This is a genomic window from Szabonella alba, from assembly GCF_016765775.1.
GTDB classification, from domain to species: domain Bacteria; phylum Pseudomonadota; class Alphaproteobacteria; order Rhodobacterales; family Rhodobacteraceae; genus Szabonella; species Szabonella alba.
This window is the reverse complement of the sequence record NZ_JAESVN010000002.1, coordinates 453,914-658,444: the sequence shown is the minus strand read 5'-3', so window position 1 is coordinate 658,444 and position 204,531 is coordinate 453,914. Positions and strand designations below refer to the sequence as shown.

Sequence of the window (204,531 nt, the reverse complement as noted above, 5' to 3'; positions counted from 1 at the left end):
CGTTCGCCGCCCAGAACTGCAAAATCCTCGCTCCAGTCAAACTGGAAGGCATCGCCCGGGTCAAAATGCAGCGGCACAAAGGTCCCGCGCCCCGTCGTCTGCTGCTCGCGCTGCCGATCGGCACGCCACCGTCGTGCAAACGCCGCGACCCGGGCATAAGAGCCGGTGAAGCCAAGCGCCACGAGATCGGCGTGCAACTGCTTCATCGTCCGCCGCTGCTTGCGCGACTTCCCTGCCTCGGTCTTCAGCCAGCCCGCCAACTTATCGGCAAAGGGATCGAGCTTGCTTTGCCGCTCCGGCGTTGCGAACTGCGGTTCAACCGTCCCGGCCTTCAGATGCTTCTTGATGGTGTTGCGGGATAGGCCGGTGCGTCGGGCGATCTCGCGGATCGCAAGCCCATGCCGCAAACGCAGCGTTCGAATGACGTTCAATAGTCCCATGTTTATCACTCCATTGCCCCCCGTCGCTCACCGCGCGGGAGAAGGGTCACATGGGTCAAATCTCAATGAAAATTACACGCCTACCCGGGTCAGTTCTGGGTGAAAATCAACAATGGACCCGAACTTTGTTGCTGATGCAGGTCGCAAATGGGCAGTCTTGCCGCCCATTGCACGCAAGGCGGGCATTGAACCGATGCCTCGACCCTTTGCGCTTTTTGGGCGACCGAAGGTGAAGGTGTGGGTGCTTAGGAACGCACAGCGGTGGCGGGGTGCCCATTTGCTGGCCGTTGAAAGCGAACTGACCCGAATGCCCGGACCCATTGCCTCCCTTAGCCCCCCGGCATGAAAGAGGGCCAAATGCCCCCCGGCTACCCCTGCGCCCCCCTCCCTAAAAAGGGCAGCACAATGGACATACCCGATTTTCCCCATGCAGCACTTTATGCAAAGGGGGGCTTTGGGGAGGGGCCGGGGGGCGGCGGGCATCAGTTCAGCCGACCGCCAAGCTATTGGTTTGTTGGGCGACGATACCTAAGCGACGGGGACAGTTCTGGTTTGGGCGAGGGACGAAAACGCAACCTAGCCCCCTGCCTGCCGCGCCGTTGAACCAAGTGTGCTGCGCAGAGGGCAGGCGAGGGTGGCGTATAGGGCGCGCGATGGCTGTGCTGGCGCTATGGTGCGGGCGCAGGGTGCAGCGCGGCAATGGTGGCGGCTGGTGCGGGCCAGCGCTGTGCGGGGCGGCTGTGCCCGGTGATGGTGGCATCCCAAGCAGCGAAGCCTGCCCAAAAAACCCACTCAACGTAGAGTCCTACTCTTTGTCAAAAAGTGAAGGCTGGCCGCGCGATGCCTCTACGGCGGAGTAATCCCCAAGAATCGCGCTGAGAGCATCATGGTCGAGCGGGTCAGCCAACTTATCACCGTTGAACTCCAAGACCCGGAGAACACGTCGATTCTTCGGTCGCCCGTCCACCATCTGATACGCCCATTGAACCCTTAGCCTGTCGAGGACCTCCACATGTAGAGACTTGCGCTTCACCAATTGCCAAAACTCGCGGTCCTCGATTACGAAGTAGCAATCCCGGCGAATCTGGTCCTTACCTTTCCACTGCCTTGCCTTTTGATCCTCCTCGTCCCAGTTGGGCGAGGTGACATAAATGCTTTCAACGGCGGAAATCCATTCTGGGGCGGACTCGTCTGGCTCTTTGCGAGAAGGCTTAACAGCTCTCGACGGGAATGAGTTTCTCGGTATCGGAAAGTCATCATCTGGTGTAAAGCCAATCCGCTTAACTTCTCGATCCTCAATACAGGCAAGGTAAAAGTCCGCCCGTGCGTCAAGTGCCTCAGGCAGATCGCCAATCTCCATGCCAACTTTCTGGAGTCGCTCGGGACTGCTTTCAAGAATTGCTCGGGTAAGCTCCACCGTGATCCGGGCAGTTTCGCGACATGCAGCCTCCTCTTCACTCCTCTTGGCACCCTCATCTTCCGGTTCTGCGCTCGGTGCCACTAACTCCCCTACTTCATCCAATATCGCGCGAGTTCCTTTTCCTGCCTCTGCAGCCCAATGCGATGGTGGATGCCCGGTCAGGCCTTCGACAAACGCTGCACCCGTGCTGGTGTTAATGAATGCAAATACTGCCGAAGTGCCACCGACCACCCAGAGCGCCAATTTGGACAGAAATGATCCATCTTCTGGCGGGACAACAACAACTTCATAATCAAGGGAGCCACCGAAAAACGTGGCATCCAGCGCTTCAATGACGCGCCGAGCACTTTCTGCTGTCTGAATGAAGGTTTCAAGTTTGAGCGCGTGCCCCTTAACGTCGAAGTGGAAATATAAATAGTCGGATCGCTCTGAAAGTGTCCAATCTGACAGTTCCACCATCCGCCGCCCCATTTCCTCGCTACTTTGTGAACTTAGCGTCACGATTGGCCGTCCGCCAAGGAAAACTTTGCTGGCTCCTTTGACAGCTACGCTTGCAGCGCTGCGCACAGCCGCGCTCGGCATAATGGGCACGCATGGTGAGCTACTCCCCGATGCTTGGACAGTTTTCGGGGATATTTAAGCTACCGCCTGCGCCTGCTGATCGGTTTCGATGCTGTTGAAGTAGACCACGGCAGGCGGTTGGCCGCCATGGGCAGTGTGGGGTCGTCGATGGTTGTAGAAGGTGATCCAGGATGTGATGGCGGCTTTGGCCTGCGATCCTGTTTCCCAGGCGTGCAGATAGACGCATTCATACTTCAGCGATCGCCACAGACGCTCGATGAAGACATTGTCGATGCAGCGCCCTTTGCCATCCATCGAGATCCGTGTGCCAACGCGTTTCAAGCGGTCAGTCCAGGCGAAGGACGTGAACTGTGAACCTTGGTCCGTATTCATGATCCCCGGCGCGCCGAAGCGGTGGATGGCCTCGTTCAGCGCCTCGACGCAGAAGTCGGCTTCCAGCGTGTTGGAGATGCGCCAGGACAGCACCTTGCGGGTGAACCAGTCCATGATCGCCACCAGATACAGAAAGCCCCGCCGCATCGGCAAATAGGTGATATCAGCGCACCAGACCTGACCGGGCCGATCCACGCGCAACCCGGCCAAAAGATAGGGATAGGTCTTGTGGCCCTTTCTCGGCTTGCTGGTGTTGGGCTTCTGGTAGATAGGCATCAGGCGCATGAGCCGCATCAGCCGCCGGATGCGCTTCTGGTTCACACCATACCCCTCGTTCTGCAGATGCCAGGTCATCTGCCGGACACCGTAGAAGGGCGTGTCGAGGAACTGCTGGTCAATGACCCGCATCAGCCCGAGGTTCTGCTCCGTCTCTCCGACCGGTTCATGATAGTAGGACGAGCGCGAGATCGACAGCAGGCGGCACTGCGCGCCGATCGACAACGCCGGATGGCACCGCTCAATCATCCTACGCCTCACTTGCCGGTCCACGGCTTGAGCTTTCGTGACAAAAAATCGTTGGCGACGGCCAGCTCCCCAATCTTGGCGTGCAGCGACCGAACCGTCTCCTCATCCACTTCCGAAACGGGCTTTCTGCCGCCGCGCTCGAAGATATCCGCAGCCCCGTCGAGCAGCGCCTTCTTCCACTGATGGATCATCGTCGGATGCACGCCGTATTCGGCCGCCAACTCCGACACAGTGCGCTCGCCCTTAACGGCCTCAAGTGCCACGCGCGCCTTGAAGCCCGCGTCATGGTTCCTGCGTTTCCGCATGCCTGATCTCCTCGTCCTTGGAGACCAGCAAACGTCAGATCGTAGCTTCCGTCACTGTCCGATTTCCGGGGAGGAGCTCATGGTGGCCCATGTCGTGATCAGCGCTGTAGCCGCCGCACAGCGAGCACAGAGCGCTACCCTGCGGCGAGGTGCAGTGAAACACCTAGTAGTTTCCCGCTGCATCTGTATCGAGGCCAGTCGCAGCGAGTGCAACGCAGGGGCATCGTGCCAGTGGCTCGACCTTCATATCCGCTGTATGGGGCAAAACGGACCTAAGCCACTGATCCTATTGCGGACTTTCATTGAGAGCAGCTACCATAACAGCAGCATTCCAGCCGTATCAGGGGTTAACAGCACCATGTCCGAGAAAATCAACGTCCGCGTCTCCGCAGACCTGCACCCTGAATTGGTGCTTGGCCTTGAGGATGTGACCGAGGAAACCGCGCCTTTCGTCGCGCCGGCGGTTGAGGCGTTCCAGAGCGCCTACCAGTTCATTTCCGCAATCCACGAGGTGCGCGATGCCGCGTTTGCCGACCCGACGCTCACCGATTCCGCTGCGCTGCTCAAGGCGGATGACTATGCCCGCAGCAAGTTGAAGGGTGTCACCCAGAAGTTTGACGCGGCGGCAGTGAACCTCAAGCGCGGCATCGACTACCTCGAAACCGAACTTTCCCAGCCGGTGAAGGAACGGGCATCGTCGATGATCTCGGGCGAGGTGCGCGCCACCCTGAAGGGGTCAGACAAGCGCACCGAGATTCTGGACCGGGCGCTGGCAGAGCGCGATGACGAGGTGCTGTCGGCGGCGTTGGGCGGCCCGCCCATGCTCAGCGGACTGACGAAGGAACAGCACGCCTTCTACCTGCGCCGCTACAACGAACAGCGCGAACCGGAGAAGATGGCACGCCTGCGCGCGATGGTCGCTGCGCGGGAACATCTGCTGTCTCGGGCAAGCATCGTGTTCAAGGACATGGATCGCGCGGTGGGCGGCATCCCGGTGCAGGGCGCACAGGGTCGCATCGTTCGCACCATCACGCCTCAGGAGGTTCGCGCCAAACGTGACGCCTCCGCCGCCATCTATTCGCGCCATGCGTCCTGATCGAAAACTGCTCAAATCACGGAATACACCGCATGACGGAAGCATCTGAAACCGCCGCGCCCTCCAAGTGGACGCCGGGAATGCCCAGCCCGAACCCCGCTGGTCGTCCCAAGGGCATCATCGACAAGCGGCAGAAGCTGCAAGCTGCCTTTGCGGACGACGCCGTTGCCATCGCCAAGGTTGTCACGGCGAAGGCGTTGGAGGGCGACATGCAGGCGGCGAACATCGCCCTTGCCCGCATTGCGCCGCCCATCCGGGCGCAGGCGGAACGGGTCCAGTTCGAGTTGAGCGACGACGCGCCCCTGTCCGAGCAAGCCCGCCAAATCCTTATCGCGGTGAGCGAGGGCAAGCTGGATGCCGACACAGCGCGCATCCTTATCGGGTGCATCCAGTCGGTCGCAGGCATCCGCGCGGTGGAAGACCTTGAATCCCGCATCATCACATTGGAGGCGAAGCAAATCTGATGGCTATTCTCAAGACCGACCGAAACACCGTCTACGCCTATGAACCGTTGCCCGAGGACAGCTTTGTGCAAACCTACCTTGGCACCCCCGAGGGGCGAAAGCTGCTGACCACATGCCCCGTGGCAGACTATCGGGCCGCTGTGGGCTGGGCGGTGCGCATGGCCGACCGCATGGCATACCCCGTTGAACTGGTGCCGATGACGGCTGGCGAGTTTACCGCCAAGCACCGCGACAGGCTGGCCCAGATGCACGATCAGGCACGCGGCAGGCTGCGGCAGGTAGCAATCGCGTCCATGCTGGAGGTGATGCGCGACTGCGACGACCCTGACACGCGGGCTGAGGCCTATGCAGTTCTCCAGACATTGAAGGTGGCACCATGACGAACGATGACGACCGACCGCTGAAAGCTGGTGGCGAGCGCGCTACCCCTCCAACCCTTGAAGATCGGCAAGCCATCCACCAGCGGGACGCTGAGGCGGTCGCAGCGCGCAAGCGCTATGCCGACCAGCACCTCGCCGCCGCCCCGCGCCTTGGCGCAGCATTGCGGGCGCTGGACAAGGATTGATCTGTGCCCAGCGTCCGCACCCTGCTGGCGCGCGTCCAGCGACTTGAGACAGCCCGCACCGCAACCCCGTCGCCTATCGTCCAGCTATACGGGTCGGTTGATGGTTTCGCTGAGGGTGCCGAGGGGCTGGACCGCGTAGACTTCCCGCTTGTGCTCGCTGCCCTGCGCCGATGGGAGCGCGACCGGGTGTGGGATCACTTGCACCGTCAACGGAACGGCATTTGGGAAAGCTCAGTGCCATGAGAAACTGTCAGGAGGTTTGGGGCTGACAGGCGCAGCAGGTGTCGCTGCGACGAGGACAAGGAAACCGTGCCTCGATAATCGAACGGGACCAGCAGCGGGGCTTGCCCTTTCGTTCTCCGGGTCCGACGCTGTAGCGCCCTCACCGCAAGGTGGGGGCGTTTTGCTGTCGGCATGGGGATTCGGTCGATAACGCTACCAAGCTAGCACAGCGCTATGATGCTACCGCGCAAGGTGCGCCGCGCCCCCGAGGGGTGTTGCTAAGCTGTTGTTACTGCGGGATTTTATTGGTCGGAGCGAGAGGATTCGAACCTCCGACCCCCTGCTCCCGAAGCAGGTGCGCTACCAGGCTGCGCTACGCTCCGACCGTGGGCAGCGGGTTAAACACTTGGCCGGTGATTTGCAAGGGGCTTATGTGTGCTTGTTCGGGTGACCCGTTCCCGCCAGCGGTCACGCATCCTCGGGGCCGCCGGATTTCGCGCCACGCCGCAGCATGACACTGATGCGCGGCATGATCCCGGTTTCGGGCCGCGACCGCGATTGCAGCACAGGACTGTGGCGTGACACATTCAGGCGACTTTCGCGCATCACGATATAAAGGCCGCTGGCGATGATCACCGCCGCCCCCAGCAGCGTCAGCGCATCTGGGGCCTCGTCAAAGATCAGATAACCGAAAATCGCGGCCCAGATCATCTGGCTGTATTGCATCGGCGCCACGATCACCGCCTCGGCGGCACGGTAAGCGGCGATCACGAACAGCATCGCGACAAAGGCGAACAGCGCGATGAATCCGGTCATGCCCAGATGCAGCACCGGCATGGGCTGATAGACGAAAGGCAGCGCCAGACCCAGCACAATGAAATTGCCCAGCATCGGATAAAGCAGCAGCACGACCGAGCGTTCCTCTTTCCCGATGCGCCGCACGATCACCGAGGCCAGCGAGGAGGTCACCGCTGCGACCAGCGCCGCCGCATGGCCAAGGGCCAGATCCGCCCCGCCCGGCCGCAGCACGATCAGCACGCCCAGCATACCCACCACAATCGCAATGCCGCGCCGCAGGCCGACCTTTTCACCCAGAATGGGGATGGCCAGCAGGGTAATCAGGATCGGCGTGGCAAAAAGGATCGCATAGGTCTGCGCCAGCGGCAGCACCGAAAACGCATAAAAGGCCGTCACCCCGGTAATCACCGCAGCAACCGTCCGCGTCAGCGACCACCACGGATGCCGCGCGCGCAGATTGCCATCCATCGGATCGCGGATCAGCATGATCGTGACCAGCGGAAAGCCGAACAGCACCGAGAAAAAGATGATCTGCACCGGCGAATAGCTGGCGCCCAGAATCTTCACCACCACGTCATGCGTCGCGAAAATCGCAAAGGCCATAAGCGCGAACAGCGCACCGCGCAGGTTGGGATTGGCGATTCGCATGGGCTGGTATCCACTTCAGGCTTACTGGTATGGAAAGGAAACTGACCCGCAGCATCCCGGAGCGCAAGGCAAAATGACCGCAGCACCGCCCCCGCCGGGCCAGGATCGACGCCCACTTGCCGGGCTGTTGCTGGGCTTTTGTGGCGTGGTCATCTTTGGCGGCACATTGCCCGCCACCCGGATCGCGCTGGACGGGTTCAGCCCGCTTTTCATCATGTTTGCCCGGGCGCTGATCGCGACGAGTGCCGCCGGGCTGGCCCTGGCTTTGCTGCGCCGCCCCCCGCCCCTGTCGGAATGGCGGGCCTTTCTGGTGGTCGCGGCGACGCTGGTCTTCGGCTTTCCCGGCTTTCTGAATGTCGCGATGCAGACGGTTCCGGCGGCCCATGGCGGTATCGTGCTGGGCGTTCTGCCGCTGCTGACCGCCGGGATTGCCGCGCTGATTGGGGGGGAACGCCCCGGCCCCGCCTTCTGGGGGTGGAGCCTGTCGGGGGCGGCGCTGGTCATCGCCTTCACCCTGCGCGGCAGCGGGATCGCGCCCGGAATCGGCCATCTGTGGCTGCTCTGCGCGGCGGTGGTCACGTCACTGGGCTATGTCGTCTCGGGCAAGCTGTCGCGCACACGGCCGGGATGGGAGGTGATCGCCTGGGCGCTGGTGCTGGCGCTACCGGTCACGGCGGCGGGCACATGGGCGCTGTGGGACAGCGGCATCGGCGCGCCCGACGGCAGGGCGCTTGCAGCACTTGCCTATCTGGGGCTGGGGTCGATGTTCGCGGGGTTCATCTTCTGGAACCGGGGCCTTGCCATGGGCGGCATCGCGCGGGTCGGGCAGGTGCAGCTTTTGCAGGTCTTCGTGACGCTGGCCATCGCCGCCGCCCTGCTGGGTGAGGCGCTGACACCCGCCATGCTGGGCTTTGCCGCAGCCGTGGCCTTCACCGTCTGGAAGGGCAGCCGCGCACGGATCGGCTAGGCGGCACGCCTGTCAGACGGCCCCCCGCACGCCGGGTGCGGCAGGGGACCGTCTGGAATTTCAGCGCAGGGTCAAAGGCTTGCGTCCAGCGCTGCCACGACCGCATCGCCCATGGCCGAGGTGGACACCGGCGTGCCGCCCTCGGGGCCCATCAGATCAGCGGTGCGCAGACCGTCGGCCAGCACCTTTTCCACCGCCTGTTCCACGCGCGACGCCTCATCCCCCAGATCAAAGCTGTAGCGCAGCGCCATCGCGAAGCTGAGGATACAGGCAATCGGATTGGCCTTGCCCTGTCCGGCAATATCGGGAGCCGAGCCGTGGACCGGTTCATAAAGCGCCTTGGGCCGACCATTCGCCGCCGGCGCGCCAAGGCTGGCCGAGGGCAGCATGCCCAGACTGCCGGTCAGCATCGCCGCCAGATCCGACAACATGTCGCCGAACAGGTTGTCGGTCACGATCACGTCGAACTGCTTGGGCCAGCGGGTCAGCTGCATCGCGCCCGCATCGGCATACATATGGCTGAGTTCGACATCGGGATAGTCCTTGTCATGCACTTCCTGCACGACCTGCCGCCAGAGAATGCCGGATTCCATCACATTGGCCTTCTCCATCGAGCAGACCTTGTTGTTGCGACGGCGGGCCAGTTCAAAGGCCGAGCGCGCGACACGGGCAATTTCGGATTCCGTATAACGCTGGGTGTTGATGCCGACCCGCTCATTCCCTTCGGTGATGATGCCGCGCGGCTCACCGAAATAGATGCCCGAGGTCAGTTCGCGTACGATGACGATATCGAGGCCCGCCACGATCTCGCGCTTGAGCGAGGAAAAATCGGCCAGCGCGTCGAAACACTGGGCGGGGCGGAGGTTGGAATAGAGATCCATTTCCTTGCGCAGGCGCAGCAACCCGCGTTCGGGCTTTACCGAAAAGTCCAGATTGTCATATTTCGGCCCGCCGACAGCGCCCAGCAGAACCGCATCCACCGCCAGCGCCTTGGCCATGGTGGCATCGGTCAGCGGCGTGCCATGCGCGTCATAGGCGCAGCCGCCCACCAGATCCTCGGAGACATCGAACGCGATGCCGCGCTTGGTGCCGAACCAGTCGATGATCTTTTTCACTTCGGTCATGACTTCGGGACCGATGCCGTCACCGGCGAGGATAAGAAGAGAGGGATTGGCCAAGGGACGCTCCTGCGGTCTGGGGAAACGGGACGGCATGGGCGTAGCCCCTTGCCCCCCCGGGGTCAAGGTCATGGTCAAGGTCAGGGGCGACGCAACGGCAAGCGGCGCGGCGGCGGTTCAGGCCGGAACGCGCCCCTCCTCGACCGCGTGACAGGCCACGCCCGCGCGCAGGTGCGGCACCTCGCGCCGGCAGCGGTCATTGGCCAGCGGACAGCGCGGATGGAAGGTGCAGCCCGGCGGCGGCGACAGCGGCGAAGGGATTTCCCCCTCGACCTTCCTGCGGCCCCGGCCCGTCATCTCGATATCGGGCACCGCGTCCAGCAGCATCCGCGTATAGGGATGGCGCGGCGCGGCAAACAGGCCCGCCGCCGAATTCACCTCGGCCAGGCGCCCCAGATACAGCACCCCGATCTGGTCGGACATATGCCGCACCACCTGCAGGTTATGCGAGATGAACACATAGGTCAGGCCGAATTCACGCTGCAGATCCTTCATCAGGTTCAGGATCTGCGCCTGCACCGACACATCCAGCGCCGAGGTGGGTTCGTCGCAGACGATGAATTCGGGACGCGCCGCCAGCGCCCGGGCAATCGCGATGCGCTGGCGTTGTCCACCCGAAAACTGATGCGGAAACTTGACGCCATCCTCGGGCGACAGCCCCACCAGCGTCAGCAATTCGCCCACCCGCAACCGGCGCTCACGGTCGGCCATGCCGCCCTCGAACACGCGCAAGGGTTCGGCGATGATATCGGTGACGCGCCAGCGCGGGTTCAGGCTGGCCAGCGGATCCTGAAAGATCATCTGGAACCGGCGGCGCAGACGCCGCGCCTCGGCCCCGTTCAACCCCTTGGCCAAGGATTGCCCGTCAAAGAAAATCTCACCGGCCGTGGGTTTCAGAAGGCCCACGATCAGCCGCGCGATGGTCGATTTCCCCGACCCGCTTTCCCCCACCAGCGCGAAGGTCTCGCCGCGGTTGACGGTAAAGCTGACATCGTCGACGGCCTTGACATAAAGCCGCTCCAGCCCCTCGATCTTGCGGTTCAGCCAGGGTTTCGACACGTCGAAGCGACGCGACAGGTTGCGCACATCCAGCAGCGGTCCGCTCATGCCTGTGCCTCCTCGGGATAAAGCCAGCAGGCGACGCGCCGCCCCGGCACGGGTTCCAGCAGGCCCGGACGATCTACCCGGCAGCGATCCATCACGCGCGGACAGCGCGGATTGAACGCGCAGCCCTGCGGGATGGCCGACAGGCGCGGCATCGCGCCGGGGATCTGGCTCAGCCGGTCAAGGTTCTCGCCCAGTCGCGGGATCGCCCCCATCAGCCCCGCCGTATAGGGATGCATCGCGTGTTTGATGACATCGCGCACCGGGCCGATTTCGGCGATCCGGCCCGCATACATCACCGCCACACGGTCGGCGGTCTCGGCAATCACGCCCATGTCATGCGTGACCAGCAGGATCGCCGCACCGCGCTCGGCGCAAAGCTGTTTCATCACCTCGATGATCTGCGCCTGCACCGACACATCCAGCGCCGTTGTCGGCTCATCCGCGATGACCAGATCGGGTTCGGCACAAAGCGCCAGTGCGATCACAACCCGCTGCCGCATGCCCCCCGAAAACTGATGCGGGTAATCGTCGATCCGTCGTGCCGCATCGGGAATACCGACATCATCCAGCAGCCCGATCGCCCGTTTCAGCGCCGCATCCCGCGACAGGGGCAGATGGGTGCGGATGGTTTCCACCAACTGATCCGAGATGCGGTAAAGCGGGTTCAGCGAGGTCAGCGGATCCTGAAAGATCATGCCGATGCGGCGGCCCCGGATGGCGCGCATTTCATCAGGCGGCAGATTGTCGATGCGCTGCCCCTTCAGAAGCACCTCCCCCCGCGCGATGCGACCCGGCGGTTCGATCAGCCCGATGATGGCATTGCCGGTCATCGACTTGCCCGCCCCGGATTCGCCCACCATTCCCAGCACTTCGCCGGGCATGATGTCGAGGTCGATATCCTCGACCGCGGTCAGGATGCCGTGACGGGTCGGAAATTCCACCGTCAGGCCCCGCACCGAAAGCAGCGGTTCGGTCATGGTTTTCTCCTCAGCGCAGCTTGGGGTTCAGGGCATCGCGCAGCCAGTCGCCCAGAAGGTTGACCGAAAGCGCCAGCAGGATCAGCGTCATGGCCGGGAAGAACAGGATCCACCATTCGCCCGAGAACAGATATTGCTGACCGATGCGGATCAGCGTGCCAAGGCTGGGTTGCGTCGGCGGCACGCCCACGCCAAGGAAAGACAGCGTCGCCTCCTCGATGATCGCCAGCGCCAGCCCGATGGTGCCGATCACCAGCACCGGACCCAGAACATTGGGCAGGATATGGCGCAAGAGGATCAGCACCGGATGCACCCCCATGATGCGCGCGGCGGCGACATAGTCCTTTTCCCGTTCAACCATCGTCGCCCCGCGCACCGTGCGCGCGAATTGCGCCCAGTTCGACAGGCCGATGGCCAGGATCAGCACCCAGATCGCCATGCTTTCCTGCTGGTTCGCCGGGATCACCCCGCGCGCGACACCAAAGATCAGCAGCGCAATCAGGATGGCGGGGAAGGAAAGCTGGATATCCGCAACGCGCATGATGACCGCGTCAATCATGCCGCCATTGTAACCGGCGGCCAGGCCCAGCCCCATGCCCATCACCACCGCGAACAACGTCGCCATGAAGCCGACGAACAGCGAAACCCGGCTGCCATACATGATCGTGGACAGCACGTCGCGGCCCTGATTGTCGGCCCCCATCAGGAACCAGTTGTCCGAAAAGGCGCTGGCGCTGGCGGGCGGGGTAAACCCGTCCATCAGGTTCAATGACGCCGGATTGAACGGATCATGCGGCGCGATCAGGGGCGCCATCAGCGCCATCAGAATCAGAAACAGCGCGGTAAAGGTCGCGATCACCGTGACAGGCGAGCGTTTCCACGAATAGAAGATATCGCTGTCCAGCATCCGGCGCAGGCGGCCCGTCGGGCGGGGCGGGGCGACCGGGGCAGGGGTTCCGGGGGCGGGGGCTGGGGTCATGTCCTGGCTGCTCATGGCTTATTTCCCGCTGCTGCCGCCATCCACCCGCAGACGCGGATCGACAACGAAATAGAGGATATCGACGACAAGGTTGATCAACACGAAGACCAGCGCGATGAACATGAGGTAAGCCGCCATCACCGGCACATCGACGACCTGCACCGAGGTGATGAACAGCGACCCGACGCCCGGCCACTGGAACACCGTTTCGGTCACGATGGCAAAGGCGATGACTGATCCCAGTTGCAGCCCTGTGATGGTGATGACCGGCACCAGCGTGTTCTTCAGCGCATGGCCGAAATTGATGGCGCGCTGGGTCAGCCCGCGCGCGCGGGCAAAGCGGATATATTCGGTGCGCAGCACTTCCAGCATTTCCGCCCGCACCAGCCGCATGATCAGCGTCAACTGGAACAGCGACAGGGTGATCGCGGGCAGGATGAGGGATTTCAGCCCCGTCTCGGTCAGAAGCCCCGTGCGCCACCAGCCCAGATCGACCACCTCACCGCGTCCAAAGGAGGGCAGCCAGCCCAGTTCGACTGAAAAGATATAGATCAGCCCGATCCCGATCAGGAAGGTCGGCAGCGAGACCCCGATCAGCGAGGCCGACATGACGGCACCACTCAGCAGGCTTTTGGGTTTCAGCGCGGTAAACACCCCCAGCACGACGCCGAACACCAGCGCGATCATGGCCGAGGCGAAGGCCAGTTCAATGGTGGCGGGCAGACGCGACAGGATCAGTTCCGTCACCGGCTGCTGAAGGCGGTAGGAAATGCCGAATTCCCCCTGCATCGCATTGCCGACAAAACGCAGGAACTGGATCACCGCAGGATCATTCAGACCCAGTCGGTCGCGCATGATCTCCTGATCTTCCAGCCGGGTTTCGACGCCCACCATGCTGGCGATGGGATCGCCCACATAGCGGAAGATGACAAAGGCGATCAACGCCACGAAAAGCATGACCAGCACCGACTGCGCCAGTCGCCGGATGATGAAGGCCAGCATCGACCACCTCCGTCAGGAAAGGAAAACCGCCGCGAGGGACCGGGGTCCGTCGCGGCGGCAGGTCAGGTCGGGTCCGCTCAGTCCGCGAAGGTGACCGAGGTCAGAAGCGGCTGGTTCTCGGGATGGACCGGCAGGGTGATCCGGTCGGCCATGGCATAGGCCAGAACCTGATTGTGGATCGGCAGCAGGACGCGGTCCTCTTTCACCACCTGCCAGATCTCGGCCACGGTCGCGTCACGCTTGGCCAGATCGGTCTCGGTGCCCAGCGAGCGGATCTTTTCATCCAGTTCCGGGTTGGAATAGAGCCCGCCGTTATAAGCGCCGTAGCTGCCATCCTTGGTATGGACCAGATCGTTGAAGACATAGGCGGAATCGAAGGTCGGAACGCCCCAGCCCAGCAGGTAGAAATCGGTCTCGTTCGAGGTGACAAGCGGCGAATGCTGCGCCACCGGACGCGAGGCCAGCGTGACCTGAATGCCGATCCGGCCCAGCATGCCGACCACGGCCTGACTGATCGCCTCATCGTTGACATAGCGGTTGTTCGGCGTGTCCAGCGTGACGGTGAACCCGTCGGGATAGCCTGCCTCGGCCAGCAATTCGCGGGCACGGTCCAGATCGACGGCCGGATAGGCATCAAGCTCGGGCGTCCAGCCAGCCACGAAGGGCGGGTTGGCAACGCCCGTCGGCACCGACTGCCCGCGCATCACGACCTGTTTGATCGCGTCCCGGTCCACAGCCAGTTCCATCGCCTCACGCACCAGCGGGTTGTTGAACGGGTTGCCCTCGGTGACATTCGAGGTTTTCAGCGGCGCATCGCCGAACTTGTAGCCGAAATAGATCACGCGGTTTTCCGGCCCGGTCTCGACCTTGATGCCGTCGGTTCCGGTCAGCCGTTCGATATCCTGCACCGGCACGTCCTGAACGATATCCACCTCGCCCGACAGCAGGGCCGCAACGCGGGTCGCGGCATCCGAGATCGGCAGATAGATGATTTCGGTCACGGCGGGCTTGTTCTCGGCCCAGTGGTCGTCATTCACGGCCATGACCGACCGGACATCCACCTCACGCGAGACCAGCTTGTAGGGGCCGGTGCCATTGGTGTTGCGCACGGCGTAATTGTCTTCGCCCGCCGCATAGTCCTGCACCTCGACCACATTGTTGGTCTCGGACCAGGTCTTGTCCATCATGAAGGTGTTGGTCAGGTTATTGACATACAGCGGCGACGGGCCCTTCATCTTGACCTCGACGGTCAGATCGTCAACGGCGGTCACGCTGTCCACATCGACATGCAACTGGCGCATGTTGGATTTTTCCGACCGCGCGCGGTCCAGCGAAAACACCACATCCTCGGCGGTGAAGGCCGCGCCGTCATGGAAGGTCACGCCTTCGCGCAGCTTGAACACCCAGACGGTCGGGTCATCTGCCTTGATTTCCCAGGACAGGGCCAGACGCGGTTGCAGCGTGCCCTCGACATCGCGGTCCACCAGCGTTTCATAGATGTGATGGGCGAAATTATGGGTCACGCCCTGATTTTGCGAATGCGGGTCCAGCGTCAGCGCATCCGAGCCGCGCGCCCAGCGGATCGTTTCGGCCGAAACCGAGGTCACAAGCATTGTCGTGGACAAGAGCGCGGCACCAAGGCCGGCGATCACCGTTTTCATATGGAGACTCCCATGTTGTCTGTTCCGCCCTCTCTTTTCGGTGGGCAATAGTCTTCAATGACCCGGTTTTCCATTCTGTTGCAAGCAATTTTGATTGCCCGGTCAAAGCGCCCGGCCAAGCCCGCGACATGACCTTGCGTCACAGCCCGGCCTGTCCTTGCCGCGATGAAAGAGGGGGCATTTCACGCAGTGCCGGGGCCTCCGGCAGACCGTTCGGAGGCGCCGCGGGACAGGCGCAATCAGGCCGGTCCCGTCAGACAGGCAGCCCGCGCAACAATCGCGGCAGATCGCCCTCCAGCCCTGCCGCCTCGCGCATGAAGCGCCGCCGCAACGCGGGCAGGGCCGAGACCGCGCCCAGGCCAAGATCGCGCCCCAGACGCAGGATGGGGTTGTCGTTCGAAAACAGCCGGTTGACCGTATCCATCCCCAAAGCCATCACCACCGTGTCGAAGCGCCGCCAGCGTTCATAGCGTTCCAGCACATCGGCGGCGGCAAAATCTTCACCGCGCCGTGCGGCCTCGGCCAGCACCTCGGCCAGGGCCGCGACATCGCGCAGGCCAAGGTTCAGCCCCTGCCCCGCCAGCGGATGCACCCCATGTGCCGCATCGCCAACCAGCGCCACGCGCGGCGCTACGAACCGGTTGGCCAGCGTCAGGCTGAGCGGATAGGTAAAGCGATCCCCCGCCAGCGCGATATCGCCCAGAAAATCGCCGAAACGCGGACGCAGGGCAGCAAGGTAACCGGCATCGGGCAGGGCCTGAACGGCTGCCGCCTGCGCAGCCCCCTCGGACCAGACAATCGAGGACCGGTTGCCCCGCAATGGCAGGATCGCCAAGGGGCCGCCCGGCATGAAAAACTGATGCGCGATCCCGTCATGGGGGCGTTCGTGATCCACCGCCGTCACCAGCGCGGTCTGCCCGTAACCCCAGCCCGTCCGCCCGATGCCCGCGCGGGTTGCCGTGCCGCTGGCGCGACCGTCGCAACCCACCAGCAGCCGCGCCGAAAGATGGCCGCCCGAGGCCAGTTGTACCCGCACACCGCCTGCATCGACCGTTTGCGCGACAACGCTTTCGCGCGACCACAGCCGCACGCCCGCCACCGTCATCTCCTCAAGAAACGCGGCATAAAGATGCCGGTCCTCGACCATGAAACCCATCGGGCCGTCCTCGGTCTCGGCGGAATCGAATTGCAGAAAGAACGCTGCTGCCCCTTCGCCCGCGCGCCCGTCGCTGGCCTTGATCTGCAGGATCGGCTGGGCCAGTGGGGCAAGGCCGGGCCAGATTCCGATGGCCGAAAGCAGCCGCTTGCTGGCCTGCGCCAGCGCATAGGCGCGCCCGTCAAACCCGGCCTCGGCCCGTGCCGGAGCCGGGCGGGCATCGACCACGCCTACCGAAAACCCGGCCTGCGCCAAGGCCAGCGCCAGTGCGGGGCCGTTCAGCCCACCGCCCACAATCAGAATATCGCAATCCCGTTCCATGATGCGAAGATGGGGCCGTCGGGCGGGATTGTCCATGCGCGCCAGTGACGCTAACGTCGCGCGCGGACAGGCGGAGGGCGGATTATGTCGGGCAAATGGCTGTGGATGACGGCGGCGGATCTGGGGCGAGGGATCGGCGCGGGCAAGATCAACGCGATGGAACTGACCGAGGCCTATCTGGACGCCATCGACAGCCACCCCGAGGCCGCGCGCATCTATTCGCGCAGCACGCCGCGCCGCGCGCGTGCCATGGCCATCGCCGCCGCCGACCGGGCCAAATCCGGCCATCGCATCGGCCCGCTGGACGGGGTGCCGATCTCATGGAAGGATCTGTTCGATGCGGCAGAGGCCCCGTGTGAGGCGGGTTCCGCCCTGCTGAAGGGCCGGGTGCCGGACACCGATGCCGAGGTGCTGCATACCGCCACCGCGCAGGGGCTGGTCTGTCTGGGCAAGACCCATATGTCGGAACTGGCCTTTTCCGGGCTGGGGCTGAACCCGGTCACCGCTACCCCGCCCAATGTAAATGACCCCAGTGCCGTGCCCGGCGGGTCGTCATCTGGCGCGGCGGCCTCGGTTGCCTTCGGGCTGGCGGCGGCGGGGATCGGGTCGGATACCGGCGGATCGGTGCGCATCCCGGCGGCGTGGAATGATCTGGTCGGCCTCAAGACCACCGAGGGGCGGCTGTCGCTGCAAGGCACGGTGCCCCTGTGCGAGACCTTTGACACCGTGGGCCCGCTGGCGCGCAGCGTCGAGGATTGTGCGCTGCTGCTGGCCGCGATGGAAGGCGGCAAGCCCGCCGATCTGGAAGGGGCAAGCCTGCAGGGCGCGCGGCTGCTGGCGCTGGAAACCGTTGCCCTTGACGATCTGCGCGACGAACCCGCCACCGGCTATGACGGTGCTACCGACCGTCTGGCGCGTGCGGGCGCGCGGATCGACACGCTGCGCCTGCCCGAACTGTCCGAGGCGATGGGCCTGTCCGCGCTTCTGTTCACCGCCGAGGCCTATGGCATCTGGCGCGACACCATCGAGGCCGCGCCGGAAAAGATGTTTCCCCGCATCCTTGAACGCTTCCGCTCCGGCGCGGATTTCAAGGCCGCCGATTACGTCGCAGGCTGGCGCCGCCTGCGCGAGATCCGCCGCATCTGGGCTGACCGCACCGCAGGCTATGACGCGGTGATCATGCCGACCTGTCCGATCCTGCCCCCCGATGCGCAACGCCTGCTGGAAGATGACGCCTATTATGTCACCGAAAACCTGCTGACACTGCGCAACACCCGCATCGGCAATCTGATGGGCCTGTGCGGCCTCAGCCTGCCCACCGGCCAGCCCTCCTGCGGGATCAGCCTTCTGGCCGCACCGATGGCCGAGGAACGCCTGCTGCGGCTGGGGGCGGCGGCAGAGCGGGCGCTGGGGTAGGAATGCCGAGGGCTGGGGCGGACCGGGAAAAGCACCGCTTTTCCCCGCCTGTCACGCAACCCTTGCTCCGGGACTGCCAGCCGGACGAGCCGACAAAGGACAGCGCCGGCCCGGGCGGGGGCGAAGCGCCCGGCCGTTGGGGTAGGCAGGCGCTGTCCGGCGGCCTTCGGGGCGACCGCTTCGCATGACCGGGGCGATGGCCCCGGCCAAGGAATGCGGGGCCTGCCCGGCCTTTAACCCTACGGCCCTAACCCTCCTGCCCCAAGGCCCGCAGCACCGCCGCTTGGCAATGCAGTTCGGTGGTGGAAAAGGCCGGAAGCGGGGACTGTTCCGGCGTCAGCAAAAGCGGGATCTCGGTGCAGGCAAGCGCCACGCAATCGGCCCCCCGGTCCCCCAGATCCGCGATCAGGCGCTGATAGGCCTGCCTCGTGCCATCCAGAAACCGGTTCTGCACCAGTTCGTCATAGATGCTGTCATGGACGAAGCGCTTTTCCTCCTCCTCCGGGATCAGCGCCGCTATGCCGTGGCCGGCAAGGACGGACGGATAGAAATCGCTTTCCATCGTCTTGCGCACGCCCAGAATTGCGACCCGGCCCAGACCCCGCTCCGCGATGGCCTTTGCCGTCACCTCGGCGATATGCAGGAAGGGAATGTCGATCTGCCGCTGGATTGCGGGGACGAAGCGATGCACGTCATTGCAGGTGATGACGATGAAATCCGCCCCCGCCGCCTGCAGTGCCTGCGCCGATTGCGCGATCTGGGCACAGGCCGCGGCCTCATCCTGCCGGTCGATCACGGCGGTCACATAATCCTGCCGGTTCACGCTTTCCAGAACGATCCGCGCGGAACTGACCCCGCCTGCAAGCTCTGCCGTCATCTCATTGACGCGCCTGTAATATTCGGCAGTCGAAACCCAGCTCAGCCCGCCGATCATGCCGATTTTCTTCATCGCCTTGCTCCTTTGAGGCGGACCCTAACGCCTGCCCCCTGCCCCGACAAGACCGCTGCCGCCGCCGGGGCGACAGGCCCGGAAAACCATGTTAGCCTGCGCGGGACAGACCCCGGCACCCCCCCGCCGGCACCCCCCCGAAAGATTCGCGACAGGCCCCCTCACAGGACAGACCATGACGATCACGAAACAGGAAGAACTGGACGGGCTGCGCGCCATCGGGCGGATCGTGGCGCGGACCATGCATCAGATGGCCGCCGCCATCGAGTCGGGCATCACCACCGCCGAGCTTGATGCCATCGGCAGCGCCGCGCTGGAGCGCGAAGGCGCGGTTTCGGCGCCGCAATCGGCCTATGGCTTTCCCGGGGCAACCTGCATCAGCGTGAATGAACAGATTGCCCATGGCATCCCCGGCAAGCGCGCCATCGCGGCAGGGGATCTGGTCAATATCGACGTCTCCGCCGCAAAGGACGGCTATTTCGCCGATACCGGTGCCACCTTCCGCGCGGGAAGGGTCCGTCCGGCGCTGGAGCGGCTGTGTCAGGACGGCGAACGCGCCATGCAGATCGGCATCGCGCAGGTGCGCCATGACCGCCCGCTGGCGGGCATCGGCACGGCAATCGGACGCTTCGCCAAGGCACGCGGCTATACGCTGATCCGCAATCTGGCCAGCCATGGCACCGGGCGCGCCCTGCATGAAGAGCCTGAGGCGGTGCCGACATGGCCAGACCGCCATGAACGGCGCCGCATCCATAAGGGGCTGGTTCTGACGGTCGAACCCTTCCTGTCGCGGGGCGGAGAATGGGCCCGCACCCAGCGCGGCGATGACTGGACACTTTACAGCGATCCGCCCGCGCCGGTGGTGCAGTTCGAACATACGGTCGTGGCCACCCGGGGCGGGCCGATCATTGTCACGCTGGCGGCCTGAACCGCCGCGCGCCTCCTGCCCTGCCCGCCCCCGCTGCGCCGCCTCCTTGCGCGCGCGCCGTCAGGACCGAAAAGCCACAATTCCGCGTGCCGCCACAAATGCTTGCGGCCTTTGACTGGACCCGCGCCGGTCGGGACGCTACTCTGTCCGCAACGGGGCGCCCTATGACCCCGACGAACGAGGCAGCAATGGCATTTCCTGAGCGGTTTTCGAACCTGCCGGATTACGCATTTCCGCGACTGCGGAAACTTCTGGATGCGCATCCGCCCGGCGGTGATCCCATCGCCATGACCATCGGTGAGCCCCGCCACCCGAAGCCCGCCTTCGTCGGGCCGGTGCTGGCGGCCCATCTGGACGGGTTCGGGGTTTACCCCCCCAATGACGGCACGCCCGAATTGCTGACGGCAATCTCGGGCTGGCTGCAGCGACGCTATGGCGTCGCAATGCCCGAAGACCACATCATGGCGCTGAACGGCACGCGCGAAGGGCTGTTCAACGCCGCCGTGGCCCTGTGTCCGGAAACCAAGGCGGGCGCGCGGCCGGTCGTTCTGATGCCCAATCCCTTTTATCAGGTCTATGCGGTGGCGGCGCTGGCTGTCGCGGCCGATCCGGTCTATGTGCCCGCCATCGCGGCAACCCGCCATCTGCCCGATTTCGCCGCCCTCCCCGCCGAAGTTCTGGACCGCACGGCTTTGTGCTATATCTGTTCGCCCGCCAATCCGCAGGGTGCGGTGGCATCAACCGAATACTGGGCCGATCTGCTGGCGCTGGCGGAAAAGCATGATTTCCGCATCCTTGCCGATGAATGCTATGCCGAGGTCTATCGCGACACGGCCCCCCCCGGCATCCTTGAGGTCGCCACCCGCATCGGCGCCGATCCCGACCGGGTGCTGAGCTTTCATTCCCTGTCGAAACGGTCAAACCTGCCGGGGCTGCGGTCCGGTTTTGTTGCGGGTGGGCCGCAGGTCATGGCCCGGCTGCGCCAGTTGCGCGCCTTTGCCGGTGCGCCGCTTCCCCTGCCCTTGCAAAAGGTCGCCGAGGCCGCCTGGCAGGATGAGGCGCATGTCACCGCCTCCCGCGCGATGTATGGGGAAAAATTCGCGCTGGCCGACCGCATTTTCGGCGGGATGCAGGGCTATCAGGCGCCCGAGGGTGGGTTCTTCCTCTGGCTGCCGGTGGCCGATGGTGAGGCGGCGGCGCTGCGGCTCTGGCAGGAAACCGGGGTGCGTGTGCTGCCGGGGGCATATCTGTCGCGCGATGTGCAGGGTGAAAACCCTGGCAAAGGTTATATCAGGGTGGCACTGGTCGCCCCAATCGAAGAAACGCAGCGCGGGCTTGAACGGCTCTGCGACTGTCTTTTCGGGCAAGGACGGTAACGAATGGCATCCTACAACATCAGGCAGCGCGATCCGCTTCTGGATCAGAACACCCAGGCCATGCTGGAACGGCGGGGCCGGGAATTGCTGGGGATTGGCCTTCTGGTGGCGGCCCTTGCCTTTACCGCGATGTTTGCCAGCTATACCGCCGATGATCCGGGTTGGATGGTCGCCTCCGAGGCGCCGGTGCATAACTGGCTGGGCCGTTTCGGCGCGGCGGTCGCGTCAACGCTGTATATCATCGGCGGTCAGGGTGTCTGGGGCATTCCGGTGATCCTTGGCATCTGGGGCGTGCGTTTCGTCGCCCATATCGGACAGGATCGCGCACCGGGGCGCATCGTCTTTGCCGTGATTGCGGTCGCCTTTGCCTCGGTCTTTGCCGCGACGCATGTGCCGGGGCCGGACTGGCCGCATCCGGCCATCGGTCTGGGCGGGCTGTTCGGGGACACGATGCTGGGCGCATTGCTGGCGGTGCTGCCGGTCGGGGCAGGGTTCGGGCTGAAGCTGCTGTCGGTCATTTTCGGCGCGGCGCTGCTGACGATGGGGCTTTACGTCACCGGATTCGACATGGCCGAACTGCGCCGCATCGGGCGCTTCCTTCTGATCGGCTCGACATTGGCCTATGCGCAGGTGCTGACCCTTGCCGGGCGATCTGCCGCAGGCACGCTGCGCGCTGCTGCCGCGATGCAGGAACGCGCCCGCAGCCGCCGGGAAATGGCCGCCGAGGCGCATGACCCGGCCCCGGCCCTGATTGCCCATGGCGAATTGCACCCGGCACCCCTGCACCGGGCCAACCGGGGCGTTGCGGCCACGCAGGCGCCTGCCGGTTTCGCCCCCGCCCCCGCCTTGCGTGGCGCGCGGCGGGTTGAGACCGAACCGGTGATCGAGCCGGCCCAACCCCATCACCAAATGGCCGAAGAGCGCGCAGCGGAACCGCGGAGCGGGCTGTTGTCCCGGATGCCGCAACTGATCCGCCGCGCGGTGCCGGTTGAACCTCTGGTGACCGCCGCCGCCGCAAGCACGGCCGCCTCGATGGCAAATGCAGGTCCGGAAGATCGGATCAAGGCGCGGATCAATGACGTGATCCGGTCGCGGGTGCGCCCGCCCATTCAGGCACAATCGCCCTTGCAGGCCGCGATCTCGCGGCGTGAGCCTCCGGTCAACCGGCGCGGACCGCAGCCGCTGATCGCGACCCGCGCGCCCCAACAGCCCGCACAGGGCGTCCCGGCGTCTGCGCCGCAAGCCCGGATTGCCCTGCCGCCCGAACCACCCGTCACCGCAAGTGACCTGCAGGCCCTTGCCCCGGCCCATGACGGCAGCGCATTGCAGGACTGGCAGGCGCAGGACGCACAAGATCACGATTGGCAGGCGCAGGATTGGCAGGATCACGACGCCACAGCGCCGGACCATGCGCTGACCGATGTCGCGTCCGCCACTCCGCAGAATGCGCCTTGGGATGACGACGCACGGGATGATTTCGATGCGATGGACGATGATGACGATTACGGCCCCGAACCGCAGATCGTGACCGTCTCGGCCCCCCTGTCCCGCGCCACGATGCCCGAGGCCCGCCGCATCGTGCAGCCGGTCACGCGCAAGCCCATTGCCCCCTCACGTCAGGCCCTGTCCGAGGCGCAGCCCAGCCTGCGCTTCGACGAAACCAAAGCGGTGCAGTATGAACTGCCGCCCCTGAACTTGCTGGCCAGCCCGGATTCCGTGCAGCGCCACACCCTGTCCGAGGACGCGCTGGAGGAAAACGCCCGGATGCTGGAATCCGTGCTGGACGATTACGGCGTGAAGGGCGAAATCGTCTCGGTCCGCCCCGGCCCGGTCGTCACCATGTATGAACTGGAACCCGCCCCCGGCCTGAAGGCCAGCCGGGTGATCGGTCTGGCCGATGATATCGCACGGTCGATGTCGGCGCTTTCGGCGCGGGTCTCCACCGTTCCGGGCCGGTCGGTCATCGGGATCGAACTGCCGAATGCCTGGCGCGAAAAGGTCGTGCTGCGGGAAATCCTTGCAGCCCGCGATTTCGGCGACAGCAACATGCGCCTGCCGCTGGCGCTCGGCAAGGATATCGGCGGTGAACCCATTGTCGCCAACCTTGCCAAGATGCCCCACCTGCTGATCGCGGGGACGACGGGTTCGGGCAAGTCGGTGGCGATCAACACGATGATCCTGTCGCTGCTTTACAAGCTGACGCCCGAGGAATGCCGCCTGATCATGATCGACCCCAAGATGCTGGAACTGTCCGTCTATGACGGCATCCCGCATCTTCTGTCCCCCGTCGTGACCGACCCGAAAAAGGCGGTTGTCGCGCTGAAATGGGTCGTGGGCGAGATGGAGGAACGCTATCGCAAGATGTCCAAGATGGGCGTCCGCAATATCGAGGGCTATAATGGCCGCGTGCGTGAGGCGCTGGCCAAGGGCGAGTTGTTCCGCCGCACCATCCAGACCGGATTTGATGAGGATACCGGTGAGCCGGTCTTCGAGACCGAGGAATTTGCCCCCGTTGCCCTGCCCTATATCGTGGTCATCGTCGATGAGATGGCCGACCTGATGATGGTCGCAGGCAAGGAGATCGAGGCCTGCATCCAGCGTCTGGCGCAGATGGCGCGGGCCTCCGGCATCCATCTGATCATGGCCACGCAGCGCCCCTCGGTCGATGTGATCACCGGCACGATCAAGGCGAACTTCCCCACAAGGATCAGCTTTCAGGTCACGTCGAAAATCGACAGCCGCACGATCCTTGGTGAAATGGGCGCCGAGCAACTGTTGGGCATGGGCGACATGCTGTATATGGCGGGCGGCGGGCGGATCGGGCGGATCCACGGCCCCTTTGTTTCGGATGAAGAGGTCGAGGAGATCGTCAACCACCTGAAAAGCTTCGGCCCGCCCTCCTATATGTCGGGCGTGGTCGAAGGCCCGCCCGAGGACAGCGCGTCCGATATCGACCTTGTGCTGGGCTTGGGCGGCAATACCGATGGCGAGGATGCGCTTTACGATCAGGCCGTCTCGGTTGTGGCCAAGGACCGCAAATGCTCGACCTCCTATATCCAGCGCAAACTGGGCGTCGGCTATAACAAGGCCGCGAAACTGGTTGAACAGATGGAAGAACAGGGCGTCGTCACCCCCGCAAACCATGTGGGCAAGCGTGAGATACTGATCCCCGAGACCTGAGAAGTCGCAGGGCGGGCGGTTGCCGCCCCCCCTCCCCTGCCCCGCATCAGCGCATAGCCCTCAGACGCAGGAAATTTGGGGGCGCAAGCGATCAATACCCCCGGGTTCGGGTGTATCGGACTTCAGATTGCTTTGGCCGTCAGCCTGTTTTTCAACCCGCGATCAGGCGGAACAGGAAGAAGACCCCGCCCGCCAACAAGGCCGTGGCCGGAACCGTCACCACCCAAGCCGCGATGATCGTCAGGAAATGCGACCGCCGCACCAGCTTGCGGCGGCGGCGTTCCTCGACGGCGACGGCTTTGCCCTTTTGCAGTCCCAGCATCCGGGCGCGGCGTTCGGCATGCCATTCGCGGTAGAACCCGACGCCAAAGATCGCTCCCACCGCGATATGGGTTGAGGACACGGGCAGACCCAGCCAGCTTGCCACGATCACCGTCAGTGCCGCCGACAGCGCCACGCAATAGGCCCGCATCGGATTGAGCTTGGTGATCTCACCGCCCACCATGCGGATCAGTTTCGGGCCGAACAGCATCAGACCAAAGCTCAGCCCCGCCGCACCGATCGCCATGACCCAAAGCGGAATGACCACCCGCGACGCCGATCCGCCATCCTGCACGGCATGGACAATCGCCGCCAGCGGCCCCACCGCATTGGCCACATCATTGGCCCCATGCGCAAAGGACAGCAGCGCCGCCGAAACCACCAAAGGCACGGCGAACAGCTTTTTCAGCGATTTCTTGCGGTTCTCCAGCCCCTCGGACTGTCGCCGCACCATCGGCACGCTGCCCGCCCAGACCAGCCCGCCGACAACGCCCCCGATCCCCAGCGCCATCGGCATCGAGACCCGCACCACCTTTGACAGACCCTTCAGCGCCAGATAGGCCGCGAAAGCCCCCGCCATGATGGCGATCAGCACCGGCACCCAGCGCCGCGCCGCGCCGATCTTGTCCTCGGCATATTCGATCCGCGCCTTGATCAACGCCAGAAACAGCGCCGCAATCACGCCCCCCAGAACGGGTGAGATGATCCAGCTTGCCGCGATCCGCCCCATCATCGGCCAGTTCACCGCCATCAGGCCTGCCGCAACGATGCCCGCCCCCATCACGCCCCCGACCACCGAATGCGTGGTCGAAACCGGCGCGCCAAGCCATGTCGCAAGGTTGATCCACAGCGCAGCGGCGATCAGCGCCGACATCATGGCCCAGATGAAAACCGAACTGTCGGCAAGGCTTTCGGGTGCGACGATCCCGCCCGAGATCGTGTTGACGACATCGCCCCCGGCAATCAGCGCGCCTGCGGTTTCAAACACCGCCGCAATCGCAATTGCGGCCCCCATCGACAGCGCATTGGCCCCGACGGCGGGGCCCATGTTGTTGGCGACATCATTCGCGCCGATATTCAGCGCCATATAGGCCCCAAACGCCGCCGCCGCGATCACAATCAGCCGGTCGGGCGATCCGCCCGAAAACACCGCCGCCAGCACCGCGACCAGCACGATGAAGGCCAGCCCCAGCCCCGGCGCGATCAGGGGACGGGCGACATATTGCGTCGCCAGTTCCAGCCGTGAAATCCGCCCGAGATCCTTGTCCAGCGTCTTCCAGCGATTGATGCCTGTGCGATCTGTCTCTGTCTGCGTCATCCCCGCCCGCCGTCACCGAACCGTTACAATCCGGGCGCGACTATCCGGTTCTGGCCCCGGTGACAACGCAAATAGGCGGCATCTCAGACGCCGAACCGCCGGATCAGGTCGGCAAGATCGGCCTCATCCACCTTTTCTGCGGCCCGTTCCGGGCTGAACCAGCGCCGTGTGCGAAACCCGGCCTCGGGGTAGTCGCGGGCCTCATCCTCGACCGTCAGCACAAAGACATGCGCCTCGCAGGGTTCTTCCAGCCCGCCCTTCAGCCGCTTGTCATAGCGGATCCACCCGATGGCCTCATCGCCGATACGCCCCGTCACCCCGGCTTCTTCCCAGGCCTCGATCGCGGCAGAACGGGCCAAGCTTTCGCCCTTGACCGGCCAGCCCTTGGGAATGATCCAGCGGCCACTGTCCAGGGAACGGATCAGCAAAACCTCGTTCTCACCGGATTTTCTGGCAGCATTGGCGCGTAGGCACAGGGCGGCGGCCTGCACCTTGGGGGGCGGGCGCAGGAAGGCGCGCAAGGACCGAAGCCAGCGACCGATCATCCCAGAACCCGGTCGGCGCAGAGCAGCGCCCGCGCGATATGACTGCGGTTCACCGGATCATCCGGGGCAAGGCGCGGCATGGTCCAGCCGACCGAGGCCAGCGTGCGCGCCAGCGTGAACAGATCGACAAGGGCCGGGTCGGCGGGACGCAGGGTGCTGTATCCTTCGATCAGGGCGGCGCGGATCTCCTCCCGCGCGGCTTCGTAAAGGTTTTGTGACAGAACCGTACCCAGATCGTAAAGCCGAAACCCCGTTCCGCAGTCGTCAAAGTCGATCAGCGACAGGGTTTCACCCGCAACCAGCACATTTTCGCGCAGGACATCGGCATGAACCGGAGCCGGAACCTGCCCCTGCAGCGCCCCCGCCAGCCGGTCGCGCAGGGCAAGCCGAACCCCGGCCATCCGCGCGGCCTCGGGCGCGGTCAGGGCGGGGTGTTCCCAGAACCGTCCCCAGAACGGGGTATCCCCCAGCAATCCGTCCAGACCCCAGCAAGGCCGGTCGAACGTGCCGGGCATCTGCATCGCGTCGGTCGCATCATGGATCCGCGCCAGAAGACGGCCAAGCGCGTGATGGCGGCGCAACTGCATCTCAACCGGGGCGGCAAGGGGCTTGCCCGCCTCGCCCAGCGGATCCCCAGGCAGCCATTCGACCGCCGAGGCCAGCCGCCCCCCCGCCAGCCGCATCAGCAGCCCGCCATCGCGTCCCGGCAGCGGGCGGGGCACCGGCAGTCCCTGCGCCGCCAGCGCCCCGCACCACCAAAGTTCCGACCCGATGGCGCTTGCGCTCTGATACCCCTGCCGGTGCAGCCGCAAGGCCGCCCTTCTGCCCCCGGGCAATTCCATGCGAAAGACCGCGTTCTCACGGTTGCGGATCAGCGCCAGCGGCCTGCCCCCCCAATGCGCCGCCGCCTGCGCCGCAAGGGCGGCAAGGGTCATGCGCGCACCGGGGTGCTGGCCAGAGCCGCCTCAAGCGCATCCATCAGCAGATCAGCTTCGGCAATGCCGAAGGGCATGGGCGGTCGGATCTTGAGTGTATTTCCCGCCCGCCCGATCCGGTTGAGCAGAAACCCCCGCGCCACCATCGCCTCAACCAGATCGGCGACAAAATCCGTGGCGGGGGTCTGGTCGGCGTCCAGCACGAATTCGGCGCCGAAGAACAGCCCCGCCCCCCGCACCTCGGCCAGCAGCGGATGGCGCAGCGCGCGCAACCGGTCCATCCCATGCGCGCTGACGCGGGCGGCATTGTCCTGCAACCCCTCCTCCTCGATCACCTGCAGCGTGGCCAGACAGGCGGCGGCGGAAACAGGATTGCCCCCGAAGGTGTTGAAATAGCCGAACGCATTGCGGAAGGCCGCCATGACATCAGGCCGGGCCAGAATGGCGGCGACCGGATGGCCATTGGCCATGGGTTTGCCGACCGTCACCACATCGGGGGCAAAGCCCAAAGCCTCATGCCCCCAGAAATGACTGCCCATGCGCCCGAAACCCGGCTGCACCTCATCACACAGCACCAGACCACCCGCCTGCCGGATCACCGCCGCTGTGCGGTCAAAGAAACCGGGCACGACCGAGGGGATGCCTTCATTGGCAAAGGCCGGGCACAGCATCATGCCGGAAAACCCGTATCCCGCCGCCTCAAGCCCGGCAATCGCGCGGGCGACATGACCGGCAAGCACGCTGCCATCGGGGTCGGGATTGCGCAGGCTGTCGGGTGCGGGCACCAGCCGGACATGCGGTGGATATCCCCCGATCGGCGGGCGGCGCGAGGACAGCGCCGAGGTTGCCGCCGTATTGCCGTGATAGGTGTTGTCGGTTGCAATCACACCGGTCTTGCCCGTCACCGCCTGCGCCATGCGCAGCGCGATGTCATTCGCCTCGGACCCGGTGCAGACCATGATCGCCTGACTGATCCCATGCCCCAGCCGCGCGGTCAGCCGCTCGATATAATCCAGCACCAGATCATGATGATACCGTGTATGGGTGTTCAGCTCTGCCGCCTGCCGGGCAATCGCGCCCACCACCGCCGGATGGCAATGCCCGACATGGGCCACATTGTTGTAGCAGTCCAGATAGCGCCGACCCGCCGCATCCCACAGCCAGACCCCCTGCCCCCGCACGATATGCACCGGGTTGCGATAGAAGGTCGGCACATTCGGCCCCATCAGCCGCGCGCGGCGTTCGGCAAGGGTTTCGGTCATTCTTCGATCTCCGGTCGGCCACGCAGCGATTTGACCGCGCCGCGCTGCACCTTGGCCGCGATGCGGCGGCGCTGACTGCCCAGCGTGGGTTTCGTCGCGATCCGCCGTTTCGGCGCGATCAGCGCCTCGCGGATCATCTCGGCCAGCCGTTCGCGGGCCAGTTCGCGGTTGCGGATCTGGCTGCGGGTTTCCTGCGACTGGATCACGATGGCCCCGTCATTGGTCCAGCGCCGCCCCGCGATCCGCTTCAGCCGCGCCTTGACCGGCCCGGGCAGATGGGGGGATCGTTCGGCCTCGAACCGCAGTTCCACCGCCGTTTCCACCTTGTTCACATTCTGCCCGCCCGGCCCCGAGGCGCGGGTGAAACTTTCGGTCAGTTCCCAATCTGCAAGGGTGATCTGGTCATTGATGCGCAGCATGGACATCAAGCTATCGCAAATCCCGGCGGGGAAAACCCCCCTTGCACCGGGCCGCATCGCACCCTCCTGCCCGCGCATTTCATCTTGGCCCAAATACCTCCGCCGGAGGCCCGGGCTTTCGGCAGAAAGCCCGATAAGGGAAACAAGGCTTTCGTTAGAAAGCCCGGTCATCGCTCCAGCAAGCCAAGCAGTCGCCGGGACAGCCCGCTTTCTGCATCCGCCAGATCAAGGATCACATCGAAATGATTGCGCCCCGGAATGGTCAGGCATTCAGCATCTAGCGCCGCCGCATAGGCCGCCGATTGCCGGGTGAAACCTGCCGTCTCCCCCTCGGCCAGCGCGACAAGGCTGGGCGCGGTGCCGGGGATATGGCGCGCAGGGCTCAGCCGCTGCACCTCCTCGGGCGTCAGGGACATCCAGTCCTGCACATGGCTGGCGGCGATTGGGGCCAGTTCGAACAGCCCGCTGACCGGCATTGCGGCATGGACCGCATCGTGCGGCAGACCGAATTCCGCCTGCCAGCCCGGCATGGCCAGCGCCGCCGCCAGATGCCCGCCTGCCGAGGACCCACCCACCACGATGCGCCGCCGATCGATGCCCAGATCGCCCGCATTGTGCCACAGATGCGCAAAGGCCGTGCGCATCTGGCGGGTGATCTCGGTCAGGCCGGCCGCCGGGGCCAGCGTGTAATCGGGCACGGCGGTCGCGATGCCCCGCGCCGCCAGCATCGGCGCCATGAAGGCCGAATGCCCGCGCGACAGCGCCCGCCAATATCCGCCATGGATGAACAGAAAGGCCGCGCCGCCCTGACCCGCCCCGAACACATCCATCCGTTCGTCACTGACCGGGTCATAGGCGATACCCGGCCTTCTGCCCGGCAGGTCCCTCGCCGGAAGGGACAGCGTGGCATAATCGGTGATGATCCGCGCGAAATCATCGGCGCTGACGCAATCGCGCGCGGTGTAATCGGCATCCAGTCTGCGCCGCGGCCAGCCGCCCTCATCCTTCATGGCATCCCGCATCAGATCACCAGCCCCCCGGCCCGGTTCTCGATCAGCCGCAACAGCGACAGAGCCGTCAGTTCTGACGATTTCGGATTGCCCGCCAGCGGCCGGTTTTCCAGCGTGATGGTCATGGTTCCGAAATCCCCCCGGGCGGTGATGGAATGGCGGTTCATCGTGGCCCCCGGATCAGCGGTCAGGGCCACCATGGTCCGGTCCAGCCCGATCCCCGCCATGGCCGAGATCACCGCCACATTGGCATTCTGCGGAAAGCGGTCAGCCGCTTGCCGCGCGCTGCCCTCGAAAAAGGTCAGCGGCGCGGTCAATGCGGCCAGATCGCAGACTTCTTCGGCGGCGGTGCCCGCCCATGCGCGCGCCGGTTTCACGATCTCATGCCGCACCATGTCCATGTTCAGCCGGGACGCCGCCGCCAGCGCGTCGATCCCGCCAAGGGCACCCGGCGGGATCAGGATCTGCGCGCCAGTTGCTTTCGCCTGATCCCGCAGGTCAGCCAGCAGATCCGCATCGGTCAGCGCCGAGGTCGAGGCGATGGCCAGATCCCAGCCCCGCGCCAGCGCTGCCATGGCCCAGGGGCGCAGGGCAGCACGGCCCGCCGCCTCGACCAGCAGATCGGCCTCGATGCCCTCCAACGCCTCTGGACCGGCGATCAACCGCGTGTCCGGCGGCAGCCCCTGCCGTTTCGCGCCGGTATCGCGCACCCCGACCGCAACAATCCGCACCGGTGAGGCGCGTGCAGCCAGAAGGCCCGCCACCCGCGCCCCGATGGCGCCCCAGCCGACCAGCACAACCCGCAGGTCAGAGCCCGACATAGGCCTGCACCCTTGCCGCATCGCGGTCCAGATCCGCGCCGGTTCCCTGCCAGACGGTGCGGCCCTTCTCGATGATGTAATGCTGATCGGCGAGCCGCTTCAGCACGCCCAGATTCTTGTCGATCAGCAGGATCGACTGGCCCTGCGATTTCAGCCTTTCGATCACCTGCCAGATCTCGCTGCGGATCACTGGCGCCAGCCCCTCGGTCGCCTCGTCAAGGATCAGAAGCCCCGGATTGGTCATCAGGGCGCGGCCCACGGCCAGCATCTGCTGTTCCCCACCCGACAGGGTTGCGGCCATCTGGCCCGCCCGTTCCCCCAGTCGCGGAAACAGGTCATAGACCCGCTGCAGTGTCCAGGGCTCGTCCCGTTTCAACCGGTTCGCCGCCGTGGCGAACAGGTTTTCATGCACCGTCAGCGTCGGAAAGACCTGCCGCCCCTCGGGCACCAGCCCGGCCCCCATCCGGGCGATGCGTTCGGGCGCCATGCCCTGCACCTGCCGCCCGCCAAAGGTGACCGTCCCACCCCTTGCGGCCAGAAGACCCATCACCGTGCGCACGGTTGTGGTCTTGCCCATGCCGTTGCGGCCCAGAAGGGTGACGACCTCCCCTTCACCGATCTCAAGCGAGACATCGAACAGGACCTGACTGGCGCCATAGGCGGCGGCAAGATTGGCGACATTCAGCACAATTCATCCTCCGCGCCCAGATAGGCCTCGCGCACCTCGGCATTGGCGCGGATCTCGGCCACGCTGCCCGAGGCGATGATGCGGCCATAGACCAGCACGGAAATGCGGGTCGCCAGCGCAAAGACCGCCGCCATGTCATGTTCAACCAGCAGCATCGGGACGGACCGGCCCACCTCACGCAGACGGGCGATCATGTCCTGGCTTTCGGCATGGCCGAGGCCCGCCATGGGTTCGTCCAGCAACAGAAGGCGCGGTTGGCGGGCCAGCGCGATCAGCAGTTCCAGCTGCTTGCGCTCCCCATGGCTGAGGTCATGGACCACCACATCCGCGCGCCCCGCCAGCGCCGAGCCGTCCAGCACGGCATCGGCCTGATCCCACAAGTCGCGCCGCCCGGCGATCCGGTCCCAGATGCGGAAATTGCCGCCCTGCCGCGCCTGCACCGCCATCGCGATGTTCTGGCGGCAGGTCGCGTCGCCCAGCAGGCTGGTGATCTGAAAGGTCCGCCCCAGCCCCAGTGCCACCCGGTCCGGCACCGGCATGTTTGTGATATCCTGCCCGGCCAGACGGATGCGCCCCTCATCCGGCGCGATCTCACCGCAAAGCTGGTTGATCAGCGTGGATTTGCCTGCGCCATTGGGGCCGATCAGGGCGTGGATCTCGCCGTCCTCGACCGTCAGGGACACCTGATCGGTGGCCAGCAGGCCGCCGAAACGCTTTACCAGCCCGTCAATTGCCAGAATGGTCATGCGCCCCTCCGGAAGATGCGGGCCAGCAGGCCGTTGATGCCGCCCTTGGTGGCCAGCACGATCACCAGCAGCACCGCCCCCAGCAAAAGCTGCCAATGTTCAGTCCAGCCCGCAAGGAAGGTCTCAAGGATCATGAAGGCGGCGGCCCCGAAGATCGGGCCGAAGAAACTGCCGACCCCGCCAAGGATGACCATAATCATCAGCTCACCCGATTTGGTCCAGTGCATCATGTCGGGGCTGGCATAGCGCAGGAAATTCGCCATCAGCGCCCCGGCAAAGCCCGCCCCCATACCCGACAGGATGAAGGCATAAAGCTTGTAGCGATAGGGCGCGAACCCAAGGGCGGCCATGCGCCGTTCATTCTGCTGGATGCCGCGCAGCACCGCCCCGAAGGACGAATTGACCATCCGCCACAGACCAAGGAAGAACAGCACCGCAAAGCCGAGGATGACGTAATACAGCGTCACCCGGTCGCGCATGTTCAGGCCCGCCAGTTCATTCGTGCGGCGGATGATGATGCCGTCCTCACCCCCGTAGGCCTTCAGCGCGACAAAGAAGAAGAACAGCATCTGCGCGAAGGCCAGCGTGATCATGATGAACTGCACGCCGCCGGTGCGCAGCGACAGCGCCCCGATGGCCGCCGCGAACACGCCCGAAACCAGCACCGCCGCAGGCAGGGTTATCAGCATCTGATTGCTGCCGGGAATGAAGCCGAACAGCAATTCGCCCGAGGCGAAATGCGCATAAAGGATGCCGACCGTATAGGCCCCGACCCCAAAAAACGCCGCATGGCCGAAGCTGATCATCCCGCCATAGCCCAGCACGAAATTCAGGCTGGCCGCCGCCATGGCATAGATCAGGATACGGCAGGCCAGCGCCAGCAGCGACGGGCGACCGACCAGATCGGTCAGCATCGGGACGAAGAACAAGAACAGCAATGCTGCGGTGACAAGTGTGGCGACAAGCGGTCTCATGATCCCGTCAGCCCCCCGCCGCGAACAGGCCACGCGGCCGCACCAAGAGGACCAGCGCCATCAGGAAATAGATCCCCATTGACGCGATCCCGATGCCCAGCGCATCGGCCTCGGAGGCGTTCATCACCTGCCGCAGCATTCCCGGCAGAAAGGCGCGCAGCATCGTATCGGCCACGCCCAGTGCGATGCCCGCCACAAAGGCGCCCTTGATCGAGCCGACCCCGCCCACAACAACCACGACGAAGGTGGCCAGCAGGATCTGTTCACCCATGCCGACCTGCACCGCGGAAATCGGCCCGGCCATATAACCTGCAAGCCCCGCCAGCAGCGCCCCCAAACCGAACACGATGGTGTAAAGCAGCCGGATATCCACGCCCAGCGCGCGCACCATTTCCCGGTTGGTGGCCCCTGCACGCACCAGCATGCCGATCCGCGTGCGGTTGATCAGGATATAAAGCCCCCCCGCCACCGCCAGCCCGGTCGCGATGATCAGCAACCGATAGGTCGGATAGGGCAGCCCCGGCAGCAATTCGACCGAGCCGGAGAAGGCCGCAGGCAGTGAGGTGAAGACCGGTTGCCGCCCGAAACCGATGGTGATCAGTTCATTGAAAATCAGGATCAGCGCGAAGGTGGCCAGCACCTGATCCAGATGATCGCGCGCATAAAGCCGCCGGATCACCAGTGTCTCGATCACGAACCCCGTCACCGCTGCCGCGATCAGCGCCGCAGGCAGGCCCGCCCAGAAACTGCCGGTCTGAAGTGCGACCCATGTGCCCGCATAGGCGCCCACCATGTAAAGCGCGCCATGGGCAAGGTTGATGACTCCCATGATCCCGAAGATCAGGGTCAGCCCCGCCGCCAGCAGAAACAGCATGACCCCGTATTGCAGGCCATTGAGCAATTGTTCGGCAATCAGGATCATGCGCCTGTCCGGTCCGTCAGGGTGAAGGAAACGGGCCGGGGTCGCCCCCGGCCCAGAGGCAGATCACATCTTGCAAAGTTCGGCGTAGGAATCGCCGTGATCTTCCAGAATGACACTGTCGGTGACCGCGACCGGGGTGCCATCCTCACCGGCGACGATGTTCAGCACATACCAGTCATGCACCGGATGCTGGTTGGCGCCGAAGGCGAAATCGCCCCGCACGCTGTCAAAGTCAGCCTCGCGCAGCGCGGCGCGGAAGGCGTCGATATCGTCCAGCCCGCCAGTTTTCTCCAGCGCCGAGGCGATCAGCAGCGCGGTGTCATAGCCCTGACTTGCGTAATACGTGATCGGACGGTCGCCATGTTTCGCAACCCAAGCCTCGACAAAGGCCTTGTTCGCCTCATTGTCGAAATCGCGGTTCCAATGGGCGGTTGCGGTGATGCCGATGGCGGCATCGCCAACGGCCTGCAGAACGACCGCATCGGTTGAAGGTTCGGACAGGACCATCGGGATCTGACCCTGCAGCCCCGATTGCGCATATTGCTTCAGGAAGGCAATGCCCAGCCCGCCGGGGTGGAACTGGAACACAACCTCAGGGGCTGCCGCGCGGATCTGCGCCATCTCGCTGGCGAAATCGGTCTGGTCAAGCTGGGTGTAGATCTCGGTCACTTCGCCGCCGAACATCCGCTTGAAGCCTTCGATGGCATCCTTGCCCGCCTGATAGTTGGGTGCCAGCGCCACGGCCTTGGTATGGCCCTTGGCCTTGGCTGCAGCACCCGCCGCCTCATGCAGGGCGTCATTCTGCCAGCTGACGACAAAGTAATTCTCATGGCATTCCGCACCGGCCAGATTGGACGGCCCGGCATTGGGGCTGACATAGATCGCGCCGCTGTCCACGATATCGGGAATCGCGGCCCCCGCGACGTTTGAAAAGATGATGCCAGTCAGCAGCTTCATCCCGTCATCCTGCAGGAATTTCTCGGCGATCTGGCGGCCGGTGCCGGGGTTCAGCCCGTCATCCTCGACCACGAATTCGACCTCGACCCCGCCCAGCTTGCCCTCGCCCATTTCAAGCGCCAGAAGCATTCCGTCCCGCGCATCAGCGCCAAGATAGCCCGCAGGGCCGGACAGCGTGGTGATCACACCGATCTTCAGCGGATCGGCAAGGCCCGGCCCGGCCATCAGGGCGGCAAGGCTGGCAGCAGTCAGCAGTTTCTTCATTTTCGTCTCCCGTTGGTTGTCTGGCCCGGTTTTGGCCCGGTTTCAGGCGCATTGCTTGCCGGTCAGCATGGCGTTGCGCCCTTATTATTTCAAGTATAAAATATTCAGAGTTGAACCCATCCTTCCGGCGGTTCCTTGCCCGGATGCAACACACCGCATTCGGGGCATGTTCGGGCGTCTTCGTCAGCATAGAAGGCTTTGTAGATCGGCGGCAGATCCTCGACGATGCTGGTCAGATCCACCTCGGCGCGATGCACAAGGCTTTGACATTCAAAGCAATACCACTCGATCGCATCCAGCGCGCCCTCGGGGCGTTCAGGTTCGATCACCAGCCCGATGGATCCTTCCTGCGGGCGCTGTGGCGAATGGCGGATATGGGGCGGCAGCAGGAAGATATCGCCTTCGCGGATCGGCACATCGTAGAATTCACCGGTCCCGGTGTCATGCAGTTTCAGCAGCATGTCACCTTTCAACTGATAGAAGAACTCCTCGACCGGATCATCATGGTAATCGGTGCGCTTGTTCGGCCCGCCGACAACGGTGACCATCAGCCCGGCATCCTGAAACACCATCTTGTTGCCGACGGGTGGTTTCAGCAGGTGTTTGTGCTCGTCGATCCATTTCTGGAAATTGAAGGCGGCCAGTCTCGTCATCGCATGTCCCCTTTCAGGTTGGAGTATCAGAGCAAAAGCCCGCATTCGTCAAATGCGGCGCGGGTGCGGGTCTTTTCCCGCTCGGTCAATTCCAGCAAAGGCGCGCGCACATGGCCGCCGGTCTGGCCCAGCAGATCCTGCCAGTATTTCTGATGGGCATGGGGTTTTTCGGCGGGCCGGGTTTCGCGCAGCGCCTCACGCACGCGTTCGAGACTGTCGCGGATTTCCCGCGCCCGGGCGAAATCCCCAGCAAAGGCGGCATCGGTATAGTCGCGCATCCGCCGGTCTTTCGCGGTCTGGATCAGGTAGGGCGGTGAGGAACAGAGATAAAGCTGCCAGCCCAGCTCCTCGATATTGTCCAGCCATTCCTCCTCGGACGCGGTGGACACAAGAATGCGGTCGGCGGCCATCTGCGTCAGTTCCCGATACATCGGGCGCGGCACGGAATATTTGATCGCCACCACGGTTTCCAGATCGGCCAGCCGGTTGCACAGGCGCGGCGTCATCAGATAGCCGCTGTCAGGATGTGACCAGAGCGCGATGCCGATATCCACCTTTTCGGCAATGGTCTGGTAATAGCGCATCAGCGTTTCATCCTGCGCCTTGTGGAAATGCAGGATCGGGGCATGGACGACGATGTAATCCGCCCCGCAGGATTGCGCATGGCGCGCCAGATCAATCACCACATCCATGTTCTGATCGGAACAGGACATGATCGTCTGCGCCCGCCCGTCCGCCGCCTGCACCGCCAGATCGAAGCAGCGTTTTCGTTCCTCGGCCGACATCGAAAAGAACTCTCCCTGCTTGCCCGCGATGAAGAAGCCGTCGATGCCCAGATCGGTGATCCAATGCTCCATATTGGCGCGGAATCCAGCCTCATCCATTGCGCCATCCTCGCGGAAGGGCATCAGGGCGGCGGCCCAGATGCCGCGCATATGCGCGAAAGCATAGGATTTGGCGGTCTTGCGGTCGTATTTCATGGCGTCATTCCGTTCAGCGCGCGCCAGAGCTTTTCCGGCGTCAGGGGGAGGGACAGATCGGGCGTGCCCGGCGGCAGCGCGTCCATGGCGGCGTTGAGGATCGCGGCGGGGATGCCGATACACCCTGCCTCACCCACACCCTTGACGCCCAGCGGATTGGCGGGTGACGGCGTGGGCTGGCTGACAAGGCGCAGGGGCGGCATGTCGGCGGCGCGGGGCAGGGCGTAATCCATCAGGCTGCCGGTCAAAAGCTGGCCATCCTGATAGACGATCCGCTCCATCAGCGCAGCGCCGATCCCCTGCGCGGCCCCGCCGGTCAACTGCCCCTCGACCAGCAGCGGGTTCAGCACCGTGCCCGCATCATCGACCCATGTGATGCGCTCCAGTTGCGGGGTGCCGGTCTCGGGGTCAATCGTCAGTTCGGCAAGGATCGCGCCCGAGGCCCAGGCCTCGGCCCCCGCCTCATGCCGGATATCGACGCGGACCGGGCCGGCACGGCGGGCAAGGGTGGCCCAGTCCAGCAGCAGCCCGCCGCTTCCGCAGATCCCCTCGGGTGCAAGGCGCAGATCGGCCTCGGCCACGTTCAGCGCGCGGGCGGCAGCGGCCAGCAGGCGGTTGGCCATCGCCCCTGCCGCCCGCCACATGGCCGACCCGCCGATGGCGGTGGACCGGCTGGCCAATGCGCCGATGCCTTCGGGCGTGGTGGCAGTATCGCCTTGCGCCACATCGACCAGCGCGGGGTCGATGCCCAGCCCCTCGGCCACGATCTGCGCCATGGCGGTTTCGCGCCCCTGCCCCTGCGCCGACGCCCCGGTCGTGGCGGCAAAGCGGCCCGTGGGCGTCAGGGTCAGACTGGCGGTCTCCCAGCCCTGCCCGCAGGGTTCGGTGTAAAGCGCCAGACCCAGCCCGCAGACCTCACCCACCGCGCGGCGCGCGGCCTGACGGGCGCGCAGGTCGGCATAGCCGGTTTCCACCTCAAGCCGGTCCAGCAGCCCGGCATAATCGCCCGAGCAAGGCCGGTCAGGGCCGCCCCGCAAGGGCGCTGCCGCGATATTGCGGCGGCGGATTTCCAAGGGATCGAGGCCCAACCGCGCCGCCGCGCGATCCATCAGCCGTTCCATCAGGATGGCCGCCTCGGGCCGCCCCGCGCCGCGATAGATATTGACGGCGGCCCCTTCGGTCATCCGGCCCGCGCCCCGGACATGGGCGGGAATGGCATAGGGACCGGGCAGGATGCGCCCGGCATTGCGCAGGGGCGCTGCAGCGGAATAGGGCATCCAATGGCCCAGCGGAAAGGCCAGATCGGCGCGCAGACCAGTCGCGCGGCCCGTGACATCGACTGCCATTTCCGCCGTGACCAGCGCGCCGCGTCCTTGCGTTGCGGCCAGAAACTCCTCAGCCCGGTCGGCGGTCCATTTCACCGGCTGCCCCAGCCGCAGTGCTGCAAGGGCGGTCACCGCATCCTCGGGCATCAGGCTGGCCTTGCCGCCAAAGGCGCCGCCGACATCCGGGGCGATGACATGGATCCGGTCGCCGGGCAGGCCAAGGATCAGCGCCAGATCGTCGCGCCCGCGCTGCGGTGTCTGCGTGGACAGCCAGACACGCAGTCCCGCGCCATCGGGTTCGGCCAGTGCCGCGCGCGGTTCCAGCGCGAAGGGCGCCAGCAGCGCATGGTCGATCCGGGCCGTCACGGGTTCGTCGAAGGGCGGCAGGGGCGTGCCCCATTCCGCCATCAGCCCGCCATCGCGCGGTGTACCTTCCTCTTCGACCTCAAGCAGGATCGCCTCTGCCGCGTCACGGGCCTGCGCGCGGGTTTCGGCAATCACCGCCGCAACCGCCTGACCCAGCGCCTGAACCCGGTCCCCGGCCAAGAGTTCCATCGCGGCGACCTGCCCGCCGGGCAGCAGCGGGTTGACCCCGGCCTGCCCGGTCCCCGCCAGATCGGCAGCCGTCAGCACAGCGCGCACGCCGGGCATGGCCCGCGCCGCCGTGATATCCAGTTCGGTGATCTTGCCCGCCCGGTTCGGGCTGCGCAGAAAGGCCAGATGCAGACAGCCCGCAGGGGCGATGTCATCGACAAAACGCCCCTCGCCGCGCAGCAGCCGCGCGTCCTCACGCCGCGTCATGCGCTGGCCGATCCAGCCGGATTTGCGGGTGGCTCCGTCCATATCGCTCCCCTGTTGCGGGGATCAGCAAAGCATCGCTGGACCTATAATTCAATCCATGGCTTAATTATCAATTCATAATCAAAAGCGATAAATCATGCGCCCCAGTCTGCGCCAGATCGAGATCTTCCTTGCCGTGGCCGAAACGGGCAGTTTCTCGGCGGCCGCAGTGCGTCTGGGCATGGCGCAGCCGGGCGTCAGTCAGGCGATCCGCGATCTGGAAACCCTGCTGACCCTGCGCCTGTTCGACCGCACCACGCGCCGCGTCCTGTTGACCGAGGCGGGGGCGGCCTTCCGCGCCGATGCGCTGGAAAGCCTTGCCGCGCTGGACCGGGCGGTTGCGGGCGCGCGCGACCGGGCAGCGCTGCGCCATGGCAGCCTGCGCCTTGCCGCCCCACCCTTTCTGGCCGCGACCGTGCTGCCGCGCATCCTTGCCGCCTTTGGCGCCGCCCATCCCGGCATCGCGCTGCGGCTGACCGATGGCACGACGGGGCGGATCCTTGATATGGTGCGCGGCGGGCAGGCCGATCTGGGGCTGGGCACCTTTCCGCCCGGCGAAACCGAGGTCAGCCGCCGAACCGTGCTGCGCGATGAGATGCTGGCCGTGGCGGCCGCCGATACCACCCTGCCCGACCGCCCCCGATGGGCCGATCTGGCGGATCACCCGATCATCGCGCTGTCGCCCTCCTCGGCGCTGCGGCTTCCGGCCGAACTGGGCTTTGACGCGGCGGGGCTGACTTTGCGCCCGGCCTTTGAGGTGGAACAGATCGCGACCGCGCTGGCGCTGGCGGCGGCAGGGCTGGGGATCGCGGTTCTGCCCGGCTATGTCCGGGCGGGCCTGACCCCGGGCGTGATTGCCCGTCCGCTTGGCGCCCCGGTGATCCATCGCGAACTGGCCCTGATCCATGCCGCAGGCCGCAGTCTTGGCGCCCCGGCACAGGCCTTTGCCGATCATCTGACGCAAAGTCTGCGCCGCCTTGCCCCGGTTTCCTGACCAAATGCGCAGAACCACCACCCAATCGACCGATGCAGGGAACCAGATCCGGCGGTGCGCGTTTCTGCCACTAACTTAAAGGAAGGACATCTTCGAATGATTGACCGAGTGACCCGTATCGCTGCCATCTCTGCCACAACCTTCGCGCTTGGTGCGCCGGCCTTTGCCAATGCCCCGGCCCTGTCCGAGGTCATCAAGGGGTTTGAGGATCGCGGCTATCAGATCATCGATATCGAGGTCGAGACGCACCGTATCGAGATCGACGCGCTGAACCCGGACGGGCAGAAGGTGGATATTGATGTGGACCGCATGACCGGTGAGGTTCTGAACGAACGCCGCGACGACTGAAGCTGTCACGGCCCCGGCGGCCGCAGAAAGGACCAGACTGCGCGTGAATGCAAGGGATCAAGGGGGCCGCAACCGGCCCCCTTTGGCGTTTCATCCGGTCTTCAGTTGCGCAAACGGAACCGCTGAATCTTGCCGGTCTGCGTCTTGGGCAGCGTGTCGGTGAACAGCACACGGCGCGGGTATTTATAGGGCGCGATGGTGGCCTTCACATGATCCTGCAGGCGCTTGACCATTGCCGCATCCCCCGTCAGTCCGGCGCGCAGCACGACATGGGCAACGACGATCTGGCCGCGTGCCTCATCAGCCTCACCCACCACGGCACATTCCTGCACATCGGCATGGGCCAGCAAGGCCGCCTCAACATCCGGCCCGGCGATATTATAGCCGGCCGACACGATCATGTCGTCAGTGCGGGCGGCGAAATGGAAATGCCCGTCCTCCCCCTGCCAGAACGCATCTCCGGTCAGATTCCAGCCCTTCTGCACATAGGCCTGCTGCCGCGTATCCTGCATATAGCGGCAGCCCGTCGGCCCGCGTACGGCCAGTCGCCCGACCTCCCCGCGCGGAACCTCATTCCCGTCGGCATCGACAATCTTCGCCTCATAACCCGTCACGGGCCGCCCGGTGCAGCCGGGGCGATGATCGTCAAAGCGGTTGGTCAGGAAGATATGCAGCATTTCGGTTGCCCCGATCCCGTCCAGCATCGGCTTGCCCGTCCGCGCCATCCAGTCTGCATAGATCGGCGCGGGCAAGGTTTCGCCCGCCGACACGGCGGCGCGCAGACTGGACAGATCCGCGCCCTGTTCCATCGCGGTCAGCATCACGCGATACGCGGTCGGCGCGGTGAAACAGACCGTGGCGCGGTATTTCTGGATGATCTCGATCAGGTTGGGGGGGGAGGCCTGTTCCAGCAGGCAGGCCGCCGCCCCGAAGCGCAGCGGAAAGACCGCAAGCCCGCCCAGCCCGAAGGTGAAGGCCAAGGGCGGTGAGCCGACAAAGACATCCTCGGGCACGACATTCAGCACTTCCTTCGCATAGCCATCCGCGATGATCAGCAGATCACGGTGAAAATGCATCGTCGCCTTCGGCTCTCCGGTGGTGCCCGAGGTGAAACCCAACAGCGCCACATCATCCCGCCCGGTGCGCGCGGCCTGAAAACGCACCGGTTTGCCAAGCGCCGCGCGGTCCAGTTCGGCATCATGGTTCGCCGTGCCGTCAAACCCCACCACGCGGGTCAGCACCGGGCAGGCCGCTGCACAGGCCGTCATCTCGTCCATCAGCCGCGTGTCGCACAGCGCAAGGCTGATCTGCGCCTTCTCCACGATTTTCGTCAGTTCCCCCGCCCGCAGCATCGGCATGGTATTGACCACAACCGCCCCCGCCTTGGTCGCCGCCAGCCATGCCGCCACCATGGCCGGATTGTTGGCCGACCGGATCAGGACGCGATGGCCGGGCCGGATGCCGTAATCCTCGACCAGCGCATGGGCAATGCGGTTGGTCCAGTCCGACAGTTCCTTATAGGTGCGCAATCGCCCGTTGCCGATCAGTGCGGTATGGTCGCCAAAGCCGCGTTCCACCATCCGGTCGGTCAGTTCCACCCCGGCATTGAGCCATTCGGGATAATCGAAGCCCGCGACATTGATCTCGGGCCAGTCCCCTGCGGCGGGCAGGCGGTCGCGGGTGAAGCTGTCGGTATGGCCGCTGGGTCCAAGCTGCATGATCGTTCTTTCAGGATTGGGATGCGGTTGGAAATGCCGGTTCGGGGATGACCGCGGTGGCCTCGATCTCGACCAATGCGCGGTCCTCGACCAGCGCCACGACCTGCACCAGCGCCATGGCCGGATAATGCCGCCCGATGATCGCCTTATAGGCGCGGCCCAGATCCCGCAGACTGTCCAGATAGGCGCGCTTGTCGGTCACATACCATGTCAGACGCACCAGATGTTCCGGCCCCGCCCCCGCCTCGGCCAGCACGGCCACGATATTGCGCAGGGCCTGCGCGGTCTGGGCGGCGAAATCGTCGGTCTCGAATTCCTGATCGGCATTCCAACCGACCATGCCGCCGGTAAACACCATCCGCCCCGAGGCGGCCATTCCATTGGCATAGCCGATGGCGGGTTTCCAGTTCTTCGGATGCAGGGTCTCATGCGGGCTGCTCATGCCACGCTCCTTTCCATGAAATCGGTCAGACGCTGGCGCAGGCTGTCGGGCCAGGGTTCAGCCCGCCCCTCCACGCTGATCCAGACCAGCACCAGATCGGCGGTCAACCGCAGGATACCGCCGCCCGCAGCCTCGATCCGCAACCCGACTGAGGCGCCGCCCACCCGAGTCACCTGCAGCGTGAAGATCAAACGCTCCCCCAGACGGGAGGGCGCGCGGAAATCCACCTCAAGCCGCGCGGTCGGCACGCCGCGCCCCTCCTCCATCGTGATGCGCGAAAACGGATAGCGCAGCACATCGGCAAAGAAGTTTTCCACCACCGAATTCGTCATCTCGAAATAACGCGGGTAAAAGACGATCCCCGCTGGATCACAATGGTTGAACTCGATCTGGATCTCGCGGCTGTAGCTCATGACAAAAGGCTCCGCGCGATGACGATGCGCTGCACGTCGCTGGCCCCTTCATAGATGCGCAGGGCGCGGATCTCCCGATACAGGCTTTCCACGACAAATCCCTGCCGCACCCCGTCGCCGCCATGCAGTTGCACCGCCATGTCGATCACCCGCTGCGCGGCCTCGGTTGCGTGGAGTTTGGCCATCGCGGCCTCGCGCGTGACCCTTGCCGCCCCCTGATCCTTCACCCATGCGGCGCGGTAGACCAGCAGGGCCGAGGCGTCGATTTCCAGCGCCATATCGGCCAGATGCCCCTGCACCATCTGCTGCGCCGCCAAAGGCTGCCCGCCGATCTGCCGCGCCTGCACGCGCGCCAGCGCCTCATCCAGCGCACGGCGGGCAAAGCCCAAAGCGGCGGCCCCGACCGTTGAGCGGAAGACATCCAGCACCGACATGGCGATCTTGAACCCCTCCCCCGGCTGGCCGATCAGCGCCGTGTCGGGCAGCACAACGCCATTGAACCGCAGATGCGCCAGCGGATGCGGCGCGATCACCCCGATACGTTCGACCACCTCCAGCCCCGGCACATCGGCAGGCATCAGAAAGGCCGAAAGCCCCCTGGCCCCCGGCGCCTCGCCTGTCCGGGCGAAGACGACATAGAGATCGGCAATCCCGCCATTGGAAATATAGGTTTTTTCGCCGGTGATCCGCCAACCGCCCGGCACACGCTCTGCCACAGTTGCCGTCGCCGCCACATCCGAGCCTGACCCCGGTTCGGTCAGCGCAAAGCCCGAAATCGCCGTCCCCGCCCGCGTCCGGTCCAGCCATGCGCGCTGCGCGGGCGTTCCGAGCAGGCTGATCGCGCCCATGCCCAGCCCCTGCATGGCAAAGGCGAAATCGGCCAGCCCGTCATGGCGCGCCAGCGTCTCGCGGATCAGGCACAGGCTGCGCACATCCAGCCGCTCGCCTTCCCCCGCGCCGGAATGGCGCAGGACCCCCGCCGCGCCCAGCGCCGCGACCAGCCCCCGGCAGGCCGCATCGACATCGCCGTGATCCACCGGCAGATTGGCCGCGCACCATTCTTCCAGCGCCGCCCGCATTTCCCGATGGCGCGGCTCAAAGAACGGCCAGTCCAGAAACGTCTCATCCGCCATGGCAAGTCATGCCTTTCATCTTGGCCCAAATACCTCGGGGGTGCGGGGGCTGGCCCCCGCTCCCGCCGTCAGTTTCCCTCGAACACCGGCTTTTCCTTCGCGACAAAGGCCCGGTAGGCGCGTTCGAAATCGCGGGTCTGCATGCAGATCGCCTGCGCCTGCGCCTCGGCCTCGATGGCCTGTTCCAGCCCCATGTTCCATTCCTGATTGATCTGGGTCTTGGTCATGCCATGGGCAAAGCAGGGCCCTTCGGCAAGCCGCCGTGCCAATGCCATCGCCTCGGCCTCCAGCACCTCCGCGCCGTGCAGCGCGTTCCAGAAGCCCCAGCGCTCCCCTTCCGCCGCCGACATGCTGCGCCCGGTATAAAGCAGTTCCGCCGCGCGTCCCTGTCCGATGATGCGCGGCAGCATCGCGCAGGCCCCCATGTCGCAGCCCGCCAGCCCGACCCGCGTGAACAGAAAGGCGCATTTCGCCTCGGGGCTCGCCAGCCGCAGGTCTGCGGCCATGGCGATGATTGCCCCGGCGCCGACGCAGATGCCGTCAACCGCCGCGATCACGGGCTTGCTGCAGCCGATCATCGCCTTGACCAGATCGCCGGTCATCCGGGTGAAGGCCAGCAGGCCCTTCATGTCCATGCCGACCAGCGGGCCGATGATGTCATGCACATCCCCGCCCGAGCAGAAATTCCCGCCATTGGAGGCAAAGACCACCACATCCACATCGCCCGCATAGGGCAGCGCGCGAAACAGATCGCGCAATTCGGCATAGCTGTCGAAGGTCAGCGGGTTCTTGCGGTCAGGCCGGTTCAGCCGGATCACGCCCACGCGCCCCTCGACCTGCCACAGAAAATGTTTCGGTTTCAGCCCGGCCAGATCGGTCATTCCGCCCCCTTTTCAGTGTTTCCGGGGCGCAGCGATTTCAGAATCGCGGTCAGCGCCTCCACCTCGGCCTCACCCAGCGCGGCGAAAAGCCGGTTGACCGCTGCCTCATGATCCTCGGCCTGCGCCTCGAATGCGCGAAGCCCCTCATCCGTCAGGGCCACATGCACGGTGCGCCGGTCGGTGGGCAGCGGCGTGCGCCGCGCCAGCCCGTCCTTTTCCAGCCGGTCCACCACCGCCGTCGCATTGCCGTTGGAGACCAGCAACATCCGGCTCAGTTCACTCATCGTGACGCCCTCGCGCCGGCGCCAAAGCGCCGCCATCACGTCGAAGCGGGGCAGGGTCGTGTCATGGTTCACCCGCAGATGGTCGCGCAGATGCGCCTCGGCGGTGCGGGTGACGCCCAGCAGCCGGATCCACAGTTTCAGCCGCCGTTTCGACAGGGGATCGGGCATTGCGTCCGTCATGCCTCCCCCCCCGTCAGCGCCATCGCATGCCCATTGACCGAGGCCGCGGCGGGGGAGGCCAGATAAAGCGCCGCCGCCGCCACCTCTTCCGGCGCGATCATCCGGCCCATCGGATTGCCTGACACCACCTCGGCCAGCGCCTCGGCCTCGGTCACCCCGTGCCGCGCCTGCACCGCTGCCACCGCCGCGCGGCCCAGATCGGTCTCGACGAAACCGGGGCAGATCGCATTGCAGGTGATGCCGCGCCGCGCCACATCCAGCGCCACCGACCGCACCAGCCCGACAACCCCGTGTTTCGCCGCCGCATAGGCCGGGACCGTGGCGCCGCCCTTCAGCCCCGCGACCGAGGCGACGGCAATCAGCCGCCCCCCCGGACCCATGCCGCGCAGGCCTTCGCGGAAGGTCAGGAAGGTGCCCGTCAGGTTGACGGCAAGCGCGGCATTCCAGTCGGCCAGCGACACCCCACCGATCCGCCCCGCGACCGCGCCGCCGGCATTGGCTATCACCACATCGAAGGGCACATCGAACAGCGCCGCAACCTGTGCCTCATCCGTGACATCGGCCACATGCGCAACCATCCCGCGCCCGGCATCGGTTTCCGCCAGCGCATCGGCCCGCCGCCCCGCGATCGTCACCCGGTCGCCCGCATCGGCAAAGGCCCGCGCAATGGCCCGCCCGATGCCGGAACCGCCGCCGGTGACCAAAACCCGTCTGCCGCCTGCCCTGTTCATTCCCGCGCCCGTCATGCCCTGATTGCCTCGGCCGACCGCTGGACCAGCCTGCGCGCCTGATCGGCGCCCGCCGCATAGGGTTGCGGCCAGACTGCACCTTCATCGCCCAGTGCCAGCGCCGCGCGCAGCGTCCAGTAGGGATCGGCCAGATGCGGGCGCGCAAGGCACACCAGATCGGCTCGCCCTGCCATCAGGATGGAATTCACATGGTCTGCCTCGGTGATATTGCCCACGGCCATCGTGGCAATTCCGGCCTCATTGCGGATCCGGTCGGAAAACGGGGTCTGGAACATGCGGCCATAGACCGGCTGCGCCTCAATACTGGTCTGGCCTGCGCTGACGTCGATGATATCCGCCCCGGCAGCATGGAAGGCCCGCGCGATCTCAACCGCCTCGGCCGGGGTCACGCCTTCATCACCCAGCCAGTCATGGGCCGAAATCCGCACCGCCATGGGTTTTCCGGCAGGCCAGACCGCGCGCATCGCCGCGAAAACCTCAAGCGGCCAGCGCAGGCGGTTTTCCAGATTGCCGCCATAGGCATCGGTGCGGATGTTTGATTTGGGCGAGATGAAGCTGGAAATCAGATAGCCATGCGCGGCATGCAGTTCGATCATGTCAAAGCCCGCCCGCGCCGCCATTTCGGTTGCCGCCACGAATTGCGCCGTCACTGCCTCCATATCCGCCCGATCAATCGCCTTGGGCATGGCATTTTCGGGTGACCATGGCAGGGCCGAGGCCGACAGCAGCGGCCAGTTGCCTGCGGGCAGCGGCGCGTCCATCCCCTCCCACCCGATCCGGGTTGATCCCTTGCGGCCCGAATGGCCGATCTGGCAGCAGATCTTTGCCGGGGTTTCGGCATGAACGAAATCCACCAGCCGCTGCCATGCCGCCTCATGGTCCGGCGCATAAAGACCCGGGCATCCGGGGGTGATGCGTCCCTCGGCGGAGACGCAGGTCATTTCGGTATAGACCAGCCCCGCGCCCCCCTTGGCGCGTTCGCCGTAATGGACCAGATGCCAGTCGGTCGGGCAGCCCCCCCGCGCCTTGTATTGCGCCATGGGCGAGACGACGACACGGTTCGCCAGTTGCATGTCGCGCAGCCGGTACGGCGCGAACATCGGCGCGCGGCCGGGTGTTCCGCCCGCCTGCTGCTGAAACCAGTCCTCGATCCCGCGCAGCCAGTCCGGATCGCGCAGGCGCAGGTTTTCATGGCTGATGCGCTGGCTGCGCGTCAGCAGGGAATAGGCGAATTGCTGTGGCGGCATGTCCAGATAGCGCTCGACCTCTTCGAACCATTCAAGGCTGTTGCGCGCCGCCGATTGCAGGCGCAGCACCTCGATGCGGCGTTCCTCCTGATAGCGGCGGAAAGCATCCTCCATCGTCGGTTCGGAATGCAGGTATTCCGCCAGCGCGATGGCGCTGTCAAAGGCCAGCCGAGTGCCGGACCCGATGGAAAAATGCCCCGTCGCCGCCGCATCCCCCATCAGCACGATATTGCCGTGATACCAGCGCTCACAGATCACCCGGGGAAACTGCATCCAGACCGCCGAGCCGCGCAGATGGGCGGCATTCGACATCAGCGCGTGACCGTCCAGATGACGCGCGAAGATCCGGCGACAGGTCTCGACCGTCTCTTCCTTCGTCATCGCCTCAAAGGCCCAGCGGTCCCATGTCTCGGGCAGGCATTCCACGATGAAGGTCGCAGTATCGGCATCGAACTGATAGACATGGGCCCAGACCCAGCCATGTTCGGTTTTCTCAAAAATGAAGGTGAAGGCGTCATCGAATTTCTGATGCGTTCCAAGCCAGACGAACTTGCAGCGCCGGATGTCGATATCGGGTTTGAACACATCCGCATGGTCGCGGCGCACGGCGGAATTGATGCCGTCACAGGCGACGACGATGTCGTATTCGCTGCGGTATTCATCGGCCGTGCGGAACTCGGTCTCGAATTGCAGATCGACCCCCAGTTCGCGCGCCCGCGCCTGCAGCAGGATCAGCATCTGCCTGCGCCCGATCCCGGCAAAGCCATGCCCGCCCGACACGCTGCGCTGCCCGTCATGGACCACGGCGATATCGTCCCAATAGGTGAAATGCGACCGGATCGCCGCGGTTGAGACGGGATCGTTCTTCTGCATCCGGGCCAGCGCGTCATCCGACAGCACCACCCCCCAGCCGAACGTATCATTGGCGCGGTTGCGTTCCAGCACCGTCACCTGATGCGAGGGATCACGAAGTTTCATCGAGATCGCGAAATACAGCCCCGCCGGACCCCCCCCCAAGCACAGAACCTTCATCACGACGCCTCCCGTTCCCGACAGGACCAGAGTGGCATCGCCGCTTTATTATTTCAAGCTTGAAATTTTAAACCCGAAAGGGCAGGCTGAACCGGGCCGCGCAGGGCGGGGCAGCGACGGGACAGGGGAGGATCGCATGACCGTGATCGGCGTGGCGGGTCTGGGGGTGATGGGGCTGGGCATCGCGCAGACCTATGCGGCGGCTGGGTTTGACGTACTGGCCACCGATACCGAGGCCGGGGCGCGGCAATCGGCGCTGCAACGGCTGCGGGCAGGACTGGCACCGCGCGTGGCGGCGGGCAAGATGACCGCAGCCGCGCTGGACGCTCTTTGCGCCCGGATCCGGGTCGTTGACAGCGTTGTGGATTTCACCCCCTGCGCACTGGTCATCGAGGCGATTGCCGAGCAGATCGAGGCCAAGCGCGCGCTGTTCCACGCCATTGCCGGGGCGGTACCGCAGGCGGTGCTGGCCACCAATACGTCATCGCTTTCCGTGGCCGCGATCCGTGCGGACCTGCCCGAACCCGCCCGCTTGCTGGGGCTGCATTTCTTCAACCCCGCCCCGGTGATGAAACTGGTCGAACTGGTCGAAACCGGGGCCGATCCGCAGGCGCTGGCCGTGGCCCGGGCGCTGACGGAAGGTGCGGGCAAGGTGGTGATCGACTGTGCCGACCGTCCCGGTTTCATCGTCAACCGCTGCGCCCGCCCCTATTACGGCGAGGCGCTGGCCCTGCTGGAAGAAGGTCACAGCGCCCTTGCCATCGACGCGGCGATGCGGGCGGCGGGTTACCGACTGGGGCCTTTCGCGCTGATCGACCTGATCGGGGCCGATATCAACCTTGCCGCCAGTGAACAGATCCATGCCGCCATGGGCGGGCATCCGCGCTATCACGTCTTTGACGCCCTGCGCGCGCAGGTGGCCAGCGGCGATCTGGGCCGCAAGACGGGCCGGGGCTTTGTCACCGGACCCACAGGGCCCGACACCGTGCCGCCCGACACCATCGCGCCCGATCCGGCCCTTGCCCTGCGGATCGAGGCGCTGCTGGCCAATGAGGCCGCAACCCTGCTGGAGGAGGGGGGAGTCACAGCCAAGGATATCGACACCGCCCTGCGGCTGGGGCTGAACTTTCCGCAAGGCCCCTTTGCCGCCGCGCAGTCCTGGGGGGCAGAGGTTGTCGCAAGGGAACTCGCGCGGCTGGAACGGGCCGCCCCGCCCGCCCTGAAGCCACGCTACCGCCTTTGCCCCGCCCTGATCCCGGCGCTGGAACAGGCGCGAAATGCGCCTTAGGCGGATCGCGCAGATTCGCGCGCCTGAAACGAAAATGCGCGCAAATGATGTCATCCGGCCCGCAAATTTCGGGCGGAAGGCTCCTGGCGGACGAATTTTGCGTCTCTTGACGCCCTGACGCTGCGTTTTGACGCGCGATTGACGTGGTGCCTCTGGAAATTCGGGCCGCATTTTGGCATGTTTTACGCTAGGTCATCCCCGGAGCGAACCATGCCGTCCGAAGCGCGAGTCGAAGATTTTCTGCGCATCCTGATCGTGGCGCCCTGCCCCTCGATGCTGATTGCCGCGCCGACACTGGCGCAGCATCTTCAGATCCCCACGCAAGAGGCCGCGCGTCGGCTGTCCTCGGTGCCCTCGACCCTGTGCGAAAGACTGCCGCTGGCCGATGCGAAACGGCTGGCCAATCTGCTGGCTGCAATGGGGGTGCAGGTCCGGCTTGAGGCGGTAAGCCTGCCCGAAACGCCGGAAACCGCGATGGTCGATGTCTCGCTGCAACCGGTTGAAAGCGACCGGCTGGGCGAACTGGCGCAGGCCATCGCCGCCTGGCTGCCGCCCGTGGGCGTGACCTCCTGCGACCGCAGCGCCACCGGTATCGAGACCGAGCTTGCCGGTCCGGGCGGTCTGATCCTGTCCTCGGTCTCGGTCGCGGATGCCGAATTGCTGCGCGGGGTGATGCGCCGCATTGCCGGGCTGCGCATTGCCGTCTCGGACCCGCGTCAGGCGCTGTATGACCTGCTGGCCGATCATCGCGCACCCTTCGCCGTGCCGCCCGCGGTGACAGAGACGCTGCGCCGGATGGGGCTTTCGCCCTGCCGGCTGACCGGGGCCGTAGCCTCGAAACTGGACCGCGCCACCCGCGATCTGATCCTTGCCCGCTTTCACCGCGCACCGCTGGTCGCGATGAACCGCGATTTCCAGCGTTTCGATCTGTTCCTGACCGGGGTGCGCAATGTCTCTCCGCGTGAACTGGCGGATTTCCTTGTGGCGCGGTCGGACCTGCCCCGCGCGATGCTGGAACGCATGCCGCGCCCGCTGCGCATCGAATGCGGCCTGACGCGGGAAAACGCGCTGGCCTTCCAGTCCGACTATGCCGCACTCGGCTTTGAAACCTGCGCCCGGTTGCGGGTCTATCACCCGGTTCTGCGTCATCCTGTCGAAGCGCGCGTCGGCCCCTGACACACGGCCCCGCTCCCGGGCCCCTCATGTGCTGGCCGTTGGCGGTCCTGATCTTCAGGGCCGCCTTCGCCATTATGGCAGAATTGCGGAATTTCAAGCGATCTTGAAGGGTTAACCCGCGCTTCATCGCGCTGCGCTACTGGTATGCCCGGGTGTTGTGACGGGTGGTGCCATGGACGGGCAGAAGAATGCCAGACCGGCCATCATCAAGCGCAAGAAGGTCATCAAGGGTGGCGGTCACCATGGCGGGGCATGGAAGGTCGCCTATGCCGATTTCGTCACCGCGATGATGGCCTTCTTCATGCTGATGTGGCTGCTGAATGCAACGACAGAAAAACAGCGCAAGGGGCTGGCGGACTATTTCAGCCCGACCATTCCGGTGAACCGCATTTCGGGCGGCGGCGATGGCGCTTTTGGCGGCGACAGTGTCATGTCGCAAAAGGCCCATACCCAGAACGGCACCGGGGCGCAGGGCGTTCGCACCCGCGTGGCCGAGGCCGATGGCGGCCGGATGAACGATCAGGACACGGTTGAGGAGGATCGCCTGCAGGCCCAGCTGGACGCGATCGAAAGACAGCTTTCCGCCCTGCGCGGCGAAAGCATGACCATGCAGCGCGCCCTGCGCCATGTCGTGACGAAAGTCACCGATGAGGGGCTGGTGATCGAGATCTTCGATCTTGAGGATGCACCGCTTTTCGACGGCCCGACGGCCCGGCCCCAACCCGTCACCCGCGATATCGCCGCGCTTCTGGCCGAGGTTCTGGCCATCACGACCAACGGGCTGGCGGTCAACGGCCATGTCCGCACCTTCCCCATCACGCTGATCGACAATCCCGCATGGGATCTTTCCGCCGCCCGCGCGCAGGGCTTTCGCGAATTGCTGACACAGGCGGGCATCGATGGCGACCGGATGCGCCGCATTTCCGGCCATGCCGACCGCAAGCCCGTCACCGCCAATGCCATGGCGATCCGCAACAACCGGCTGGAAATTGTCCTGCTGCGCCGGGACCGCTGAGCGGAATGACCGGCATTTTAGGCATTAGGCGGATCTTAAGCCGCAGCGTGCAGCCTTGGCCGTGACCTCGGGTCGATGCTGCAGAAAGGTGCGAACCAATGACAATCTCTTCCTCGCTAAATGCCGGGGTTGCCGGGCTGAACGCCAATGCGACACGGCTGGCGACGATTTCCGACAATATCGCGAATTCCGGAACCTATGGATACAAACGCGCCGCGGCCGATTTTGCCAGCATGGTCATCACTCAGGCACAGGGCGCGGGGGTCTATGCGGCGGGCGGGGTGCGCGCCTCGACCGCGCGGCTGATCGACGAACGCGGCGCGCTGGTTGGCACCGGCAATGCGCTGGATCTTGCGGTGTCCGGCCGGGGCATGCTGCCGGTCGTGCCGTCGGTCGGGCTGGCCGAAGGTCTGTCCAATTCGTCCCTGACCATGACGACGACCGGTTCGTTCCGCCCCGATTCCAATGGCACCCTGCGCACTGAATCAGGCATGGTGCTGCTGGGATGGCCCGCCAATGCCGATGGCACCATTCCCGTGCTGCCCCGCGACACGATTGCCGGGCTGCGCCCGGTCACCATCAATGCCAATCAGCAGGCGGGCGATCCGACCACCACCCTGAAACTGGGCGTAAACCTGCCCGCCACCCAGACCCTTGCCGATGCCAGCGGCGATACACTGCCGCTGGCGGTGGAATATTTCGGCAATCTGGGCACGTCCGAAACGCTGGATGTCGGCTTTACCCCGATCCTGCCCGCAATCGGCAGTTCGAACCGCTGGACCCTGCAGATCCGCGATTCGGCGCAGGGTGGCGCATTGATCGGCGAATATGAACTCACCTTCGATGATACCCGTGGCAATGGCGGCACGCTGGCCACGGTCACCACCCTGTCGGGCGGCGCCTATGACCCGGCAACGGGCACGGTCGAACTGGGCCTTGGCGGCGGCCCGCTGACGGTGCAACTGGGGCGACTGGGCGATGCCAATGGCCTGACCCAGCTTTCCGACAGTTTTGCCCCCACCTCGATCACCAAGAACGGCTCGCCCGTGGGCAATCTGACGGCGGTTGAGGTGGATGAAAACGGTTATATCAACGCCACCTATGATACCGGCTTCACCCGCAGGCTCTATCAGATCCCGCTGGTCGATGTGCCCAATCTCAACGGGCTGAATGCGCTGAACAACCAGACCTATTCGATCTCAACCGACAGCGGCTCCTTCTTTCTGTGGAACGCTGGTGAGGGGCCGACCGGCGCGGTCGTGGGCTATGCGCGCGAAAACTCCACCACCGATGTCGCGTCGGAACTGACCAACCTGATCCAGACCCAGCGGGCCTATTCCTCCAACGCCAAGGTCATCCAGACCGTGGATGAGATGCTGCAGGAAACCACCAATATCAAACGCTGACCCCAAGCCGGAGGACTGAGCCGTGACATTATCCGCATCCCTTGCCAGCGCCCAGTCGGGCCTGAATGCCGCCTCGCGCGGGGCCGGGGTCATCTCGGCCAATATCGCCAATGCGCTGACCGAAGGCTATGCAAGACGCGAGATCCGGCTGGGCGCTCAGCATTATGGCACGGTCGGTCAGGGTGTTCAGGTTGAAGGCATCTCACGGCAGGTCGATGCGCTGCTGCTGCGCGACCTGCGGCTGGCCCACGCCATGGCGGAAGGTCAGGACTTGCGCGCCGCCTTCCATGGCAGGCTTGACGATGTGATGGCGGGTCCGGGCAATCTGGCCGGCCGCATCGACGGTTTCGATGCGGCGCTGATTGCCGCCGCCGCCCTGCCCGACAGCGACACGCGGCTGGCCGATCTGCTGGTTCAGGCCGGTTCCGTGATCGACGGGTTCCGCAGCAGCGCCGCTGCGATCCAGTCCGCGCGGATGGATGCAGATGCCGCGATTGCGGTGGATGTCGCCCGCCTGAACAACGCTCTGGACGGTATCGCCCGGTTGAACGCCGATATCGCCGCGATGGGCGCGGGACGCCGGGACAGTTCAGCCCTGCAGGATCAGCGGCAGATCCTGATTGATCAGGTCGCCGCCATCGTGCCGCTCCGCAGCCTGCCCGATGCGCAGGGGCGCGTGGCGCTTTATTCCACCGGCGGGGCGGTGCTTCTCGATATGCAGCCACGGGAACTTGGCTTCACCCCCGCTGGCGTGATTACAGCCGACATGACACTGGCCTCAGGTGCACTGTCGGGTCTGACACTGGACGGTCAGCCTCTGCGCAGTGATGACGGTGGCCCCTTGGCAGGCGGACGGCTGGCCGCCAATCTGGCGATCCGCGACGTGCTGGCCCCCGGCGCGCAGGACCTGCTGGATGCGATGGCGCGCGATCTGGTGGAACGCTTTCAGGATCCGGCGCTGGATCCGACCCGCGCGCCGGGCGGTCCGGGCCTTTTCACCGATCAGGGCGCGGCCTTTGATCCGGCCGATATGGTCGGCCTGTCTCAAAGATTGCGGCTGGCGCCAGCGGCGGATCCGGCACAGGGCGGCGCGCTGTGGCGATTGCGCGACGGGCTGGGCGCCACGACCCCCGGCCCCACCGCGCAGGGCATATTGCTGCAGGAACTTCGCACCGCGCTGAACGCCGCGCGCATCGCGACGGGCCCGCTGCCCCCGGCAGGGCGCAGCCTGTCGGATCTTGCAAATGCAACCATCACCACACTTTCGGCGCAGCGCCTGCAGGCTGAAACCAGCGCCGGTTTTGCCATGGCCCGGGCCGCGACATTGGAACAGATGCATCTGGCCCAGGGCGTGGACAGCGACCGCGAATTGCAGGATCTGCTGCTGATCGAGCAGGCATTTGGCGCCAATGCAAGGGTCATCAGCACGGTAGATGACATGATTCAAACGCTTCTGGGGTTGTGACATGGCGATGCAAGGCATTGGCGATCTGTCCCGCAGCCTGATGCTGCGTCACCAACTGGCCGCCCTCAAGGACAGGGCGATGGTCGCGGCGCAAGAGGCGACAACCGGCCAGACGGCAGACCGGCTGCGCCATCGCGGCGGCGATCTCGGCCCGCTTCTGGGGATCTCCTCCTCCCTGACCCGGCTGGGGGCCTTCACCCGCGCTGCCGAAGATGCCGCCCTTCTCGCAAGCCGGATGCAGACCGCGCTTGCGACGGTGGAGGGCCAGACTGCTGGCCTTGCCGACGGGTTGCTGACTATCGGCCTGGTCGGTGAGAAACAGACCCTTGCCGCACTGGGGCAGGATGCGGAACAGCGTCTGGATGCGGTGATCGCAACGCTGAACCAGCAGACGGGCGGTGTTGCGCCTTTCGCCGGCATCGCAGGCAGCGGTGCGGCGCTGGCGCCTTCCGGGGCCATCCTTGGTGCGCTGGAAACCGCGATTACCACATCGGGCGCCACCGGGGCCGGGGCGGTGGCGGTCGTGATCGCCGACTGGTTCGAGGATCCGGCGGGCTTTGCCGCGCAGGGATATCTGGGCGGCCCACCCCGCAGTGCCATCCCGCTTTCGCCCGAGGACAGCGTGACGCTGGATGTGACCGCCGCCGAACCGGCGCTGCGCGACACGATCCGGGCGCTGGCCATGGCGGCGCTGACCGGGCGCGGTATCCCGGCCGGTCTTGCCGAACGGTCAGAACTGGCGCGCCTTGCGGGGGAGGATCTGTTGCAAGGGGCCACCGGTCGCACGGCGCTGGCCGCCCGCATCGGGCTGGCCGAGGGCCGGATTGGGGCCGCTATCAGCCGCAATGCAGCAGAAACGGCGACGCTGCGCCTGTCGCAGACCGGGTTGCTGGCCATCGATCCCTATGAGGCCGCAACCCGGCTGGAAGAGACCTCGGGACAGATCGAAACCCTTCATGCCGTCACCGCGCGGCTGTCCCGTCTCAGCCTCGTGGACTTCCTCAGATGATCCGCCTTCTGTGCCTTCTGGCCTGTCTTCTGCCACTTGCCGCCGGGGCCGCGCCGATCCGCATCAAGGATCTGGTCGAATTCGACGGCGTGCGCGGCAATGATCTGGTCGGCTATGGACTTGTCGTCGGGCTGAACGGAACCGGCGACGGCATGCGCAACGCGCCCTTCACCGAAGAGATCCTTGCCAATCTGCTGGAGCGTCTGGGCGTCAACGTCACCGGAGAGCAATTCCGCCCCCGCAATGTCGCGGCGGTGTTCGTGACGGCCAGCCTGCCGCCCTTTGCCCGTCGCGGCGCGCGGATCGACATTTCGGTTTCGGCCATCGGCGATGCGCAAAGCCTGCTGGGCGGCACGCTGGTGATGACCCCGCTCAGCGGGGCCGATGGCAAGATCTATGCCGTGGCGCAAGGCACGGTGATCGCCGGCGGCATCAGTGCCGAGGGGGTTGCCGCCCGCGTCGTGCAAGGGGTTCCCACGGCAGGCGTCATCCCCTCGGGCGCGCGGGTGGAACAGGAGGTGGATTTCGATTTCAGCGGATTGCGCCAGATGCGGCTGGCGCTGCGGGTGGCCGATTTCACCACCGCAGGCCGGATCGAGGCCGCGATCAACGGCGAATTCGGGCGCCGGGTTGCGGTCATGCTGGACAGCGGCACCGTGGCGCTGGATCTGGGGGCCGCGCGCATGACCTCTCCCGCGCATGTGCTGGGCCGGGTAGAGAACATCCTTGTGCAACCCCAGACCCGGGCGCGGGTCGTGGTGGATCAGCGATCAGGCACCATCGTCATGGGTGCAGATGTGCGGATCAGCCGCGTCGCCGTCGCCCAGGGCGGGTTGACCCTGCGCGTTCAGGAGCAGCCCCTGGTCGTGCAGCCCAATCCCTTTGCCGAGGGCGAAAGCATCGTGATCCCGCGCAGCGAAGCAGCCATCGAACAGGATCCCGGCACCGGACTGGCCGAGATCGCATCCTCGACCGATCTTTCGCAGGTCGTGGCCGGGCTGAACGCCCTTGGCGTGGCGCCGCATGACATGATCGATATCCTCAAAAGCATCAACGCAGCTGGGGCTCTGCATGCCGAATTCGTGGTGCATTGAGCGTGATCCGGGGCCTTCCGGGGCCGCAATGACCGGCAGGCGGTCTGGCGGTCACAGCGGCGGGGCGGGGGAACCGGACAGATCGCAGCCAGGCTCTGGCGCTGCGCGCCGACGAAAAGCGCGGGAAAGCCGGGCAAATGCTTCGTTAATCAGGCCGACGGGGGGTGGACAGCCGCAACCCCAGACAGTGGCACGAAGATCGGAGCACGAAGATCGGGGCATGAAGACTGCAGCGCGAGGGCGGTGCATGAGCACAGAGAGGCGGGGTCAGAAGGGCAAGAATGAAGGGGCAGAGGCGGAGAGACAAAGACACCGCAGGAGATGCATGGGAGCAAAGACGCCGCGGCCGCGAACAAGCCCCGGGGCGCGCTGAAAGGTGCCCGTTGCAGCACCATCACCGCCGGCCGGGGAATTTCGGAAAAGCCCTATCCCGGTCCGGTGACCGCTCCTTGACCGGCGCGGCACATTGGCAGCTTTGTCAGGCGTGTCGCCATCGTGAAACTCCGACGACTTTTCCTGGCCTGCACAGTTCTGCCCGCCCCTCTGTCCCACCGCGTGGCAGGGGCGGCCCCTGTTTTGCCGACCCTCAGCCTGAGGATACCGGCCCCACAGCACCGGATCTGCCGGGACAATGCGCAAGGGCGTCGCCGTCGGCGAAGGCATAGCGCAGCATCAGCGGCCATCCCCGGGTCAGAAATAACTGCGTACCAAAGCGCCCGAAACCAGCGCCCAGCCATCCGCCACAACGAAAAAGGCCAGCTTGAAGGGCAATGAGACAATGGCGGGGGGCACCATCATCATTCCCATCGACATCAGCACGGCCGCCACCACAAGGTCGATGATCAGAAAGGGCAGGAAGATCAGAAAACCGATCTCGAAGGCGCGCTGAATCTCTGACAGAAGGAAAGAGGGCACAAGCAGCGAAAGCGGTGCCGCGACCGGGCCCCGGGCAGGGACCGGCGTCCCGGATGTATCGCTGGCCGGATCGGTGCCGCTGCGCAACGCTTCCAGCGTTGCGAATGTATCGGGGTCCAGCCGGGCCGCCATGAAATGGCGAAAGGGATCCATGACCGCGCGGAACGCTTCGGCCGGCTCAATCGCCTGTCGCGTCAGCGGCTCCAATCCCCGGGTCCAGGCCTCGGTCAGAACCGGATCCATCACGAACCAGGTCAGAAACAGCGCAAGACTGACGATCAGCATATTGGGCGGGGCCTGTTGCAGCCCGATGGCCTGCCGCAGGATCGACAATACCGTGACGATGAAGGGAAAACAGGTGATCATCACCGCAAGCCCGGGCACAAGGCTCAGCACCGTCAGCAGCGCGATCAACTGCAGCACGCGCGCCGAAAGCGCCGTGTCATCCCCAAGATCAAGGGGCAGGTCCTGCGCCCCGGCGGGCAGTGCCAGAACCAGCAGGACCAGTGCGGCCCGGAGAAGCCGCCCTGTCACAGCCCGCCGCGCAGATTAGCAACCTCGGTCAGGCGGACGGCAAGCTGCCCCGCCTGCTCTCCCTCCAGTTCCTGCAATTCTCCCCGCGCAATGAGGCGGCCCGCAACATACAGCTCCACCGGATCCTCCACCCGCCGGTCAAGCGTCAGGACAGCATCCTTTTCAAGCCGCAGCAGATCACGCACCTGCGGACGCGCCCGACCGACCGAGATCGTGATCTCGATCGGCACCTGGCTGAAGGGGTTGGAGTCGCTTCGGTCATCCATGCGGGGTCTCCTGCTTGGAAAGGGTGAAGAATTCCTCGGTCGCCTCAAGAATGCGGCGAAGGGTCGTATCAAGATCAAGCCGCGCCTCGCGTCCGTCCAGCCGCAGATAGACCTGCCCTTCGCCCAGACTGGGCTCTTCGCGCAGCTGGACCGGCAGACCGTCCGCCGCCGTCACCGCGGCCTCGACCAAATCGCGGATCGCGGGGTTGAAGGTCATCACCGCCGGAGAACCGGCAGCCTCACGCGCCAGCGGCAACAGCATGTCCACAATCATCGGTCCCAGCGTCCGTTCGGCGAGTGCGGGCAGAACATGACCGACCAGTTCGCGCAGCAGGGGTTCCACCCCGCCCATCACATGGCTGCGCGCCTCGTGATAGGTGAAGCCAAGCGCCTGCAGATTGCGCGCGACATCACTGCGCAGCCGGTCCTGCTCATCCGCCTGCGTGGCGGCGGCATCCTCCCACCCGGCCTTGTAGCCCTGTTCATAGGCGGCCAGCCTTGCCTCCTCGATGGTATCGAGATCGGTCACGACGGTTTCGGCCTCTCCAGCCCCGGCAGATTCGAAGACTTCCAGACGCAATGAGGTCATGAGGTCCGCTCCTCCTCGGCTTCCATCCAGCCGCGCAGGATCTCAAGCGATTCGGCCTGCCGTTCCGCGATCAGGTTGCGCAGACGATCCACCGGGTCGGGATCGCCGGGCGAGGGGGCGGCCTGCGGCCGGGGGGTATAGGCGATCATCGGGCCGGGCGGATCGCTGCCGTCGTCGATCTCGCCAGTCAGCACGGTCCGGGCGACCCCTTCCGGCGCCGCTCCGGCGGGCGGTCCCAGCATCGCGTGGTCCTCGCGCCGCGCCGGGGCCGACAGCAGCAGCGGGCGAAGCACGAACAGCGCAAGCACCAGAACGACCAGCCCCAGCACGGCGATCTGGATCAGCCGCATGATGTCCAGCGGGCCGATCTGCGCCAGAAATCCCGCATCGGAGGCGGCCAGCGCCTCGGGCAGGGGTTCGAAGATCATGGATTTCAGGGTCAGCACATCGCCGCGCGATTCATCTATCCCGGCAGCCGAGGCGACAAGTTCCCGCAGGGCGGTCAGTTCCGCCTCGGCGCGCGGCTGAAAACTGCGGCTGCCATCCTGTGCTGTCACGGTTTCCCCGTCGATCAGCACCGCCACCGAAAGCCGCCGCACCCCCCCGGCCGCGCGCTGCACCTCGCGCCGGGTTTCGGACAGCTCGTAATTCACCCGCTCGCGGCTTTCGCTCTGGCTGCTGGATCCCTGCGCCCCGGCCCCGGCATCGCCTTCGGGCAGGTTTGAGGCCACGGTGACCGCCCCGGAAGGCTCGGTCGCAGAGCGGCTGTTTTCCTCGGTATCCGAAGAAATCACCACCCGCCCCTGCGGATCGAGCCGCCGCTCCACCACCGATTCGCTGGCCGTGTCCAGATCAACGGCCACCTCGACCAGCGCCCGGCCCGGCCCGACCCGCGCCGAAAGCAGCCGCTCGATATTGCGCTTCAACTCAGCGGCGCGGGCATCCCCGGCCAGCGCGGGAACCGCCGCATCGTTGCTCGGCACGACGCCGTTGACCGAATCGATCACCGCCACATCCTCGGGCAGCAGCCCCGGAACCGCCGCCGCCACCAGATGGCGCAGCGCGCGGGCCTGATCGGCCGAAATCGCGCCCCCTGCAGGCGTCACGGTGACTGACGCGCTGGCCTTCCGGTCGCGCTGAAACGGCTGCGTCGGCGCCTGCGCGATATGGACCCGGGCCGCGCGGATGGCGGGGCTGGCAAGGATGGTCCGCGCCAGCTCTCCCTCCCGCGCGCGCCAATAGGCGGCATCGAACATCTGCGCGGTCGTGCCGAACCCCGACAGACCGTCCAGCAGCTCATAGCCCGCTGTGCCGGTGCGCGGCAGCCCCTCGGCGGCCAGGGTCATGCGCAGACTGTCGCGCTGCGCGGCATCGACGCGGATCGAATCACCCTCGACCGCGAAGGGCACACCGCGTTGTTCCAGCGCCTGCACGACCTGCCCTGCTGCTGTCGGGTCCAGCCCGGAATACAGCAGCGCCATCGTCGGCCGGGCCGCCATGCGCGTCAGCCCCAGAACCGCGAGGAACACAAGAAGGGTGGCCCCGGCGACAATCACGCGATGCCGCATCGGCATGCCGGACCAGAGGGTGACGAGGTTCTGCACGCAGCGTCCTTCCGATAACCTTTGCCGCGGTGGCCTTCTGCCCCGCTGCACAAGCTTTCGCGGATCGGACTTAAGAATCGGTTAGTGTCCTTGCGGCTATACCTGCCTCGACACCGGATCGAGGATGACCCATGGCCGATACCGCCACCGCCGAGCCACCCCCCGTTGCAAAACGCAGGCGCCTGCCGCTGCTGATCGGGCTGCTCGCCGCGCTGATTGCCGGCGGGGCGGGGTTTTATGCCACATGGTCGGGCTTGATCGGCGGCAGCGGCACCGCAGCGGAGGCCACCCCGCCGCCGCGCCCGATTGCCGATCTGGCCTTCGTGCCGGTCGATCCGATCGTGGTTTCGCTGGGGCAAAGCGCACGGTCGAAGCATCTGCGCTTCACCGCCCAGCTTGAGGTGAACCGCAGCGCCGAGGCCGATGTCGCGCTGCTGATGCCGCGCATTCTGGATGTGGTGAACGGCTATCTGCGGGCCGTCGATGTCGCCCGGCTGGAGGATCCGGCAGCGCTTGTGGTGCTGCGCGCGCAGATGCTGCGCCGCATCCAGCTTGTCACCGGTGAGGGGCGGGTGCGCGACCTGCTGATTACCGAATTCGTGCTGAACTGAAGGGGGCGAGATGGAGATGATCGCGGATATTCTGCTGGCTGCCGGGGCGTTCGGGGCGGCGGCCTATTGCTATGTGCTCGCTCTGCGGCTGAAACGGCTGCAGACATTGGAAAGCGGTATGGGCGGGGCGATTGCGGTTCTCTCGGCGCAGGTCGATGACCTGACCCGGACGCTGGCACAGGCGCGCAAATCCGCTGATGGGCAAGTGACCGCGCTGGAGGATCTGACCCGCCGGGGGGAGGGCGTCGCAGCCCGGCTGGAGCTTTTGCTGGCCTCGATGCACGATCTGCCTGACGAACCCGGCCCCGCCCCGCAGACCACGGCCCCGCCACCGGATGACCTGTCCATGCGACGACCGCGCTATGTGCGCAGGCGCGCCGCCAGACAGGGCGTCGAGGCCGCGGAATGACTGCGGCAGCGACAGTCCCGCGCCGGACGGGCCGACGCAGCGCCGGGCGCGGGGCGCTGGTGATCCTCGCGCTGTTTCTTGCCTCTTCAGGGGCGCTGCGGCTGGGATCGGGGCTGGGCGGCGCCTTTGCCCGCACCGCCGAAACAACGGCCGGGCCTGCGCCACCGCTGGAATGCCCCCTGCCCCCTGCCGCCCTGCTGGAGGCGCTTCAGGAACGCGAGGACCGGATCAGCGTGCAGGAGGCGGCACTGGCGGACCGGCAGGCCGCAGTGAACCTTGCGGAAACCGCCGTCGCAGGACGGATCGAAGCACTGGAGGCCGCCGAATCACGGCTGGCGGCGACGCTGGAACGGGCGGATGGCGCGGCCGAGGCCGATCTGGCACGGCTGACCGAGGTTTACGAATCGATGAAACCGAAGGTTGCCGCCGGTCTGTTTTCGGCCATGGCACCGGAATTCGCCTCGGGCTTTCTGGGCCGGATGCGTCCCGATGCGGCTGCGGCCATCCTGTCGGGCATGACGCCCGAGGCCGCCTATACGGTCAGCGCCCTGCTGGCCGCCCGCCATTCCGACGTGCCCAGAAACTGATGCGGCAGAGACGGATCCTTAACCCGGTTCTGGAACCCTGCGGACAGAATGGACAGGCAGGCCCGGGCGGGGCGGCCCATAACGATGGAACAGCCCCATGATCGGCGCAATCGGCATTCTGGTGATCTTCGTGATGGTCTTTGGCGGCTATATGCTGGCCGGGGGCAAGATGGGGATCATCCTCGCCGCCCTTCCGTTCGAGATGATCATGATCGGCGGGGCGGCGACCGGGGCCTTTCTTTTGTCAAACGATGCCGCAGGCGTCAAAACGACGGCACGCGACATCGCCAAGGTCTTCAAGGGACCGAAATGGAAAAACGCCGATTACCGCGATCTGCTCTGCCTGCTGTTCGAACTGATCCGCATCGCCCGCGCCAGCCCCGTCGCGCTGGAGGAGCATATCGAAAACCCCGGCGAATCCCCGGTTTTCGCCCGCTATCCGCGCATCCTTCAGGATCACGAGGCGGTGGATCTGATCTGTGACACGCTGCGCGCGGCCTCGATGAATTACGACGACCCGCATCAGGTGGAGGAGGTGCTGGACAAGCGGATGGAAACGAATCAGCACCATGCGCTGCATTCCAGCCATGCGCTGCAATCGGTGGCCGATGCGCTGCCTGCGCTGGGCATCGTCGCCGCGGTGCTGGGGGTCATCAAGACCATGGGTTCGATCGACCAGCCGCCCGAAATTCTGGGCAAGATGATCGGCAGCGCGCTGGTGGGCACCTTTCTGGGCGTCTTTCTGGCCTATGGGCTGGTCGGTCCCTTCGCCAACCGCGTCAAATCGGTGGTTGAGGAGGATAGCCATTTCTACCTGCTGATCCGGGAGGTTCTGGTGGCCAATCTGCACAATCACCCGGCCAATATCTGCATCGAGGTCGGGCGGCAGAACACACCGCATCATGTCCGCCCGGGATTTTCCGAACTGGAAGAGGCGCTGCGCGGTCTCAAGCAGGAGGCCGCCTGATGGTCCCGCAAAGGCTGCACCATGCCACGCTCATCATCTGGCTTCTGGCCGGAATGGCCCTGGCCGGGGTGCAGAGGGCCGAGGCGCAAAGTGTGCGGGTGACCTCGGGTGAACATGACGGGTTTTCCCGCATCGTGCTGCAATATTCCACCGCGACCGACTGGCGGCTCAGCCGGACCGAAACCGGCTATGCGCTGGCAACTGGCGGGCCGCCCCCGCGCTATGATCTGACGAATGTGTTCCGCCTGATCCCGCGCGACCGGCTGACAGCGATCTTTGCCGATCCTGCGGATGGGGGACTGCGGCTCGGCATCGGCTGCGCCTGCCATATTCTGCCGTTCGAACTGCGCCCCGGTCTGGTGGTGCTGGATATCCGCGACGGCCCGCCGCCCGAAGGCTCCTCCTTCGAACGGACCGCCGCAGGTGACATTGCCCCGCCGCTTCAGATCAGCTTCCGCCCCCCGGCCCGTCCCGCTGCACGACCCGGCGATCCGCCGGACCGCCCCGCCCTGCCCCCGGAGACCGGGGCGCTGAACTGGCGTCAGGATGTGGCCGAGGCTTCCCGCCTTGCGCCACCCGCGCAGGATCTGCCCTTGCCGACCCCCGGTCTGGAAGAGACGCGGGACGCGATCCTGCGCGAGCTTGCGCGCGGTGTCGCCGAAGGAGTCGTCGATGTGACGCAGGACCTGCCGGGGGCCACGCGCCCGCCCCCCGGCGGCCGGGTCGACAGCCATATCCGCATCGGCCCCGAGGCGCCCGCCGCCCCGGGCATCGACCCGGCCGCCGCACGGCGGCTCCCCGGCATGCTGACGGCAGATGGCCGGGACTGTATTGCCGATGACAGGCTCGATCTGTCGGGATGGGGCCGGGAAGGCGATGTTGCCGCCACGATCGGGCTTCTCCGCGGCCGGTTGCTGGGCGAATTCGACCGCCCCGACCCCGACGCAACCGCCGAGGCGATCCGATATTTTCTGCATCTGGGCTTTGGCGCCGAAGCCCGGGGGCTGATCGATTCGTTTGAGATCGCCTTGCCCGACGCTGATCTCTGGCGCGGCCTTGCGCTGCTTCTGGATGGAGAGGCCCCCGATCCGGACGTCTTTGCCGGGATGCAGGTCTGCGATTCCGCCGCCGCCTTATGGGCGGCACTGGGGCTTGCGGATCTGTCCCGCCATCCGATGACCGACCGCGCCGCGGTGGCGCGCGGCTTCTCGGCCCTGCCGCTGCATCTGCGCCATCATCTGGGGCCACGGCTTGCCGAGACCTTCCGCGCCGCCGGAGATCTGTCCACCGCCAGCGCGATCCGGGATGCAATCCTGCGCGCCCCCGGCGATCCCGGACCAGAGGTGCGCTTGATGGAGGCCGGACTTCGCCTTGCCCGGCAGGACGCAAACGAGGCGGATCTTGCCGCCCGCCCCCTGCTGGAGCCGATTATGGCCGGGTCCGGGCCTTCGGCCATCGAGGCAACGGTCGCCCTGATCGAGGCGGAAATCGCCGCAGGCCGCGTCGCCGGCGCAGACCTGACGACCACCGCCGCCGCCTTCCTGCATGAGGCGGGCAACAGTGAACGCGCCGGGCCTCTGGCCTCGGCGCTGGCGCTGGCGCTGGCCTCGCAATCGCGGCTGGACGAAGGGCTGGCCCTCTCCCCCCTCTCCCCCGGAACCGAGCAGCGTGCCTGGTCGGTCTTTGCGGAGACGGCGCGGCAGGATGCCCTTCTGGCTGCGGCGGTCGGGCGCAACCCCGTGGAAATCACCCGCCAGCCGCCCGAAACCCGCCTGATCGTCGCGGAGCGGCTGGAACAGGCCGGGCTGCAGCGCCCCGCCCTTGACTGGCTTGCTGGGCTGGAGGGAACAGCGGCACGGCTGGCCAGGGCCCGCGCCCATACAGGGCTGCGCGACTGGCGTGCCGTGCTGCGGGGACTTGCGGGGCTTGAGGATGAAACCGCCCTTCGCCTGCGCGCCCGCGCCTTCGCGGCGCTGGGGGATCCCGGGGCGCTGGCGCTGCTGGCCGGGCCGGACGCGGCCGGAGAGCGGCGCGAAACCGCAAAACGGCTTGAGGCCTGGCCTGCACTTTCCAACCAGGGCGACGACGATATCTGGGGCCGGGCCGCGGCGCTGGTCACGCGAGGCAACGCATCGCGGGATCCGGCCAGCGCCCCGCCCGCTGAACCCGCCGACGATCCACCGGATGCGCCTGCTCCTCCCGACAGTCCCGAGGCGCCGGTCGAAGACGAGACCGGGGATCCGGGTAATAACCTCCAAGCACAGGACGCAACAGGCGAGTTGGAAACCGCGCGGCAGCTGATCGAGGAAAGCCGCGCGGCCAGAGCGACGATCAAGGCCCTGCTGACTGCGTTGCCCTGACCGGTTACCGCGCGATCCGTGGCTTGGGATGCCCGTCCTGCGATGCTGGCCCGTATTTATGGGCCCGTGTATCTGCGCAAATGTATCTGAACCCGTATTTCGAGCTCAGAATGCTAAACCTGCGATCCCAGGCCCGCGATCCTTGCCTCGGGGCGCAGAATTTCACGACCGATAACGCTTTGCAAAGATTCGGTCTTTACCATCATCCCATCGGCAGAAGGCCGGTGTGATCCTCTCTTGAAGCGGAGATGGCGATGGGTGGTATCGGGCGGATGGCAACCCTTGCATTGGGATTGGTGGCGCCCACCATGGCGGCGGCGGCCGGCAATCCCTGCCTGCAGGCAGCGGCGGCTGCGGCAGCGCGGCATGGCGTACCTGTCGCGATCCTGCGCACCATAGCGCAGGCGGAATCAGGCATCGGCCCGGGGCGGAGGCCCTGGCCCTGGACGCTGGGTCAGGCCGGGCGGGGGCTGCGTTTTGACCGCAAGGAAACTGCGCTGGCCGCCCTGCGCGCCCGTCTGGCCGCAGGGCAGACCAATCTTGATATCGGTTGTTTCCAGATCAGTTATCGCTGGCATGGCCGGGCCTTCCACAGTCTTGAGGACATGATTGCCCCCGCCTCCAATGCCGATCATGCCGCCCGTTTCCTGTCCGACCTGCAACGCGAAACCGGAAACTGGCGCGACGCTGCCGGGGCCTATCATTCCCGCCGCGCCAAGGCTGCAACAGGCTATATCCTGCGGCTGGAGCGGATCCATGCCGAAAACCGCGCCGCAGCGGCAAAGCTAACCGCGGTCCATCCTACCCCACGGCATGCTGAATCCCGTCTGGCCGACACCCCGCTGCCCATCCACGGATTGACCGCCCCCCCTCCTTCCCCACCCCCTCCTGCCCTGCCGCCGATGCACAGCACGCGCCCCGCCCCACCTTTGCCCGTCGCGCCGGTCATCCTGTCGCCCCGCCCGCCCCTTGCCCTGCGCGACCGGCCCGCGCTCCATGGCGGGCGCGGGATATGAAGGGCCTGACCCTGCGGACGCTTTTCAGCCCGACAATCCTGCTGGCGCTCGCGCTGATGGCGGTGATCGTGATGATGGTGCTGCCGGTGCCGGCCTGGATGCTGGATCTGGGGCTGGCGCTGTCCTTCGCGCTGGCGATCCTGATCTTCACCGTCACCCTTTTCATCGAGCGGCCGCTGGATTTCTCGGCCTTCCCGACGATCCTGCTGGCCTCCTTGATGCTGCGGCTGTCGCTCAATGTCTCCTCGACGAAACTCATCATCGGGCAAGGCCATACCGGCACTGACGCCGCAGGTGAGGTGATCGAGGGGTTTGCCCAATTCATCATGGGCGGCTCGGTCCTGCTGGGCGTGGTGATCTTCTGCGTTCTGCTGATCGTCAATTTCATCGTCATCACCAAAGGCGCGGGCCGCATGGCCGAGGTCGGGGCCCGCTTCGCGCTGGACGGGATGCCGGGCAAGCAGCTGGCCATCGACAGCGATATGGCGGCGGGGGCAATCGACCATGCCGAGGCCAAGGCGCGGCGGGAACGGGAACTGGCCGAGACGAATTTCTTCGGCTCGCTGGACGGGGCCTCGAAATTCGTCAAGGGCGATGCGGTGGCGGGGCTGCTGATTACACTTCTCAATATCGTGATGGGTCTGGTGATCGGCACCGTGGTGCATGGCATGCCGCTGGGACGCGCCTTTGAAACCTACGCCATCCTGACCGTCGGCGACGGTCTGGTCAGCCAGATCCCCGCTGTCATCATCTCGATCGCGGCGGCGCTGCTGCTGGCGCGGGGCGGGGCCACGGGCGCGGCGGATGTGTCCTTCTTCGCGCAGCTCGGGCGCTATCCGGCGGCCATGGCCACGGTGGCGGTGCTGATGGCGCTGTTCGCGCTGGTGCCGGGCCTGCCCTTTCTGCCTTTCGTTCTGGGGGCCGCAGCTTTGGGACTCGCGGCCTGGCTGGTCCACAAGGCCCCGCCGCCCGCCACCGATACTGTTGATCCGCAGCCTGCACCCGCGCGGCATCTGATGGGCGATGTGTTGGATTTCGACGAGATCCATATCGAATTCGCCCCTGATCTTGTCGCGATGGTGCTGGATCCGGCGACCGGGCTGGATGCCAGGATCGCCAGCATGCGCAACCATGTCGCCAGCAGCTTCGGGCTGATCCTGCCCGAGATCCGCATGACGGATGAACCCTCCCTGCCCGACGGCACCTATCGCATCCGCCTTCAGGGCGTCGAAAAGGTGCACGACCGCCTGATGCCCGACCGGATCCTGTGCCTCGCGGCCGAGGGGGCGGATCTGCCCGCCGGCAGCGATGTGCGCGAGCCGGTCTATGGCGCCCCCGCGCGCTGGATCCTGCCCGATCAACAGGAAAATGCCGCCCTTGCCGGGCTGAACGTGATCACCCCGGCCGAGGTTCTGTCGACCCATCTGCTGGAGGTGCTGAAGGGCAATCTGTCCCGGCTGCTCAGCCTGCGGGGGCTGCGCCGGCTGCTGGATGAATTCGTGACCCTGTCCGACCCCGCCCGGGCCGAGTCCAATCGCCGCCTGCTGGAGGAACTTGTGCCTGAAAAAGTGCCGGTCGATCTGCTGCTGGCGGTGCTGCGCCTTTTGCTGGAGGAACGCGTGTCGATCCGCAACCTGCCACTGATCCTTGAATCCATCGCCGAGGCGCGCGGCCTCGCCCTGCCCGAGGCGATCTGCGACCATGTGCGCCAGCGGCTGGGTTTCCAGATCATCGCCGAACTGCGCCGCAAGGATGGCAGCATCCCGCTGATCCAGCTGGATCCGGAATGGGAAAAAACCTTTGTTGCGCATCAGGTTGACGGGGATCGCGGTCAGCGAGACGTGGCGCTTCCGCCTGCGGTTTTCGCCCGTCTTGCCCAGGCGATTGCCGAGCGGTTCAATCAGGCGGCCGAAGGCGGCACAGCACCGGCGCTGGTCACATCGACACTGCGGCGGCGCTTTCTGCGCACGGTGGTGCAGGCGCGCGGCCTGCATCTGCCCGTCCTCTCCTATGAGGAAATCGGAATGGAGGCCCGCCCCGCCATGGTCGGGCAGATCGCGGCATGAACGCGATGATCGCCCTTCTGACCGGCTATGCCGGCCTTGCGCAAGAGGTGCTGGCGGCGGCCGTTCTGGTTTTCCTGCGGGTCGGGGCGGCGATGGCGTTGCTTCCGGCCTTCGGGGAACGCATCGTGCCGCAAAGGGTGCGTCTGGTGCTGGCGCTGGCCTTCACCGCCATCGTCCTGCCCGCCGTGACGGACCGGCTGGCAGGGATCGACCTTGCCGCCTTCAGCTTCCGCTGGATCTGGACGGAAACGGCGGCAGGGCTGCTTCTGGGTTTCGGGCTGCGCTTTCTGGTCATGGCGCTGCAGATCGCCGGCACCATGGCCGCGCAGGCCACTTCGCTGGCGCAGCTTTACGCCGGGGCTGGGGCCGAGCCGCAACCGGCCATGTCGCATCTTTTCACCATGGCGGGGCTGGCGCTTGCCGTGGCGGCGGGGCTGCATGTGCAACTGGCCCGCTTCCTGATCCTGTCCTATGATCTGCTGCCTGCGGGCCAGCTGATCCCGGCAGCGGACGCGACCGGCTGGGGCGTGGCGCGGGCGGCCCATGCCTTTACCCTTGCCTTCACGCTGGCCGCGCCCTTTGTCATTGCCGCGACCGTCTATAATGTGGCGCTCGGCGCGATCAACCGGGCAATGCCACAGCTGATGGTCGTCTTTGTCGGTGCCCCGGCGCTGACGCTGGGGGGGCTGGTGCTGCTGGCCCTTGCAACCCCGGCGCTGCTGACGGTCTGGCTGGGCGCGCTTGGGTCCTTTCTGGCCGATCCGATGCCGTCCCGGCCATGAGCATGACCGAAGACAGCGCCGAAAAGGAGCATGAACCCTCGGCCCGCAAGCTGGAAGAGGCTCGCCGCAAGGGCGAAATCCCGCGTTCCGCCGATCTGACCACGGCAGCAAGCTATGCCGGGCTCTTGCTGGCGGGCCTTGCCTTCGGGCCCGCACTTCTGCTGGCTTTCGGCAGTTCGGCCATGGTCTTTCTGGATCAGCCTGAACGGATGGCGGGGCGGTTTCTGGGCGGTGGCGGCGGGTTGGGCGGGGCGGTTCTGGCCGGGACCGGCGGGGCGGTCCTGCCGCTTTTCCTGCTTCCGGCCGTCGCGGCCCTTGCGGTTCTGCTGGCACAGCGGGGGCTGGTCTTTGCCCCCGGAAAGCTTGCGCCAAAGCTTGAACGGATTTCCCCCATCGCGGGCGCAAAGAACAAGTTTGGCCGCAAAGGCCTGTTCGAATTCGCGAAAAGCCTTGGCAAGCTGGTCATCACTTCGATCCTGCTCTGGCTGTTCCTGCGGGGCCGGGCGCAGGAGATCCTGACCACGCTGCATCTTGCCCCCGGACCTGCCGCTGCCCTGATGATGCGCCTGATCCTAGATTTTCTGTTGCTGATCTTCCTGCTTGCCCTTGTCATCGGGCTGGTCGACCTGTTCTGGCAACGGGCCGAACATCTGCGCCAGCACCGGATGACCCGCAAGGAAATGCTGGATGAGCAGAAATCATCCGAGGGCGATCCGCATATGAAGGCGCGGCGGCGCCAGCGTGGGCAGGATATCGCGACCAACCGGATGCTGGACGATGTCGCGAAGGCCGATGTTGTCATCGTCAATCCCACGCATTTCGCCATTGCCCTGAAATGGGACCGCGACAGCCGCCGCGCGCCGGTCTGTCTGGCCAAGGGCGTCGATGAAATCGCCGCCCGGATCCGCGAAAGGGCGGCGCTGGCGGGGGTGCCGCTGCATCACGATCCGGCCACCGCCCGCGCGCTGCATGCCACGATCGCCATCGGTGACGAGATCCATCCCGACCATTACCGTGCCGTGGCCGCTGCCATCCGCTTTGCCATGCGGATGCGCAAAGGCGCCCGAGGCCGGGCATGACCGGGCGGGCGCGGCTTGACATCCTGCGGCAACTTTCCCGGATGCGGCTGGATCGCGACCTGATGGCGCTGGCCGAGCTGGCCCGGAACCGCGACAGGTTGCAGGAACGGTTGGATGGACTGAACCCTGCCCCCGCGCCGGACCTGGATCCGCTGATCGCCGCACGGATCGGCGCGCTGCATCAGATCTGGGCCGATGGAAAACGCGCCGAGATCAACCTGTCCCTGGCGCGCAGTAGGGCCGAATGGATCACCAGGCGCGACATCGCCGCGCACAGCTTCGGCCGCTGGCAGGTGCTGTGCCGCCTGAGCCCACCAGATTAGATCAGCTGTCCTGCCGCACAATATCCGCGATCAGCACATCCAGCACATCCCGCCCCATCACGCGCTGCGCGGCCTCATGCAGGGCGCGGCGCAGAAGCATCAGATTGGCCCCGTCAGTGAAGGTTCCGCGAAATCCGCCCGCATTGGCATGGTCGAACAGCACCTGCAGCAGCGCATCGCGGATCCGGGGTTCACGCGCATAAACGGCCTCGGTGCCACCGGACACGACCTCAAGGCTCAGCGACAGGATCACCAGTGACACGATCTGCCCCTGCTCCAGCACCGGGATGACGAACTGATTGTTCAGCCGGACGAAATCAGACAGGCCGGGCGGGGGCGTCTCGGGTTCCGGCACCGCGGCCGCATCGACAGCCTCAGAGGCCGGGCGCAGCATCATTCCCGCCCCTGCCCCGGCGCCAAGGCCGAGGATCACAAGAAGCAGCGGAAGGATCTTGCCCATCGGGAACCTCAGAATGGCAGAAGGATATCGGCGGCCTGTTCGCCATAGCGCGGCTGCTGCACGGTGGTAATCTGCCCGCGACCGCCATAGGCGATGCGCGCCCCGGCGATCCGGTCGTAACGAATTTCGTTCTGGCGGCTGATATCGGCGGGACGCACATAGCCCGTCACGATCAGTTCGCGCAGTTCGAAATTCACCCTCACCTCCTGCTGGCCCTCGATGCGCAACACGCCATTGGGCAGTTGTTCCACCACGGTGGCCGCGATGCGCAGCGTCAGTTTTTCATTGCGCCGGACCGAGCCCTCACCCGCGAAGGTCGAGGCGGAATTCGTGCTGACGGCCTCGGCCATACTTGCCCCCTCGGGCAAGGAACGGTCAATGCGCTGCGGCAGGCCGAAAAGCTGCGGAATGCCCATGCTTTGCGCGCCACTGCGGCTGCGCCCCGTCGAGTTGGAAATCTCCGCCTCGTCATCGATCTCGATCACCACGGTCAGTATATCGCCCCGCCGCGCGGCCCGCCGGTCCCCGAAAAGCGATTCCGCCCCGGCCGACCAAAGCGAGGAGGCCGCCGTCACCCCCGGGGTCGGCCCATGTTCCGGCAGCGGGTTCGAATACATCGCGTGATGCTGGTAACTGCCTTCCAGCGGGGAAAAGGCAGGCGCGCGGCCCACCTCCCCCAGCGCGGCGCAGCCCGCCAACAGACCGGGCAAGAGCATGAAACAGCACCGCATGTCAGGGTTCCTTACTGTCCGGGCCGACATGAACCGTGCCGTCGGCACCGATCCGGCCGGTGATGGTCATGCGCGAGGTGAGGTTCATGACCCGGATCCGCGCGCCCCGGGCGCCACGGTCCAGCGCCCTTCCCTCGGCCGTGATGTCCAGCCCGCCCTGCCGATAGACCAGCGTGACAATCCCGTTGCGATCAACGAGCGCGGGCGGGGCCAGATCATCGCCCCGGATCGCGCGGCCCGCATATAGCGTCACCCGCGCCTCCAGCCCGATGGCCGCCTCGGGCTGCGTCAGCGCGCCGGGAATGACCGCCGCGACCAGCGCCATGTCCTGCGGTGCCAGCACCGTCTGGGCGCGGATGGTCCGGGTCGCGACCAGACTTTGGCCCGCACCGGATGGCCCGGCCATGGCGGAAAGCGGCAAAAGCGCAAGGAAAAGGGCCCTGCGGTTCATCGGATCTGTGTCGTCGCGGACAGCATCTGATCGGCCGCCGTGATGACCTTGGCGTTCAGTTCATATCCGCGCTGCGCCTTGATAAGTTCGGTCACCTCGCGCACCGCATCGACCGAGCTTTCCTCAAGATAGCCCTGCCGCAATGTGCCCAGCCCGTCCTCACCGGGCAGGCCGGGCGTCGCAGGGCCCGAGGCCTCGGTCTCAAGAAAAAGATTGGCGCCGATCGCCTCAAGCCCCTTGTCATTGGTGAAACCGACAAGGGTGAACTGGCCCAGCAGTTCCGGTTCCACCCGGTCATTGAAATAGGCATAGACCTCACCGGCGGGATTGATTGACAGACTGCGCGCATCGGCGGGAATGGTCAGGCCGGGCGCGACCTCATGCCCGTCCGAGGTGACGATCAACCCCTCACCCGTGCGTTTCAGCCCGCCATCGCGCGTATAGGCCGCCGCACCCGAGGGCAGCGTGACCTCCAGATAGCCGCCGCCTTCGATGGCGACATCCAGATCACCGCCTGTTGCACCGAGCGAACCCTGCGCCAGCACCACCGAAACCGCCGCCGGGCGCACACCAAGGCCAACCTGCACCCCGGTGGGAAGCTGCGTGCCATCGGCCGCCGCGATGGTTCCGGGACGGGCAAGCTGCTGATAATGCAGATCGGAAAATTCGGCGCGACGGGCATTATAGCCGGTCGTCGACATATTCGCGAGATTGTTTGAGACGACATCGACCCGCATCTGCTGGGCCGCCATGCCGCTGGCCGCGATCTGAAGTGCCTTCATTCTATCCTCCTATCGGCCAAGGGTCTGGATGACGCCGCGCACCCGCGCATCCTCCTTGTCCAGAAATCCCTGCCCGGTCTCATAGGCGCGCTGCACCGCGATCATGCGCGCGATTTCCGAGATCGGGTTCACATTGCTTTCCTCGAGCATCCCCTGCAGCACCTTCGCGCCCTCAGCCGGTTCGATCGCATCCGCGTCAAACAGCGTGCCGGACTGATGGCGCAATGTCAGTGGATCGGCGGGTTGCCAGAGACCGATCTGGCCGACCGGCACCGCCCCGACCGACAGCGTGCCATCGGGAGCAAGCGCCACATGGCCCCCGATGGGGGGAATGACGAGTGGCGCACCGCCAAGATCCAGCAGCGCATGGCCGTCGGGATTAACCAGTTCGCCGGTGGCATCGGGAGTGAAACTGCCCGCACGGGTCAGGCGCGGCCCCTCGGGCGTCCGGATCTGGAAAAATCCTTCGCCCTGAATTGCGAAATCGAAGCGCCCGCCGGTTTCCACCAGCCCCGCCTGCCGCAGATCGACATGGCGGGCCGAAGCATGACCCATCGACAGCGACGGGCCGCTGCCCGTCCGCCGCACATGTTCCGCAAAGATCACGCCTTCGCGGCGGAATCCGGTGGTCGAGATATTGGCGATATTGTGCGCCACGACCTGCATTTCGCGCATCAGGCCGGATTGGCGCGTCAGGGTGACATAGGTGGGCGCGTCCATGGTCTAGCCCCCCGCGATCATCGGGATGATGCGGTCGGCGAAGAAACTGACCAGCGTCGAGGTCATGAAGGACATCGAAACCCAGAACACCGCGATCATCGCGCCGACCTTGGGCACGAAGGTCAGCGTCATCTCCTGCACCGAGGTCAGCGCCTGAAACAGGCCGACCGCGACCCCGGCCACCAGCGCCACCATCAGAAGCGGCGCCGAGATCAGCACCGCAACCCAAAGCCCCTGCCGCAGGATGTCGAAGATATGTCCCTCGCTCATCCCCGGGGTCATACCGGCATCCTCAGGATTTCCTGATAGGCCTCAACCACCTTGTCGCGCACGGTGACCACGGTTTCGACCGCAGTCTGGGTGGCGGCCAGCGCCTCGACCAGCGCATGCGGGTCGGCGCCGCCGGTCATGGCCGCCCTGGCAGTGCTTTCGCCGTCCTGCAGGGTCTGGGCGAAAGAGGCGGCAAGCCGGGCAAAGCCCGCATCGTCGCCCCCGCCCCCCCCGGTCCCCGGCGCGGCAGCCTCACGCGCCTGCAGGTAGGATTGTGCTGCAAAGGATGGTCTGATGTCCATTTCGGCCCCCTATCGGCGAAGAAGTTCGAACAGGCCCTGCGTCATCTGACGCGCCTGATCGAAGAGTTTCAGATTGGCCTCATAACTGCGCTGCGCCTCGCGGGCGTCGGCGATCTCGATCACCAGATCGACATTGGAGCCGTCATAATGACCCGAGGCGTCGGCCAGCGGATGGCCGGGATCATGAATGCGCGAGAGTTCAGAGCGGTCGAGCCGCACGGGGCCCGGGCGCACCGCACCGCTTTCGGCCAGGGTGCGGAAATCAAGCGTCTTGCGGCGATAGCCGGGCGTATCGGCATTGGCGATATTCTCGGACAGATGGCGCAGGCGTTGTCCCTGCGCCTCCATCCCCGAGGCGGAAACTGCAAGTGCGCGCAGAAGGTCGGACATGGCCTAGCGCCCCCGCCCAAGTGCAAGTTTCACGATATCCGAGGTGCGGGAATAGACGGCCAGCGCCATGTCATGCTGCTGCCGGATGCCGGCGGCGCGCATCATTTCCCCTTCAACCGAAACGGAATTGCCATTGGGGTCAGCGGGCAGATCCAGCACCAAGGGTACGGGCGTGGGCGATCCGGCGCCGCGCAGATGTCCGGCCCGCGTCGCCCGCATTTCTGTGCCGGTTTCCGTCTCCGCGCCCCGATAGGTGGCGGCAAAATCCGGCAGGTCCTGCGCCTTGTAGCCCGGCGTATCGGCATTGGCGGCATTGCGCGCCACGATGCCCATCCGGGCCCCGGCATGGGCCGCCATGGCCTGCGCCATCCGTGTCAGTTCCAGTTTCGGCAACATCGGGGATTCTCCCTCATTCGGTTTCACCAAGGCTTAAGGGTGATTCGTTTAGAAAGCGTAATCGGCGAACAAAGGGAGAATCCCGTGACCGGTTATTTCGATGGATTGCGCGGCCGCCTGACGGAAATCTCGACCCTGCGGCAGTTCGGCAGGGTCGCGGAAATTGGCGGGCCGATGTTGCGGATCACCGGGCTTGGCCCGGATGCCGGTCTGGGCGACCGGCTGCGCATCGCGGAGGTGCTTCATGCCGAGATCCTGCGGCTGGATGCGGGCGGGGCCTGTGCGCTGGCCGAAGGGCCGACCGAGGGACTGCGGATCGGCATGCCCGCCGAGGCGCTTGGCAAGGCGGAACTAACCCCGCATGAGGGCTGGATCGGCCGTGTCGTCGATCCGTTCGGCGCGGCACTGGATGGTCGCCCGCTGTTTCCTGGCCCGCAGGCGCGCCCGCTATGCCCCGCCCCGCCCCCACCCGCGCAGCGCCGCCGTCTGGGGCCGCGTCTGGCCACCGGGCTGGCGGCCTTCGACACATTGCTGCCCATCGTGCGGGGGCAGCGCGTGGGCCTGTTCGCGGGGTCCGGTGTCGGGAAATCCTCGCTTCTGGCGCAGTTGGCCCGGGGGGTGGAGGCCGATGTGATCGTGATCGCCCTTGCTGGAGAGCGGGGGCGCGAGTTGCGCGAATTCACCGATCACGTTCTGGGCCCCGAGGGCATGGCGCGCAGCGTGGTCGTGGCTGCGACCTCGGACCGGTCTCCGCTGTTGCGGCGGCGCTGCCTTTGGTCGGCGATGGCGGTTGCGGAATATTTCCGCGACAGCGGGCGTCAGGTCCTGCTGCTGGCCGACAGTGTGACCCGCTTTGCCGAGGCGCATCGCGAGGTCGCGCTGGCGGCGGGCGAACCGGCGCATCTGCGGGGCTATCCGCCCTCGGTCGTGCAGACGATCATGGCGCTGGCCGAACGGGCCGGACCGGGGCGGGCGGCCCCCGATTGCGGCGATATCACCGCGGTTTTCACCGTGCTGGTCGCAGGGTCCGATATGGAAGAGCCGGTCGCCGATATCCTGCGGGGGGTGCTGGACGGGCATGTCGTGCTGGACCGCGCCATTGCCGAGCGCGGGCGTTTCCCCGCGATCGACCTTCTGCGATCCGTCTCGCGCAGCCTGCCACTGGCCGCCAATGAGGCCGAAAACCGGCTGATTGCCGATGCAAGGCGGGTGTTCAGCGCATGGGACCGGGCCGAACTGATGGTGCAGGCCGGGCTTTACAGCAAAGGATCGGACGCGGCCATCGACCGGGCGATCAAGGTCTGGCCGGCGCTGGATGCCTTTCTGGCCGAGATGGGTCCGGACGGGGTTGCGGGCAGCTTCAAGCGGCTGGAGGACATCCTTGCAACCTGAGCGCAAGCAGGCCAGACGCCGGGAAGGCATGGCGGTGGAAGGGATGAACAGGGCGGAAGGTGCGCTGGCAGTGCTGCGCTGACGACAGGGTCCGGCAACCAGCAATGCGGCCTTGCGCCAAACGGGGCCAGCAAACGCCCGATCCCCGGATCGGGCCAGAGAGGCAAAGGCAAACGGACGCAATACCGAGGACCCAGACCGGACAGGATCGGCACAGGGCGCGCTATCCGGTCGGAGTAAAGGCAGGTCACGCCGAAAACCAGCCCGCCAGAACCACCCGAAGCGGAAGAGACAGACAGAACAAGAGGACGCGGGAACAGGGGAACAGGGGAACAGGGGAACAGGGAGCGGGAACACCCGGCCCCCTTTACGCGCAAGGACCGGAGGTCCCCCGATCCATCGCGGGCAAAGCCCGTCCGGCACCGGACTACCCCCCCCGCCTGCGATATCACACGGTTCAGCGCGCCATGGATTGCAACAATTGCAACGCCCCGGCTGCGGGGGAATAGGAGGCGGCCATCGACTGGATCTCGGATCGCAGCAGGAAATTGCGCAACAGTTTTTCGCGCTTCTCCGGATCGGCAAATTGCGCAACCGTGCTTTCACCGAAGATCCGGCTGGCCTTGTCGCGGAATTCCGTCAACTGCCGGTCCAGATCCAACCCCGAAAACGCGGAAGGCAGGCCAAACGCTCGTTCGAAAACCTGACGCAGGGGCGGATTGCCCATGACGGTGAACCACATCACCTCATCCCCCATGTCGCGGGCGGCAAGGCGCTCGATCTCCCGCTCGGCATTCAGCGACAGGCGCAGATCGTTGTGCTGCGCGCCAACGGCCTGTTCGAACTGCCTTGTGCGGTAATCCGTCAGGATCGTATCGGCGAAATCCGACAGTTTCGTGCGGGGCACCGAGAAATCCCCAAAGCCGAAAGCGGCGGAAAAGGCGCGATACTGCTTGTCGGCCAGACGGTTGGACAGCGCCTGATCCTTCAGCGTGCCATCCTCCAGCACCTTGCGGATGAAATACCGGTTGTTGATTTCGCCCTCCAGCCCGAAGGCCCCGAGGGCCACGCGCAAGAGGCGGCGGTCATCGACCAGGCCTTCCGCCGTCGAGATGCTGCCGATACGTTCGCGGAAATAGGCCTCGTCGCGCTGACGCTGCGGGCTGGCATCGAAGTGCCGGGTCTGCATTTCCATCGTGCGCTGCAGGAAGCTCCACCCCGCCAGCCCACCAAAGGGAAGGATCGGTGCGAAACTCATGCCCGATGCGCAGCCATGAGCCGCTCCTCCCGGGGCAGAAGCCCCCGCAGTGCCTTAAGCGCCTGATAGGGATTGCCCTCCACTACCCCGACAGTGGCCTGCGCCAGCAAGGCGCGGCTGTCGGGATCGGTCAGCACCTGACTGAGTTGTTCAATCCCGCGCAGAAGCTGGAGTTTCGCCGCACCGGGTTCGGCATCGCCCGACAGAACAAGCTGCGCAATATAACAGACGCGCCGCACCGGGGTCGTCACCTCTTCGGGATGGATCGCGTCGCGCAGGCGCAGGATATGCGCATGCGGCGTCATCACCGCCAGCCGCGTCCGCCGCTCACCATTCTCGATCACCGCGCCGTTGATCAGCACCCGTTCGCGCGGCCCCAGTTTCAGGACCAGCCCGGTCATTCCCCGCCCCCCGGCCCGCTGCCCGCATCGCCCCGCAAGCCGCGCATGATGGCGGTATTGATGTCGATCAGCACCTCGGCCGAGGCGCCCTCTTGCAGAATGCGCCGGGTCTGCAGCGTGGTGAATTCATGCAGGTAGAACAGTCTGGACCGGAGCGCCGCAGGCAGGGCATTGCCGGGATCGGCCACATCCAGCGCCAGCGTCCGCCAAAGCCGGTCATTGTCATGCAAAGCCACGGCAAAGGCGGGAAAATCCGCCGCGCGCGCACGAAAGGCAAGTGTCAGACGACGCGTTACCCGGGCGAAGAGATCATATTCGACGGTGCGCGCAGGGCGCAGCGGCGCGTCGGGGCGGGAATAGGCGTCACGGGCAAGGGAATGCGAGGTCATGAACGATCCTTCCGGGGGTGCGGGTCATCAGGCGGGGTAATCGAAGGCCAAGGCAGGGGGGCGCGCGCGACCGGCACGCCCCCCGCAGATCCGGATTACCGGAAGAGCGACAGGATGGATTGCGGCGACTGATTCGCGATGGACAGGGCCTGAATCCCCAGCTGCTGCTGCACCTGAAGCGCCTGAAGCCGGGCCGAAGCCTCTTCCATATCGGCATCGACCATCGTCCCGATCCCCGCCTTCAGCGCATCCGACAATTTGCCGACGAAATCGTTCTGGATGTCGATCCGCTTCTGCGCCGAACCGAAATCAGCGGACGCCTCGATCGCCCGGTTGATCATCCCCTCGATATTGTCCAGCGCCGAAGCCGCCTGTGCCGTGGTTGACACATCGATCCCGTCCAGTCCGAACAGCCCGCCCGAGGCGGTTCCGCCCGCATTTCCGACGGCGGCCAGCGTCATGTCGGTCACAGTGTCATTGTCGATCTTCAGCTGCCACGCCCCGGCACTGTCCTGCGCGACCCTTGTGGTGATGCCGTCCAGCCCTTCACCATCAATGGCGGTTTTCAGACCGCGCGCGACATCTTCCATGCTCTGTCCGGGGCCGGCAACATAGGTGAAGGTATTGCCGCCGAAGGAGACACGATAGCCATCCCCGTCATTGACGGCGGCCGCCGGGTCGAAGGTCACATTCTGCGCCCGCTCGGCGATCTCCCCCAGTGTCAGATTGACCGGATCACCGTTGAGCGCGGTGATCTCGGTGCCTGCCGCCGCACCGCCCAGACCGCTGATCTCGACCGCCGCCCCTTCGAAGGCGCGCGCCGAAGTGATCTCGACCACCGCGCCGGTGGCACTGGCCGAGATGCCCTCGATCCCCAGCGCGTTGATCCGGCCGGCAAGAATGCCCGCCGCCACGTCCTGATCGTCCGTGGCCCCGCCCAGTTCCCCGGCGGCAAAGCTGAAGGATACCCCCCCGACCGAGAATGTCCCAGCGGCGGTGCTGTAATCGGCGGCGGCCGTCAGCGTGATTTCGGCGGTATTGCCCTGATTGTTCAGCGCATTGGCTGCGGTGTCAGAGACGGTCGCATTGGGCGTCAGCACAGTACCGCTGCCATAGACCCCGGCGCCCGAGGTCAGGTCCTGCCGGTTCACGGTGATATTCGAGGCCGTCACCGACCCGTCCGAGGCACGGTCCAGCGAGGACAGGATGTTCACATCATCCGTCCCCTGGATCATGTTCAGACCGTAGAACTGCGCCGCACCGACCACTGATTTGATCTGGTCGCGCAGGAAACCGATATCGGTCTGGATCTTGCCGCGATCCACATTCTCCTCCTGCGCGGCGACGATCTTTTCCTTGATCTCGATCAGCAGATCGGTCACCGATTCTGAGGCCTGCCGCGCCACCGAAATCGTCGAGGAGCCCAGCGAAAGACTGTCGGCAATGCCCTTGAAGCCCTGCACATCGCTTTCCATCACCTTCGAGATGGCCCAGACAGCGGCATTGTCCTTGGCACTGGCCACGGCCTTGCCCGTGGAAATCTCGTTCTGGACCTTGGCAAGATTGCTGTTGATGCTTTTGAGCGTCTGCAGCGCGACCATGGCGCTGGTATTGGTCAGAATCGAAGACATCATTCATCCCTTCTTCGGGCCGGTGCTTTGCACGCGGCAGTTCATGCCATTGCAATGGCGGAAAGGGCATTCTTGCCGTTGCGGCCCCGGGGATTTCCCGTCCGCGCCACCCCGATGCGGGATGCAGGGCCATTGATGCGCCCCAAACGCTAAGGGATGGCTAAAGTCAGCCGCCCCCAAAGTCCGAAATGAGGAAGATTTGACGCAGTTGCGTCGGATGCTCCGGCGCGTGGCCTCTGCGATGCAGGCATCGGCCACGGAATGACAAAGGTTCGGGCAGGGTGGAATGCCCCGGCATCAGGCACGGCGGGCAAGGCGCCCTTCACCGGGGGCGATCAGACGGCTGCGGCCCTGATCGTCATAGATGCGCATGCCTGCCTGCGCATCGCGGATCTCGGCCAGCCTGCGCCGCGCGGCACGGATGCCGCGGCCGGCCGCCTCAAGACAAGCGGCATTGCGCGCGGCAAGGGCGCGCAGATGCTGCACCGCCCGTTCGGACGGGGCGGCGGGCAGATCCTGCAGCGCCTGTTCGGTGCGCCGGGTCAGATCGGCAAGGCGCGACAACTCCCCCCGCCGCAGGGCCGTATGGGTTTCCTGCAACAGGGTTTCCAGCAGGGTGATGGCAGGATCAGCGGCCATCGGCATCACGCCCGGCCGCAAGGGCGTGGAACAGGCGCTCGGCCAGACCGATGCCCCCGGCCCGGACCATGGCGCGCGCCTGTTCATCGCGCAGGAAGGAGGCAAACTGTTCCTCCCCAATGCCACCGCCGAAATTGCCACTGAGACTGCCGCCTGCCGCGCCAAGCCCCGCATGGCCCAGCATTTCCGACAGAAAGGCGGCCTCAAGCTCCTCCGCCTTGCGGCGCAGCGGGTCGGGCGCGGCAGGCGGCGCGGCCTGCGCAAGAGGTGCGGGGCGCTTTGCCGGTATCGGCGCTGCTGGATCCATCATGCGTCCTTTCGGCGGCTCGGGATCAATATGTCCGCGTCCGGTAAACAACCGGTAACCCGTTGCCGCGATAGTCGGAACCGGGCCAGAGCGGTCCAGCCACACAGGACGGGCGCACGATGACAGTGATTGAACAGAGCCCGGCCTTGCCGCCACGCATTGCATTTCCGGCGGGCAAGGAGGCAAGGGAAACGGCTGAGCGCATTGATTTTTTGCAGTTTTTTGCGCAACCTCCAGCGGATGCACAACCCACCCGCGCCGGTGCGGCGGGCAGCACAGCCCCCGCCCCGCAGCGAAGGGACGGCACGGCAGCGGAGGGGCCAGCAAGCGATTCGCCCGCTGGCGATGCGGCAGCCGGGAAGACCGGGGGCGGAGAGACAGCGGGCGGGGAAACGGTGGGTGCAAAAGTGAAGGGCCTGGGGACGACGGTCAAGGGCGCCTTGCCCGCTGCAAGCCTCCCCATCGCGGGCCAAAGCGATCCGACCGCAACAAGGGGCCCTGAGGAGGCGGAGGAACAGACCGCCAGCCCGGTTGCCGATGCTGCACCTGCGGAACGGCGCGGCGATGCGGCCCCCCCGCCGCAGGATGAGACCGCGCCTGCACATGAACCCGTCGCACAGGTCACTGCGGCGGAGGCGTTGTTGGCCGCCCCACCACCGCTTGCGCAGCAAGCTGCGGATCCATCCCCCTCGGGGATCGACCCGCAGCCGCGCTTGCAGAATGGCGGAATTTCACGCCGCAGCCTTTCGGTGCCGCAACCGGCAGCGGGGGCGACCGGGGTAACGCGGGCCGATCCCTTCCTTCTCGACCATCCAGCGGAGGGTGCTGCAAAACGCCCCGCTGCCCCCCTTGCACCCTTGGCGCCGGTGCAGGCCGGGGATGCGGCCCGCCCACCGCCGCCAGAACAGGGGCCCGGGGCACAAGGCCCGGCCCTGCCGCCTGCGACGGCACCCTGGCCCCACGTCCCGCGCAATTCGGGTGGCATGGCTGATTCCACTCCCTTGTCACTTGCCAATCGCATCAAGGCCGACCCCACCAGCGCGCCCGGCCCGGGCGCTGCCGCACTGGCCGAGGTCCCGCTCCGATTTTTGCCCGGTTCCGCTGCCCCGCCGGCCCCGCAGTCGCAGCCCCCGACAGTTCCACCCGAACATCTTGCCACGGTCATTGCCCAGCGTTCCGCGTCCGGTCCCGGCATGACCGAGCTTTCCCTTGCGCCCGAGGAACTGGGCCGTTTGCGGATACAGCTGACCCCCGAGGGCGACCGGATCCGCATCGTGCTTTCGGCAGAACTGCCCGAAACGCTGGATCTTCTGCGCCGCTCGGTCACCGAATTCACCGAGGATCTGCGCCGCATGGGCTTTGCCTCGGCCAGTTTCGACTTTGCCGGATGGGACGGCAGACAAGGGACTGCATCGCCACCCTTTGTCGTCGATCCGGAGGCCGATTCCGGGGCCGGTCCGAAGGCGGCCGAGGCACCGCTTGTTCTTCATCTGGCCGCGCCGCGTTCGGCGGGGCTGGATCTGCGACTTTGACAGGAAAGGGTACAGAATGGACGCAACCGACATCGCATCCTGGTATCGGGTGCAGCCCGACACTTCGGGTGCCTCCGGCCCCGGGGACGCCCGCAGGGGCGGGCGCGAGGAAGCGCCGGGCATCTCCTCGGATTTCGACACATTCCTGAAAATGCTGACCACGCAGATGCAGAATCAGGATCCGCTCAACCCGATGGAATCCACCGATTTCGCGGTACAGCTTGCGACATTCTCAGGGGTGGAGCAGCAGACCCGGACCAATCAGCTTCTGCAAGGGCTGGAAGGGCAGTTCGCGCTTCTGGGCATGGCGCAGCTTGCCGCTTGGGTCGGTCAGGAGGCGCGACATGCCGGGCCGGTGGGGTTCGGGGGGGATCCGGTCACCCTTCTGCCCGGCCAGAATCCGCAGGCCGACCGGACGGTTCTGGTCGTGACCGATGCCGCAGGCACGGTTGTCGGGCGTGAGGATATCATCCCCGGCACCGAGGAATTCCTATGGGAAGGGCAGTCGATCACCGGCGCGCCCCTGCCGCCGGGGCAGTACCGGCTGAGCGTCGAACAGTATCGCGAGGGGGCGTTTCTGGGCAGCGGCCCCGTGGAAAGCTATGGCAGGATTCTTGAGGCGCAGGGTGGGGCGGGCGGCAACCGCCTTGTGCTGGCCGGGGGCGTGACGCTGGACGCGACCGAAATCACCGCGCTGCGCATGGCGCCGTGACCCCGGCCCCGCGTCAGGCGCTGGCCGGTGGCCGGGATACGACAATCACGGGACCGGCGCATTGCGCGGCCCCATACCGGCCCATGCCGGGCCATGATCAGCGGCGCGGCGCATCGCCCCCCGGGCGATCCGTCGGATACGGCCTGCGGTATCGGCCTTGCGCCCCTTGGGCGCGGCCATCGCCTCGGCTCATGTGTCCCGTGCGCCCAAGGGGCAAGATGTGCCCATGGCTGGCCGTCATCATCCCCACCGGCCCCTGTGCCCGGGGCGAGGCCCGGCTTGCCCCGGACGTGCCAAGCTGCCTGCCCGCGATGCCCCCACGATTTCCCTGTCCTCCGGTCTCCACGGCCACCGGTCCCGAGGACCGCAGAACCGGCACAGGGCTGACCCTGACCCGCAACGCAAAGGCTCCGCCGCGCGGCACCCGGGCCTTTACCCCCGGGCCAGTCCGGCATCGGCAAGCTGTTCGGCATCGGGCAGGTCCTGCAGCGTTTCAAGATCGAAGGCTGCCAGAAACACCTCGGTCGTCACGAAAGTATAGGGCGCGCCACGGCGGGGCGCGCGAGGGCCGGTGGTGACAAGATCGCGCTCGGCCAGCCGCCCGATCAGGTCACGGCTGACCTCACGCCCGAAAATCTCCTTCAGCCCCTCGCGGGTGATCGGCTGATGAAAGGCGATGGCCGCCAGCACCGCCAGATCGAATTCGCCGAGGTTCAGCGCCTGCGGTCCCGGATCCGCCACCGCCCGGATCACCGGCGCATAGGCGGGCCGCGTGCGCAGCAGCCAGCCCGGGCCGCTGCGGACCAGTTCATAGGGCCGGTCCGACAGATCCGCCGCCAGATCGGCGATCAGCAGGTCCAGCGGCACGGCCTGCCCCACGATCCGGGCCAGATCTTCCCGCGCGACGGGCTGGGATGAGGCAAACAGCACCGCCTCGATCCGCCGCATCCATTCGCGCCAGCGCAGATCGGCGGGCAGGGCCGCCAGTTCGCGGTCGAACCCCGGTTCAGGATCCTTGCGCGCCATGTCAAAGCCCGTAAAGGCGGAAACTGTCCCGCCCCGTGAGTTCCCGCAGCGCCCCCAGATCCACCAGCCGGTCACACAGCCTGCGGGCCGCGCGATCAGACATGAAGGCGGTCAGGGCAGCCGGGGCCAGCGCATCCTGACGCAGGAACAGGGCAACCGCGCGTTCCGCTCCCTTTGCACGCAGTTTCGGCGCGACGGTCTGCAACCGCGCCGCCCGGCGCGCCAGATCCGCCGCCAGCCCCAGCGCCGGGCCCGCCGCGCGCAGAACGGCGCGATGACAGGCCAGCCGCAGATCCGCATCGCGCCGCTGCAGATCACGCGGTTTCAGGCCCGATCCCAGCAGCGGCAGCAGATGGTCCAGCCCCAAAGCGCGCGACAATGCGGCATCGGCAAGGACCAGCGCCGGAAGGGCGGCGCGCGGATGATGCGTCAGCACCCTTTGCAGCGCCATCGCCGCGCAGGCCACGGGGCTGCCTTCGGCCCCCGTCCGGGTCAGTGCCTCGGTGATAAGGTCAGGCTCCAGCGCGGGCAGCGTCGAGGTGAGGGTTTGTGTCGAAATCCGGCGTGCGGCGGCCCGGTCCCAATGGCGCCAGATCTCACCGCCCGGGCCGGGCTGGTCTCCGGGGCGCAGGAAGGCCAGCGCATCGCGCAGCGCGCCCGCCCCGTCGCGCCGCCCGGCAAGGGTGGCCCCGTTTTCCGCCGCGCCAAGCGCCAGTCGCGCCCGCCAAAGCGGCTGCGGCACGCCCGGATGACGGGCCGCAAGCGCCAGATGCGCCAGTGCCGCGCCCGACCGGAAGGCGGCATCCTCGGGGTCTTCCCCGGACGCGCCCCGGCTGATCCAGCCCGCAAGCGGGGGAAGGGGCAGGAAGTCCTGCAAGGGCGGGGCGGTGTTCATGGACGCAGCCTAATGGCTTGCGGCGCTTTGTTCCAGATTGATCCGCGCAAAGCGCCGCAGGAGGGAGATGGCAGAACAGAGTGCCGCCAGCCTAGCCGCAGGTCGAGATCAGAATCACGGGCGACAGGGTCAGCAGCGTCGCGACAAGGCCGATCCCCGCGCCCAGCCGGGGCAGGTGCTCGGCCCGCGCAGTCCCCTGCGGCAGGCGCAGCAGGATCAGGACATGCAGCGCCAGCCCGGTCAGCCAGAGCAGCGCCATGGCAACCAGATGCAGATTGCCAAGCGGGGTGGCGATTGCAGGCCAGCCACGCGCACAGCCGATGCCATGCAGGGCATAGACTGCTGCAAACAGGATTGCCCACAGCATCGGCCCGGCCAACACCCGGAACAGCCAGCCCATCACAGCACCTCTTGCCCGATGACCAGCAGGGCCGAGACAAGGCTGGTCGCCAGCGCGAAATCCTGCCAGAGCCGCCAGACCGGTGCCGCCCCCCGGCGCGCGGGCCCCATGCGCCCGTCACGCAGGTCGCACCATGTGCGCCACGCGAAGATCAGCGCCAGCGCCACGTGGAACAGGGCAAACCCCAGCAGCACGCCGCGCAGCGCGTCGCGGGCATGGCGGCGCGGATCGTCCAGCATCAGGGCCAGTCCGGCCAGCGCGACCAGCGCGACAAGGCCCGCCAGCACCCCCGTCAGCGCCCAGCGGCGGCCCGCCGCTTCGGCCCGCAGCGCCTCGGTCCGGCGCGCGGCAAGGCTGGCCAGCCCCAGTGCCAGCAGGCAGGGCAAGGCGAGCAGCAGCGTCAGGGCCGTGCCAAGCCCCGATTGCGGCGCGGGCCATTGCGGTGCCACGACCGACAGAAAACCGACACCGAACAAGAGACAGGCATAAAGCGCCCCGTCCGCCACCAGCGTTGCCACCGCGCCAGCATGGGCCAGTGTCGCGCGGCAGGTCCAGTGCAGCGGCAGCACCAGCCCCGGCGCGGCCTTGACCGGCGCAGGGTCTTGCCTGCATCCCATGAACGCGCCCCAGCGCCAGCCGACCAGCACGATCGCGATCAGCGCAAGTGGCGTCAGCGCGTAAAGCCCCGCCAGCATCAGCAGGAAGAAACTGCCGATGGTGGCGGCGGTTGCCAGTGGCAGCAGCGTGTTGCCGGGCAGGACGGCAATATGCTGCGGCGCTCCGCTGCCCGGCTCGACCACCAGCACCTCACGCCAGCCGCGCGGCGCGCCGGGCAGGATCCCCTCCCCTCGTGCCAGCGCCAGAATTGCGCCCGCATCGTCCCGCCCGGGCAAAGGCAGCGAGGCGAAGTTATAGGCAGGGGCGGGCAGCGGCATCGCCCAGTCCAGCGTCGGCGCCTGCCACGGGTTGCGGCGGCTGCGCGCGCCAAAGATCCATTGCAGCGCCAGATCAAAGGCGAACAGCGCGAACCCAATGGACAGAACCATGCCGAAGATCGACGAAATCAGATTGGGCAGCACCCATTCGGGATTGTCAGGATAGATGTCGATCCGGCGCGGCATTCCCAGCAGCCCGGTCAGATGCATGATGAAGAACGTGCCATGAAAGCCGATGAGGATCAGCCAGAACGCCGCCTCACCCAGCCGGGGGATCCGTTCGCGACCCGAAAGCAGCGGCATCCAATAGGTCAGCGCCGCCATCATCGGAAAGACGAAACCGCCGATCAGCACATAATGCAGATGCGCCGTGACAAAGGCCGTGTCATGCGCCTGCCAGTTGAAGGGCACGATGGCCAGCATCACCCCGGTCAGCCCGCCCATCACGAAGGTCAGAAAGAACCCCAGAACATACAGCATCGGCAGATGCAGTTGCGGCCTGCCCTGCCGGATCGTGCCGATCCATGCAAAGACCTGCACCGCTGTCGGCACCGCCACCAGCGCCGAGGCCGCCGAGAAAAAGCCCAGTGCCATATGCGGGATGCCCACGGTGAACATGTGATGCACCCACAGACCGAAGGACAGGAAGACCAGCCCGAGGATCGCCGCGACAATGGCGCTGTAACCCAGGATCGTGGTGCGACACAGCACCGGAATGATCGTCGACAGCGCCCCCGCCGCAGGCAGGAAGATGATATAGACCTCCGGGTGCCCGAACAGCCAGAACAGATGCTGCCACAGCAGCGGGTCACCGCCCCGCGCCACATCGAAGAAGGGCCAGCCGAAGGCGCGTTCCACCTCCAGCAGGATCGAGCCGAGGATCAGCGGCGGAAAGCCCACCAGCATCATCCCGCTGGTGCCCAGCAGATACCAGCCCATCAGCGGCATCCGCGTCAGCGCCATTCCAGCGGCGCGGCAGCGCAGGATGGTCACGGTGATCTCGACCGCAGCCGCCACGGCGGAAATCTCGACAAAGGTGATGCCCAGCAGCCAGACATCGGCATTGATGCCGGGCGTATGGGTCTTGTCGGACAGCGGCACATACATGAACCAGCCGCCATCGGGCGCGACCCCGGCCAGCAGCGAAATCAGGATGATCGTGCCGCCGAACAGATAGCACCAGTATCCCAGCGCCGAGAGACGCGGAAAGGCCATGTCGCGCGCGCCGAGGATCTTGGGCAAAAGCCACAGCGCCAGCCCTTCCAGCATCGGAATGGCGAACAGGAACATCATGATGCTGCCATGCATCGTGAAGATCTGGTTATACAGGGCACTGTCCAGAAAGGCCCCGCGCGGGGTGGCAAGCTGCGCCCGGATCAGCATGGACAGCACGCCGCCGATGGCAAAGAAGAAACAGGCCGTCGCCATGAAGCGCCGCCCGATGCTGGTATGGTTGACCGAGGCGAGCCAGCCATAAAACCCCGGCGCATCCGACCAGACACGGGTCAGTTCCCGGTGCAGCCGCAGCGCGCGCTGCGGCGGGTTGGCGCGCAGTTCCGGGGCGGCAGGACCGGGCAAGGGATCGGGCAGATCATCGGGGCGGACAGGTCCGGTCATGGTGCCTCCGCGCCGTCGCGACCGGCAGCGGTCGCGGTCTGGTCAATCTCGGGGAAGGCCCCCGGTTCATAAACGATCACGCTAAAGCGCATCGCGGAATGGCCCAGCCCGCAAAACTCGGCGCATAGCCCCTCCAGCTCTCCCGGTGTGCCGGCGGTCAGCCGCGCGACATTGATGCGGCCGGGCACGGCATCCATCTTGCCGCCCAGTCGCGGCACCCAGAAACTGTGGATCACATCGGTTGCGGTGATCTCGATATCGAAGGGCTGGCCTGCGGGAACATAAAGCACATTCTCGGTGGTGACCGGGCGGCCATCCGGGCCGGGCTGGGTGAACTGCCAGCCCCATTGCCGCGCCGTGGCGGTGACGCGCAGCGCCCCGTCATCGCGCGGCAGGATACGCTCCCCGACCCAGAACCCGTAGCCGACCAGCGCGGCCAGCACCGGCAGGGTCAGGCCCAGACCAAGGCCCAGCGTCCAGACCCGTCCGGTCGCGGCCTCTTGCCCCGAACGGCCCCAGGAAAACGCCAGCAGTACCAGCACGAAAAGCGTCAGAGCCGCCGCCCCCGCCAGCATGACCCACCACAGCCCCGCAATCAGCCCGGCCGAGGGACCGGCCGGATCCAGCGTTGACAGCGGCCCGCCGCAGCCCGCAACTAACGGAACCGGAAGCAGGCAAAGGGGCTTTAACCTTCGAAGGACCTTCCGCCACCGGCAGGCCGCCTGCGGCCCGCCCCCCGCCAGACGAGACCAGATATGCGCAGAAAACCCGGCCCGGCCCGGCGGCTGAAAGATCCCGTGCAGGAAAGCGCCAGTTTCGACATGACCGAATCCCGCGTCGCACTGGCGGGCCATCCGCTGCATGCGATGATGGTGGCCTTTCCCATCACGCTGGCCTTTTGCGCCTTTGCCGCCGATGGCCTGTATTGGTGGACGGGTGACGGGTTCTGGCCGCGCGTCGCGCTGTGGTCCACGGGCGTGGGCTTTCTGGTCGGGGTTCTGGCCGGGCTTGTCGGAACGCTTGAACTCTTGATCGTGCCGGGCATCCGCATCCGCTCGGCCAGCTGGAACCATTTTATCCTTGCGGTCATGCTGCTGTCGCTGCTTGGCGCGAACTGGATCATCCGACTGGAGGATGCGACAGCGGCCGTGCTGCCCTGGGGCATCCTGATGTCGATGGTGACGGCGGGCATGACCGCCATCACCGGATGGCATGGCGGCAAACTGGTCTTCGACTATCAGATCGGTACGCAGCACAATCACAGGGATCCTCCCTGAGGTTGCAGCAGCATCGCAGGCAGCAGATCCGCGATCCAGCCCAGATCGGGCTTGTCGAGCACCAGCCACAGCACGATCGTGATCTGCGGCAGCAAAAGCGCCAGCGCGATCAGGGGCTGCGGCATGCGGTAGCGGCCCCGGCTTTCGCCGGTGCGCAGGATCAGATGCCCGATCCAGGCATGGACCAGCACCATGCCGCAGACGAAGATCAGTTTCACGAGCAGCCAGGTCTCGCGTATATCGGCAAGGAAGATCAGCGCCGTGCCCGCTGCAATCGCGATCACTGCGGCGGGGGTGGCAAAGGCGACATGGCCGTAATGCGTCAACAGCCGGTATTCGGTAAAGCGCGACTGATCACGCGTGCCCCGGTAATGATGCAGCAGCAGCGGAAAGCCGATCAGCGCCGCGCACCAGCACAGCAAGGCCGCGATATGCAGGAATTTCAAGAGCGCAATCACGCGGCAAATTCCCGTCTCCAGCCCTGACGCAGCATCCAGAAGCCGAAGCCCGCCACCGGCAGGAAACCCGGTACCCACATGACAAGTCCGGCAAGCTGCTGATCGGCCAGCAGACCAATGCCAAGCGCCTCGGCCCCCGGCAGGTGATGGGGATAAAGCGCGACCGGCGCGAAGGTCAGCACCGCCCCGATCAGCCCCATCACCCCCGCCAGCCCGCCCACCAGCAGCGCATGACCGAACAGTGCCGCCGCCCCTTGATCGCGCGGGTTCAGCACCGCCGACCAGAAAATCCAGCCGGGCAGCAAAAGGGACGCCTGCAGCAGCCAGTAAACCGCATCACTGCGCCATGCGGCGTCATAAACGTCTGGGACATGCCAAAGCACCAGTGCAAGCGCAGTCAGCGCCAACCCCACCGTCGCAGGCAGGGCCCGCAGCGGCAGGGCCAGCGCCAGCGCGGGGGCAACAAGGCAGATCAGCACCAGATGATGCAGCGCCCGGGCCGAGAATATCGCGACTGTCGCGGCGCAAAGCGGCGACAGGAAGGCAAGCCCCAGCCCGGCAAAGGCGATGACCAGCGCCCGGTCAGACCCTGCCCTGCCCGCCACATCGGCTCTTTGATGAGCAAGCATCACACCAAACGCGCAAACCAGCCCGGCAATCAGCCAGGGATCGGTATTCCATGCCGACCACAGATCCTGCGGCGCGACAAGCGGGCCGCAATAGGGCACGGCCTGTACCCCGGATCCGGGTGCAGCGGTCAGATCCATGGGACGAGGCCCCCTTTGCTTCGGTTCGGCATCGGCACTCCCAGACCACCGTTTCACGCAAGACCTGCCCGGCTCTGGGACCGGGCGACCTTGTCCTTGATGGGACAACGACCTGCCCTGCGAAAGGTTCCCGCCCCGGTGCGGCTTTCGAATGCGCAGATCTGCAACCGGCCTGAAGGCCACAGTCCGGCGCTATTCTGCGGGCTTTCTGCCTGTTTTCTGCGGGAATGGTAAAAACCGCAGCATCAGGCGGGAACGCCAATGCCCCCGGCGCCGTTAGGGTTCCATGGATGCCAGACCCCGCCCCGATGACAGTGCAGCCCCCGCCCCTGCGGATGGTTCGGCTGCCGCGCGGTTCATCCGTCCTGCCGACCGGCCTCTGGCGGTCATGCTGCGGGCGGGGTTCTGGCTGACCGTCGGTTTCGGCGGGATCGCGCTGCCCTTTGCCGTGCTTCTGACCGGATCGGCGCGCCCGCCGCCGGTTGGCCTGCTGTGGGATTTCGCAATGGGATGCGGCTTTGCCGCGCTGGCGATTGCGGCGATGCAATTTGCCCTGACCGGGCGCATCAAGGCGCTGACCGGCCCGTTCGGGGCCGATATCGTCTATGTCTTCCACCGCTATCTGTCCTGGGGCGTGCTGGGACTGATGCTGCTGCATTTCGCGGTGCTTTACATCTGGTATCAGCCCGCTTTGGGAGAGTTGAACCCCCTGACCGCGCGGTGGGAGCTGACGATGGGGCGCGTCGCGCTGGTCTGTTTCGGCCTCTTGATCGTGACCTCGGAACTGCGCAAATGGCTGCGGCTGGACTATCACTGGTGGCGGATCCTGCATCTGGCGCTTGCGGTCACCGGCTTTGTCGCGGCCATTTCACATGTGCTGGGGGTCGGCAATTACAGCAGCATGGAAAACGCGCTGGCGCTGTGGCTGGGCGTCACGCTGGTCTGGCTGGGCTTCTTGATCTGGTCGCGCCTGCTCCGCCCGGTCGTTCAGACCCGCAATCCCTGGCGCATCACTGCCAATGAGGTTGAACGCGGCGGTGTGCGCACCCTGACCCTGCGCCCCGAGGGCCGCGCCCTGCAGGACTGGAAGCCGGGGCAATTTGCCTGGCTTTCGGTCGGTCATTCGCCCTGGGCAATGCGGGAAAATCCCTTCACGATCTCGACCGCGCCAGATCACGGCCCCGAGATCTCCTTTTCGATCAAACCTCTGGGCGATGATTCCGCGCGTCTGGCAAAGACCACCCCCGGCAGCCTTGCCTATGTTGACGGCCCCTTCGGCACGTTTTCGGTGGATCGGGAGCTTGATGCGGCAGGGTTCGTGATGATCGCGGGCGGGGTGGGCATCACGCCGGTCATGTCCAATCTGCACGCCCTGCGATCGCGTCGCGACCCCCGGCCCGTGATCCTGATCTATGCCAATCCGGAGTTGAACGACGCGTCATTCCGCGAAGAACTGGACAGCATCGCGCGGGACATCGACCTGACGGTGATCCATGTGCCCGAGGAACCGCCCGAAGACTGGCAAGGGGAAAGCGGCCGCGTGGACAAGGCCCTGCTGACGCGCAACCTGCCCGGGGTCACCCGCGACTGGCCGCATATGCTGTGCGGTCCGCCACCGATGATCGCGGCGGCCAGCGCCGCGCTGCGCGATCTGGGCGTGCCCGCGCGGCGGATCAGTTTTGAAATCTTTGAACTGGTGTAACCGATGCGACAGACCTATGCCCGCCTGCTTGCCGCCCTGATGATTGCCGTTGCGCTGGCCATGGCGCTTGGCTTTGCGCTGGTCGTCAATGGCTGAACGCAGGCAGGATCAGCGCCCCCGCGTCCAGTCCGCGCGCTGACGCCCCATGCACACGGCCAGCGTGACGGCGGCATAGGTGGCAAAGCCGACCGGATCGCGCAGCGCCAGCAGCGCCAGCGTCGCCGCCGTCGGACGGGTCTTGCCCTCATTGCGCAGCAGGACGGGCCAGAGGCGCGCAATCTCGGCCACGCCCGCATCCTGCCGCCGCCGCACCCGGACCAGCGCGGCAAACCCCTCGATCATCGGCCAGCGATAGGGGGCGGGCAGGCCGATCCGTTCCTCCGGGGTGAAATGCAGCCGCACGAAAGTGTCATCTGAAATGATGTCCGGAAACGCGCCCCAACGCGCGCGCCCCGCCCGGTTGACCGCGAAAAGCCCGTATCCCGGTGCCTCGGACCGTGCAAAGGGAAGGCGCTGCCAGAACCGCGCATAGGCCCGCGTCACGCCCGAGGCCGCGCGCGGGATCTCGGCCCGGCCCGAGGCGTAAAGTGGGCGGTCAGGCAGCAGCGCCATGACGATCTGCGCCATCAGGGTGGGGCTGACCTCGACATCCGCATCCAGATAGGCGCGCATTTCCCCTGCCGCCGCCGCATCGCCCGCATTCAGCGCTGCCGGTTTGCCGCCTTCGGCACGCTCGATCACGGTCAGCCGCCATCCCGCCGCCTCGGCGAGCGGCGCGCAGGCGCGGGCACGGTCGGCGGTATTGTCGCGGCAGCCATTGGCCACGACAATAACCTCGGCCCCGCCCGGCACGGGGTCTGACCGGAACAGCGCGGTCAGGCAGGCCGCTATCCAGCCGGATTCGTTCGAGGCCGGGATGATGACACTCAGCACCCCGGACAGCCCCCGGCCATGGCGCGCCAGCGCGGGTTGTCGTCGCCCAGATGGCGCAAGCCGCCCCAACTGCCCCATTTCGTCGGATGCTCGACATCGTTGAAGGCGGTGAAGGGCGCATCGGTCAGCCCGGCCCATCCCTCCAGCAAACGGGAATACAGCGCGCCCATTTCCGGGCTGTAATTCAGATGGTGGTAAAACTCGCTGAACATCCGGTCCTCAAGCTGCGCGCCAATGCCGGTGACATGGGTGCCGCCTTCATACATCACCAGATCCAGCCCGCGTGCCTGTGCCACCCCGGCATGATAGCGCAGGGTCATGGTCAGCAGATGGTCCAGCGTATCCTGCGCATCGCCGGTCACGGACCCGTCCTGCAATTCATCCGCCGCACGCTCAAGGGCCAGATCAAAGCGATGCGTGGCAAGGAAATCTTCACGCGCGCGCCCCGTCAGCGCCTGCTGGTCCGCCTGCGCCTCGGCGCTGCGCAGGCTTTCCCCTAGCCAGCCGCGCAGGGTGGGGGCCTTGTCATCCACCCCCAGTGAGGCCGCGAAATACCCCGTCACAGCATAGCTGTCGAAGCTGTCCACCGGCGCGGGCCGTCCCTCGGCCCGGACCAGCGGCGCATCAAGGATCGCCGCCTCCAGCCCCAGCCAGCCGGTCTGGGTTGAAATCACCCGGTTCAGCCGACTGTTCGCCTGATCCCCGAAAACGGCGGTCCAGAGATCGGCCATCTCAGCGGCGCGCAGCGCATAGAACTGCACCCAGGCATCGCCCTCGGCCTGCCAGCGGTCGCGCGCCTGCGCCTGAGCCCAGCGGGCCTGTTCGAACTGCCAGTTCCAGACCTCATTGGAAAACTCGACATGGGCGCGCAGGTCGGGCGACAGCGTATCGCGCACCTCCCCGGCCCAGAGGCGGATCAGATCATCAGAGGCCCGATGCGGCAGGGTGAACCACGGTTCAGCCTGCAACCCGTTGGCAAGTGCGAGCATCACCGACATCGGCACGCCCTGCAGCGCCCAGGTGAAATCATCGCGGCGGGGCCGGTCACCGGCCTCGGCAAGCGTCGCGTTGTTCGTGGCCATCCAGTCCATGAAGCGCAGCACCCGCGCGCCCCGGACAAGGTTCAGCCAGTCGGGATTGAACACCTCTCCGGCGTCAAGGGCTGCCTCACGCTCCTGCCGCACCACGGATATTGCGCGGATCGGATCATCCGGGTCGGTTTCGGTAATGGTCAGGATCACGCCGCCCTCACCGGGGGCAAAGCGGAACTCCACCCGCCCCGGCGCGCGGGACAAAACCCTTGCGCGCCCCTCGATGCGCAATTCGCCACGCCCCTGATGGCGCAGCACGTAACGCCCCGCCACGCCGCCTGCATCGGGCGGCAGGTCGGTCAGGATCAGCGTCGCAATGCCCGTCACGCCCTCGGGCAGGTGCAGCGGCCAGCCCTGCGCATCCAGATAGCCGCCCGCGCGCAAATCGGCATATTCCATCCCGCCCCACCGGCCCGGCAGATGGCCGATCCAGGGCCGGGCGGTTTTCATCACATCCAGAAAGGGTTGCTGCACCGACCAGTCCACAACCGGCGCAAGGTTCAGCGACAGGCGCGGATTGGTGATGCCGCGCGGGCCGTCGGGCACAAGAATCGGTGGCAGCGCCCCGTCTTCCGTCCGATCCGATGGCGCGGCGGGTTCTGCTGTGGGGGGGGGCGACAGGATCGTGGTCTCCGCCGTGTTTTCATCCGGCAGATCCGGGGGGGGCAGATCGGCGGCGGACGGGTCTGTTTCAGCCGGATCAGGCAGCGGTGCGGGGTCGGGTGTCGCTGTCTCCGGCGGCGCTTCGGTGGCGCGAACCTGCCGTTCCGCCTCAACCGCGCGGTAATCCCGCACGGTTTCCCATGCGATTCGCTGGAACACCGCCGCCTGTTCGTCGGTAATGACCGCCTCACGGCTGGGCCAGTGACGGGTCAGCTTGGCCGGCAACCCCTCGGGCGAGCGGTCCGAAATCGCGGCGATATGGACCAGCGCCAGAAAGCCAAGCCCCCGGTCCGAGGGATGGATCTCATCGTCGAACAATTCCTCGATCCGGGCGATGCCCGGCACCTGACCCGCCGCGATGGCATCGGCAAGCCGTCCCATCGCCTGCCCTGCCGGGATCAGCCGCAGCGGCGGTGCGCCGTCGGGGCGCGCTTCATTCGCAAGTGTTGTCAGGCTTTCCCAAAGCGGCAGATCGGCGGTGATCCGGTCGCGCCATGCCATGCCCGCGCCCGGGTCATCGCGAATGTCCGCCCCCGGTCCGCTGTGCAGGCTGTGCCATGTCTCATAGACGTATACCTGCGTATCGGGGCGCATCTGCCATGCCAGACCGGCGAAGCGCGCAACATGGGCGGCGCTGTCATTCCATTCGATCTGCGCGGCCAGCGGGATCGCCTCGGTCAGCACCAGCACGCGGCTGCGGCCTTCGGACAGGGCTTGCCTTGCGTTTTCGCCCTCGGCCGCCGCGCCGTTCTCCCAATTGTATTTCAGCGGCGCGCCATTGATGATCTGCGCCGCCACCTGCATCTCCATGCCCTGCCGGGCCAGCCCTGCCTCGACCATCGCGGGCAGGGTCGGGCCGACAAGGCTGTGTCCCACGAACAGGATATCGGTCAGCAGAGTCAGGATGGACATGCTCCGGCCTCGACAATCACGCCCGCGCGCGGACTCCGCTGCCAGCATAGCCCGTCACGACCTGCCAGACCACCCGCTGAACATCCTCCGCCGCCGGATCCGGCAAGGGGTCGGCGGGCGATCCGTCCGCAAGGGCAAGCCGATGGGGCAACCCTTCCGGGGAAGCATGGTAAAGCGTCGCGAAATGCGCGGCCGCGATGACATAAGCCCCAAGATCGCCAAGATGGATCGGATCGACCGCGCCTTCGGGTGTGCGGGCAAAGAAATCCTCCGCCCCCGACAGCCCTGCGATCTGCCCCGCCCCGGCAGCGGCAATCACGGCGGCCAGCACCTGCCCGCCCGGAATAATGCGGATATCGCCGCTGCCCTCATGGCCAAGGGCTGCGCGCAGGATATCGCCCTGCCAATGGCGGGGCAGGTCGGCGGCCACCCGCGCCGCCCAGCCCTGCGGATCGTCCAGCCGATGCCATGTTTCATAAAGATAGATCCGCGTATCGGGGTTCGCCGCCCGCGCCGCCTGCGCCCAAAGCGCCAGATAACGCGCGCTGTCGTGATAGCGGATCGCATCGCGGATCTCGACCATCTCGGTCAGCACCAGCGCATCGATATGGCCTTCGGCAAGCGCCTCACGGCTGGGGCGGTGGCGGGGATGGGCGTTTTCGGTCTCGAAACCCGGCACGGGTTCGTCCGGTTCCCAATGCTGGCGCAGGCTGGCGCCCCAGCCCAGTTGACTGGAATGGCTGTGCCCGACGAACCCTGCCGCATGGGCAAGCTGTTCCAGCATCGCGGGCATGTCGCGGCCCACAAGACTGTGGCCCAGATGGTGAACCACCAGCCCCGCACCGGGCGGGGACAGCGGCCGCGCAAAGCGGGCGGCCAGATCCTCGGGCGAAACCGGACGCGGCGTCCGGCTGCGCCAAAGCAGCCCGCCCCCGCCCGCCAGCGCGGTCAGTGCGGCCATGCCTGCGATCCAATGCCGTCTTTTCATCCCGAACCCCTGTTGCCCGGTGCCAAATCTGGTATCTCTGGACCGGGAAGCCAAGCCGGGAGGGCGGAAATGATCGGTTTTCATTTGCTGCGCAATCGCGGCGGTCAGGCGCGCTATTACCGCGTCGATGTGGATTACAACCTTTTCGGTGAATACTCGGTGCTGCGCGAATGGGGGCTGAAGGGCCGGCCCGGCGCGACCACAGGACAGCGCCGCGTCGACTGGTTCGCCAATCTGCGCGAGGCCGCCCTTGCCGCCGAAAGCTGGCAGAAACGCGCCCAGCGCCGGGGCTATGCCCGGCTGGCCGAAGGATAGGAACGCAAGATGACGCATATCTGGGTCCGCGCCGAACAGCGCGCCAACGAGGAACGTGTGGGCGTGACGCCCGAAGGTGTTGCGGCGCTGCTGGCGGCAGGGTACCGCGTGACGGTCGAGGAAAGTTCGGTCCGCGCCATTCCGATCGACGGCTACCGCGCGACGGGTTGCGATATCGCGCCAGAGAATTCCTGGCCGTCCGCCCCCGCCGATGCCATCATCTTCGGGCTGAAGGAATTGCCCGAGGATGGCACACCCCTGCCCCATCGCCATATCCTGTTCGGCCATGCTTATAAGGGCCAGCCCGCCGGGCAGGATCTGCTGCGCCGCTTCCGGGCCGGGGGCGGCACGATGTATGATATCGAATATCTGGTGGATGAAAACGGCCGCCGCGTCGCGGCCTTCGGCTATTGGGCAGGCTATGCCGGGGCGGCGGTCGCGCTGAAATGCTGGATCGCGCAGGCGCGTGGCGGCATCGCGGGGCCGGTTGCGCGCTATGCCGGGCGGGATGCGCTGCTGGCCGATCTGACCGCCGAGATGGAAGGGCTGTCCGAGCGCCCCCGCGCGCTGGTGATCGGCGCATTGGGCCGCGTCGGCACCGGGGCCACGGATCTGTGTCAGGCGATGGATTTGCAGGTCACGCAATGGGACATGGCCCAGACCGCCCATGGCGGGCCCTTCCCGGAAGTGCTGCAGCATGAGATTTTCCTCAACTGCATCCTTGCGCGGCCCGGTTGCCCGGTTTTCGTGCCGCAATCGGCGCTGACCGCCCCGCGCGATCTGCGCGTGATCGGCGATATCGCCTGCGATCCGACCTCGGATTTCTCACCCGTCAAGGTTTATGACCGGGCGACGGACTGGGCCGCCCCGGCGCTGCGGGTCGCGGATAATCCGCCACTGGATGTTACCGCCATCGACAATCTGCCCTCACTGCTGCCGGTGGAAAGCAGCGAGGATTTCGCGGGGCTGCTGCTGCCGCATCTTCTGACGCTCGATGCGCTGGATCGCGGCGTCTGGGGCCGCGGGAAAACCACGTTCGACGCGCATATCGCCAATGTTTGAAGGAGTTCACAGATGACGATCCATTGGTGCGGAACCGGCCTGTCGGCCATCCCCGGATTGCGGCGGCTGATCGCGGCAGGCCATCCCGTCACGGTCTGGAACCGGACGGTCACCAAGGCGACCGAGGCGGTGGGCGATGTCGCGACCGATATCCGCCCCTATACGCTGGAGGCGCTGACGGCGGCGCTGCAACCCGGCGATGTGGCGGTGTCCATGCTGCCCGCGGACCAGCATGTGCTTGTGGCCAAGGCCTGCCTTGCGGCGGGGGCACATTTCGTGTCCTCCAGCTATATCGCGCCGGACATGCGCGCGCTGGACGCGGAATTCCGTGATAAGGGGCTGGTCAATATCAATGAAATCGGGCTGGATCCCGGCATCGACCATCTGATGGCGCATGATCTGGTGGCGCGATATCGCGCCAGTGCTGCCTATGACGCGGGCAATGTGATCTCCTTCACCTCCTATTGCGGCGGCGTGCCGAAAGTGCCCAATGCCTTTCGCTACAAATTCTCATGGTCGCCGCTGGGGGTGCTGAAGGCGCTGCGATCACCTTCCGTATCCTTGCGCAATTTCAGTGAATTGCGGGTGGCCCGGCCTTGGGATGCGATCACCGCCTATGACGCGCCGCTGCCGCAACCCGAAAGCTTTGAGGTCTATCCCAACCGCGACAGCCTGCCCTTCATCGCCGATTACCGTTTTGATCCCGACTGGAAGCTGCGCGATTTCGTGCGCGGCACGATCCGGCTGAACGGCTGGTCCGAGGCCTGGGCGCCGGTCTTCCGCGAGATCGAAGGCCTGAGCGGGGATGCCGGTGAGGCGCGGTTGCGCGAGATGGCCGATCAGTTCTGGCGCGACAATGCTTACGGCGAAGGCGAACCCGACCGCGTGGTGCTGTTCGTGTCGCTGAAGGCCGAGCGCGAAGGGCGCGCGGTGTTTCATGAAACCTGGGCGATGGATGCCTGGGGCGATGCGCGCGGCACGGCGATGGCGCGACTTGTGTCTGTGCCGGTGTCGCTGGCGGTCGAGGGGGTCCTGTCCCGCGCCCTGCCCGCAGGCGTGCATCCGGCACCTCATGATCCCCGGCTGGTCGCGGCATGGCTGGACCAGGTCAAGGGACTGGCGCAATATATGGCGCGGGTGGACCATCTGGGCTGAGGGCAGCGCGGGTTGAAGGTGAAGCCGGGGGTTTCACGCCCCCGGACCCAAGCCAGAAGCCGGGGGTTTCACACCCCCGGACCCCCCGTGGGATATTTGAGAACAGGTGAAAAGGATTTGCGGCGCTATTTTGGCGCGAAAAGCCGGTAATAAGCCCAGTCGGGCAGAAATTTCGACAGGCGGAACAGCCATGAGAACAGCATGGGAAAGCTTTTCTTGAAATGGTCGGTCTGCATATGTTCGAACATTTCCCGCGCGGCGGTGTCCGGATCCATGATGAAGGGCATGTTGAAATCGTTCTTGTCGGTCAGGCGGGTGCGGATAAAGCCCGGATTGGCAAGCTGCACCTCGACGCCCGTGCCACGCAGATCGGCATGCAGGGATTCAGCCAGCGCCATCACCCCGGCCTTGGACGCCGCATAGCCCACCGCGCCCGGCAGCCCGCGCATGCCCGCCAGCGACCCGGTCAGCACGACATGGCCCTGCCCGCGCGCCACCATTTCGGGCAGCACCGCGCCCAGCATCCGTGCGCAGCCGGTGAAATTCACGTCGCACATCGCCTCAACCTTGTCGGTATCCCAGTCCTGCGCCTTCATCGGCCAGTAGACCCCGGCCAGAAACACCAGCCCGTCCACCGGGCCGACCGTCGCGGCGGCCGAGCGGATCGAGGCGGAATCGGCCACATCCAGCGCGATATGGGACACGCGACCGGGCATTCCGGCGGCGGCGCGGGCAAGGCGTTCATCGTCACGGGCCGAAAGGATCACCTCGGCGCCTGCAGTGCTGATCTGCCGGGCCAATGCCAGCCCCAGCCCCTCACTTGCGCCCACCAGCCAATACCGCTTGCCTTGCCAATCCCTCATCCCGCTGTCCTTTCTTCCATCCTGCACTCATCCAATCGCCGCAGCACCCGCCGGAACGGTGGGGTTCTGCCTGCCTCCTGACCGGGGGAAACCCGGCGCGGCCCCCGATGGTTCCGCAGCCCACCCCTCTGCAATGCCGAAAGGATACCGGGTAGATCCCCGATAATCGACCCTTTGGCGCGCTTTTCCTGCGTCGGATGGGCGGTTTTGTTCCCCGGATATGTCAAAGCGGAAACCTTTGCCCTCCGTCCCCTTTTTGGCCAGCCCTCAATCCGGCAGCGCGCGACTGCGCCAGAGCAGCGCAATCGCCCCCAGTTTGAGCGCGCAGGGCAGCCCCGCATAAAGCAGCGTCAGCGCCTGCAGCGCGCCCGCGTCATTCGCGCCGCCTGCGCGGAACCCGGCAAGATCCAGCAGCGGAAACAGCGTCACCGCCGCCACCGCCAGCATGGATTTCGAGGCGAATGACCACAGGCCAAACCCCATCGCCTCGGCCCCGCGCGCCGCCAGATGGCGCGCAAGGATCGCGGGCAGCAGCACCATATCGGCGGCCAGTGCCGCGCCCGAGGCGGCACAGATCACCGCGAACAATGCAACCTGCCCGGGCCCCAGGGTCAGCGCCAGCGCGAAGGCCGGGATCGCCAGCCCCATGCCCGCCAGAAGGGCCCGCCGCGCCCCGATGCGGTGCGCAAGGCGGCCCCATGCCGGCGCTGTCAGTGCCGCCGACAGAAAGAACAGCAGCAGCAGCGGACCGGCAAGCGCGGGCTCGGCCAGACGGCTTTCGACGAAGAACAGAAACAGGGTAGAGGTCACAGCGACCGGCGCGGCATTGACCAGCGCCAGCAGCAGAAGGCCGCGCAGGGCAGGATCGGCCAGCAGCGCGGCAAAGGACGGCCCTGCCGGTGCTGCCACCGGCGGCGGGGCGGCGCGCCATTCCCGGCGCATGGCAAGGGCGGCAACCAGCGCCAGCACCGCAAAGCCCAGCGCAAACCCCGTGAAGGGCCGGTCGGTCAGCGGCGCAAGGGCAACCGGGGCGATGGCGGCAAGGGAAATCCCGATCAGCGCCCCAGTTTCACGCCAGCCGGCAAGCGCCAGATGCCCGCCGGGCAGCGCGGCCCCCCGCACAACCCCCTGCGCATAGAAACAGATCGTCAGAAAGGAAAAGGCCGAGAACAGCAGCGCCAGCATCAATGCGAACCATGCAAGCGGCGCAATTGGCGGCGGCAGTGCGAACAGCCCCGCCATCGCCCCGGCAATCAGCAGAACCGCGCCCGCGACCAGGACCCCGCGCCGCCGTCTTGTGCGTTCCGCAAGCCAGCCCAGCGCAGGATCCTGCACCACATCCAGGAGCCGCAGTGCAAACAGCGCCACCCCCAGCGTCGCCAGCGGCACGCCATAGGTGTCGACATAGAATTTCGGCGCATGAATGTAGATCGGCAGGCCCGCCGCCGCGATCAGGGCCGCAAAAAGCGACCATGGCAGCAGCGACAGCGCCGGGGCGGGGCGGCTCCTGTCGTCTTGGGCCCTATCGTTCTGGGCCATGTCTGTTCGGGGCGGGCCGCTCAGCGCGTCACCTCTTTCTGGGGCGGTTCGGGCCGGGTGAAGAAACGCGCGCCCTTCCACCAGAGTTTCAGCGCCTGCCAGTGGATCAGCGCCAGCACCCTGCGCGACCCGAACGGACGGCGCAGGCAGATGCCAAGGATCCGCGTTGCTGTCAGCGGCTGCAGGCGGCCCGTCAGCGTCGCATAAACACCTTCGGGGCCTGCACGGAATGCGATCCAGATACCAATCCGGTCCGGCCGGAAATCGAAGCGGAACCGATAGCCGCCCGCAACCGGCTGAAAGGGCGAGACATGAAAGATTTTCTGCGCGTCGATGCGGTCATGCCGGGTGATCGGGGCGTGATCCTCCCGGTGGCACAGATAGGAGTGACGGTCCCCGAACGTATTCGTCACCTCGGCGATCACGCAAAAGACGCCGCCCGCTGCATCCTCACACAGCCAGAAGGAGACCGGGTTGAACACATGGCCCAGCACGCGCGGTTGCGCCAGCAGGCGGATGCGCGCCGGATCAGGCAGGCCATGGGCCGCCAGAACCTCATGCACCCAGGGCAGGCCGCGCCCCGCGCCGGGGGCTCCACCATGGTCACGGTCCCACAGCGACATCAGATTGCCCCGGTTGCGCGAAAACAGACGCGGCACCTGCGGCCCCTGCGCAGTCGCGGGATCCAGCAACACATAATCGACATGATAGCGGAAGGCGTTGGCGATATCGCCGCGCCGCCCGTGAAAGGTCTGCCCCGCAAGATGGGCAATGCCGGTCATGCCGCAATGGCCCTTTCATCGGCGCGCAGACGTTCGACAACATCGACCGCCGAGGCGAAGCCGTCCTCATGAAATCCGTTGCGCATCCATGCCCCGCAGAACCATGTCGCCCTTGCGCCATTACCCGCCCGCAGCCTTTGCTGCGCGGCAAGCGCCTCAAGCGTATAGACCGGATGGTGAAAGGTCACCTGATCATGGATCAGGTCTTCACGGATGCGGGCATTGGCGTTCAGCGTCACGAAAAGAGGATCCTCCATCGGGATCGGCTGCAGGGAATTCATCCAATAGGTCAGGTCGATCCGGTCGGCGCGCGGCCCCGGTTTGCCACCTGCCTGTTCGACATAGACCCATGAGGCCCAGGCCCCCTTGCGGCGCGGCATCATCGCCGGATCGGAATGCAGCACCACATCATTCGGCTGATAGCGGATCGCGGCCAGATCGCGCGCCTCGGCCGCATCGGCATCGGCCAGAAGGCGCAGGGTCACATCGGAATGGGTGGCAAAGATGACCTCGTCGAACATTTCCCATTCGCCACCCCGGCAGCGCAGGCGCGGCATGCCGGCCTCACGCAGCACGGCCTCGACCGGGGTGCCCAGCCGCAGATCGACACCGGCGCGTTCGAGTGCGCCCTGCAGGCGGCGGACATATTCAACCGACCCGCCCCGCACGGTGCGCCACTGATGCTGCCCCGTGACGCCCAGCAGCGCGTGATTGCGGAAAAAATCAATCATCGCCCGGGCGGGAAAGTCCAGAATGCCCTGACAGGGCGTTGACCAGATCGCCCCCGAGAGCGGCAGAAGATAGCGGTCGCGGAACCAGTCGCCCGTTCCCAGCAGATCCAGAAATTCGCGGATCGACATCGACCCGTCCCCCGCCAGCCGCTCGGCCTCGCGGTTGAAGCGCAGGATATCGCGCAGCATTGCATAGTAGCGCGGATCGGCAAGGTTGGATTTCTGCGCAAACAGGCCCTGCCAGTTGCGGAACCCGTATTCGAACCGCCCCCCGCCGATGGAAGCGCCGAAACTCATCGAGCTTGGCGCGGTCGGAACATCGAGATCGCGGAACAGCTGGGTCAGATGCGGATAATTCACCTCATTGAAGACGATGAACCCGGTATCGACCGGCTGATCCCCGCGCTTTCCGGCCAGCACGGTGCGCGCATGGCCGCCCAGACGCGGTTCGGCCTCGATCAGCACCACCTGATGGTCGCGGGCCAGAAGATGGGCGGCGGCCATGCCCGAAATGCCCCCGCCGATCACGGCAATACGGCGGGTGGCGGGGCCTTTGGTTTCAAAGGGCATGGGGTCTCCTGACAGGCGGAACAACAGGTATTCCGCAAGGTTACGCTGCAGGGAGGCCAGCGGATCAAAATGCCCGTCAGCAGAAATTTCGTCTTCTTGCGGCAGGCCCGAGTGATCCGGTTGACAGTCTACCGCGTAATCCCGCCATGTTCGATATGCAGCCCTGCGAAAAACCGGATGCGCCTTTCGTCGCAGATGCCTATGCTGCATCTGCGGCGCGCACCGTGACGCGCATGGGAAGGGTGACCGTGACCGAAGGCAGGATCGGGGATGACTGGGCAGCACTTCTGATCCGGGTGCGTGACGACAGGGATGAGGCGGCGTTTGCCGCCCTGTTCCGGCATTTCGCGCCCCGGGTGAAGGGCTTCCTGATGAAATCGGGTGCAAGTGCCGCGCTGGCCGAGGATTGCGCGCAGGATGTGATGGCGGTCTTGTGGAACAAGGCGCATCTGTTCGATCCCGCCCGCGCCTCGGTCGCGACATGGGTGTTCACCATCGCCCGAAACCGACGCATCGACGCGCTGCGCAAGGCGCGCCGCCCGGAACCCGAGGATCTGCCCTGGGGCCCCGAGGCAGAGCCGGACCAGCAGGCGGCACTGGAAATGCAGCAGGATACCGAGCGTCTGGGCGAGGCCATCGCCCGGCTGCCCGAGAAGCAGCGCGTGCTGATCGAGCGGGCCTATTTCGGCGATCTCTCCCATACCGAGATTGCCGCCGAAACCGGCCTGCCGCTGGGCACGATCAAATCACGGATCAGACTGGCGCTGGAAAGACTGCGCCACAAGATGGGTTGAAGGCCAACGGAATGACGATGACGATCAAACATCATATCTCGGATGCGCTCTTGATGGGCTATGCGGCGGGCCAGTTGCCCGAAGCCTTCAGCCTTGTCGTCGCAACCCATCTGTCGCTGTGCGACGACTGCCGCGCGCGCTTTGCCGGGTATGAGGCCGTCGGCGGCGCGGTGATGGAATGCGCGGGCGCGGTGGCCATGTCCGAGCACAGCCTTGCCGCCACGATGGCGCGGATCCGTTCGGCCCCGGCCCCGGTTTCGCGCGATGCGCCGCGCCGCATGGGCATCTTTCCCGCGCCGCTGGCGGCCATGGTCGGCGGCGGCCCCGAGGCGGTGAAATGGCGATCCATCGGCATGGGCGTGCGGCAGGCGATCCTGCCCACGGAAAACGGGGCGCGGGCGCGGCTTCTGCATATCGCCGCCGGGCAGAAAGTGCCCGATCACGGCCATCGCGGCATGGAACTGACGCTGGTGCTGCAAGGCGCCTTCCGCGATGAAACCGACCGCTTCGGCCCCGGCGATCTGGAAATCGCGGATGAGGATCTGCATCATCAGCCGATTGCCGAGGCGGGAGAGGATTGCATCTGCCTTGCCGCGACCGATGCGCCCTTGCGCTTCAACGGTCTGGCCGCGCGACTGGCGCAACCCTTCCTGCGGATCTGACGGCCCTCAGAGCTGTGACAGGCCATCTGCAAAGGTTTCCGCTTGCTGTCCGGTGGCCCAGAGGCCGCCGCGCTGGTGCTGTCCTTTGTCGGCGCGCGGGGCTTGTGGTGCCGGGGCAATCGCTCCCGCAATGCAAAACGGACTGAGTCAACCTCACGTCGCACCCCGAAATGGCTTTTCAGCAGCCTGTAGGGGTCTCAGCTTCAGGTCACACCCGCCTGCAGCAGGACCGTCATCGCACTGTCGAAATGGTCCGACATCGCGGCCTCGGCGCGGGCCGGATCCTGCACGGCGATGGCGGTGGCGATGCGTTCATGGCAGCGGATATTCTCGCGCCGGTTTTCCGCCGTGGCGCGGCTGCGCCAGCCGATGGCCCATGTCTGGCTGGTGATGACGCGGAAGGATCCCACGATCAACCCGTAAAGCGGATTCCCCGAGGCGCGGGCGATGGCCTCGTGAAAACCGATATCCAGTTCCATCAACCGGTCCGGCGCGTCGATGGCGTCAAACATCTGGTCCACCATCCCCTGCAGGGCGCGCGCCTCGGCATCCGACCGGCGCAGCGCGGCAAGACTGGCGGCGCGCAGTTCCAGCGTGCGGCGCATATCAAGGATCTGCTGGATCGAGACCTCTTTCATCTGCACCGTATGGTCCAGCACCACCGACAAAGGTGCGGCATCGGGATGGGCCACCCGCGCCCGCCGCCCGTTGCCGATCTCCAGCACGCGAAGCGCCGACAGAGCGCGGAACGCCTCACGCACCACGGGGCGGGACACCGAAAGCGCCTCGGAAATCGCGGTCTCGGATGGCAGCGCCTGCCCCGGCATCAGCCCGCGTTCGCGGATCAGGCTGCGGATATCGGCGATGGCTCGCTCAACCAGCCCCGGGGATTCAGCAAACTGTCTTACAGGTTCATTCATTATTGTTGCCACTAATGCCAATATTGCGATACAGACCTTAGCAGAATCGCGCCGCACCGCCAATCCACTAGGGACAGCCCCCATGAAAATCACCGCCATCCGCACCTACCGGACCGAGGAATTCGCCAATGTGCTCTGGGTCCATGTGGAAACCGATGCAGGGATTACCGGTCTGGGCGAGACCTTCTACGGGGCCGAGGCGGTGGCGGCGCATATCCACAACACGCTGGCGGTGCGCCTTCTGGGGCAGGATCCGCTGCGGATTGAACATCTGCATCGTGAGATGCTGAACCTGCCGATGGCGCAAAGCTCGACCGGGGTGGAATATCGCGCGGCCTCGGCCATCGACATCGCGCTGTGGGATATATTCGGCAAGCTTGCGGGTCTGCCGGTCTGGCAGATGCTGGGCGGCCTTTCCTGGGAAAAAATGCGCCTTTACAACACCTGTGCAGGCACGCGCTATGTGCGCAGCAATGTCATCAAGCCGGTGGACACATGGAACCTCGGCACCGCCGACGGACCCTATGAGGATCTGGACGGTTTCATGAACCGCCCCGCCGAACTGGCCGAAAGCCTGCTGGACGAAGGCATCACCGCGATGAAGATTTGGCCCTTCGACCCGGCTGCGACCGAATTCAAGGGTCAGTATATCACCGCTGACGCGATGAAGGCCGGGCTGAAACCCTTTGAGGAGATCCGCCGCACCGTGGGCGACAAGATCGACATCATGCTGGAGATGCATTGCCTTTGGAACCTGCCCACTGCGATGCAGATCGCGCGCGAGGTGGCCGAGTTCAAGCCCTTGTGGTTCGAGGATCCGATCCGCATGAACAATGCGCAGGCGCTGGCCGAATTTGCCCGTGCAACCCCGGTGATGACCTGCGCCTCGGAAACGCTGGGGTCACGATTCGCCTATAAGGAGTATCTGGACCGTGATGCCTGCCATGTGGTCATGGCCGATCTGTGCTGGACCGGTGGCCTGACCGAAGGGCGCAAGATCGCCGCCATGGCCGACAGCTATCACCGCCCCTTTGCCGCACATGACTGTATCGGGCCGGTCGGTTTCGTCGCGGGCATCCATATGAGTTTCAGCCAGCCCAACACGATCATTCAGGAATCGGTGCGCGCCTTCTATCGCGGCTGGTATCTTGAACTTGTCACCGACATGCCCCGGATCGAAGGCGGCTATGTCCATCCGCCCGAAGGCCCCGGCCTTGGGCTGGAACTGCAACCGGCGTTCTTTGAACGCAGTGATCTTGTCACCAGAATATCGGAGCTTTGAGCCATGAAACTTTTCGACCTGACCGGTAAAACCGCCCTTGTCACCGGATCATCGCGCGGGCTTGGCCGGGGCATTGCCGAGGGGCTGGCCGATGCGGGCGCGCGGGTTGTGCTGAACGGCGTCGATCCCGACCGTCTGGCCGAGGCCGCAGCCGAGATGACGGCCAAGGGGCATGAGGTTCTGACCGCATGTTTCAGCGTGACGGATGAGGCGTCAGTTCTGAAAGCCTTTGAAGGTTTCGATGCGACGGCGACGCAGATCGACATTCTGGTGAACAATGCGGGCATCCAGCACCGCCAGCCGATGCTGGAACTTTCCACCGCCGACTGGCAGCGCGTGATCGACACCAACCTGACCGCCGCCTTTGTCTGCGGGCGTGAGGCCGCGCGCCGCATGGTCGAACGCGGCGCGGGCAAGATCATCAATATCGGTTCACTGACATCCGATCTCGCCCGGGCCACGGTCGCGCCCTACACGGTCGCCAAGGGCGGCATCAAGATGCTGACCAAGGCGATGGCCGCCGAATGGGGCGAAAAGGGCGTGCAGGCCAATGCGATCGGGCCCGGCTATATGGCGACCGACATGAACGAGGCGTTGATGAGCAACCCCGATTTCGACAAATGGGTGAAGGCCCGCACCCCCGCCCGCCGCTGGGGCCAGCCCGAGGAATTGCAGGGGGCGGCGGTGTTTCTGGCCTCGCGCGCCTCGGATTATGTCAACGGGCAGCTCATCTTCGTCGATGGCGGCATGATTTCGGTGCTCTGAGCCATGAAGATCGCATTTCACGGCGCCAATGCCGAAACTTTCCTGCCTGGCTTTGCCGATCTGCTGGATACACCGCAGGATCTGATCCTGCTGTCCGATACGCTTGCCGGGCCGGGTGAGGCGGAGGCCTTTGCCACGGCGGATATGGTGATCGGGGTGAAATATGCCGCCGGCATGCCCGCCTTGTCCGCGCGACTTTATCAGGTGCCGGGGGCCGGCTATGACGGCATCGATCTTGCGGCCCTGCCCGGGGCCACGGCGCTGTGCAATGTCTTCGGCCATGAGGTGGCGATTGCCGAATATGTGATGGCCGCACTTCTGTCCTTCCATGTGCCGCTGGCGCAGGCCGATGCGCAGTTGCGTCAGGGGGACTGGAGCCTCTGGGCCGGTAAACCGACCGGCCTGCGGACCGAGCTTTCGGCGCAAAGCGTCGGGATCGTGGGGTTCGGCCATATCGGCAAGACCTTGGCGGCGCGCTGTGCGGCCTTTGGCATGGAGGTGCATGTGGCGAACCGCTCACCCGTGTCGGCCCAAGGGGTCACGATGCATCCGCTGACCGGTCTGGCGGCGATGGCGGGGCAGGTCGACTACCTGATCAACACGCTGCCGCTGACCGACAGCACGCGCGGTCTGATCGGCGCCGAGGTGCTGGCGGCGCTGCCCGCGCATGGGGTGGTGATGAATGTCGGGCGCGGCCCGGTGATCGCCGAACAGGCGCTTTACGATGCGCTGGCCTCGGGGCGGATCGGCGGGGCGGTGATTGACACATGGTATGTCTATCCCGGCCCCGATGCGCCGAACCCGCATCCCGGCACCCTGCCGTTTCACGAATTGCCCAATGTCACCCTGACCCCGCATATGTCGGGCTGGACCCATGGCACGATTGACCGCCGCCGGGCGGTGATGGCCGAAAACGCCAACCGGCTGGCGCGGGGGGACGAATTGCTGAACCGTGTTCGCTGACCGGACGGGCGGGGCGGTTCAGGGATCCCCGGCGGGCCGGTAGGCGGCGGCGGGACGGCGGGCGCGGGACCACAGATCGGCGCCTTCGGTCCGGGCATCCCCATGGCCCGACGCGGCAAAGGCGGCCTCGGCCTCGGCTGCGGCCTCATCAAGGATCGCCTGCGTATCCAGATGCGGAATGCGGCGTTCCTCCATCAGCACGCGGCCATCGGTGATGACCGTATCCACATCGGCGGCATTGGCGAAATGGGTGATGCGGTTCAGCGCCATCACCGGCGGCCACAGATGCGGTGCGCGCCCGTCCAGAAGGATGATATCGGCCTTCTTGCCGGTCTCCAGCGATCCGATCTCCTGCTCCAGCCCAAGGGCCCGGGCCGCGTCGATGCTGCACATTTCCAGCGCCTTGCCCTCGGGCAGGACTGCGGCATCGCGGAAATGGCGGCGATGGTAATGCATGGCCTGCGCCATATGGCGGAACATGTCGAACCCCCGGTCGGGCGCGCCCGCATCCGACCCCAGACAGACATTGATGCCTGCCTCGATCAGTTCCGGCACCGGGCAGCGGCCCGAGATCGACATGATCGCCGAGGGGTTATGGATGATGCTGGCCCCTGATTGACGCAGCGCGTCGAAATCGGCGGGCGTCAGCTCGATACTGTGGCCAAGCGCGGCCCGGGGCGACAGCAGGCCGAGTTCGGCGGCCAGCGCGATGGACCCGCTGCGATGCCCGTCCTGCGTGAACAGCGCCCCGGTCTTCGCCTGAAGATCGGCCATCGCCCGGGCCATGGCGCGGATCACATTGCCATCCTGCTGCATATGCGCCTCAAGATAGACCGGCAGGATCAGGGCGATCCCGGTCCGCCGCGACAAGACAGCGTCATGCCGTGCGATCAGATCGGCCGCGACCTCCATCTGTTCGGCAAAGCCAACGGCGCGGCGGTCCGGTCCGAAATGGCGCGGAAAGGGCAGGCGGCCCGGACCGACGGCAAGGATCGTGCGCAACCCGGTTTCGCGCGTGGCGGCACAATGGGCATCGCCCGCCTCGGGCGTGTCGGTGCGGTAGACATCCGCCCCGCCACCCAGCAGGGCCACGGCGGTGGTGACCCCCCCGCGCAGACGTTCCAGCGCCGCCAGCCGCGCCTCGGCCCGCCAGAAGGCAGGCGTGGCGACCCCGGCATAAATCGCCTCACAGATCGCGAACCAGCGGTCGCCGTCACCATCGCCCGCTGCGCGCACCAGCCCGTGACCGGCATGGGAATGAGCGTCGATCAGACCCGGCAGGGCAATCAGCCCCGGCCGGTCGATCACGCGGGCGGCCATGCGGGCCACCTCGGGTGCCGGGCCGCTGCCGATGCCGCTGATCCGGTCGCCGGTGACGGTGATCCAGCCATCCTCGATGACCCGTCGTGCGGGATCGACGGTCACGATGGTTGCACAGCGCAGCAAGAGGTCGGGCAGGGTCATTGCAGAAGGTCCTTCAGGTCGGTCTGGCGGGCAAGTTCGTCGTCAAGGTCCAGCGTGCCCTCAAGATGGTCCATATGGTGATCCATCAGCGCCATGGCGGTGGCCGCATCCTGCGCGGCGATGGCGGCCACGATGTCCGCATGTTCATCCGGGCCGCAATCGGTCTGGGACCGGCGCTGATACATCACAAGGATCAGTGAGGTGCGCGATACCAGATCGCGCAGCACATCGCCCAGATAGGGGGACCCTGCCAGTTCCCCGATCAGCAGATGAAACCCGCCCGACAGCCGCACACAGTCGGTCTTGTCGCCGCGCTTGCGCGCGTCGCGTTCAAGGGCGACGTGATCTTCCAGCCGGGCAATGGCGCCGGGCGTGCGCGTCGCGCAAAGCCGGTTGACCAGCTGCGATTCGATAGTGCGGCGGGCAAAGAAGATATCGCGCGCCTCCTCGATCGAGGGTTCGGCGACAAAGGCGCCCCGGTTGGGCACCAGCGTCACCAGCCCGTCGCGCTCCAGCGCCGACAGGGCCTGACGCACCCGCGCACGGCTGACCGCGAAGATCTCGGCCAGCTGTTCCTCTTTCAGCCGCGTGCCCGGACGCAGCTTCCGTTCGGCGATGGATTGCCAGATCCGGTTGTAGATCACGAGATGTGGCGAATCACCCGGGCCGTCGGTTTCCAGACTCATACCTGCTTCCACTTTGTGCCTTTGCGACCAGATTCCGGGCAGTTACACGAAAGTCAACAAAATACGAATACGCTGCAACAAAATTGTAGACAATAAATGGATGCTGTGTAACCAATATTGTTACGGGCGGCGCCAGAACTGCCTTCCTTTCCCGACCACCCGCGCAAAACAACCTTTCGCGTCCAACCCGGAGCCTTCCCATGATCCGCAGCCTGCTACTGACCGCAGCGATGTCCCTGCCGCTGACCGCGCCCGCCGCGGCCGAAACCCTGAAATGGGCGACGGCGCGCGATGTTTACGGGCTTGACCCCCATGCGGTGACCGACAGCTTCACCAATATCTTCACCCATCACCTGTATGAGCCGCTGGTGCGCTACGATGCCGAACTGCGCATCGAGCCCGCGCTGGCGACCCGCTGGGAGGTGATCGAGCCGAACCGCGTGCGGTTTTTCCTGCGCGACGGCGTGACCTTCCATGGCGGCGAAGCCTTCGATGCCGATGATGTCATCGTGTCGCTGACCCGCGCTGCCGATCCGAAATCGCCGCTGCGGGGCAACCTGCCGGGCCTGACGGCGGTGGAAAAGGTCGATGACCTGACCGTGGATGTGGTGATGGAGGGGCCGACGCCGCTGCTGAACAACTACCTGACCAATATCTTCATCCTCGATTCCGGCTGGCTTGAGGCGAATGGCGCGACTGCGCCCATCGACGCCTCACGCGGGGAAGAGGGCTATACCACCAACAACGCCAATGGCACCGGCCCCTTCCGTCTGGAAAGCCGCCGCCCCGATGCGCTGAACGTGCTGGTCGCGAATGAGGGCTGGTGGGACACGCCCGCCCATAACCTGACGCGGATCGAACATTCCCCCATCGCGTCGGCCGCGACCCGGGTGGCAGCCCTGCTGTCGGGTGAGATCGACCTGATCGAGCCCGCGCCTTTGCAGGATGCCGCGCGGATCGAGGCGGCAGACGGTGTGCGGATGCTGGAAAATCCCGGCCTGCGCAGCATCATGATGGGCATCAACATGGGTGACAGCCTTGTGGATGGCAATGTCGAGGGCAATCCGCTGAAGGATCTGCGGGTGCGTCAGGCGATGATGCATGCGATCAACATGGATCTGATCCGCGACCGCATCATGCGGGGCAAGTCCCGCGTCACCGGCTCGCTGATCGCGCCCGAGGTGCAGGGCTATACCGAGGCGATGGACGCGCGCCTGCCCTATGATCCCGACCGCGCCAAGGCACTGCTGGCCGAAGCGGGCTATCCCGAAGGCTTCGCCTTCAACCTGAACTGCCCCAATGACCGCTATGTGAATGATGAGGCGATCTGTCAGGCCATGGCCGCGATGCTGACCCAGTCCGGGTTCCAGCCGCGTCTGGTGACCGAACCGCGCCAGATCCATTTCCAGAAGGTCGATGAACGCGCAGTCGATGTGTTCATGCTGGGCTGGGCAACGCTTCCGATGCTGGACGGGTTTTCGGTGCTGTCGGCGATGCTGGCCTCGCCGGATGGCAGCTATGGCACCTTCACCCCTGCGGGCTATTCCAACCCCCGGCTGGACGAACTGACCCAAGCCATCGCCATCGAGATGGATGAGGAAAAGCGTCTGGCCATGCTGTCCGAGGCGCTGATGCTGGCCCATGAAGATATCGCCTGGCTGCCCGTCCATCAGCAACCGCTGAGCTGGGCGGCGCGTGACACGGTCGAGGTGCCGCAGGCCGCCGATGATCTGGTGCGCCTGTGGTATGCCCGGGTGAATAACTGATCCTGCCAGATGTGCCTGACCGCCGCGCCCGATAGGGCGCGGCCCCATCCCCCGCCGGAAAGGGTCTGCCATGTTCGGATTTCTGGTTCGCCGCATCGTCCAGTCGGTTTTCGTGATGCTGGCCGTGGCGCTGATTGCCTTCATGATGTTCCGTTTCATGGGCGATCCGGTCAATTCCATGGTCTCGGAAAATGCCTCGGTCGCGGAACGGGAAGAGGTGCGCGCGCGCCTTGGCCTCGATCAGCCGCTTTATGTGCAATATGCCCGCTTCGTGACCCGGGCCGCACAGGGGGATTTCGGCCTGTCATGGCGCAATGCGCGGCCTGTCTCCACCCTGTTGGCTGAACGTTTTCCGGCCACGGCGGAACTGGTGCTGGTCGCGGCGGGCCTGTCCTTGGTGCTGGGTATTCCGCTGGGCATCCTGACCGCGCTGCGCCCCCGCGCGCTCAGCACCCAGACGCTGCAATTCATCTCATTGGTCGGGATCTCGCTGCCGACCTTCGTGACGGGGATTCTCCTGATCCTCACCTTCTCGGTCTGGCTGGGCTGGCTGCCCTCTTTCGGGCGGGGCACGGTGGTTGATGTCGGCTGGTGGTCCACCGGCTTTCTGACCACGACGGGGCTGAAGGCGCTGATCCTGCCCTCGGTCATGCTGTGCCTGTTTCAGCTGACGCTGATCATGCGGCTGGTCCGGGCCGAGATGATGGAGGTGCTGCGCACCGATTACATCAAATTCGCCCGCGCCCGGGGCTTGTCGGACCGCGCCATCCATTTCCACCATGCGCTGCGCAATACGCTGATCCCCGTCATCACGATCTTCGGGCTGCAACTCGGTGGGCTGATCGCCTTTGCCATCATCACCGAGACGGTGTTTCAATGGCCGGGCATGGGCGCGCTGTTCATTCAGGCGGTCAGCTTTGGCGATGTGCCGGTGATGGCGGCCTATCTGGTGCTGGTCAGCCTGATCTTCGTCACGATCAACACCATCGTCGATCTGCTTTACGTCGTGCTGGATCCGCGCCTGCGCGTTGACGGCGCCCGTGGCGCGCATTGAAAGGGAAATCCATGGCGACCCCGACCCCCGCATCCGCCCCACCCCGTCCCGCCCCTGCGGGCCTGATTGCCCGCGCCCTGTCCGGCGATGTGGCATGGAGCTTTCGCCACTCATGGTCGGCGCGCATCTCGGCACTTGTGCTGCTGATCCTGTTTGCCGCCGCGATCCTCGCGCCATGGCTGGCCAATCAGAACCCCTATGACATCGGTGAACTCAGCCTTTTTGACAGTGAACTGCCCCCTGCATGGGCCGAAGGCGGCGATGCGCGCTACTGGCTGGGCACCGATACGCTGGCGCGTGATGTCTATTCCAGCATCCTTTACGGGCTGCGCCTGTCGCTGATCGTGGGCTTTGCGAGCGTGGCACTGGCGGCGGTGGTCGGCATCTCGCTGGGCCTGCTGGGCGGGTTTGTCGGCGGGATCGTCGATGCCGCGATCATGCGCTTTGCCGATGTGCTCTTGTCCTTTCCCACGATCCTTGTGGCCCTGCTGGTCAATGGCATCATGCGCGGCGCGCTGCCGCCCGCGCAGCATCAGCAGGCCGCGATCTGGGTGCTGATCTTGGCCATCGGCCTGACCAACTGGGTGCAATATGCGCGCACGGTCCGGTCCTCGACCATGGTGGAACGCAACAAGGAATATGTGCAGGCCGCGCGCATCAACGGCGTGTCGCGCGCAGGCATCATGGTCAGCCATATCCTGCCGAATGTTCTGGGCCCGGTGCTGGTCATCGCCACGATCAACCTTGGCATGGCCGTGCTGACCGAGGCGACGCTGTCCTTTCTGGGCGTCGGCATGCCCGCGACCCAGCCCAGCCTTGGCACGCTGATCCGAATCGGCAACGAATATCTGTTTTCCGGCATCTGGTGGGTGGTGATCTTCCCCTCTGTCGTTCTTGTCGCGCTGGTGCTGGCGGTCAATCTGCTGGGCGACTGGCTGCGCGACGCGCTGAACCCGAAATTGAGGTAACGCCATGGCCCTGCTGACCGTCGAGAACCTGACCGTGACCTTTCCCAGCCGTCACGGCAGCACGAACGCCATCGAAAACGTCACGATCCATGTCGAACCCGGTGAGATTCTGGGCATGGTCGGCGAAAGCGGTGCCGGCAAGTCGATGACCGGTGCGGCCATCATCGGGCTGCTGGAACCGCCCGGCCATATCTCCAGCGGTGAGATCCGGCTGGAGGGGGAGCGGATCGACAATCTGCCCCCCGCCGCGATGCGGCGCATCCGGGGGCGGCGGATCGGCGCGATCTTTCAGGACCCGCTGACCAGCCTCAACCCGGTGCTGACCGTGGGTGACCAACTGATCGAGACGATCCGCGCCCATCTGCCGCTGACGAAGGAGGCGGCGCGCGAACGGGCCATCGACTGGCTGCGCCGTGTCGGCATTCCGGCCCCGGAAAAGCGCATCGACACCTATCCGCATCAATATTCCGGCGGGATGCGGCAAAGGGTGGTGATCGCGCTGGCGCTGTGCGCCGAACCGCGCCTGATTATCGCGGATGAGCCGACCACGGCGCTGGATGTGTCTGTGCAGGCGCAGATCATCGCGCTTTTGCGCCGACTGGCGCGGGAAACCGGGGCGGCGGTCGTCCTTGTCACGCATGACATGGGGGTGATCGCTGAAACTGCCGACCGCGTGGCGGTGATGTATGCGGGCCGCATCGTCGAGGTGGGGCCGGTGGCCGAAGTGCTGACCCATCCGCGCCATCCCTATACGGCGGGGCTGATGGCCTCGATCCCGCGCATCGGGCCGCGCCCCGAGATCCTGCCGCAGATCGAAGGCGCCATGCCGCGCCCGGCATCGCGCCCGGCGGGCTGTGCCTTTGCGCCGCGCTGCCCGTATCGCATTGACCGCTGCATTGCCGAACGTCCCGCCCTGCGCGGGACCGGGGCCGCGCAGGTATCCTGCCATCTGGCCGAGGAGATCCCCGTATGACTGACGCTCTGGTGCAGGTAACCGGCCTGAAGAAGACATTTGATCTGTCGCGACCGCTGATCAACCGCATCCTTGACCGCAGCGGGCGGCAGGTCGTCCATGCGGTTGATGGGGTAGATTTTGCCATTCCGCGCGGCCAGACGCTCAGCCTTGTGGGGGAATCGGGTTGCGGCAAATCCACGGTTGCCAAGCTGTTGATGGGGCTGACCGCGCCTTCGGGTGGCAGCATCCGCTTTGACGGGGTTGAACTGGCGGGCCGTCCGGCAGGCAGCCCGCCGGAAACCCGGCGCCGGATGCAGATGATCTTTCAGGATCCCTATGCCAGCCTCAACCCGCGCTGGCGCGTGGCGCGCATCATTGGCGAGCCGATGAAATCCTATGGCACCCATCCCGACCCCGCCGACCGGCGGCGTGAGGTGGACCGGTTGCTGGAATTCGTGGGCCTGTCTGCGGCAGATGGTGAGAAGTTTCCGCATGAATTTTCCGGCGGTCAGCGGCAGCGCATTTCCATCGCGCGGGCCATCTCGACCAAGCCGGAATTTCTGGTCTGCGATGAACCCACCTCGGCGCTGGATGTGTCGGTGCAGGCGCAGATCCTGAACCTGATGCGGGAATTGCAGCGTGAACTGGGGCTGACCTATCTGTTCATCAGCCATGACCTTGCCGTGGTGAATTACATCTCGGACATGATCGGCGTGATGTATCTGGGCCGTCTGGTCGAACTGGCCCCGGCCGAGGAAATCTTTGCCCGTCCGCAGCATCCCTATACGCGGCTTCTGCTGGACACGATCCCCGATATCGGCATGAAGAACCGCGATATCGACCGCCCGGCGGGCGAGGTGCCGAACCCGATCACGCCGCCCCTTGGCTGTCACTTCCACCCGCGCTGCCCCCATGCCGATGCGCGCTGCCGCTCTGAGGCTCCGCAATTCCTGCCGCAGGGCGCAGCGCAGGTGCGCTGTCATGCGGTGGCCGAGGGGCGGCTGTCGCCCGAACCGCTGCGAAAGGCCGGATGATGGAGTTCGATTTTACCCAATTGCCCGCCGCCGACCGCTATCGGCTGCTGACCAATTTCGTGGGGCCGCGCCCGATTGCGCTGGTCACCACGCGGTCTGCGAACGGGCAGGGCAATGCCGCCCCGATGAGTTTTTTCAACGTCTTCGCGCATGAACCGCCCATCGTCATCATCGGTTTCAGCGCCCGGCCCGATGGCAGCGAAAAGGATACGCTGGTCAATCTGCGCCGCAGCGGGGAATTCTGCGTCAATATGGTGGATCTGGAGCTGTCCGAGGCGATGATCCTTTGCGGTGTCAATTTCGCCAGCGATGTGGATGAAACCGAATTTTCGGGTCTCGCCACCAGCCCCTGCCGCCAGATCGACGCACGGTTCGTCACCCGCACCCCCTGTGCGATGGAATGCCGGGTGGAGCGGATCATCGACTATCCCCGCCGCGCCATCGTTCTGGGGGAGGTGGTGGAAATGACCGTGCGTGACGACTGCATGGATGCGCAGGGCCGCTATGTCGATCCGGGCGTTTATCAGCCGCTCGCCCGGCTGCATGCCGACAACTACATCGTCGCCGACCGCCAGTTCGAACTGAAGAAACCCGAGGCGATGACCCGGCATGAGGTCGGCCAGAGCGCCGCCACACCCGGACCGGCCCGTTCCACAAAGGATATCCGCTGATGCTGCTGCATCTGGTCAATCCGAACTCCACCGCATCCATGACCGAACAGGCCGGACGGGCGGCGCGGCGCGTGGCCGCCGCCGATACGGTGATCGAGCTTTGGACCCCGCCAGACACGCCCGCCTCGATCGAGGGCTATGCCGATGAGGCGCTGGCCGTGCCCGCCATGCTGGCCGCGATCCGGGCCGCCGAGGCGCGTGGGGCGGCGGCCCATGTCATTGCCTGTTTCGACGATCCGGGGCTGAACGCGGCGCGCGAGGTCGCGGCGGGCCCGGTGATCGGCATCTGTCAGGCCGCGCTTCAGGTCGCGATGACGCTGGCCTCGCGCTTTTCCATCGTGACGACGCTGCCGCGATCCGTGCCGATCATCGAGGATCTGGCCGAGGCTTACGGTGCGGGCCGCCGCTGCCGCCGGGTGCGGGCCATCGACCTGCCGGTGCTGGCGCTTGAGGAAGATCCCGCCATGGCGCGCAATCTGCTGCGCACCGAGATCCTGAACGCCGCCACGCGCGACGGGGCCGAGGCGGTGGTGCTGGGCTGCGCGGGTATGGCCGAGCTTTGCGACTGGCTGGCGCGGGAAACCGGGCTGCCGGTGATCGACGGGGTGACGGCCGCGGTAAAACAGGCCGAGGCGATTGTCGGTATGGGTTATCGCACCGCCAAGACCGGTGCCTATGACTGGCCGCGCGCGAAACGCGGCGGTTTGTTTTCCGAGGTGGCCTGATGGACCTTCTGCTGCGTGACGTTCGCCCCATGGGGGCCGCGCCCGCCGATATCCTGATCCGGGGTGGCCGGATCGCCGAAATCGGCCCCGGGCTGGACGCGCCGGGCGTGACGGTCGAGGAGGGCGCGGGCGCCATCGCCGTGCCGGGTCTGGTCGAGGCGCATACTCATCTCGACAAGACCGTGATGGGCATGGGCTGGTATGAAAACGCGGTCGGCACCGCGCTGCGCGACATGATCGACAATGAACGCGCCGCGCGTCACCGGCTGGGCCTTGATCCGCACCGACAGTCGATGCGCCATGCGCTGGCGCTGATCGGGGCGGGCACGACCCATATCCGCAGCCATGTCGATATCGACACCGATCACTGTCTGGCCATGCTGCGCGGCGTGCTGGCCACGCGGGAGGCGCTGGCCGGGCAGGTGGAGATCGAGATTGTCGCCTTCCCGCAATCGGGGCTGATGATCCGCCCCGGCACGCTTGAATTGCTGGACGTGGCCCTGTCGGAAGGCGCCGATCTGGTGGGCGGACTGGACCCCTGCGGCATCGACCGTGACCCGAAGGGGCATCTGGACGCGATTTTCGCGCTGGCCGACCGGCACGGCAAGGGCATCGACATCCATCTGCACGAACCCGGCGAACTGGGGGCATTCTCGGTTGAGCTGATGCTGGAACGGATCCGCGCGCTGGACATGAAGGGCAAGGTGGCGATCAGCCATGCCTTCTGTCTGGGCATGCCCGACTGGCCGCGCGCCGGGGCGCTGATTGCGGCGCTGGCCGAACAGGATGTCGCGATCCTGACCACCGGCGCGCCCTCCCGCGAGGTGCCGCAGGTCACGCGCATTCAGGCGGCGGGGCTGCGCATGGGCGCGGGCTGCGACGGGGTGCGCGACACATGGAACCCGTGGAACCGTCCCGACATGCTGGACCGCGCGCGGATCGTGGCGCTGCGCAACAACCTGCGCGCCGATGCCGATCTGGAGCGGGTGCTGGCGCTTTGTTCTACCGGCGGCGCGGCGGTGATGGGGCGGGCGGATCATCGCCTTGCCCCCGGATGCCCCGCCGATCTGACCTTGCTGACCGGCAGCACGCTGGCCGAGGCCGTGGCCGAAGCGGCCCCCCGCCCCCTGACGATCAAGGCCGGGCGGGTAACCGCCCGGCATGGACTTGCCCTGACCGAGGCCCCCTGATGCTGGAAACCCTGACCCTTGGCGCGCGCCCCACAGGCCGCACCGCGCTGGCCGCCCGCTGGATCGTCGCCCATGTTCCGGACGGGGCCCAAGGCGGGCACCGCCTGCTGGAAAACGGCGAGGTGGTGATCGAAGGGGACCGCATCCTTTATGTCGGCCCCCGCTTTTCCGGTGAGGTCGCGCAGCGCTTCGATCTGGGGGAGGTGCTGATCTCCCCCGGCTTCATCGACCTTGATGCGCTGTCCGATCTGGATACGACGATGCTGGGGGTCGATTGCGGTCCGGCATGGGCCAAGGGCCGCGTCTGGCCGCAAAGCTATGTCGAGGCGGGCCCCTATGAAATGTATACGCCCGAGGAACTGGCCTTTCAGAAACGCTTCGCCTTCGCGCAGCTTCTGTGCAACGGCATCACATCGGCCCTGCCCATTGCCTCGCTGTTCTATCGCGAATGGGGGGAAACGGTGGCCGAATTCGAAGCGGCGGCCGAGGCGGCGGGCGATCTGGGCCTGCGCGTCTGGCTGGGCCCGGCCTATCGGTCCGGCGGGATGGTCTGCACCGCCCCGGGCGTTCTGGAACCGCGGTTTGACGAGGCGCGCGGGCTGCGGGGCCTTGAGGATGCAATCGCCTTCATCGGCGCGCAGGCGGGCCGGTTCGGCGGGCTGGTGCAGGGAATGCTGGCACCCGACCGGGTGGAAACCTGCACCGAGACGCTGCTGACCCGCACCATGGCGGCGGCGCGCGATCTGGACGTGCCGGTGCGCCTGCATATGGCGCAGGGCCTGATGGAGCGTGAGGCCGTTGCCCGGCTGCATGGCACGACCGCGCCGCAATGGATGGCGGGGTTCGGTGCGCTGACGGACCGGCTGATCGCACCACATGCGGTGCAGGCGACTGAAACCGATCTGGCGCTTTATGCCGAACATGGCGTCACCATCGCGCATTGTCCGCTGGTCTTTGCCCGGTCCGGCACAGCGCTGAACTCCTTTGCCAGGGTCCGCGCCATGGGCATCGGCATCGGCATGGGCACTGATACCGCCCCTCCCGATATGGTGCTGAACATGGCTGTGGGCGTGATGGCGGCGCGGATGATGGGCGACAGCCTTGACCAGACCGGCCCGCAGCAGATGTTCGACGCGGCCACCATCGGCGGGGCCGACGCGCTGCGCCGCCCCGATCTGGGCCGCCTGATGCCGGGGGCCAAGGCCGATATCGCGGTGTTCGACATGGCCGATCCGTTGATCGCGCCGCGTGTCGATCCGGTGCGCAGTCTGGTGCTGGGGGCGACGGGGCGGGTGACGCGGGCGGTCTTCGTCGATGGCCGCCTGTCGATGCGCGAAGGCGCGGTTGCGGGCATGGACATGGCCGCCGCCCGCACCCGCGCGCAGGCACAGTTCGATGGTCTGCGCCGGAAATATCCGGACCGCACATGGGGCCATCCGGCGGAATCCGAGATTTTCCCCCCCGCCTATCCGGCGCTGGACTAGGTCTTTGGATGGCCGGGGCCACTGCTCCGGCTTTGCGGAGGGGTTTTCGCTTGCTGTCCTCTGTTGTCGTGCGTGGCAGGTGGTCCCGACGCAATTGCAACGGCAACGCAAAACGGATTGATATCCCTCTCGCACTGCCCTGAAATGGATTTTCAGCCGCCTGTCAGGGCATCGGGGCTGCAGGCAGGCTGACGGCAATCGCCGGGCCCTGCATCTGCCAGTCCAATGCGCCCTCGGTCAGGATCAGATCGCCCGCGGCAACCGCTTGGCCATTCACCTGCCCGCCAGCCAGCGCATAAAGCGCCGCGATGCCGTCAGCGATCACGATCCGCCCTGCATCGGCGACCGTAACCCCGGGACGCGGCAGATGGCGCGCGGTCATCACGTTGAAATCGTCGCAAGGGGCCGTTACCCCTTGGGCACGGACCGGCACATCGCCCGCAAAGGCCACAGGGCGCAGCGGGTCGGCGCGCAGATCCCCCCCCATGCCCACCAGATCAAAGCCGGGTCCGGTCAGCACGGTCAGGTTCCGTTCGATCCCCGGGAAGATCGAGAAATCCCCATCCTCGACCACCGAGGCGCGCGACAGCCGCCACAGCATCGCGCCAGCGCGATCCGCGCGCGCCAGTTCCAGCGTTACGCCCTTGCCATTGGCCCAGGGCATGCTGCGGAAATCCGCTGCCGTCAGATGCCGCATCATTCCCCCTTTCCCTTTGAAAGCGCAGGCAAGGGCACGGCCTCGGGCACGATCTCGGGGCCCAGTTCCTCAAAATCGAAATTGTCCAGTTTCGCGGCGCGCTTGCCCGCCCGTTCCGCCGCCGTGCCAATCCCGTCCAGATCGGCCCGGGCCTGATTGAAATGGGTGTCCAGCTTCTGCACCCGTTCGACCACCAGTTCCACATCGCGGTGCAAAAGCCGCAGGGTGGAGCGGATCGCCCCCGCCTGTTCGCGCATCCGTGCATCCTTCAGCACCGCGCGCATCGTGTTCAGGGTCGCCATGCAGGTGGTGGGTGACACGATCCAGACCTTCACCTCGAACCCCTCGCGCACCAGTTCGGGGAAATTCGCGTGCAATTCGGCATAGACCGCCTCCGAAGGCAGGAACATCAGCGCGCCATCCGCCGTTTCGCCCTCGACGATATATTTCTCGGCAATCGCCCTGATATGCGCGCGCACCGAGGTCCGCATCATCCGCGCGGCCTCGGTCGCCTGCAATGGCGTTTCCGCGCGGCGCAGCGCCTCATAGGCCTCAAGCGGGAATTTGCTGTCGATCACGATGGGCCCGGGGGGTTTGGGAAGATGGATCAGGCAATCGGCGCGCTTGCCGTTCTGCAAGGTCGCCTGCATCGTATAGGCGTCGGACGGAAGCGCCTTGCGCACGATGTCATTGAGCTGGATTTCCCCGAACGCCCCCCGCGTCTGCTTGTTCGACAGGATGTCCTGAAGGCTCAGCACATTGCCCGACAGTTTTTCGATATTGGCCTGTGCGCGGTCGATGGTTTCCAGCCGCTGCTGCAATTCGCCCAAGGACCGCGCCGTGCGGGTCGATGTGCCCTGCAGGCTTTCGGTCATGCCGCGCTGCACATCCGCCAGCCGCTGTTCCATCACTTTCAGCATCGCCGTCTGGCTATGCGCCTGCGCCTCGGACACATGATGCAGGCCGCCCGCCAGCCGCTCCTGCCCTTCCGACAGGCCCTGCACCCGCTGTCCCAGCCAGGCCATTTCGCGCATCAAGGGTTCGGTTGACCGCGCCGACCGGCCAAGTGCGCGCAGGATCAGCAGGAAGAACCCGACAACCACAAGCGCGACCCCGGCGGCGATCAGCACCGCAGGGTCATTCCATGCGTAAACCTGTTCCCCGATGCGGATCATCTGCGCCCGAACAGCTTTTCAATATCGGCCAGCTTCAGTTCCACAAAGGTCGGCCGCCCGTGATTGCACTGGCCCGACAGCGGCGTCGCCTCCATTTCCCGCAAAAGCGCGTTCATTTCTTCGGCGCGCATCTGGCGACCCGACCGGATGGAGCCATGACAGGACATGCGGGACAAAACCGCGTCAATGCGGCCGCGCAGGCGTTCGCTGCCGCCCGCATCCGCCAGATCGTCCAGAATGTCGCGGATCAGGGCGCTTGCATCAATCCGGCCCAAGATCGCCGGGGTTTCCCGCACGGCAATCGCCCCGCCGCCGAAAGCCTCGATCCCCAGCCCCAGTTCGGCCAGATCGGGGGCCAGTTCCAGCATCAGCGCGGCCTCGGTCGCGGACAGTTCCACAATCTCGGGGATCAGCAGCGCCTGCGCCGCGATGCCCTTGCCCGCGCGTTCGGCCTTCAGCCGCTCATAGACCAGACGTTCATGCGCGGCGTGCTGATCGACGATCACGATGCCATCGGCGGTTTGCGCGATGATGTAGTTTTCATGCAGTTGCGCCCGCGCGGCCCCCAGCGGATGCGACGCGACCGGGGCTGCCTGCTCATCCGGCAGGGTGGCGGGTTCAGTGCGCGCGCCCGGTGCCTCGGCAAAGCCGAATGCCTGTGGCGGCGGGGCAGGTTCATACCCTTGTGGGGCCTGCATCCGGTGGCTTTGCGCCAAGGCGCCCAAGGACGGGCGATCCATCTGATAGATGCGCGGGGGGGTGGTTTCGCCAGCCTCGGCCCGGAAACTGGCCAGCGTTTCCGCCCCCACGGTTGATGACGCCCGATGCCCCGCCTCGGCCAGCCCGTGCCGAAGCGCGGTAATCATCAGCGACCGCGCCCCCGCCGGATCACGGAACCGAACCTCGGATTTCGCGGGATGGACATTCACATCCACCTCTTGCGGATCGCAGCGCAGGTTCAGCACCACCGCCGGATGCCGGTCGCGGCTCAGCACATCCATATAGGCCGCGCGCAAGGCACCGAACAGCGCCCGGTCCTGCACCGGACGGCCATTGACGAACAGGAATTGCGCAACGGAACTGCCGCGCGAATAGGTCGGCAGTCCGGCATAGCCGACCAGATGCAAGGGCGCGCGTTCGGCATCGACACGGAAAGCGTTGTCGATGAAATCACGGCCCAGAACGCCACCCAGCCTGCGCGACAGGCTGTCGAAGAAATCGCCCTGTTCGGGATCGGCGCGGAAGACCACGCGCCCTTCGCCCCCGCCCGACACATCGCGCAGGGTGAAGCCGACGCCGGGTTCTGCCAGCGCCAGCCGTTTGATGACATCGCCGATGGCCTGTGCCTCGGCCCGGTCGGTGCGCATGAATTTCAGCCGCGCGGGCGTGGCAAAGAACAGGTCGCACAATTCGACGACCGTGCCGCGCGTCAGCGCCGCCGGGCGCACCGGATCAGCCCGCCCACCCGAAACCGCGATCACCGCCGCCTCGTCCCCCTGCGCGCGGGACGTGATGGTCAGACGCCCCACCGCCCCCAGCGAGGGCAGCGCCTCCCCCCGGAAGCCGAAGGAATGAATGTTCAGAAGGTCGGATCCGTCGATCTTCGATGTCGCATGGCGCGACAGGGCCAGCGGCAGATCGGCGGGCGTCATGCCGCAGCCGTCATCGGTGACGCGGATCAGGGTCTTGCCGCCATCGGCATAATCGACCGCAATCCGCCGCGCGCCTGCATCCAGCGCGTTTTCCACCAGTTCCTTGACCGCCGAGGCAGGGCGTTCCACCACCTCACCCGCCGCGATGCGGTTGATCGCGGCCTCATCCAGTTGACGGATCACGGGGCGCTGTTCGGCGCCTATCTTGGGGGTATCCAGCATCATGCCACCAGTCCTAGCATGGTGCCGCAGATTCGGCCAATGCGAAACCGGGGCAGAAACCAGTCAGCGACAGCCATGGTCAGGGCTGGGTCGGCTCCATCCCCTCGGGTTGGCCCACCACCACGAAATGCAGATCGGCCGGGCGGATCAGGCCCCGGGCCACGCGGGCCACATCCTCCAGCGTCACCGCCGCAACCATCGCATTGCGGTCGGTCACATACTCGACCGGCAGCCCGTCCATCTGCATGCCCACAAGAATCCGCGCGATGGGGCCGTTGCCGTCAAAGCGCAGCGGATAGGCCCCGGTCAGATAGGTCTTGACCGCCTCAAGCTCGGCCTCGGTGACCCCAGCCGCAGCCTTGGCCCATTCGGCGCGCAGGATGCCGATCGCCTCTTCCACGCTGGCATTGGAGGTGGCGAACTGGCCGATATACAGCTCGGCATGGTCCAGCGGCGACAGATAGCTGTAGATGCCATAGGTCAGCCCGCGCCGGTCGCGCACTTCGGTCATCAGCCGCGCCGAGAAGCGCCCGCCCCCGACGATTTCATTCAGCACGAAGGCCGGGATGAAATCCGGGTCATCGCGCTTGATCCCTGAATGGCCGAAGCGGATCACCGATTGGGGTGAGGGGTAATCCACCACCGTCACACCGCCGGTCATCTTCCACTCGGCCCGTCCGGGCAGGGGTGCGCCGGTCGCGGGCAGATCGGACAGCAGCCGGTCCAGCACCGCGCCCAGTTCCTCGGCCGAGATATCGCCCGACGCCGCCACATAAACCCGGTCCCGCGCCAGCGCTGCCTGATGCGCGGCAATCAGATCGGCCTGACTGAGGGCGGCGACACTGTCGCGGCTGCCCTGCCCCGAGGCGCCGTAAGGATGCATGCCGAAGGCCAGCCGCGCAAAGGTTTCACCGGCGATGGCATTGGGGTCGCGCTGGTCCGAATCGATATTCGACAGCACCTGCGCGCGCACGCGTTCCACCGCCTCGGCATCAAAACGCGGCTCGACCAGCGCCTGCCGCAGCAGCGCCACGGCCTCATCCCGGTTTTCGGTCAGGAACTGCGCCGAGACCGAGATCACATCCTGCCCGGCATCGAAGCCGAATCGCGCGGCCAGATCGTCGCGCGCAGCAGCAAAGCCCTGCGCGTCAAGATCGCCCGATCCTTCCTCAAGCAGCGCGGTCATCAGGTTGACGACGCCGCGCTGATCGGTCGGATCCAGCGAGGTGCCGCCCCGGAATCGCAGTTCCAGCGCGGTGAAGGGAATCGTCGGATCCTCGACCAGCCAAGCCTTGTGCCCGTTCGGCGAGGTGACCTGCTGGATCGCGATTTCCGCCTGTGCGGGCAGGGCAAGTGCCAGAAAGCCCGCAAACATCAGGCCCGCCGGTGCCAGCCGCGCCGCAATCCGTTGCATCGGGAAAAGCCGCAGATGGATCATTTTTGCGCTCCCTCGCCCTGATCGGTTTTCATCGGAACCTCCCCCTGCACTGGTGCCGGATCGACGGCGGGAGCCGGAGACGGAGGTTCGGCATCGCCGGTCCCGGTTTCCTCCTGCATCAGCCAGCCGGTGACCGAGGCGCGGCGATCCAGCACGGACTGCGCCGCCGCCATGACATCATCCACCGTCACGGCCTGCAGGGCGGCAGGCCAGCCCTGCACATCCGCCACCGTCAGCCCCGTGGTCAATGCCGTGCCATAGCCGCGCGCCAATTGTTCGACATCATCGCGCCTGTAGATTTCCGAGGCGCGCAACTGCCGTTTCACCCGCTCGAATTCCGCCTTGTCCACGCCATCCTCCAGAAAGCGGGTCACGACCGCATCCATTGCCGCCTCACCGTCTTCAAGACTGACACCCGGAACCGGCACGATGATCAGCCCGAAATTGCCGCTGTCCAGCGCATTGCCGTCATAGAAGGCCGCCGTATACAGCGCCTTCGCCTCGGCCCCGAACTGCAGCGCGCGCGCCATGACCGAAGTCGTACCGTTGCCGCCAAGGATTTCGGCCAGCACCGTCAGCGCCGCCGCCTCGGCCTGATCGCCTGCCCGGCGCTGCGGGGCCAGATAGGTGCGGATCACATAGGGCTGCGCCACGCGCGGATCGGCCATGGCAAGGCGGCGTTCCACCAGATGCGGCGGCTCGGACGGGCGGATCCGGGGCGGCAGGTCGGGTGTCGGCGCAATCGGGCCGTAATGGGTTTCGGCCAGCGCGCGCACCTCTTCGGGTGTCACATCGCCCGCGACGATCAGGATGGCATTGTTGGGCGCATAGAAGGTCTGGTAGAATTCCAGCGCATCGCTGCGGTTCAGCGCCTCGATCTCATGCCGCCAGCCGATGATCGGCAGACGATAGGGATGGTTCAGGTAAAGCGCCGCGCGCCGCTGTTCGCCGAAAAGACTGCCCGGATCGCTGTCGGTGCGCTGGTTGCGTTCCTCAAGGATCACGTCGCGTTCGGTCGCCACGTCCTGTTCCGACAGGATCAGGCCGCGCATCCGGTCGGCCTCCATCCGCATCATCAGATCCAGCCGGTCAGCAGCAACGCGCTGAAAATACGCGGTGTAATCCCATGAGGTGAAGGCATTGTCATCGCCGCCCTGCGCCTCGACCGTCGCGGAAAATTCCCCGGGCGCCATGGTGTCGGTGCCCTTGAACATCAGATGTTCAAGAAAATGCGCGATGCCGGATTTCCCCGGCGGTTCATCGGCTGCACCGGTGCGATACCACATCATATGCACCACCACCGGGGCACGGTGATCCTCGATCACCACAGCCTCAAGCCCGTTGGGCAGAGTGAAGCGCGCCACATCCTCGGCCCGGACCGGCAGCGCCACCAGTATCGCCAGAACCATCGGCGCGAACAGCCGTTGCAGCATGCGTCATTCTCCCGCTGTGATGTCCCGCAGCAGATACGCAGCATGGCGGGACGGTCAAGTGCCGCAAAGCGCGCCTGACGGTGACGTGAAAGGCTGGCAGCGCTGGATTATTCGCCGCTCTGGCGGGGGGGGGCCGAGACGTTCTGCGCACCGGCCCGGCGCCAGCGCGCCAGTTCGGCATGCTGGTCGAGTTCCTGTTCGCGATAGGCGCGGTAATAGACATTCGATCCGAACAGCCGCTCCAGCAGCCGCCCGTCATTGCGGCGGCGGTGGTCCAGATCGGCCACAGCCAGATCTTCACGGATCGTGCCGCTGACACCATTGCGTGACGCATGGTTGACCAGCCCCGCATCACCCGCCGGCACGCCGCGCTGGGCGCCGGGGCGCCCGCCCAGTGCGATGATGGCATCGGCCTCGGGCGTGGGATCGGTCAGGTTGGTCCCGCCCGGCGTCGGCGCGGGCAGCGCGGCCAGATCTTTGGGCATTTCAAGCGGTTTGGGCGGGATGATGGCAAATTCATCCGGCCCGTTCGTGGCAGAACGCAGGTTCATCAGACGCGGTTCATCCGACCCGCCGGAACAGGCCGCCAGCCCCAGCATCGCCAGTGCCGCGAACGCCAATGCCCCTTTTGCTGCCTGCATCTGCCTCTCCTCTGCGCCGTCTTGCGCCCTGTTTAGCCTAAAGGTCCGCGCGCGTCACGGGTCTTTCAACCGCTTTTGCCATCCTTTGCCTTGGGATCGGCGGCAAAAAGCACCAGCCCCGCCGCCCCGGCAAAGATCGCGATATCGGCCACGTTGAACGCATAGGGATTGTCAAATCCGCAGCAGGACATGTTCAGGAAATCGGCAACCGCGCCATACAGCACCCGGTCCACCACATTGCCCAATGCCCCGCCGATCAGCACGCCCGCGCTGATCTGCGCCATGGGCGGCTGACCGGGCTTGCGCATCCAGATCCAGACCCAGCCCGAGATTGCCAGCGCAACCGCAATCAGGATCCAGCGCGTTACATCGCTGTCACCTGCGAAAAGCCCGAAATTCACCCCCCGGTTCCACGCCATCCGGAAGGTCAGGAAGGGCGGCCAGACGGCAATCTCACCCCGCTCGATCAGGTTCATTCCGAACACCACGGCGACCTTGCTGATCTGATCGGCCAGAAAAATCGCAAGGGCCGCAAGATAAAGGCGCATCGGTCAGTGCCGGAAATGGCGCTGGTTGGTGAAGACCATCGCCAGCCCCGCCGCATCGGCCGCGGCGATCACCTCATCATCGCGCATCGACCCGCCCGGCTGAATGATTGCCGTGGCCCCCGCCTCGGCCGCCGCGATCAGACCATCGGCAAAGGGAAAGAACGCGTCCGAGGCCACGACGGACCCTTGCGTCAGCGGCGCGGACAGCCCCAGCACCTCGGCCATGTCCTGCGACTTGCGTGCGGCGATGCGGGTGCTGTCGATCCGGCTCATCTGACCGGCACCAATGCCCACCGTCGCGCCATCCTTCACATAGATGATCGCATTGGATTTCACATGTTTGGCCACGGTCCATGCAAACAGCAGATCGGCCATTTCCGCGTCGGTCGGGGCGCGTTTCGTTACCAGTTTCAAATCGGCGCGTTTCACATTCGCCGCATCGCGGTCCTGCACCAGAAACCCGCCCGCAACCTGCCGGAAGGCCAGCCCCCGCGCCGCCGCATCGGGCAGGCCCCCGGTCGTCAGCAGCCGCAGGTTCTTCTTGGCGGCAAAGACCGCGCGGGCCGCGTCACTGGCACCCGGCGCGATCACGACCTCGGTGAAAATCTCACAGATTTTTTCCGCCGTCTCGGCGTCAAGCTCCTGATTGAGCGCGACAATCCCGCCAAAGGCCGAGGTGCGGTCGCAGTCATGGGCGCGCGAATAGGCCTCAAGCAGGCTTTCCCCCGTCGCCACACCGCAGGGATTGGCGTGTTTTATGATGGCGCAGGCCGGGGCCTTGCCGGCAAATTCCGCCACCAGTTCAAAGGCGGCATCGGTATCATTGATGTTGTTGTAGCTGAGTTCCTTGCCCTGCCACTGTTTCGCGGTGGCAACGCCGGTCCGGCCCGACCCATCGGTATAGAAGGCCGCCGCCTGATGCGGGTTTTCGCCATAACGCAGGGTCTGGGCCAGTTCCCCGCCAAAGGCGCGGCGGCGGGGGGCGGATTCCTTCAGCGCGCCCGCCATCCAGTTCGACACCGCCGCGTCATAGGTCGCGGTGCGGGCATAGGCGGTCAGCGCCAGTTTCTGGCGGAAGGCCATGCCGGTTGCGCCGTCATTTCGGGCCAGTTCGGCCAAGAGACCCGCATAATCGGCCGGATCGGTGACGACATTGACGAAACGATGGTTCTTGGCGGCGGCGCGAATCATCGCCGGGCCGCCGATGTCGATATTCTCGATACAGGTCTCGTAATCGGCACCGCGCGCCACGGTCGCCTCGAACGGATAAAGATTGACCACCAGAAGGTCGATGGGTTCAATCCCATGGGCGGCCATGGCGACCAGATGTTCGTCATCGTCGCGCAGCGCCAGCAATCCGCCATGCACATTCGGATGCAGCGTCTTGACGCGGCCATCCATCATTTCGGGAAAGCCGGTCACCTCGGCCACATCGCGCACGGCAAGCCCCGCCATGCGCAGGGCAGCGGCGGTGCCGCCCGTGGAAATCAGTTCGATCCCCCGCCCGGCCAGCGCGCGGGCAAGGTCGATCAGGCCGGTCTTGTCGGAAACGGATATCAGGGCGCGTCCGACGTGAACGAGATTGGTCATGGGCGGGCCTCCGGTGCCTTTGGTCAGAACAGCGGGTCAGAACAGGAGGGGCGGGTCGTCCCGTTCCAGATCGCGGATGGCCAGCGGAGTATCCTGTGCCTTCGCCAAGGTCCAGCCGATCCGGCAGCCGAAATCGTCCAATTCCGCCGAAACCACGATCTGTCTGCTCGCGCGGGGGCTGATCCGGCCCTTTTCCAGATAAACCGAGGGTTCCAGCGCCAGGCCGCGCGGGCGGTCATGGCGGAAGACCCAGATCTCACCGCTTTTCAACGCCAGCGACACCGCCGCCCCGCCCATGTCGATCTCGGCATCGACATCGGGGTGCAGATGGAACCGCAGCGCAAGGCGCAGCTTGCCTGCGGCGCTGCGGCCCAGTGCCGTCTCCAACCGGGCGCGGTCCGCCTGGGATTCCGCGCGCAATTCATCCTGCCCGCCGATATGGCGCCCGTCGGTGGACAGCACCAGCAAGCGCCCATGGATCAGACCATGGGTGCGCCGCCAGCCATCCTGCGCCAGTTGCAGAACCTGCCCTTCGGCGGTGCGGGCCGGGCGCAGCAGCGTCACATCGGCGCGGTCGGCCAGCATCCCGACCGCGCCCCGGTCCAGCCGGGATGAGGAATACCCTTCAACTGCCAGCGTGGAATGGGAGGCCGTGGCCCGCCCCGCCCGGTGCCAGTCCGCCCCGAAAGGCGCGCCATTGCCGCAGGACACGATGACCGGTCTGCGGCCTGATGTCATCTCGAAGGCAAGGGTCGAGGCATGGGCCGAGGCCCCCGCCCGCCCGCCCGGCGGGGCCGCTGCATCGACGATCAGCGTCGTGCGGCCTGCGGCCAGACGCAAGAACCCCATCGCAGACCCCGGACCCGGCAGCGCCTTGACGCCCGACGCGGCCAGCGCCTGATCCAGACGCCCCTCCCCGCCGCGCCCGCCGCCATGAAACCGCGCCAGACCGCCATCGGCATGGCGCAGCGCGCGCAATGTCGGGGCGATCCGTTCAATCGCCTGCCGGATCGGCGGCGGCAGGGGTTGGCCGACCTCCCCCAAGGCCTGCGCGGCCCAGTTCAGCAGGGTAAACACCTCCAGCAATTCCTCGGGGTTGCGGGTGGGAAGGCCGCCTTCGGCGTCAATCTCACGGTCGCATTCCCCCGCAAGCGCCGTCACCGCCGAGGCGGTCAGCGCATCCAGCCCGGTCAGCGCCAACCCCGCATAGATCAGCCCGGTCAGCGCCTCGAATCGCGGCAGACCGGGCGCTGCCGCCTGCCAGCGGCGCGACAGGAACACGACCTGCACCGTCAGCGCGCGGAAAAAGGCGTGGTTGTCTTCGGTGCTGCGCCCGTTCATCAGGAAAATCGCATGGTTGATCCAGCGGATCAGCCGCCGCCCCGTAAGATCGGGGGTCCAGCCCGGCCCTCGCCCCCGGCCATAGCGGGCGATCCAGTCCAGAACCCAGCCCTGCGCCACCGAACGCGCCCGCGCATCCGCCACCGCCGCGAGATCATCGAGCCACAGGAACCCCTGTGCCGCCTCATGAAAAGCCGTCGCCCCGGTCGGGACATCCCAGATGCTGGTGCCCGGCGCCTCGACCAGATGACCCGCCAGCAGGAAATTTCCGGCCAGCAATTGCCGCCCCCGCGCGACAAGACCGATGCTGCGCGGTTCGGGCTGCGAGACGAAACCGGTCGCGGGCGGGGCCGCGCAGGCGCGCCAGACCGCATAGCGGTTGGCAAGCCGCGTCATCGCCCCTGACAGGCCCTGTTCCCGGGGTGACCCCACCTGCGCCTCGCCTTGCTGCCGCCTCATCCACCTGTCGTGCCGGTTCCGTATCCGGCACCGCCGCCACCCGTTCCGGGTCTTGCCTGCCCGGACGATAGCGCGCGGGCGCGGCGCTGTCACCGGGCATTGACCCCGCCTGCGGGGTCGGGTACCGGGCAATGCCCCCGCAGGCGGGGTCGGGCACCGGGCATTGACCCAGCAGGCGGGGACGGGATCAGTCCGCCAGACGCAGCAGCGCGATGTAGAAACCATCCATCCCGCCCCGCTCGGCCCAGTGATCGGGGCGCAGGCGCAGCCCGCCTTCGGGCGAAATCCAGTCCGGATCGACCCCCGGCAGATCGGGCCGTTCCACCCGCAGCCCCGGATGGCGCGCAAGGGCGGCGGTGATCTGCGCCTCCCCCTCGGCAGGCAGGACTGAACAGGTGCAAAAGACCAGCCGCCCCCCCGGCGCCAGAAAGCCAAGCGCCCGGTCCAGCAGCCGTGCCTGCAGATCGGCCAGCGCAGGCAGGTCGCTGCCATCCTTGACGAAAGGCAGATCGGGATGCCGCCGCAGCGTGCCGCTTGCCGAACAGGGCGCATCCAGCAGGATCGCGGCAAAGGGTTCCGGCGGCGTCCAGTGCAGCGCATCCGCCGTCACCACCCCGGCGCTCAGCCCGGTGCGCGCCAGATTGTCCTGCAACCGGCGCAGGCGCGGCCCCGAGATGTCCAGCGCAGTGACGCTTGCCCCCATCGCGGCGGCCTGCAGCGTCTTGCCCCCGGGTGCGGCACATAGGTCCAGCACCCGTTCACCGGCTTGCGGGTCAAGCAGCCGCATCGCCAGCGCCGCCGCGGCATCCTGAACCCACCAATCGCCTTCCGCATAGCCCGGCAGGGCCGAAACCTGCCCGGCCGAGGCCAGCCGGAAACTGCCCGTCGGCAGCGGCTCCAGCCCGTCGATCTGCGGCACCATGCCCGGTTTCGCGGTCAGGTCCAGCGGCGCGGGCTGGGACTGCACCGCCTCCATCGCCGCAACGGCCGGGCGGCCCCATGCATGGACCAGCGGCTGGCGCAGCCATTGCGGCATTTTCTGCACCGGCAGGGCGGCGAACCCTTCACGCCCCTCGGACACGCGGCGCAACACGGCATTGGCCATCCCCGCCAGTCCGGCAAGATGCGGATCGGCGCGCAGGATCGAGACGATGGAATTGACCACCCCATGCGGCGCGGCCCGATCGACGCCCAGTTCCACCGTACCCAGACGCAGCGCATTCAGAACGGTGGCGGGTGGCGTCTTGCGCAGAAAGGGCGACAGTGCGCGATCGGCCTGATCGAGATGGCGCAGCACTGTCACCGCCAGCCGCAGCGCAGTCGCACGGTCCGCCGGGGCCAGCGCGGTCAGCGGGCTGTCGGGTACTTCGGCGATCTGGCTCAGCGCCTCGCCGTCCGACAGCACGCGATCCAGCAATGCAATCGCCGCGCGCCGTCCCGCAATCCCGTCCTGCCGCGCCATCTGGTGCCCCCGTCTGCCCTTGCCTTGCCTGTCCGGCCTGTCCGTCCGGCTTGTCCGTCCGGTTCTGCGGGGTATATCATGGAACCGGACTGCACAAGGAAAGCCCAGAGGAAAGCCCTGCCCGATGCCCGATGCGCCCAAGGACAGCTCCCCACCTGATCATGCTGACGATCTGCCGCCCGCAGCCCGCCGCGCGCTGGCCGAGGCCGAGGCCCGCCGCAAGGCCGCCGCTAATTCCGGACGCCCGCCAGAGGAATTCGGCGGCCGCAACGGACCGGAGCCGGTGCGGTTCGGCGATTGGGAAAAGAAGGGGATCGCAGTTGATTTCTGACCGGTGGCGCTCGCGGTGGCGCTCAGGGATGTGCCGGATGCGCGAATGCAGCCGCCATGTGCCTATTTCAGCCGCAGATCGGCAAATTGCCCGCGCCCCGCATCCGAGATGAAGCGCAGCGTATCGCCATTGCGCTGCACAAGCTGGCAATTCGCGCCCAGATCACGGCTGCCAAAATAGAGATCACGGCAGAAAAGCCCGTCGGACCAGCGCCAGGCCCCCGTCACCGGCTGACCGAAGGCGCGCCCCTCGATCTGGCCATTGGGCGTTACGTTCAAGGAAATACCCAGCCGCGTCAGCGCCTTGCCGTTCACCAGCCCCAGAAATTCCTGCTTGCCGCGCACATCGCTGAACCCGTCCGCAAAGGCGGACACGGGGACCGACAGGGCGCAAAGAAAGGACAGGATCGCCGCCCCGAACAATCTGGTCATTACATCCCTCCGCTTACTGTACGCGAAGGGCTACGCAAGCCGCGGCCAAGCGGATCACCCCGCGCGCAAGATGCGGCAGATATCCGCGCTCAACACTCCGCCGGACATCACAAGGGGAATCAGGGCCGGATCAAAGCCCCAGCACATCCATCATGTCATACTCGCCCGGCTTCTGCCCCTGTCCCCAGATCGCCGCCTTCAGCGCCCCGCGCGCGAAAATCGCGCGGTCGGTCGCCAGATGGCGCAGCACGATCCGCTCTCCTTCAGCGGCGAAGATCACGTCATGTTCGCCCACCACATCGCCGCCCCGGATCGCGGCAAAACCGATGCTGCCCGTCCGCCGCGCGCCGGTGATGCCGTCGCGGCCCCGGTCGGCCATTTCCGTCAGATCGACACCGCGCCCCGCCGCCGCCGCCTCCCCCAGCATCAGCGCCGTGCCCGAGGGCGCATCGACCTTCATGCGGTGATGCGCCTCGACCACCTCGATATCCCAGTCGGCATCCAGCGCCGCCGCCACTTTCTGCGTCAACCGGACCAGCAGGTTGACCCCAAGGCTCATATTCCCGGCCCGGACGATCACCGCATGGCGCGCGGCAGGTTCCAGCGCCGCGATATGATGCGGCTCCATCCCGGTGGTGCCGATGACATGCACGGCGCGGGCCTGCGCCGCCAGCGCCGCGAACTCCACCGTCGCATCGGGCGCGGTGAAGTCGATCACGGCCTGCGCCTGCGCGAAAGCCTCCAGCGGATCATCGGTCACGGCCACGCCCAGCGCGGCGCCGCCCATCGCCTCACCGATATCGCGCCCGATCCAAGGATGGCCCGCCCGTTCAACACAGTCGACCAGCCGCGCGCGGTCGGATGCGGCAATGGTCCGCACCAGCATCTGCCCCATCCGGCCCGAAGCACCCGTCACCACGATCCCCGGCAACGCCCTGTCTGTCTGTTCCGCCATGTCCCTGCCCCGTTGCGCCAGATTTACCCCCCGCTTACCCCGTTCCGCCCCGGCCCGCAAAGCCCCGTTGCGGTATCGCGGCAAAGCGCCTAAATGGGGCGCATGGCAAAGAACCGTTTTTCCTCGGGCGAAGGCCCCTCACAGCGCCAGTTGCGCGTCGGCGAACTGATCCGGCGCATCCTGTCGGATGTGCTGAACCGGGCCGAGATTCATGACCCCGACCTGAACCGCCGTTCGATCACGGTGGGAGAGGTGCGCACATCGCCCGATCTGAAGGTCGCGACGGTGCATGTCATGCCGCTTGGCGGGCAGGATGTCGAAGGCGCCATCGCAGCACTGGCCCGCAACAAGGGCGAATTGCGCCACCTTGTGACCAAGGGGATGACACTGAAATACGCGCCCGACCTGCGCTTCCGTCCTGATGAGACCTATCATCAACTGGATGAGACGCGCCGCCTGTTTGCTGACGCGCGCGTGCGCCGGGATATCGAGGCTGGTGAGTCCGATCCCGACGCGGCGCCGGACAACCAGCAGGATCAATGACCGGGGCGCGGATCGCGGCAGGGCGGCAGGATGCGGGCAAGGCCCGCCTGCGCGCGCTGCCGGGGCTGACAGCACTTATCCTGCGAGTGGGGCTTGCCGCGCTTTTGCCTTTGCTTGGCGCGGCCGCGCATGCCCAGACCGCCGTCTCGGGCTGCCGTGAGGTCGTCCATGCCGAAAACCGCTATACGCTCTGCACCGTGACGGCGGATGCCGATCTGCGGATTTTCCAGACCGATGCCTCGGGGGGGCCCTTGGGCAGTTTCACCCGCGTGAACGCCCTCCTGGCCGCCGAGGGGCGCCGCCTTGCCTTTGCAATGAATGCGGGGATGTATCACTCCGACCGCCGCCCCGTCGGGCTGATGGTTGAAGAGGGGACCGAGCGCGCGCCGCTTGTCACCGCTGAAGGTCCGGGCAATTTCGGGATGCTGCCCAATGGTGTCTTCTGCATCCTGCCCGACCGATTCGCGCTGGTCGAATCGCGGGCTTTCGCCGCCGCGCCGCCCGATTGCCGTTTCGCAACCCAATCCGGCCCGATGCTGGTGATCGACGGCGAATTGCATCCGCGTTTCCTCGAAGGTTCCGACAGCCGTTTCATCCGCAATGGTATCGGCATCAGTCGCGACGGGCGCAGCGCGCATCTGGTCATTTCACGCCAGCCGGTGAACTTCATCGACTTCGCGCGATTCTTCCGCGACGGGCTGGACAGCCCGCAGGCGCTGTATCTCGATGGCAAGATCTCGCGCCTTTACGCCCCCGATATCGGGCGCAATGATTTCGGCCTGCCGATGGGGCCGATTGTCGGGCTGGTCGTGCCCGGAACACCCTGAACGCGGAACCCGTATCGCGGCCCCCGCAGGAATCTGCCGCCGATCTGCATTTTGCCTCTTGCAGCGCCGCGCGTCTCTTTATACATCACCGCCTACCGAAACGGAGTGCGGGCGTAGCTCAGGGGTAGAGCATAACCTTGCCAAGGTTAGGGTCGTGAGTTCGAATCTCATCGCCCGCTCCATTCGGTGAAGACCGCCCATGCGGTCGCAATTTCCAGAAAAAATGCAGGGCAAGGCAAACAGGTTTCGCGGCCCGCTTTTTCACATTGGCCCAAATACCTCGGGGTGAGCCGCCGCAGGCGGCGAGGGGCAGCGCCCCTTGCCCTTCTTCCTGCGGCCCTTCTTCCCGCGGCCCGTCTTCCCGTGACACGGTTGACGCCCCCCGCCGCAGGCTTTATCCGCCACCGCTTGCAACAAAGGGTGCAGGATGGGCAGGAAACGCAAGGGTCGCGCAATCTCGGGCTGGGTGGTGATCGACAAGCCTGCGGGCATCACCTCAACGGCCGTCGTGGGCAAGGTCCGCTGGGCCTTTGACGCGCAGAAAGCGGGCCATGCAGGCACGCTGGATCCCGATGCGACCGGCGTTCTGGCCGTGGCTCTGGGAGAGGCGACCAAGACCGTGCCACTGATCGCGGACGCGCTGAAGGCCTATCGCTTTCGCGTGCAACTGGGGGCTGCGACCACGACCGATGACGCCTCGGGCACGGTGATCGCCACATCCGGCCTGCGCCCCGACCGCGCCGCTATCGAGGCCGCCCTTGCCGGGTTTCGCGGTCAGATCGATCAGGTTCCGCCGCAGTTTTCCGCCGTGAAGGTCGAAGGCGAACGCGCCTATGACCTTGCCCGCGAAGGCGAGGCAATGGACCTTGCTGCCCGCCCGCTTTGGGTCGACAGTCTGGAGATCACAGACCACCCTGCCCCTGATCTGCTGGATCTGGAAATGGTCTGCGGCAAGGGCGGCTATGTCCGCTCCATCGCGCGCGATCTGGGGCAGGTTCTGGGCTGTTTCGGCCATGTTCTGTCGCTGCGCCGTATCTGGTCTGGCCCTTTCGACGTCGAGGATGGCGTGACGCTGGAGCGGATCGAGGAACTGGCCCGCAGCAATGACATCGACGCGCTGCTGCTGCCGCTGGAAACCGCGCTGGCCGATCTGCCCGAACTGCCCGCCACCCCCGAAGGCGCGCTGCGCCTGCGCAATGGCAATCCGGGCATGGTGCTGACCGGGGGTCTGGATTACGGCACACAGGCCTGGGCCAGCTTTCAGGGCCGCGCGCTGGCCATCGGCCAGTATCGCGCGGGCGAGTTGCACCCGACCCGGGTCATCAATCCTGATCCGGAATGAGTGCGACGGAATGATCGGCCGGGGTGATCCGCCCGTTATCCGGCGGCATGACAGTGGCGATACGGTCAGTGAGGCGCAATATTCCGCCTGCGGGCAGTATCGCTATGCACTGACCCGGATCTGGCAGCCCGATGCGCCCCGGCTTCTGTGGGTCATGCTCAATCCCTCCACCGCCTCGGAACTGCGCAATGACCCCACCGTGGCGCGTTGTGAAAACCGCGCGCGGGCGGGGGGCTTCGGCGGTTTCCGGGTGGTCAATCTCTTTGCCTTCCGCGCCACCGCGCCGGCCGATCTGCGCCGTGCAGCCGATCCGACGGGACCGGACAATGATGCCGCAATTGCCACGGCCGCCACTTGGGCGTATGTGATTCTTTGTGCATGGGGGATGCATGGCGACTGGCAGGGCCGGGGGGCGGCCGTCGCGGCCCGCCTGCGCCGTGCGGGCCATGCGCTGCACCATCTGGGCCTGACGCAGGCCGGGGCACCGCGCCATCCGCTGTATCTGCCGCGTGCCACGCCAATGCAGCCATGGACCGGCGCTGATCCGGCCACGCAGGGCTGAATACAGTCGGCACCTCTGCCCCCATCGCCCTTCATGCGCGCGCCATCACCCCTGTCACGCGACCGGCGGCCCGGGCAGATCGGTCATGGGCATGATCCGCAGTTGCGCCACATCCAGCCCCGCCCCGCCCGCGATCTGCGCCAGCGGGAAACCGTCCAGCATGACCACGACATCCTGTTCCCCCTCCCCCGGGATCAGCGTCACCTGCGGGTCGGGATGCGCCTCGGCATCATAGATCACCACGATCTCATCCTCGGCGGGGTCGAAATCCGCGATCCGGGCAAAACCGCCCTCGCCGATCCAGTCACCGATATGGAAGTGATCGGCCCCGTCGCCGCCATGCCCATGGTCATTCGCCGCGAGCCAGAGCCTGTCATTCCCCGCCCCGCCATTGAGGAAATTCACACCGGGCGCTGAACCGCCACCCGCCCGCGCCGCGCCCTCATCCGCAGGATCGAAGCCGAACAGCGTGTCATCGCCATCATTGCCATCCAGCGTATCCATGCCGGGCCCGGCATGCAGCAGGTCATTGCCGCCGCCACCCGCCAGCCAGTCATCGCCGGTTCCGCCCGCCAGCACATCGCCCCCCGCGCCGCCCAGCAGCGTGTCATCCCCGGCCCCGCCCCGGACCCGGTCATCCCCCTCCTGCCCGGTCAGCAGATCCGCGCCTGCGCCGCCCGCAATCCGGTCCGCGCCATCCCCGGCATGGATGGTGTCACTGCCCGCGCCACCCGACAAACGGTCCGCGCCCGTGCCGCCATCGATCACATCGCGCCCTGCGCCACCGTCGATCCGATCATCGCCCGCGCGCCCGCCCAGCAGATCATCGCCCGGCCCACCCAGAACCGTATCGGCACCGCCCGAACCGGTCAGAATCGTATCCCCCGCCCCGGTCTGCAGCGTCAGGGGCGGATCGGCAGGCAAGGGCAGATCAGAGGATTCCGGCCCTTCGTCGCGTGAATTCGTCGGATCAAGCGGCGGTCCCGGCGGCGCGAAGTCCGCCAGACCGTCAGAGGCATCCAGTGCCGCACCGATCACGGTGTCCAGGGCCGGGTCATCCATCCAGTCCAGCATGTCGCCGGGCGGGGCGTCCTGTGGCGTTTCTGTGGTTTCTGCGGCCCCGGCGGGGTCAGAGGCGCTTCCCGCGTCTTCATCCCCTGCCTTGCTTTCGGTTCTTGCACTCAGAACGCTGTCAGCCAGCAACCCGGCACAGACAGCCCCGAACAAACCCAGTATCGCCAGCATGACAAAACCCCTCGACCAACCCGGAACAGCGGGCCCCGAACATCTGGCCGGTCGCAAGCGTTGGTCGCGCCGTTCCAGCCCCCTCGCAACAATCGCGCCCGGGCATGGCACAAAACGGACAGCATCCACAGCGCAACCCGGCAGGATTGCGGCGTTTTCTGACAAGTTGGTTAAAATGCACTAATGCACCCAGCCACCCTTGCCGCGCGGCGCCGAAATCGGTGCTTCCCTTTCCAGCGATTCTGACCTAAGTGCTCCCATCCGCCGCTGATGTGGCGGGCAAGGGCCCTGCTGGACGACATCCCGGCTTGTGCCGTCACCCGAACCGAAGGAGATCCCGATGTCGATCACTGCTGAAGAAAAAGCCCGCCTGATCAAGGAATACGCGACCAAGGAGGGCGATACTGGCTCTCCGGAAGTGCAGGTTGCGATCCTCAGCTCGCGTATCGCGACGCTGACCGAGCATTTCAAGGGCCACAAGAAAGACAACCATTCCCGTCGTGGTCTGCTGATGATGGTCGCGCAGCGCCGCAAGCTCTTGGACTACGTCAAGGGCAAGGACGAGTCGCGCTACCAGTCGCTGATCCAGCGCCTTGGCCTGCGCCGCTGATCCCGGCCCATTCCGCAAGACCGGACGCCCGCCCCGAAAGGTGCGGGCGTTTCGCATTTCAAGGCCCGCATGGCGGGTCCGGCACCTGCCCGCCCCGAAACTCCCCGCTTTCCAATCGGGCCATTTTCCTGTATGCGCCCGCAATCTGCGACGTGAGGCCATGCCCCCGGCCACATGCGAAGGATTGGGGGGCGGCGGCAATGGGGCCGCCATGCAAAAGGGACAGACGGCAGGGGCCGGGCTTGTTCCAGATAGGATGACAGATGTTCAATGTGACGACGAAATCAATCCAGTGGGGCGGACAGACGCTGACACTGGAAACGGGCAAGGTTGCCCGTCAGGCAGATGCCTCGGTGATTGCGACGCTGGGCGAAACCTCGGTGATGGCCAATGTGACCTTCGCCAAGGCCGCCAAGCCCGGGCAGGATTTCTTTCCGCTGACCGTGCATTATCAGGAACGCTATTACGCGGCCGGCAAGGTTCCCGGCGGCTATTTCAAGCGCGAAGCGCGTCCTTCCGAAAAGGAAACGCTGACCTCGCGGCTGATCGACCGTCCGATCCGCCCGCTGTTCGTCGATGGCTTCCGCAACGAGGTGCTGGTGATCTGCACCGTGCTGAGCCACGACCTTGAGAATGAACCCGATATTCTGGCGATGATCGCGGCCTCGGCGGCGCTTACCCTGTCGGGCGCGCCTTTCATGGGGCCGATCGCGGGCTGCCGCGTGGGCTTTGTCGATGGCGAATACGTTCTGAACCCCGACTGCGACGACATGGTGAAACTGCGCGAAAACCCCGATCAGCGGCTTGATCTGGTGGTCGCGGGCACCAAGGACGCCGTGATGATGGTGGAATCGGAAGCCTATGAGCTGTCCGAGGCCGAAATGCTGGGCGCGGTGAAATTCGCGCATGACAGCATCCAGCCGGTGATCGACCTGATCGTTGATCTGGCCGAAGATGCTGCGAAAGAGCCCTTCGACTTCACGCCCCCGGATTACTCCGCGCTGTATGGCCGGGTGAAGACTGCGGGCGAAACGCAGATGCGCGCCGCTTTCGCGATCAAGGACAAGCAGGAACGCACCAACGCGATTTCCGCTGCCGTTGACGCGATCAAATCCGCCCTGTCGGAAGACGATCTGGCCGATGCGAACCTTGGTTCCGCGATCAAGAAACTGGAAGCGGGCGTTCTGCGCGGCGACATCATCAACGGTGCGCCCCGGATCGACGGCCGCGACAGCCGCACGATCCGTCCGATCACCTGCGAAACCGGCATCCTGCCGCGCACGCATGGTTCGGCGCTGTTCACGCGCGGGGAAACGCAGGGTCTGGTCGTCACCACGCTGGGCACCGGCGAGGATGAACAATATGTCGACGCCCTGACCGGCAACACCAAGTCGAACTTCCTGCTGCATTACAATTTCCCCCCCTATTCGGTGGGTGAGGTTGGCCGCTTCGGCCCGCCCGGACGTCGTGAGATCGGCCATGGCAAACTGGCATGGCGCGCGCTGCAGGCCGTTCTGCCCGCCGCGACCGATTTCCCCTATACCGTCCGCGTCGTGTCCGAAATCACGGAATCGAATGGCTCCTCCTCGATGGCGTCAGTCTGCGGCGGTTCGCTGTCGATGATGGATGCAGGTGTTCCGCTGAAAGCCCCCGTGGCCGGTGTCGCGATGGGTCTGATCCTTGAGGATGACGGCCGCTTCGCGATCCTGTCCGATATCCTTGGCGACGAGGATCACCTCGGCGACATGGATTTCAAGGTGGCAGGCACCGAGAACGGCATCACCAGCCTTCAGATGGACATCAAGGTTGCCGGCATCACGCCCGCGATCATGGAGCAGGCGCTGGCGCAGGCCCGCGAAGGCCGGATGCACATTCTGGGCGAGATGGCCAAGTCGCTGACCTCGGCACAGGCCTTCAGCGCCTATGCGCCGAAGATCGAAACCATGACCGTGCCCACCGACAAGATCCGTGAAGTGATCGGTTCGGGCGGCAAGGTGATCCGTGAGATCGTCGAGGTTTCGGGCGCCAAGGTCGATATCAATGATGACGGTGTCATCAAGATCGCGTCCAACAATGCCGAGGCCATCAAGAAGGCCTATGACATGATCTGGTCGATCGTGGCCGAGCCGGAAGAAGGCAAGGTCTATACCGGCCGCGTCGTCAAACTGGTCGATTTCGGCGCTTTCGTGAACTTCTTCGGCAAGCGTGACGGTCTGGTGCATGTGTCCCAGATCGCCAACAAGCGCCTTCAGCACCCCAATGAGGCGCTGAAGGAAGGTCAGGAAGTGAAGGTCAAGCTGCTGGGCTTTGACGATCGCGGCAAGGTCCGGCTGGGCATGAAGATGGTCGATCAGGACACCGGTGAGGAAATCACCGAGAAGAAGGAAGAATCGGCCGAAGGCTGATCCCTCTTCCGTTCCCGACATGGCGGCCCCGGGCTTTCCCGGGGCCGCTTTTTCATGAACCCCTGCGGGCCGCACCGTCCCCTGTCGGATCCAAGCGACAATCCGGCTTTACTTGGCGGCGGGGCTGGTCTCAAATTCCGGCATGAACATTCTTCTTGTGGAAGACAATTTGGACATCGGCGAAGCGGTGGAGAAACGCCTGCAGGCCGCCGGTCACCTTGTGGTCTGGAACAGTGACGGCTGCGATGTCGACCGCGCGCTTGAGGATGGCACTGTTGATGCGGTGATCCTTGATCTGACCCTGCCCAAGGCCGATGGCATCACGATCCTGCGCCAGATCCGGCAGTATCGGCAGGATCTGCCGGTTCTGGTCATCACCGCCAAGGCCGAGATCGATGACAAGGTCAGCCTGCTGGATCTGGGCGCCGACGATTATCTGGTGAAACCCTTTGACATGCGTGAGATGGAGGCCCGGCTGCGCGCGCTGGTCCGCAGGCCCGCGGGGCATTTCACCTCGGCGCTGCATCTGGGCGGTCTGGAACTGGACGCGGCGGGGCGCATCGTGTCGCAGGCGGGCCGCCTGCTGGATCTGGGGCGACGGGAATTCGGCCTGCTGGAGGCGCTGATGTCACAGGCGGGCCGGGTGGTCACGCGCGAACGGCTGATGTCGCGCCTGTCGGATCTAGAAGATGGAGGGTCGGACAATGCGCTGGAACTGCTGGTGTCGCGCCTGCGCCGCAAGATCGCGGGCAGCGGGGTCGAGGTGGTGACGGTGCGCGGTGTCGGCTATCTGCTGCGAGAAACGCCGAATGAAGCGGGCTGATGCGCCATCGCTGCGGCGGCGCATCCTGACACTTGCGGCGGTCATGCTGCTGGTCGCGGCGGCGCTGCTGGTCACATTCATCCGCGACTATGCCAACCGCGCCGCAGATCAGGCCATGGACCGCCTTTTGTCGGCGGCGGCGCTGTCGATTGCGGGATCGGTACTGGTCGAGGATGGTGCGGTTCTGGTCGAACTGCCCTTTGCCGCCTTCGCCATGGTTTCGGGCAATGAGCGGGTCTTTTATTCGGTGCGCGGCCCGGCCGGGGAGCATGTGACCGGGTATCCCGATCTTGCCCCCGATGCGCCACTGGCAACCGATGTGGGGCCGGACTTCCGCGACAGCCACCATAATGGCGACCCGGTTCGGCTGGTGCAGCTGGGTCGGCTGATCTCGACTTCGGAAGGCACCGGCTGGGTCACGATCATGGTGGCCGAGACGCGCGGTGCACGCGTTGCACTTGCCGCTGAAATCGTCGGCGCGGCGCTGGTTCCGGTCGCGGTGCTGACGGTGCTGGCGCTTATTCTGGTCTGGATGGTCGTGGGCCGCGCCTTCGCGCCGCTGGCGGTGCTGGACCGCGCCCTGCGGCAGCGCCGCCCGGATGATCTGTCGCAGGTCGATGTGCCGGTCCCGGTCGAGGTTCAGCGCCTTGTCGGCGGACTCAATCATTTCATGGCGCGGCTGGAACAATCGATGGCGCGGATGGGCGGGCTGGTGGCCGAGGCCGCGCATCAGGTGCGCAACCCACTGGCCTCCTTGCGGGCGCAGTCGGAACTGGCGATGGTTGAGACCGACAGCGCGCAATTGCAGGCCCGCGTCGCACGCATCCACGATTCGGCGGTCGAAGCCAGCCATCTGGTCACGCAACTTCTGATGGATGCCACGATCTCGCACCGTATGGACCGGAACGAGGCGCAGGCGCTGTCACTGTCGCTGCTGGTGGATGAGGTGGTCGGACGGCTGGATCCCGACCAGCGTCACCGCGTCAGCACGGTATTTGATCCGGGTGCGGCGATTGCCGTAGTGCAGGGTGACCGGGTCGGCCTGCGGGAGATGCTGCGCAATCTTGTCGGCAATGCGCTGGCCTATTCCGATGGCCCGATCGAGATCGAGGCGACATTGGCGCCACAGGACCGGATCCGCCTTGCCGTGCTGGATCACGGCCCGGGCATCTCTGATGCCGACAAGGGCCGGGTGCTGCAGCGTTTCGTGCGCGGCCCGGGTGTCGAAGGCAAGGTCGGCTCGGGTCTGGGGCTGGCGATTGCGCACCGCGTGGTCGAGGGGCATGGCGGGGGGCTGACCCTGCAGGACCGGCCCGGCGGCGGGCTGGCGGTGGTCGTGATGCTGCCCGCCCTGCCCGGCACCGGGCCTGCCGCCCCTGACCATGACCCCGTTCAGGCAGGGTCCAGTGCTGCGCGTCTGCTGGCGCTGGTGGCGGGTTTGTCGGCGCTTCTGTCTGCGGGGCCGGGGGCAAGGGCCGAACCGCTGCTCTTTCCTGCGCCGCAGACTGAAACCCGGCGGCTGGCGATTGCGGGCACCACCGACACCGCGCTTTTCACGCCCTTCATCGCGGCGTTTCAGAACCAGAATCCCGATCTGGCGGTTACCTATCAGGAAACCGACAGCCTTGCGCTTTATCAGGGCTATCTGGCGGGCAGTCTGGACCCTGCGCCGGATCTGCTGATCAGCTCGGCCTCGGACCTGCAGCTGAAGCTGGCCAATGACGGCCATGCTCTGCCCCATTCCTCCCCCTGGCTTGCCGGTCTGCCCGATTGGGCGCAATGGCGGGCCGAGGTGATCGGCTTCACCTATGAACCGGCGGTCATCATCTACAATCCCACCCTGCTGCCGCCCGGCACCCAGCCCCGCACGCATCGCGAACTGGCGGAACTGCTGGAACGCGACCCCGCGCGCTTTGCCGGGCGGGTGGCGACCTATGACATTGCGCGCAGTGGTGTCGGCTATCTTCTGGCCTCGCAGGATCAGCAGATCTCATCGCATTTCTGGCGGCTGGCGGCGGCTTTCGGGCGGGTCGGCGCAAGGCTGAGCGATTCCAGCCCCGAGATCATCGACGATGTGGCCAGCGGCGCACTGGCGCTTGGTTACAATGTTCTGGGCTCTTACGCCTTCGCCCGGCAGGCCGAAGGCGCGCCCATCGGGATCGTTGTGCCCGATGATTATGTGCTGGCCCTGACGCGCAGCCTGCTGATCCCGCGTCAGGCCGCCAATCCCGATCTGGCGGCGGGTTTTGTGGATTTCGCGCTTTCCCCTGCCGGGCAAGGCATCGCGGCCGGACGTTCGGCCCTTGGGGCGGTGATGCCGGACAGTCCGGGCCTCTGGACGATGGACCGGATTGCAACCATGGGTCAGGGCGTTGCACAACCCATTGCCCTGTCTCCGGTTCTGATGGTGGCGCTTGATCCGCAGCGGCGCAGCGGATTTCTGGCCGCATGGCAAAAGATCGTCGATCCGCCGCAGCCTTGACCGGCGCGGAACGCTGACCGCGATAACGGGGCCGTGATGACAGGACGGTGACAGGGAAGGCCGCTAGACTGTCCTGCAGCCGGACATGGGAGGTGCCGGGCCTTTGCCGCGACAGCCTGTCGAGCGTTCCTTCATGGCAGAAATGCCCTGCAGGATCACGGGAAAGCCCTATCCGCCTCCTGTCTCCGGTTGCGACCCTGAAGATCACAACTGATGTCTTGGGAGGACTCAATGAAAAAATTCGGTATCGCCGCCTTTGTCGCGGCGTCCCTGATCGCCCCGATGGCCGGCGCGCAGATTTCAGAACTGCGCATCATGGCACCGGCGGGACCGGGCGGCGGCTGGGACCAGACGGCCCGCACCATTCAGTCGACGCTGCAGGCCGAGGGGCTGGTCGCCAATATCCAGGTTGAAAACGTGGCGGGCGCGGGCGGCACCATCGGGCTGCAGCAATTCGTCAACCGCTCGTCGGGCGATGCCAATGCCACCATCGTCGGCGGCTATGTGATGGTCGGCGCGATCATCGCCAACAATTCCAATGTCACGCTGGCCGATATCACACCGCTGGCACGTCTGACCGGTGAATATGTCGTGGTCGTCGCCGCAGCCGACAGCCCGATCAACACGGCCGAGGATCTGGCGGCAGCCATGCGCGACGATATCGGCGGCGTCACCTGGGCCGGCGGTTCGGCGGGCGGTGTCGACCATATCGCGGCGGGAATGTTTGCCAAGGCGGCGGGCGCCCCCCCGGAAGAGATCAACTATATCCCCTATTCCGGCGGGGGTGAGGCGCTGGCCGCCATTCTGGGTGGGCAGGTCACGGTCGGGGTTTCCGGTTTCAGCGAGTTCTCCAGCCAGATCGAGGCCGGTGCGCTGAAGGTGATCGGGATCACCGCGGCCGAGCGTCAGGACTATCTGGATGCGCCGACCTTTGCCGAACAGGGCTTCGATATCGATCTTCAGAACTGGCGCATGATCGCGGGCGCGCCCGGCATCACCGGGGAACAGCGCGCAGCCCTTCTGGACGTGATCGGCACGATGGCCGCATCCGACAGCTGGAACGCGGAACTGGCGACCAAGGGCTGGGTCAATACCTATCTCGCCGGGGATGAATTCGCCGCCTATCTGCAAGAAGAGATCACCGAAACGGGCGCGATCCTGAAAGAACTCGGGATCACCGAGTGATGTCGGACGGGCCGCAAAACACGTCAGCCGGGGAAGAACCCCGGCTGCATTACGAGGATGAGGCCGGGCAGGGCACTGGTCGCCGCGACCTTGCCGGGCTGGCCATCGCCGTGGCGCTGTTCGTGCTGGCCGCGATCATCGTCAATGACGCCTCGGGCTATGTCATCCGCCGGTCCTATGCACAGTTCGGCCCCGAGATCGTGCCTTATCTGGTGGCCGCGGGCATCACGGTTCTGGGTATTCTGACGGTGGTGATGGCCCTGCAGGGCCGGTTCGAGGCGCGCGAGCGGCTGAACATCGGCGGGATCCTCTGGCTGATCGGCGGGATTCTGGCCGAGATTGCCATGCTTTACGGCGGCACCGGGTTCATTCCCGGATCGGCGGTGCTGTTCGCCTGTGCCGCACGGGCCTTCGGGCAGACCACCTTGCCGCTGAACCTGTTGGTCGGCGCGGTGCTTTCGACGCTTCTGTTCCTGTTGTTCCGCTACGGGCTTGGCCTTTCGCTGCCCGCCGGACCGCTGGAGCGGACAATCGACCTTCTTCTTCGGTAGGCACATGGATACCTTTATTCTGCTGTTCGACGGTCTTGGGACCGCCCTGCAACCGATGAACCTGATGTTCGCGCTGGTGGGCGTGATGCTGGGAACGGCGGTCGGCGTCATGCCGGGGATCGGCCCGGCGCTGACCGTGGCGCTGTTGCTGCCGGTCAGCCTGTCTTTCGGGGCAACCGGTTCGATGATCATGTTCGCGGGCATCTATTACGGCGGCATGTATGGCGGGGCGATTTCATCCATCCTGCTGAACACACCCGGGGAAACCGCGTCAATCATGACGGCGCTTGAGGGCAACCGCATGGCCAAGCGCGGCCGGGGCGGCAAGGCGCTTGGCGCGGCGGCCTTCGGGTCGTTCTTCGGCGGCATGTTCGCGACCATGGGGCTGGCGGTCATCGCGCCCTTCATGGTCATGGTCGCGCTGTCCTTCGGCACGGCGGAATATTTCGCCCTGATGGTGCTGTCCTTCATGACCGTTTCGGCGGCCTTTGGCGGCTCGATGCTGCGGGGGCTGACGGCCCTGTTCATCGGCCTGACCATCGGCATCGTCGGTACGGACAAGCTGACCGGGCAGGTGCGGCTGGCCTTCGGCATCCCGGAAATGAGCGACAACATCTCGATCGCGATTGTCGCCGTGGGGCTGTTCGCGATTGGCGAGACGCTGTTCCTTGCGTCCCAGCATATCAACCACAAGGAAAAGGCGCAGGCGGTTTCCGGCTCGGTCTGGCTGAACTGGTCAGATCTCAAACGCTGCATCCGCCCCTATATCCGCGGCACCGGGTTTGGCTTTCTGTTCGGGCCGCTGCCGACGGGCGGGGCCGAGATCCCCACCTTTCTGTCCTACACGACCGAAAGACGGCTGGCGACGGGTGAGGCGCGGCGCGAATTCGATGAAGGTCTGGGCGCCATCGAGGGCGTTGCAGGGCCCGAGGCGGCCAACAACGCCTCGGCCGCAGGAACGCTGATCCCGCTGCTGACACTGGGGCTGCCGACCTCGGCCACGGCGGCGATGATGCTGGCCGGGTTTCAGCAATACGGGCTGCAACCGGGGCCGCTGCTGTTTACCAACAATGCCGAACTGGTCTGGGGTCTGGTCGCAAGTCTATTCATCGCCAATATGATGCTGGTCGTGCTGAACGTGCCGTTCATCGGCATCTGGGTGAAGCTGCTGACCATCCCGCGCCCATGGCTTTATGCGGGCATCCTGACCTTCGCGACACTGGGCATTGTCGGCGCACAGGGGTCCCCCTTCGCGCTGGTGCTGCTGCTGGGTTTCGGTCTGATCGGACTGGTCATGCGGCGCTTCGGCTATCCTCTGGCGCCTGCGCTGGTGGGCGCGATCCTTGGACCGCTGGCCGAAGAACAGTTGCGCCGGGGCCTGATGATCAACCGGGGCGACTGGCTGTTCCTTGTCAGTTCAAACATCGCGCTGACGATCTATGCGATTGCAATCCTGTCGGTCTTTGGCCCGCGCCTGTGGTCACTGGCCCGGAAATTACGGCGCAACCCGGCCTGAGCCGTCCAGACCCGCCCCCCTGCGCGATTGGACGCGTCAGGGGGCGGTTGCCCTTATCCCAGATAAATCCTGCCTTCGGGGTAGCGCACACGCGGGGCCACGCGCGTCGCCAGAAAAAAGCCCAGTGTCAGCGGCCCGACTCGTCCCAGAAACATGATGAGGATGATGACCGCGCGGCCGAATTCGGACAATTCACCGGTATAGCCGCGCGACAGGCCGACCGTGCCGAAGGCGCTGGCCACCTCGAAGCTGATATCCAGAAAATGCCCGTCATGCGATGCGGTCAGCAGAAACACCCCGACAAAGACGAGGATCATGCTGATCGCCGTCAGGGCCATGACCTTGAGCACCTGATCCAGCGCGATGCTGCGCCCGAAGGCGTGAAGCTGCTGCTGCCGCCGGAAAAACGCCACTGTCGCGATGATCATCACCACGAAGGTCGTGACCTTGATCCCCCCCGCGGTCGAGGTGGGGCCGCCGCCGATCAGCATCAGGGAAATGAACATCATCGAGGTGCTGTCATGCATCGCGCCGATATCGGTGGTGTTGAACCCGGCGGTGCGGGTCGTCACGCCCTGAAACCAGCTGACCGCAAGGCGCGCGGTGATGCTGTCGAACTGGCCCAGTGTGCCGGGATTGTTCCATTCCAGAAAGGCGAACATCGCGACCGACCACGGGATCAGAAAACCCGTGCCCAGCAGCATGATCTTGGTATGCAGCGACCATGCCCGCCAGCTTTTCTGCGTGAAGATGTCATGCAGCACGACATAGCCGATACCGCCGATGATGAAGAGCGCGGGAATGACGGTATTGACCACGGGATCGGTGGCATAGGGGACCAGACCGTTGGGAAAGGTCGAGAAACCCGCATTGTTGAAGGCCGAAATCGAATGGAAGATCGATTCCCAGATCCCCTGCCAGAAGCCGTAATGCGGAATGAAGGTCAGCGACAGCAGCATGGCCCCGGCCACCTCGCAGCAGACCACGACCTTGAGGATGGTGACGACCAGTCTGGACAACTGGTCGACTGAGCTCTGGTTCAGATCCTCGCGCAGATAGAGCTTGCCGGTGATGCCGACCGGCAGGCCAAGCGCGCCCAGGATCAGGACGGCAAAGGTCATCAGACCCAGCCCGCCCATCTGGATCAGAAAGGCCACGATCATCTGGCCGAACAGCGTCAGATCGGCGCCGGTATCCATGATGACAAGGCCGGTCACCGTCACCGCCGAGGTCGATGTGAAGATCGCATCGGACCATGTGATCGGCACGGTATGGGACAGCGGCAGTTTCAGGGCCATGGCCCCCAGCACGATCAGAACGGCATAGAGCGCCGACAGGATCATGGGTGGCGGCAGGCCGGAGGCGGCCCTAGACATATGCATGAGAAGCGGTTTCATGGCTGTGCTGCGGGTCAGAGCGCGTCGCCGAAGCGGCGCAGTTCGGGCCGTTTGCCCAGCAGAATCAGCTTGTCCTCCGCCTGCAGCACCAGATCGGGCGCGTCGCAGGCGCGGAATTCCGTGCCCCGCATCAACCCGAGAAGCCGCAGGTCATAGGTCTTGCCGATGCCAAGCGAGGCCATGTCGCGCCCGGTCAGCCGTCCGGGGATGACGATATTGACCACGCTGAACCCGTTGCCGAGGCTGACATAATCCTGCACCACCGGATTGTTCAGCATCTGCGCGATATGGCGGCCCATTTCCTGCTCGGGCAGAATCACCCGGTCCGCGCCCAGCTTCGACAGGATGCGGTGATGGGTGCGGTTCGATGCCTTGACCCAGATCGTGCCGATGCCCAGCATCCGCAGGTTCATCGTGGTCAGGATGCTGGCCTGAATGTCGCGCCCGATGGCGATCAGCGCGACATCATACTGGTCGATCCCCGCCTCTTTCAGCGCCATGTCATCCGTTGTGTCCAGAATCATCGCCGAAGACAGCACCGAGGCCATCTGCGCGACGCGCCGTTCATCCAGATCCACACCGATGACTTGATTTCCAAATCGTGCAAGTTCAGACGCAACTGCACTGCCGAACGCCCCGAGGCCGATAACGGCGAACGAGCGTGTTTCCTTAGCCATGACGCATACCTTTTTGAACCGTCAAAACCGTCGGATGCTGCGCCGCGGCATCACCATTGTCAAGAAATCCTTGAAGGGGCAGCACTGCGACAGCCCCCGCCCCGCGTCACCAGCGCAGCACCAGCCGACCCAGAACCGCACCGGTCAGCGCCGCCAGCGCGATGCCAGTTCCATACCAAAGCACGAAGAACAAAGGCGAATCCTCCGTGCAATGCAGCGCATAGCCCGCCGCCACCCCTGCCCCGACGGCAAGGCCCAACAGCCCCCCGGTCAGGCCCGGCCGCGTGGGCGCACCCCGGCGCATCAGCCACAGGCCCGCCATCAGCGGCAGCGCCGACAGCGCGGTGATCGACATCAGGCAGGCCAGCGCGGTCTGTCCCATCATCTCGGCCCCCGCCATGCCCGGCGGCACTGCAAGCAGGCGCTGCAGCACAAGGGCAGCGGCGACCAGCCCGGGCAGTGCCAGCGGCCAGAGACGCAGCGGTGCCGATGGACGGGCCGATGCAAGCGCAAGGCCAAAAGCGGGCGCAGCCAATGCCAGCGCCAGCAGCGACTTGGCCTGCACCGGCAGCGCGGTCACGGCCGAGGCCAGATCGGGCCGGAAGCCAAACAGCCCCATGAACAGCGCCAGTCCCAGCCCGATCAGACCCAGCACCATGCCCAGCAGCGCCCCCGGCGCATAGGGCTGCGGCAGCGGTCGGACCGCGATGTCGCGGATCAGATTTTCTGTGCGGTGTTCGGGGGTCATTTCATCATCCTTTCGGCGATCTGCGACAGACGCCGCATCGCGCGGTGCAGCGCCACCCGCGCCGTGCCGGCCGACAGGCCGACGGCCTCACCCGCATCCTCGGCGGACTTGCCTTCAAGCGCGACCGCACGCACCAGCGCGGCGGACCGCCCGTCGATCATGCCCAGCATGGTTTCGGCATCCCGCGCCGACAGCGGCGCCTCGCCTTCGGGTTGGGGCAAGATGTCCACAAAGGCCTCGATCGGCAGATGCAGCACTGCCCCCCGACGCCGGAAAGCATCAACCACCTTGTAACGCGCCAGCGCATACAACCATGGCCTCACCGGCATGTCCGCGCGCCATGTCAGCCGCTTCAGATGGATGGCCAGCAGAACCTCTTGCAGAATATCCTCATGCTGGTCGGGTGGCAGGGCCATGCCCCGGCGGCGGATCACGGCGCGCAATGTCGGGCTTACCAAGGTCAGGAACCGGGAAAAGGCCGCCGCATCCCCGCCATTGGCGCGGGCCAGCAGCGATTCCCATGTCTCAGTATGCTCCAAATCGTACCCCTGCACCGCAACCCGATACAATCTAACAGGCGCCGTGCGCGCAAGACAGTCGGTGTTTCGCAATGCAGCGGTCACGATCATCCTGCCCTTCAGGCACGCAGCCCACGGTCCAGCCCGGTCACATGGTCCAGCGACCAGCGCCCCGGCCCGCGCGCCGCGACGGCCAGCAGCGACGCGGCCCAAAGACCATGCGTCACCCATGCCCCGGGATAGACGAAAATCTGGATCACAAGCGTCATCGCCAACAGACCCAGCGCCGAAAGCCGCGTGAACAGCCCAAGGACCAGCAGCACCGGCAACAGATGTTCGGCAAGGGTCGCCATCACGGCGGCCAGTTCGGTCGGGATCAGCGGCAGGGCATATTCATGCTCGAACAGGAACCAGGTGGACTCCTTGATCGAGAAGCCCTCGACCTTGGTGCGACCCGAGTTCCAGAACACCACGGCCGGAAACAGCCGCAGCAGAAAGGCGACCGGTGCATTAGGGATCATCCCGATCCGGTGGTGAAGGGCGGTCAGAACCATCATCAGTTATTCCTCGGCATGGGTGATGGCGCCCGCGCGCAGCAGCGCGACAAGCAGCGGTTGGGGATTGTGGTCCGACAGGGCGGCCTGTGCCTGTTCGGCCGCCCCGGCCAGTGTTGCGCCCTCCAGCAGCGCGCCGATCAGCGCAGCCTCCCCGACATCCAGCGCGCGCACCGGCACATCAAAGGTCGTATCACGCAGGATCAGTGCGGTTTCCGGTCCGGCGGGCAAGGCACCCTTTGCCCCGGCCCCGGGCTGATTGCGCTGCCAGATCGACACCGCCGGATGAGCCAGCGACAGCAGCGTGACCGACGGGTGCAGACCCAGCCGCAGGCGCCCCGGATCGGCCATCGCAAAGACCGCCGGATCAACGGGAGCGGCATCGGCGGCATGAAATGCGCGGCCCCGCGCATATTCGATACGCGCGACATCGCCCATATAGGGATAGGCCGCCAAGGGGGGAAAGCGGTCCAGAAACTCCGAAAATCCCGCACCCCATTCAGCCAGCACCGGCGAGACGGGGCGCTCGACACCCGCATAGGCGCGGGCAAGGGCGGCAAAGAAATCTTCCCCCACCAACCGCCGGATCACCGGAAAGCGCAAGGCCAGCGCCTGCGACAGACCCACGGCCTGATTGTTGCGATAGACGGCAAAGCGGCGTTCCACCTCAGCCGGGTCACGCGCGGTCAGGCCCGGTGGCAGATCCCCGCCCCGCAGGCCCGCCTCAAAGCGCGCGATGAAATCAGGATGCGCGGGCATGATGCCGCCTTTCCTGCGCCAGAATGGCCCCCGCCCGCGCCGCCTCGGCCGCCAGAACCGGCCAGTCGGGCAGATCATTGTCCCATTCCACCAGCGTCGGCAGCGGCCCGGCCCTGTCCACAACCTCGGCATAAAGCGTCCAGACCGGATCGGCCACAGCCGCGCCATGGCTGTCGATCAGCAAGGGGCCCGAGGGCAGATCCTCGGCATCATGTCCACCCAGATGGATTTCCCCGACCAGATCCAGCGGCAGCGCCGCCAGCCATGCGCGCGGGTCGCTGCGGTGATTGGTGCAGGACACAAAGACATTGTTCACATCCAGCAGCAGGCCACAGCCCGTGCGCCGTGCGATCCGGGTCAGGAATTCGGTCTCGGGGATCGACGAATTGGCAAATTGCAGATAGGTCGCCGGATTTTCCAGCAGCATCCGCCGCCCCAGCGCCGCCTGCACCTGATCGACATGGTCGCAGATCAGCGCAAGCGTTTCCTCGGTATAGGGCAGCGGCAACAGGTCGTTCAGATACTCCGCCCCATGGCTGGACCATGCCAGATGTTCGGAAAAACTGTCGGGTTCATAACGGTCGCAAAGCTGCCGCAGCCGCGTCAGATGCGCGGCATCCAGCCCTGCCGACCCGCCGATCGACAGGCCGACGCCATGGATCGACAGCGGATGATCGGCCCGGAGCGCCGAAAGCTGGGCATGGGGCAGGCCGCCCGCGCCCATGTAATTCTCGGCATGGACCTCAAAAAACCCGATGCCCGCGGCATCCTTGCGGATGGCGGCAAAATGGTCCGGCTTGAACCCGACGCCCGGCGCGGCTGGCAGCATGGTCATCCCCTTTGCATGAAGGGGGCGCGCGGGTCCGGCCCGCGCGCCCGTCTGGTCAACTGGCGATCAGCTTGCCGGAACGTCGCGCTCAAGCGCTTCAAGCGAGCCCATGCGGGCCATGCCATCGGCAGCCGCTGGAAGTTCCGTCGTCACACAGCTGCCCGCCGGAACCAGCGTCCAGGCATTGCCCTGATAATCGACGGTCGAGGAACCGGCACAGGTCGTGCCCGGCCCTGCGGCGCAGTCATTCTGTCCGGCCAGCGAAACGCCGAAACATTTTTCCATATCCTGTGCCATCACGGGCGTTGCGGCCATTGCGCCAAGGGCGCAGGCCAAAGTGGCACCGAGGGCAAAGCTGGTCTTGGTCGCGGTCATGTGAAACTCCCTGTCATCACGGAAAGGCTGATCTGCCTTTCCCCGATCATTTCGCGACAGGCCCCGTTGGCGTTACACCACTCGCGTCTTCGTGATCCCGCGTTGCAGAATGCCCGGGGCCTGCGCCATTGGCGGCGTCAGGCCCCGCCGCTTCCCGGCGATGACGCAGGGAGGCGTGGGGGATCAGAGATTTTCCGGCGGGGTCGCGAAAACCTTGCGCAGTTTCATCGCAAGCTGTTCGCGGCCATAAGGTTTGCTGATCAGTTCCACCCCGGCATCCAGCCGTCCGTTATGGACGATGGAATTCTCGGTATAGCCCGAGGTGAACAGCACCCTCAGCCCCGGCCGCATCTTGCGCGCCGCCTCGGACAATTCGCGCCCGCCCATGCCGCCCGGCATGACCACATCGGTAAAAAGCAGGTCAATCGACGCCGTCTTTGCCAGAACCTGAAGCGCCTCATGCCCATTCGAGGCCTTGATCGCAGCATAGCCCAGCGATTTCAGCAGCCCCATCACATGGTCACAGACCAGGTCGTCATCCTCGACCACAAGGATGGTCTCGGTTCCGCCGATGAATTTTGGGGACGGCGGGATCGCCACGCTTTCCTTTGCAAAGGTCGCCAGATGCGGGAAATACAGTTTGACCGTCGTGCCGTCCCCCTGTTCGGAATAGATGCGGATATGGCCGTTCGACTGCTTCACGAAGCCGAAAACCATGCTCAGCCCCAGCCCCGAGCCCTTGCCGACTTCCTTGGTTGTGAAGAAAGGTTCATAAACCCGGTCCAGCAGTTCGGCGGGGATCCCCTGCCCGGTATCGGTGACGGCGACCAGAACGTAATCACCGGCCACCAGTTCGGGTTCTGCCGCCGTATATCCCTCATCCAGCGTGGCGTTGATAACCTCGATGGTCAGGTTTCCGCCGTCGGCCATGGCATCGCGGGCATTGATGACGAGATTGAGCAATGCGGATTCGAATTGCCCCGGGTCGATCTCGACCGTGTGGATATCTTCGGCGCAGACGATCTCAAGGTCGATGCTTTCGGGAAGGGTCCGGGCCAGCAGGTCTTCCAGCCGTTCGACGACATGCCCGATATCCACAACCTTCGGTTCCAGTGGCTGCTTGCGCGAAAAGGCCAGCAGGCGGCTGGTCAGTTCCGCGCCTTTTTCGGCCGCCTCCATGGTCATGACGGCCAGTTTGCGAAGCTCGGGAAGTCCATCAAGACGTTCGGCGATAATTTCGGCGCTGCCCAGAATGACGGTCAGCAGATTGTTGAAATCATGCGCCACACCGCCGGTCAGCTGGCCCACGGCCTCCATCTTCTGCGCCTGCCGCAGCCGCTCTTCCAGGTGCAGGCGATCCGAAATATCGGTCAGGCTGCCGATGACGCGGACAACGCGATCCTCATCATCCCGGATTGCAAAGGCACGGTCCTCGACCACGGTCCAGATACCGTCGGCCCGCCTGAAACCATATTGCTCCCGCAGGCTGGACACCGCACCGGACAGAAGGTCGGCAAGGGCCCTGTCAACGCGCTCCATATCATCGGGATGGACATTCGCCTTCCAGATCGTCGGAATCGTGGCCGCAGGATCTGTGTCATGCCCGAAAATCCGCGTCATCCCATCGCTCCACCACAGCCGGTTCTGCGGCACATCCCAGTCCCAGATGGCGGTGCCCGTGGCCGTTGCGATCAGACGGAAGCGTTCGTCGGTCGTCTTCATGGCCTGCTCGGCCAGCTTTCGTTCGGTGATATTGCGTTCGACCGCAATCCAGTGCGTGTAGCGGCCGGTCTTATCGGCAACCGGGGCGATATCCAGTTCGACCCAGACCTCCTTGCCCGATCTGGTGTAATTGATGAGTTCGGCGCGGACCGACCGCCATTTCCGCATGGCCACCGCGATGCGGTCGAGTTCATGGCGCTGCGTCTTGCTGCCCTGCAGGATGCGCGGCGTCTTGCCGATCACCTCGTGCCGGGCATATCCCATATGCCGGGTGAAGGCCTCGTTGACATAGACGATCCTGGGCCCGTCAGGCCCCAGAACATCTTCCGCCTCGGTGATGACCACCATATCGTTCTGGCGTTCGACAGCCGCCTCCAGAAACCGCAGATGGTCATCGCGCTGGCGCTGGCGCGTCACATCCCGGAAATAGATGGCAACCCCTTCCGGCGTCGGATAGGCGCTGACCTCAAACCAGCAGTCAAGTGGTGCGAAGAATTCCTGAAACCGCACCGCCTCATTGGTGGCAACGGCGCGTTGATATTCGGTCTGGAAGCGGCTTCCGACGGCATCGGGGAATTCATCCCAGACATTCCTGCCGATCAGATCCTCCCGTCTGCGCCGCAACAGGAATTCACCCTGGCTGTTGAGGAAGGTACACCGCCAGTCGGTGTCGAGCAGCAGGAATGCATCGCTGATGTTCTCCAGCGTTGCCCGCAAGCGTCGCGCGATCTCATCCGCCGCGACGCGGGCCTCGACCATGTCGGTGATATCCTGAAACGCCCCCTCGATGGCGATCACCTGATCGTCAAGATCATAGACCGGCGCCCCGATTGCGCGGATCCAGACAGACCGCCCCCGTCCGGTGATGATCTGCAGCGTCTCGTCAAAAGGCTGGCCTGTGCGGACGCAGCCTTCAAACGCGATGCCGAAGCGTTCCCGGTCGGCTGTGATGCAATGGCGCACCAGTTCCTCAAATCGCGGTGGCGGGTTTTCCGGCAGCTCGAAAATCTTTGCGGTCTCGGCACTCCAGCTGAGGCTCTGGCGGAGCAGATCCACGCGCCAGCCGCCGACCTTGGCGATATAGCCCGCGACCTTCTGGATGCGCAGAACCTGACGCAGGTGTTCTTCGGCCTGCCGATAGCCGGAAATGTCCTGCACGAAGCCGACAAGCATGTCATGCCCGCCGATCCGGTGCCGGGCGCCCACGGCACGGATATGCACGCTTTCCCCATCGGGCCGGATCAAACGGTGCAGGAATTCGACCTCGGGCGCGTCGCCTTCGATAAAGGCCTCAAACGCGGCGGCCGTCGCCTTGCGGTCATTCGGATGCACGATCTCCATATATTGTTCGAGATCGGATTCTCCCATCTCGACGGGAATTCCGGTCAGGTCGAAAACACGGGCCGACCAGCGCACGGTTCGTTTGTGCAGATCCATCTCCCATGATCCGACATCCAGCAGACGCTCGGCCGCCTTCAGGCGCTTGTCGCGTTCCTGAAGCGCCAGCAAGGCCGTGCGGACCCGCATCAACGGCAGGGTGTTCTCCATCGGGACAGCGTTTTCCGGCCAGTCCGGCAGTTCGGTCACATCCTCGACCCGGTGCAGGATGAAACCAAGCTGCCCCTCCGCATCGAAAACCGGTTTGTTCACGATCAGACAGGACCGCCCGTTCAGGCTTCCATCCGGCAGCGGCAGAGGGAAGTCTGGAATGTTCAGGACATCGGGCACATTCAGATCACGCACACGCTGCAGCGAGGCGCGCAACGAGGACAGGTTGCGCAATTCGGGATGGGCCGGATCCTCGGTCAGCAGATCGAACAGCGGCAGCCCGATCAGATCATCGCGCTGGCGCAGCATGGTGCGCGCATAGTCGTCGGTGACGGCGACGATCCTGTAACCCGGCAGCGACAGCACCGCCGTCATGCCGGGCAGTGCCGCGATCACCTCGGCAAGATGACGACCGGGCAGGGTGGCGTACAGGCGCTGTGGCGCGGCCTGCGTTGTTGCGGGCTTCGAACTGTCCGCCGTGCCGGTCGGCGTGATATCGTGAATGCTGGCAAGGATCGCATCCTGCCCCCCGACGCGCAACCTGCGCCAGTCGGACCGGACGGTATACCTGTCCCCGGTCCGCGAAACCACCGTCCAGAGCCCCCCCTCCCCGGCCAGATGCTGAAAGTCGCGAATGCGGTCACGGATTTGCGCCCGGTCCTGCAATGGGCAGATCTCATCTATCGCCATTGAATGGAACGCATCGGCGCTATGGCCCAGCCAGTCCCGTGCGGCAGAATTGGAGGCGATGATTTCAAGTGTCTCTACTGAGAAAATCCAGACCGGCACGGAAAGCAACTCATATGCATCACAGGCAGAGCTGGGCAATTCCAGTAAGCCGTTCATCATTGTCTCCAGGACATTAAACCATGCAGGCAGGTCGTTCCCGACCGAATGGATACCATGCGATCAGAAGCCCCTGTCAAAAGTCCCGGATCGCGCCTTTCAGGGAAAAGACAGAACCGGATTCAGGGGTTCGGGCAATCGATACACCCGCAAGGTCTTGGCTCAAAGCAATAAATTCAGCACCCTTGCGCCTGAACTGTTGCGCGAACAGAAAAGGCAGGCGCAGTCTGCGGATCAATGCCGCCTGAACGGCATCAATGACGGAATTATCTACTCGGACAGAATGCGCGCAACCTTTGCAGCAAGTTCAATGCGGCGATAGGGTTTGCTCAGCAGCTCCACATCCGGGTCAAGACGTCCCTGATGGACAATCACATCCTCGGAATATCCCGAGGTGAACAGAACCCGCAGCGACGGATCCCTCAGCAGGGCCTGATCGGCAAGCTGCCGCCCGTTCATTCCGCCGGGCATGATGATATCGGTGAACAGCAGGTCGAATTTGCCGGCCCCGTCCAGCAGGGCAATGGCGCCAATGGCGGACGGTGCGGCCTCGACCTCATAGCCCAGACTTTGCAATTGCATCACCACATGTTCCCGGACGATTTCGTCATCTTCCACCACAAGGATCCGACCTGAGGCATTGTGATACTGGCTGGGAACCGGCTCTCGCAGGGTTTCGACGACCTGCGAATCCGTGGCAGTCGGGAAATACAGCCGGACCTTTGTGCCCTGCCCCGGTATTGACCGGATCCGGGCATGACCATTGGATTGTTTGACAAAGCCCCATACCATGGCAAGTCCCATCCCCGAGCCCTTTCCGGGTGCTTTTGTTGTAAAGAAAGGTTCGAATGCGCGCTCAACAACCTCGGGCGGCATTCCATGTCCGTTATCACGGACTTCGATCATTACGAAGTTTCCGACATTTTTGCCTTCAAGATGCTGTTCATCCTGATCATCCAGCACAAGATTGCGGATCTCTATGCCCAGTTTGCCGCCCGCAGGCATCGCGTCGCGGGCATTGATGACCAGATTGAGAACCGCATTCTCGAACTGGCCCGGATCGACCTCGATATCCTGTGCCATCGGATCTGCGATGAATTCGATCTCGATATCCTCATTGATCGTGCGCTGGATCAGCCCCTGCAGAGAATTCAGCAGCTTGCCCGGCTCCAACTGTCTGGGCGCCAATGGCTGCTTGCGCGCAAAGGCCAGCAGACGATTGGTCAGGTTTGCGCCGCGTTCGGCGGCCAGCATCGTGGTTTCCGCAAGCCGCTGCATCTTGGCGTCATGCGCGGTCATCTCGGACAGGATTTCCGCATTGCCCAGAATGATCGTCAGCAGATTGTTGAAATCATGGGCGATGCCACCGGTCAGCTGGCCGATGGCTTCCATCTTCTGCGACTGGCGCAGCTTGCGTTCCAGATCGCGCAGGCGCGTCACATCTGTGGTGCTGCCGACCATCCGGATCGGCTGGCCCGCCTCATCGCGCAGCAACAGCGCGCGGTCCACAACTTCCATGACGCGGCCATCGGCGCAGATCAGGCGGTATTCCGCACCCCAGTGACTGCCTGCCCCCTCCATCACCGCCTGCAGCCCGCCCAGCACGTTTTCGCGATCCTCGGGATGGACCCAGCGATCCCATGCCTCAAGGTCGCGGCTCAGTTCGGCCGGATCATAACCATAGACATCCTGCAGCGCGTCATTCCACCAGATCCGGCCGGATCTGAGGTCCGCATCCCAGATCAGATCATTGGTGGCGCGGCTCAGCAGTCGGAACCGTTCTTCATTGACGCGCAGTTCATCGGCCCGTCGAAGGGAAGCCTCAACCTCGGCCATATGCCGGATCTCGGCATCGCGATTGCGCGCGTAAAGGCCGACACACAGCACGAATGCGACGAAACTGGCCAGAAAGGTCACGATCGCATCGAATTCCTCGATATCGAAATCCCCGGCCAGATGGATCATCACAACCGTGACGATCGGCAAAGGCCCCAGTCGGATCAACAGGTCGATGGGTCTTTTGTAAAAGCCCATATTTGTGAAGTAGTGGAAGATCACCAGCGGAAAGAACCACGGCAGATAGGGAAGCGTGCGCAGCAGGCTTCCACTCTGATTGAAGGCGACAATCGAACCCGCATTCAGGTGAAACACGAAAAAGATGCCCAGCAAGCCTGCGATCACCCCGCTTGCAATCTTAGGTTGCAATAGAGCAACAACCAGCAGACCCCCTGTCACAATCATGCAAAACCCGACAATCAGGGCCTCCACACCCGCAACAACGCCGGCCATAATTCCGAAAGCCACACCGAAGACCGAGCCCAGAAAACTGATCGCAAGCGCAAGCAGCAAGGCGTATCTGGCCTGCCGGTCGCGGTGCTTTGCCGGTGTGGCACTCATCGGAGCCATGTTTTCATGCGCTTTCTGCCGGAACGCCCCCAAAACCTAAGCCCACCCTGCCGGTCGGGAATGCGTACTGAGTCTATTTTACCAAGTTTACGAGACCGTGACTTCCAGTGGCGACAGATCCGATGCGAACCCGACAAGCCGACGACCCTTTCGCGTGGAAGGAACCATCAGCCTGTGGTTGATCCATATCCAAAACTTTGTGTCGATAATGTCGCCTTGGAGTTGCTAATGTGTCAGAGGCAGGATTAATGTGCAATGAGGGCATTGTAACCGGATAAGTGGAGTCCTGTGCGGACTGACAGGGATCGGGCAGGGTTCGGCGCGTCATCCTGCGGCCCCGAAAAGAATCAGGCTGGAAAACATGAGAAGTGCGATAGACGGGATTATCTGGAGGGCCGACGCCGACACTCTCAGGTTCAGTCACATCGATGGAAGTGTAGAAGAGATTCTGGGCTTCACGGCTGAAAATTGGCTGGAACAGACGGATTTCTGGCAGTCACGACTGCATCCGGATGATGCCGTGCGGGTGATGGAAACCAGCCTTGCGGCGCGCAGGGCACGCCAGCCGCACAGGCTCAGCTACCGCATGATTGCCGCCGATGGCCGCGTCGTCTGGCTTCAGGACAATGTGAAGGTCATTCTGGAAGAGGACCGCGCGACGCTTTGCGGTATCATGATCGACGTGACGGAACTGGCGACGCAGCGGCAGGATCCGATGACGGTGGCCGACCAGAACGCCCGCTATCGCACGCTTTATGATCTCGTACCCGTCGCGATATGGGAAGAGGACTGGGCCGGGGTGCTGGACCTGCTGCGCGATCTGCGCGACCGGGGCCTTCGGGATATTCATGACCATGCGGCGCAGGAGCCCGGATTCGTGGATCAGGTTCTGCAACACCTGAACGTGATTTCCGTCAACCGGGCCGCGGTCGAGATGTTTCGCGCAGACTCCCCCGAAGAGTTGATACGCCGCAGTTCCGAGGTGTTTCTGGCCGACCGGCCGCATTCTGTGCTGCTGACTGCCCTGGACTGCATCCTGAACGGAAAGACCGAGATCGAGGGCGTGAACATTCTGCGCCGCCTGAATGGCGAAGCGGTGCATGTGATGTATCGCATCTCGCTTCCGCATATCGAGGACAGGGCCGCCCGTGTCGTGATCTGCGAAATGGATGTCACGGCTGAACATATCTCGCAGGAGCGGTTCGAGGCGGTCTCGCGTGCCTCATCCGATGTGATCTGGGATTTCGATATCGCCAAGGACACGCTCTGGGCCAGCGAGGGCTTGCTGCGGACATTCGGGCTTGATCCGGCCAGCATGTTTCACGGGCTTGCGAACTGGACCTCCCGGATTCATCCGCAGGACATCGACGGGGTGATGGCCAATTACGATGAAATTCTGACCAATGGTGAAATTGATTGGAACCAGACCTATCGGTTCCAGCGCGCCGATGGCACCTATGCGGTGGTGCGCGATGTCGGATCAGTTCTGCACGATGAAACCGGGCGGGTCGTCCGGATGCTGGGAAGTCTGAGCGACATTACCGATCAGACCGACATGGAAGAGCGGCTGCATCAATCGCAGAAACTTGAGGCGATCGGACAGCTGACCGGCGGGATCGCGCATGATTTCAACAATCTTCTGACGGTCATTCTGGGCAGCGCCGAGGAACTTGAGGAACAGCTTGAACAGGCGCCGCGCCTGCGCAAACTGGCCGAGATGATCGCAAGCGCGGCCGAGCGGGGGTCTGAACTGACCAACAGATTGCTGGCCTTTGCGCGCAAACAGGCCCTTGAACCAAGACTTCTTGATCTGAGCGGGCATGTGCTGGGAATGGAGGGCCTGTTGCGGCGGACCCTTCCCGAACATATCGACATCCGGATTTCCGTTCCGGAAGCCCCGGCGCAGACGCGGGTCGATCCCGGCGCGCTGGAATCCGCATTGCTCAACCTTGCGCTGAATGCGCGCGATGCAATGCCGGACGGGGGTGTGTTGGCGATAATGGTCGACAATGTGACACTTGATACCGAGGATCTGGACCTGAAACCGGGGCAGACCGGCTGCAATCATGTGATGATCTCGGTCACAGACACCGGATCGGGCATTCCCGAAGACGTGCTGGACCGGATCTTTGAACCGTTCTTCACCACCAAGGATGTCGGCAAGGGCTCCGGTCTGGGGCTGAGCATGGTCTATGGTTTCGTCAAGCAATCCGGAGGCCAGATCCGGGCGGAATCCGAGCTTGGCAAAGGCACGTCGATGATGCTGTTCTTTCCACGCTCAGACATCGCCGAGAAAAGCCGCGATGCCAGGACAGAGCCCCGGAACGCGGCAGGTGGCAGCGAAACAATCCTTGTGGTCGAGGATGATGCACTTGTGCGCCAGAACCTGACCGATCAGTTGCGCAGTCTGGGCTATCGCGTCCTGACTGCGGCGACAGCGCCCGAGGCTCTCGATATCATTTGCAAAATATCCAAGATTGACCTTCTGTTCACCGATATCGTGATGCCGGGCGGCATGGACGGGCTGCAACTTGCCAGGGCGGCCAGATCGCTTTGCCCGAAATTGCAGGTGCTTTTCACATCGGGATATCCCGAGCATTCGGCTTCGGATTCAGATTGCAGCACTCTGCTGGGCGACCTGCTGGGCAAACCCTATCGCCGGTTCGAGGTGGCCTCGACCGTGCGCAGATCCTTGGCGCGCATCCACGCCCCCGCCCAGCTGACCGCGCAGAACTGCCCCCCAAACTGACCGCACCGAACTTTCCCTGAGGCATTGCGCCTGACCGACCGGTCAGACCGCCCCCCGGTCAAGCGGGCGGTTGCCCATTTCGCGGCGTTCCGGCGACCAGGGACTGATCGGCAGGGCCCCGCTGCCGCGACAGCGAAAAGCCCTGCGGGCGGAGCCGCAGGGCAGGTGGATTACCGTTTGCAGGTTTCTCAGGCGTGGAAGCTTGCTTCCTGCATGGTGACGCTGTCGCGCGTGGCGGCGACTTTCAGTCTCTGTTTCTCTTCCGGAACATTGTAACGATATCCCAGACTGTAGACCGCCTGAATGCAATTGAAGGACGGGTCAATCTCACGGATCTTGGAACGGATGCGCTTGATATGGCTGTCGATCGAGCGGTCATCGACATAGCCTTCATCATCATGGATCACGTCGATCAGCGAGTCCCGCTGCCGCACGATGCCGGGGCGCGAGGCCAGCGACGACAGCAGACGGAATTCCGAAATCGTCAGCGGCAGCGCCTGCCCGCGCCACATCGCCACGAAACGGTCCGGCTCCATCACCAGATCACCGGCTTGGATCTGGCGCTGCATCTGGTTGCCCGGCTGCGCAAGATCGGTCAGCGCCTGATGCCGTTTCAGAAGCGACTTGACCCATTCGCACAGCAGATGCTGCGAGATCGGCTGACGCAGCACCGCGTCGGCGCCCAACCGCAGGCCCATGATCTCGTCAATCTCTTCCGAGCTTTCGGTCAGCAGGATGACCGGCGCGGTCGATTTGTTGCGGATCCGCTGCATCAGTTGCAATCCATCCAGCGACTCATCGCTCATGTTCAGCAAGATCGCCGAGGGAGCCGACCAGTTCAGCGCGTTGAGCGCAGGCCCGGTGCTGCGGAACACTTCGACGGCGAAACCCGCAGTTTCAAGGACCGTGCGGCAGTTCTTCGTGAACTCGGCATCACGATGGATAACGTAGATTTTCTTCATTTTTCCCAACCCATTTTTAGTTCCCAAGGATCCTGGTGGTCCTTGCAGGAATGCCCCCCGGCAATTTGCCCTTCCGGACGGTCGTCAGTATGCAAGCGTCTGTTGCACCGATGCCGGATTGACCGGCGGCATCGGGCGCATTTTCGGAATGACCTGCGTGTTCGGCATCACCATCATCGCGGGCGTCAGCTCAAACCGCAGGATGTCAGCGCCCTTGTTGCGGCGGGCCAGCGCCACGATGCGGCCCTGACGTGCCTTTTCGGCCATCGAGGGCGCCTTGGCGGCTTTCGCCTCTTCGTTGAGCAAGTGAAGACGACGTGCGACGACATATTCGCGGCTTGACCGGGCTTTATCCATCATTTTGTCCTGCATTTTTTTCTCCACTTGATCCGGCACTGGATGCCGACCGCGCCATTTCCGTTCCGATCCGCAGGTTCGGGGCCGCTGCTCCGCCGTCTTTCCTGCCTACGAAGAAATGATTAACCGTGATATCTGCAAAGCATTCGCCGCAGATGTGTAGAAATGTGGAGGTATTTGGTTTGCATTTCCCGCAGCGATGCATATCGGGAAAACAGGCATCGCCTGACGGCCGCAGCCAGTTCAGGACGGAGCCTCATTGCCTTTGCGATAAGCCGGACAATAGCCCGCACCATGTCGCAATAATGTCGGAACCGGGTCGGCCCGCGCGGGGCGATCTGTCCGGATGACGCGGTTACATCGCAGGCTTTGTCAGCAGATTCTGCATACGCTCAACAATATCCGAGCGGCGATAGGGTTTTTTCAGGAAATCAATCCTGTCCTGCAGACCGCCGGACAGAATCTCGATATCATCGGTAAAGCCCGATACCAGCAAGATGGGCGTCTCGATACCCGAATCCCGCAGGGTTCTTGCAAATTCCACGCCATTCATTCCGCCCGGCATCACGATATCCGAAATGATAATGTCGAAATGCTGCCCGGCTTCGATCAGCGCAAGCGCCTCATGCGGAATGATGGTGGCTGTAACCTCATGGCCCATCGACTGAAGAAGCGCGACAAGATGCTCGCGCACCAGAGATTCATCCTCGACCACAAGAACGGCGGCGCTTGCCATGCCATGTTCCGCAGGTTTTGCATCTGTCGCGATGATTTCGGTTGATTCCGGCTCGATGGCAGGCAGATAGAACGAGATGGACGTACCGGCCCCCGGTGCGCTTTCGACACGCAGATGACCGCGCGACTGTTTCACGAAACCGTAAACCATGGGCAGGCCCAGACCGCTGCCCTTGCCTGCCGGCTTGGTCGTGAAAAAGGGTTCGAACATCCATGCCCGCACATCGGCGGACATTCCGGTGCCGGTATCGGACACGGTGATCTCGACATACCGGCCAGCCTGTGGTTGTTCGAAATCGCCCTTCTGCCAGGACCCGTCCAGCACCCGGTTCCGGGTTGATATGGTCAGCCTGCCGCCCGAGGGCATCGCATCGCGGGCGTTCACACAAAGATTGAGTAATGCGCTTTCAAACATCGGCTGGTCGATGGACGCGAAATGCGCATCCGGTGCCAGATCCAGTTCAAGGTGGATCGCGGGCGTCAGTGACCGGTGCAGAAGCGTATGTGTTCTGCCGATGACAGCGTTCAGATCGGTCGGTTTCGGCACCAGCGCCTGCTGACGCGAGAAGCCCAGCAGATGCGCCGTCAGTTCCGACGCGCGATCAGCGGCCTGATCGATATTCTCGACCATCCGCCGCTCTGGCGTGCCCTCGGGATGATAGTCCAGCAGGAATTCCGCATTCCCGATGATGATTGCCAGAATATTGTTGAAATCATGGGCAATCCCGCCGGTCAGGCGGCCCACAGCCTCCATCCGCTGCGACCGGCGCAGGCGTTCCTCCAGCGATTTCTGTTCCGAAAGGTCGGTCATGTTACCGATTACCCGGACAGCCTTGCCCGACAGATCCCGCACGATCACCGCGTTTTCGCGGACCGGAACGAATTCGCCCGCGAACTTGCGGAAGCGATATTCATGCGACCATTCCGCGCCATCGGTGTCAATCGCCCGGTCCATCTCGGCCACAACCCTGTCGCGGTCCTCGGCATGGACATTCTCGATCCAGAAGCTTCGCGGATGCCCCTCATGAAAAGGTGGATATCCGAAATGCTGCGACAGGCCGTTGCTGACCCAGACATGATCGGCCGCAATATCACGTTCATAGATCACATCGCTGGTGGCCTGCGCGATGGTGCGGAACCGGTGCTCGGCCTGAATCTGATCGGTCAGATCCATCTCGACCACCAGCAGGCGCGAACTTGTGGGCGTGGCCCGGATGATCCGCAGCAGGATGTCGTGGGATTTGCCGTCTGCGTCCGTGATCGTCCGCTGGCTTTCATAGTATGTATCATCTGCGAAAAGGGCGCAAAGATGATCGGCGAAATCCGGACGCAGCGCCGGATCCGCCCCGAAGGTGGCAAGCCGTTCGGCAAGCGCGTCGACCGAGGCGACACGATGCACCGAAAGCGCCGCCTGATTGACGCCGACAATCCTGATCTTGCGGATCATTTCCACAACGAAATCCGGATTGTCATCAATCCATGACCGGAAATCGACCAGACCGCCGCGTTTCAGGGCCGCCAGGTCTTCCAGCACGACCGAGACATCCTCTTCCCAGACCGAGACGGGCATCAGATCGAACAGCGACCGGTACCGCTCTTCGCTTTGTTGCAGCAATTCGCGGTCTCTGGTGGCCGACAATGCCAGAAAGACGAATTCGGAAAGCCGCCGCGCGGTCATGATCTCGGCATTGGACAACTGGAACGGCTTGAGAAAATGCAAGGCCAGCGTGGCCACGCTGTTTCCGGCCTCATCCAGAACCGGGCAGGAAATCGACGACCGCAGCCCATAGGTGAAGGCCAGTTCACGGCAGTCTTCCCACAGCGGATCTGTCAGCGTATCCTCGACGATGACCAGTTCGCGCCGGTATGCGGCGGTTCCGCAGGACCCCGCCTTTGCGCCGACAGGCATGCCCTTGCAGGCGTCGATAAACGCGGCCGGCATGCTGATCGAGAACCCCTCGCCGATAAATCCATCCGGCGCGATATGGGTAATCACGGTGCGGGCATCGGGCAGCAGGTCCTCGATCTTGTGGCAGATCAGGGTAAAGATCTGCTGCAATGTGCCGCCCGTGCCGATTGCGCGCAGAATCTCACTCTCGATCTTGCGGAATTTCAGCTCAAAGGCGCGCTCATTCTCGGCGTCCCGCAGGCTTTGAATATCGGTCACGGTGCCGAACCAGCGAACGATCTGGCCATCCGGCGAAAGCTGCGCGCGGGCACTGACCAGATTGGCCCGCCAGCTTTGGGTCTGTTGGGACCAGACCCGCAGTTCTGTCGTGTAACTATGGGCCGCCTCACGCGACCGGACCCAGCTTTCCGCCAGCTTGCCGCGATCATCGGGATGAACCGCCTCGACCCAGCCATGTTGCGCATTCAACGCATCCGAGAACCCGGTATATTGCTCAAATTCCCGGCTGAACCAATCGACCCATCCCCCGGGCTGTGCCGTCCAGACGATATGGGGCAGCGACTGCACCATATCGGCATGGGAGGGCTCTTCCGGCTGAAAGTTGCGGGAACTGGGGGTAATCATGGGACGGGACTCCGGCGCTGCGGCTCTGCTTCGGGCAGCGATTTCAGCGATTCGCTGCGACTTCCCGATCATTACCAGACGGATGAAAGGCCCGATCAGGCCCGTTCAAGTCAATAAAAACCGGCAATTTGAACAAACTTGCAAATCTTGCAACTTCCGGTTTTGTCGGATTGGGCCAGGGTTATCTGGATGCCCCGGCGCATCCCGGACACCGCATCCTGACATCAAGACTGCGGCACAGCCCCGATCATCACGGCGCGCGACGGGGTTGCCTGACGCCGGCAATCTGCGCTTAATGGCTCCCGGCAACGGATCCGGCTGACCAGCCAAGATTCTCGGAGACATGTGTGAGTAAGAGTCCGTATCAGTCCCTGCCAGCGCAGGCATTCTGGCGCAGTGCCGTCGCCGAGGCAGGCCTCTTCGGTCTTGCCGATCTTTGGAAATCCCCCTGGATCCTTCCTGCGGATGCGGTTTTTGTCACCTATGGTTCCTGCTTTGCGCAGCATATCAGCCGCGCCCTGCTGTCACGCAAGCTGAACTGGCTGAATGCCGAACCGGCACCCGGCGGCACCTCCGATGGACTGGCCCGGAAATACAATTACGGGATCTTCTCGGCCCGCACCGGCAATATCTATACTGCGGCCCAGATGCTGACATGGGCGCGGCTCGCCGCCGGACTGGATCAGGCAGACTCGGTCGAACTCTGGACCGATGCGCAAGGCTACGTTCACGACCTTTTGCGCCCGAAGATCGAGCCGCAGGGCTTCGCCGACGCATCGGCGGCCCATGCCTCTGTTGAATCGACACGCCGCGCCTTCCTGCGTTCGGTGCGCGACAGCGATGTGTTCGTCTTCACGCTGGGGCTGACCGAAGGCTGGGTCAATCTGGAAACCGGTCGCAGCTATGCGATCTGCCCCGGAACCTCGGTCGGAACCTTCAACCCGGACATCCACGCCTTCCGGAACTACAGCTATCCCGAGATAATGGCGGATCTGGAAACGGCGTTCGATCTGTTGCGCGGGATCAATCCTGATCTGAAGATCCTGCTGACGGTTTCCCCCGTCCCGCTGGTCGCCTCTGCCTCGGGCCATCATGTGCTGACGGCGACGCAATATTCCAAATCGGTGCTGCGCGCGGTCGCAGGCGATCTGGCACAGCATGCCGGCCATATCGATTACTTTCCATCCTATGAGATCATCGCCGCCCCATCCGGTCGCGGCACTTTCTTTGAGCCGAACATGCGGTCAGTCGCGCAGCAGGGCGTCGATTTCGTGATGTCACATTTCTTCAGGGGCCTGAATGTTTCGGGCCCTGCACGACCTTCCGGCCCGGATGCCGCAACTTTGTAAATCGAGCGTTCCAAGGCAGAAATGACTGCTGAAGACCTTGTTTGTGAAGAACTCCTGCTGGATCGATTCAATGGGCATTGATCTCATCATTCTGGGCGACAGCCACAGTCGTGCGCTTGCCGAGGGGGCCCGCAATCTTGGCCTGAATATCCGTGACGTGACCTTTTCCGGCGCGCTTTGGCACAGCGGGCGTTTCCGCTATGGAAAGTCCGGTCTGGTTCTGGGCGCGGTGGGTACAGCGAATGCGGCGATGGCATCACTTCAGAAAGAACTGGGCCTGTCCGACATCCTGAAGGCGGGTATTCCCGTCCTGACGACCATGGGCTTTCATCTGGGGCGGCTTGTCCCCCCCTTCGGATGGCACAATCACTGTGCCGAGGCCGGGGACCTGCACCAGTACGGTCAGGCACTTCATGCCTCGGCGGGTTTTCTTCATGACTATGTCGATGCGTTCCGCGCCAAACATCTGAAAGTTTTGCGGCAGCTCAGCAAGAGCAGAACGCTCATCGTTGTGGCGCCCCCTGTGACCTTCTCGCGGGCAAATTATTCGGTGTTCCGGGATCATATCAAACAACGCCTGATCGGCGCGGGTGTGACGCTGTTCGATCCGATGGAGGACCTCGCGGGCGGGGACGGCGTCCTGCCTGCGGATCTGATTGCAAGCGACGGAACGCATGCAAACAGTCTTTATGGCGCGCGTGTCATCGAGGCATTGCAGCGCAGGGCGATGATCTGACGCCGGGCGGGCACGGGCCGTGCCCCTCCCCTGATCCGATCCGGCCATCGACCGCCCCCGCTTGCAAAGCGTCGTCAGGGATGCAGTCAAGGCAAGCCATATCGGGGATACGGCGCAGCGTTCAGACCGTGCCAAGCCGCCGCGCCGCCAGCCAGCTGGCCAGCGCCATCACCCCCGCCGTCGCAAGGCATAAAGGCAGACCGCCGACCTGATAGCTGAGCCCCGACAGAAGCGTGCCGATCAAGCGCCCCGAGGCATTGGCCATGTAGTAGAATCCCACATCCCGCGTGATCCGTTCAGCCGATCCATAGGCCAGGATCAGATAGGAATGAACCGAGGAATTCACCGCAAAGACGAAACCAAAGACCAGCAGCCCGCCGATCAGTGTGGCCGTCAGCCATGGCGCGGGATCCCCCGCCATCCATGCCGCCCCCGCCAGCAGAAAGGGAACGGGAACCAGAAACCCGGCCCAGAGGATCGCCTTGCGTGTGGTCTCGGCCTCGGACTGCGCCCGGCCGCCAAGGATACGGGGCGCGGCGGCCTGCACTGCGCCATAGGCGATGATCCAGAGCGCGAGGAAACTGCCGATCAGAAAAAACGCCTCACGCCGCCCCTCGGGTGTGCCATCGGACAGAACCGCCTGAAAATAGACCGGGATGCCGACGACGAACCACACGTCCCGCGCGCCGAAGAGGAACATCCGCGCAAGGCTGAGCCGGTTGACGCGGCGATCCTTCGACCGCCAGCCGCCCCAGGCCTCATCCGATTTCATCCGTCCCGGCAGACCTGCGGGCAGAAATACGACCACCGCCGTCAGGATCACCGCCAAGACCCCGGCCATGCCCCAGACCGCCGTCTGAAACCCCGCCAGCGCCAGAAGGGCGGCGCCAAGGAAGAAGCCGCAGCCCTTGACCGCGTTCTTCGACCCGGTCAGGGCCGAGACCCAGCGAAACAGTCCGCCATTCTCCTGCGGGGCCAGAAGCTTCACTGCGGATTTTGACGACATCTTGGCCAGATCCTTGGCCACACCCGAAACGCCCTGCACCGCCATGACGAAGGCGACCGAGGCGGCGATGCCCCAGCCCGGATCCAGTTGCGCCAGCGCCACCAGCGCGCCGATCTGCAAGGCCAACCCGCCGTAAAGTGTTGCGGCAAGACCGAACCGCGCCGCCAGCCAGCCCGCGGCCAGATTGGTCACGATCCCCGCAACCTCATAAAGCAGGAACAGCCATGCCAGTTGGATCGGGGAAAAGCCAAGACTGTTGAAATGCAGCAGCACCAGCATGCGCAGCGCGCCATCGGACAGCATGAAGGCCCAATAGGCCGCCGTGACGGCAGCATAGGCGCGGATGGGGTTGGGTGCGGACATCTTGGCTCCTGCCGGGGCAACCGGGGGGCCAGCCCCCCGGACCCCCCGGGATATTTGGCGACAGAAAAAGGATCAGAGCGTTGCCGCGATCATCCGGGTGATATCGGCCAAACGGCAGGCATAGCCCCATTCATTGTCATACCAGGCGTAGATCTTCACCTGTGTGCCGTTGATCACCATGGTCGAGGGCCCGTCGATGATGGCCGAACGCGGATCATTGGTGAAATCGCACGAGACCAGCGCACGGGATTCAAAGCCCAGAATGCCCTTCAGCGGGCCGTCTGCAGCGGCGCGGAACAGGGCATTGACCTCTTCCACCGTGGTTTCACGGTCCAGTTCGAAGACGCAATCGGTCAGCGAGGCATTGAGCAGCGGCACGCGCACAGCATGGCCGTTCAGGCGCCCCTTCAACTCGGGATAGATCAGTGTGATCGCGGTGGCGCTGCCGGTGGTGGTGGGGATCAGGTTCATCAGGGCCGACCGGGCGCGGCGCATGTCCTTGGCCGGGCGGTCGACGATGGTCTGGGTATTGGTCACGTCATGGATCGTGGTGATCGAACCATGACGGATACCAAGATTTTCATGGATGACCTTCACCACCGGGGCAAGGCAGTTGGTGGTGCAACTGGCCGCCGTCACAAGGGCCTGCGTACCGTCATAGAGATGATGGTTGACGCCGTAGACAAGGTTCAGCGCCCCACCATCCTTGACGGGGGCCGAGACCACGACCTTCTTCACCCCGGCGGCATAATAGGGCGCAACCTTGGCAGCGGTCTTGAAGACGCCGGTGCAGTCGATCACCAGATCGACGCCCAGTTCGGCCAGCGGCAGTGCTTCGATGGTCTTTTCATGGGTCAGGCGGATGGTCTGCCCGTTCAGCACCAGCGCGCCCTGCCCCGCCGCCACCGGCGTGCGCCAGCGGCCATGGACTGAATCGAATTCCATCAGCAGCGCATGCTGTTCGGCATCGCCCACCGGATCGTTCAGCAGCACAAGATCCCCGCCCGCGCCACTGTCGATCAGGTCGCGCAGCACCAGTTTTCCGATCCGGCCAAGGCCGTTCAAGGCGATACGGGGCATGGGTCAGACCTTTCTGTCGGTTTCGGTGGCGATGGCATCAACCGAGGCTTGCAGCGACATCCGGCTGAGGCTTTCGAACGGCAGTTCGACAAAGGCCATGATCCGGCGGCGCAGCGCGGCATAGGTCTGGGCAAAGACCAGCGCCTTTTCGGCATCCGTGCCGGTGGCCTTGACCGGGTCGGGCAGGCCCCAATGGCCGGTGATCGGCTGCCCCGGCCAGGGCGGGCATTCCTCGGCGGCAGAGGTGTCGCAAACGGTGAACACGAAATCCATCACGATGGACTCCGGTTGCTGGAACTCAGAAATATGCTTGGAGCGCAGGCCTGCAATGTCATGGCCGTTGCGCTGCAGGATCTCCAGCGCGAAGGGGTTCAGCTCGGTATTGGGGCGCGTTCCGGCGGAAAAGGCCTGAAACCGCCCCTTGCCCAGATCGCGCAGCAGCGCCTCGGCAAAGATCGAGCGCGCGGAATTGCCCGAGCAGATGAACAGCACGTCGAAATCGGTATCACGGGAAGGGGTCGTCATCGGAGAGGCATCCTTTTGAAAGCCAAGCAGCGGGGCAAGAAGGTCAGGCCGGGCGCGGCCCACATCGAGGGCGAGATAGCCGATCAGACCTTCGGCGGTTTCAAGATCGACGGCATAGAACAGCGATCGTCCCTGCCGCGTGACCCCGACAAGGCCCGAGGCGGTCAGGTCGGCCAGATGATGCGACAGGGTGTTCTGTTTCAGGTCAAGCGCCCCCGCAATCTCGGTCGGGCGCACGCCTTGCGGGGCAAAACGCATCAGCAGGCGAAACACCGCCAGCCGACCGGGATGACCAAGGGTTGCAAAAGCATGGGCGGCGCGATTCTGTTCCATATTTCCTGAATAACGGAACTAAAATTACAGGTCCAATGAAGCTTTCATGACAGGGCGGCGTCAGGTCGCCTGCGACAGGTTCACCCGGTCCATCAGCGCCGCCGCCGTCTCCTTGCGCTCGGAATAGCGGTCCACCAGATATCCGGACCGGTCCCGCGTCAGCAGGGTGAATTTCATCAACTCCTCCATCACATCCACGATGCGGTCATAAAGCGGTGAGGGGCGCATGCGCCCGGCCTCATCGAATTCCTGAAACGCCTTGGGAATCGAGGACTGGTTGGGGATGGTCAGCATCCGCATCCAGCGGCCCAGCACGCGCATCTGGTTCACCGCATTGAAGCTTTGCGACCCGCCCGACACCTGCATCACCGCCAGCACCTTGCCCTGCGTGGGCCGCACGGCACCTTCCGACAGCGGGATCCAGTCCACTTGCGTTTTCATCAGCCCGGTCATCGCGCCATGACGTTCGGGGGAGGACCAGACCATCCCTTCGCACCAGGCGACCAGATCGCGCAATTCGCGTACCTTGGGGTGGCTGGCATCGGTGCCGTCATCGACCAGCGGCAGGCCAGACGGGTGAAAGAACCGCACCTCAGCCCCCAGCCGGGTCAGGATGCGCCCGGCCTCCTCGGCCGAAAGCCGTGAAAAGCTGCGGTCGCGCAGTGATCCGTACAGGATGAGGATACGCGGCGCATGGCCGGATGCGGCGCCCAGCCGGACCGGATCGGGGCCGGGCAGCAGGTCGTCGTCGATATGGGGCGTGTCATGGTCAGGCAAGGCGCTTTCCTTTCGCAAGAAGGTCCTGCAAATGCGGGCGGGTCCAGCCTTGGGCCAGATCGTCGATCACGACGGGCGCGGAACCCGCCGCCCGCAGGATCGCCAGATCAATGCGCAGGGTGCCGCAACCGGGATTGTGGCGGATGACATCGGGAACGCTCATGCCGGGAACCTGTCGCGGGTGCGGTTGGCATAGGCGACCAGCGACAGCATCACAGGCACCTCGACCAGCACGCCGACGACCGTGGCCAGCGCCGCGCCCGAGTTCAGTCCGAACAGACCGATGGCCACGGCAACCGCCAGTTCAAAGAAATTCGACGTGCCGATCAGCGCGCAGGGGGCGGCCACCCGATGCGGCAGCCGCCACGCCCAGGCCCAGGCATAACCCAGCGCGAAGATGCCATAGGACTGGATCACGATGGGCACGGCAATCAGCGCGATCAGCAGCGGCTGCGCGATGATCACCTGTCCCTGAAAGCCGAAGAGCAGCACCACGGTCAGCAGAAGCCCGATGACCGACACAGGCTTGATCCGCGCGGTGAAATCCTCGACCGCCGAAAGCCCGCCCCGCGCCATCAGCACCCGACGCGTCAGCGCACCTGCGATCAGCGGAATCACGATATAGAGCACCACCGACAGGATCAGCGTTTCCCACGGCACCGAAATATCGGTGACCCCCAGCAGAAAGGCCACGATGGGCGCGAAGGCCACGACCATGATCAGGTCATTCACCGAGACCTGAACCAGCGTGTAATTCGGATCCCCCTTCGTCAGTTGCGACCAGACAAAGACCATCGCCGTGCAGGGCGCCGCCCCCAGAAGGATCAGCCCGGCGATATATTCCGGCGCACGGGCCGGGTCGATCAGCCCGGCAAAGACATGGTTGAAGAACAGCACCGCCAGTGCTGCCATGGTGAAGGGCTTCACCAGCCAGTTGATGACCAGCGTGATCACCAGCCCCCGGGGCCGCTTGCCCACATCCTTGAGCGCGCCGAAATCAATGGCGATCATCATCGGCCAGACCATCGCCCAGATCAGCAGGGCAACAACCAGATTGACCGAGGCATATTCCAGCCCGGCCAGCGCGCCGAACAGGCCGGGCACCAGATTGCCCAGCACCAGCCCCGCCAGAATGCACAGCGCAACCCAAAGCGTCAGCCAGCGTTCAAACAGGCTCATGTCATTTCCCTTGCGGCAGGGGCGCAACAGGCCCCATCTGGCGGCGGGGTCAGACCGGAGATGAATCCGGTCAGCGGGGTCAGCGCCTCGGGGTTCAGGGCATAGCAGATGCGCGGGCCGTCAATCTCTCCCGTGATGATCCCGGCGGATTTGAGGATGCGCAGATGTTCGGACACGGTCGATTGCGCCAGCCCCACCGCATCAACAATCGTGCCGCCGATGCAGCCGGGCGTATCGCGCAACAGCGCCAGAATGCGCAGCCGCGCCGGATGGGCCAAGGCGCGGGCAAGATCGGCAAGCTGGATTTCCTGAGACATGCGGCACCTTTCAAATCGTTGATCGTCGATAAACGATTTGCAGGCCCGGGACAAGGTGCCGTGCCACCCGCGCAGGGCCGTCACTGTCAGCGGATCAGGACGACCGGCACCTTGCAGGACCGGATCATCGCGGTCGTGGTCGATCCGATGATCAGGCTGCGGATACGCGAATGGCCATAAGCCCCCATGACCAGCAGATCGAAGGGCGTATCCTCGACCAGTTTGCCCAGCACGGCTTCGGGCTGGCCCGGCAGGATGGCGGTATCGGCTTCCAGCCCCGCCGCCTGCAGCACGGAACAGGCCTCGGCCAGCGCCTGCTGCGCTTCGGGCGTGTCATGGCCCACCGTGACCAGTTGCAGCACCAGGCCCTGAAACAGCGTGCTGCGGGCAATGTGATCCACCGCGCGCCGCGCCGATGCGCCGCCGTCAAAGGCCACCAGCACCCGCGTGATCGGCCGGAAGGCGCGCGAGGCCACGAAAACCGGCTTGCGGCTGGCGCGCACCACACGTTCAAGGTTTGATCCCAGATGCCCCCTGGCGAAATCCGCCGCCTCGCCCCGCTTGCCGATCAGGACAACGCGGGCCTCGGCCTCGACCTCGGCCAGCGCCTCGATCATGTCGCCATGGCGCAGGCGCGTGGTGACCCCGGCCACGCCCGCCCGGTCCAGAATGGCGCGGGCGTCCTCAAGAATCGCGCGGCCGCGCTGGCCCACCAGTTTCGCGCGCTGCGCATCCAGTTCGGCCAGTTCCTCCAGCAGGGCACTGCGCGCGCCCAGGGCGATGGCCCCGGACAGATCCTGCTTTTCCGGGGCCTCGCGGCGGCCCAGCACATGGATCAGCTCAACCGGTGCCCCGGTGCGGGAGGCCAGCCATGCGGCATGGTCACAGACGCTGGCCGAATAGGCCGACCCGTCCACCAGTGCGACAATCTTTTGCGGCTGTTCGGTCATGTCATCCTCCCTCAATGCGCCATCAGCTTGTCCATCGCACCGGGCTTGTCATGCAGGGCAAGCCGGTCAACGAGGGTTTCCGAGGCTTCGTTCATGCCGATGATCTCAACCTCCGCCCCGTCGCGGCGGAATTTCAGCACCGCCATGTCCAGCGCCTGCACCGATGAGATATCCCAGATATGCGCGCGGCTGACATCAATGATGACCTTGTCCACCGCCTCCTTGAAGTCGAAAGCCGCCATGAAATCCTCGACCGAGCCATAGAACAACTGGCCCTCGATGACATAGCTGCGCACCCTGCCATCGGGGGTGATGCTGCCGGACACCTTGAACAGTTGCGCGATTTTTCCGGCAAAGAAGATGCCTGACAGCAGCACGCCCACCAGCACGCCAATGGCAAGGTTATGGGTCCAGACCACGGTCACCACCGTCGCGATCATCACTATGGAAGACGACCTCGGGTGGGTCTTCAGGCTTTTCAGCGATGACCAAGAGAACGTGCCGATTGAGACCATGATCATGATCGCGACCAGCGCGGGCATCGGGATCTGCGCCACCCATTCGCCCAGAAACACCACCATGATCAGCAGCACCACACCGGCGGTGAAACACGAAAGCCGCCCCCGGCCGCCGGATTTCACGTTGATCATGCTCTGCCCGATCATCGCGCAGCCCGCCATGCCGCCGATGAACCCGGTGGCGGTATTGGCGATGCCCTGTCCGATACATTCCTGATTGCGGTCGGATTTCGTGTCGGTCAGTTCATCGACCAGATTCTGCGTCATCAGGCTTTCCAGAAGGCCCACCACCGCAATCGCCAGCGCATAGGGCAGGATGATCCACAGCGTTTCCAGCGTCAGCGGGATCTGCGGGATCAGGAAGACCGGCAGTGTATCGGGCAATGCGCCCATATCGCCCACCGTGCGCACATCCCAGCCGAAGGTCATGGCCAGCGCGGTCAGCACGACGATGGTGACCAGCGGCGAGGGAATTGCCCTGGTCACCAGCGGAAACAGATAGATGATCGCCAGCCCCGCGGCGACCAGCACATAGGTCAGCCATGTCACCGCGCCCGGGTCGAGTTCAGGCAGTTGTGCCATGAAGATCAGGATGGCCAGCGCATTGACGAAACCGGTCATCACCGATTTCGACACATAGCGCATGACGAAGCCCAGCCGCAGCAGGCCCATGGCAATCTGGATCATCCCGGTCAGCACGGTCGCTGCCAGCAGATATTCCAGCCCGTGATCGCGCACCAGCGTGACCATCAGAACCGCCGTGGCGGCGGTGGCGGCGGAAATCATCCCGGGCCGGCCGCCGGTAAAGGCGATCAGCACCGCGATGGAAAAGCTGGCATAAAGCCCCACCTTGGGGTCGACGCCCGCAATGATGGAAAAGGCGATGGCTTCGGGGATAAGCGCCAGCGCCACGACCAGCCCGGACAGCAGGTCACCCCGGATATTGCCGAACCATTGGGTCCGGTAGGCATCAAGTGAAATCATCTGGATCCGTTCCTGACCGATCAGCGCCCCTTCGGGGCCGCATGTCGGTATCATGTCTTCTGCATGGGTTCGGTTGTCCGGCGGATCGGCGGCCGGAAGAGCCAGCCGGGAATTGCACCCGGCTCCTTGTTCGCTGACCCCGGCATACGGCCATTGCCCCCGAAAGCCAAGCCGATGATGCCGCAATCGCGGAATGAACGGATTTACTGTGTTTTTGCCGGTTGCAACAGAGTCAGTCGCGACAGGGCGCGATCGTCAGAACGCGCGCCCTGCCCTCGACGATCAGGCGGCAGGCTCAGCGCCCGGTGATTTCAACCGACAGGTTGCGCGGCGCCCCGGCGGGGGGGGGCGGGAAGGGGGCGGCGCGACGAATATGGTCCAGCGCCTGCGCGTCCAGCTTGGCACTGCCCGAGCTTTGCACGATTGCCACCCGACCCAATGCGCCACTATCGGCAATGACGAAACCTACCACGGCGCGTCCGCGTTCGGCGCTGCGCGCCTTGCGGGTGCGGGCAATCTTGCGCATCACATCCTGCCCGTATTTCGCCGCCGCCCGGGCCGAACCGCCATTGCCCGGCGCGGGTTGCGCGGCGGCGGCGGTCTGGCTGCGTCCAGTTTCGGTGCCTTGCGTGCTGCCGCGCCGCGCCGACTGCTGGGCATTGCCCGCCGGGGCGGGTCTGGGCTTGGCCTGCGGTTGTGGTTCGGTCCGGGTTTCCGCCTGTCGCTGGGGACTTGTCTCGGACCGGGTCTTGGGCCGGGCCTCGGGCCGCGCCCGTGGGCGGGTCGAAGGCGCGTCGACAAGCGCCATGTCCGCCTCGGGCGGCGGATCAACCCGGCGCAGCGCCTCGGGCGGGGGGGCGGCCTCGGCCCTCTCGGCCGGGGCTGCGGGGCGCAGCGGTTCAACGGCAAGCGGCTGCACGGTTTCAACCGGGCGTTCCGGCATCGCCTCGGGGGTGACCGGCGCCAGCGCGGCAACCTGCGGCAGGGCGGCGGTCCGCCGCGTGTCCGTCACCGGCTGCTGCGTCTCGGCGGGGGTTGGTGTCAGGGTATGGGGGGCAACCGGGGTGGTCTCTGCGCGGTCGGGTTCGACGGGCACCGCCATGCCTTCGGCCATATCGGCAAAACTGTCGCCCAAGAGCGGCGGCGCATCGGCCTCACCGCCCGCATCCAGCACCGATTGTTCTGGCGCGATCCGCAACAGCGCCGCCGCATGCAGCGCGCCGGAAATGCCAAGCGCGGTCAGGGCGACCAGGGCGGACCGGCGGAAAAGCGGGGTCGGGCGAGTCATTGGGCCTGCCCCCGCTCGCCGGTCAGCCGCACCTCGACCGCGCCTGCCGCCTGCAATTCGCGGGCAATGCGGATCAGATCACGCGCAGGCAGATCCCGGTCCGGCATCAGCCGCACGATCCCCGCCGCCTCGGGTGGCAGCGCGCTGACATAGGCGGCAGGATCGACCGCCCGCCCCTGCCCCAGCGTCCGGCCATCGGCGGTGACCGCCAGAACATCGGGCGGCACCACCGGATCGGCCCCGTCCAGTGACACAAGCCGCACATCCGAGGGCGGCGACGGCGCCATCGTGCCCGCAACCAGAAAGAAGGTCAGCATCAGAAACACGACATTGATCAGGGTGATCGTCGGATCGGGCTTGCTGCGAAGGGACGGGACACGGCGCATCAGATCACTCCAGAACCTGAACCTGCGCGCCCGGCAGGCCACGCAGGCGCATCAGAAGATCGGCCAGCCTTTGCGCATGGACCCCGGGGCCAAGGCTGACCAGAACGCGGGCGCCCGTTTCAGGCGACAGGTCGCGGATGCGCTGCACCACGCCCTCCAGCTCTGCCGCTTCGGCATTCACGCTCAGCGCCTCGGGGTCAAGCCGCAGGAAGACCGGCGCCTCGGTCGAGACAGCCGCCCCTGTGCCCGCCGCCGACAGCGGCAGATCGCCTGTGCGGGTAAAGGTCGTGGTCAGCATGAAGAACAGCAGCAGCAGAAAGATCACGTCAATCAGGGACGTGACCGACAGCCTGCGCCTGCGGAAGGGAACCGCGCGGTCAGCCATTCCCGGCCATTCCCGCCGATGCGGCAACCGGGGCCTTGGCCATGGCCTGCCCGGTCTCGGGCAGGGCGGGACCACAAAGCGTTTCCACCATCAGATCGGCGACACGCCGTTCCGCCGCAATCCGCGCCTCAAAGGCCGACAGGATCAGCGAGACCGGCATCGCGATGGCCAGACCGACCGCGGTGGTCATCAAGGCAACCCAGATCCCGCCCGCCAGAATTGACGGGTCCACGGATGCCCCGGCACCCTGCAATGCGCGGAATGCCTCGATCATGCCCAGAACCGTGCCGAACAGCCCCAGCAACGGCGCGACCTGTGAAATCGCGTCCAGCATGCGAAGTCCGCCTTCGGCCCGCCCGATCAGCGCATCGCCCTCGGCATGAAGACGTAAGCGCAGTTCGGGGGCCGGATCATTGCTGGCGATCGCCCGCAGCCCTAGTGCTGCCAGCGGTGTGCCCGCCCGCCGCAGCGCGGCCCGGGCCGTGGCGCGGTCGCCGTCATTCAGCGCCGCCAGTGCCTCACGCAGGGCGGCATGACGCCCGATGCCCATATGCGACAGATGCCACAGTTTCCACAGCACCGCCGCACCGGCCAGCACCGACAACGCCAGCAGAACGCCGACGACCCAACCACCCAGTTCGATGAAATCCTGAACCGCGATTGCGGCCTCATGCAGCCAGCCGGTCATCCCGACACCTCCACATCATCATTGCGCGATGTCAGCGACAGTGCCCCGGCACAGGTCTCAGCCGCAAGGCCCTCCCCCTCACAGGGGGTTACGGCATTGACAAGCACCCGTCCCAGCCGCGCGCAATCCAGCCCCGGCAGATCGAATTGCCGCACGCGCGGCCGGCCTGCAGGGGCCGATTGCAGGTCAAGCGACAACAGCCGCTCGACCCCGCCTTCGGGGGTGAAGATCACCGCCTCGATCCCCAGTGCCGCCAGATCGGTGCCCAGACGGTTCTCGACGACGAAGGTCAGGCGGCAGGCCTCGCCCACCGTCTCGGCATCGTTCAGCTCCAGCAGCAATGCGGGGGCCTTGGCGGGACCGTCCCCGTCCGTCTGCGCCCACAAGGGGGGCGCAGCCATCAGGGCAAGAAGGGCGGGGATCAGGCATTTCATGGGTCAGAAACTCCGGGCAAGCGCAAGTTTTACGGTCCGCCCCGGAGCCTTGTCCAGTGCGAGGTTTTGGCGATAGTCGCGGTCAAAGAGGTTGTCGACGCCGAATTGCACCTCGGTTCCACCGAAACGGCCGGTCGAGGGTTTCCAGGTCACGAACACGTCATGCGTGTGCCAGGATGAGGCCGAGGTCGTGGCCGATCCGGTCTTGATCGCATCGGCCCAGTTCATCCGCCAGCCCATTGAAAGGTCATGTGCGGGGATCTTGGCCCCCAGCGTCAGGGCCACGGTTTCGGCGGGTGTGTCGGTCAGCACGATGCCGGTGGTCTTGTCCTTGGTTTTCACCTTGGACCAGGCCGCCTGCGCGAACCAGCGTTCGGCGTCATAGCTTGCCTCCAGTTCGGCCCCCCAGAGACGCGCGCGGTTGATGTTGGAATAATAGGGCACAGGACCGGCCCCCGATCCGACTGTCGGGCGCGGGGTAGTCGCGATCAGGTCCTGCACATCATTGTGAAAGCCGGTCACCTTCACCTGCAGGCTGTCGCCGTCACTGAACAGATTGTCACGCTGCCATGCAAAACCCAGTTCGACCGAATTCGCCTTTTCCGGCAGAAGGTTGAGGCTTGGCGTGCGGCCTACAAGCGTCGCGGTCGGGGCGCCCGAGGAATAAAGCTCATCCAGCGTCGGCATCCGTTCGGTGCGCGCGATGGACCCGAACACCGCCCAGTCATCATTGATCTTGTAATGCAGCGCCAGTTTCGGCGAAACGGCGGTCTCATCACTGGCGACCCCGCCTTGTGCGATCACCGCATCGCTGGGCCGAAGACGGCCGAAATCGACGCGGAGGCCGGGGATGATGGTCAGCCGGTCATCATAGACGAATTCGCCCTGCGCATAGAGGCCGATCTTGCGGTCGCGCCCTTCGGGGTGAAACTCCATCGGCCCGGCGCTGGAGGTCGCGATGCGCTGCTGGTTCTGGACCTGAAGACCGACGATCACGCTGTTGTCCCACGCCCCCATCGACAGATCGGATGTGTTCTCGATCTTCAGGCTGGTGGTGCGATAGCTGAAATCGCCGTCGCACAGCACCTGCATCTGCCCCGGCGCGCACATCATGCCGAAGGTGAAGTTGCGCTTGGTGACCGCCGTATCGGTATAGGACAGGGTTGCGGTCAGGTCCAACCACGGATTGCCCGCAAATTCGTGGCGGTATTGCAGGGTCGCCGTATCGTCGATGGTGCGGATGTCGGCATTGCCGAAACTGGGAATGAAGATCGCACCGCCGCTTTGAGCAACGACACTGTTCGGAAGGTCGCCATCGGTGCGCGACATGGACAGGGTCAGCGACTGGTCGGCATTGGCACCAAAGCTGTATTTGCCCTTCAGAAGGCCCGACCAGCGGTCAAATCCCGTCCCGGCAATGGCAACGCCCGCGCCGTCATCGACCTCACCCCGCGTGCCGTAATTCAGCGCGGCAAGGGTTTCGAACTGGTCCGAATAGCGCTGCGCCCAGATCACGCCCGCGCCATAGGCATCGCCATTGCTGGCATAATCGGCCTTGAAGCGCAGCACGCGGTCCTGCCCGTCGGTCAGGAAATCGCTGGCATCCTTGGTCGTGAAGGCCACGACACCGCCCAGAGCGCCCGAGCCGTAAAGTGTGGACGAGGCCGGACCGCGCAGAACCTCGACCCGTTTGAAAAGTTCAAAATCGCCGAAGAACGACCCCATGCGATATTGCTCAAAGAATTTCGGCGCGCCGTCCACGGTGACGATGATCCGCGCCTCGGATGCGGTCTGTTCGGTATTGCCGATCCCGCGGATGTTGAAGGCCTGCCCTGCCGGACGGGCCGAGGCCCCCGCCCCGGAAACGCCCGGAACGGTCTTGAACAGATCGCTCAGGGTTTGCGGGCGGTCGCGGTCCAGATCCTCCTGTTCCACGGTTGAAACCGCCTGTGGCGTGTCGATGGCAACCTTGGGCGACCCCGCCCCCAGCACAATCCGCCCCAACAGGGCAAAGCCGCCGCCGGACTGTTGCGCCGGGGTGGTCTGCTGGGCCTGTGCATGGGGGGCGGCGGCCAGAACGGCCAGCGCGGCGGAAAGCATGAGGCGCCCTTTGGCGCGGATGGGTGAAAAGGCAGTCATGGGTGTCCCTTATCTGCAGATGTCTGCGCAAAGGCTGGCCCGTGGCTGGCGGCAGAAGATTCCGACTTGATCTGTCAGGAAATGCCGCTTAGTTAATCCGACTGTATCTGTCAAGTATATCATCCCGATATCCTGACCAAATTCCAGCGCCTCCAGCCATGGCCCCCGGCCTGCCAGACCTGCGCCAGACATCAAAATCTGCAAAGGACATGCCATGGCCCATCTGCCAGACCCCGCCCCAATCCGCGCGTTGCGCCTCGAAAACCCCAAGGCCCGCGCCCGCGATCTTGCCCATGCCAATGGCCTGACCGAGGCGCAACTTGTCGCCGCCCATGTCGGCCATGGCGCGACCGTCATCGACGCGGTGCCGGATCGCCTGATCCCGCTGGTTGCGGCGCTTGGCGATGTGATGGCACTGACGCGCAACGAATCCTGCGTGCATGAACGGCGCGGCACCTATGGTGACTATCATCCCGGCGCCCATGCCCAGATGGTGCTGGGGTCCGAGATCGACCTGCGGATCTTCCCCTCGCATTGGGTGCATGGATTTGCGGTTGAGGAGACCGGGGCCGATGGCGTCAAACGCTCGGTCCAGATTTTTGATGCGGCGGGCGATGCCGTGCACAAGGTGCATCTGAAACCCGAATCCGATGCGGATGCCTTTGCCGCGCTGGTGGCGGCCCTGCGCCGTGACGACCAATCCCAAATCCTGACGCTGGCACCGCGCAAGCCGGCCCAGCCCGCGAAATCCGACCCGTCCAAGGCCGAGGCCCTGCGCGCCGAATGGGACACCATGACCGACACGCATCAGTTTCTGCGGCTGGTGGGTCGGCTGAAGATGAACCGCCTTGGGGCCTATCAGATCGCAGGCGCGCCGCGCGCACAACGGCTGGATCCGCAATCGGTCACGGAGGCACTGCATGCCGCCGCCGATGGCCAGATCCCGGTGATGATCTTCGTCGGCAATATGGGCTGTATCCAGATCCATGGTGGCCCGATCGAGCGGGTCGTGCCGATGGGGCCGTGGATCAATGTCATGGACCCGCGTTTCAACCTGCATCTGCGCGGCGACCGCATTGCCGAGGTCTGGCTGGTTGAAAAACCCACCAAGCGCGGCCCGGCAATCAGCATCGAGGCCTTCGATGCGGAAGGGGAGATCATCCTGCAGATCTTTGGCTATCGCAAGGATGCCCCACCCGACGCATGGGATGCGATGGTCCGCACCCTGCCGCTGCTGGAAGAGGTTCCGGCATGATCCGCGCCATCCTTCTTGCACTGGCGCTGCCGGGCATGGCCATGGCGGACAGTCCTGCAACCGACAGCGCCGCGCGCGTGGTGTCGCTGGGCGGGTCAGTGACCGAGATTGCCGTGGCCCTTGGCGCGGGTGACCGTCTGGTGGGCCGGGATACGACATCGAACTATCCCGATTCGGTACTCGATCTGCCTGATGTCGGTTATATCCGCGCCCTGTCACCCGAGGGGGTGCTCAGCCTTGGTCCTGATCTGATCCTGTCCGAGGCGGGCGCAGGCCCGGCCGAGGCGGTGACAGTTCTGCAGGCGGCAGGCGTGCCCTTCATCCAGATGCCCGGCGATCCCACGCCCGAGGGAGTGCTGGACAAGATCGACGCGGTTGCCGCGGCGCTGAATCTGCCTGAGGCGGGAGCGGCCCTGCATGACAGCGTGGCCGAGGGGCTGGAGGCCGCGCGCCAGCGGGCGGCGGAAATCACCGCGCCGAAATCGGTTTTGTTCGTGCTGTCCCTGACCGCAGGCCGGGTGACGGCAGGGGGCGCGGGCAGTGCTGCCGAAGGCATCATCGAACTGGCAGGCGGCAGGAATGCCGCCCAAGGGTTCGATGGCTGGAAGCAGATGACCGATGAGGCGGTGATCGCCAGTGCGCCCGACGTGATCCTGATGATGGAGCGCGAGGGCGATCTGGCGGTGACGGACGCGGATGTGCTGGCCCATCCCGCCCTGTCGCTGACGCCCGCCGCCAAGACGGGGCGTATCCTGCGCATGGACGGGATGCTGGTTCTGGGCTTTGGCCCCCGCACGCCCGAGGCTGCGGCGACGCTGCATGACGCGATCTATGGCACCGGGTCCGGTGGGGATTGAAACCATGGTGGCGCTTGCCAATCCCGCCCTGTCCCAAGGGGATCGCAGCAGCCGCGCGCTGCTGGTGTTCCGGCTGCTGCTGGTTCTGGTCGTGACCGTCTCGCTGCTGTCGCTGGGAACCGGGGCGGCGGGCGTGCCGCTGTGGCAGGTGGCGCAGGATCTGACCGGTGAGGGGCTGAGTGCGCGCGACCGCGTGATTCTGATGGATATCCGCCTGCCGCGTCTGGCGATGGGGCTGGCGGTCGGGGCGGCGCTGGCGGTGTCAGGTGCGCTGATGCAGGGGCTGTTCCGCAACCCGCTGGCCGATCCCGGCATTGTCGGCGTTGGCGCGGGGGCGGGGCTGGGCGCTGTCACGGCCATCGTGCTGGGCGGGCTGCTGCCTGCGGGCCTGTCAACGCTGGTCGGGCTGCATCTGGTGCCCTTCGCGGCCTTTCTGGGCGGTTGGGCGGCGACGCTGCTGCTGTACCGGATCGCAACCCGGGGCGGACAAACCTCGGTCGCGACGCTGTTGCTGGCAGGGATCGCCCTTGGCGCCATGGCGGGGGCGCTGACGGGGGTGCTGGTCTATCTGGCCGATGACACCCAGTTGCGCAACCTGACCTTCTGGGGCATGGGATCCGTCGCCGGGGCAAGCTGGTCCAAGATCGGCGTCGGCCTGCCCTTGATCCTGCCGGTGCTGCTGCTGTCGCCGCTGCTGGCGCGGGCGCTGAATGCGCTGTCGCTGGGGGAGGCGCAGGCCAGCCATCTGGGCGTCGAGGTGCAGCGCGTGAAACGCATTGCGGTTCTGGCGGTCGCGGCGGCGGCAGGTGCGGCGGTCGCCATGGCAGGCGGGATCGGATTCATCGGGATCGTCGTGCCGCATCTGTTGCGGCTGGCAACCGGACCCGATCATCGCTGGCTTTTGCCCAATGCGGCCCTGCTGGGCGGGGTTCTGCTGGTCGGGGCCGACATGATTGCGCGGACCATCGTGGCCCCTGCCGAACTGCCCATCGGGATCGTCACCGCCCTGATCGGCGCACCGGTCTTTCTGTGGATCCTGCTGCAACGGCGCGGCTTCGGAGGGCTTTGACATGCTGCTGGCTGAAAACCTGACTGTCAGCCTTGCCCGGCGCGAGATTCTGCGCGGGGTTTCGTTGTGCTGCCTGCCGGGCACGCTGACCGCGATTGTCGGACCGAACGGGTCGGGCAAGACGACGCTGCTGCGCGCCCTGACCGGGGATCTGCCCTATGGTGGTTCGGCCTCGCTCAACGGGCATGAGATCCGCGACACGCCTGCGCCGCAGCTTGCGGCACGGCGCGGCGTGCTGGCGCAATCGACGCAGCTTGCCTTTCCCTTCACCGTGCTGGAGGTCGTGCGGCTGGGGCTGGTCAATGGCGGCGATGAAACCCGCGCCCGGCAGGCGCTGGCCGAGGTGGGGCTGGCGGGTTTTGCCGGGCAGTTGGTGCAGGATCTGTCGGGCGGCGAACAGGCCCGGGTGCAACTGGCCCGCGTGCTGGCGCAGATCTGGGAACCGGTATCGCCCGCCGGTCCGCGCTGGCTGTTTCTGGATGAACCGGTGGCGGCGCTGGATATCGGCCAGCAACTGGCGGTGATGCGGCTGGCGCGGCGCTTTGCCGATGCAGGCGGCGGCGTCGTGGCGGTGATGCATGATCTGAACCTGTCGGCCATGTTCGCCGACCGAGTGGCGCTGATCCATGGCGGCAGACTGCTGGCACATGGCCGCGCGGCCGAGGTTCTGACCGACCGCCATCTGGAAACCGCCTATTGCTGCGCGCTGCGGGTCAATACCGTGCCGATGGGCAATTGCCCTTGGCTCGTGCCGCAGGCGGTGGCGGGCTGACCCCGCCCCCGCCCCTGGCCTTACCGCCTGCGCGCGGCGATCAGGCCGAAACCTCGGCAATCACCGCCAGACAATCCCCGCTTTGCAAAAGCCCCGGGAAATGCCGCGCGGCGATCACGCCTTGCCGCTTGGAATTGACCGTCAGCGGCATCAGCCCCGTGCGGTCCAGCGGCCAGATCCGGGCAATCGGCGTGCCCTTTTCCACCCGCTCCCCCAGATCGGCCAAGGGCTCCAGCATGCCCTCAGCCTCGGCGATGTGGAAACAGTCGTCATCGGGCATGTCCAGCGTGACACTGGGGGTCAGGTCCAGCTCTCCCTGCAGGATACCCGCATGGATCAGCAGATTGCGTGTACCGCGATGCGCTATCCGGGCCGAATTGGCCGTGGCAGACCCGCCGCCGCCCAGTTCGGTCGTCACAAAGACCTTGCCCTGCGATTCCACCGCCGTGTCATACATGCCGACGGAATCAATCTCACGCATCATCAGGGTATAGGGCGCGTTGAACGCCTCGACCGCCGCGACACAGGCCGCCTGCTGGGCGGCGGCATCCAGATAATGCGCGCAGGCGAAGGGCAGGAAATCCAGCGTCTTGCCGCCCGAATGGAAATCCAGCACCACATCCGCCATCGGCACCAGAACATCGTTGAAATAATTCGCGATCTTCTGCGTCGGCGATCCGTCCGGCGCCCCCGGAAAGGACCGGTTCATGTTCACCCGGTCGATGGGCGAAACCCGCGTTCCGGCCCGGAAGGCCGGATAGTTCATATAGGGCACGATGATGACGCGGCCCGTCACATCTTCGGGCCGCAGATCATGCGCCAGCGCCTGCAGGGCGATGGGGCCTTCATATTCATCGCCGTGATTGGCCCCGGTCAGAAGCGCGGTCGGCCCCTCACCGTTGGCGACCACACAAAGCGGAACCATCACCGCGCCCCATGCGCTGTCATCGCGCGAATAGGGCAGGCGCAGAAAGCCGTGATATTTGCCCGGCTGATCCAGCGGGATCGTCGGACTGATCGGATTTGTTGCCATCGCTTACCCCTTAACAAACAACTGACGCGGCACCGAGGCAAGGCATTCCGGTGCCCCGTCCGTGATCGCGATACTTTCGGTGATTTCCAGCCCCCAGTCCTGCATCCACAGCCCCGTCATGAAATGGAAGGTCATGCCCGGGCGCAGTTCGGTGCGGTCGCCGGGGCGCAGCGAACAGGTGCGTTCGCCCCAGTCCGGCGGATAGCTGAGCCCGATGGGATAGCCGGTGCGGTTGTCCTTGACGATGCCGTGCTTTTTCAACACGCCAAAGAAGGCATTGGCCACATCCTCACAGGTATTGCCGGCGCGCGCGGCCTCAAGCCCGGCCTCCATCCCTTCCAGTGTCGCCGATTCCGCATCCAGAAAGGTCTGGCTGGGCTTGCCCAGAAACACCGTGCGCGACAGCGGGCAGTGATAGCGGTGATAGCATCCGGCCAGTTCGAAGAAGGTGCCTTCGCCTTCCTTCATCGGCTTGTCATCCCATGTCAGATGCGGGGCTGCGGCATCCGACCCCGAGGGCAGCAGCGGCACGATGGCCGGGTAATCGCCCCCGAAACCGAGATCCGGATCATAGCGCAGGCCCGCATCATAGATCTCGGCCACAAGGTCGCATTTGCGCAGGCCCGGCTCGATCTTGTCGACGATGCGCTGATGCATCTTTTCCACCAGACGCGCGGCGCGGCGCATGTAATCCAGTTCCTGCGCGGATTTTTCCAGCCGCTGCCAGTTCACCAGCGCGGTGGCATCCAGCAAGGCACCCGGCAGATGGGTCGCAAGCGATTGATGCGCGGCGGCGGTGAACCAGTAATTGTCCATCTCGACGCCGATCCGGCCCTTGTGCCAGCCCCGGTCGGTCAGCCGGGCGGACAGATAATCCATCGGATGCCGCTCGGTCGATTGCACATAATGGTCGGGATAGCCGATCACGCATTCATCCGGCATCCAGCAGGTGCGGACCGCGCCATTGGCATCCTGCCCGCGCCCGAACCAGACCGGATCGCCCGAGGGACCGACCACCACGCATTGATGCACATAAAAGGACCAGCCGTCATAGCCGGTCAGCCAGGCCATGTTCGAGGGATCGGTGACGATCAGCGTGTCGATGCCACGCGCGGCCATTGCCGCGCGGGTCTTGGCAACACGCGCGTCATATTCAGCGCGGGTGAATCGGGGCAGAGGATTGGGCATTTTGACCTGCTCAGCTATGGATGGTGGTGCCCGCTGCGCCCGCTTTCGCAAGCGCGAAAGTGGCGATGGCGGTATCCTGAACGCCGGTCCCTGTCAGATCGGCAATCGTGATTTCGTCGGGGCTTTGCCGCCCCGGTGCGGTGCCTGAAAGAACCTCTCCCAGTTCGGCAAAGCTCTGATCGGAGGCAATCAGCCCGGCCTCGATCGCGCTGCGCAACTCGCCAAGGCTGCGCACCTGTGACAGCCGGTCGGGCACATAACGCGCGCGGGTCAGTGCCGCGGGATCAATCTCGTTCTTGCCATGCTGGTCCGACCCCATGGCCGTGACATGCTGTCCGGGGCGCAGCCAGTCGGCGCGCAGCACCGGGGTCGTGGCGGGTGTGGTCGTGATGACGATATCGGCCGCAGCAACCGCCGCCTGCGGGTCGGCCATCGCCGTCACCGGCATGTCCAGCAGCGCCGACATCCCGGCCGCCGCCGCCCCGGCCTTGTCCGCATCTCGGGCCCAGACCACCGCGCGGCGGATCGGTCGCACAAGGCACAGCGCCTGCAACTGCATCCGCGCCTGCATGCCCGCCCCCATGATGCAGGCGGTCGTGGCATCCGGCCGTGACAGCGCCCGCGCGGCCACCGCCCCCGCCGCCGCCGTGCGCAGATCGGTCAGATAGCCATTGTCCAGCAGCAGCGCCTGCACCTGTCCCGTCCGGGCCGACAGCAGCATCATCAGCCCCGAGGTTGAGGGCAGCCCCAGTTTCGGATTGTCGAAGAACCCCGGGCTGACCTTGATCGCAAAGCCGTCGAGACCCGGCATATAGGCGGTTTTGACATCCACCTCGCCATTATGTTCGGCAATGGCCATGGACAGGATCGGCGGCATCACCACCCGGCCCGAGGCCAGACTGCGGAAAGCCTCCATGATCCGGTCCACCAGATCGACCGACAGGCCAACCACCCCGCGCAGTTCGGATTCCGTCAGGATGCGTATATCGGGCATGGTCCATCCTCCAGATCCGGGGTTTCGCCGTTGATGATGCGCTTGTGATATTCGGGGTCGATATTGCCGCCGGTCAGCGGCAGGATAACCGGGCCGTCGGGCACAAACCTGCCGCCCAGCATTGCCGCCACCCCCACGGCGGCCGCACCTTCGACCGTCGCGCCCTCGGCCAGATAGAGAAAGCGGATGCCCGCAGCGATCTCGGCCTCGGAGACAAGGATCACCTCATCCACCAAGGCCTGCACCATGGCAAAGCTGTGGCGGTTTTCCATCCCGATGCCGCCGCCCAGCGAATCCGCCAGCGTCGGCACCTCGCGGACATCCACGGGCTTTCCGGCCTCAAGGCTGGCGGCCATCGCCGCGCCACGTTCCATCGTGACGCCGATGATGCGGGTTTCGGGGTTCAGCGCCTTCATCGCGCCCGCAACCCCGGCCAGCAACCCGCCCCCGGACAAGGGCACCAGAACGGTCACCGGGCCCGGCACGGCCGCGGCCATTTCCAGCCCCAGCGTGCCCTGCCCCGCAATCACCTGCATATCGTCGAAAGGCGGGATCAGGGCAAAGCCCTCTTCGGCGACCAGACGCTCGGCCTCGCGCATCGCCGCGTCCTGACTGTCGCCGATCACCCGCGCCTCGGCGCCCAGCAACTCAATCGCGTGGCGCTTGTTATAGGGCACCAGTTCGGACAGGCAGATCACCGCAGGCAGGCCCGCCACCACCGCCGCATGGGCCAGAGCGCGGCCATGATTGCCGGTCGAGGCCGTCGTGACCCCCGCCGCCCCGTCGGGCAGTTGCAGCACCGCATTGGTCGCGCCGCGCAGCTTGAAGGCCCCGGTCTCCTGTTCCTGCTCATGCTTGAGCCAGACCGGATGACCGCATTGCTCACTCAGCACCGAGGACAGGAGACAGGGGGTTTCATTGATATACGGCGCGATCCGCGCGGCGGCGGCCTGATAATCGGCCAACGACAAAGACAAGGTCATGACGGCGCATCCTTCAATCGGAACAGCGCACCGGGCCCCGGGGTGTCAAACCCCGCCGCCCGCAGCATGGCCCAGCCAAGCGCCTGATTTGAACTGACCACCGGCTTGCCCAGCATCGCCTCGATCCGGTCGATCAGCGGCAGAACGGGCAGCGCGGTGCAGGCGACGAACATCGCCTCGGCCTCCGGGTGGTCGGCATCCCGGGCAGCGGCGATCAGGGCCTCATCGGTGACCATGGCGATATCGCGGTCATCGGCAATGCCCATGCCGCGCACCCGGACCAGATCGAACCCTGCCGCAGTGAAATAATCGGCCATCGGTGCGGTGGTCTCGGGCACATAGGCGGTCAGCAGCGACAGCCGCCGCACGCCAAGGGCGCGAAACCCTTCAACCGCCGCATGGGGCGGGGTGCGGACCGGAACGCCGGAACGCACCATGCCGATGGTGTCGGCCAGAACCGCATCCCCGATGACCACCGACCCCGAGGTGCAACCATACCCGATGCTGGCCAGCGGGATACCGGGCAGGATCAGATCCGCCGCCGCTGCGATATGCGGGGCCATGGCGCGCAGGTTTTCGGGCGTGGTCGGATTGGCATAGGCCACGCGCGACACATGCAGCCGCGCGCCCTCGGGCATCAGGCTTTGCAGGTCATGTTCGATGGTCAGATCGGTCGCCAGCGCGACCAGCCCCAGACGGGCAGGACCGGAGGACCGGTCGGCATAAAGCGGAGAGGGGGGGGACATTCAGGGCCTCAGATGACAAGCACGGGACAATCCGCAAGCCCCGTCACCTTATGCGACACCGAGCCCAGCAGATAACCCTCGATCGACCCCAGCCCCCGGCTACCGATCACGATCAGGTCGATCTCGCGTTCCTTGGCCCATGCGACGATTGTGCGGGCGGGTTGACCGGGCTTGATGAAGGCCCGCACCTGTTTCGCGCCTGCGGCATGCGCCACCTTTCGTCCATGATCCACCACGCCCTGCGCATGGTCGCGCAGCACAGAGTCCAGATTGCCCGGATCGGCGGGCCGCACCATGGAAAACGAAGCCTCCAGCATGGAATGGTGGCGATAGACCGTCAGCAGGAACAGTTCCGCCCCGGTCAGCGCGGCCAGTTCCACCGCCTTGTGCAGCGCCTGTTCGGCGATGGTCGACCCGTCGAAGGGCACGAGGATGCGTTTGAACATGATGCCCCCTTATTTCGCGAATGCCAGATCACGCAGGAACAGCGCAATTTGCGGGAAGAAGATCAGCAGCACCGCCACCGACAACAGCATGATCACGAAAGGCGGCGTGCCCCGGATCACCTCGATATAGGGCCGCTTGAAGACCGCAATCGCCGTGAAGATATCGCAGCCGAAGGGCGGCGTGGCCGATCCGATAGCCACCTGCAGCACGATGATCGCGCCGACATGCACCGGGTCGAGGCCGACCGATTGCACCACCGGCGCGAAGATCGGCACCAGCACAAGGATCACGACAATCGGATCCACGAACATGCAGCCGACGAAGAAGGCGATCGAGATCACCGCCAGCACGCCGTAAGGGCCCATCTGGTCGATGCCGATGCTGCCCAGCACCGCCTGCGGCACCTGCGCGAATGAGATAATCCACGAGAACCCGGCCCCGGCGGCCACAAGGATGAACACGACTGCCGTAATCAGCCCGGTCGACCGCGCCGTGGCGATCAGCCCGCGCAGATTGACGGTGCGGAACACGACCATTTCAAGGATCAGCGCATAAAGCACGCAGACGGCCGCCGCCTCGGTGGGTGAAAAGATGCCGCCATAGATGCCGCCGATGATGATGGCCGGAAAGCCCAGCGGCCAGAGCGCCTTCTGGAAGGAGGTCACCCGCTCCCCCCAGGTTGCGGGCTCTTCGGCGGGCACATTGTTGCGCACCGCATAGATCCAGCAATAGATCGAGAACATGACCATGATCAGCAGCCCCGGACCGATCCCCGCGATGAAAAGCTCGGCAATCGAGGTGTTGGAGACCACGCCATAGATGATCATGCCGATGGAGGGCGGGATCAGAAAGGCGATATCCGAGGAATTGACGATCAGCGCCAGCGTGAAACTGTCCTTGTAACCCGCCTTCAGCATCCGCGGACGCAACGGCGTGCCGACGGCGACGACGGTCGCCTGCGTGGACCCCGACACCGCGCCGAACATCGTGCAGGCGGTCACGGTGGAAATCGCCAGCCCGCCCTTCTTGTGGCGGATGAAGGCCATGACAAGGTCAATCAGCCGCCCGGCGGATTGTCCGCGTGTCATGATATCTGCGGCGAAGATGAACATCGGAACCGCGATCAGCGAGGCCGGGCGGATCCCCGCCAGCATCTGGGCGACCAGCGTTTCGGTCTGCCCGAAACTGCCGAAGACCATGAACATGCCCAGCCCCGCTGCCGCGATCAGCGGGATCATCATGGGAAATCCCAGCAGCAGCAGAACCACCATTACCGCGAAAATCGTCAATGCCATTGCCGGTGTCCCCTCAGACTTCCTGATCGCTGTCGTCGGAATATCCCTCAAGCACATTGGTCGAGAGATAGATGTCTTTCTCCAGCAGGTTCTTGATTGCCGTCAGTGTGTATTGCAGGCCCGTCATGAAAAACCCGGCCGGAACCCAGACCAGCGTCCACCACAGCGGTATCTGCAGCGATGGCAGGATCCGGCCCCGGCTGAATGTCGTTGCAAGATAGCCCCAGGAATACCAGGCCAGCACGAACATGAAACCCGCCGTGACCAGCGCGATGGTGATCATCAGCGCCTTGCGTCCCGGCCCGGGCAGCATGTCGAAGATCGCCGACATGCGGATATGCCGGCCATGCCGCGCGGCATAGCTGATGCCTGCAAAGGTGATGAGGATGATCAGGATCCGGTTCACCTCTTCGGTGGACTGGATCGACATTCCGAAACCGTAGCGCCCGACGACATTGGCAATCGTATTGGCCGCCATAAGCAACACACCGGCGGCCAGCAGAAAGGCCTCAAGCCGCGCGATGCCGGTGTCGATCCAGCCCAGCGGGCCGGGCAGATCCGAACGGTAGGAGGCAAGGGCCGTGTCGTCATCAATCTCGGCCCGGGGGGCAAGATCGGCGACAGGGCGGGACTCGTTTTGGTCACTCACGGGCGCGATCCGTTTCTGATGGGAAAACCGTTAACAAATAGGGTGCCGGAGGCGCGGCAAGGCGCCTCCGGCAGGATCCGTCACTCGGACGCGGCGGCAAGGTCCGCCTTCATCTGGTCGAGAATGCGCTGACCGCTGTCGCCGGTCATGCGCAGGAACTCGGCTTCGACATCGGCCGAGGCCGCCATGAAGGGCGCGCGCTGTTCCTCGGTCAGCACCGTGACGGTGATCGAGGGCTTGGCCTCCTTGATCGTCTCAAGGGCGCGCTCGGTCAGGCCGTTCTGGTATTCGAGGATATAATCGAAGGCGACATCCACCGCGTCGCGCACAACCTGCTGATCCTCTTCCGACAGCCCTGCAAAGAAATCAGCATTCGCCATCAGCGCCGTGGTGAAGTTGTTATGCCCGGTAAAGGTGATGTGGTCGGTCACCTCATACATCTTCGTCGATTCGACGAAGAACATCGGGTTTTCCTGTCCCTGAATCATGTTGGTCTGCAGACCGCCATAGACCTCACCCCAGGGCAGCGGCGTCGGCACCGCACCAAAGGCGCGATAGCTTTCGACCAGCAGCGGGTTGGTCATCACGCGGATGTTCTGCTCGTTCAGGTCGGCCGGGCTGGTCACCGGGTTCTTGGTGGTCATGACCACCTCGCCCTCGGGATACATCGTCAGCAGTTCCAGACCATGCTGAGCATAAAGCTCGGGGAACATTTCGTTGATCGCGACCGATTCACGGAAGAACTTGTTCAGCGCTTCGCCTTCCTGCGGCAGCAGATAGGGCACGAAGAACACCTGCGCCTCGGGGATCAGCGCGCCGGTGAAGCCCGGGGACTGGTTCACGAATTGCAGGATGCCCGATTGGGTCTGCTCCATGATGTCATCCGATTCCCCCAGCGTGCCGAAGGGGAAAAGCTGCACTTCGTGGTCGGTATTGGCCTCGACATGTTCCTTGAACTGCTGGGCGAAGACGCCCTGCACCTCATCCAGCGCTTCCTCGAAGGCATAGCGCCAGGTTTCGGCATTCGCGGTGGAGGCCATCAGGCCCGCCGTTCCGAGGCCGAGCATCAATGTCTTGAATGTCATTGCATATTCCCTGTCTTGGGCGCCTTGACTGGCGCGCTTGGGTTGGCGTCAGACCGCCCCGACCGGGTTTCACTCCGGAGCGGGCGGCGACGAAATCAGGTCATTCCAGAGCGTTCAAAATCAGCACAAGGCCGGATTCGCCCCGGAAATCCGCATGTGCAGAGACAACGACAAGACATTGTGTCAAGTCAATAAGAACATTAAATCATGACAATTTCAGCCTGCCCATACAGGGCTTCGCAGCGTCTAAAGTGTCAGGAAATCGGGCTCGGGCGTGTTGCGGGCCAGCCGGGAAATGCGGGTCAGCGCCTCGCGCAGCGACTCTTCGTCGGGGGAACCAAGACAGATGCGCACCCCCCGGGAACTCCGCGGGGCGGGTCCGGTCTCAAACGCGCTTCCGGGCGCGATGGCCACGCCCCGCAGCCGCGCGGAATTGACAAAGGCCGCCTCTTCCCAACCCTCGGGCAGGTCCAGCCAGACATGCATTCCGCTGCCCGTGCCGCGCCAGCGCAGCCCCTCAAGACAGTCCGCCGCAATCGCATTGCGCCGCTGCAGCATGCGGCGCTGCCAGTCCACCAGTCGCGACGCCTCACCCGAGGCGATCAGACGCGATGCGATCTCGGCCATCAAGGGTGTCGCCATCCAGTTGGTGACCATGTGGCGGGTGAAGGCGGCGGTCAGATGCGCCTCGGGCACCACCAGCCAGCCCAGCCGCAACCCCGGCATCAGCAGCTTCGACAGGGTGGTGACATAGAACACCCGTTCGGGTGCAAGGGCTGCCAGCGGCGGCGGACGGTCGGGGTTCAGCGGACCGGTCACGTCACATTCGATGATCGTCAGATCCAGTTTGCGCGCCACCGCCACAATCGCCGCACGGCGGGCAGGCCCCATCATCTGCGCACGGGGATTCGTCGGTCCGGGCAAGGTAAACAAGGCGCGCGCGCCGGTTCTGCGGGCCGCCTGTTCAAGCTGTTCGGGCAGGATCCCTTCGCTGTCGCAGGGCAGCCCCTCCAGCTTCATGCCATGCAGCCGCGTCAGGCTTTTCAGCGTGTGATGGCCCAGCTCCTCGGTCAGGACCGTATCGCCCGGCAGGGCCGCCGTGGCCAGCGCGACCGTCATCGCAGGGGTCGCGCCATTGGTGGTCAGCACCTGATCGGTCCGCACCACGACGCCGCATTCGGCCAGCCAGCCAAGGGCACGCTCGGCATGGCGACGCAGCGCCTGACGCGGGCGGAAGGAAAACAGCACCTCGGCCGGAAGATCCCCCGCAAGCCCGGCCAGAACCGCATCCATCGCCGCCGCCTGCCCCGGACCCAGCACCGGGGTCAGCATGGAACAGTCGATGATCCGGTCATCCTGATCAATCCGGTGATAGGGGGGCGGGCGCCCCTCGACCGCCGCTGCCCCCTTGACGAAGGTGCCGCGCCCGACCTCTCCGGCGATCACATCGCTCCGGATCAGCGCCTCATAGGCGCGGCTGACCGTCTGCACCGACAGGCCCAGACGGAAGGCCAGATCGCGATGCGTGGGCAAACGGTCCCCCGGTCGCAACTCTCCCGAGGCGACAGCGGCAGAGATGACCTGCGCGAGCGAACGATAGGCGGGGCGCTTGATCTCCGCCGGGTCTGGCAACCAGATTGACATGAAATCAGCATGACAATTTTGAACTGTCATGCAAGAACTGATTGCAAACCCGGATTGACATGATCCGATCCTTGCCGAAGATGCCCCGATGCGCCCGATTTCCCTTGATGACCGCGATATCGCCATCCTGTCGATCCTGTCCCGCGAGGGCCGGATTTCAAAGGCCGATCTGGCGCGCCGGGTGAACCTGTCACCTACCCCCTGCTGGCAGCGTCTGGCCCGGATGGAGGGGGCAGGCCTGATCCGGGGCTACCGGGCTGACATTGCTCTGGCCGGGCTGGGGCCGCATGTCACGGTCTTTGTCACGATCGAGCTGGAAAACCACCGGGCCGAGAATTTCCGCCTGTTCGAGGCCTCGATTGACCGGATTGACGCGATCACCGGCTGCTGGGCCCTTGGGGGCGGGTTCGATTACCTGATGCAGGTGGTGGCCCGTGACATCCCCGCCTATCAGGCGCTGATGGATGATCTGCTGGACCGCCGCGCCGGGGTGAAACGCTATTTCAGCCATATCGTGACCAAGGATGTGAAATCCGGCCCCCCGCCCTTTGCCGACCTCATGGGCGGATCATCCTGAAACCCGGCCCGTTTTGGGCGATCCATCTGCGGAAACCTGCCAGAACAGGGCGAATCCTCCGGCTTGCTGCGCCTAAACTTGGCGCAACAACAGGAGGTTTCCATGTCCGCCTTACCCCGTAACACGCTTTCCCTTGCCGATCTGCCGCTGGCTGACCGTCTGGCCGATGCCGGCCTTCTGCGGAGTGAGGGCTATATTTCCGGCTGGACCCGCACGACCGACCGCTTTGCCGTCACCGACCCGGCAACCGGCAATGCCATGGCCAATGTCGCCCGCCTGACCGCTGATGACGCGCGCCGCGCCGTCGATGCCGCCGAGGCCGCCTTTCCCGCATGGGCCGCCACCCTGCCCCAGACCCGCAGCGCGGCCCTGCGCCGCTGGTTCGACCTGATCCGCCAGCATCGGGAGGATCTGGCCCTGATCATGGTGGCCGAACAGGGCAAGCCCCTGTCCGAGGCGCGGGGCGAAATCGACTATGCCGCCGGTTTCATCGAATTCTATGCCGAAGAGGCCAAGCGCCCGAATATCGAGGGCGTCACCTCGCATCTGGCCGATGCCGAGCTTGAGGTCTGGCGCGAACCCGTCGGCGTGGCCGCACTGGTCACCCCCTGGAATTTTCCCTGCGCGATGATCACCCGTAAGGCGGCGGCGGCGCTGGCGGCGGGCTGCCCTGTCGTGATCCATCCGTCGGCGGAAACCCCCCTGTCGGCACTGGCGCTGGCGGAACTGGCGCAGCGCGCCGATTTCCCGCCGGGCCTGTTCAGCGTGATCCCCGGCGACGCGCCCGAGATTGTCGGCGCATGGACCGCCGATCCGCGCGTGCGGGTGCTGTCCTTTACCGGATCGACCGAGATCGGGCGGCTGCTTTACCGGCAATCCGCCGATACGGTGAAACGTCTGGTGCTGGAACTGGGCGGGCATGCGCCCTTCATCGTCTTTGCCGATGCTGATCTCGATCAGGCGGTGGAAGAGGCGATCAAGGCCAAATTCGCGACCACCGGGCAGGATTGTCTTGGCGCGAACCGCTTTCTGGTCGAACGCCCGGTCTATGAGGCATTCTGCACCCGCTTTGCCGAGAAGATCGCGGCGCTGACGCTTGGCCCGGGGATGGAGGATCGCGACCTTGGCCCGCTGATGAATGAAAAGGCCGTGGCAAAGCAGGAGGCCCATGTCGCCGATGCGCTGGCCAAGGGCGCGCGACTGGTGGCCGGGGGCGGGCGCGATGCACAGGGGCCGCTGTTCTATCAGCCCACATTGCTGGTCGATGTACCCGCCGATGCCGCGATCATGGCCGAGGAAACCTTTGGCCCCGTCGCCGCCGTGGCCCCGTTCGATACCGAAGCCGAGGCCGTGACCCGCGCCAATGCCACCGAATACGGGCTGGTCGCCTATCTGCACAGCCTTGATCCGCGGCGGATCTACCGTGTGACGCGGGCGCTGCAATTCGGCATGGTGGCGGTGAACCGCACCAAGGTCACCGGCCCGCCCGTCCCCTTCGGCGGCATGAAACAATCCGGCATCGGCCGGGAAGGTGCCCGCTGGGGCCTCGAGGCCTTCACCGAAATCAAATATGTCTGCCGCGACTGGGCCTGAGCCCTGCCGCGACCCAAGGAAAGGAAAAGACCATGTTGACCAATGACATCCTGTCGCAATGGGACCGGGAAAACTTCTTCCACCCCTCCACCCATCTGGGCCAGTTCGCGCGCGGTGAGGGCGCCCAGCGCATCGTGACCGGTGGCGAGGGCTGCCATATCACCGACCGCGACGGCAACCGGCTGCTGGATGCCTTTGCGGGCCTCTACTGCGTCAATGTCGGCTATGGCCGCACCGAAATATCCGAGGCTATTGCGAAACAGGCCCGCGAACTGGCCTATTACCACGCCTATGCAGGCCATGGGTCCGAGGCGTCGATCACGCTGGCCAAGATGGTGATGGACCGCGCGCCCGATCATATGGCACGGGTCTATTTCGGGCTGGGCGGGTCGGATGCCAATGAAACCAATGTCAAACTGATCTGGTATTACAACAACATCCTTGGCCGCCCCGCGAAGAAAAAGATCATCTCGCGCTGGCGCGGCTATCACGGCTCGGGCCTGATGACCGGGTCGCTGACCGGGCTGGAACTGTTCCACAAGAAGTTCGATCTGCCGCTGACGCAGGTCATCCACACCGAGGCGCCCTATTACTTCCGCCGCCCCGATCTGGCGATGACCGAGGCCGATTTCGTAGCCCATTGCGTGGATGAACTGGAAAAGCTGATCGCAGCCGAGGGCGCCGACACCATTGCCGCCTTCATCGGTGAGCCGGTTCTGGGCACCGGCGGCATCGTGCCGCCGCCTGCCGGATATTGGGAGGCGATCCAGAAGGTTCTGGCGCGCCACGACATCCTGCTGGTCGCGGATGAGGTCGTCACCGGTTTCGGCCGTCTGGGCAGCATGTTCGGGTCGGACCATTACGGGATGAAGCCCGATCTGATCACCATCGCCAAGGGGTTGACCTCGGCCTATGCGCCGCTGTCGGGGTCCATCGTGTCCAGTGCCATGTGGGAGGTTCTGGCGCGCGGCACCGATGAAAACGGCGTGCTGGGCCATGGCTGGACTTATTCCGCCCATCCCATCGGCGCGGCGGCGGGGATTGCCAATCTTGATCTGATCGACCGGCTGGGGCTGGTGGAAAATGCAGGCAAGACTGGCGCTTACCTCAACCGCGCGATGGCGGTGGCCTTGGGCGACCATGCCCATGTCGGCGATATCCGGGGCGAGGGGATGCTCTGCGCCGTCGAACTGGTCGCGGATCGTGAGACGCGGACCTTCTTTGATGCCTCCGCCACCACCGGCGCCAAGGTCGTGGGCGCGATGCTGAAACGCGGGGTGATCGCCCGGGCCATGCCGCAGGGCGACATTCTGGGCTTCGCGCCGCCGCTGTGTCTGACCGAGGCCGAGGCAGACCATATTGCCGGGGTCACCGCCGAGGCGCTGCGCGAGGTTCTGGGCTGACCGACGGCGGTGTTCACATCGGACGGGCGCGACAGCAAGCATTGCCGCGCCCGCCCGCCTTGATCCGGCTGGGCCGGTCGCCCGCCCCCTGTGCAAGGCAAGTCCGGTGGCGATGCAGATCCGGTTTCGCCCGCCGCCCCGCTACCGTTTGATCGTTCAGCGCTTGGCCTTCACGAACGGCGCAGCCTCGCCCCACAATTCCAGCACCCGCGCATCCCGCCCGCAAGAGGCGCGGTAGAACTTGTAGGCTTCTGATTGCCGTTTCGGGCCCGCGCGGGTCAGCACGATGTTGCTCCCCTTGTAATAGTCCTGATGATAGTCTTCCGCCTCCCAGAAGACGGTCGCCGGCAGGATCGGAGTGACGACCTTCTTGCCCAGATCCCGCGTTGCGGCCGCCTTGGCCGTCTCCGCAGCCGCGCGCTGGCGGGCATCAAGCGGAAAGATCGCGGTGCGGTAACTTTCCCCCCGGTCGCAGAACTGGCCACCCGCATCGGTCGGGTTCACCGACCGAAAGAACATGTGCAGGATCTGGTCATAGCTGATCCGCGCCGGATCGAACCGGATCTCCACCGCCTCATAATGGCCGGTGCCGCCTGCGGTAACCTGCTTGTAGGTCGGATTCTCAGTCCGCCCGCCAGTATAGCCGGAAACCACCTCGGACACCCCCGGCACCCTTTCGAAATCCGCCTCGACGCACCAGAAGCACCCACCCGCAACGATGGCGCGCTCTGTCGCCGCCTGCGCGGTTCCCGCCATTAGCGCCAGGGCCGCCGCCCAGATCCATCTCGTCATGTCACATCTCCTGTCGCGTCCCCCCTTTCCCTTCGCATGAACTGGCCCTAGCGTTACGTCACGAAATCGGGAGCCACCAGATGACCGACCATGTTTCCACCCATCAGG

At 65.3% G+C, this 204,531-nt stretch carries 197 protein-coding genes, 2 tRNA genes and 1 other annotated feature (1 of these 200 running past the window's edge); of the genes, 74 read left to right on the top strand and 125 right to left on the bottom strand.

The genetic code is table 11. From position 1 onward, the window contains the following. The 3 genes from JL811_RS07600 to JL811_RS07590 form a co-directional block, all read right to left on the bottom strand. On the bottom strand, positions 1–440 hold a 440-nt coding region (locus JL811_RS07600; RefSeq protein ID WP_475636549.1), incomplete at its 3' end, for an IS21 family transposase. A gap of 805 nt (positions 441–1,245) precedes the next feature. Continuing rightward, positions 1,246–2,319, bottom strand: coding sequence for a hypothetical protein (locus JL811_RS07595; RefSeq protein ID WP_202687870.1), 1,074 nt, complete (start codon positions 2,317–2,319; stop codon positions 1,246–1,248). Positions 2,320–2,496: 177 nt separating this feature from the next. Further along, a protein-coding gene (locus JL811_RS07590; protein ID WP_420496767.1) for an IS3 family transposase occupies positions 2,497–3,644 on the bottom strand; the annotation gives its coding sequence in 2 pieces (ribosomal slippage) (positions 2,497–3,374 and positions 3,374–3,644; 1,149 coding nt in all). 358 nt (positions 3,645–4,002) lie between these two features. Here JL811_RS07590 and JL811_RS07585 point away from each other — a divergent pair. The 4 genes from JL811_RS07585 to JL811_RS07570 are packed head-to-tail and all read left to right on the top strand — an operon-like array spanning position 4,003 to position 5,769. Further along, the gene (locus JL811_RS07585) at positions 4,003–4,740 is read left to right on the top strand and encodes a hypothetical protein (RefSeq protein WP_202687869.1); all 738 of its coding nucleotides are present in this window, start codon (positions 4,003–4,005) and stop codon (positions 4,738–4,740) included. A gap of 32 nt (positions 4,741–4,772) precedes the next feature. After that, on the top strand, positions 4,773–5,204 hold the full coding sequence (locus JL811_RS07580) for a DUF5681 domain-containing protein (RefSeq protein ID WP_202687868.1): 432 nt from the start codon (positions 4,773–4,775) through the stop codon (positions 5,202–5,204). Further along, entirely contained in the window at positions 5,204–5,584 is a 381-nt protein-coding gene (locus tag JL811_RS07575) for a hypothetical protein (protein WP_202687867.1), read from the top strand. Before JL811_RS07580 ends, JL811_RS07575 begins: the two co-directional genes overlap by 1 nt. Beyond that, positions 5,581–5,769, top strand: a complete 189-nt coding sequence (locus JL811_RS07570; RefSeq protein WP_202687866.1) for a hypothetical protein — start codon at positions 5,581–5,583, stop codon at positions 5,767–5,769. Before JL811_RS07575 ends, JL811_RS07570 begins: the two co-directional genes overlap by 4 nt. A 528-nt stretch (positions 5,770–6,297) precedes the next feature. On the opposite strand, the gene JL811_RS07565 is transcribed toward JL811_RS07570, so the two are convergent. After that, positions 6,298–6,374: transfer RNA gene (locus JL811_RS07565), tRNA-Pro, on the bottom strand. Positions 6,375–6,459: 85 nt separating this feature from the next. After that, complete coding sequence (locus tag JL811_RS07560) at positions 6,460–7,431, bottom strand: EamA family transporter (RefSeq protein ID WP_202687925.1); 972 nt, start codon at positions 7,429–7,431, stop codon at positions 6,460–6,462. A 79-nt stretch (positions 7,432–7,510) separates the two neighbouring features. On the opposite strand from JL811_RS07560, the gene JL811_RS07555 reads away from it, so the two are divergent. Next, on the top strand, positions 7,511–8,404 hold the full coding sequence (locus JL811_RS07555) for a DMT family transporter (protein ID WP_202687865.1): 894 nt from the start codon (positions 7,511–7,513) through the stop codon (positions 8,402–8,404). A 71-nt stretch (positions 8,405–8,475) separates the two neighbouring features. Here JL811_RS07555 and leuB read toward each other — a convergent pair whose 3' ends face one another. The 7 genes from leuB to JL811_RS07520 all read right to left on the bottom strand — a co-directional run bounded on the left by leuB (position 8,476) and on the right by JL811_RS07520 (position 16,785). Continuing rightward, entirely contained in the window at positions 8,476–9,582 is a 1,107-nt protein-coding gene (gene leuB, locus JL811_RS07550; protein ID WP_202687864.1) for a 3-isopropylmalate dehydrogenase, read from the bottom strand. A gap of 117 nt (positions 9,583–9,699) precedes the next feature. Next, the gene (locus tag JL811_RS07545) at positions 9,700–10,689 is read right to left on the bottom strand and encodes an ABC transporter ATP-binding protein (RefSeq protein WP_202687863.1); all 990 of its coding nucleotides are present in this window, start codon (positions 10,687–10,689) and stop codon (positions 9,700–9,702) included. Beyond that, positions 10,686–11,666, bottom strand: coding sequence for an ABC transporter ATP-binding protein (locus JL811_RS07540; RefSeq protein ID WP_202687862.1), 981 nt, complete (start codon positions 11,664–11,666; stop codon positions 10,686–10,688). The genes JL811_RS07545 and JL811_RS07540 overlap by 4 nt, the downstream gene beginning before the upstream one ends. A gap of 10 nt (positions 11,667–11,676) precedes the next feature. Further along, on the bottom strand, positions 11,677–12,645 hold the full coding sequence (locus JL811_RS07535; RefSeq protein ID WP_202687924.1) for an ABC transporter permease: 969 nt from the start codon (positions 12,643–12,645) through the stop codon (positions 11,677–11,679). 18 nt (positions 12,646–12,663) lie between these two features. Then, the gene (locus JL811_RS07530) at positions 12,664–13,647 is read right to left on the bottom strand and encodes an ABC transporter permease (protein WP_202687861.1); all 984 of its coding nucleotides are present in this window, start codon (positions 13,645–13,647) and stop codon (positions 12,664–12,666) included. Between the two features lie 77 nt (positions 13,648–13,724). Beyond that, positions 13,725–15,308 carry an ABC transporter substrate-binding protein gene (locus tag JL811_RS07525; protein WP_202687860.1) on the bottom strand — a complete coding sequence of 528 codons (1,584 nt, stop codon included), beginning with the start codon at positions 15,306–15,308 and terminating at the stop codon, positions 13,725–13,727. Between the two features lie 253 nt (positions 15,309–15,561). Then, a complete protein-coding gene (locus tag JL811_RS07520) occupies positions 15,562–16,785 on the bottom strand; it encodes a UbiH/UbiF/VisC/COQ6 family ubiquinone biosynthesis hydroxylase (protein WP_202687923.1) in 1,224 nt (407 codons plus the stop codon). 84 nt (positions 16,786–16,869) lie between these two features. On the opposite strand from JL811_RS07520, the gene JL811_RS07515 reads away from it, so the two are divergent. After that, the gene (locus tag JL811_RS07515) at positions 16,870–18,201 is read left to right on the top strand and encodes an amidase (RefSeq protein ID WP_202687859.1); all 1,332 of its coding nucleotides are present in this window, start codon (positions 16,870–16,872) and stop codon (positions 18,199–18,201) included. 247 nt (positions 18,202–18,448) lie between these two features. On the opposite strand, the gene JL811_RS07510 is transcribed toward JL811_RS07515, so the two are convergent. Further along, on the bottom strand, positions 18,449–19,150 hold the full coding sequence (locus tag JL811_RS07510) for an aspartate/glutamate racemase family protein (protein ID WP_202687858.1): 702 nt from the start codon (positions 19,148–19,150) through the stop codon (positions 18,449–18,451). Between the two features lie 175 nt (positions 19,151–19,325). On the opposite strand from JL811_RS07510, the gene map reads away from it, so the two are divergent. The 3 genes from map (at position 19,326) to JL811_RS07495 (ending at position 24,634) form a co-directional block, all read left to right on the top strand. After that, positions 19,326–20,078, top strand: a complete 753-nt coding sequence (gene map, locus JL811_RS07505; RefSeq protein ID WP_202687857.1) for a type I methionyl aminopeptidase — start codon at positions 19,326–19,328, stop codon at positions 20,076–20,078. A gap of 188 nt (positions 20,079–20,266) precedes the next feature. Further along, a complete protein-coding gene (locus JL811_RS07500) occupies positions 20,267–21,454 on the top strand; it encodes an aminotransferase class I/II-fold pyridoxal phosphate-dependent enzyme (protein ID WP_202687922.1) in 1,188 nt (395 codons plus the stop codon). 3 nt (positions 21,455–21,457) lie between these two features. Beyond that, on the top strand, positions 21,458–24,634 hold the full coding sequence (locus JL811_RS07495; protein ID WP_202687856.1) for a DNA translocase FtsK: 3,177 nt from the start codon (positions 21,458–21,460) through the stop codon (positions 24,632–24,634). Positions 24,635–24,785: 151 nt separating this feature from the next. Here the strand turns inward: JL811_RS07495 and JL811_RS07490 are convergent, their stop codons facing one another. The 15 genes from JL811_RS07490 to JL811_RS07420 form a co-directional block, all read right to left on the bottom strand. Beyond that, positions 24,786–26,273 carry an inorganic phosphate transporter gene (locus JL811_RS07490; RefSeq protein ID WP_202687855.1) on the bottom strand — a complete coding sequence of 496 codons (1,488 nt, stop codon included), beginning with the start codon at positions 26,271–26,273 and terminating at the stop codon, positions 24,786–24,788. Between the two features lie 83 nt (positions 26,274–26,356). Then, positions 26,357–26,818 carry an NUDIX hydrolase gene (locus tag JL811_RS07485; protein WP_202687854.1) on the bottom strand — a complete coding sequence of 154 codons (462 nt, stop codon included), beginning with the start codon at positions 26,816–26,818 and terminating at the stop codon, positions 26,357–26,359. Then, the gene (locus tag JL811_RS07480; RefSeq protein WP_202687853.1) at positions 26,815–27,753 is read right to left on the bottom strand and encodes a phosphotransferase enzyme family protein; all 939 of its coding nucleotides are present in this window, start codon (positions 27,751–27,753) and stop codon (positions 26,815–26,817) included. The genes JL811_RS07485 and JL811_RS07480 overlap by 4 nt, the downstream gene beginning before the upstream one ends. After that, the gene (locus JL811_RS07475; RefSeq protein ID WP_202687852.1) at positions 27,750–29,015 is read right to left on the bottom strand and encodes an aspartate aminotransferase family protein; all 1,266 of its coding nucleotides are present in this window, start codon (positions 29,013–29,015) and stop codon (positions 27,750–27,752) included. Before JL811_RS07475 ends, JL811_RS07480 begins: the two co-directional genes overlap by 4 nt. After that, on the bottom strand, positions 29,012–29,434 hold the full coding sequence (gene arfB, locus JL811_RS07470) for an alternative ribosome rescue aminoacyl-tRNA hydrolase ArfB (RefSeq protein ID WP_202687851.1): 423 nt from the start codon (positions 29,432–29,434) through the stop codon (positions 29,012–29,014). Before arfB ends, JL811_RS07475 begins: the two co-directional genes overlap by 4 nt. Before the next feature lie 167 nt (positions 29,435–29,601). After that, on the bottom strand, positions 29,602–30,456 hold the full coding sequence (locus JL811_RS07465; protein WP_202687850.1) for an alpha/beta hydrolase: 855 nt from the start codon (positions 30,454–30,456) through the stop codon (positions 29,602–29,604). Next, complete coding sequence (locus JL811_RS07460) at positions 30,456–31,265, bottom strand: aspartate dehydrogenase (RefSeq protein ID WP_202687849.1); 810 nt, start codon at positions 31,263–31,265, stop codon at positions 30,456–30,458. The genes JL811_RS07465 and JL811_RS07460 overlap by 1 nt, the downstream gene beginning before the upstream one ends. Further along, positions 31,252–31,953 carry an ATP-binding cassette domain-containing protein gene (locus tag JL811_RS07455; RefSeq protein WP_202687848.1) on the bottom strand — a complete coding sequence of 234 codons (702 nt, stop codon included), beginning with the start codon at positions 31,951–31,953 and terminating at the stop codon, positions 31,252–31,254. The genes JL811_RS07460 and JL811_RS07455 overlap by 14 nt, the downstream gene beginning before the upstream one ends. Beyond that, positions 31,947–32,699 carry an ABC transporter ATP-binding protein gene (locus JL811_RS07450; protein ID WP_202687847.1) on the bottom strand — a complete coding sequence of 251 codons (753 nt, stop codon included), beginning with the start codon at positions 32,697–32,699 and terminating at the stop codon, positions 31,947–31,949. The genes JL811_RS07455 and JL811_RS07450 overlap by 7 nt, the downstream gene beginning before the upstream one ends. Then, positions 32,696–33,673, bottom strand: a complete 978-nt coding sequence (locus JL811_RS07445; protein WP_237684839.1) for a branched-chain amino acid ABC transporter permease — start codon at positions 33,671–33,673, stop codon at positions 32,696–32,698. Before JL811_RS07445 ends, JL811_RS07450 begins: the two co-directional genes overlap by 4 nt. A gap of 7 nt (positions 33,674–33,680) precedes the next feature. Beyond that, the gene (locus JL811_RS07440) at positions 33,681–34,595 is read right to left on the bottom strand and encodes a branched-chain amino acid ABC transporter permease (protein ID WP_202687846.1); all 915 of its coding nucleotides are present in this window, start codon (positions 34,593–34,595) and stop codon (positions 33,681–33,683) included. A 63-nt stretch (positions 34,596–34,658) separates the two neighbouring features. Continuing rightward, positions 34,659–35,816 (bottom strand): ABC transporter substrate-binding protein, encoded by a 1,158-nt coding sequence (locus tag JL811_RS07435; RefSeq protein WP_202687845.1) that lies wholly within the window; start codon positions 35,814–35,816, stop codon positions 34,659–34,661. Between the two features lie 104 nt (positions 35,817–35,920). After that, positions 35,921–36,469, bottom strand: a complete 549-nt coding sequence (locus JL811_RS07430) for a 3-hydroxyanthranilate 3,4-dioxygenase (RefSeq protein ID WP_202687844.1) — start codon at positions 36,467–36,469, stop codon at positions 35,921–35,923. Between the two features lie 26 nt (positions 36,470–36,495). Beyond that, a complete protein-coding gene (locus JL811_RS07425) occupies positions 36,496–37,449 on the bottom strand; it encodes a dihydrodipicolinate synthase family protein (RefSeq protein WP_202687843.1) in 954 nt (317 codons plus the stop codon). Next, complete coding sequence (locus JL811_RS07420; protein ID WP_202687842.1) at positions 37,446–39,617, bottom strand: xanthine dehydrogenase family protein molybdopterin-binding subunit; 2,172 nt, start codon at positions 39,615–39,617, stop codon at positions 37,446–37,448. Before JL811_RS07420 ends, JL811_RS07425 begins: the two co-directional genes overlap by 4 nt. A 94-nt stretch (positions 39,618–39,711) precedes the next feature. On the opposite strand from JL811_RS07420, the gene JL811_RS07415 reads away from it, so the two are divergent. Together JL811_RS07415 and JL811_RS07410 are read left to right on the top strand one after the other, a co-directional pair. Beyond that, entirely contained in the window at positions 39,712–40,608 is an 897-nt protein-coding gene (locus tag JL811_RS07415) for a LysR family transcriptional regulator (RefSeq protein WP_202687841.1), read from the top strand. A gap of 96 nt (positions 40,609–40,704) precedes the next feature. After that, positions 40,705–40,956, top strand: coding sequence for a PepSY domain-containing protein (locus JL811_RS07410; RefSeq protein ID WP_202687840.1), 252 nt, complete (start codon positions 40,705–40,707; stop codon positions 40,954–40,956). Positions 40,957–41,057: 101 nt separating this feature from the next. Here the strand turns inward: JL811_RS07410 and JL811_RS07405 are convergent, their stop codons facing one another. From JL811_RS07405 to JL811_RS07370, 8 genes are all read right to left on the bottom strand, one after another. Next, positions 41,058–42,674, bottom strand: coding sequence for an AMP-binding protein (locus JL811_RS07405; protein WP_202687839.1), 1,617 nt, complete (start codon positions 42,672–42,674; stop codon positions 41,058–41,060). Positions 42,675–42,684: 10 nt separating this feature from the next. Continuing rightward, the gene (locus JL811_RS07400) at positions 42,685–43,116 is read right to left on the bottom strand and encodes a RidA family protein (RefSeq protein WP_202687838.1); all 432 of its coding nucleotides are present in this window, start codon (positions 43,114–43,116) and stop codon (positions 42,685–42,687) included. After that, on the bottom strand, positions 43,113–43,529 hold the full coding sequence (locus JL811_RS07395; RefSeq protein ID WP_202687837.1) for an acyl-CoA thioesterase: 417 nt from the start codon (positions 43,527–43,529) through the stop codon (positions 43,113–43,115). The genes JL811_RS07400 and JL811_RS07395 overlap by 4 nt, the downstream gene beginning before the upstream one ends. Beyond that, on the bottom strand, positions 43,526–44,662 hold the full coding sequence (locus JL811_RS07390; protein WP_202687836.1) for an acyl-CoA dehydrogenase family protein: 1,137 nt from the start codon (positions 44,660–44,662) through the stop codon (positions 43,526–43,528). The genes JL811_RS07395 and JL811_RS07390 overlap by 4 nt, the downstream gene beginning before the upstream one ends. 68 nt (positions 44,663–44,730) lie before the next feature. Then, positions 44,731–45,543, bottom strand: a complete 813-nt coding sequence (locus tag JL811_RS07385; protein WP_202687835.1) for an enoyl-CoA hydratase family protein — start codon at positions 45,541–45,543, stop codon at positions 44,731–44,733. Further along, positions 45,540–46,007: a MarR family winged helix-turn-helix transcriptional regulator gene (locus tag JL811_RS07380; RefSeq protein ID WP_237684838.1), complete on the bottom strand. Its 468-nt coding sequence runs from the start codon at positions 46,005–46,007 to the stop codon at positions 45,540–45,542. Before JL811_RS07380 ends, JL811_RS07385 begins: the two co-directional genes overlap by 4 nt. Continuing rightward, positions 46,004–46,738 carry an SDR family NAD(P)-dependent oxidoreductase gene (locus tag JL811_RS07375; protein WP_202687834.1) on the bottom strand — a complete coding sequence of 245 codons (735 nt, stop codon included), beginning with the start codon at positions 46,736–46,738 and terminating at the stop codon, positions 46,004–46,006. Before JL811_RS07375 ends, JL811_RS07380 begins: the two co-directional genes overlap by 4 nt. An 11-nt stretch (positions 46,739–46,749) precedes the next feature. Then, entirely contained in the window at positions 46,750–49,035 is a 2,286-nt protein-coding gene (locus JL811_RS07370; RefSeq protein WP_202687833.1) for a bifunctional salicylyl-CoA 5-hydroxylase/oxidoreductase, read from the bottom strand. 136 nt (positions 49,036–49,171) lie between these two features. On the opposite strand from JL811_RS07370, the gene JL811_RS07365 reads away from it, so the two are divergent. The 7 genes from JL811_RS07365 (at position 49,172) to JL811_RS07335 (ending at position 57,488) form a co-directional block, all read left to right on the top strand. Continuing rightward, the gene (locus tag JL811_RS07365) at positions 49,172–50,323 is read left to right on the top strand and encodes a 3-hydroxyacyl-CoA dehydrogenase (RefSeq protein WP_202687832.1); all 1,152 of its coding nucleotides are present in this window, start codon (positions 49,172–49,174) and stop codon (positions 50,321–50,323) included. 210 nt (positions 50,324–50,533) lie between these two features. Continuing rightward, on the top strand, positions 50,534–51,499 hold the full coding sequence (locus tag JL811_RS07360; protein ID WP_202687831.1) for a hypothetical protein: 966 nt from the start codon (positions 50,534–50,536) through the stop codon (positions 51,497–51,499). 172 nt (positions 51,500–51,671) lie between these two features. After that, on the top strand, positions 51,672–52,514 hold the full coding sequence (locus JL811_RS07355) for a flagellar motor protein MotB (protein ID WP_202687830.1): 843 nt from the start codon (positions 51,672–51,674) through the stop codon (positions 52,512–52,514). Between the two features lie 98 nt (positions 52,515–52,612). After that, positions 52,613–53,920 carry a flagellar hook protein FlgE gene (locus tag JL811_RS07350; RefSeq protein WP_202687829.1) on the top strand — a complete coding sequence of 436 codons (1,308 nt, stop codon included), beginning with the start codon at positions 52,613–52,615 and terminating at the stop codon, positions 53,918–53,920. 22 nt (positions 53,921–53,942) lie between these two features. Further along, positions 53,943–55,385 (top strand): flagellar hook-associated protein FlgK, encoded by a 1,443-nt coding sequence (flgK, locus tag JL811_RS07345; protein ID WP_202687828.1) that lies wholly within the window; start codon positions 53,943–53,945, stop codon positions 55,383–55,385. 1 nt (position 55,386) lies between these two features. Next, positions 55,387–56,394 carry a flagellin gene (locus JL811_RS07340; protein WP_202687827.1) on the top strand — a complete coding sequence of 336 codons (1,008 nt, stop codon included), beginning with the start codon at positions 55,387–55,389 and terminating at the stop codon, positions 56,392–56,394. Next, the gene (locus JL811_RS07335; RefSeq protein WP_202687826.1) at positions 56,391–57,488 is read left to right on the top strand and encodes a flagellar basal body P-ring protein FlgI; all 1,098 of its coding nucleotides are present in this window, start codon (positions 56,391–56,393) and stop codon (positions 57,486–57,488) included. The genes JL811_RS07340 and JL811_RS07335 overlap by 4 nt, the downstream gene beginning before the upstream one ends. Positions 57,489–58,178: 690 nt before the next feature. On the opposite strand, the gene fliP is transcribed toward JL811_RS07335, so the two are convergent. Genes fliP through fliF form a run of 4 tightly spaced genes read right to left on the bottom strand, consistent with a single transcriptional unit; the run spans position 58,179 to position 61,366 of the window. After that, positions 58,179–58,937 carry a flagellar type III secretion system pore protein FliP gene (gene fliP / locus JL811_RS07330; RefSeq protein WP_202687825.1) on the bottom strand — a complete coding sequence of 253 codons (759 nt, stop codon included), beginning with the start codon at positions 58,935–58,937 and terminating at the stop codon, positions 58,179–58,181. Continuing rightward, complete coding sequence (locus JL811_RS07325) at positions 58,934–59,203, bottom strand: FliM/FliN family flagellar motor switch protein (RefSeq protein WP_202687824.1); 270 nt, start codon at positions 59,201–59,203, stop codon at positions 58,934–58,936. The genes fliP and JL811_RS07325 overlap by 4 nt, the downstream gene beginning before the upstream one ends. After that, positions 59,196–59,792 (bottom strand): FliH/SctL family protein, encoded by a 597-nt coding sequence (locus tag JL811_RS07320; RefSeq protein ID WP_202687823.1) that lies wholly within the window; start codon positions 59,790–59,792, stop codon positions 59,196–59,198. Before JL811_RS07320 ends, JL811_RS07325 begins: the two co-directional genes overlap by 8 nt. Beyond that, complete coding sequence (gene fliF, locus JL811_RS07315; protein WP_237684875.1) at positions 59,789–61,366, bottom strand: flagellar basal-body MS-ring/collar protein FliF; 1,578 nt, start codon at positions 61,364–61,366, stop codon at positions 59,789–59,791. The genes JL811_RS07320 and fliF overlap by 4 nt, the downstream gene beginning before the upstream one ends. Before the next feature lie 161 nt (positions 61,367–61,527). Here fliF and JL811_RS07310 point away from each other — a divergent pair, with 161 nt between their 5' ends. The 10 genes from JL811_RS07310 (at position 61,528) to JL811_RS07265 (ending at position 71,596) form a co-directional block, all read left to right on the top strand. Then, positions 61,528–62,007, top strand: a complete 480-nt coding sequence (locus JL811_RS07310) for a flagellar basal body-associated FliL family protein (protein WP_202687821.1) — start codon at positions 61,528–61,530, stop codon at positions 62,005–62,007. A 10-nt stretch (positions 62,008–62,017) separates the two neighbouring features. Continuing rightward, the gene (locus JL811_RS07305; RefSeq protein WP_202687820.1) at positions 62,018–62,416 is read left to right on the top strand and encodes a hypothetical protein; all 399 of its coding nucleotides are present in this window, start codon (positions 62,018–62,020) and stop codon (positions 62,414–62,416) included. Next, on the top strand, positions 62,413–63,003 hold the full coding sequence (locus JL811_RS07300) for a MotE family protein (RefSeq protein ID WP_202687819.1): 591 nt from the start codon (positions 62,413–62,415) through the stop codon (positions 63,001–63,003). Before JL811_RS07305 ends, JL811_RS07300 begins: the two co-directional genes overlap by 4 nt. Positions 63,004–63,100: 97 nt before the next feature. Beyond that, entirely contained in the window at positions 63,101–63,970 is an 870-nt protein-coding gene (gene motA / locus JL811_RS07295; protein ID WP_202687818.1) for a flagellar motor stator protein MotA, read from the top strand. After that, the gene (locus tag JL811_RS07290) at positions 63,970–66,330 is read left to right on the top strand and encodes a hypothetical protein (protein WP_202687817.1); all 2,361 of its coding nucleotides are present in this window, start codon (positions 63,970–63,972) and stop codon (positions 66,328–66,330) included. The genes motA and JL811_RS07290 overlap by 1 nt, the downstream gene beginning before the upstream one ends. A gap of 254 nt (positions 66,331–66,584) precedes the next feature. Beyond that, on the top strand, positions 66,585–67,346 hold the full coding sequence (locus tag JL811_RS07285) for a transglycosylase SLT domain-containing protein (protein ID WP_202687816.1): 762 nt from the start codon (positions 66,585–66,587) through the stop codon (positions 67,344–67,346). Continuing rightward, on the top strand, positions 67,343–69,412 hold the full coding sequence (flhA, locus tag JL811_RS07280; protein WP_202687815.1) for a flagellar biosynthesis protein FlhA: 2,070 nt from the start codon (positions 67,343–67,345) through the stop codon (positions 69,410–69,412). Before JL811_RS07285 ends, flhA begins: the two co-directional genes overlap by 4 nt. After that, a complete protein-coding gene (locus tag JL811_RS07275) occupies positions 69,409–70,194 on the top strand; it encodes a flagellar biosynthetic protein FliR (RefSeq protein ID WP_202687814.1) in 786 nt (261 codons plus the stop codon). Before flhA ends, JL811_RS07275 begins: the two co-directional genes overlap by 4 nt. Before the next feature lie 2 nt (positions 70,195–70,196). Further along, positions 70,197–71,273, top strand: a complete 1,077-nt coding sequence (locus tag JL811_RS07270) for an EscU/YscU/HrcU family type III secretion system export apparatus switch protein (protein WP_202687813.1) — start codon at positions 70,197–70,199, stop codon at positions 71,271–71,273. A gap of 62 nt (positions 71,274–71,335) precedes the next feature. Then, entirely contained in the window at positions 71,336–71,596 is a 261-nt protein-coding gene (locus tag JL811_RS07265) for a hypothetical protein (RefSeq protein WP_202687812.1), read from the top strand. 1 nt (position 71,597) lies between these two features. On the opposite strand, the gene JL811_RS07260 is transcribed toward JL811_RS07265, so the two are convergent. From JL811_RS07260 to JL811_RS07220, 9 genes are read right to left on the bottom strand one after another with little or no spacing between them, the layout of a single operon-like run. Then, positions 71,598–72,056 (bottom strand): flagellar basal body-associated FliL family protein, encoded by a 459-nt coding sequence (locus JL811_RS07260; RefSeq protein ID WP_202687811.1) that lies wholly within the window; start codon positions 72,054–72,056, stop codon positions 71,598–71,600. An 8-nt stretch (positions 72,057–72,064) separates the two neighbouring features. Further along, positions 72,065–72,787, bottom strand: coding sequence for a flagellar basal body L-ring protein FlgH (gene flgH / locus JL811_RS07255; protein ID WP_202687810.1), 723 nt, complete (start codon positions 72,785–72,787; stop codon positions 72,065–72,067). Position 72,788: 1 nt separating this feature from the next. After that, positions 72,789–73,238, bottom strand: coding sequence for a flagellar basal body P-ring formation chaperone FlgA (gene flgA / locus JL811_RS07250; RefSeq protein WP_202687809.1), 450 nt, complete (start codon positions 73,236–73,238; stop codon positions 72,789–72,791). Then, positions 73,235–74,020, bottom strand: coding sequence for a flagellar basal-body rod protein FlgG (gene flgG / locus JL811_RS07245; protein WP_202687808.1), 786 nt, complete (start codon positions 74,018–74,020; stop codon positions 73,235–73,237). The genes flgA and flgG overlap by 4 nt, the downstream gene beginning before the upstream one ends. A 9-nt stretch (positions 74,021–74,029) precedes the next feature. Beyond that, positions 74,030–74,740: a flagellar hook-basal body complex protein gene (locus tag JL811_RS07240; protein ID WP_202687807.1), complete on the bottom strand. Its 711-nt coding sequence runs from the start codon at positions 74,738–74,740 to the stop codon at positions 74,030–74,032. 3 nt (positions 74,741–74,743) lie between these two features. Continuing rightward, positions 74,744–75,010 (bottom strand): flagellar biosynthetic protein FliQ, encoded by a 267-nt coding sequence (locus JL811_RS07235; RefSeq protein WP_202687919.1) that lies wholly within the window; start codon positions 75,008–75,010, stop codon positions 74,744–74,746. Positions 75,011–75,018: 8 nt separating this feature from the next. After that, the gene (gene fliE, locus JL811_RS07230) at positions 75,019–75,312 is read right to left on the bottom strand and encodes a flagellar hook-basal body complex protein FliE (RefSeq protein ID WP_202687806.1); all 294 of its coding nucleotides are present in this window, start codon (positions 75,310–75,312) and stop codon (positions 75,019–75,021) included. A 9-nt stretch (positions 75,313–75,321) separates the two neighbouring features. Further along, positions 75,322–75,702 (bottom strand): flagellar basal body rod protein FlgC, encoded by a 381-nt coding sequence (gene flgC, locus JL811_RS07225; RefSeq protein WP_202687805.1) that lies wholly within the window; start codon positions 75,700–75,702, stop codon positions 75,322–75,324. 3 nt (positions 75,703–75,705) lie between these two features. Further along, positions 75,706–76,098 carry a FlgB family protein gene (locus tag JL811_RS07220; RefSeq protein WP_202687804.1) on the bottom strand — a complete coding sequence of 131 codons (393 nt, stop codon included), beginning with the start codon at positions 76,096–76,098 and terminating at the stop codon, positions 75,706–75,708. 84 nt (positions 76,099–76,182) lie between these two features. Here JL811_RS07220 and JL811_RS07215 point away from each other — a divergent pair, with 84 nt between their 5' ends. Beyond that, positions 76,183–77,490: a FliI/YscN family ATPase gene (locus JL811_RS07215; protein ID WP_202687803.1), complete on the top strand. Its 1,308-nt coding sequence runs from the start codon at positions 76,183–76,185 to the stop codon at positions 77,488–77,490. A gap of 457 nt (positions 77,491–77,947) precedes the next feature. On the opposite strand, the gene JL811_RS07210 is transcribed toward JL811_RS07215, so the two are convergent. The 6 genes from JL811_RS07210 to JL811_RS07185 all read right to left on the bottom strand — a co-directional run bounded on the left by JL811_RS07210 (position 77,948) and on the right by JL811_RS07185 (position 82,115). Further along, entirely contained in the window at positions 77,948–78,748 is an 801-nt protein-coding gene (locus tag JL811_RS07210; RefSeq protein WP_202687802.1) for a DUF1217 domain-containing protein, read from the bottom strand. Continuing rightward, positions 78,745–79,149, bottom strand: coding sequence for a flagellar biosynthesis repressor FlbT (gene flbT, locus JL811_RS07205; RefSeq protein ID WP_202687801.1), 405 nt, complete (start codon positions 79,147–79,149; stop codon positions 78,745–78,747). Before flbT ends, JL811_RS07210 begins: the two co-directional genes overlap by 4 nt. Beyond that, positions 79,146–79,538, bottom strand: coding sequence for a flagellar biosynthesis regulator FlaF (gene flaF / locus JL811_RS07200; protein WP_202687800.1), 393 nt, complete (start codon positions 79,536–79,538; stop codon positions 79,146–79,148). The genes flbT and flaF overlap by 4 nt, the downstream gene beginning before the upstream one ends. Positions 79,539–79,633: 95 nt before the next feature. Beyond that, a complete protein-coding gene (locus JL811_RS07195; RefSeq protein WP_420496766.1) occupies positions 79,634–81,172 on the bottom strand; it encodes a flagellin N-terminal helical domain-containing protein in 1,539 nt (512 codons plus the stop codon). A gap of 294 nt (positions 81,173–81,466) precedes the next feature. Next, entirely contained in the window at positions 81,467–81,808 is a 342-nt protein-coding gene (locus JL811_RS07190; RefSeq protein ID WP_202687799.1) for a hypothetical protein, read from the bottom strand. Further along, positions 81,798–82,115: a rod-binding protein gene (locus JL811_RS07185; protein ID WP_202687917.1), complete on the bottom strand. Its 318-nt coding sequence runs from the start codon at positions 82,113–82,115 to the stop codon at positions 81,798–81,800. The genes JL811_RS07190 and JL811_RS07185 overlap by 11 nt, the downstream gene beginning before the upstream one ends. Before the next feature lie 119 nt (positions 82,116–82,234). On the opposite strand from JL811_RS07185, the gene JL811_RS20255 reads away from it, so the two are divergent. Together JL811_RS20255 and JL811_RS07175 are read left to right on the top strand one after the other, a co-directional pair. Continuing rightward, positions 82,235–83,647 carry a flagellar hook-length control protein FliK gene (locus JL811_RS20255; RefSeq protein WP_337924729.1) on the top strand — a complete coding sequence of 471 codons (1,413 nt, stop codon included), beginning with the start codon at positions 82,235–82,237 and terminating at the stop codon, positions 83,645–83,647. Between the two features lie 16 nt (positions 83,648–83,663). Then, positions 83,664–84,359: a flagellar hook capping FlgD N-terminal domain-containing protein gene (locus tag JL811_RS07175; RefSeq protein WP_202687797.1), complete on the top strand. Its 696-nt coding sequence runs from the start codon at positions 83,664–83,666 to the stop codon at positions 84,357–84,359. Between the two features lie 45 nt (positions 84,360–84,404). Here JL811_RS07175 and JL811_RS20140 read toward each other — a convergent pair whose 3' ends face one another. From JL811_RS20140 to JL811_RS07150, 6 genes are all read right to left on the bottom strand, one after another. Then, on the bottom strand, positions 84,405–84,539 hold the full coding sequence (locus JL811_RS20140; RefSeq protein WP_273542483.1) for a hypothetical protein: 135 nt from the start codon (positions 84,537–84,539) through the stop codon (positions 84,405–84,407). A 252-nt stretch (positions 84,540–84,791) separates the two neighbouring features. Then, positions 84,792–85,385 (bottom strand): SMC-Scp complex subunit ScpB, encoded by a 594-nt coding sequence (scpB, locus tag JL811_RS07170; RefSeq protein ID WP_202687796.1) that lies wholly within the window; start codon positions 85,383–85,385, stop codon positions 84,792–84,794. A gap of 1 nt (position 85,386) precedes the next feature. Further along, entirely contained in the window at positions 85,387–86,280 is an 894-nt protein-coding gene (locus tag JL811_RS07165; protein ID WP_202687795.1) for a DUF1403 family protein, read from the bottom strand. A gap of 91 nt (positions 86,281–86,371) precedes the next feature. Then, entirely contained in the window at positions 86,372–86,680 is a 309-nt protein-coding gene (locus JL811_RS07160) for a hypothetical protein (protein ID WP_202687794.1), read from the bottom strand. Continuing rightward, positions 86,680–89,232, bottom strand: a complete 2,553-nt coding sequence (gene ctaD, locus JL811_RS07155) for a cytochrome c oxidase subunit I (RefSeq protein WP_202687793.1) — start codon at positions 89,230–89,232, stop codon at positions 86,680–86,682. The genes JL811_RS07160 and ctaD overlap by 1 nt, the downstream gene beginning before the upstream one ends. Next, positions 89,229–89,807 (bottom strand): cytochrome c oxidase subunit II, encoded by a 579-nt coding sequence (locus tag JL811_RS07150; RefSeq protein WP_237684837.1) that lies wholly within the window; start codon positions 89,805–89,807, stop codon positions 89,229–89,231. Before JL811_RS07150 ends, ctaD begins: the two co-directional genes overlap by 4 nt. A gap of 180 nt (positions 89,808–89,987) precedes the next feature. On the opposite strand from JL811_RS07150, the gene JL811_RS07145 reads away from it, so the two are divergent. Beyond that, complete coding sequence (locus JL811_RS07145) at positions 89,988–90,509, top strand: DUF2231 domain-containing protein (protein ID WP_202687792.1); 522 nt, start codon at positions 89,988–89,990, stop codon at positions 90,507–90,509. On the opposite strand, the gene JL811_RS07140 is transcribed toward JL811_RS07145, so the two are convergent. Further along, entirely contained in the window at positions 90,491–90,967 is a 477-nt protein-coding gene (locus tag JL811_RS07140; RefSeq protein ID WP_202687791.1) for a CopD family protein, read from the bottom strand. The two genes, JL811_RS07145 and JL811_RS07140, sit on opposite strands and share 19 nt — an antisense overlap. Further along, the gene (locus JL811_RS07135) at positions 90,964–91,734 is read right to left on the bottom strand and encodes a cytochrome c oxidase assembly protein (protein ID WP_202687790.1); all 771 of its coding nucleotides are present in this window, start codon (positions 91,732–91,734) and stop codon (positions 90,964–90,966) included. Before JL811_RS07135 ends, JL811_RS07140 begins: the two co-directional genes overlap by 4 nt. A 286-nt stretch (positions 91,735–92,020) precedes the next feature. Here JL811_RS07135 and JL811_RS07130 point away from each other — a divergent pair, with 286 nt between their 5' ends. Continuing rightward, positions 92,021–93,436, top strand: coding sequence for a ferredoxin reductase family protein (locus tag JL811_RS07130; protein ID WP_202687789.1), 1,416 nt, complete (start codon positions 92,021–92,023; stop codon positions 93,434–93,436). Between the two features lie 108 nt (positions 93,437–93,544). On the opposite strand, the gene JL811_RS07125 is transcribed toward JL811_RS07130, so the two are convergent. Genes JL811_RS07125 through JL811_RS07115 form a run of 3 tightly spaced genes read right to left on the bottom strand, consistent with a single transcriptional unit; the run spans position 93,545 to position 98,023 of the window. Continuing rightward, the gene (locus JL811_RS07125; protein ID WP_237684870.1) at positions 93,545–94,378 is read right to left on the bottom strand and encodes a glycosyltransferase; all 834 of its coding nucleotides are present in this window, start codon (positions 94,376–94,378) and stop codon (positions 93,545–93,547) included. Continuing rightward, positions 94,363–97,035, bottom strand: a complete 2,673-nt coding sequence (locus JL811_RS07120; protein WP_202687787.1) for a hypothetical protein — start codon at positions 97,033–97,035, stop codon at positions 94,363–94,365. The genes JL811_RS07125 and JL811_RS07120 overlap by 16 nt, the downstream gene beginning before the upstream one ends. A gap of 16 nt (positions 97,036–97,051) precedes the next feature. Beyond that, a complete protein-coding gene (locus tag JL811_RS07115) occupies positions 97,052–98,023 on the bottom strand; it encodes a hypothetical protein (RefSeq protein WP_202687786.1) in 972 nt (323 codons plus the stop codon). A gap of 69 nt (positions 98,024–98,092) precedes the next feature. On the opposite strand from JL811_RS07115, the gene JL811_RS07110 reads away from it, so the two are divergent. The 3 genes from JL811_RS07110 to JL811_RS07100 are packed head-to-tail and all read left to right on the top strand — an operon-like array spanning position 98,093 to position 100,555. Further along, positions 98,093–98,338, top strand: a complete 246-nt coding sequence (locus tag JL811_RS07110; RefSeq protein ID WP_202687785.1) for a WGR domain-containing protein — start codon at positions 98,093–98,095, stop codon at positions 98,336–98,338. Positions 98,339–98,347: 9 nt separating this feature from the next. Continuing rightward, entirely contained in the window at positions 98,348–99,400 is a 1,053-nt protein-coding gene (locus JL811_RS07105; protein ID WP_202687784.1) for a saccharopine dehydrogenase, read from the top strand. Positions 99,401–99,412: 12 nt separating this feature from the next. After that, positions 99,413–100,555: a saccharopine dehydrogenase family protein gene (locus tag JL811_RS07100; RefSeq protein ID WP_202687783.1), complete on the top strand. Its 1,143-nt coding sequence runs from the start codon at positions 99,413–99,415 to the stop codon at positions 100,553–100,555. A gap of 125 nt (positions 100,556–100,680) precedes the next feature. On the opposite strand, the gene JL811_RS07095 is transcribed toward JL811_RS07100, so the two are convergent. The 4 genes from JL811_RS07095 to JL811_RS07080 form a co-directional block, all read right to left on the bottom strand. Further along, on the bottom strand, positions 100,681–101,418 hold the full coding sequence (locus tag JL811_RS07095; RefSeq protein ID WP_202687782.1) for an SDR family NAD(P)-dependent oxidoreductase: 738 nt from the start codon (positions 101,416–101,418) through the stop codon (positions 100,681–100,683). Between the two features lie 267 nt (positions 101,419–101,685). Further along, positions 101,686–102,957: an MFS transporter gene (locus tag JL811_RS07090; RefSeq protein WP_202687781.1), complete on the bottom strand. Its 1,272-nt coding sequence runs from the start codon at positions 102,955–102,957 to the stop codon at positions 101,686–101,688. Positions 102,958–102,977: 20 nt separating this feature from the next. After that, the gene (locus JL811_RS07085) at positions 102,978–103,739 is read right to left on the bottom strand and encodes a DUF1365 domain-containing protein (RefSeq protein ID WP_202687780.1); all 762 of its coding nucleotides are present in this window, start codon (positions 103,737–103,739) and stop codon (positions 102,978–102,980) included. Continuing rightward, positions 103,736–105,040: an NAD(P)/FAD-dependent oxidoreductase gene (locus JL811_RS07080; protein ID WP_202687779.1), complete on the bottom strand. Its 1,305-nt coding sequence runs from the start codon at positions 105,038–105,040 to the stop codon at positions 103,736–103,738. The genes JL811_RS07085 and JL811_RS07080 overlap by 4 nt, the downstream gene beginning before the upstream one ends. A gap of 248 nt (positions 105,041–105,288) precedes the next feature. Between JL811_RS07080 and JL811_RS07075 the strand changes: the two genes are divergently transcribed. Both JL811_RS07075 and JL811_RS07070 read left to right on the top strand, forming a co-directional pair. After that, the gene (locus JL811_RS07075) at positions 105,289–105,834 is read left to right on the top strand and encodes a sigma-70 family RNA polymerase sigma factor (RefSeq protein WP_420496773.1); all 546 of its coding nucleotides are present in this window, start codon (positions 105,289–105,291) and stop codon (positions 105,832–105,834) included. A 17-nt stretch (positions 105,835–105,851) separates the two neighbouring features. Next, positions 105,852–106,496: a ChrR family anti-sigma-E factor gene (locus JL811_RS07070; protein WP_202687778.1), complete on the top strand. Its 645-nt coding sequence runs from the start codon at positions 105,852–105,854 to the stop codon at positions 106,494–106,496. 203 nt (positions 106,497–106,699) lie between these two features. On the opposite strand, the gene JL811_RS07065 is transcribed toward JL811_RS07070, so the two are convergent. Beyond that, entirely contained in the window at positions 106,700–107,416 is a 717-nt protein-coding gene (locus JL811_RS07065) for a FadR/GntR family transcriptional regulator (RefSeq protein WP_202687777.1), read from the bottom strand. A gap of 82 nt (positions 107,417–107,498) precedes the next feature. Between JL811_RS07065 and JL811_RS07060 the strand changes: the two genes are divergently transcribed. The 3 genes from JL811_RS07060 to JL811_RS07050 are packed head-to-tail and all read left to right on the top strand — an operon-like array spanning position 107,499 to position 110,426. Continuing rightward, the gene (locus JL811_RS07060) at positions 107,499–108,698 is read left to right on the top strand and encodes a mandelate racemase/muconate lactonizing enzyme family protein (protein ID WP_202687776.1); all 1,200 of its coding nucleotides are present in this window, start codon (positions 107,499–107,501) and stop codon (positions 108,696–108,698) included. Between the two features lie 3 nt (positions 108,699–108,701). Next, positions 108,702–109,463: an SDR family oxidoreductase gene (locus JL811_RS07055; RefSeq protein ID WP_202687775.1), complete on the top strand. Its 762-nt coding sequence runs from the start codon at positions 108,702–108,704 to the stop codon at positions 109,461–109,463. Between the two features lie 3 nt (positions 109,464–109,466). Further along, a complete protein-coding gene (locus JL811_RS07050; protein WP_202687774.1) occupies positions 109,467–110,426 on the top strand; it encodes a 2-hydroxyacid dehydrogenase in 960 nt (319 codons plus the stop codon). Positions 110,427–110,444: 18 nt separating this feature from the next. On the opposite strand, the gene JL811_RS07045 is transcribed toward JL811_RS07050, so the two are convergent. Together JL811_RS07045 and JL811_RS07040 are read right to left on the bottom strand one after the other, a co-directional pair. Then, complete coding sequence (locus JL811_RS07045; protein ID WP_202687773.1) at positions 110,445–111,890, bottom strand: amidohydrolase family protein; 1,446 nt, start codon at positions 111,888–111,890, stop codon at positions 110,445–110,447. After that, entirely contained in the window at positions 111,887–112,576 is a 690-nt protein-coding gene (locus JL811_RS07040; RefSeq protein ID WP_202687772.1) for a GntR family transcriptional regulator, read from the bottom strand. The genes JL811_RS07045 and JL811_RS07040 overlap by 4 nt, the downstream gene beginning before the upstream one ends. A gap of 200 nt (positions 112,577–112,776) precedes the next feature. Between JL811_RS07040 and JL811_RS07035 the strand changes: the two genes are divergently transcribed. The 9 genes from JL811_RS07035 to JL811_RS06995 all read left to right on the top strand — a co-directional run bounded on the left by JL811_RS07035 (position 112,777) and on the right by JL811_RS06995 (position 122,423). Next, on the top strand, positions 112,777–114,342 hold the full coding sequence (locus JL811_RS07035) for an ABC transporter substrate-binding protein (RefSeq protein ID WP_202687771.1): 1,566 nt from the start codon (positions 112,777–112,779) through the stop codon (positions 114,340–114,342). Positions 114,343–114,412: 70 nt separating this feature from the next. Then, entirely contained in the window at positions 114,413–115,396 is a 984-nt protein-coding gene (locus JL811_RS07030; protein WP_202687770.1) for an ABC transporter permease, read from the top strand. Positions 115,397–115,407: 11 nt separating this feature from the next. Then, positions 115,408–116,364, top strand: coding sequence for an ABC transporter permease (locus JL811_RS07025; protein WP_202687769.1), 957 nt, complete (start codon positions 115,408–115,410; stop codon positions 116,362–116,364). A 4-nt stretch (positions 116,365–116,368) separates the two neighbouring features. Continuing rightward, positions 116,369–117,337: an ABC transporter ATP-binding protein gene (locus JL811_RS07020; protein WP_202687768.1), complete on the top strand. Its 969-nt coding sequence runs from the start codon at positions 116,369–116,371 to the stop codon at positions 117,335–117,337. After that, positions 117,334–118,353, top strand: a complete 1,020-nt coding sequence (locus tag JL811_RS07015) for an ABC transporter ATP-binding protein (RefSeq protein WP_202687767.1) — start codon at positions 117,334–117,336, stop codon at positions 118,351–118,353. Before JL811_RS07020 ends, JL811_RS07015 begins: the two co-directional genes overlap by 4 nt. Next, positions 118,350–119,024 (top strand): flavin reductase family protein, encoded by a 675-nt coding sequence (locus JL811_RS07010; RefSeq protein WP_237684836.1) that lies wholly within the window; start codon positions 118,350–118,352, stop codon positions 119,022–119,024. Before JL811_RS07015 ends, JL811_RS07010 begins: the two co-directional genes overlap by 4 nt. Beyond that, a complete protein-coding gene (locus JL811_RS07005) occupies positions 119,024–119,749 on the top strand; it encodes an aspartate/glutamate racemase family protein (protein ID WP_202687766.1) in 726 nt (241 codons plus the stop codon). The genes JL811_RS07010 and JL811_RS07005 overlap by 1 nt, the downstream gene beginning before the upstream one ends. After that, positions 119,749–120,939, top strand: a complete 1,191-nt coding sequence (locus JL811_RS07000; RefSeq protein WP_202687765.1) for an amidohydrolase family protein — start codon at positions 119,749–119,751, stop codon at positions 120,937–120,939. The genes JL811_RS07005 and JL811_RS07000 overlap by 1 nt, the downstream gene beginning before the upstream one ends. Continuing rightward, positions 120,939–122,423: an amidohydrolase family protein gene (locus tag JL811_RS06995; protein ID WP_202687764.1), complete on the top strand. Its 1,485-nt coding sequence runs from the start codon at positions 120,939–120,941 to the stop codon at positions 122,421–122,423. Before JL811_RS07000 ends, JL811_RS06995 begins: the two co-directional genes overlap by 1 nt. A 163-nt stretch (positions 122,424–122,586) precedes the next feature. Here JL811_RS06995 and JL811_RS06990 read toward each other — a convergent pair whose 3' ends face one another. The 10 genes from JL811_RS06990 to JL811_RS06945 form a co-directional block, all read right to left on the bottom strand. Next, on the bottom strand, positions 122,587–123,123 hold the full coding sequence (locus tag JL811_RS06990; protein WP_202687763.1) for a HutD/Ves family protein: 537 nt from the start codon (positions 123,121–123,123) through the stop codon (positions 122,587–122,589). After that, positions 123,120–124,295 (bottom strand): DNA recombination protein RmuC, encoded by a 1,176-nt coding sequence (locus JL811_RS06985; protein ID WP_202687762.1) that lies wholly within the window; start codon positions 124,293–124,295, stop codon positions 123,120–123,122. The genes JL811_RS06990 and JL811_RS06985 overlap by 4 nt, the downstream gene beginning before the upstream one ends. Further along, positions 124,292–126,172, bottom strand: a complete 1,881-nt coding sequence (mutL, locus tag JL811_RS06980; RefSeq protein ID WP_202687761.1) for a DNA mismatch repair endonuclease MutL — start codon at positions 126,170–126,172, stop codon at positions 124,292–124,294. The genes JL811_RS06985 and mutL overlap by 4 nt, the downstream gene beginning before the upstream one ends. A gap of 76 nt (positions 126,173–126,248) precedes the next feature. After that, positions 126,249–127,574 (bottom strand): M16 family metallopeptidase, encoded by a 1,326-nt coding sequence (locus JL811_RS06975; protein WP_420496772.1) that lies wholly within the window; start codon positions 127,572–127,574, stop codon positions 126,249–126,251. Between the two features lie 29 nt (positions 127,575–127,603). Beyond that, complete coding sequence (locus tag JL811_RS06970; RefSeq protein WP_202687760.1) at positions 127,604–129,040, bottom strand: M16 family metallopeptidase; 1,437 nt, start codon at positions 129,038–129,040, stop codon at positions 127,604–127,606. A 107-nt stretch (positions 129,041–129,147) separates the two neighbouring features. Beyond that, complete coding sequence (locus JL811_RS06965) at positions 129,148–129,681, bottom strand: DUF3035 domain-containing protein (RefSeq protein WP_202687759.1); 534 nt, start codon at positions 129,679–129,681, stop codon at positions 129,148–129,150. 65 nt (positions 129,682–129,746) lie between these two features. After that, the gene (gene lspA / locus JL811_RS06960; RefSeq protein WP_202687758.1) at positions 129,747–130,229 is read right to left on the bottom strand and encodes a signal peptidase II; all 483 of its coding nucleotides are present in this window, start codon (positions 130,227–130,229) and stop codon (positions 129,747–129,749) included. A 3-nt stretch (positions 130,230–130,232) separates the two neighbouring features. Next, on the bottom strand, positions 130,233–131,819 hold the full coding sequence (purH, locus tag JL811_RS06955; RefSeq protein ID WP_202687757.1) for a bifunctional phosphoribosylaminoimidazolecarboxamide formyltransferase/IMP cyclohydrolase: 1,587 nt from the start codon (positions 131,817–131,819) through the stop codon (positions 130,233–130,235). A 36-nt stretch (positions 131,820–131,855) separates the two neighbouring features. Next, positions 131,856–133,619: a heparinase II/III family protein gene (locus tag JL811_RS06950; protein ID WP_337924728.1), complete on the bottom strand. Its 1,764-nt coding sequence runs from the start codon at positions 133,617–133,619 to the stop codon at positions 131,856–131,858. A 187-nt stretch (positions 133,620–133,806) separates the two neighbouring features. Next, positions 133,807–135,081 carry an RsmB/NOP family class I SAM-dependent RNA methyltransferase gene (locus JL811_RS06945; RefSeq protein WP_202687756.1) on the bottom strand — a complete coding sequence of 425 codons (1,275 nt, stop codon included), beginning with the start codon at positions 135,079–135,081 and terminating at the stop codon, positions 133,807–133,809. 124 nt (positions 135,082–135,205) lie between these two features. Between JL811_RS06945 and JL811_RS06940 the strand changes: the two genes are divergently transcribed. Next, positions 135,206–135,412, top strand: coding sequence for a DUF1674 domain-containing protein (locus JL811_RS06940; RefSeq protein ID WP_202687755.1), 207 nt, complete (start codon positions 135,206–135,208; stop codon positions 135,410–135,412). Positions 135,413–135,474: 62 nt separating this feature from the next. Here JL811_RS06940 and JL811_RS06935 read toward each other — a convergent pair whose 3' ends face one another. Continuing rightward, positions 135,475–135,843, bottom strand: a complete 369-nt coding sequence (locus tag JL811_RS06935) for a dihydrodipicolinate reductase (protein ID WP_202687754.1) — start codon at positions 135,841–135,843, stop codon at positions 135,475–135,477. 130 nt (positions 135,844–135,973) lie between these two features. After that, positions 135,974–136,798, bottom strand: a complete 825-nt coding sequence (gene dapB / locus JL811_RS06930) for a 4-hydroxy-tetrahydrodipicolinate reductase (RefSeq protein ID WP_202687753.1) — start codon at positions 136,796–136,798, stop codon at positions 135,974–135,976. A gap of 93 nt (positions 136,799–136,891) precedes the next feature. Between dapB and rbfA the strand changes: the two genes are divergently transcribed. The 5 genes from rbfA to JL811_RS06905 all read left to right on the top strand — a co-directional run bounded on the left by rbfA (position 136,892) and on the right by JL811_RS06905 (position 140,072). Continuing rightward, positions 136,892–137,341 (top strand): 30S ribosome-binding factor RbfA, encoded by a 450-nt coding sequence (rbfA, locus tag JL811_RS06925; RefSeq protein WP_202687752.1) that lies wholly within the window; start codon positions 136,892–136,894, stop codon positions 137,339–137,341. An 80-nt stretch (positions 137,342–137,421) separates the two neighbouring features. Further along, entirely contained in the window at positions 137,422–138,168 is a 747-nt protein-coding gene (locus JL811_RS06920) for a phosphodiester glycosidase family protein (RefSeq protein ID WP_202687911.1), read from the top strand. Positions 138,169–138,275: 107 nt separating this feature from the next. Beyond that, positions 138,276–138,350 (top strand) — tRNA-Gly (locus JL811_RS06915). A 245-nt stretch (positions 138,351–138,595) separates the two neighbouring features. Continuing rightward, entirely contained in the window at positions 138,596–139,510 is a 915-nt protein-coding gene (gene truB / locus JL811_RS06910; protein WP_202687751.1) for a tRNA pseudouridine(55) synthase TruB, read from the top strand. A gap of 10 nt (positions 139,511–139,520) precedes the next feature. Further along, positions 139,521–140,072 carry a DUF1643 domain-containing protein gene (locus tag JL811_RS06905; RefSeq protein ID WP_202687750.1) on the top strand — a complete coding sequence of 184 codons (552 nt, stop codon included), beginning with the start codon at positions 139,521–139,523 and terminating at the stop codon, positions 140,070–140,072. 54 nt (positions 140,073–140,126) lie between these two features. On the opposite strand, the gene JL811_RS06900 is transcribed toward JL811_RS06905, so the two are convergent. Then, positions 140,127–141,317, bottom strand: a complete 1,191-nt coding sequence (locus JL811_RS06900) for a calcium-binding protein (RefSeq protein WP_202687749.1) — start codon at positions 141,315–141,317, stop codon at positions 140,127–140,129. Between the two features lie 340 nt (positions 141,318–141,657). On the opposite strand from JL811_RS06900, the gene rpsO reads away from it, so the two are divergent. The 7 genes from rpsO (at position 141,658) to JL811_RS06865 (ending at position 150,889) form a co-directional block, all read left to right on the top strand. Then, on the top strand, positions 141,658–141,927 hold the full coding sequence (gene rpsO / locus JL811_RS06895) for a 30S ribosomal protein S15 (RefSeq protein ID WP_202687748.1): 270 nt from the start codon (positions 141,658–141,660) through the stop codon (positions 141,925–141,927). 263 nt (positions 141,928–142,190) lie between these two features. Continuing rightward, positions 142,191–144,332 carry a polyribonucleotide nucleotidyltransferase gene (gene pnp / locus JL811_RS06890; protein WP_202687747.1) on the top strand — a complete coding sequence of 714 codons (2,142 nt, stop codon included), beginning with the start codon at positions 142,191–142,193 and terminating at the stop codon, positions 144,330–144,332. Positions 144,333–144,474: 142 nt separating this feature from the next. Further along, on the top strand, positions 144,475–145,155 hold the full coding sequence (locus JL811_RS06885; protein WP_202687746.1) for a response regulator transcription factor: 681 nt from the start codon (positions 144,475–144,477) through the stop codon (positions 145,153–145,155). Continuing rightward, a complete protein-coding gene (locus JL811_RS06880; protein ID WP_202687745.1) occupies positions 145,142–147,637 on the top strand; it encodes a sensor histidine kinase in 2,496 nt (831 codons plus the stop codon). The genes JL811_RS06885 and JL811_RS06880 overlap by 14 nt, the downstream gene beginning before the upstream one ends. A 231-nt stretch (positions 147,638–147,868) precedes the next feature. After that, complete coding sequence (locus JL811_RS06875) at positions 147,869–148,822, top strand: Bug family tripartite tricarboxylate transporter substrate binding protein (protein ID WP_202687744.1); 954 nt, start codon at positions 147,869–147,871, stop codon at positions 148,820–148,822. Then, positions 148,822–149,373: a tripartite tricarboxylate transporter TctB family protein gene (locus tag JL811_RS06870; protein WP_202687743.1), complete on the top strand. Its 552-nt coding sequence runs from the start codon at positions 148,822–148,824 to the stop codon at positions 149,371–149,373. Before JL811_RS06875 ends, JL811_RS06870 begins: the two co-directional genes overlap by 1 nt. A gap of 4 nt (positions 149,374–149,377) precedes the next feature. Further along, positions 149,378–150,889 (top strand): tripartite tricarboxylate transporter permease, encoded by a 1,512-nt coding sequence (locus JL811_RS06865; protein WP_202687742.1) that lies wholly within the window; start codon positions 149,378–149,380, stop codon positions 150,887–150,889. 53 nt (positions 150,890–150,942) lie between these two features. Here the strand turns inward: JL811_RS06865 and JL811_RS06860 are convergent, their stop codons facing one another. The 10 genes from JL811_RS06860 to JL811_RS06815 form a co-directional block, all read right to left on the bottom strand. Beyond that, the gene (locus JL811_RS06860; RefSeq protein ID WP_202687741.1) at positions 150,943–152,286 is read right to left on the bottom strand and encodes a TrkH family potassium uptake protein; all 1,344 of its coding nucleotides are present in this window, start codon (positions 152,284–152,286) and stop codon (positions 150,943–150,945) included. 14 nt (positions 152,287–152,300) lie between these two features. Further along, positions 152,301–152,963: a potassium channel family protein gene (locus JL811_RS06855; RefSeq protein WP_202687740.1), complete on the bottom strand. Its 663-nt coding sequence runs from the start codon at positions 152,961–152,963 to the stop codon at positions 152,301–152,303. 106 nt (positions 152,964–153,069) lie between these two features. Continuing rightward, positions 153,070–153,711: an NrsF family protein gene (locus tag JL811_RS06850; protein ID WP_202687739.1), complete on the bottom strand. Its 642-nt coding sequence runs from the start codon at positions 153,709–153,711 to the stop codon at positions 153,070–153,072. Continuing rightward, positions 153,708–154,250: a sigma factor gene (locus tag JL811_RS06845; RefSeq protein WP_237684835.1), complete on the bottom strand. Its 543-nt coding sequence runs from the start codon at positions 154,248–154,250 to the stop codon at positions 153,708–153,710. The genes JL811_RS06850 and JL811_RS06845 overlap by 4 nt, the downstream gene beginning before the upstream one ends. A gap of 98 nt (positions 154,251–154,348) precedes the next feature. Beyond that, complete coding sequence (locus JL811_RS06840; RefSeq protein ID WP_202687738.1) at positions 154,349–154,786, bottom strand: DoxX family protein; 438 nt, start codon at positions 154,784–154,786, stop codon at positions 154,349–154,351. Between the two features lie 3 nt (positions 154,787–154,789). Further along, entirely contained in the window at positions 154,790–155,542 is a 753-nt protein-coding gene (locus JL811_RS06835) for an HvfC/BufC N-terminal domain-containing protein (RefSeq protein ID WP_202687737.1), read from the bottom strand. Further along, a complete protein-coding gene (gene bufB / locus JL811_RS06830; protein WP_202687736.1) occupies positions 155,526–156,377 on the bottom strand; it encodes an MNIO family bufferin maturase in 852 nt (283 codons plus the stop codon). Before bufB ends, JL811_RS06835 begins: the two co-directional genes overlap by 17 nt. 60 nt (positions 156,378–156,437) lie before the next feature. Then, a complete protein-coding gene (locus tag JL811_RS06825; RefSeq protein WP_202687735.1) occupies positions 156,438–156,746 on the bottom strand; it encodes a BufA1 family periplasmic bufferin-type metallophore in 309 nt (102 codons plus the stop codon). A gap of 183 nt (positions 156,747–156,929) precedes the next feature. After that, positions 156,930–160,865: a PAS domain S-box protein gene (locus JL811_RS06820; RefSeq protein ID WP_202687734.1), complete on the bottom strand. Its 3,936-nt coding sequence runs from the start codon at positions 160,863–160,865 to the stop codon at positions 156,930–156,932. Positions 160,866–161,132: 267 nt separating this feature from the next. Beyond that, on the bottom strand, positions 161,133–163,259 hold the full coding sequence (locus tag JL811_RS06815; protein ID WP_202687733.1) for a PAS domain-containing hybrid sensor histidine kinase/response regulator: 2,127 nt from the start codon (positions 163,257–163,259) through the stop codon (positions 161,133–161,135). Between the two features lie 370 nt (positions 163,260–163,629). Here JL811_RS06815 and JL811_RS06810 point away from each other — a divergent pair, with 370 nt between their 5' ends. Then, positions 163,630–166,017: a PAS domain-containing protein gene (locus JL811_RS06810; protein WP_202687732.1), complete on the top strand. Its 2,388-nt coding sequence runs from the start codon at positions 163,630–163,632 to the stop codon at positions 166,015–166,017. Positions 166,018–166,205: 188 nt separating this feature from the next. Here JL811_RS06810 and JL811_RS06805 read toward each other — a convergent pair whose 3' ends face one another. The 3 genes from JL811_RS06805 to JL811_RS06795 form a co-directional block, all read right to left on the bottom strand. Then, positions 166,206–166,979: a response regulator transcription factor gene (locus tag JL811_RS06805; protein WP_202687731.1), complete on the bottom strand. Its 774-nt coding sequence runs from the start codon at positions 166,977–166,979 to the stop codon at positions 166,206–166,208. An 84-nt stretch (positions 166,980–167,063) separates the two neighbouring features. Further along, positions 167,064–167,339: a hypothetical protein gene (locus JL811_RS06800; protein ID WP_202687730.1), complete on the bottom strand. Its 276-nt coding sequence runs from the start codon at positions 167,337–167,339 to the stop codon at positions 167,064–167,066. Positions 167,340–167,691: 352 nt separating this feature from the next. After that, the gene (locus tag JL811_RS06795; RefSeq protein ID WP_202687729.1) at positions 167,692–170,604 is read right to left on the bottom strand and encodes a PAS domain-containing protein; all 2,913 of its coding nucleotides are present in this window, start codon (positions 170,602–170,604) and stop codon (positions 167,692–167,694) included. A 347-nt stretch (positions 170,605–170,951) separates the two neighbouring features. Here JL811_RS06795 and JL811_RS06790 point away from each other — a divergent pair, with 347 nt between their 5' ends. Next, positions 170,952–171,953 carry a GSCFA domain-containing protein gene (locus JL811_RS06790; protein WP_202687728.1) on the top strand — a complete coding sequence of 334 codons (1,002 nt, stop codon included), beginning with the start codon at positions 170,952–170,954 and terminating at the stop codon, positions 171,951–171,953. A gap of 70 nt (positions 171,954–172,023) precedes the next feature. Continuing rightward, the gene (locus JL811_RS06785) at positions 172,024–172,689 is read left to right on the top strand and encodes a hypothetical protein (protein WP_202687727.1); all 666 of its coding nucleotides are present in this window, start codon (positions 172,024–172,026) and stop codon (positions 172,687–172,689) included. A 121-nt stretch (positions 172,690–172,810) separates the two neighbouring features. Here the strand turns inward: JL811_RS06785 and arsJ are convergent, their stop codons facing one another. The 15 genes from arsJ to JL811_RS06710 form a co-directional block, all read right to left on the bottom strand. Then, positions 172,811–174,058: an organoarsenical effux MFS transporter ArsJ gene (gene arsJ / locus JL811_RS06780; protein WP_202687726.1), complete on the bottom strand. Its 1,248-nt coding sequence runs from the start codon at positions 174,056–174,058 to the stop codon at positions 172,811–172,813. A 72-nt stretch (positions 174,059–174,130) separates the two neighbouring features. After that, positions 174,131–175,138, bottom strand: coding sequence for an ArsJ-associated glyceraldehyde-3-phosphate dehydrogenase (locus JL811_RS06775; RefSeq protein ID WP_202687725.1), 1,008 nt, complete (start codon positions 175,136–175,138; stop codon positions 174,131–174,133). A gap of 3 nt (positions 175,139–175,141) precedes the next feature. After that, positions 175,142–175,996: an arsenate reductase/protein-tyrosine-phosphatase family protein gene (locus JL811_RS06770; RefSeq protein WP_202687724.1), complete on the bottom strand. Its 855-nt coding sequence runs from the start codon at positions 175,994–175,996 to the stop codon at positions 175,142–175,144. Positions 175,997–176,056: 60 nt separating this feature from the next. After that, positions 176,057–176,773, bottom strand: a complete 717-nt coding sequence (arsH, locus tag JL811_RS06765; protein ID WP_273542482.1) for an arsenical resistance protein ArsH — start codon at positions 176,771–176,773, stop codon at positions 176,057–176,059. Next, complete coding sequence (locus JL811_RS06760; protein WP_202687723.1) at positions 176,766–176,936, bottom strand: thioredoxin domain-containing protein; 171 nt, start codon at positions 176,934–176,936, stop codon at positions 176,766–176,768. Before JL811_RS06760 ends, arsH begins: the two co-directional genes overlap by 8 nt. After that, entirely contained in the window at positions 176,933–177,952 is a 1,020-nt protein-coding gene (gene arsB, locus JL811_RS06755) for an ACR3 family arsenite efflux transporter (RefSeq protein WP_202687722.1), read from the bottom strand. Before arsB ends, JL811_RS06760 begins: the two co-directional genes overlap by 4 nt. Beyond that, positions 177,949–178,269, bottom strand: a complete 321-nt coding sequence (locus JL811_RS06750; RefSeq protein ID WP_202687721.1) for an ArsR/SmtB family transcription factor — start codon at positions 178,267–178,269, stop codon at positions 177,949–177,951. Before JL811_RS06750 ends, arsB begins: the two co-directional genes overlap by 4 nt. A gap of 86 nt (positions 178,270–178,355) precedes the next feature. Further along, positions 178,356–179,219: a universal stress protein gene (locus JL811_RS06745; RefSeq protein WP_202687720.1), complete on the bottom strand. Its 864-nt coding sequence runs from the start codon at positions 179,217–179,219 to the stop codon at positions 178,356–178,358. A gap of 11 nt (positions 179,220–179,230) precedes the next feature. Continuing rightward, the gene (locus tag JL811_RS06740; RefSeq protein ID WP_202687908.1) at positions 179,231–180,721 is read right to left on the bottom strand and encodes a SulP family inorganic anion transporter; all 1,491 of its coding nucleotides are present in this window, start codon (positions 180,719–180,721) and stop codon (positions 179,231–179,233) included. Positions 180,722–180,792: 71 nt separating this feature from the next. Next, positions 180,793–180,850: a sequence feature (sul1 is cis-regulatory element that is thought to sense ions involved in sulfur or methionine metabolism; They are found in Alphaproteobacteria), on the bottom strand. A gap of 166 nt (positions 180,851–181,016) precedes the next feature. Continuing rightward, positions 181,017–182,009 carry an energy transducer TonB gene (locus JL811_RS06735; protein WP_202687719.1) on the bottom strand — a complete coding sequence of 331 codons (993 nt, stop codon included), beginning with the start codon at positions 182,007–182,009 and terminating at the stop codon, positions 181,017–181,019. Continuing rightward, positions 182,006–182,395 (bottom strand): ExbD/TolR family protein, encoded by a 390-nt coding sequence (locus JL811_RS06730; protein ID WP_202687718.1) that lies wholly within the window; start codon positions 182,393–182,395, stop codon positions 182,006–182,008. The genes JL811_RS06735 and JL811_RS06730 overlap by 4 nt, the downstream gene beginning before the upstream one ends. Before the next feature lie 4 nt (positions 182,396–182,399). Next, on the bottom strand, positions 182,400–182,780 hold the full coding sequence (locus JL811_RS06725; RefSeq protein ID WP_202687717.1) for a biopolymer transporter ExbD: 381 nt from the start codon (positions 182,778–182,780) through the stop codon (positions 182,400–182,402). Continuing rightward, positions 182,773–183,468, bottom strand: coding sequence for a MotA/TolQ/ExbB proton channel family protein (locus JL811_RS06720; RefSeq protein ID WP_202687716.1), 696 nt, complete (start codon positions 183,466–183,468; stop codon positions 182,773–182,775). Before JL811_RS06720 ends, JL811_RS06725 begins: the two co-directional genes overlap by 8 nt. Then, positions 183,465–183,902, bottom strand: a complete 438-nt coding sequence (locus JL811_RS06715; RefSeq protein ID WP_202687715.1) for a hypothetical protein — start codon at positions 183,900–183,902, stop codon at positions 183,465–183,467. The genes JL811_RS06720 and JL811_RS06715 overlap by 4 nt, the downstream gene beginning before the upstream one ends. A 3-nt stretch (positions 183,903–183,905) precedes the next feature. Then, complete coding sequence (locus tag JL811_RS06710) at positions 183,906–186,002, bottom strand: TonB-dependent receptor domain-containing protein (RefSeq protein WP_237684834.1); 2,097 nt, start codon at positions 186,000–186,002, stop codon at positions 183,906–183,908. 253 nt (positions 186,003–186,255) lie between these two features. Here JL811_RS06710 and JL811_RS06705 point away from each other — a divergent pair, with 253 nt between their 5' ends. From JL811_RS06705 to JL811_RS06690, 4 genes are read left to right on the top strand one after another with little or no spacing between them, the layout of a single operon-like run. After that, on the top strand, positions 186,256–187,296 hold the full coding sequence (locus JL811_RS06705; protein WP_202687713.1) for a hemin-degrading factor: 1,041 nt from the start codon (positions 186,256–186,258) through the stop codon (positions 187,294–187,296). Beyond that, complete coding sequence (locus tag JL811_RS06700) at positions 187,293–188,153, top strand: heme/hemin ABC transporter substrate-binding protein (protein ID WP_202687712.1); 861 nt, start codon at positions 187,293–187,295, stop codon at positions 188,151–188,153. Before JL811_RS06705 ends, JL811_RS06700 begins: the two co-directional genes overlap by 4 nt. Positions 188,154–188,157: 4 nt before the next feature. Next, positions 188,158–189,222, top strand: a complete 1,065-nt coding sequence (locus JL811_RS06695) for a FecCD family ABC transporter permease (protein WP_202687907.1) — start codon at positions 188,158–188,160, stop codon at positions 189,220–189,222. 1 nt (position 189,223) lies between these two features. Further along, positions 189,224–189,994 carry a heme ABC transporter ATP-binding protein gene (locus JL811_RS06690; RefSeq protein ID WP_202687711.1) on the top strand — a complete coding sequence of 257 codons (771 nt, stop codon included), beginning with the start codon at positions 189,224–189,226 and terminating at the stop codon, positions 189,992–189,994. 40 nt (positions 189,995–190,034) lie between these two features. Here the strand turns inward: JL811_RS06690 and doeB are convergent, their stop codons facing one another. The 10 genes from doeB to ehuR all read right to left on the bottom strand — a co-directional run bounded on the left by doeB (position 190,035) and on the right by ehuR (position 200,058). After that, positions 190,035–191,027: a N(2)-acetyl-L-2,4-diaminobutanoate deacetylase DoeB gene (doeB, locus tag JL811_RS06685; protein ID WP_202687710.1), complete on the bottom strand. Its 993-nt coding sequence runs from the start codon at positions 191,025–191,027 to the stop codon at positions 190,035–190,037. A 3-nt stretch (positions 191,028–191,030) separates the two neighbouring features. Then, positions 191,031–192,215 carry an ectoine hydrolase DoeA gene (gene doeA / locus JL811_RS06680; protein ID WP_202687709.1) on the bottom strand — a complete coding sequence of 395 codons (1,185 nt, stop codon included), beginning with the start codon at positions 192,213–192,215 and terminating at the stop codon, positions 191,031–191,033. Positions 192,216–192,225: 10 nt separating this feature from the next. After that, the gene (eutC, locus tag JL811_RS06675; protein ID WP_202687708.1) at positions 192,226–193,209 is read right to left on the bottom strand and encodes an ectoine utilization protein EutC; all 984 of its coding nucleotides are present in this window, start codon (positions 193,207–193,209) and stop codon (positions 192,226–192,228) included. After that, positions 193,188–194,192 (bottom strand): hydroxyectoine utilization dehydratase EutB, encoded by a 1,005-nt coding sequence (eutB, locus tag JL811_RS06670; RefSeq protein WP_202687707.1) that lies wholly within the window; start codon positions 194,190–194,192, stop codon positions 193,188–193,190. Before eutB ends, eutC begins: the two co-directional genes overlap by 22 nt. Beyond that, complete coding sequence (locus JL811_RS06665; RefSeq protein ID WP_202687706.1) at positions 194,189–194,938, bottom strand: maleate cis-trans isomerase family protein; 750 nt, start codon at positions 194,936–194,938, stop codon at positions 194,189–194,191. Before JL811_RS06665 ends, eutB begins: the two co-directional genes overlap by 4 nt. Before the next feature lie 8 nt (positions 194,939–194,946). Beyond that, a complete protein-coding gene (locus JL811_RS06660; protein ID WP_202687705.1) occupies positions 194,947–195,384 on the bottom strand; it encodes a universal stress protein in 438 nt (145 codons plus the stop codon). 9 nt (positions 195,385–195,393) lie between these two features. Continuing rightward, the gene (locus tag JL811_RS06655) at positions 195,394–196,680 is read right to left on the bottom strand and encodes a TRAP transporter large permease (RefSeq protein ID WP_202687704.1); all 1,287 of its coding nucleotides are present in this window, start codon (positions 196,678–196,680) and stop codon (positions 195,394–195,396) included. 13 nt (positions 196,681–196,693) lie between these two features. Next, positions 196,694–197,275: a TRAP transporter small permease subunit gene (locus JL811_RS06650; protein ID WP_202687906.1), complete on the bottom strand. Its 582-nt coding sequence runs from the start codon at positions 197,273–197,275 to the stop codon at positions 196,694–196,696. Between the two features lie 134 nt (positions 197,276–197,409). Further along, on the bottom strand, positions 197,410–198,414 hold the full coding sequence (locus JL811_RS06645; protein WP_202687703.1) for a TRAP transporter substrate-binding protein: 1,005 nt from the start codon (positions 198,412–198,414) through the stop codon (positions 197,410–197,412). Between the two features lie 246 nt (positions 198,415–198,660). Next, positions 198,661–200,058, bottom strand: a complete 1,398-nt coding sequence (gene ehuR, locus JL811_RS06640) for a MocR-like ectoine utilization transcription factor EhuR (protein ID WP_202687702.1) — start codon at positions 200,056–200,058, stop codon at positions 198,661–198,663. Positions 200,059–200,146: 88 nt separating this feature from the next. Between ehuR and JL811_RS06635 the strand changes: the two genes are divergently transcribed. The 3 genes from JL811_RS06635 (at position 200,147) to JL811_RS06625 (ending at position 203,631) form a co-directional block, all read left to right on the top strand. Continuing rightward, on the top strand, positions 200,147–200,635 hold the full coding sequence (locus tag JL811_RS06635; protein ID WP_202687701.1) for an Lrp/AsnC family transcriptional regulator: 489 nt from the start codon (positions 200,147–200,149) through the stop codon (positions 200,633–200,635). A gap of 102 nt (positions 200,636–200,737) precedes the next feature. Continuing rightward, entirely contained in the window at positions 200,738–202,228 is a 1,491-nt protein-coding gene (locus tag JL811_RS06630; RefSeq protein WP_202687700.1) for an NAD-dependent succinate-semialdehyde dehydrogenase, read from the top strand. A gap of 32 nt (positions 202,229–202,260) precedes the next feature. Continuing rightward, entirely contained in the window at positions 202,261–203,631 is a 1,371-nt protein-coding gene (locus tag JL811_RS06625; RefSeq protein ID WP_202687699.1) for an aspartate aminotransferase family protein, read from the top strand. Between the two features lie 156 nt (positions 203,632–203,787). Here the strand turns inward: JL811_RS06625 and msrA are convergent, their stop codons facing one another. Further along, the gene (gene msrA, locus JL811_RS06620; protein WP_202687698.1) at positions 203,788–204,423 is read right to left on the bottom strand and encodes a peptide-methionine (S)-S-oxide reductase MsrA; all 636 of its coding nucleotides are present in this window, start codon (positions 204,421–204,423) and stop codon (positions 203,788–203,790) included. A gap of 80 nt (positions 204,424–204,503) precedes the next feature. Between msrA and JL811_RS06615 the strand changes: the two genes are divergently transcribed. After that, on the top strand, positions 204,504–204,531 hold the beginning of the coding sequence (locus JL811_RS06615; protein WP_202687697.1) for a D-amino acid aminotransferase. It continues 872 nt past the right edge of the window; only the first 28 of its 900 coding nucleotides appear in the window; its start codon is at positions 204,504–204,506; its stop codon lies beyond the right edge, outside the window.

What these genes read in the sequence shown, in the direction of transcription:
- JL811_RS07595 (WP_202687870.1), bottom strand. Translation starts at nt 2,319, where the DNA reads ATGGTGGAACTGTCAGATTGGACACTTTCAGAGCGATCCGACTATTTA.
- JL811_RS07585 (WP_202687869.1), top strand. Translation starts at nt 4,003, where the DNA reads ATGTCCGAGAAAATCAACGTCCGCGTCTCCGCAGACCTGCACCCTGAA.
- JL811_RS07580 (WP_202687868.1), top strand. Translation starts at nt 4,773, where the DNA reads ATGACGGAAGCATCTGAAACCGCCGCGCCCTCCAAGTGGACGCCGGGA.
- JL811_RS07575 (WP_202687867.1), top strand. Translation starts at nt 5,204, where the DNA reads ATGGCTATTCTCAAGACCGACCGAAACACCGTCTACGCCTATGAACCG.
- JL811_RS07570 (WP_202687866.1), top strand. Translation starts at nt 5,581, where the DNA reads ATGACGAACGATGACGACCGACCGCTGAAAGCTGGTGGCGAGCGCGCT.
- JL811_RS07555 (WP_202687865.1), top strand. Translation starts at nt 7,511, where the DNA reads ATGACCGCAGCACCGCCCCCGCCGGGCCAGGATCGACGCCCACTTGCC.
- JL811_RS07545 (WP_202687863.1), bottom strand. Translation starts at nt 10,689, where the DNA reads ATGAGCGGACCGCTGCTGGATGTGCGCAACCTGTCGCGTCGCTTCGAC.
- JL811_RS07540 (WP_202687862.1), bottom strand. Translation starts at nt 11,666, where the DNA reads ATGACCGAACCGCTGCTTTCGGTGCGGGGCCTGACGGTGGAATTTCCG.
- JL811_RS07535 (WP_202687924.1), bottom strand. Translation starts at nt 12,645, where the DNA reads ATGACCCCAGCCCCCGCCCCCGGAACCCCTGCCCCGGTCGCCCCGCCC.
- JL811_RS07530 (WP_202687861.1), bottom strand. Translation starts at nt 13,647, where the DNA reads ATGCTGGCCTTCATCATCCGGCGACTGGCGCAGTCGGTGCTGGTCATG.
- JL811_RS07525 (WP_202687860.1), bottom strand. Translation starts at nt 15,308, where the DNA reads ATGAAAACGGTGATCGCCGGCCTTGGTGCCGCGCTCTTGTCCACGACA.
- JL811_RS07520 (WP_202687923.1), bottom strand. Translation starts at nt 16,785, where the DNA reads ATGGAACGGGATTGCGATATTCTGATTGTGGGCGGTGGGCTGAACGGC.
- JL811_RS07515 (WP_202687859.1), top strand. Translation starts at nt 16,870, where the DNA reads ATGTCGGGCAAATGGCTGTGGATGACGGCGGCGGATCTGGGGCGAGGG.
- JL811_RS07510 (WP_202687858.1), bottom strand. Translation starts at nt 19,150, where the DNA reads ATGAAGAAAATCGGCATGATCGGCGGGCTGAGCTGGGTTTCGACTGCC.
- map (WP_202687857.1), top strand. Translation starts at nt 19,326, where the DNA reads ATGACGATCACGAAACAGGAAGAACTGGACGGGCTGCGCGCCATCGGG.
- JL811_RS07500 (WP_202687922.1), top strand. Translation starts at nt 20,267, where the DNA reads ATGGCATTTCCTGAGCGGTTTTCGAACCTGCCGGATTACGCATTTCCG.
- JL811_RS07495 (WP_202687856.1), top strand. Translation starts at nt 21,458, where the DNA reads ATGGCATCCTACAACATCAGGCAGCGCGATCCGCTTCTGGATCAGAAC.
- JL811_RS07490 (WP_202687855.1), bottom strand. Translation starts at nt 26,273, where the DNA reads ATGACGCAGACAGAGACAGATCGCACAGGCATCAATCGCTGGAAGACG.
- JL811_RS07485 (WP_202687854.1), bottom strand. Translation starts at nt 26,818, where the DNA reads ATGATCGGTCGCTGGCTTCGGTCCTTGCGCGCCTTCCTGCGCCCGCCC.
- JL811_RS07480 (WP_202687853.1), bottom strand. Translation starts at nt 27,753, where the DNA reads ATGACCCTTGCCGCCCTTGCGGCGCAGGCGGCGGCGCATTGGGGGGGC.
- JL811_RS07475 (WP_202687852.1), bottom strand. Translation starts at nt 29,015, where the DNA reads ATGACCGAAACCCTTGCCGAACGCCGCGCGCGGCTGATGGGGCCGAAT.
- arfB (WP_202687851.1), bottom strand. Translation starts at nt 29,434, where the DNA reads ATGCTGCGCATCAATGACCAGATCACCCTTGCAGATTGGGAACTGACC.
- JL811_RS07465 (WP_202687850.1), bottom strand. Translation starts at nt 30,456, where the DNA reads ATGCGGGATGCCATGAAGGATGAGGGCGGCTGGCCGCGGCGCAGACTG.
- JL811_RS07460 (WP_202687849.1), bottom strand. Translation starts at nt 31,265, where the DNA reads ATGTCGGGCTCTGACCTGCGGGTTGTGCTGGTCGGCTGGGGCGCCATC.
- JL811_RS07450 (WP_202687847.1), bottom strand. Translation starts at nt 32,699, where the DNA reads ATGACCATTCTGGCAATTGACGGGCTGGTAAAGCGTTTCGGCGGCCTG.
- JL811_RS07445 (WP_237684839.1), bottom strand. Translation starts at nt 33,673, where the DNA reads ATGAGACCGCTTGTCGCCACACTTGTCACCGCAGCATTGCTGTTCTTG.
- JL811_RS07440 (WP_202687846.1), bottom strand. Translation starts at nt 34,595, where the DNA reads ATGATCCTGATTGCCGAACAATTGCTCAATGGCCTGCAATACGGGGTC.
- JL811_RS07435 (WP_202687845.1), bottom strand. Translation starts at nt 35,816, where the DNA reads ATGAAGAAACTGCTGACTGCTGCCAGCCTTGCCGCCCTGATGGCCGGG.
- JL811_RS07430 (WP_202687844.1), bottom strand. Translation starts at nt 36,469, where the DNA reads ATGACGAGACTGGCCGCCTTCAATTTCCAGAAATGGATCGACGAGCAC.
- JL811_RS07425 (WP_202687843.1), bottom strand. Translation starts at nt 37,449, where the DNA reads ATGAAATACGACCGCAAGACCGCCAAATCCTATGCTTTCGCGCATATG.
- JL811_RS07420 (WP_202687842.1), bottom strand. Translation starts at nt 39,617, where the DNA reads ATGGACGGAGCCACCCGCAAATCCGGCTGGATCGGCCAGCGCATGACG.
- JL811_RS07415 (WP_202687841.1), top strand. Translation starts at nt 39,712, where the DNA reads ATGCGCCCCAGTCTGCGCCAGATCGAGATCTTCCTTGCCGTGGCCGAA.
- JL811_RS07410 (WP_202687840.1), top strand. Translation starts at nt 40,705, where the DNA reads ATGATTGACCGAGTGACCCGTATCGCTGCCATCTCTGCCACAACCTTC.
- JL811_RS07405 (WP_202687839.1), bottom strand. Translation starts at nt 42,674, where the DNA reads ATGCAGCTTGGACCCAGCGGCCATACCGACAGCTTCACCCGCGACCGC.
- JL811_RS07400 (WP_202687838.1), bottom strand. Translation starts at nt 43,116, where the DNA reads ATGAGCAGCCCGCATGAGACCCTGCATCCGAAGAACTGGAAACCCGCC.
- JL811_RS07395 (WP_202687837.1), bottom strand. Translation starts at nt 43,529, where the DNA reads ATGAGCTACAGCCGCGAGATCCAGATCGAGTTCAACCATTGTGATCCA.
- JL811_RS07390 (WP_202687836.1), bottom strand. Translation starts at nt 44,662, where the DNA reads ATGGCGGATGAGACGTTTCTGGACTGGCCGTTCTTTGAGCCGCGCCAT.
- JL811_RS07385 (WP_202687835.1), bottom strand. Translation starts at nt 45,543, where the DNA reads ATGACCGATCTGGCCGGGCTGAAACCGAAACATTTTCTGTGGCAGGTC.
- JL811_RS07380 (WP_237684838.1), bottom strand. Translation starts at nt 46,007, where the DNA reads ATGACGGACGCAATGCCCGATCCCCTGTCGAAACGGCGGCTGAAACTG.
- JL811_RS07375 (WP_202687834.1), bottom strand. Translation starts at nt 46,738, where the DNA reads ATGAACAGGGCAGGCGGCAGACGGGTTTTGGTCACCGGCGGCGGTTCC.
- JL811_RS07370 (WP_202687833.1), bottom strand. Translation starts at nt 49,035, where the DNA reads ATGAAGGTTCTGTGCTTGGGGGGGGGTCCGGCGGGGCTGTATTTCGCG.
- JL811_RS07365 (WP_202687832.1), top strand. Translation starts at nt 49,172, where the DNA reads ATGACCGTGATCGGCGTGGCGGGTCTGGGGGTGATGGGGCTGGGCATC.
- JL811_RS07360 (WP_202687831.1), top strand. Translation starts at nt 50,534, where the DNA reads ATGCCGTCCGAAGCGCGAGTCGAAGATTTTCTGCGCATCCTGATCGTG.
- JL811_RS07355 (WP_202687830.1), top strand. Translation starts at nt 51,672, where the DNA reads ATGGACGGGCAGAAGAATGCCAGACCGGCCATCATCAAGCGCAAGAAG.
- JL811_RS07350 (WP_202687829.1), top strand. Translation starts at nt 52,613, where the DNA reads ATGACAATCTCTTCCTCGCTAAATGCCGGGGTTGCCGGGCTGAACGCC.
- JL811_RS07340 (WP_202687827.1), top strand. Translation starts at nt 55,387, where the DNA reads ATGGCGATGCAAGGCATTGGCGATCTGTCCCGCAGCCTGATGCTGCGT.
- JL811_RS07335 (WP_202687826.1), top strand. Translation starts at nt 56,391, where the DNA reads ATGATCCGCCTTCTGTGCCTTCTGGCCTGTCTTCTGCCACTTGCCGCC.
- JL811_RS07325 (WP_202687824.1), bottom strand. Translation starts at nt 59,203, where the DNA reads ATGGATGACCGAAGCGACTCCAACCCCTTCAGCCAGGTGCCGATCGAG.
- JL811_RS07320 (WP_202687823.1), bottom strand. Translation starts at nt 59,792, where the DNA reads ATGACCTCATTGCGTCTGGAAGTCTTCGAATCTGCCGGGGCTGGAGAG.
- fliF (WP_237684875.1), bottom strand. Translation starts at nt 61,366, where the DNA reads ATGCCGATGCGGCATCGCGTGATTGTCGCCGGGGCCACCCTTCTTGTG.
- JL811_RS07310 (WP_202687821.1), top strand. Translation starts at nt 61,528, where the DNA reads ATGGCCGATACCGCCACCGCCGAGCCACCCCCCGTTGCAAAACGCAGG.
- JL811_RS07305 (WP_202687820.1), top strand. Translation starts at nt 62,018, where the DNA reads ATGGAGATGATCGCGGATATTCTGCTGGCTGCCGGGGCGTTCGGGGCG.
- JL811_RS07300 (WP_202687819.1), top strand. Translation starts at nt 62,413, where the DNA reads ATGACTGCGGCAGCGACAGTCCCGCGCCGGACGGGCCGACGCAGCGCC.
- motA (WP_202687818.1), top strand. Translation starts at nt 63,101, where the DNA reads ATGATCGGCGCAATCGGCATTCTGGTGATCTTCGTGATGGTCTTTGGC.
- JL811_RS07290 (WP_202687817.1), top strand. Translation starts at nt 63,970, where the DNA reads ATGGTCCCGCAAAGGCTGCACCATGCCACGCTCATCATCTGGCTTCTG.
- JL811_RS07285 (WP_202687816.1), top strand. Translation starts at nt 66,585, where the DNA reads ATGGGTGGTATCGGGCGGATGGCAACCCTTGCATTGGGATTGGTGGCG.
- flhA (WP_202687815.1), top strand. Translation starts at nt 67,343, where the DNA reads ATGAAGGGCCTGACCCTGCGGACGCTTTTCAGCCCGACAATCCTGCTG.
- JL811_RS07275 (WP_202687814.1), top strand. Translation starts at nt 69,409, where the DNA reads ATGAACGCGATGATCGCCCTTCTGACCGGCTATGCCGGCCTTGCGCAA.
- JL811_RS07270 (WP_202687813.1), top strand. Translation starts at nt 70,197, where the DNA reads ATGACCGAAGACAGCGCCGAAAAGGAGCATGAACCCTCGGCCCGCAAG.
- JL811_RS07265 (WP_202687812.1), top strand. Translation starts at nt 71,336, where the DNA reads ATGGCGCTGGCCGAGCTGGCCCGGAACCGCGACAGGTTGCAGGAACGG.
- JL811_RS07260 (WP_202687811.1), bottom strand. Translation starts at nt 72,056, where the DNA reads ATGGGCAAGATCCTTCCGCTGCTTCTTGTGATCCTCGGCCTTGGCGCC.
- flgH (WP_202687810.1), bottom strand. Translation starts at nt 72,787, where the DNA reads ATGCGGTGCTGTTTCATGCTCTTGCCCGGTCTGTTGGCGGGCTGCGCC.
- flgA (WP_202687809.1), bottom strand. Translation starts at nt 73,238, where the DNA reads ATGAACCGCAGGGCCCTTTTCCTTGCGCTTTTGCCGCTTTCCGCCATG.
- flgG (WP_202687808.1), bottom strand. Translation starts at nt 74,020, where the DNA reads ATGAAGGCACTTCAGATCGCGGCCAGCGGCATGGCGGCCCAGCAGATG.
- JL811_RS07240 (WP_202687807.1), bottom strand. Translation starts at nt 74,740, where the DNA reads ATGGACGCGCCCACCTATGTCACCCTGACGCGCCAATCCGGCCTGATG.
- JL811_RS07235 (WP_202687919.1), bottom strand. Translation starts at nt 75,010, where the DNA reads ATGAGCGAGGGACATATCTTCGACATCCTGCGGCAGGGGCTTTGGGTT.
- fliE (WP_202687806.1), bottom strand. Translation starts at nt 75,312, where the DNA reads ATGGACATCAGACCATCCTTTGCAGCACAATCCTACCTGCAGGCGCGT.
- flgC (WP_202687805.1), bottom strand. Translation starts at nt 75,702, where the DNA reads ATGTCCGACCTTCTGCGCGCACTTGCAGTTTCCGCCTCGGGGATGGAG.
- JL811_RS07220 (WP_202687804.1), bottom strand. Translation starts at nt 76,098, where the DNA reads ATGTTGCCGAAACTGGAACTGACACGGATGGCGCAGGCCATGGCGGCC.
- JL811_RS07210 (WP_202687802.1), bottom strand. Translation starts at nt 78,748, where the DNA reads ATGAGTTTCGCACCGATCCTTCCCTTTGGTGGGCTGGCGGGGTGGAGC.
- flbT (WP_202687801.1), bottom strand. Translation starts at nt 79,149, where the DNA reads ATGACCGGGCTGGTCCTGAAACTGGGGCCGCGCGAACGGGTGCTGATC.
- flaF (WP_202687800.1), bottom strand. Translation starts at nt 79,538, where the DNA reads ATGACCTCGCATTCCCTTGCCCGTGACGCCTATTCCCGCCCCGACGCG.
- JL811_RS07195 (WP_420496766.1), bottom strand. Translation starts at nt 81,172, where the DNA reads ATGATGTCTTCGATTCTGACCAATACCAGCGCCATGGTCGCGCTGCAG.
- JL811_RS07190 (WP_202687799.1), bottom strand. Translation starts at nt 81,808, where the DNA reads ATGGCCGCTGATCCTGCCATCACCCTGCTGGAAACCCTGTTGCAGGAA.
- JL811_RS07185 (WP_202687917.1), bottom strand. Translation starts at nt 82,115, where the DNA reads ATGGATCCAGCAGCGCCGATACCGGCAAAGCGCCCCGCACCTCTTGCG.
- JL811_RS20255 (WP_337924729.1), top strand. Translation starts at nt 82,235, where the DNA reads ATGACAGTGATTGAACAGAGCCCGGCCTTGCCGCCACGCATTGCATTT.
- JL811_RS07175 (WP_202687797.1), top strand. Translation starts at nt 83,664, where the DNA reads ATGGACGCAACCGACATCGCATCCTGGTATCGGGTGCAGCCCGACACT.
- JL811_RS20140 (WP_273542483.1), bottom strand. Translation starts at nt 84,539, where the DNA reads ATGGCCGCGCCCAAGGGGCGCAAGGCCGATACCGCAGGCCGTATCCGA.
- scpB (WP_202687796.1), bottom strand. Translation starts at nt 85,385, where the DNA reads ATGGCGCGCAAGGATCCTGAACCGGGGTTCGACCGCGAACTGGCGGCC.
- JL811_RS07165 (WP_202687795.1), bottom strand. Translation starts at nt 86,280, where the DNA reads ATGAACACCGCCCCGCCCTTGCAGGACTTCCTGCCCCTTCCCCCGCTT.
- JL811_RS07160 (WP_202687794.1), bottom strand. Translation starts at nt 86,680, where the DNA reads ATGGGCTGGCTGTTCCGGGTGTTGGCCGGGCCGATGCTGTGGGCAATC.
- ctaD (WP_202687793.1), bottom strand. Translation starts at nt 89,232, where the DNA reads ATGACCGGACCTGTCCGCCCCGATGATCTGCCCGATCCCTTGCCCGGT.
- JL811_RS07150 (WP_237684837.1), bottom strand. Translation starts at nt 89,807, where the DNA reads ATGCTGGCGGGGGCGGCGGCTCTGACGCTTTTCGTGCTGGTACTGCTG.
- JL811_RS07145 (WP_202687792.1), top strand. Translation starts at nt 89,988, where the DNA reads ATGCGCAGAAAACCCGGCCCGGCCCGGCGGCTGAAAGATCCCGTGCAG.
- JL811_RS07135 (WP_202687790.1), bottom strand. Translation starts at nt 91,734, where the DNA reads ATGGATCTGACCGCTGCACCCGGATCCGGGGTACAGGCCGTGCCCTAT.
- JL811_RS07130 (WP_202687789.1), top strand. Translation starts at nt 92,021, where the DNA reads ATGGATGCCAGACCCCGCCCCGATGACAGTGCAGCCCCCGCCCCTGCG.
- JL811_RS07120 (WP_202687787.1), bottom strand. Translation starts at nt 97,035, where the DNA reads ATGTCCATCCTGACTCTGCTGACCGATATCCTGTTCGTGGGACACAGC.
- JL811_RS07115 (WP_202687786.1), bottom strand. Translation starts at nt 98,023, where the DNA reads ATGAAAAGACGGCATTGGATCGCAGGCATGGCCGCACTGACCGCGCTG.
- JL811_RS07110 (WP_202687785.1), top strand. Translation starts at nt 98,093, where the DNA reads ATGATCGGTTTTCATTTGCTGCGCAATCGCGGCGGTCAGGCGCGCTAT.
- JL811_RS07105 (WP_202687784.1), top strand. Translation starts at nt 98,348, where the DNA reads ATGACGCATATCTGGGTCCGCGCCGAACAGCGCGCCAACGAGGAACGT.
- JL811_RS07100 (WP_202687783.1), top strand. Translation starts at nt 99,413, where the DNA reads ATGACGATCCATTGGTGCGGAACCGGCCTGTCGGCCATCCCCGGATTG.
- JL811_RS07095 (WP_202687782.1), bottom strand. Translation starts at nt 101,418, where the DNA reads ATGAGGGATTGGCAAGGCAAGCGGTATTGGCTGGTGGGCGCAAGTGAG.
- JL811_RS07090 (WP_202687781.1), bottom strand. Translation starts at nt 102,957, where the DNA reads ATGGCCCAGAACGATAGGGCCCAAGACGACAGGAGCCGCCCCGCCCCG.
- JL811_RS07085 (WP_202687780.1), bottom strand. Translation starts at nt 103,739, where the DNA reads ATGACCGGCATTGCCCATCTTGCGGGGCAGACCTTTCACGGGCGGCGC.
- JL811_RS07080 (WP_202687779.1), bottom strand. Translation starts at nt 105,040, where the DNA reads ATGCCCTTTGAAACCAAAGGCCCCGCCACCCGCCGTATTGCCGTGATC.
- JL811_RS07070 (WP_202687778.1), top strand. Translation starts at nt 105,852, where the DNA reads ATGACGATCAAACATCATATCTCGGATGCGCTCTTGATGGGCTATGCG.
- JL811_RS07065 (WP_202687777.1), bottom strand. Translation starts at nt 107,416, where the DNA reads ATGAATGAACCTGTAAGACAGTTTGCTGAATCCCCGGGGCTGGTTGAG.
- JL811_RS07060 (WP_202687776.1), top strand. Translation starts at nt 107,499, where the DNA reads ATGAAAATCACCGCCATCCGCACCTACCGGACCGAGGAATTCGCCAAT.
- JL811_RS07055 (WP_202687775.1), top strand. Translation starts at nt 108,702, where the DNA reads ATGAAACTTTTCGACCTGACCGGTAAAACCGCCCTTGTCACCGGATCA.
- JL811_RS07050 (WP_202687774.1), top strand. Translation starts at nt 109,467, where the DNA reads ATGAAGATCGCATTTCACGGCGCCAATGCCGAAACTTTCCTGCCTGGC.
- JL811_RS07045 (WP_202687773.1), bottom strand. Translation starts at nt 111,890, where the DNA reads ATGACCCTGCCCGACCTCTTGCTGCGCTGTGCAACCATCGTGACCGTC.
- JL811_RS07040 (WP_202687772.1), bottom strand. Translation starts at nt 112,576, where the DNA reads ATGAGTCTGGAAACCGACGGCCCGGGTGATTCGCCACATCTCGTGATC.
- JL811_RS07035 (WP_202687771.1), top strand. Translation starts at nt 112,777, where the DNA reads ATGATCCGCAGCCTGCTACTGACCGCAGCGATGTCCCTGCCGCTGACC.
- JL811_RS07030 (WP_202687770.1), top strand. Translation starts at nt 114,413, where the DNA reads ATGTTCGGATTTCTGGTTCGCCGCATCGTCCAGTCGGTTTTCGTGATG.
- JL811_RS07025 (WP_202687769.1), top strand. Translation starts at nt 115,408, where the DNA reads ATGGCGACCCCGACCCCCGCATCCGCCCCACCCCGTCCCGCCCCTGCG.
- JL811_RS07020 (WP_202687768.1), top strand. Translation starts at nt 116,369, where the DNA reads ATGGCCCTGCTGACCGTCGAGAACCTGACCGTGACCTTTCCCAGCCGT.
- JL811_RS07015 (WP_202687767.1), top strand. Translation starts at nt 117,334, where the DNA reads ATGACTGACGCTCTGGTGCAGGTAACCGGCCTGAAGAAGACATTTGAT.
- JL811_RS07010 (WP_237684836.1), top strand. Translation starts at nt 118,350, where the DNA reads ATGATGGAGTTCGATTTTACCCAATTGCCCGCCGCCGACCGCTATCGG.
- JL811_RS07005 (WP_202687766.1), top strand. Translation starts at nt 119,024, where the DNA reads ATGCTGCTGCATCTGGTCAATCCGAACTCCACCGCATCCATGACCGAA.
- JL811_RS07000 (WP_202687765.1), top strand. Translation starts at nt 119,749, where the DNA reads ATGGACCTTCTGCTGCGTGACGTTCGCCCCATGGGGGCCGCGCCCGCC.
- JL811_RS06995 (WP_202687764.1), top strand. Translation starts at nt 120,939, where the DNA reads ATGCTGGAAACCCTGACCCTTGGCGCGCGCCCCACAGGCCGCACCGCG.
- JL811_RS06990 (WP_202687763.1), bottom strand. Translation starts at nt 123,123, where the DNA reads ATGATGCGGCATCTGACGGCAGCGGATTTCCGCAGCATGCCCTGGGCC.
- JL811_RS06985 (WP_202687762.1), bottom strand. Translation starts at nt 124,295, where the DNA reads ATGATCCGCATCGGGGAACAGGTTTACGCATGGAATGACCCTGCGGTG.
- mutL (WP_202687761.1), bottom strand. Translation starts at nt 126,172, where the DNA reads ATGATGCTGGATACCCCCAAGATAGGCGCCGAACAGCGCCCCGTGATC.
- JL811_RS06970 (WP_202687760.1), bottom strand. Translation starts at nt 129,040, where the DNA reads ATGCTGCAACGGCTGTTCGCGCCGATGGTTCTGGCGATACTGGTGGCG.
- JL811_RS06965 (WP_202687759.1), bottom strand. Translation starts at nt 129,681, where the DNA reads ATGCAGGCAGCAAAAGGGGCATTGGCGTTCGCGGCACTGGCGATGCTG.
- lspA (WP_202687758.1), bottom strand. Translation starts at nt 130,229, where the DNA reads ATGCGCCTTTATCTTGCGGCCCTTGCGATTTTTCTGGCCGATCAGATC.
- purH (WP_202687757.1), bottom strand. Translation starts at nt 131,819, where the DNA reads ATGACCAATCTCGTTCACGTCGGACGCGCCCTGATATCCGTTTCCGAC.
- JL811_RS06950 (WP_337924728.1), bottom strand. Translation starts at nt 133,619, where the DNA reads ATGAGGCGGCAGCAAGGCGAGGCGCAGGTGGGGTCACCCCGGGAACAG.
- JL811_RS06945 (WP_202687756.1), bottom strand. Translation starts at nt 135,081, where the DNA reads ATGGCGCGGCAGGACGGGATTGCGGGACGGCGCGCGGCGATTGCATTG.
- JL811_RS06940 (WP_202687755.1), top strand. Translation starts at nt 135,206, where the DNA reads ATGCCCGATGCGCCCAAGGACAGCTCCCCACCTGATCATGCTGACGAT.
- JL811_RS06935 (WP_202687754.1), bottom strand. Translation starts at nt 135,843, where the DNA reads ATGACCAGATTGTTCGGGGCGGCGATCCTGTCCTTTCTTTGCGCCCTG.
- dapB (WP_202687753.1), bottom strand. Translation starts at nt 136,798, where the DNA reads ATGGCGGAACAGACAGACAGGGCGTTGCCGGGGATCGTGGTGACGGGT.
- rbfA (WP_202687752.1), top strand. Translation starts at nt 136,892, where the DNA reads ATGGGGCGCATGGCAAAGAACCGTTTTTCCTCGGGCGAAGGCCCCTCA.
- truB (WP_202687751.1), top strand. Translation starts at nt 138,596, where the DNA reads ATGGGCAGGAAACGCAAGGGTCGCGCAATCTCGGGCTGGGTGGTGATC.
- JL811_RS06905 (WP_202687750.1), top strand. Translation starts at nt 139,521, where the DNA reads ATGATCGGCCGGGGTGATCCGCCCGTTATCCGGCGGCATGACAGTGGC.
- JL811_RS06900 (WP_202687749.1), bottom strand. Translation starts at nt 141,317, where the DNA reads ATGCTGGCGATACTGGGTTTGTTCGGGGCTGTCTGTGCCGGGTTGCTG.
- rpsO (WP_202687748.1), top strand. Translation starts at nt 141,658, where the DNA reads ATGTCGATCACTGCTGAAGAAAAAGCCCGCCTGATCAAGGAATACGCG.
- pnp (WP_202687747.1), top strand. Translation starts at nt 142,191, where the DNA reads ATGTTCAATGTGACGACGAAATCAATCCAGTGGGGCGGACAGACGCTG.
- JL811_RS06885 (WP_202687746.1), top strand. Translation starts at nt 144,475, where the DNA reads ATGAACATTCTTCTTGTGGAAGACAATTTGGACATCGGCGAAGCGGTG.
- JL811_RS06880 (WP_202687745.1), top strand. Translation starts at nt 145,142, where the DNA reads ATGAAGCGGGCTGATGCGCCATCGCTGCGGCGGCGCATCCTGACACTT.
- JL811_RS06875 (WP_202687744.1), top strand. Translation starts at nt 147,869, where the DNA reads ATGAAAAAATTCGGTATCGCCGCCTTTGTCGCGGCGTCCCTGATCGCC.
- JL811_RS06870 (WP_202687743.1), top strand. Translation starts at nt 148,822, where the DNA reads ATGTCGGACGGGCCGCAAAACACGTCAGCCGGGGAAGAACCCCGGCTG.
- JL811_RS06865 (WP_202687742.1), top strand. Translation starts at nt 149,378, where the DNA reads ATGGATACCTTTATTCTGCTGTTCGACGGTCTTGGGACCGCCCTGCAA.
- JL811_RS06860 (WP_202687741.1), bottom strand. Translation starts at nt 152,286, where the DNA reads ATGAAACCGCTTCTCATGCATATGTCTAGGGCCGCCTCCGGCCTGCCG.
- JL811_RS06855 (WP_202687740.1), bottom strand. Translation starts at nt 152,963, where the DNA reads ATGGCTAAGGAAACACGCTCGTTCGCCGTTATCGGCCTCGGGGCGTTC.
- JL811_RS06850 (WP_202687739.1), bottom strand. Translation starts at nt 153,711, where the DNA reads ATGACCCCCGAACACCGCACAGAAAATCTGATCCGCGACATCGCGGTC.
- JL811_RS06840 (WP_202687738.1), bottom strand. Translation starts at nt 154,786, where the DNA reads ATGATGGTTCTGACCGCCCTTCACCACCGGATCGGGATGATCCCTAAT.
- JL811_RS06835 (WP_202687737.1), bottom strand. Translation starts at nt 155,542, where the DNA reads ATGCCCGCGCATCCTGATTTCATCGCGCGCTTTGAGGCGGGCCTGCGG.
- bufB (WP_202687736.1), bottom strand. Translation starts at nt 156,377, where the DNA reads ATGACCATGCTGCCAGCCGCGCCGGGCGTCGGGTTCAAGCCGGACCAT.
- JL811_RS06825 (WP_202687735.1), bottom strand. Translation starts at nt 156,746, where the DNA reads ATGACCGCGACCAAGACCAGCTTTGCCCTCGGTGCCACTTTGGCCTGC.
- JL811_RS06820 (WP_202687734.1), bottom strand. Translation starts at nt 160,865, where the DNA reads ATGATGAACGGCTTACTGGAATTGCCCAGCTCTGCCTGTGATGCATAT.
- JL811_RS06815 (WP_202687733.1), bottom strand. Translation starts at nt 163,259, where the DNA reads ATGAGTGCCACACCGGCAAAGCACCGCGACCGGCAGGCCAGATACGCC.
- JL811_RS06810 (WP_202687732.1), top strand. Translation starts at nt 163,630, where the DNA reads ATGAGAAGTGCGATAGACGGGATTATCTGGAGGGCCGACGCCGACACT.
- JL811_RS06805 (WP_202687731.1), bottom strand. Translation starts at nt 166,979, where the DNA reads ATGAAGAAAATCTACGTTATCCATCGTGATGCCGAGTTCACGAAGAAC.
- JL811_RS06800 (WP_202687730.1), bottom strand. Translation starts at nt 167,339, where the DNA reads ATGATGGATAAAGCCCGGTCAAGCCGCGAATATGTCGTCGCACGTCGT.
- JL811_RS06795 (WP_202687729.1), bottom strand. Translation starts at nt 170,604, where the DNA reads ATGATTACCCCCAGTTCCCGCAACTTTCAGCCGGAAGAGCCCTCCCAT.
- JL811_RS06785 (WP_202687727.1), top strand. Translation starts at nt 172,024, where the DNA reads ATGGGCATTGATCTCATCATTCTGGGCGACAGCCACAGTCGTGCGCTT.
- arsJ (WP_202687726.1), bottom strand. Translation starts at nt 174,058, where the DNA reads ATGTCCGCACCCAACCCCATCCGCGCCTATGCTGCCGTCACGGCGGCC.
- JL811_RS06775 (WP_202687725.1), bottom strand. Translation starts at nt 175,138, where the DNA reads ATGCCCCGTATCGCCTTGAACGGCCTTGGCCGGATCGGAAAACTGGTG.
- JL811_RS06770 (WP_202687724.1), bottom strand. Translation starts at nt 175,996, where the DNA reads ATGGAACAGAATCGCGCCGCCCATGCTTTTGCAACCCTTGGTCATCCC.
- JL811_RS06760 (WP_202687723.1), bottom strand. Translation starts at nt 176,936, where the DNA reads ATGAGCGTTCCCGATGTCATCCGCCACAATCCCGGTTGCGGCACCCTG.
- arsB (WP_202687722.1), bottom strand. Translation starts at nt 177,952, where the DNA reads ATGAGCCTGTTTGAACGCTGGCTGACGCTTTGGGTTGCGCTGTGCATT.
- JL811_RS06750 (WP_202687721.1), bottom strand. Translation starts at nt 178,269, where the DNA reads ATGTCTCAGGAAATCCAGCTTGCCGATCTTGCCCGCGCCTTGGCCCAT.
- JL811_RS06745 (WP_202687720.1), bottom strand. Translation starts at nt 179,219, where the DNA reads ATGACCGAACAGCCGCAAAAGATTGTCGCACTGGTGGACGGGTCGGCC.
- JL811_RS06740 (WP_202687908.1), bottom strand. Translation starts at nt 180,721, where the DNA reads ATGATTTCACTTGATGCCTACCGGACCCAATGGTTCGGCAATATCCGG.
- JL811_RS06735 (WP_202687719.1), bottom strand. Translation starts at nt 182,009, where the DNA reads ATGACTCGCCCGACCCCGCTTTTCCGCCGGTCCGCCCTGGTCGCCCTG.
- JL811_RS06730 (WP_202687718.1), bottom strand. Translation starts at nt 182,395, where the DNA reads ATGCGCCGTGTCCCGTCCCTTCGCAGCAAGCCCGATCCGACGATCACC.
- JL811_RS06725 (WP_202687717.1), bottom strand. Translation starts at nt 182,780, where the DNA reads ATGGCTGACCGCGCGGTTCCCTTCCGCAGGCGCAGGCTGTCGGTCACG.
- JL811_RS06720 (WP_202687716.1), bottom strand. Translation starts at nt 183,468, where the DNA reads ATGACCGGCTGGCTGCATGAGGCCGCAATCGCGGTTCAGGATTTCATC.
- JL811_RS06715 (WP_202687715.1), bottom strand. Translation starts at nt 183,902, where the DNA reads ATGAAATGCCTGATCCCCGCCCTTCTTGCCCTGATGGCTGCGCCCCCC.
- JL811_RS06710 (WP_237684834.1), bottom strand. Translation starts at nt 186,002, where the DNA reads ATGCTTTCCGCCGCGCTGGCCGTTCTGGCCGCCGCCCCCCATGCACAG.
- JL811_RS06705 (WP_202687713.1), top strand. Translation starts at nt 186,256, where the DNA reads ATGGCCCATCTGCCAGACCCCGCCCCAATCCGCGCGTTGCGCCTCGAA.
- JL811_RS06700 (WP_202687712.1), top strand. Translation starts at nt 187,293, where the DNA reads ATGATCCGCGCCATCCTTCTTGCACTGGCGCTGCCGGGCATGGCCATG.
- JL811_RS06695 (WP_202687907.1), top strand. Translation starts at nt 188,158, where the DNA reads ATGGTGGCGCTTGCCAATCCCGCCCTGTCCCAAGGGGATCGCAGCAGC.
- JL811_RS06690 (WP_202687711.1), top strand. Translation starts at nt 189,224, where the DNA reads ATGCTGCTGGCTGAAAACCTGACTGTCAGCCTTGCCCGGCGCGAGATT.
- doeB (WP_202687710.1), bottom strand. Translation starts at nt 191,027, where the DNA reads ATGGCAACAAATCCGATCAGTCCGACGATCCCGCTGGATCAGCCGGGC.
- doeA (WP_202687709.1), bottom strand. Translation starts at nt 192,215, where the DNA reads ATGCCCAATCCTCTGCCCCGATTCACCCGCGCTGAATATGACGCGCGT.
- eutC (WP_202687708.1), bottom strand. Translation starts at nt 193,209, where the DNA reads ATGCCCGATATACGCATCCTGACGGAATCCGAACTGCGCGGGGTGGTT.
- eutB (WP_202687707.1), bottom strand. Translation starts at nt 194,192, where the DNA reads ATGACCTTGTCTTTGTCGTTGGCCGATTATCAGGCCGCCGCCGCGCGG.
- JL811_RS06665 (WP_202687706.1), bottom strand. Translation starts at nt 194,938, where the DNA reads ATGTCCCCCCCCTCTCCGCTTTATGCCGACCGGTCCTCCGGTCCTGCC.
- JL811_RS06660 (WP_202687705.1), bottom strand. Translation starts at nt 195,384, where the DNA reads ATGTTCAAACGCATCCTCGTGCCCTTCGACGGGTCGACCATCGCCGAA.
- JL811_RS06655 (WP_202687704.1), bottom strand. Translation starts at nt 196,680, where the DNA reads ATGGCATTGACGATTTTCGCGGTAATGGTGGTTCTGCTGCTGCTGGGA.
- JL811_RS06645 (WP_202687703.1), bottom strand. Translation starts at nt 198,414, where the DNA reads ATGACATTCAAGACATTGATGCTCGGCCTCGGAACGGCGGGCCTGATG.
- ehuR (WP_202687702.1), bottom strand. Translation starts at nt 200,058, where the DNA reads ATGTCAATCTGGTTGCCAGACCCGGCGGAGATCAAGCGCCCCGCCTAT.
- JL811_RS06635 (WP_202687701.1), top strand. Translation starts at nt 200,147, where the DNA reads ATGCGCCCGATTTCCCTTGATGACCGCGATATCGCCATCCTGTCGATC.
- JL811_RS06630 (WP_202687700.1), top strand. Translation starts at nt 200,738, where the DNA reads ATGTCCGCCTTACCCCGTAACACGCTTTCCCTTGCCGATCTGCCGCTG.
- JL811_RS06625 (WP_202687699.1), top strand. Translation starts at nt 202,261, where the DNA reads ATGTTGACCAATGACATCCTGTCGCAATGGGACCGGGAAAACTTCTTC.
- msrA (WP_202687698.1), bottom strand. Translation starts at nt 204,423, where the DNA reads ATGACGAGATGGATCTGGGCGGCGGCCCTGGCGCTAATGGCGGGAACC.